This window comes from Aquilutibacter rugosus (assembly GCF_036541335.1).
GTDB classification, from domain to species: Bacteria; Pseudomonadota; Gammaproteobacteria; order Xanthomonadales; family Xanthomonadaceae; genus Aquilutibacter; species Aquilutibacter rugosus.
In genome coordinates, this window is record NZ_JAZHBO010000002.1 from 1 (window position 1) to 224,665 (window position 224,665).

The 224,665-nt window shown below is 59.5% G+C and carries 236 protein-coding genes, 2 tRNA genes, 1 other RNA gene and 1 pseudogene (1 of these 240 cut by a window edge); 171 read left to right on the forward strand and 69 right to left on the reverse strand.

The window, feature by feature from the left end:
* Together V3390_RS05125 and V3390_RS05130 are read left to right on the forward strand one after the other, a co-directional pair.
* A partial coding sequence (locus tag V3390_RS05125; RefSeq protein ID WP_005655288.1) for an EF-Tu C-terminal domain-related protein occupies positions 1-72 on the forward strand: 72 nt, incomplete at its 5' end.
* A gap of 89 nt (positions 73-161) precedes the next feature.
* Positions 162-1,085: an alpha/beta hydrolase gene (locus V3390_RS05130; RefSeq protein WP_331703650.1), complete on the forward strand. Its 924-nt coding sequence runs from the start codon at positions 162-164 to the stop codon at positions 1,083-1,085.
* Between the two features lie 345 nt (positions 1,086-1,430).
* Here the strand turns inward: V3390_RS05130 and V3390_RS05135 are convergent, their stop codons facing one another.
* Genes V3390_RS05135 through V3390_RS05145 form a run of 3 tightly spaced genes read right to left on the reverse strand, consistent with a single transcriptional unit; the run spans position 1,431 to position 4,841 of the window.
* Positions 1,431-2,852: a sugar porter family MFS transporter gene (locus V3390_RS05135; protein WP_331703651.1), complete on the reverse strand. Its 1,422-nt coding sequence runs from the start codon at positions 2,850-2,852 to the stop codon at positions 1,431-1,433.
* A 25-nt stretch (positions 2,853-2,877) separates the two neighbouring features.
* On the reverse strand, positions 2,878-4,164 hold the full coding sequence (locus V3390_RS05140) for an ATP-binding protein (RefSeq protein ID WP_331703652.1): 1,287 nt from the start codon (positions 4,162-4,164) through the stop codon (positions 2,878-2,880).
* On the reverse strand, positions 4,161-4,841 hold the full coding sequence (locus V3390_RS05145) for a response regulator transcription factor (RefSeq protein ID WP_331703653.1): 681 nt from the start codon (positions 4,839-4,841) through the stop codon (positions 4,161-4,163). The genes V3390_RS05140 and V3390_RS05145 overlap by 4 nt, the downstream gene beginning before the upstream one ends.
* A 106-nt stretch (positions 4,842-4,947) precedes the next feature.
* Between V3390_RS05145 and V3390_RS05150 the strand changes: the two genes are divergently transcribed.
* Genes V3390_RS05150 through V3390_RS05160 form a run of 3 tightly spaced genes read left to right on the forward strand, consistent with a single transcriptional unit; the run spans position 4,948 to position 9,536 of the window.
* The gene (locus V3390_RS05150) at positions 4,948-5,634 is read left to right on the forward strand and encodes a phosphatase PAP2 family protein (RefSeq protein WP_331703655.1); all 687 of its coding nucleotides are present in this window, start codon (positions 4,948-4,950) and stop codon (positions 5,632-5,634) included.
* 10 nt (positions 5,635-5,644) lie between these two features.
* Positions 5,645-7,267, forward strand: coding sequence for a phosphoethanolamine transferase (locus tag V3390_RS05155; RefSeq protein ID WP_331703656.1), 1,623 nt, complete (start codon positions 5,645-5,647; stop codon positions 7,265-7,267).
* A gap of 49 nt (positions 7,268-7,316) precedes the next feature.
* On the forward strand, positions 7,317-9,536 hold the full coding sequence (locus tag V3390_RS05160; RefSeq protein ID WP_331703657.1) for an NADP-dependent isocitrate dehydrogenase: 2,220 nt from the start codon (positions 7,317-7,319) through the stop codon (positions 9,534-9,536).
* Here V3390_RS05160 and gshB read toward each other — a convergent pair.
* Genes gshB through bioA form a run of 3 tightly spaced genes read right to left on the reverse strand, consistent with a single transcriptional unit; the run spans position 9,533 to position 12,596 of the window.
* Positions 9,533-10,498, reverse strand: a complete 966-nt coding sequence (gshB, locus tag V3390_RS05165; RefSeq protein WP_331703658.1) for a glutathione synthase — start codon at positions 10,496-10,498, stop codon at positions 9,533-9,535. The two genes, V3390_RS05160 and gshB, sit on opposite strands and share 4 nt — an antisense overlap.
* Before the next feature lie 2 nt (positions 10,499-10,500).
* Entirely contained in the window at positions 10,501-11,229 is a 729-nt protein-coding gene (locus V3390_RS05170) for a 16S rRNA (uracil(1498)-N(3))-methyltransferase (protein ID WP_331703659.1), read from the reverse strand.
* Positions 11,226-12,596, reverse strand: a complete 1,371-nt coding sequence (gene bioA / locus V3390_RS05175; RefSeq protein WP_331703660.1) for an adenosylmethionine--8-amino-7-oxononanoate transaminase — start codon at positions 12,594-12,596, stop codon at positions 11,226-11,228. Before bioA ends, V3390_RS05170 begins: the two co-directional genes overlap by 4 nt.
* Positions 12,597-12,632: 36 nt before the next feature.
* On the opposite strand from bioA, the gene nudE reads away from it, so the two are divergent.
* The 13 genes from nudE to V3390_RS05240 all read left to right on the forward strand — a co-directional run bounded on the left by nudE (position 12,633) and on the right by V3390_RS05240 (position 22,546).
* Positions 12,633-13,181 carry an ADP compounds hydrolase NudE gene (gene nudE / locus V3390_RS05180; RefSeq protein WP_331703661.1) on the forward strand — a complete coding sequence of 183 codons (549 nt, stop codon included), beginning with the start codon at positions 12,633-12,635 and terminating at the stop codon, positions 13,179-13,181.
* Positions 13,182-13,194: 13 nt separating this feature from the next.
* Positions 13,195-14,052, forward strand: coding sequence for a 3'(2'),5'-bisphosphate nucleotidase CysQ family protein (locus tag V3390_RS05185; protein ID WP_331703662.1), 858 nt, complete (start codon positions 13,195-13,197; stop codon positions 14,050-14,052).
* On the forward strand, positions 14,028-14,834 hold the full coding sequence (mazG, locus tag V3390_RS05190) for a nucleoside triphosphate pyrophosphohydrolase (RefSeq protein WP_331704320.1): 807 nt from the start codon (positions 14,028-14,030) through the stop codon (positions 14,832-14,834). The genes V3390_RS05185 and mazG overlap by 25 nt, the downstream gene beginning before the upstream one ends.
* Before the next feature lie 82 nt (positions 14,835-14,916).
* Positions 14,917-15,624 (forward strand): response regulator transcription factor, encoded by a 708-nt coding sequence (locus V3390_RS05195; RefSeq protein WP_331703663.1) that lies wholly within the window; start codon positions 14,917-14,919, stop codon positions 15,622-15,624.
* A 24-nt stretch (positions 15,625-15,648) separates the two neighbouring features.
* Positions 15,649-16,968 carry a sensor histidine kinase gene (locus V3390_RS05200; protein ID WP_331703664.1) on the forward strand — a complete coding sequence of 440 codons (1,320 nt, stop codon included), beginning with the start codon at positions 15,649-15,651 and terminating at the stop codon, positions 16,966-16,968.
* A 75-nt stretch (positions 16,969-17,043) separates the two neighbouring features.
* Complete coding sequence (locus tag V3390_RS05205) at positions 17,044-17,421, forward strand: diacylglycerol kinase (RefSeq protein WP_331690287.1); 378 nt, start codon at positions 17,044-17,046, stop codon at positions 17,419-17,421.
* Between the two features lie 33 nt (positions 17,422-17,454).
* A complete protein-coding gene (locus V3390_RS05210) occupies positions 17,455-18,195 on the forward strand; it encodes a TerC family protein (RefSeq protein ID WP_331690288.1) in 741 nt (246 codons plus the stop codon).
* A 54-nt stretch (positions 18,196-18,249) separates the two neighbouring features.
* On the forward strand, positions 18,250-18,894 hold the full coding sequence (locus V3390_RS05215) for a LemA family protein (RefSeq protein WP_331703666.1): 645 nt from the start codon (positions 18,250-18,252) through the stop codon (positions 18,892-18,894).
* 64 nt (positions 18,895-18,958) lie between these two features.
* Positions 18,959-19,864 carry a TPM domain-containing protein gene (locus V3390_RS05220; protein ID WP_425493039.1) on the forward strand — a complete coding sequence of 302 codons (906 nt, stop codon included), beginning with the start codon at positions 18,959-18,961 and terminating at the stop codon, positions 19,862-19,864.
* Positions 19,864-20,355: a TPM domain-containing protein gene (locus tag V3390_RS05225; protein ID WP_331703669.1), complete on the forward strand. Its 492-nt coding sequence runs from the start codon at positions 19,864-19,866 to the stop codon at positions 20,353-20,355. Before V3390_RS05220 ends, V3390_RS05225 begins: the two co-directional genes overlap by 1 nt.
* Positions 20,356-20,382: 27 nt before the next feature.
* A complete protein-coding gene (gene lgt, locus V3390_RS05230; RefSeq protein WP_331703670.1) occupies positions 20,383-21,246 on the forward strand; it encodes a prolipoprotein diacylglyceryl transferase in 864 nt (287 codons plus the stop codon).
* Positions 21,243-22,037 carry a thymidylate synthase gene (locus V3390_RS05235; RefSeq protein ID WP_331690293.1) on the forward strand — a complete coding sequence of 265 codons (795 nt, stop codon included), beginning with the start codon at positions 21,243-21,245 and terminating at the stop codon, positions 22,035-22,037. Before lgt ends, V3390_RS05235 begins: the two co-directional genes overlap by 4 nt.
* On the forward strand, positions 22,004-22,546 hold the full coding sequence (locus V3390_RS05240) for a dihydrofolate reductase (protein WP_331703671.1): 543 nt from the start codon (positions 22,004-22,006) through the stop codon (positions 22,544-22,546). Before V3390_RS05235 ends, V3390_RS05240 begins: the two co-directional genes overlap by 34 nt.
* 48 nt (positions 22,547-22,594) lie before the next feature.
* Here V3390_RS05240 and V3390_RS05245 read toward each other — a convergent pair whose 3' ends face one another.
* The 6 genes from V3390_RS05245 to lptD all read right to left on the reverse strand — a co-directional run bounded on the left by V3390_RS05245 (position 22,595) and on the right by lptD (position 29,612).
* Entirely contained in the window at positions 22,595-23,566 is a 972-nt protein-coding gene (locus V3390_RS05245) for a symmetrical bis(5'-nucleosyl)-tetraphosphatase (RefSeq protein ID WP_331703672.1), read from the reverse strand.
* Positions 23,567-23,578: 12 nt separating this feature from the next.
* The gene (apaG, locus tag V3390_RS05250) at positions 23,579-23,965 is read right to left on the reverse strand and encodes a Co2+/Mg2+ efflux protein ApaG (RefSeq protein WP_331690340.1); all 387 of its coding nucleotides are present in this window, start codon (positions 23,963-23,965) and stop codon (positions 23,579-23,581) included.
* Positions 23,965-24,834 carry a 16S rRNA (adenine(1518)-N(6)/adenine(1519)-N(6))-dimethyltransferase RsmA gene (rsmA, locus tag V3390_RS05255; RefSeq protein ID WP_331703674.1) on the reverse strand — a complete coding sequence of 290 codons (870 nt, stop codon included), beginning with the start codon at positions 24,832-24,834 and terminating at the stop codon, positions 23,965-23,967. Before rsmA ends, apaG begins: the two co-directional genes overlap by 1 nt.
* 4 nt (positions 24,835-24,838) lie before the next feature.
* Positions 24,839-25,852 carry a 4-hydroxythreonine-4-phosphate dehydrogenase PdxA gene (gene pdxA / locus V3390_RS05260; RefSeq protein WP_331703675.1) on the reverse strand — a complete coding sequence of 338 codons (1,014 nt, stop codon included), beginning with the start codon at positions 25,850-25,852 and terminating at the stop codon, positions 24,839-24,841.
* Between the two features lie 82 nt (positions 25,853-25,934).
* Positions 25,935-27,239, reverse strand: coding sequence for a peptidylprolyl isomerase (locus tag V3390_RS05265; protein WP_331703676.1), 1,305 nt, complete (start codon positions 27,237-27,239; stop codon positions 25,935-25,937).
* 3 nt (positions 27,240-27,242) lie between these two features.
* Positions 27,243-29,612 carry an LPS assembly protein LptD gene (lptD, locus tag V3390_RS05270; protein WP_425493016.1) on the reverse strand — a complete coding sequence of 790 codons (2,370 nt, stop codon included), beginning with the start codon at positions 29,610-29,612 and terminating at the stop codon, positions 27,243-27,245.
* Positions 29,613-29,732: 120 nt separating this feature from the next.
* Here lptD and msrB point away from each other — a divergent pair, with 120 nt between their 5' ends.
* Positions 29,733-30,134 (forward strand): peptide-methionine (R)-S-oxide reductase MsrB, encoded by a 402-nt coding sequence (msrB, locus tag V3390_RS05275; RefSeq protein WP_331690300.1) that lies wholly within the window; start codon positions 29,733-29,735, stop codon positions 30,132-30,134.
* A gap of 25 nt (positions 30,135-30,159) precedes the next feature.
* Here msrB and V3390_RS05280 read toward each other — a convergent pair whose 3' ends face one another.
* A complete protein-coding gene (locus V3390_RS05280) occupies positions 30,160-30,711 on the reverse strand; it encodes a cob(I)yrinic acid a,c-diamide adenosyltransferase (protein ID WP_331703678.1) in 552 nt (183 codons plus the stop codon).
* Between the two features lie 6 nt (positions 30,712-30,717).
* Positions 30,718-31,293 carry a DUF6580 family putative transport protein gene (locus tag V3390_RS05285; protein ID WP_331703680.1) on the reverse strand — a complete coding sequence of 192 codons (576 nt, stop codon included), beginning with the start codon at positions 31,291-31,293 and terminating at the stop codon, positions 30,718-30,720.
* A 35-nt stretch (positions 31,294-31,328) separates the two neighbouring features.
* On the opposite strand from V3390_RS05285, the gene V3390_RS05290 reads away from it, so the two are divergent.
* Both V3390_RS05290 and V3390_RS05295 read left to right on the forward strand, forming a co-directional pair.
* On the forward strand, positions 31,329-32,552 hold the full coding sequence (locus tag V3390_RS05290) for an FAD-dependent monooxygenase (protein WP_331703681.1): 1,224 nt from the start codon (positions 31,329-31,331) through the stop codon (positions 32,550-32,552).
* On the forward strand, positions 32,549-33,709 hold the full coding sequence (locus V3390_RS05295; RefSeq protein WP_331703682.1) for an FAD-dependent oxidoreductase: 1,161 nt from the start codon (positions 32,549-32,551) through the stop codon (positions 33,707-33,709). The genes V3390_RS05290 and V3390_RS05295 overlap by 4 nt, the downstream gene beginning before the upstream one ends.
* A gap of 25 nt (positions 33,710-33,734) precedes the next feature.
* Here the strand turns inward: V3390_RS05295 and rlmM are convergent, their stop codons facing one another.
* Genes rlmM through V3390_RS05310 form a run of 3 tightly spaced genes read right to left on the reverse strand, consistent with a single transcriptional unit; the run spans position 33,735 to position 37,149 of the window.
* Entirely contained in the window at positions 33,735-34,820 is a 1,086-nt protein-coding gene (gene rlmM / locus V3390_RS05300; protein WP_331690305.1) for a 23S rRNA (cytidine(2498)-2'-O)-methyltransferase RlmM, read from the reverse strand.
* Positions 34,821-34,825: 5 nt separating this feature from the next.
* Positions 34,826-35,398 carry a nucleoside deaminase gene (locus V3390_RS05305; RefSeq protein WP_331703684.1) on the reverse strand — a complete coding sequence of 191 codons (573 nt, stop codon included), beginning with the start codon at positions 35,396-35,398 and terminating at the stop codon, positions 34,826-34,828.
* Positions 35,399-35,400: 2 nt separating this feature from the next.
* Entirely contained in the window at positions 35,401-37,149 is a 1,749-nt protein-coding gene (locus V3390_RS05310; protein ID WP_331703686.1) for a glutamine--tRNA ligase/YqeY domain fusion protein, read from the reverse strand.
* A gap of 73 nt (positions 37,150-37,222) precedes the next feature.
* Here V3390_RS05310 and msrA point away from each other — a divergent pair.
* Positions 37,223-37,714 (forward strand): annotated as a pseudogene (gene msrA, locus V3390_RS05315) (peptide-methionine (S)-S-oxide reductase MsrA); the annotation flags it as partial.
* On the opposite strand, the gene V3390_RS05320 reads toward msrA, so the two are convergent.
* From V3390_RS05320 to ahpC, 10 genes are all read right to left on the reverse strand, one after another.
* Positions 37,672-38,421, reverse strand: a complete 750-nt coding sequence (locus tag V3390_RS05320) for a hypothetical protein (protein ID WP_331703688.1) — start codon at positions 38,419-38,421, stop codon at positions 37,672-37,674. The pseudogene msrA and the gene V3390_RS05320 overlap by 43 nt on opposite strands.
* Before the next feature lie 9 nt (positions 38,422-38,430).
* Entirely contained in the window at positions 38,431-39,339 is a 909-nt protein-coding gene (locus V3390_RS05325; RefSeq protein WP_331690309.1) for a LysR substrate-binding domain-containing protein, read from the reverse strand.
* Between the two features lie 3 nt (positions 39,340-39,342).
* On the reverse strand, positions 39,343-40,926 hold the full coding sequence (ahpF, locus tag V3390_RS05330) for an alkyl hydroperoxide reductase subunit F (protein ID WP_331703690.1): 1,584 nt from the start codon (positions 40,924-40,926) through the stop codon (positions 39,343-39,345).
* 104 nt (positions 40,927-41,030) lie between these two features.
* Positions 41,031-42,254 (reverse strand): sensor histidine kinase, encoded by a 1,224-nt coding sequence (locus tag V3390_RS05335; protein ID WP_425493041.1) that lies wholly within the window; start codon positions 42,252-42,254, stop codon positions 41,031-41,033.
* A 73-nt stretch (positions 42,255-42,327) separates the two neighbouring features.
* A complete protein-coding gene (locus V3390_RS05340) occupies positions 42,328-43,662 on the reverse strand; it encodes a sigma-54-dependent transcriptional regulator (RefSeq protein ID WP_425493042.1) in 1,335 nt (444 codons plus the stop codon).
* Between the two features lie 24 nt (positions 43,663-43,686).
* Positions 43,687-44,907 carry an ABC transporter permease gene (locus V3390_RS05345; RefSeq protein ID WP_331703694.1) on the reverse strand — a complete coding sequence of 407 codons (1,221 nt, stop codon included), beginning with the start codon at positions 44,905-44,907 and terminating at the stop codon, positions 43,687-43,689.
* Positions 44,908-44,909: 2 nt separating this feature from the next.
* Positions 44,910-46,217, reverse strand: a complete 1,308-nt coding sequence (locus tag V3390_RS05350; RefSeq protein WP_331690314.1) for an ABC transporter permease — start codon at positions 46,215-46,217, stop codon at positions 44,910-44,912.
* Between the two features lie 2 nt (positions 46,218-46,219).
* Positions 46,220-46,942: an ABC transporter ATP-binding protein gene (locus V3390_RS05355; protein ID WP_331690315.1), complete on the reverse strand. Its 723-nt coding sequence runs from the start codon at positions 46,940-46,942 to the stop codon at positions 46,220-46,222.
* A gap of 27 nt (positions 46,943-46,969) precedes the next feature.
* A complete protein-coding gene (locus V3390_RS05360; RefSeq protein WP_331690316.1) occupies positions 46,970-48,244 on the reverse strand; it encodes an efflux RND transporter periplasmic adaptor subunit in 1,275 nt (424 codons plus the stop codon).
* 194 nt (positions 48,245-48,438) lie between these two features.
* Positions 48,439-49,002, reverse strand: a complete 564-nt coding sequence (ahpC, locus tag V3390_RS05365; RefSeq protein ID WP_331690317.1) for an alkyl hydroperoxide reductase subunit C — start codon at positions 49,000-49,002, stop codon at positions 48,439-48,441.
* Positions 49,003-49,160: 158 nt separating this feature from the next.
* On the opposite strand from ahpC, the gene prmC reads away from it, so the two are divergent.
* From prmC to V3390_RS05380, 3 genes are read left to right on the forward strand one after another with little or no spacing between them, the layout of a single operon-like run.
* Positions 49,161-50,036 carry a peptide chain release factor N(5)-glutamine methyltransferase gene (prmC, locus tag V3390_RS05370; protein ID WP_425493017.1) on the forward strand — a complete coding sequence of 292 codons (876 nt, stop codon included), beginning with the start codon at positions 49,161-49,163 and terminating at the stop codon, positions 50,034-50,036.
* A 2-nt stretch (positions 50,037-50,038) separates the two neighbouring features.
* The gene (gene pip, locus V3390_RS05375) at positions 50,039-50,983 is read left to right on the forward strand and encodes a prolyl aminopeptidase (RefSeq protein ID WP_331703696.1); all 945 of its coding nucleotides are present in this window, start codon (positions 50,039-50,041) and stop codon (positions 50,981-50,983) included.
* A 16-nt stretch (positions 50,984-50,999) separates the two neighbouring features.
* Complete coding sequence (locus V3390_RS05380) at positions 51,000-51,797, forward strand: SEL1-like repeat protein (protein ID WP_331703697.1); 798 nt, start codon at positions 51,000-51,002, stop codon at positions 51,795-51,797.
* Here V3390_RS05380 and V3390_RS05385 read toward each other — a convergent pair whose 3' ends face one another.
* Genes V3390_RS05385 through V3390_RS05395 form a run of 3 tightly spaced genes read right to left on the reverse strand, consistent with a single transcriptional unit; the run spans position 51,798 to position 53,912 of the window.
* Entirely contained in the window at positions 51,798-52,382 is a 585-nt protein-coding gene (locus V3390_RS05385) for an NUDIX hydrolase (RefSeq protein ID WP_331703698.1), read from the reverse strand.
* 33 nt (positions 52,383-52,415) lie between these two features.
* Positions 52,416-53,309, reverse strand: a complete 894-nt coding sequence (locus tag V3390_RS05390) for a 5'-3' exonuclease (protein WP_331703699.1) — start codon at positions 53,307-53,309, stop codon at positions 52,416-52,418.
* A 3-nt stretch (positions 53,310-53,312) separates the two neighbouring features.
* On the reverse strand, positions 53,313-53,912 hold the full coding sequence (locus V3390_RS05395; protein WP_331703700.1) for a nitroreductase family protein: 600 nt from the start codon (positions 53,910-53,912) through the stop codon (positions 53,313-53,315).
* A 44-nt stretch (positions 53,913-53,956) separates the two neighbouring features.
* On the opposite strand from V3390_RS05395, the gene V3390_RS05400 reads away from it, so the two are divergent.
* From V3390_RS05400 to V3390_RS05485, 18 genes are all read left to right on the forward strand, one after another.
* Positions 53,957-54,430, forward strand: a complete 474-nt coding sequence (locus V3390_RS05400) for a hypothetical protein (RefSeq protein ID WP_331690323.1) — start codon at positions 53,957-53,959, stop codon at positions 54,428-54,430.
* Positions 54,431-54,831: 401 nt separating this feature from the next.
* Complete coding sequence (rpsJ, locus tag V3390_RS05405; protein ID WP_143924809.1) at positions 54,832-55,143, forward strand: 30S ribosomal protein S10; 312 nt, start codon at positions 54,832-54,834, stop codon at positions 55,141-55,143.
* A gap of 10 nt (positions 55,144-55,153) precedes the next feature.
* Positions 55,154-55,807: a 50S ribosomal protein L3 gene (gene rplC / locus V3390_RS05410; RefSeq protein ID WP_331690324.1), complete on the forward strand. Its 654-nt coding sequence runs from the start codon at positions 55,154-55,156 to the stop codon at positions 55,805-55,807.
* 15 nt (positions 55,808-55,822) lie between these two features.
* Positions 55,823-56,428 carry a 50S ribosomal protein L4 gene (rplD, locus tag V3390_RS05415; RefSeq protein WP_331690325.1) on the forward strand — a complete coding sequence of 202 codons (606 nt, stop codon included), beginning with the start codon at positions 55,823-55,825 and terminating at the stop codon, positions 56,426-56,428.
* On the forward strand, positions 56,425-56,721 hold the full coding sequence (rplW, locus tag V3390_RS05420) for a 50S ribosomal protein L23 (RefSeq protein WP_331690326.1): 297 nt from the start codon (positions 56,425-56,427) through the stop codon (positions 56,719-56,721). Before rplD ends, rplW begins: the two co-directional genes overlap by 4 nt.
* Before the next feature lie 15 nt (positions 56,722-56,736).
* Complete coding sequence (gene rplB / locus V3390_RS05425; RefSeq protein WP_331690327.1) at positions 56,737-57,564, forward strand: 50S ribosomal protein L2; 828 nt, start codon at positions 56,737-56,739, stop codon at positions 57,562-57,564.
* Positions 57,565-57,570: 6 nt separating this feature from the next.
* Complete coding sequence (gene rpsS, locus V3390_RS05430; protein WP_331690328.1) at positions 57,571-57,837, forward strand: 30S ribosomal protein S19; 267 nt, start codon at positions 57,571-57,573, stop codon at positions 57,835-57,837.
* Positions 57,838-57,849: 12 nt separating this feature from the next.
* Positions 57,850-58,185, forward strand: a complete 336-nt coding sequence (rplV, locus tag V3390_RS05435) for a 50S ribosomal protein L22 (RefSeq protein WP_331690329.1) — start codon at positions 57,850-57,852, stop codon at positions 58,183-58,185.
* 13 nt (positions 58,186-58,198) lie between these two features.
* Positions 58,199-58,936: a 30S ribosomal protein S3 gene (gene rpsC, locus V3390_RS05440; protein ID WP_331690330.1), complete on the forward strand. Its 738-nt coding sequence runs from the start codon at positions 58,199-58,201 to the stop codon at positions 58,934-58,936.
* Positions 58,937-58,942: 6 nt separating this feature from the next.
* The gene (gene rplP, locus V3390_RS05445; RefSeq protein WP_331690331.1) at positions 58,943-59,356 is read left to right on the forward strand and encodes a 50S ribosomal protein L16; all 414 of its coding nucleotides are present in this window, start codon (positions 58,943-58,945) and stop codon (positions 59,354-59,356) included.
* Positions 59,356-59,541: a 50S ribosomal protein L29 gene (gene rpmC / locus V3390_RS05450; protein WP_331690332.1), complete on the forward strand. Its 186-nt coding sequence runs from the start codon at positions 59,356-59,358 to the stop codon at positions 59,539-59,541. The genes rplP and rpmC overlap by 1 nt, the downstream gene beginning before the upstream one ends.
* Before the next feature lie 9 nt (positions 59,542-59,550).
* Positions 59,551-59,823 carry a 30S ribosomal protein S17 gene (gene rpsQ, locus V3390_RS05455; RefSeq protein ID WP_331703701.1) on the forward strand — a complete coding sequence of 91 codons (273 nt, stop codon included), beginning with the start codon at positions 59,551-59,553 and terminating at the stop codon, positions 59,821-59,823.
* Positions 59,824-59,838: 15 nt separating this feature from the next.
* A complete protein-coding gene (gene rplN, locus V3390_RS05460) occupies positions 59,839-60,207 on the forward strand; it encodes a 50S ribosomal protein L14 (protein ID WP_331690334.1) in 369 nt (122 codons plus the stop codon).
* Positions 60,208-60,222: 15 nt separating this feature from the next.
* Positions 60,223-60,534, forward strand: coding sequence for a 50S ribosomal protein L24 (gene rplX / locus V3390_RS05465; protein ID WP_331690335.1), 312 nt, complete (start codon positions 60,223-60,225; stop codon positions 60,532-60,534).
* Between the two features lie 12 nt (positions 60,535-60,546).
* Entirely contained in the window at positions 60,547-61,086 is a 540-nt protein-coding gene (rplE, locus tag V3390_RS05470) for a 50S ribosomal protein L5 (protein ID WP_331690336.1), read from the forward strand.
* 18 nt (positions 61,087-61,104) lie between these two features.
* Positions 61,105-61,410: a 30S ribosomal protein S14 gene (gene rpsN, locus V3390_RS05475; RefSeq protein ID WP_331703702.1), complete on the forward strand. Its 306-nt coding sequence runs from the start codon at positions 61,105-61,107 to the stop codon at positions 61,408-61,410.
* Positions 61,411-61,571: 161 nt separating this feature from the next.
* Positions 61,572-61,781 carry a hypothetical protein gene (locus tag V3390_RS05480; RefSeq protein WP_331703703.1) on the forward strand — a complete coding sequence of 70 codons (210 nt, stop codon included), beginning with the start codon at positions 61,572-61,574 and terminating at the stop codon, positions 61,779-61,781.
* Positions 61,782-61,832: 51 nt separating this feature from the next.
* Positions 61,833-64,223 carry a TonB-dependent receptor gene (locus V3390_RS05485; RefSeq protein WP_331703704.1) on the forward strand — a complete coding sequence of 797 codons (2,391 nt, stop codon included), beginning with the start codon at positions 61,833-61,835 and terminating at the stop codon, positions 64,221-64,223.
* A 107-nt stretch (positions 64,224-64,330) separates the two neighbouring features.
* Here the strand turns inward: V3390_RS05485 and V3390_RS05490 are convergent, their stop codons facing one another.
* Entirely contained in the window at positions 64,331-65,638 is a 1,308-nt protein-coding gene (locus V3390_RS05490; RefSeq protein WP_331703705.1) for a Na+/H+ antiporter NhaC family protein, read from the reverse strand.
* Positions 65,639-65,853: 215 nt separating this feature from the next.
* Between V3390_RS05490 and rpsH the strand changes: the two genes are divergently transcribed.
* The 15 genes from rpsH to V3390_RS05565 all read left to right on the forward strand — a co-directional run bounded on the left by rpsH (position 65,854) and on the right by V3390_RS05565 (position 75,589).
* Positions 65,854-66,252, forward strand: a complete 399-nt coding sequence (rpsH, locus tag V3390_RS05495; RefSeq protein WP_331703706.1) for a 30S ribosomal protein S8 — start codon at positions 65,854-65,856, stop codon at positions 66,250-66,252.
* Positions 66,253-66,270: 18 nt separating this feature from the next.
* Positions 66,271-66,798, forward strand: coding sequence for a 50S ribosomal protein L6 (gene rplF, locus V3390_RS05500; protein WP_331703707.1), 528 nt, complete (start codon positions 66,271-66,273; stop codon positions 66,796-66,798).
* 62 nt (positions 66,799-66,860) lie between these two features.
* Positions 66,861-67,220: a 50S ribosomal protein L18 gene (gene rplR, locus V3390_RS05505; RefSeq protein WP_331690392.1), complete on the forward strand. Its 360-nt coding sequence runs from the start codon at positions 66,861-66,863 to the stop codon at positions 67,218-67,220.
* A 128-nt stretch (positions 67,221-67,348) separates the two neighbouring features.
* Positions 67,349-67,894: a 30S ribosomal protein S5 gene (rpsE, locus tag V3390_RS05510; RefSeq protein WP_331703708.1), complete on the forward strand. Its 546-nt coding sequence runs from the start codon at positions 67,349-67,351 to the stop codon at positions 67,892-67,894.
* On the forward strand, positions 67,887-68,084 hold the full coding sequence (rpmD, locus tag V3390_RS05515) for a 50S ribosomal protein L30 (protein ID WP_331690390.1): 198 nt from the start codon (positions 67,887-67,889) through the stop codon (positions 68,082-68,084). The genes rpsE and rpmD overlap by 8 nt, the downstream gene beginning before the upstream one ends.
* The gene (rplO, locus tag V3390_RS05520; protein WP_331704321.1) at positions 68,084-68,533 is read left to right on the forward strand and encodes a 50S ribosomal protein L15; all 450 of its coding nucleotides are present in this window, start codon (positions 68,084-68,086) and stop codon (positions 68,531-68,533) included. The genes rpmD and rplO overlap by 1 nt, the downstream gene beginning before the upstream one ends.
* Before the next feature lie 78 nt (positions 68,534-68,611).
* A complete protein-coding gene (gene secY, locus V3390_RS05525) occupies positions 68,612-69,964 on the forward strand; it encodes a preprotein translocase subunit SecY (protein ID WP_331704322.1) in 1,353 nt (450 codons plus the stop codon).
* 301 nt (positions 69,965-70,265) lie between these two features.
* Complete coding sequence (gene rpsM / locus V3390_RS05530; RefSeq protein WP_331690389.1) at positions 70,266-70,622, forward strand: 30S ribosomal protein S13; 357 nt, start codon at positions 70,266-70,268, stop codon at positions 70,620-70,622.
* 13 nt (positions 70,623-70,635) lie between these two features.
* Positions 70,636-71,025 carry a 30S ribosomal protein S11 gene (rpsK, locus tag V3390_RS05535; RefSeq protein ID WP_331690388.1) on the forward strand — a complete coding sequence of 130 codons (390 nt, stop codon included), beginning with the start codon at positions 70,636-70,638 and terminating at the stop codon, positions 71,023-71,025.
* A gap of 14 nt (positions 71,026-71,039) precedes the next feature.
* A complete protein-coding gene (gene rpsD / locus V3390_RS05540; RefSeq protein WP_331690387.1) occupies positions 71,040-71,669 on the forward strand; it encodes a 30S ribosomal protein S4 in 630 nt (209 codons plus the stop codon).
* 58 nt (positions 71,670-71,727) lie between these two features.
* Entirely contained in the window at positions 71,728-72,723 is a 996-nt protein-coding gene (locus V3390_RS05545) for a DNA-directed RNA polymerase subunit alpha (RefSeq protein ID WP_331690386.1), read from the forward strand.
* Positions 72,724-72,749: 26 nt separating this feature from the next.
* A complete protein-coding gene (gene rplQ, locus V3390_RS05550; protein WP_331690385.1) occupies positions 72,750-73,133 on the forward strand; it encodes a 50S ribosomal protein L17 in 384 nt (127 codons plus the stop codon).
* 71 nt (positions 73,134-73,204) lie between these two features.
* Positions 73,205-73,726 (forward strand): disulfide bond formation protein B, encoded by a 522-nt coding sequence (locus V3390_RS05555; RefSeq protein WP_331690384.1) that lies wholly within the window; start codon positions 73,205-73,207, stop codon positions 73,724-73,726.
* Between the two features lie 9 nt (positions 73,727-73,735).
* Entirely contained in the window at positions 73,736-75,088 is a 1,353-nt protein-coding gene (locus tag V3390_RS05560) for a class II 3-deoxy-7-phosphoheptulonate synthase (protein ID WP_331703709.1), read from the forward strand.
* A gap of 30 nt (positions 75,089-75,118) precedes the next feature.
* Complete coding sequence (locus V3390_RS05565; RefSeq protein WP_331703710.1) at positions 75,119-75,589, forward strand: hypothetical protein; 471 nt, start codon at positions 75,119-75,121, stop codon at positions 75,587-75,589.
* Positions 75,590-75,667: 78 nt separating this feature from the next.
* Here V3390_RS05565 and typA read toward each other — a convergent pair whose 3' ends face one another.
* Positions 75,668-77,515, reverse strand: coding sequence for a translational GTPase TypA (typA, locus tag V3390_RS05570; RefSeq protein ID WP_331690381.1), 1,848 nt, complete (start codon positions 77,513-77,515; stop codon positions 75,668-75,670).
* Positions 77,516-77,680: 165 nt separating this feature from the next.
* Here typA and V3390_RS05575 point away from each other — a divergent pair, with 165 nt between their 5' ends.
* A complete protein-coding gene (locus V3390_RS05575) occupies positions 77,681-78,184 on the forward strand; it encodes a peptidylprolyl isomerase (RefSeq protein ID WP_331703711.1) in 504 nt (167 codons plus the stop codon).
* Between the two features lie 98 nt (positions 78,185-78,282).
* Here the strand turns inward: V3390_RS05575 and V3390_RS05580 are convergent, their stop codons facing one another.
* Positions 78,283-78,984: an alpha/beta fold hydrolase gene (locus V3390_RS05580; RefSeq protein ID WP_331703712.1), complete on the reverse strand. Its 702-nt coding sequence runs from the start codon at positions 78,982-78,984 to the stop codon at positions 78,283-78,285.
* A gap of 78 nt (positions 78,985-79,062) precedes the next feature.
* On the opposite strand from V3390_RS05580, the gene V3390_RS05585 reads away from it, so the two are divergent.
* The 6 genes from V3390_RS05585 (at position 79,063) to prpF (ending at position 87,213) form a co-directional block, all read left to right on the forward strand.
* Entirely contained in the window at positions 79,063-80,268 is a 1,206-nt protein-coding gene (locus tag V3390_RS05585; protein ID WP_331703713.1) for a pyridoxal phosphate-dependent aminotransferase, read from the forward strand.
* A 14-nt stretch (positions 80,269-80,282) separates the two neighbouring features.
* Positions 80,283-81,266: a malate dehydrogenase gene (locus V3390_RS05590; protein WP_331690377.1), complete on the forward strand. Its 984-nt coding sequence runs from the start codon at positions 80,283-80,285 to the stop codon at positions 81,264-81,266.
* 63 nt (positions 81,267-81,329) lie between these two features.
* Positions 81,330-82,202, forward strand: a complete 873-nt coding sequence (prpB, locus tag V3390_RS05595) for a methylisocitrate lyase (protein ID WP_331703714.1) — start codon at positions 81,330-81,332, stop codon at positions 82,200-82,202.
* A 17-nt stretch (positions 82,203-82,219) separates the two neighbouring features.
* Positions 82,220-83,389: a bifunctional 2-methylcitrate synthase/citrate synthase gene (gene prpC / locus V3390_RS05600; protein WP_331703715.1), complete on the forward strand. Its 1,170-nt coding sequence runs from the start codon at positions 82,220-82,222 to the stop codon at positions 83,387-83,389.
* Between the two features lie 18 nt (positions 83,390-83,407).
* Complete coding sequence (acnD, locus tag V3390_RS05605) at positions 83,408-86,026, forward strand: Fe/S-dependent 2-methylisocitrate dehydratase AcnD (protein WP_331703716.1); 2,619 nt, start codon at positions 83,408-83,410, stop codon at positions 86,024-86,026.
* Positions 86,023-87,213, forward strand: coding sequence for a 2-methylaconitate cis-trans isomerase PrpF (gene prpF, locus V3390_RS05610; RefSeq protein WP_331703717.1), 1,191 nt, complete (start codon positions 86,023-86,025; stop codon positions 87,211-87,213). Before acnD ends, prpF begins: the two co-directional genes overlap by 4 nt.
* 56 nt (positions 87,214-87,269) lie before the next feature.
* On the opposite strand, the gene V3390_RS05615 is transcribed toward prpF, so the two are convergent.
* Positions 87,270-87,872, reverse strand: a complete 603-nt coding sequence (locus V3390_RS05615; protein ID WP_331690105.1) for a glutathione S-transferase family protein — start codon at positions 87,870-87,872, stop codon at positions 87,270-87,272.
* Positions 87,873-87,940: 68 nt separating this feature from the next.
* Positions 87,941-89,956, reverse strand: a complete 2,016-nt coding sequence (locus tag V3390_RS05620) for an NADPH-dependent 2,4-dienoyl-CoA reductase (RefSeq protein WP_331703718.1) — start codon at positions 89,954-89,956, stop codon at positions 87,941-87,943.
* A gap of 262 nt (positions 89,957-90,218) precedes the next feature.
* Here V3390_RS05620 and V3390_RS05625 point away from each other — a divergent pair, with 262 nt between their 5' ends.
* The 4 genes from V3390_RS05625 to V3390_RS05640 all read left to right on the forward strand — a co-directional run bounded on the left by V3390_RS05625 (position 90,219) and on the right by V3390_RS05640 (position 94,180).
* A complete protein-coding gene (locus V3390_RS05625) occupies positions 90,219-91,319 on the forward strand; it encodes an OmpA family protein (RefSeq protein ID WP_331690103.1) in 1,101 nt (366 codons plus the stop codon).
* 310 nt (positions 91,320-91,629) lie between these two features.
* A complete protein-coding gene (locus V3390_RS05630; protein ID WP_331703719.1) occupies positions 91,630-92,721 on the forward strand; it encodes an OmpA family protein in 1,092 nt (363 codons plus the stop codon).
* Positions 92,722-92,877: 156 nt separating this feature from the next.
* Entirely contained in the window at positions 92,878-93,384 is a 507-nt protein-coding gene (locus V3390_RS05635; protein WP_331690101.1) for a hypothetical protein, read from the forward strand.
* Complete coding sequence (locus V3390_RS05640) at positions 93,359-94,180, forward strand: pseudouridine synthase (protein ID WP_331703720.1); 822 nt, start codon at positions 93,359-93,361, stop codon at positions 94,178-94,180. Before V3390_RS05635 ends, V3390_RS05640 begins: the two co-directional genes overlap by 26 nt.
* A gap of 39 nt (positions 94,181-94,219) precedes the next feature.
* Here the strand turns inward: V3390_RS05640 and kbl are convergent, their stop codons facing one another.
* Together kbl and tdh are read right to left on the reverse strand one after the other, a co-directional pair.
* The gene (gene kbl, locus V3390_RS05645; RefSeq protein ID WP_331703721.1) at positions 94,220-95,410 is read right to left on the reverse strand and encodes a glycine C-acetyltransferase; all 1,191 of its coding nucleotides are present in this window, start codon (positions 95,408-95,410) and stop codon (positions 94,220-94,222) included.
* 6 nt (positions 95,411-95,416) lie between these two features.
* A complete protein-coding gene (tdh, locus tag V3390_RS05650) occupies positions 95,417-96,439 on the reverse strand; it encodes an L-threonine 3-dehydrogenase (protein WP_331704323.1) in 1,023 nt (340 codons plus the stop codon).
* Between the two features lie 90 nt (positions 96,440-96,529).
* Here tdh and V3390_RS05655 point away from each other — a divergent pair, with 90 nt between their 5' ends.
* The 6 genes from V3390_RS05655 to V3390_RS05680 all read left to right on the forward strand — a co-directional run bounded on the left by V3390_RS05655 (position 96,530) and on the right by V3390_RS05680 (position 105,492).
* Positions 96,530-98,707: a S46 family peptidase gene (locus V3390_RS05655; protein WP_425493018.1), complete on the forward strand. Its 2,178-nt coding sequence runs from the start codon at positions 96,530-96,532 to the stop codon at positions 98,705-98,707.
* Between the two features lie 73 nt (positions 98,708-98,780).
* A complete protein-coding gene (locus tag V3390_RS05660; RefSeq protein ID WP_331704326.1) occupies positions 98,781-100,979 on the forward strand; it encodes a S46 family peptidase in 2,199 nt (732 codons plus the stop codon).
* Positions 100,976-102,241, forward strand: coding sequence for a bifunctional tetrahydrofolate synthase/dihydrofolate synthase (gene folC, locus V3390_RS05665; protein ID WP_425493043.1), 1,266 nt, complete (start codon positions 100,976-100,978; stop codon positions 102,239-102,241). Before V3390_RS05660 ends, folC begins: the two co-directional genes overlap by 4 nt.
* A gap of 89 nt (positions 102,242-102,330) precedes the next feature.
* Entirely contained in the window at positions 102,331-103,206 is an 876-nt protein-coding gene (locus tag V3390_RS05670) for an SPOR domain-containing protein (RefSeq protein ID WP_331703723.1), read from the forward strand.
* A gap of 16 nt (positions 103,207-103,222) precedes the next feature.
* Positions 103,223-104,695, forward strand: a complete 1,473-nt coding sequence (gene purF, locus V3390_RS05675; protein WP_331703724.1) for an amidophosphoribosyltransferase — start codon at positions 103,223-103,225, stop codon at positions 104,693-104,695.
* Positions 104,695-105,492, forward strand: coding sequence for a ferritin-like domain-containing protein (locus V3390_RS05680; protein ID WP_331703725.1), 798 nt, complete (start codon positions 104,695-104,697; stop codon positions 105,490-105,492). Before purF ends, V3390_RS05680 begins: the two co-directional genes overlap by 1 nt.
* Here V3390_RS05680 and V3390_RS05685 read toward each other — a convergent pair.
* Positions 105,489-106,217 (reverse strand): UDP-2,3-diacylglucosamine diphosphatase, encoded by a 729-nt coding sequence (locus tag V3390_RS05685; RefSeq protein ID WP_331703726.1) that lies wholly within the window; start codon positions 106,215-106,217, stop codon positions 105,489-105,491. The genes V3390_RS05680 and V3390_RS05685 overlap by 4 nt on opposite strands.
* An 82-nt stretch (positions 106,218-106,299) precedes the next feature.
* Between V3390_RS05685 and gltX the strand changes: the two genes are divergently transcribed.
* A complete protein-coding gene (gene gltX, locus V3390_RS05690; RefSeq protein WP_331703727.1) occupies positions 106,300-107,703 on the forward strand; it encodes a glutamate--tRNA ligase in 1,404 nt (467 codons plus the stop codon).
* A gap of 4 nt (positions 107,704-107,707) precedes the next feature.
* A complete protein-coding gene (locus tag V3390_RS05695) occupies positions 107,708-108,184 on the forward strand; it encodes a transcriptional repressor (protein WP_331703728.1) in 477 nt (158 codons plus the stop codon).
* Positions 108,185-108,194: 10 nt separating this feature from the next.
* Here the strand turns inward: V3390_RS05695 and V3390_RS05700 are convergent, their stop codons facing one another.
* Positions 108,195-110,267, reverse strand: a complete 2,073-nt coding sequence (locus V3390_RS05700) for a TonB-dependent receptor (RefSeq protein ID WP_331703729.1) — start codon at positions 110,265-110,267, stop codon at positions 108,195-108,197.
* 84 nt (positions 110,268-110,351) lie between these two features.
* Between V3390_RS05700 and V3390_RS05705 the strand changes: the two genes are divergently transcribed.
* Positions 110,352-110,762, forward strand: coding sequence for a MerC domain-containing protein (locus V3390_RS05705; protein ID WP_331703730.1), 411 nt, complete (start codon positions 110,352-110,354; stop codon positions 110,760-110,762).
* Positions 110,763-110,839: 77 nt separating this feature from the next.
* A complete protein-coding gene (locus V3390_RS05710) occupies positions 110,840-111,028 on the forward strand; it encodes a 30S ribosomal protein THX (protein ID WP_331690089.1) in 189 nt (62 codons plus the stop codon).
* A 67-nt stretch (positions 111,029-111,095) separates the two neighbouring features.
* Here the strand turns inward: V3390_RS05710 and V3390_RS05715 are convergent, their stop codons facing one another.
* Positions 111,096-112,244 carry a dipeptidase gene (locus V3390_RS05715; RefSeq protein WP_331703731.1) on the reverse strand — a complete coding sequence of 383 codons (1,149 nt, stop codon included), beginning with the start codon at positions 112,242-112,244 and terminating at the stop codon, positions 111,096-111,098.
* A gap of 12 nt (positions 112,245-112,256) precedes the next feature.
* Entirely contained in the window at positions 112,257-113,510 is a 1,254-nt protein-coding gene (gene hutI / locus V3390_RS05720; RefSeq protein ID WP_331703732.1) for an imidazolonepropionase, read from the reverse strand.
* 37 nt (positions 113,511-113,547) lie between these two features.
* Between hutI and V3390_RS05725 the strand changes: the two genes are divergently transcribed.
* Positions 113,548-114,756, forward strand: coding sequence for a formimidoylglutamate deiminase (locus V3390_RS05725; RefSeq protein WP_331703734.1), 1,209 nt, complete (start codon positions 113,548-113,550; stop codon positions 114,754-114,756).
* On the opposite strand, the gene V3390_RS05730 is transcribed toward V3390_RS05725, so the two are convergent.
* Positions 114,745-115,989, reverse strand: coding sequence for an ectonucleotide pyrophosphatase/phosphodiesterase (locus tag V3390_RS05730; protein ID WP_331703735.1), 1,245 nt, complete (start codon positions 115,987-115,989; stop codon positions 114,745-114,747). The two genes, V3390_RS05725 and V3390_RS05730, sit on opposite strands and share 12 nt — an antisense overlap.
* A gap of 96 nt (positions 115,990-116,085) precedes the next feature.
* On the opposite strand from V3390_RS05730, the gene hutU reads away from it, so the two are divergent.
* Genes hutU through V3390_RS05750 form a run of 4 tightly spaced genes read left to right on the forward strand, consistent with a single transcriptional unit; the run spans position 116,086 to position 120,813 of the window.
* On the forward strand, positions 116,086-117,753 hold the full coding sequence (hutU, locus tag V3390_RS05735) for a urocanate hydratase (protein WP_331690084.1): 1,668 nt from the start codon (positions 116,086-116,088) through the stop codon (positions 117,751-117,753).
* A gap of 8 nt (positions 117,754-117,761) precedes the next feature.
* Positions 117,762-118,547: a TrmH family RNA methyltransferase gene (locus V3390_RS05740; RefSeq protein WP_331690083.1), complete on the forward strand. Its 786-nt coding sequence runs from the start codon at positions 117,762-117,764 to the stop codon at positions 118,545-118,547.
* Complete coding sequence (gene dbpA, locus V3390_RS05745) at positions 118,544-119,923, forward strand: ATP-dependent RNA helicase DbpA (RefSeq protein WP_331703736.1); 1,380 nt, start codon at positions 118,544-118,546, stop codon at positions 119,921-119,923. Before V3390_RS05740 ends, dbpA begins: the two co-directional genes overlap by 4 nt.
* 8 nt (positions 119,924-119,931) lie before the next feature.
* Positions 119,932-120,813 carry a DMT family transporter gene (locus V3390_RS05750; RefSeq protein ID WP_331703737.1) on the forward strand — a complete coding sequence of 294 codons (882 nt, stop codon included), beginning with the start codon at positions 119,932-119,934 and terminating at the stop codon, positions 120,811-120,813.
* Positions 120,814-120,888: 75 nt separating this feature from the next.
* On the opposite strand, the gene V3390_RS05755 is transcribed toward V3390_RS05750, so the two are convergent.
* Positions 120,889-122,709 carry a DUF885 domain-containing protein gene (locus tag V3390_RS05755; protein ID WP_331703738.1) on the reverse strand — a complete coding sequence of 607 codons (1,821 nt, stop codon included), beginning with the start codon at positions 122,707-122,709 and terminating at the stop codon, positions 120,889-120,891.
* Positions 122,710-122,721: 12 nt separating this feature from the next.
* On the reverse strand, positions 122,722-123,654 hold the full coding sequence (locus tag V3390_RS05760; RefSeq protein WP_331703739.1) for a peptidylprolyl isomerase: 933 nt from the start codon (positions 123,652-123,654) through the stop codon (positions 122,722-122,724).
* A gap of 150 nt (positions 123,655-123,804) precedes the next feature.
* Between V3390_RS05760 and V3390_RS05765 the strand changes: the two genes are divergently transcribed.
* Both V3390_RS05765 and V3390_RS05770 read left to right on the forward strand, forming a co-directional pair.
* Positions 123,805-124,179, forward strand: coding sequence for a PadR family transcriptional regulator (locus V3390_RS05765; protein WP_331690078.1), 375 nt, complete (start codon positions 123,805-123,807; stop codon positions 124,177-124,179).
* Entirely contained in the window at positions 124,176-125,132 is a 957-nt protein-coding gene (locus V3390_RS05770) for a sensor domain-containing protein (RefSeq protein WP_331703740.1), read from the forward strand. Before V3390_RS05765 ends, V3390_RS05770 begins: the two co-directional genes overlap by 4 nt.
* Positions 125,133-125,189: 57 nt before the next feature.
* Here V3390_RS05770 and V3390_RS05775 read toward each other — a convergent pair whose 3' ends face one another.
* A complete protein-coding gene (locus V3390_RS05775; RefSeq protein ID WP_331703741.1) occupies positions 125,190-126,452 on the reverse strand; it encodes a polyhydroxyalkanoate depolymerase in 1,263 nt (420 codons plus the stop codon).
* A gap of 76 nt (positions 126,453-126,528) precedes the next feature.
* On the reverse strand, positions 126,529-127,128 hold the full coding sequence (locus V3390_RS05780) for a class I SAM-dependent methyltransferase (protein WP_331703742.1): 600 nt from the start codon (positions 127,126-127,128) through the stop codon (positions 126,529-126,531).
* A 20-nt stretch (positions 127,129-127,148) separates the two neighbouring features.
* Between V3390_RS05780 and V3390_RS05785 the strand changes: the two genes are divergently transcribed.
* Positions 127,149-127,613: a CopD family protein gene (locus V3390_RS05785; protein ID WP_331690074.1), complete on the forward strand. Its 465-nt coding sequence runs from the start codon at positions 127,149-127,151 to the stop codon at positions 127,611-127,613.
* 26 nt (positions 127,614-127,639) lie between these two features.
* On the opposite strand, the gene V3390_RS05790 is transcribed toward V3390_RS05785, so the two are convergent.
* Positions 127,640-129,352 carry an alkaline phosphatase gene (locus V3390_RS05790; protein ID WP_331703743.1) on the reverse strand — a complete coding sequence of 571 codons (1,713 nt, stop codon included), beginning with the start codon at positions 129,350-129,352 and terminating at the stop codon, positions 127,640-127,642.
* A 136-nt stretch (positions 129,353-129,488) separates the two neighbouring features.
* On the opposite strand from V3390_RS05790, the gene V3390_RS05795 reads away from it, so the two are divergent.
* Both V3390_RS05795 and V3390_RS05800 read left to right on the forward strand, forming a co-directional pair.
* Positions 129,489-130,826: a dicarboxylate/amino acid:cation symporter gene (locus V3390_RS05795; protein ID WP_331703744.1), complete on the forward strand. Its 1,338-nt coding sequence runs from the start codon at positions 129,489-129,491 to the stop codon at positions 130,824-130,826.
* 2 nt (positions 130,827-130,828) lie between these two features.
* Positions 130,829-131,095 (forward strand): DksA/TraR family C4-type zinc finger protein, encoded by a 267-nt coding sequence (locus V3390_RS05800; protein ID WP_331690071.1) that lies wholly within the window; start codon positions 130,829-130,831, stop codon positions 131,093-131,095.
* 62 nt (positions 131,096-131,157) lie between these two features.
* Here V3390_RS05800 and V3390_RS05805 read toward each other — a convergent pair whose 3' ends face one another.
* Positions 131,158-131,646 carry an NUDIX hydrolase gene (locus V3390_RS05805; protein ID WP_331690110.1) on the reverse strand — a complete coding sequence of 163 codons (489 nt, stop codon included), beginning with the start codon at positions 131,644-131,646 and terminating at the stop codon, positions 131,158-131,160.
* A 73-nt stretch (positions 131,647-131,719) separates the two neighbouring features.
* Here V3390_RS05805 and V3390_RS05810 point away from each other — a divergent pair, with 73 nt between their 5' ends.
* On the forward strand, positions 131,720-132,208 hold the full coding sequence (locus tag V3390_RS05810; protein WP_331690070.1) for an acyl-CoA thioesterase: 489 nt from the start codon (positions 131,720-131,722) through the stop codon (positions 132,206-132,208).
* Positions 132,209-132,268: 60 nt separating this feature from the next.
* On the opposite strand, the gene V3390_RS05815 is transcribed toward V3390_RS05810, so the two are convergent.
* Together V3390_RS05815 and V3390_RS10225 are read right to left on the reverse strand one after the other, a co-directional pair.
* Entirely contained in the window at positions 132,269-132,949 is a 681-nt protein-coding gene (locus V3390_RS05815; protein ID WP_331690069.1) for a C40 family peptidase, read from the reverse strand.
* A 184-nt stretch (positions 132,950-133,133) separates the two neighbouring features.
* Positions 133,134-133,721: a C40 family peptidase gene (locus V3390_RS10225; RefSeq protein WP_425493019.1), complete on the reverse strand. Its 588-nt coding sequence runs from the start codon at positions 133,719-133,721 to the stop codon at positions 133,134-133,136.
* A 15-nt stretch (positions 133,722-133,736) separates the two neighbouring features.
* On the opposite strand from V3390_RS10225, the gene V3390_RS05825 reads away from it, so the two are divergent.
* Genes V3390_RS05825 through hutG form a run of 4 tightly spaced genes read left to right on the forward strand, consistent with a single transcriptional unit; the run spans position 133,737 to position 136,916 of the window.
* On the forward strand, positions 133,737-134,360 hold the full coding sequence (locus V3390_RS05825; protein ID WP_331703745.1) for an RluA family pseudouridine synthase: 624 nt from the start codon (positions 133,737-133,739) through the stop codon (positions 134,358-134,360).
* 42 nt (positions 134,361-134,402) lie between these two features.
* The gene (locus tag V3390_RS05830; protein ID WP_331703746.1) at positions 134,403-134,882 is read left to right on the forward strand and encodes an FKBP-type peptidyl-prolyl cis-trans isomerase; all 480 of its coding nucleotides are present in this window, start codon (positions 134,403-134,405) and stop codon (positions 134,880-134,882) included.
* Entirely contained in the window at positions 134,869-136,146 is a 1,278-nt protein-coding gene (locus V3390_RS05835; RefSeq protein ID WP_331703747.1) for an NAD(P)/FAD-dependent oxidoreductase, read from the forward strand. Before V3390_RS05830 ends, V3390_RS05835 begins: the two co-directional genes overlap by 14 nt.
* Entirely contained in the window at positions 136,143-136,916 is a 774-nt protein-coding gene (hutG, locus tag V3390_RS05840) for an N-formylglutamate deformylase (RefSeq protein ID WP_331703748.1), read from the forward strand. Before V3390_RS05835 ends, hutG begins: the two co-directional genes overlap by 4 nt.
* Positions 136,917-136,926: 10 nt before the next feature.
* On the opposite strand, the gene parE is transcribed toward hutG, so the two are convergent.
* Positions 136,927-138,816 (reverse strand): DNA topoisomerase IV subunit B, encoded by a 1,890-nt coding sequence (gene parE, locus V3390_RS05845; protein ID WP_331703749.1) that lies wholly within the window; start codon positions 138,814-138,816, stop codon positions 136,927-136,929.
* Between the two features lie 215 nt (positions 138,817-139,031).
* On the opposite strand from parE, the gene V3390_RS05850 reads away from it, so the two are divergent.
* The 8 genes from V3390_RS05850 (at position 139,032) to truD (ending at position 145,854) form a co-directional block, all read left to right on the forward strand.
* Positions 139,032-139,286: a hypothetical protein gene (locus tag V3390_RS05850; protein ID WP_331690062.1), complete on the forward strand. Its 255-nt coding sequence runs from the start codon at positions 139,032-139,034 to the stop codon at positions 139,284-139,286.
* A 106-nt stretch (positions 139,287-139,392) separates the two neighbouring features.
* Positions 139,393-141,063 carry a CTP synthase gene (gene pyrG / locus V3390_RS05855; protein WP_331703750.1) on the forward strand — a complete coding sequence of 557 codons (1,671 nt, stop codon included), beginning with the start codon at positions 139,393-139,395 and terminating at the stop codon, positions 141,061-141,063.
* Positions 141,060-141,893 (forward strand): 3-deoxy-8-phosphooctulonate synthase, encoded by an 834-nt coding sequence (gene kdsA / locus V3390_RS05860; protein ID WP_331703751.1) that lies wholly within the window; start codon positions 141,060-141,062, stop codon positions 141,891-141,893. Before pyrG ends, kdsA begins: the two co-directional genes overlap by 4 nt.
* Positions 141,894-141,937: 44 nt before the next feature.
* On the forward strand, positions 141,938-143,224 hold the full coding sequence (gene eno, locus V3390_RS05865) for a phosphopyruvate hydratase (protein ID WP_331703752.1): 1,287 nt from the start codon (positions 141,938-141,940) through the stop codon (positions 143,222-143,224).
* A gap of 11 nt (positions 143,225-143,235) precedes the next feature.
* A complete protein-coding gene (ftsB, locus tag V3390_RS05870; RefSeq protein WP_331703753.1) occupies positions 143,236-143,628 on the forward strand; it encodes a cell division protein FtsB in 393 nt (130 codons plus the stop codon).
* Positions 143,625-144,344 (forward strand): 2-C-methyl-D-erythritol 4-phosphate cytidylyltransferase, encoded by a 720-nt coding sequence (gene ispD / locus V3390_RS05875; RefSeq protein ID WP_331703754.1) that lies wholly within the window; start codon positions 143,625-143,627, stop codon positions 144,342-144,344. The genes ftsB and ispD overlap by 4 nt, the downstream gene beginning before the upstream one ends.
* On the forward strand, positions 144,341-144,823 hold the full coding sequence (gene ispF / locus V3390_RS05880; protein WP_331703756.1) for a 2-C-methyl-D-erythritol 2,4-cyclodiphosphate synthase: 483 nt from the start codon (positions 144,341-144,343) through the stop codon (positions 144,821-144,823). Before ispD ends, ispF begins: the two co-directional genes overlap by 4 nt.
* On the forward strand, positions 144,820-145,854 hold the full coding sequence (gene truD, locus V3390_RS05885; protein ID WP_331703757.1) for a tRNA pseudouridine(13) synthase TruD: 1,035 nt from the start codon (positions 144,820-144,822) through the stop codon (positions 145,852-145,854). The genes ispF and truD overlap by 4 nt, the downstream gene beginning before the upstream one ends.
* Here truD and V3390_RS05890 read toward each other — a convergent pair.
* Positions 145,845-146,372: a Smr/MutS family protein gene (locus V3390_RS05890; protein WP_331703759.1), complete on the reverse strand. Its 528-nt coding sequence runs from the start codon at positions 146,370-146,372 to the stop codon at positions 145,845-145,847. The two genes, truD and V3390_RS05890, sit on opposite strands and share 10 nt — an antisense overlap.
* A gap of 60 nt (positions 146,373-146,432) precedes the next feature.
* Here V3390_RS05890 and surE point away from each other — a divergent pair, with 60 nt between their 5' ends.
* The 6 genes from surE to V3390_RS05920 are packed head-to-tail and all read left to right on the forward strand — an operon-like array spanning position 146,433 to position 152,381.
* Positions 146,433-147,242, forward strand: a complete 810-nt coding sequence (gene surE, locus V3390_RS05895) for a 5'/3'-nucleotidase SurE (RefSeq protein ID WP_331703761.1) — start codon at positions 146,433-146,435, stop codon at positions 147,240-147,242.
* The gene (locus V3390_RS05900) at positions 147,239-147,925 is read left to right on the forward strand and encodes a protein-L-isoaspartate(D-aspartate) O-methyltransferase (protein WP_331690053.1); all 687 of its coding nucleotides are present in this window, start codon (positions 147,239-147,241) and stop codon (positions 147,923-147,925) included. The genes surE and V3390_RS05900 overlap by 4 nt, the downstream gene beginning before the upstream one ends.
* Positions 147,926-147,977: 52 nt before the next feature.
* Positions 147,978-148,583: a YqaA family protein gene (locus V3390_RS05905; protein WP_331703762.1), complete on the forward strand. Its 606-nt coding sequence runs from the start codon at positions 147,978-147,980 to the stop codon at positions 148,581-148,583.
* The gene (locus V3390_RS05910) at positions 148,583-149,359 is read left to right on the forward strand and encodes a murein hydrolase activator EnvC family protein (RefSeq protein ID WP_331703763.1); all 777 of its coding nucleotides are present in this window, start codon (positions 148,583-148,585) and stop codon (positions 149,357-149,359) included. The genes V3390_RS05905 and V3390_RS05910 overlap by 1 nt, the downstream gene beginning before the upstream one ends.
* 54 nt (positions 149,360-149,413) lie before the next feature.
* Positions 149,414-150,985, forward strand: a complete 1,572-nt coding sequence (locus V3390_RS05915; RefSeq protein ID WP_331690050.1) for a POT-type proton-dependent oligopeptide transporter — start codon at positions 149,414-149,416, stop codon at positions 150,983-150,985.
* Between the two features lie 13 nt (positions 150,986-150,998).
* Positions 150,999-152,381: an FAD-binding oxidoreductase gene (locus V3390_RS05920; protein ID WP_331703764.1), complete on the forward strand. Its 1,383-nt coding sequence runs from the start codon at positions 150,999-151,001 to the stop codon at positions 152,379-152,381.
* Positions 152,382-152,399: 18 nt separating this feature from the next.
* On the opposite strand, the gene V3390_RS05925 is transcribed toward V3390_RS05920, so the two are convergent.
* A complete protein-coding gene (locus V3390_RS05925) occupies positions 152,400-152,762 on the reverse strand; it encodes an Mth938-like domain-containing protein (RefSeq protein ID WP_331703766.1) in 363 nt (120 codons plus the stop codon).
* Positions 152,762-153,067 (reverse strand): ribosome assembly RNA-binding protein YhbY, encoded by a 306-nt coding sequence (gene yhbY, locus V3390_RS05930; protein ID WP_331703767.1) that lies wholly within the window; start codon positions 153,065-153,067, stop codon positions 152,762-152,764. The genes V3390_RS05925 and yhbY overlap by 1 nt, the downstream gene beginning before the upstream one ends.
* 45 nt (positions 153,068-153,112) lie before the next feature.
* Here yhbY and rlmE point away from each other — a divergent pair, with 45 nt between their 5' ends.
* The 16 genes from rlmE (at position 153,113) to uvrB (ending at position 170,218) form a co-directional block, all read left to right on the forward strand.
* Positions 153,113-153,745, forward strand: coding sequence for a 23S rRNA (uridine(2552)-2'-O)-methyltransferase RlmE (gene rlmE / locus V3390_RS05935; RefSeq protein WP_331703768.1), 633 nt, complete (start codon positions 153,113-153,115; stop codon positions 153,743-153,745).
* A 12-nt stretch (positions 153,746-153,757) separates the two neighbouring features.
* The gene (ftsH, locus tag V3390_RS05940; RefSeq protein ID WP_331703769.1) at positions 153,758-155,716 is read left to right on the forward strand and encodes an ATP-dependent zinc metalloprotease FtsH; all 1,959 of its coding nucleotides are present in this window, start codon (positions 153,758-153,760) and stop codon (positions 155,714-155,716) included.
* A gap of 19 nt (positions 155,717-155,735) precedes the next feature.
* Positions 155,736-156,653, forward strand: coding sequence for a dihydropteroate synthase (folP, locus tag V3390_RS05945; RefSeq protein WP_331703770.1), 918 nt, complete (start codon positions 155,736-155,738; stop codon positions 156,651-156,653).
* Entirely contained in the window at positions 156,638-157,597 is a 960-nt protein-coding gene (gene miaA, locus V3390_RS05950; protein WP_331703772.1) for a tRNA (adenosine(37)-N6)-dimethylallyltransferase MiaA, read from the forward strand. The genes folP and miaA overlap by 16 nt, the downstream gene beginning before the upstream one ends.
* Before the next feature lie 53 nt (positions 157,598-157,650).
* Positions 157,651-157,911, forward strand: a complete 261-nt coding sequence (gene hfq, locus V3390_RS05955) for an RNA chaperone Hfq (protein ID WP_331690042.1) — start codon at positions 157,651-157,653, stop codon at positions 157,909-157,911.
* Entirely contained in the window at positions 157,889-159,247 is a 1,359-nt protein-coding gene (gene hflX / locus V3390_RS05960) for a ribosome rescue GTPase HflX (RefSeq protein WP_331690041.1), read from the forward strand. The genes hfq and hflX overlap by 23 nt, the downstream gene beginning before the upstream one ends.
* Positions 159,248-159,291: 44 nt before the next feature.
* Entirely contained in the window at positions 159,292-160,392 is a 1,101-nt protein-coding gene (gene hflK / locus V3390_RS05965; RefSeq protein ID WP_331690040.1) for an FtsH protease activity modulator HflK, read from the forward strand.
* Positions 160,392-161,258, forward strand: coding sequence for a protease modulator HflC (hflC, locus tag V3390_RS05970; RefSeq protein ID WP_331690039.1), 867 nt, complete (start codon positions 160,392-160,394; stop codon positions 161,256-161,258). Before hflK ends, hflC begins: the two co-directional genes overlap by 1 nt.
* A gap of 87 nt (positions 161,259-161,345) precedes the next feature.
* A complete protein-coding gene (locus V3390_RS05975) occupies positions 161,346-162,638 on the forward strand; it encodes an adenylosuccinate synthase (RefSeq protein ID WP_331703773.1) in 1,293 nt (430 codons plus the stop codon).
* Between the two features lie 81 nt (positions 162,639-162,719).
* Complete coding sequence (locus V3390_RS05980; RefSeq protein ID WP_425493044.1) at positions 162,720-163,904, forward strand: multidrug effflux MFS transporter; 1,185 nt, start codon at positions 162,720-162,722, stop codon at positions 163,902-163,904.
* A gap of 71 nt (positions 163,905-163,975) precedes the next feature.
* Complete coding sequence (locus tag V3390_RS05985) at positions 163,976-164,368, forward strand: hypothetical protein (RefSeq protein ID WP_331703775.1); 393 nt, start codon at positions 163,976-163,978, stop codon at positions 164,366-164,368.
* Positions 164,365-165,072: a VirB8 family type IV secretion system protein gene (locus V3390_RS05990; protein WP_331690035.1), complete on the forward strand. Its 708-nt coding sequence runs from the start codon at positions 164,365-164,367 to the stop codon at positions 165,070-165,072. The genes V3390_RS05985 and V3390_RS05990 overlap by 4 nt, the downstream gene beginning before the upstream one ends.
* On the forward strand, positions 165,069-165,821 hold the full coding sequence (locus V3390_RS05995; protein ID WP_331703776.1) for a TrbG/VirB9 family P-type conjugative transfer protein: 753 nt from the start codon (positions 165,069-165,071) through the stop codon (positions 165,819-165,821). The genes V3390_RS05990 and V3390_RS05995 overlap by 4 nt, the downstream gene beginning before the upstream one ends.
* Positions 165,808-167,130 carry a TraB/TrbI/VirB10 family type IV secretion system protein gene (locus V3390_RS06000; protein WP_331703777.1) on the forward strand — a complete coding sequence of 441 codons (1,323 nt, stop codon included), beginning with the start codon at positions 165,808-165,810 and terminating at the stop codon, positions 167,128-167,130. Before V3390_RS05995 ends, V3390_RS06000 begins: the two co-directional genes overlap by 14 nt.
* Positions 167,130-168,149: a P-type DNA transfer ATPase VirB11 gene (gene virB11, locus V3390_RS06005; protein WP_331703778.1), complete on the forward strand. Its 1,020-nt coding sequence runs from the start codon at positions 167,130-167,132 to the stop codon at positions 168,147-168,149. Before V3390_RS06000 ends, virB11 begins: the two co-directional genes overlap by 1 nt.
* 26 nt (positions 168,150-168,175) lie before the next feature.
* Positions 168,176-170,218, forward strand: a complete 2,043-nt coding sequence (gene uvrB / locus V3390_RS06010) for an excinuclease ABC subunit UvrB (protein WP_331703779.1) — start codon at positions 168,176-168,178, stop codon at positions 170,216-170,218.
* 62 nt (positions 170,219-170,280) lie between these two features.
* On the opposite strand, the gene V3390_RS06015 is transcribed toward uvrB, so the two are convergent.
* The 3 genes from V3390_RS06015 to V3390_RS06025 form a co-directional block, all read right to left on the reverse strand.
* A tRNA-Val gene (locus tag V3390_RS06015) sits at positions 170,281-170,355 on the reverse strand.
* A gap of 85 nt (positions 170,356-170,440) precedes the next feature.
* The gene (locus V3390_RS06020) at positions 170,441-171,553 is read right to left on the reverse strand and encodes an NADH:flavin oxidoreductase/NADH oxidase (protein WP_331703781.1); all 1,113 of its coding nucleotides are present in this window, start codon (positions 171,551-171,553) and stop codon (positions 170,441-170,443) included.
* A 115-nt stretch (positions 171,554-171,668) separates the two neighbouring features.
* Positions 171,669-172,619 carry an integron integrase gene (locus tag V3390_RS06025; RefSeq protein ID WP_331703782.1) on the reverse strand — a complete coding sequence of 317 codons (951 nt, stop codon included), beginning with the start codon at positions 172,617-172,619 and terminating at the stop codon, positions 171,669-171,671.
* A gap of 321 nt (positions 172,620-172,940) precedes the next feature.
* Here V3390_RS06025 and V3390_RS06030 point away from each other — a divergent pair, with 321 nt between their 5' ends.
* The 9 genes from V3390_RS06030 (at position 172,941) to V3390_RS06070 (ending at position 178,570) form a co-directional block, all read left to right on the forward strand.
* Positions 172,941-173,225 carry a hypothetical protein gene (locus tag V3390_RS06030; protein WP_331703784.1) on the forward strand — a complete coding sequence of 95 codons (285 nt, stop codon included), beginning with the start codon at positions 172,941-172,943 and terminating at the stop codon, positions 173,223-173,225.
* 103 nt (positions 173,226-173,328) lie between these two features.
* On the forward strand, positions 173,329-174,015 hold the full coding sequence (aqpZ, locus tag V3390_RS06035) for an aquaporin Z (RefSeq protein WP_425493020.1): 687 nt from the start codon (positions 173,329-173,331) through the stop codon (positions 174,013-174,015).
* Between the two features lie 120 nt (positions 174,016-174,135).
* Positions 174,136-174,438 (forward strand): putative quinol monooxygenase, encoded by a 303-nt coding sequence (locus tag V3390_RS06040; protein ID WP_089030975.1) that lies wholly within the window; start codon positions 174,136-174,138, stop codon positions 174,436-174,438.
* Positions 174,439-174,608: 170 nt separating this feature from the next.
* Positions 174,609-174,869 (forward strand): hypothetical protein, encoded by a 261-nt coding sequence (locus V3390_RS06045; RefSeq protein WP_331703786.1) that lies wholly within the window; start codon positions 174,609-174,611, stop codon positions 174,867-174,869.
* A gap of 92 nt (positions 174,870-174,961) precedes the next feature.
* Positions 174,962-175,246, forward strand: a complete 285-nt coding sequence (locus V3390_RS06050; protein ID WP_331703787.1) for a hypothetical protein — start codon at positions 174,962-174,964, stop codon at positions 175,244-175,246.
* A 968-nt stretch (positions 175,247-176,214) separates the two neighbouring features.
* Entirely contained in the window at positions 176,215-176,775 is a 561-nt protein-coding gene (gene merC / locus V3390_RS06055) for an organomercurial transporter MerC (protein WP_425493021.1), read from the forward strand.
* Positions 176,757-176,981: a GDCCVxC domain-containing (seleno)protein gene (locus V3390_RS06060; RefSeq protein WP_117203649.1), complete on the forward strand. Its 225-nt coding sequence runs from the start codon at positions 176,757-176,759 to the stop codon at positions 176,979-176,981. Before merC ends, V3390_RS06060 begins: the two co-directional genes overlap by 19 nt.
* A gap of 162 nt (positions 176,982-177,143) precedes the next feature.
* Positions 177,144-177,476: a quaternary ammonium compound efflux SMR transporter QacF gene (locus tag V3390_RS06065; RefSeq protein ID WP_043876060.1), complete on the forward strand. Its 333-nt coding sequence runs from the start codon at positions 177,144-177,146 to the stop codon at positions 177,474-177,476.
* Between the two features lie 80 nt (positions 177,477-177,556).
* Positions 177,557-178,570: a DUF4917 family protein gene (locus V3390_RS06070; RefSeq protein WP_331703789.1), complete on the forward strand. Its 1,014-nt coding sequence runs from the start codon at positions 177,557-177,559 to the stop codon at positions 178,568-178,570.
* Positions 178,571-178,645: 75 nt separating this feature from the next.
* Here the strand turns inward: V3390_RS06070 and V3390_RS10230 are convergent, their stop codons facing one another.
* Positions 178,646-179,182, reverse strand: coding sequence for a winged helix-turn-helix transcriptional regulator (locus V3390_RS10230; RefSeq protein ID WP_425493022.1), 537 nt, complete (start codon positions 179,180-179,182; stop codon positions 178,646-178,648).
* 50 nt (positions 179,183-179,232) lie between these two features.
* Between V3390_RS10230 and V3390_RS06075 the strand changes: the two genes are divergently transcribed.
* From V3390_RS06075 to V3390_RS06120, 10 genes are all read left to right on the forward strand, one after another.
* Positions 179,233-179,610, forward strand: coding sequence for a VOC family protein (locus V3390_RS06075; RefSeq protein ID WP_331703790.1), 378 nt, complete (start codon positions 179,233-179,235; stop codon positions 179,608-179,610).
* Positions 179,611-179,752: 142 nt separating this feature from the next.
* Positions 179,753-180,310, forward strand: coding sequence for a hypothetical protein (locus V3390_RS06080; RefSeq protein WP_331703791.1), 558 nt, complete (start codon positions 179,753-179,755; stop codon positions 180,308-180,310).
* A 176-nt stretch (positions 180,311-180,486) separates the two neighbouring features.
* Complete coding sequence (locus V3390_RS06085) at positions 180,487-180,822, forward strand: GrlR family regulatory protein (protein ID WP_331703792.1); 336 nt, start codon at positions 180,487-180,489, stop codon at positions 180,820-180,822.
* 556 nt (positions 180,823-181,378) lie between these two features.
* On the forward strand, positions 181,379-181,681 hold the full coding sequence (locus V3390_RS06090; protein ID WP_089030975.1) for a putative quinol monooxygenase: 303 nt from the start codon (positions 181,379-181,381) through the stop codon (positions 181,679-181,681).
* A gap of 150 nt (positions 181,682-181,831) precedes the next feature.
* On the forward strand, positions 181,832-182,194 hold the full coding sequence (locus V3390_RS06095; protein WP_331703794.1) for a VOC family protein: 363 nt from the start codon (positions 181,832-181,834) through the stop codon (positions 182,192-182,194).
* 161 nt (positions 182,195-182,355) lie between these two features.
* Positions 182,356-182,652 (forward strand): type II toxin-antitoxin system RelE/ParE family toxin, encoded by a 297-nt coding sequence (locus V3390_RS06100; RefSeq protein WP_331690027.1) that lies wholly within the window; start codon positions 182,356-182,358, stop codon positions 182,650-182,652.
* Positions 182,653-182,654: 2 nt separating this feature from the next.
* Positions 182,655-182,948, forward strand: coding sequence for an addiction module antidote protein (locus V3390_RS06105; RefSeq protein WP_331703795.1), 294 nt, complete (start codon positions 182,655-182,657; stop codon positions 182,946-182,948).
* Positions 182,949-183,092: 144 nt separating this feature from the next.
* Positions 183,093-184,577, forward strand: a complete 1,485-nt coding sequence (locus V3390_RS06110; protein WP_331703796.1) for an amidohydrolase family protein — start codon at positions 183,093-183,095, stop codon at positions 184,575-184,577.
* A gap of 223 nt (positions 184,578-184,800) precedes the next feature.
* Positions 184,801-185,181 carry a DUF1761 domain-containing protein gene (locus tag V3390_RS06115; protein ID WP_331703797.1) on the forward strand — a complete coding sequence of 127 codons (381 nt, stop codon included), beginning with the start codon at positions 184,801-184,803 and terminating at the stop codon, positions 185,179-185,181.
* A 132-nt stretch (positions 185,182-185,313) separates the two neighbouring features.
* Positions 185,314-185,625 (forward strand): hypothetical protein, encoded by a 312-nt coding sequence (locus V3390_RS06120; RefSeq protein ID WP_331703798.1) that lies wholly within the window; start codon positions 185,314-185,316, stop codon positions 185,623-185,625.
* Between the two features lie 62 nt (positions 185,626-185,687).
* On the opposite strand, the gene V3390_RS06125 is transcribed toward V3390_RS06120, so the two are convergent.
* Positions 185,688-185,978, reverse strand: coding sequence for a Fis family transcriptional regulator (locus V3390_RS06125; protein ID WP_331703799.1), 291 nt, complete (start codon positions 185,976-185,978; stop codon positions 185,688-185,690).
* 619 nt (positions 185,979-186,597) lie between these two features.
* Between V3390_RS06125 and V3390_RS06130 the strand changes: the two genes are divergently transcribed.
* From V3390_RS06130 to V3390_RS06155, 6 genes are all read left to right on the forward strand, one after another.
* On the forward strand, positions 186,598-187,116 hold the full coding sequence (locus V3390_RS06130; protein ID WP_331703801.1) for a hypothetical protein: 519 nt from the start codon (positions 186,598-186,600) through the stop codon (positions 187,114-187,116).
* 124 nt (positions 187,117-187,240) lie between these two features.
* On the forward strand, positions 187,241-187,714 hold the full coding sequence (locus V3390_RS06135; protein WP_331703802.1) for a hypothetical protein: 474 nt from the start codon (positions 187,241-187,243) through the stop codon (positions 187,712-187,714).
* Positions 187,715-188,636: 922 nt separating this feature from the next.
* The gene (locus V3390_RS06140; RefSeq protein WP_331703803.1) at positions 188,637-189,791 is read left to right on the forward strand and encodes a DUF6575 domain-containing protein; all 1,155 of its coding nucleotides are present in this window, start codon (positions 188,637-188,639) and stop codon (positions 189,789-189,791) included.
* 146 nt (positions 189,792-189,937) lie between these two features.
* Complete coding sequence (locus tag V3390_RS06145; RefSeq protein ID WP_331703804.1) at positions 189,938-190,339, forward strand: hypothetical protein; 402 nt, start codon at positions 189,938-189,940, stop codon at positions 190,337-190,339.
* A gap of 58 nt (positions 190,340-190,397) precedes the next feature.
* A complete protein-coding gene (locus V3390_RS06150) occupies positions 190,398-190,754 on the forward strand; it encodes a hypothetical protein (protein ID WP_331703805.1) in 357 nt (118 codons plus the stop codon).
* 118 nt (positions 190,755-190,872) lie between these two features.
* Positions 190,873-191,298 (forward strand): DUF3224 domain-containing protein, encoded by a 426-nt coding sequence (locus V3390_RS06155; RefSeq protein WP_331703806.1) that lies wholly within the window; start codon positions 190,873-190,875, stop codon positions 191,296-191,298.
* A gap of 86 nt (positions 191,299-191,384) precedes the next feature.
* Here V3390_RS06155 and V3390_RS06160 read toward each other — a convergent pair whose 3' ends face one another.
* From V3390_RS06160 to V3390_RS06170, 3 genes are all read right to left on the reverse strand, one after another.
* Positions 191,385-192,692: an amidohydrolase gene (locus tag V3390_RS06160; protein ID WP_331703807.1), complete on the reverse strand. Its 1,308-nt coding sequence runs from the start codon at positions 192,690-192,692 to the stop codon at positions 191,385-191,387.
* A gap of 27 nt (positions 192,693-192,719) precedes the next feature.
* Positions 192,720-193,541, reverse strand: coding sequence for a ribonuclease H-like domain-containing protein (locus tag V3390_RS06165; protein ID WP_331703809.1), 822 nt, complete (start codon positions 193,539-193,541; stop codon positions 192,720-192,722).
* A 62-nt stretch (positions 193,542-193,603) separates the two neighbouring features.
* Positions 193,604-196,051 (reverse strand): DEAD/DEAH box helicase, encoded by a 2,448-nt coding sequence (locus V3390_RS06170; RefSeq protein ID WP_425493023.1) that lies wholly within the window; start codon positions 196,049-196,051, stop codon positions 193,604-193,606.
* 87 nt (positions 196,052-196,138) lie between these two features.
* On the opposite strand from V3390_RS06170, the gene V3390_RS06175 reads away from it, so the two are divergent.
* The 8 genes from V3390_RS06175 to V3390_RS06210 all read left to right on the forward strand — a co-directional run bounded on the left by V3390_RS06175 (position 196,139) and on the right by V3390_RS06210 (position 205,745).
* Positions 196,139-197,314, forward strand: coding sequence for an MFS transporter (locus tag V3390_RS06175; RefSeq protein ID WP_331703810.1), 1,176 nt, complete (start codon positions 196,139-196,141; stop codon positions 197,312-197,314).
* A 111-nt stretch (positions 197,315-197,425) separates the two neighbouring features.
* On the forward strand, positions 197,426-197,881 hold the full coding sequence (locus V3390_RS06180; protein WP_331703811.1) for a MarR family winged helix-turn-helix transcriptional regulator: 456 nt from the start codon (positions 197,426-197,428) through the stop codon (positions 197,879-197,881).
* Positions 197,882-197,893: 12 nt separating this feature from the next.
* Positions 197,894-199,336, forward strand: coding sequence for an efflux transporter outer membrane subunit (locus tag V3390_RS06185; protein WP_331703812.1), 1,443 nt, complete (start codon positions 197,894-197,896; stop codon positions 199,334-199,336).
* 13 nt (positions 199,337-199,349) lie between these two features.
* Positions 199,350-200,522, forward strand: a complete 1,173-nt coding sequence (locus V3390_RS06190) for an efflux RND transporter periplasmic adaptor subunit (protein ID WP_406805163.1) — start codon at positions 199,350-199,352, stop codon at positions 200,520-200,522.
* Positions 200,523-200,539: 17 nt separating this feature from the next.
* On the forward strand, positions 200,540-202,126 hold the full coding sequence (locus V3390_RS06195; protein ID WP_331703813.1) for a DHA2 family efflux MFS transporter permease subunit: 1,587 nt from the start codon (positions 200,540-200,542) through the stop codon (positions 202,124-202,126).
* Positions 202,127-202,349: 223 nt separating this feature from the next.
* Entirely contained in the window at positions 202,350-204,251 is a 1,902-nt protein-coding gene (gene thrS, locus V3390_RS06200; RefSeq protein WP_331703814.1) for a threonine--tRNA ligase, read from the forward strand.
* Positions 204,252-204,332: 81 nt separating this feature from the next.
* On the forward strand, positions 204,333-204,854 hold the full coding sequence (gene infC, locus V3390_RS06205; RefSeq protein ID WP_331704327.1) for a translation initiation factor IF-3: 522 nt from the start codon (positions 204,333-204,335) through the stop codon (positions 204,852-204,854).
* Positions 204,855-204,986: 132 nt separating this feature from the next.
* Positions 204,987-205,745, forward strand: coding sequence for a 3-deoxy-D-manno-octulosonic acid kinase (locus V3390_RS06210; RefSeq protein ID WP_331703816.1), 759 nt, complete (start codon positions 204,987-204,989; stop codon positions 205,743-205,745).
* A 140-nt stretch (positions 205,746-205,885) separates the two neighbouring features.
* On the opposite strand, the gene ffs is transcribed toward V3390_RS06210, so the two are convergent.
* The 4 genes from ffs to V3390_RS06230 form a co-directional block, all read right to left on the reverse strand.
* Positions 205,886-205,982: signal recognition particle sRNA small type (gene ffs / locus V3390_RS06215), an RNA gene on the reverse strand.
* Between the two features lie 48 nt (positions 205,983-206,030).
* Positions 206,031-206,720 (reverse strand): SOS response-associated peptidase, encoded by a 690-nt coding sequence (locus tag V3390_RS06220; RefSeq protein ID WP_331690007.1) that lies wholly within the window; start codon positions 206,718-206,720, stop codon positions 206,031-206,033.
* 234 nt (positions 206,721-206,954) lie between these two features.
* A complete protein-coding gene (locus V3390_RS06225; RefSeq protein WP_331703817.1) occupies positions 206,955-207,542 on the reverse strand; it encodes an MFS transporter in 588 nt (195 codons plus the stop codon).
* Positions 207,494-207,868, reverse strand: a complete 375-nt coding sequence (locus V3390_RS06230) for an MFS transporter (protein WP_331703818.1) — start codon at positions 207,866-207,868, stop codon at positions 207,494-207,496. The genes V3390_RS06225 and V3390_RS06230 overlap by 49 nt, the downstream gene beginning before the upstream one ends.
* 113 nt (positions 207,869-207,981) lie before the next feature.
* Between V3390_RS06230 and V3390_RS06235 the strand changes: the two genes are divergently transcribed.
* Positions 207,982-208,245: an NAD(P)-dependent oxidoreductase gene (locus tag V3390_RS06235; protein WP_331703819.1), complete on the forward strand. Its 264-nt coding sequence runs from the start codon at positions 207,982-207,984 to the stop codon at positions 208,243-208,245.
* 113 nt (positions 208,246-208,358) lie between these two features.
* Positions 208,359-208,451: transfer RNA gene (locus V3390_RS06240), tRNA-Ser, on the forward strand.
* A 114-nt stretch (positions 208,452-208,565) separates the two neighbouring features.
* Here V3390_RS06240 and V3390_RS06245 read toward each other — a convergent pair.
* Together V3390_RS06245 and V3390_RS06250 are read right to left on the reverse strand one after the other, a co-directional pair.
* Positions 208,566-211,217, reverse strand: a complete 2,652-nt coding sequence (locus V3390_RS06245) for a DEAD/DEAH box helicase (RefSeq protein ID WP_331703820.1) — start codon at positions 211,215-211,217, stop codon at positions 208,566-208,568.
* Between the two features lie 4 nt (positions 211,218-211,221).
* Positions 211,222-212,784: a site-specific DNA-methyltransferase gene (locus tag V3390_RS06250; RefSeq protein WP_331703821.1), complete on the reverse strand. Its 1,563-nt coding sequence runs from the start codon at positions 212,782-212,784 to the stop codon at positions 211,222-211,224.
* Positions 212,785-213,036: 252 nt separating this feature from the next.
* On the opposite strand from V3390_RS06250, the gene dnaX reads away from it, so the two are divergent.
* From dnaX to V3390_RS06270, 4 genes are read left to right on the forward strand one after another with little or no spacing between them, the layout of a single operon-like run.
* The gene (gene dnaX / locus V3390_RS06255; RefSeq protein WP_331703822.1) at positions 213,037-214,701 is read left to right on the forward strand and encodes a DNA polymerase III subunit gamma/tau; all 1,665 of its coding nucleotides are present in this window, start codon (positions 213,037-213,039) and stop codon (positions 214,699-214,701) included.
* A 52-nt stretch (positions 214,702-214,753) separates the two neighbouring features.
* Positions 214,754-215,068 (forward strand): YbaB/EbfC family nucleoid-associated protein, encoded by a 315-nt coding sequence (locus V3390_RS06260; protein WP_331703823.1) that lies wholly within the window; start codon positions 214,754-214,756, stop codon positions 215,066-215,068.
* Positions 215,069-215,090: 22 nt separating this feature from the next.
* Positions 215,091-215,693, forward strand: coding sequence for a recombination mediator RecR (gene recR / locus V3390_RS06265; RefSeq protein ID WP_331703825.1), 603 nt, complete (start codon positions 215,091-215,093; stop codon positions 215,691-215,693).
* A 3-nt stretch (positions 215,694-215,696) separates the two neighbouring features.
* Positions 215,697-216,059: a histidine triad nucleotide-binding protein gene (locus V3390_RS06270; RefSeq protein ID WP_331690002.1), complete on the forward strand. Its 363-nt coding sequence runs from the start codon at positions 215,697-215,699 to the stop codon at positions 216,057-216,059.
* A 28-nt stretch (positions 216,060-216,087) separates the two neighbouring features.
* On the opposite strand, the gene V3390_RS06275 is transcribed toward V3390_RS06270, so the two are convergent.
* Positions 216,088-216,609, reverse strand: a complete 522-nt coding sequence (locus V3390_RS06275; protein ID WP_331690001.1) for a Slp family lipoprotein — start codon at positions 216,607-216,609, stop codon at positions 216,088-216,090.
* Between the two features lie 154 nt (positions 216,610-216,763).
* Here V3390_RS06275 and V3390_RS06280 point away from each other — a divergent pair, with 154 nt between their 5' ends.
* From V3390_RS06280 to fabG, 8 genes are all read left to right on the forward strand, one after another.
* The gene (locus tag V3390_RS06280) at positions 216,764-218,632 is read left to right on the forward strand and encodes an ArnT family glycosyltransferase (protein ID WP_406805159.1); all 1,869 of its coding nucleotides are present in this window, start codon (positions 216,764-216,766) and stop codon (positions 218,630-218,632) included.
* Between the two features lie 76 nt (positions 218,633-218,708).
* Positions 218,709-219,245, forward strand: coding sequence for a YceD family protein (locus V3390_RS06285; RefSeq protein WP_331703827.1), 537 nt, complete (start codon positions 218,709-218,711; stop codon positions 219,243-219,245).
* A 70-nt stretch (positions 219,246-219,315) separates the two neighbouring features.
* Entirely contained in the window at positions 219,316-219,510 is a 195-nt protein-coding gene (rpmF, locus tag V3390_RS06290; protein WP_331689998.1) for a 50S ribosomal protein L32, read from the forward strand.
* Positions 219,511-219,525: 15 nt separating this feature from the next.
* Positions 219,526-220,515, forward strand: coding sequence for a beta-ketoacyl-ACP synthase III (locus tag V3390_RS06295; RefSeq protein ID WP_331689997.1), 990 nt, complete (start codon positions 219,526-219,528; stop codon positions 220,513-220,515).
* A gap of 200 nt (positions 220,516-220,715) precedes the next feature.
* Positions 220,716-222,089 (forward strand): M16 family metallopeptidase, encoded by a 1,374-nt coding sequence (locus V3390_RS06300; protein ID WP_331703828.1) that lies wholly within the window; start codon positions 220,716-220,718, stop codon positions 222,087-222,089.
* A gap of 2 nt (positions 222,090-222,091) precedes the next feature.
* Positions 222,092-223,507, forward strand: coding sequence for a M16 family metallopeptidase (locus V3390_RS06305; protein WP_331703829.1), 1,416 nt, complete (start codon positions 222,092-222,094; stop codon positions 223,505-223,507).
* 161 nt (positions 223,508-223,668) lie between these two features.
* A complete protein-coding gene (fabD, locus tag V3390_RS06310; RefSeq protein WP_331704328.1) occupies positions 223,669-224,613 on the forward strand; it encodes an ACP S-malonyltransferase in 945 nt (314 codons plus the stop codon).
* Positions 224,610-224,665, forward strand: the 5' end (the start) of a protein-coding gene (fabG, locus tag V3390_RS06315) for a 3-oxoacyl-ACP reductase FabG (protein ID WP_331703830.1). 694 nt of this gene lie beyond the right edge of the window; 56 of the gene's 750 nt are visible here — the first part of the coding sequence; it begins with the start codon at positions 224,610-224,612; the stop codon falls past the right edge of the window. Before fabD ends, fabG begins: the two co-directional genes overlap by 4 nt.

Here is a 224,665-nt window from a genome sequence, read left to right on the forward strand (position 1 = left end):
GGTCTGCGCTTCGCGATCCGCGAAGGCGGCCGTACCGTCGGCGCCGGCGTCGTGGCCAAGATCATCAAGTAATCTTAGGCACCGCAAGCAACACCAAAAAGGGCCGCTCATTGAGCGGCCCTTTTTTTGTGTGGTCAAACGGCAGAGGCTATGATCCGATCATGTGGATTTCAACTATTTTGAGCGCATTGCTGGCAGCAACGCCGACTGCAGCAACTCCGGTAACTTCGACGCCGCTCAACGCAGTACAGGACAGGGCGCCCGCTATCGTTGGCCGGTTGGAGCGCTATTCCGATTTCCCGTCCGAGTACGTCAGCGCGCGAAACGTGCAGGTGTGGTTGCCGCCTTCGTATGACGCGGACCGCACGCAACGCTATCCGGTGTTGTACATGCATGACGGGCAAATGCTGTGGGATGCCACGACGACCTGGAATCATCAGAGTTGGGATGTAGATGATGTCATGACGCGCCTGATCCAAAGCGGTGAGATCCGCGAGGCCATTGTCGTGGGAATCGATAACTCGCCGCAGCGGTTTGCGGAGTACATGCCTCGCAAGGCGATCGCCGGTCCGGTTCGCGGGTTGCCCGATCAGCCGTTGATGAAGCCCGTGGACATTCAATCCGATGCCTACCTGCAATTTCTTGTGCGTGAGCTCAAACCGTTTGTCGATGGGCACTACCGCACGCGGCGCGGGGCAGCGGATACGATGATCGCAGGATCGAGTATGGGGGGACTGATTTCGCTGTATGCGATGACCCAGTATCCCAAGGTGTTTGGCGGTGTCGCGGCCATCTCCACGCACTGGCCGGCGGGTGAGGGGGCGATGGTGAACTATCTGGCGCGGCATCTGCCTTCGCCACGAGATCACAGAGTGTATTTCGATCACGGCACGGCGACCTTGGACGCGCAATACGCCCCGTACCAGCAACGTACCGATGCCGTGATGCGTAATCGCGGTTATCGCTGCGGTGAAAACTGGCTATCGAAAACGTTCGATGGTGCCGACCATAGCGAGACGGCCTGGAATCAGCGGCTCGATGTGCCACTGCGTTTTCTTTTGGGTAAGCAATTAACGCGTTGTTGATGTTCGAAGACCGTTCATGCCGTTGTGAGCATTCAATCGTGAACGCGCATTGGCCCTTGTCACGGTTTTCTCTGAATCGGCGAGAACGCTAGATCACCACGCTCTGGCAGTTGCAAAGATATTGACGTCTACTCCGTCTCTGCCAAAGTCGAGGGCGAGTCCAATGCGGCCGCTGCAGCGGCGGTAGGCCTGGAGACGGCTGCGCAAGCGCAAACTAAGAATGACCTCAAGGCTACGATCAAGAGCGAGAAGCCCAAGGCCAAGCGCAAGGGCCGCTAACTTCCTAGCATCCCTATGTAACGCCGTTCAAAAAAAGCCCCGCATTTGCGGGGCTTTTTCCGGTCGTTACATATGTTCGAGTTCGACACCTTTGGTCTCGCGAACCCATCGCCAGACAAAAATGGCACTGAGTAGCGCAAAGAATGCATAGAGTCCGTAGGCAATTTGCAGACCGGCGGCTGCCAGTACCGGGAATGTCATGGTCACGAAGAAATTTGCCAGCCACTGAGCCGCTGCCGCCGCCGAGAGGGCAATGGCGCGAAGGCGGTTGGGAAACATCTCTCCCAGCAGGACCCACACCACGGGACCCCAGCTCACGCCGAAGAAGATGACAAAGGCATTGGCAGCAAACAGAGCGACCGTGCCAAGTGATCCGGGCAAGGTCAGGTTGGAGCCGCTGCCGGTAGCTTGCGAGAAGCAGTACGCCATGATTGCCAGGGTAATTGCCATGCCGATCGAGCCCGTCAGCAGCAAGGGCTTACGGCCAATGCGATCGACCAGTGCAATCGCGACCAAGGTCACAGCAATGTTGATGATCGAGGTCAGCACCGTCAGTTGCAGCGCATTTTCTTCGGTGAATCCGACCGATCGCCACAGCATGGCCGAGTAATAGAAGATCACGTTGATGCCGACAAACTGCTGAAATACCGACACAAAAATGCCGATCCAGACGATGGGCATGAGTTTGCCGCCTTGGAACAGGTCCTGTAACGACTGGCGGCGATCCCCACTTAGGGTGGAGCGGATTGAATCAATCAGTTGCGACTGCTGCGCAGGTGCCAATCCCTGTGTACGACTTAGAACGGCTGCTGCCTCGGCTTCGCGTCCGCGACCGACCAGATAGCGCGGCGACTCCGGCAGTGTCAATGCCAGGCCGCCGTACAACATGGACGGCACTAACATGCTGAGGAACATCCAACGCCAGGCTTCGATGCCGCCCCAAGAAGGCATGGCTGCACCACCGGCTGCATGTGCAGCCCAGTAATCGAACAGCAGCGCGGCAAAGATGCCGGTCACGATCGCCAACTGCTGCAGACTGCCGAGTCGTCCGCGACTGGCCGCCGGTGCGATTTCCGCAATGTAGGCGGGCGCAATCACCGAGGCCATGCCGACACCCACGCCGCCGATTACTCGCCAGAAAATCAGATCCCATACCGAGAATGCAAAGGCCGAACCGACCGATGCAGCACTGAACATTAGGGCCGCAACCAGCATGGCGCGCACACGGCCGAAGCGATCGGCGATACGGCCCGCACACCACGCGCCAACCATGGCGCCCAGCAGCGCCGAGGCCACTGCAAAGCCGAGCAGGCCATCGCCTAGCTGGAATTTTCCGCGAAGCGCATCAACGGTGCCGTTGATTACGGCGCTATCGTAGCCGAACAGAAATCCGCCCAGCGCGGCAATACCGGCGATGCCAAGGACTCGTCCACGTCCTTGCGGAACCCCGGAATCAACAGTAACGGGTGGAGGGGTGAACTGAGCCATTGATCGGATCCGGAATGTGAAGCAGTTAGGCTAACCCAATTGGCGCCGACTGTGGAAATTGAACCCGCGCCTGGGTTCGTCCTGCGGCCACTTCGGAATAATCGAGCCGCCAGCCCATGTGCTCGACGATGCGAGAGAGCAGTTGCATGCCGATACCGGCTGAATGCATGGAGTCACCGCGCAGGACGCGGCGATACAGCTCGCTGACCTCCTGCGCACTCATGGTGCTGCCCGGATCGGTAACAGTCAGCGTGCCGTCGCGATCCCAATGCACCTCGATAGTGCCGTGATCGCTATTTTCAATCGCGTTTCGCAGCAGATTGGCCACAATGACCTCGACTAGAACCGGCGGAGCCAGCAGGTTGCCCTGATTCCCGCCGCTCTGCACGATCTGCAGCTGCTTGTGCTGCAGCAAGGCCTGATGCAGCTGAATCTGCTTCTGGGCGATGGCCACCGGGTCCACCTGACTCGACTGCTTCTGCAGGCGTTCCGGGTTGCGTGCCAGTAACAGCAGGATTTCCAGTAGCGATTGCAGATCCTGAGTGGTTCGGCGGGCGCGTTGCAGACGGGGCACCTCGCGATGATCACGCTGTGCCTCATCCTGCATCAGCTCGAGTTCGTTACTCAGCACGGCGACCGGCGTACGCAATTCGTGACTGGCCATCTCGACAAAGGCTCGCTCGCGTCTCACGTAATCGCCGATGCGACCGGAATATCCGTTGACAGCGCCGGCTAGCGTCCTGACCTCGTGCGTTGCGTCGGCCGGGGGCACCAGGCGAACGTCGGAGACCTCCGGATCCAGCAGGCTGATTTCCCGCACGACGTCGCTCAAGGGTCGAAGGGCGCGCTTGAGACTCCAGGCTCCCAACAGGCCAGCCAACACCATCGTTGCGACAATCACACTAAGGACTTGGGTGACCAGTACGTGCTCTTTCTTTTCTATGGAGCTTGCATCTACTGCGACCGCACGACGATGCCCGTCTCGCGTAGTGGTGAGCAATACGGCATACACCTTGCCGTTCAAAAGGATGTCGTCATGAAGTCCGTCTGAAAGTCCGGAAAATTCGACAGGTATCGAAGAGGTCGAATTGTCGAAACGGCGGATTGGCGAGACTATTTTCGTCGAGTCGACTTGGTCCGATCCGTCCCATGCGGTCATCGCGTTGGTCAGAATGGCACGCCATCCAAATTTCTCCGCACGTTCATTGGAGATCACAGTAAAAGCACTCAGTACCAGAGTCAGTACGACCAGATACAGCACCATCGCCGTAATCATACGGCGCGGTAGGGTGTCGCCTAGCAGCGGTCTCATGGCTTCATCCGCTCGTCTGCAAGCCGATACCCGACCCGCGGCAAGGTATGCAGCAGTTTGGTTTCAAATGGCCCGTCAATGACCTTGCGCAGATCATAGATGTGAGCGCGAAGGCGATCGGCATCCGGCGGATCCTCGCCCCAAAGACTGCGTTCGAGCTGCTCACGCGTGACGGTGTCGGGACTGGCGCGCATTAAGACCTCAAGTAGCCTGCGGCAGGCCGGATACAAGTGAAGCTTCTTACCACTGCGAACGATACGCTGAGTGCCAAGATCATACTGCAGATCAGCGATCTGTAATTGACGTGATTCCACCGGCTTGCGACTCATGAGCGCCTCAAGGCGCACTTCGAGCTCGGCCAATGCAAAAGGTTTGGTGAGATAGTCCTGGACACCGGTGCGGAACGCAGCCACCTTGTCGTCAATGTCATCGCGAGCTGTGAGCATCAGTACCGGTACCGGTCCGCCGCGCTCACGGTACGTGTGCAACAGGTCCAAGCCCTCGAGGCGAGGCAGGTTCCAATCCAGAATGATGGCGTCATAGGACTGTGTTTCGGCGAGTTCCAGTCCGGTGCGACCGTCGGGCGCAGTGTCCAGGATGTAGCCCCGTGGTTCCAGGTAATTGAATATCGAAAGGACCAGATCGCGATGGTCTTCGATCACCAATATGCGTCTCATGGCGCCATTCTGACAGGTTTCTGACAAATCGCACTGCACCATCGGGTCTATGAGAAGCGTAGCATTTACCCCATCTGTCCGATCCGAACCCATAGAGCTGCACTACGTGCTTCCATCGGCGGTGTTTGCAGTGCTGTTTCTGGTGCTGACCTATGGTGGCGTTGATCATGCCGTGGCGCACCGGCTATTCGAGCTCGAAGGCGGTCGCTGGGCACTTCGCGATGCGCCACTGCTGACGCAAGGGTTCCACAGAATCGGTAAGAACATTTCCACTGTGGCGTGGCTGTTTGCGTTGGCGGCATGGGGGTGGGCGTTTATGACGCGCAAACATTCAGACCTTCGTGCTGCATGGGAGCGGGCGCTGCGACTGATTGTCATTAGCGTTGGTCTGTCCACTGCGCTAGTGGCAACGACGAAAGGCATCTCGCACATGGATTGCCCATGGGATCTGCTGGGATTCGGCGGCAGCAAAATATATGCTCCTTTATTCGAAATTGATCGTTTCAATTCGGAACCGGGGCGCTGCTTTCCGGCAGGACAGGCCAGTGCCGGATATGCATGGATCAGTCTGTATTTCGCAGCACTATTGGTTCGTCCAAAGTGGCGATTCCGTGGCCTGGCCATCGGTCTGATCTACGGAATAATTCTGGGCATCGCGCAGCAACTGCGTGGCGCTCACTTCCTGTCGCACGATCTCGCCACGCTCTGGATTTGCTGGATTGTCGGTGCCCTGGTTTATGATGCGATCCTAGGGTGTTCGAATCCGACTGCTGCAGAAACAGGGGCTATCTGAAGTGAAACCATTGTCTGATCGCGTTCAATGGGCCAATAAAGAATGGTCGGTCGAGGCCATCTGCCTGGCCGTTGCCGTGTTCTGTTCGCTCGCGTTCAACTGGACCTTTGTCGGCAAGGTCATCGAGACCAACAGCCTGCAGGGAACCTCAGGTCTGATTCTGGGTGCGGCACTGACGATTGTCGCTACTGCTTTGCACCTGCTGCTGTTCCTGCTGCTGTCCTATCGGTTCACAGTCAAGCCGGTGCTCAGCCTAGTACTTCTGATTTCGGCGGCCGCGGCCTATTACATGTCGCGCTATACGGTTTATCTCGATGTGGACATGTTGCGCAATGTTCTGCACACAGATACCAAGGAATCGCGCGAATTAATGACGCTGCCGATGATTGGAACCATTGCGTTGCTGGGCGGAGTGCCCGCATTGCTGCTGTGGACTCTGCGGATCCAAAAGAGCACCTTGTTAGTTGCGTTCCGCCGGCGCCTGATCTGGATCATCGCCATCTTGGTAGTGCTCGCCGCAACGGCATTCGCCTCGTACCAACCGCTATCCTCGTTCCTGCGCAACCATCGCGAATTGCGCTACCTGGTCACGCCGTCCAACTTCATGATCGGCTTGGCCAAAGTGGGCGCGGGCGAAACCAAGCGCAAGCCGCGTCAGGCCATTGGTCTCGATGCAAAGCTCGTGCCGCAAAAGCCCGGGCAAAAGCCGGCGCTGATTGTTCTGGTCGTGGGCGAAACGGTGCGCGCACAGAACTGGGGCCTCAATGGCTATGCACGGCAGACCACGCCGCGACTGAAAGCCATTGGACCGATCAACTTTAGTCATGTCAGCTCCTGCGGTACCGCTACCGAGGTGTCGCTGCCGTGCATGTTCTCGCCCTGGGGTCGTGCGGACTTTGACATGGACAGGATCAAGAACTCGCAGTCGTTCCTGCATGTTCTGAATCGGGTGGGTATTGATGTCCGCTGGATCGATAATCAGTCGGGTTGTAAGGGCGTGTGCGAAGGCCTTCCCACCGAGTCGATTCAGCATGTCACCAAGGCCACGCCATATTGCACGGTAGAAAAGGGCTGCTTTGACCGCGAGCTGACCGAACGTCTGAAGGCCGTGCCGCGCGTCAACGGCGACCAGTTTGTGGTGCTGCATACGCTCGGCAACCATGGCCCCAGCTATTACGCGCGGTATCCGGCCTCGGCACGCGTCTTTACACCCGAGTGTCTCGAAGACGATCTGGGGCGCTGCACGGTCGCGCAAATCACGAACAGCTATGACAATGCCATCGTCGCGACCGATGCGGTCCTGGCCGATACCATTGCCTATCTGCAGACGATGACCGATCGCGATACCGCGCTGATCTATGTCTCGGATCACGGCGAATCGCTGGGCGAGAACGGACTGTTCCTGCATGGCCTGCCGTATTCGATTGCGCCGCAGACGCAAAAGACCGTGCCGATGATCATGTGGCTGAGTGACGGCATCAAGCGTGATCGTCATATCAATGCGACCTGTCTGAGTCAGCGGGCCGCGCAACCGGCCTCGCACGACAACCTGTTCCACAGCGTTCTGGGATTGATGGGCGTCAATACGGCACTGTATCGTGCCGATCGGGATGTGTTCGCGTCCTGCCGATAGGTCATCGCAGGTTAAAATGGAGGAATTCGTTTCTTCCGTGGAGCTGCACATGTCCGATCGCACGATTATCTACACCCTGACCGATGAAGCGCCAATGCTGGCGACCGTTTCGTTCCTGCCCATCGTTCAATCGTTCACGGCGCCTGCGGGTATCCGCGTCGAAACGCGAGACATCTCGCTGTCCGGCCGCATCCTGGCCCAGTTTCCGGAATTGCTCACCGAATCCCAACGTGTTGCTGATGATCTCGCCGAACTCGGCGCACTGGCAAGCCGCCCCGAAGCCAACATCATCAAGCTGCCGAACATCTCGGCCTCGGTACCGCAACTGAAAGCGGCCATCAAGGAACTGCAGGACAAGGGTTATCCGCTGCCGGATTATCCCGAGGAACCCGCGAGCGACGCCGAACGCGATGCGCAGGCTCGCTACGACCGCGTCAAAGGTTCCGCTGTAAACCCTGTATTGCGCGAAGGCAACTCGGACCGCCGCGCACCGCTGTCCGTCAAGAACTATGCGCGTAAGCATCCGCATCGCATGGGCGCCTGGTCGGCCGATTCCAAGTCGCACGTTTCGCACATGGATGCCGGAGATTTCTACGGCACCGAAATCAGTCACACCATGGCACAGGCTGAGGATCTCGAAATCTCGCTGGTCAACAAGGCCGGTGAGCGCAAGGTGCTCAAGCCCAAGCTGACTGTCAAGGCCGGTGAAATCATCGACGCCTCCGTGATGTCCATGGCCGCGCTGCGCACCTTCCTCGACGCACAGATTGCAGACGCCAAGGCCAAGGGCGTGCTGTTCTCGCTGCATCTCAAGGCCACCATGATGAAAGTCTCGGACCCCGTGCTGTTCGGCGCGGCCGTGTCGGCCTTCTACGGTCCGGTGCTGAATAAGTACGCAGCAGAGCTGGACTCGATCGGTTTCGATCCCAACAACGGTATCGGCGACCTGTACGCCAAGCTGGGCGAACTCAATGCCGGCGTCCGTAGCGCCATCGAAGCAGATATCGCAGCGCTCTATGCCGAGCGTCCAGGTGTGGCGATGGTGAATTCGGATAAGGGCATTACCAATCTGCATGTCCCGTCCGATGTGATCGTCGACGCCTCGATGCCCGCCATGATCCGTGACTCGGGCTGCATGTGGAACGCACAAGGTCAGCTGCAGGACACCAAGGCCGTGATCCCGGATCGCTGTTACGCCGGCATCTATCAGGTCGTGATTGACGACTGCAAGGCCAATGGTGCCTTCGATCCGGCAACGATGGGCTCGGTGCCGAACGTCGGTCTGATGGCACAGAAAGCCGAAGAATACGGCTCGCACGATAAGACGTTTCAGTTTCAGGACAGCGGCAATGTCGAAGTGCGTACCGCTGCCGGTGACGTGCTGCTGAGCGTTAAGGTCGAGGCCGGTGATATCTTCCGCATGTGTCAGACCAAGGATGCACCTGTGCGTGACTGGGTGCAGCTGGCTGTGAACCGTGCGCGTCTGAGCAAGACGCCGGCCATCTTCTGGCTGGATTCCAACCGTGCCCACGACCGCAATGTCATCAGCAAGGTTGAGACCTATCTCAAGGATCTCGACACCACCGGTCTGGATATCCGCATTCTCTCGCCGGTTGATGCGATGGCCGAGTCGCTGCGTCGCATCCGCAAGGGTGAAGACACCATTTCCGTCACCGGTAACGTGCTGCGCGATTACCTCACTGACCTGTTCCCGATTATGGAACTGGGCACCTCGGCCAAGATGTTGTCGGTAGTGCCGCTGATGGCCGGTGGTGGCCTGTTCGAAACAGGTGCCGGCGGCTCGGCGCCTAAACACGTCGAGCAACTGGTCATGCAAAACCATTTGCGCTGGGATTCACTGGGTGAATTCATGGCGCTGGCCGCATCGCTGGAGCATCTCGCCAATCGCACCGGTGATGCCCGCGTTCAGGTGCTTGCCGATGCGCTGGATGTGGCCAATGGTCAGTTCCTCGACAGTGACCGTTCGCCTAAGCGTGATATCGGACAGCTCGATACGCGCGGCTCGCATTTCTACCTGGCAATGTACTGGGCGCAGGCACTGGCCGCTCAGACTGCCGACAAGGAACTGGCTGCGCACTTCGCTCCGATTGCTAAGGCGCTGACGGACAACGAGGCCACCATTGTGTCGGAGCTCAATGGTGCTCAGGGCCGTGCTCAGGATATCGGCGGTTATTACCGTCCGGACTTTGACAAGCTCAGCTCGGTGATGCGTCCGAGCACCACCCTGAACAAGGCGCTGTCAGCTTAAGCTGACAGCGACCGTGTTGCCAGACGCCGTTCAATGGCGTCAAACAGCAGGCCCGCAATGTTGAGTCCGAACTGGGCATCCAGTTCGCGGATACAGGTAGGGCTGGTGACGTTGACTTCCGTCAGGTAGTCGCCGATCACATCCAGTCCCACAAACAGCATGTCGTGCTCGCGCATCAGCGGGCCGACTTGCTGTGCGATCCAGCGATCGCGATCGGTGAGGGGACGGCCTTCGCCACGACCGCCGGCGGCCAAATTGCCGCGGAATTCATCGCCCTGCGGAATACGGGCCAGACAGTAGTCGACCGGTTCGCCGTCGACCAGCAGAATGCGCTTGTCGCCTTGCTTGATGCCGGGGATAAATTGTTGCGCCATCGCCAGGTTGCGGCCATCGTGCGTCAGCGTTTCAAGAATGACGTTGACGTTGGGTTCGCCATGCGACACGCGAAAAATAGAGCGACCGCCCATGCCGTCGAGAACTTTCAGAACGGCCTGACCGTACTGCTCAACAAAGGCTTTGAGCTGCGCGCGATCGCGTGAGACCAAGGTGGGCGGGCAGCATTGCGGAAACAGCAGCGCCGCCAGCTTTTCATTAAAGTCCCTCAGGCCCTGCGGATTGTTCACCACCAGCGCGCCCTGCTGCTGCGCCATAGACAGCACGATGGTGTCCTGCAGATAGTTGGGATCTACAGGTGGGTCAGTGCGCATCAGGACTACATCGTGGCCATCAAACACATGGTTGGTGAACTCGCCCAGCTCGAACCAGCGGTCCGTATTGTCCCAAACCTGCACGGGAGCAGCGGTGCAGCTCGCTTGGCCTTGCGCAATATGCAGATGACCGGGTTTGATATAACGCAGCTGCGCGCCGCGGCGTTGCGCCTCGAGCATCATGGCAAAGGTGGAGTCCTTGACGATCTTGATCTTCTCGATCGGATCCATCACCACGTAGACGGTATAAGTCATGTTTAAAAATCTCCAAAATGTGCTTGTAGCGCGGCGATGGCCGCGATGCCCGCGGTCTCTGTGCGCAGGATGCGTGGGCCCAGGCGCAGCCCGCTAAAACCGGCGGCTTCGAGCTGAGACAGATCGCGCTCGCTCCAGCCGCCTTCGGGTCCAATCGCAATCGCAATGGCCACGGCTGCGTTCTGCAGTTTCAAGGTGCGCAGGTCGGCGCCGGCGGTGGGTTCCAGCAGCAGACAAACCGGTGCATCTATCGGCATGCTGACCAGATCGCAAGGTGGCGCAACGGTAGGGACGGTTGCACGCCCCGATTGCTCGCAGGCACTGATCACGACTTGGCGCCAATGTTCATGACGCTTGCGGGCGCGCTCGCCGTCGAGTTTTACTTCGCCGCGTTGTGAATGCACGGGCACGATTTGCGCCACCCCGAGTTCCGTCGCCTTTTGCAGGATCCAGTCCATTTTGTCGCCGCGGGCAATGCCCTGAATCAAGGTGATGCGCAGCGGCGATTCATTGGTCCGGACCTGTGCCGATTCGACGACGGCGGTACCGGCCTTCTTGCCGATTTCCGCAAGCCTTGCGGTGTAGTCATTGCCGTCGCCATTAAACAGCACGCAGGTGTCGCCGGGCTGCAGCCGCAGAACGCGCCCCAGATGCGCTGCGGCATCATCGGGCAGCTGCACGGAGACACCGGCCTGCAAGGGCAGATCGACAAAGGTTCGCGTCACTCTCATTGCGGCCATTCTCCATGTTGCGCCAGCTCGGCGATAGCCCCTTGCGTCACTGTGGCCAGTTTCTCGATGTCGCCCTGATCCACACAGTAGGGCGGCATCCAGTACAGAACATTACCCAAGGGCCGCAACAGTACACCGTGCTCCAGCGCGTAGCGATAGGCCCGTAGTCCGGCTCGGGCGGGGTCGGCGTATTCGCTGTTCGGCGTGCCGTCGGGGCTCAGTTCAAAGGCCACGATCATGCCGGTCTGGCGGCGCTCGCAAACGATCCCATGACCATCTAGCGTGTTCGCTGCATTGGCCAACCATTGAGTCCGTTCCCGATTGGTTTCGATGATGGCGTCGTCCTTGAGAATACGCAGTGTCTGTAACGCCGCAGCACAGGCCAGGGCGTTGCCGGTATAGCTGTGCGAATGCAGGAACGCACGCTCGCGGCTGCGATCGAGGAAGCCGTCGTACACCGATTGCGTTGTTATAACGGCAGCCAGGGGCAATGTGCCGCCGGTCAGGCCTTTAGACAGGCACAGAAAGTCGGGTTGGATAGCAGCTTGCTCGCACGCAAACAGCGTACCGGTGCGGCCAAAGCCGACCGCAATCTCATCGGCAATGAGAAACACGCCGTACTGATCGCAAAGAGCGCGCGCACCCTTAAGGTAATCAGGGCTGTGCATGCGCATGCCGCCGGCACATTGCACCAGTGGCTCCAGAATGACAGCGCAAACGGTCTCGCCACATTGCTCCAATGTGCGTCGCAGGTCGTCTAAAGCCATCGTGCTCGCAATTTTCGGGTCGGTGCCAAACGCATCCGGCGAGCGTACGAATAGGGGCTCTGCGAGCAGCGGCGCGTACACGCGCCGATACAGCGGTACATCGCCTACAGCCAACGCGCCCAAGGTCTCGCCGTGATAACCGTTGTGCAGACTGACAAAGCGGGTACGTAGCTGGTCGCCGCGATTGCGGAACCAGTGGAAGGCCATCTTAAGGGCCACCTCGATGCCGGCCGAACCGTTATCGGCGTAGAACACTTTGGCTAATGGCTCACGATCCGGGTCGCGGGGTGCCAGTTGCAACAGCTGCTCGGCGAGCTCTACGGCCGGTTCATGCGAGGCGCCGGCCAGGATAACCTGCGAAAGTTTTTTGGCCTGTCGCGCGACAGCCTCGGCAATGCGTGGTTCCGCATGGCCAAACAAATTGACCCACCAGCTCGACACGGCATCGAGATAGCGCTTGCCGGAATGGTCCACAAGGTAAGCGCCATGGCCGGACGCAATGGTCAGCAAGGGAAGCGGATCCGGGTGCTCGGCCATTTGGGTGCACGGGTGCCACAGCACCTGCAAGTCGCGGCGGCGCCACTGGTCGTCTGCTATCATGACTCGGAATCGACAGGGTTCATCGTTCCATTATCCATGACGCGACGCTATCCGATCATCCACGCTCGCCGCCCCATCCTAGGGCAGCCGCCGCATGGCGAGGAGATTGATCTCGAATTCTCCAATGGCGAGGCACGCACCTATCGCCGCATGCTTCAGCCCGGCCATGGCGCTGTGTATGTCGTGGCCCTGCCGGATCCCGAGCACGTGTATCTGATCCGCGAGTATTCCTGCGGCATGGAGCACTATGAGCTGGGCCCCGTTAAAGGCCGCATCGATCCGGGTGAAACCCCGGTTGAAACGGCCAATCGCGAACTGCGTGAGGAAATCGGTTTTGGTGCCCGTCGTCTCGATCACGTTCGCAGCATCAGCCTCAATCCTAATTACATGACGCATGCGGCGGAGCTGGTGATCGCACGCGATCTGTATCCGGAAACGCTCGAAGGCGATGAGCCCGAATCGCTGGAGCTGGTGAGCTGGCGACTCGACGATCTCGAATCGCTGCTATTGCGGCCCGACATGACCGACGGCCGCTCGTTTGCGGCGTTGTTTATCGCGCGGCAATGGCTGCGCGAATTCGGTTGAACCGCATACTTAAATGACCGATTCGAATCCTACGCCGCGGTGGTCGATTCCGCAGATGCACTCGGTCCTGCAATGTATGGCAACGGCCGGTCGCGCCATCCTTGATGTCTACGACAGTGATCAGACCGTCATCGCCACGCAAAAGGCCGACCGGTCACCGTTGACTGAGGCTGACCTGGCCTCGCATCGGATTCTTGCTCAGGGCCTTGCCGATTGGGGCTGGCTGATCCTGAGCGAGGAAGACACCCGCAATCACGCCGCAACGACCCGCTCGCAAGCCGACACGCTGTGGCTCGTTGATCCGCTCGACGGCACCAAGGAGTTCCTGCGCCGCAGCGGTGAGTTCGCCATCAACGTCGCGCTGGTGCATCAGGGCGAAGTGATCTGGGGCGCCGTGCACGCACCGGTGCTGCAAACCACCTGGTTCGGCGGCAAGCATTACGGTGCGTGGCGCATGGATGCCGATGCCGACCCGCGGCAGGCCAGTGCCATAAGAATCGCCGCGCCGGCGCAACGGCCGGTCCGCATCCTGGCCAGCCGCGACCATCGCGGCGATGGTGAGGCCACAGTACTGGCTCGCCTTGATGCGAGCGAGTGGGGACCTGCAACTTGCATTCAGCAGGGCTCCGCACTCAAGTACTCCGCGATTGCACAGGGTGATGCCGACTTTATGCTGCGCCTTCATCCGTGCATGGAGTGGGATGTCGCAGCGCCCCAGGCCATTCTCGAAGCCGCGGGCGGCGCCGTTTTCGATCTCCACGGCCAACCGTTGCGCTACAACCAATCCGAATCTCTGCTCGTCCCTTCGCTCGTTGCGATTGGTGATGCGTCCTTGCCCTGGCGTCTCTGGATGGAGCCCGTATCCGCTTGAATATTCAACGATTGCTCGATGTCATGGCCGCGCTGCGAAACCCGCAGACCGGTTGCCCGTGGGATCTGCAGCAGGACTTCAGAACGATCGCGCCGTACACCATCGAAGAAGCGTACGAAGTCGCCGATGCCATCGACCGCAATGACATGGCCGATCTGCGTGAGGAGCTTGGCGATCTGCTTCTGCAAGTGGTGTTCCATGCGCAGATGGCACAGGAGCAGAAGGCGTTTGCATTTGACGATGTGGTCACCGCCATCGTCGACAAGATGGTGAGCCGCCACCCGCATGTGTTTGGTGCTGAGCACGTCGCCGATGCGCAAGCGCAGACGGAGTTATGGGAACAGCACAAACAGCGCGAGCGCGAAGCCAAGGGCGAGCAGGATACTTCGGCCTTGGCCGGCGTTACTCGGGGTCTGCCGGAGTGGCAACGTGCGATCAAGCTGCAAAAGCGCGCTGCGCGATCAGGCTTTGAGTGGCCTTCGACTGAGCCGGTTATCGCCAAACTGCGCGAAGAGCTGAAGGAAGTCGAAGACGAAATTGAGGCGCAACGCAACGGCGCTGACAACAAGGATCGAATCGAAGAGGAAGTCGGCGACCTGCTGTTTGTCGCGGTCAATCTGGCACGGCATCTCGAGGTTGATCCCGGTACCGCCTTGCGCACGGCGAACCGCAAGTTTGAAACTCGCTTCCGGTCCATGGAAGCATTGGCGAAGGCGCAGGTGAGCGTCTTCAAAGACTTACCGTTGTCTGAACTCGAGATGATGTGGAACCGCGTCAAATAGCTTGGTTCAGCGGTGGTTTCAGGATCTTGACTAAACTGAACACGATTCATTCATAAACATCAAGACGAGCACGAGGGACACGATGCAACATACACGCGACGGTGGGCTGGTACTGATTGTTGAGGACAACCGCGATATCAGCGAAATGGTGGGTGAATACCTGGAGTCCAAGGGATTCGATGTGGACTTTGCCGCCGACGGGGCCGATGGTCTACGGTTGGCCACGGACAATAACTACGACGTAATCATCCTGGATCTGATGCTGCCGCGCATGGACGGCATGGAAGTGTGTCGCCGCCTGCGTGAGGATGCGCGCAAGGCCACGCCGATCCTGATGCTGACCTCGCGCGATGCGCTCGAGGAGAAGTTGGATGGTCTGTCAGCCGGCGCCGATGACTACCTGACCAAGCCCTTTGCTGTGCAGGAGCTCGAAGCGCGCCTGCGCGCGATGATCCGCCGTGAGCGCCGTCAGATCGGTGGGGAACTGCTCAAGGTAGCTGATCTCGAACTCGATCCGTCGTCAATGCGCGCCACGCGTGCCGGCAACGAACTGCAGCTGTCGCCGATCGGTCTCAAATTGCTGACCATTCTGATGCGTGAATCGCCACGGGTAGTGAGCCGTCAGGAGATCGAACGCGAGATCTGGGGCAATGCGTTGCCGGATTCGGATACCTTGCGCAGTCATCTGTACAACGTCCGTAAGGCGGTCGACAAGAACTTTGAGCGTCAGCTGCTGCATACCGTGCAGTCGGCGGGCTATCGCATCGCGGACGTGCAGACTTCGATTTAACACACGCCCGATAAGATGTAGGCCATGTCTCAGCGCCTACCTTCGCAAATCCGAACAGTTTTTATCCGCCAGGGCATCTTCGGTTGCGCCTTGCTGCTGCTGGCGCTGCTGAGTCTCGCGGTACTGTTCGGCGAGTTCCGCATGCGTCAGGAACTGACAGCCGTAGCCAAACAGGCGGTTCGGCAGCATGCGGACAACCCCCAGGTTCAGACATACCAGTTCGGTAACGCCGCGGTATTCCTTGCGGCGCCATCGCAAACGGCTGAGCAGCGGTATGCCGGGTTTCTGCAAGGAACGCGTTTGCAACCGGGCTTTCAGCAGCGCATGGACGAACAGCTCCGTCCGAACACGACCCCGGGCCTCGATATCAACTGGCGCCACTTGCGGCTTCAGCTCAACGGCCTGGATGTGTATCTGGTGCGCGATACGCACATTGCCAACCGTAACATGGCGTGGTTTCTTGCCACAGTGGCGCTCGCGACCATCCTGGCATTCGGACTGGTGACCTGGCAATCGTACTTGGCCGTCAAGCGCGTAATGACGCCGATTCGTGAGCTTTCTGATGCGGTTAATGCGTGGCGGCCGGGACGACTGGACGATTCGGCCCTGCGCGCTATGGAGCCGCAGGCATCCGCGAGTGTCGAGGCTCGCAATCTGTGGCAGGCGATGTACGGGTTGGCGCAGCGGATTCGGGCTTTTACACTGCGTGAAAATCAGTTCCTGCGCGATGCCGGTCATGAACTGCGCACGCCACTTACCGTAATTGATATGTCCGTCGATTCGCTGGAGACGCAATTGTCGGATTTGCCCGCGAGCCGACGTATTCTGCAACGGTTGCGGCAGGCCAGTGGCCGTATTCAGTCCAAACTCGATGCGCTGATGCTACTCACGCGTGAGAACGAAGTCCGCATGCTGGCCGAACCGTTCGAAGTGCGTGAGTTGGCCGAGCAGCAGATGACCTTAGTGCGCACGCGGTTTGCTGATCGCGATGTGAAACTGATCCTGGACCCGGGCTCGCCGGTGATCGTGAACGGTACGGCACAGGCCTTCGCGCTAATCATGGAACAGCTGCTTGCCAATGCGATGCGCTTTACGGCGCAAGGGCTGGTTCGGGTGGAGGTCACGCCCGAATGCGTGAGTGTGCAGGATTCCGGCAGTGGCATGAGTGATGAAGCGCTCAGCCGCGCCTTCGATCCTTTATTTCGCGAAGATCCGTTCGCCGCCGAGGGGCAGGGCATTGGTCTGACCTTGGTAAGTCAGTTGGCAGAACGGGCCGGCTGGCATGTCGTTCTGCACAGTGAGCCGGGCAATGGCACGCGTGCCGAGCTCCGATTTAGCCCGTAAAGCGGGCCGGTGGCGGCGCTCACCCGGGTAAATGTGGCAAAATCTGCGCTGGATTCTGAATTGGACAATACCCAGATGGCAGATGAGTACGGACACTTGCCGCGCAGTCCGCAGCGCATCATCAAGGCCGCCAGATGGTCCTTTCAGGGCCTCAAAGCCGCCTGGTTGCACGAGTCCTCGTTCCGTCTCGAGTGCTATCTGGCAGCGGTGCTGACTCCGGTGGCGATCTGGCTCGGTGAGACACCGGTCGAACGCGTACTGATGATCGGTTCGATACTGCTGGTTCTGAGCATGGAATTGGCCAATTCCGCAGTTGAGGCCGTGATCGGCCGCTACGGTGACGATTTTCACGAACTCGCCGGGCGGGCCAAGGACATGGGCTCCGCCGCGGTTTTTGTGCTGATGATGAACGTGCTGGTCACGTGGGGCCTGATCCTGCTTCCGCGCATTTGATAAAGTAACTACTGAATTTTTTAAGGAGAAGTTGTGCTTGAGCTGTTGACCGATCCGCAAGCGTGGATCCTGCTGATTACCCTGGCCTCCATCGAAATTGTGCTGGGCATCGACAATTTGGTGTTTATCTCCATTGCTGTCAGCCACCTGGAGCCCGTCCAGCGCGAACGAGCCCGCCGTTTCGGTATCGCCGCTGCCTGCGTGACCCGCATTCTGCTGCTGCTGTCGCTGGCCTGGCTGGCGAACCAGACCCATGATCTGTTTACCTTTATGGGTCGCGGCTTTTCAACCCGTGATCTCGTACTGATTTTCGGCGGCATATTCCTGATTTATAAGGGCATTGCCGAAATCAAGGATCTGATCATCGGTGAGCCTGAAGAGGCGGACATCCACACCAAGCCAAAGGCTACATTCTGGACTGTGATTGCGCAGATCGCCGTGATCGATATCGTGTTCTCGCTGGACTCGGTGATCGCCGCGGTCGGCATGGCGTCCGAGTATCAGATCATTATGGTTGCGGCCATTCTGTCGGCGGTTGGTGTGATGCTGCTTGCCTCCAAGCCGCTGGGTAACCTGATTGACAATAACCCCACCATCAAGATGCTGGCCTTGGCCTTTATTGTGCTGATCGGCGCCTATCTGCTGCTCGACGGCTTTGGCCTGCACATCGGCAAGGGCTATATCTACGGCTCAATGGGCTTCTCCGCCGCTGTCGAGGCCCTGAATATTTGGGCCCGTCGCCGCCGTGAGGCCAAATCCATCGCGTCGAGTTAATCCGCTCGGCTGTACACTGTTTCTGTCACCACCCGTTTTCTCCCGGAGAGTTCCATGCGTAAGATTCTGATGTTGCTGACGGCGGTCGTGATGGCCAGCCTGCTCAGCGGATGCGGTTACAACACCATCATCCAAAAAGATGAGGCCGTTAAAGCCTCGTGGTCGCAGGTCATCAACGTTTACAAGCGTCGTGCCGACCTCATTCCCAATCTGGTCAACACCGTCAAAGGTTATGCCGCGCACGAGCAAAGCGTTCTGACTCAAGTGACCGAAGCGCGTGCCAAGGTCGGTTCGATCAACGTCAATGCCGATGATCCGGCTTCGCTGAAAGCCTTCCAGGAAGCACAAACCGGCCTGCAATCGGCAATCGGTCGCCTGATGATGGTGTCTGAAAACTATCCGCAACTGAAGGCGGATCAGGGCTTCCTGCAACTGCAGGCACAACTCGAAGGCACGGAAAACCGCATCACGGTTGAACGTCAGCGCTATATCGAGACCGTGCAGGATTACAACACCTACATCCGTTCGTTCCCGCAGAACATTGTGGCCATGATTTTCGGCTACAAGGCCAAGCCGAACTTTACGGTTGAGAACGAAGCACAAATCCAACAGGCACCGGCCGTTGATTTCGGAACCGGCGCGGTTCCTGCCACGCCGGCACCGCAAGCACAGCAACCGGCCCCGGCGCCTGCCCAATAAATCGGGTCGTAGAGGCTAAGCCGCCATGCGCGACTTCATTGCGCCTCGCCAGCAAGCCACAGTCATGACCGGCAAGGTTGTGCTGTGGCTTGTCTTGCTGTTGGCTGCCTGTTTTTCCTTAACGGTCCGAGCGCAGCAGGCGCTGGCACCGATCCCGCCTCTGAGCGGGCCTGTCATTGATACCACGGCCACCTTGGATGCGGCCACGGTCGATCGCCTTACGCAACAGTCCTTGTCCTTGCAGAAACGCAAGGGTTCGCAGTTGCAGGTGCTGGTGATTCCGACCACACAGCCCGAAGACATCGCGCAATACAGCGTTCGCGCGTTTGAGCAGTACCGAATTGGCCGTGAAAAGGTCGATGACGGTATTCTGCTGGTCGTCGCTAAAGACGATCGCCGCGTCCACATCGAAGTGGGTTACGGCCTTGAGGGTGCCATCCCCGACGCCACGGCTAGCCGTGTCATTCAGGAGTACCTGGTGCCCAAGTTCCGCGCGGGTGATTTCGCCGGCGGTATCGAAGAGGCCACCGACACTCTCGTCAAACTGATTGATGGCGAGACCTTGCCGCAACCGATGGTGGCTGAGACCTCCAACCGTAGCCCTGATGTCATGCAGGCGCTGATGCTGGCGGTGATGGCAGCGGTCCTAATTCGTATTTTTCTAGGTTGGTTGCCGGGCTTGCTGCGCTATCCGCTCTCCATGGGCGCCGCGGGTTTTCTCGCGTTCGGTGCCTCGCAGTTGCTCGGCATTGGTCTGCTGGGCGTGCTGATCGGATTTATTGTCCAGCTGTTTCTAGGTGGCGGCGGTGGTCGGTTTGCCAAGCACCATGACTGGGGCAACTTCCCGCCAATGTCCGGTGGGTGGGGCGGTGGCGGCGGCTTCGGTGGTGGCGGTGGCTTCGGCGGCGGTGGCGGCTGGGGCGGCGGCGGTGGCATGAGTGGAGGCGGTGGCGCCTCGGGGAGCTGGTAATGCCTAGATGGCTGCAAAACCTATTCGCCATGCCGGTGTCAGCGATGATTCCGGCCGAGGACATGCAACGCATCGCCGATGTCATCACCGAATGCGAGACGCTTCACAATGGTCAGATCTGTTTCGCGATCGAACGGTCCTTAGGCCTCGGCAATGTCATGCGCGGTATGACGGCGCGGGATCGGGCCCATCAGGTGTTTTCGCACTTGCGGGTGTGGGATACCTCGCGCAACAGCGGCGTCCTGCTGTACATGCTGACCGCCGAACACCGCATTGAAATCGTTGCCGACCGCGGTTACCACGAGGTCGTCAGCGGCGAACAGTGGCGCGGCATCTGTCAGTTGCTCGAAGAGCGCCTGCATCAGAACGAGGGCGCCGATGCGGTCATTGCCGCCATTCGACAACTGTCCGAGTTGGCTGAGCTCGAGTTTCCGCGCGTTCCCAGCGATGTCATTGACAATGAGCTGTCCAACGCACCCTTCGTACTTTAAGTATTTCTGTAGTTTCCGGATTTCCAAATGATTGCACTGCACGACGCCGACCCGATTGCCTTCCAACTCGGCCCTGTACAGGTGCATTGGTACGGGCTCATGTACTTGCTCGGCTTTGCCGTTGCGCTGTGGCTAGGCACGCGCCGTGTGCGCCAGGGCCGATTGCCGGGCGTCTCGACCGAGGCCTTCGGTGACTTGCTGTTCTACGGCATGCTGGGTGTCATCCTCGGCGGCCGCATCGGGTACATCCTGTTTTACGTGTTCGGTGATTTCCTGCAGGATCCGCTGATGCTGTTTCGCATCAAAGAGGGCGGCATGAGTTTTCACGGCGGCCTGCTGGGTGTGCTGCTGGCCATCTGGATCTGGTCGCGCAAGCATCGTACGCACTTCATGGACACGGTTGATTTTGTGGCGCCGCTGGTACCGCCGGGCCTGGGTTTTGGCCGCATCGGCAATTACATCAACGGCGAGTTGTGGGGCAAGCTCACCAGGGCCGACTGGGGCGTGATTTTTCCGACCGCGCCGGAGCTGGCCGGGAAACCGCTGCCGCTGATCCGACAGGAGTACGCGCAGGGTGCGCTAAATGCCTTCGCGCGGCATCCGTCGCAGCTGTATCAGGCACTGCTCGAGGGCCTGGCAATGTTTGTCGTGCTGTGGTTCTACTCGCGCAAGCCACGCCCGCGTTATGCAGTCGCGGGTCTGTTTGCGTTGCTGTATGGCGTGTTCCGTTTTGCCGTCGAGTTCGTGCGCTTACCCGACAGCCAGCTCGGCTATCTGGCATTCGGCTGGTTGACCATGGGTCAGCTGCTCAGCGTGCCGCTGATTCTGTTCGGTATCGCGTTGCTGTGGCTGTCGCGTCGTAGCCCCACCTTGCAGCCCCAACTCGCATGAAGGCTTATCTCGATCTGCTGCGCCACGTTCTGGAGCAGGGCACCGATAAGGAAGACCGCACCGGCACCGGCACCCGTAGCGTCTTCGGCGCGCAAATGCGCTTTGACCTGCGCCAAGGCTTTCCGCTGGTCACCACAAAGAAGCTGCACCTGCGTTCGATCATCCATGAGCTGCTGTGGTTCCTGAAAGGCGAGACCAACATTGCGTATCTGCGTGACAACAAGGTCTCCATCTGGGACGAGTGGGCGGACGCCGACGGCGAACTGGGCCCCGTGTACGGCAAGCAATGGCGCCAATGGGAAACGGTCGATGGCCGCGTCATTGATCAGATCCGATGGGTTGTCGATGAGATCCGTCGCAATCCCGATTCGCGTCGTCTGGTAGTGTCGGCCTGGAACGTCGGTGAGCTCGACAAGATGGCATTGATGCCGTGTCACACCATGTTTCAGTTCTACGTGGCACAGGGAAGACTCAGCTGCCAGCTGTATCAGCGCAGTGGCGATATCTTCTTGGGCGTGCCGTTCAATATCGCATCGTACGCCTTGCTCACGCACATGGTGGCGCAAGCCTGCGGACTGGAGCCCGGTGATTTCGTTCACACCCTGGGCGATGCGCATCTGTACAACAATCATTTCGAGCAGGCGCACGAGCAGCTGTCTCGTACACCGCGTCCGTTGCCGACCCTGCGGCTGAATCCCGATGTCACCGATCTGTTTGCCTTTACGTACGATGACATTGCCATCGAAGGATACGATCCATGCCCCGCGATCAAAGCGCCGGTGGCTGTGTGAGCGTAGCGACCGACGCGCGACCACGGATTGCACTGATTGCTGCCGTCGATCGTCAGCTCGGACTGGGTAAAGACAACACGCTGGTCTGGCATCTGCCCGAGGACCTGCGTCGCTTCAAACAGCTGACGATGGGCGCGACCCTGCTGATGGGGCGCAAGACGGCCGAGAGCCTCGGACGCGCATTGCCTGGCCGTACCAATCTGGTGCTGACCCGCAGTGGCCAAGTGCCGTACGCCGGCATGCAAGCCGTAACTAGCCTGCAAGATGCGTTGGAGCAGACGAATGGCGAACGACTATGGGTCATCGGCGGCGGCGAGATTTATCGCCTGGCCCTGCCATTGGCCGATGAGATTCATCTGACCCGTGTTGACGCCGAGTTCGATGTGGACACATGGTTCCCGCCCATCGCCAAAGACGAATGGCAGACGGTCGAGTCAGAGCATTATCCCGCCGGCGCTGAGCGCAAGCTGGGTTTTTCACTGATTACGCTAAGACGCGTTACGAACTAACGCGCGCGTCCGGCCCCGAGCAGTCGCGGCCTTTATTGCACTCGCCGATTAGTCTGCAGCGCCCTGCGGCGGACGCGGACCGGCACCACCACCTCGGCCACCACGGCGCCGACGACGCGTAGCTCCCGTGCGCTTGACGCCCTTAGGCGGCAACTTGGCATTGGCCGATGTGGCCAGCTTGGCGGCGCGCAATTCCGGCGGGACTTCGCGACCGGCAACCTGGACAATCTGCGGTGACTCGCTATCGAGGCGCAACGCCGTCAGACGACCGCCCCATACTGCACCGGTATCAATGCTGTGCACGCCGTTGGTGATGTTCAAGCCTAGGGTGGACCAGTGACCTACTACCAGCTTCAGGTCGCGACGGACCATGCCCGGTACGGCAAACCACGGATACAGACCTGCGGGTTGTTCGCCCTGCGCGGTCTTGGCTTCGAATTCGATGCGGCCACGCGGCGTCACGTAGCGCATTCGCGTCATGATGTTGATGATGGCGCGGCACTGTTCCAGCCCGCCCAGCTGCGGATTCCATGCCGGCTTGTCGCCGTACATGTTGCGCAACAGACGCTGGAACTGCTTGCCGTGCAGTTTCTCTTCGACAATGCGTGCACAGCGTTGTGCCTGCTCGATGGTCCACGACGGATGCAGACCGGCATGCACCATGCCCCAGCCGAGTTCGTGATCAACATGGAACAGTGGTTGCGAACGTAGCCATTCGAGCATGGCGTGAGCATCATCGGCCATCACCACACGTTGCAGATCCGGGTTGACCTTGCGCTGTTCCTCGAGCGTCCGTTGGCCGACAGCGAGCAAGGACAGATCGTGATTGCCCAGCACCACAGTGGCATGCTCACGCAGCGAATGCACGAGACGCAATGTCTCCAGCGACTGACCGCCACGGTTCACCAGATCGCCGCAGAACCACAGTCGGTCCTGCGCCGGATCGAAATTAATTGCGTCTAACAGGCGCCGAGTTACCTCGTAGCAGCCCTGCAAGTCGCCGATTGCCCATACCGCCATCGTGACTCCCCGTTAGTGCAACGTGCGAGGAATGGTCAGGGTAAACGGAGGAATCGGGGCCTGGAAGTGCGTGCCGTCGTCGGCCAGCATGTCATAGCTGCCACGCATCGTCCCGAGATCAGTCGGCAAGATAGCGCCGGACGTGTACTCGAAACCCTCGCCTGGCTGCAGCCACGGTTGCTCGCCGACTACGCCCTCGCCATGCACCTCTTCGGTGTGGCCGTTGGCATCGGTAATAACCCAGTGGCGCGCCAGTAGCTGGGCAGGCACGTTACCGCTGTTGCGGATCCAGATGGTATAGGCGAACACGTACCGATCCTGCTCGGGGACCGATTGTTCATCGACATATTGGGTGGTGACGTCAATGTCGATGGCGTAGTCGCTCTGGTGATTCTCCATCACGCCATTTTAAGCGAGTTCGCCAGCCGTACAAAATCGGCGACCTCAATCTGTTCAGCGCGCAGGTCCGGACGCAGTCCCACGGCCTCGATGGCGGCACTGTCACAGATCTTGGACAGGGCATTGCGCAGGGTTTTGCGGCGCTGGCCGAAGGCATCACGGACCACCGAAGTAAACATGGCAGGATCGGCGACCCCGATCTCGGCGGGCGGGCGCGGAACCAGCCGAACTACGGCTGAATCCACCTTGGGTGGCGGATTGAAGGCCTCGGGCGGCACATCGAACAGCGGCGTGACCTCGCAGTAAGCCTGCAGCATCACGCTGAGCCGACCGTAGACCTTGCTGCCGGGGCCGGCGGCCATACGGTCGACCACTTCCTTTTGCAGCATAAAGGTCATGTCCTTGATCGCGGCGGCGTGGTCCAGGGCATGGAACAGAATCGGCGACGACAGGTTATACGGCAGGTTGCCGACCAGACGGATGCGCAGATCGTCGTGATGGCCTTCGTCACGGGCCAGAGCCGTGAAATCGACCTCCATGACGTCGCGGTGGATCACGCGCAAGGTACCGTGCGGACGCGCCGCCTCGCTCAGCGGAAAGATCAGGTCGCGATCGTACTCAATGACCGTCAGACGGCCGTGTGCATCGAGCAGGGGCAGTGTAATGGCACCTTGGCCCGGGCCAATCTCCACCAGCCGATCATCGGGTTGCGGCTGCACCGCGCGCACAATCTGGTCGATGACTCGGCCATCGGTCAGAAAGTGCTGGCCGAACTGCTTCTTGGCGGCCTTGTCGAATCCGGCGGCGGTATTGCGGCCGTCCAGACGCGATTGCGACGAGCGGTGATTTGAGGATTTGCGGGTTGCCATGCGGCTATTGTCGCCGATGCATGGCCATCTGCGCACATTGTTTTATGGCCTGCGCAAAACTGCCAAGGTCTGCCACGCCCCGCCAGGCGATATCCAGTGCGGTGCCGTGATCGACCGCTACGCGCGGGTAGGGCAGCCCCAGCGTGATATTGACCGCCTCGGCAAACCCCGAGTATTTCAGAACCGGCAGGCCTTGGTCGTGATACGCCGCAATGACTGCATCCCACTGTTGCAGTTTTTTCGGCAGGAAGGCCGTGTCGGCCGGCAACGGATCCGAGAGGACCATGCCTTCGGCGCGTAGTTTCGCAATCACCGGTGCAAAGACGCGGAGCTCCTCGTCCCCCATATCGCCCTGTTCGCCGGCGTGCGGGTTCAGGCCGAGAATTAGCAGGCGCGGATTGGCAATGCCAAAGCCACGCTGCAATGCGAGATGCGTGATGCGCAAGGTGCGCTCCATGGACTCGGCAGTGATGGCATCGGCAACGGCGCGCAACGGCAAGTGCGTGGTCTGCAGCGCCACGCGCAAGCGCGAGTGCGCCAGCATCATCACCACCGAGGTCCCCGCGCGTTGTGCCAGCCACTCGGTGGTGCCTGAGTAATCAAATCCGGCTTGTTTTAAGACATGTTTGTGCGTGGGGCCGGTGACCAGTCCCTGCACCTGTCCGGCCAATGCCAGATCACTGCCCAGATTCAGTGCATTGATCACCGCCGCCGCATTGTGCGGATCGACCTGACCTGCAATCGTCTCGCGCTCCTGCACAAGCGGGCAAATCACCGCGCGCGCGGCTTGCTCGCGTGCCCATTGCAAGGCCGCTTCCCATTGCGAAGGATCCGCCGCAGTCACCTCGCGCAGCTCCAAAGGCAAGTGCAATGCCGCCGCCGCGTGGTGCAGCGTTTGCCGATCGGCCAATACCAGTACATCGGCAGGAAGGGCCGTCTGCAGCGCACGCACAGTCAGCTCCGGACCCACGCCTGCGGGTTCGCCGGGAATCAATGCCAGTAGTGGGCGCGAAGTCATGGTCTCAGTTTAAGCGAGCACAGCCAAAGGCCCAAGCAATTGCCCGGGCCTTTGGCGTGAAACGGTGAGCGCGCAGCTGAGCTTACGGCGTAGCGGCTTCATCTTCGAAGCCGGGCAGCATGTACTGCACAAAGGCCTCGTTGCGCATGGAGCGCAGGAAGCGACCCCATTCTTCTTCGAGCTTGCGACGACCGACGGCCTCGCGGGCCTGCTCGCGCAGAGCCTGGTCGCCACCGGGGACACTACGCAGGTCCTGACGCTGGATGATGTGGTAACCGGCAGCGGTGCGCACCGGCGTCGAGATGGCACCGTTGGCGAGGTTTTGCAGAGCGGTTGCCAGCTCGGGACCGTGACGATCGGGTTCAAACCAGCCCAGATCGCCGCCATTGGCCTTGGTTTCAACGTCCTGTGAGTAGTCGCGGGCAGCCTTGGCAAAATCAGCACCTTTGCTTAGACGCTCATACAAGTCCTGTGCGCGCTTTTGCGCCGCTTCGTCGCCGTCGGCGCCGACTTTGACCAGGATGTGACGTGCTTTGTACTGGGTGATATTGCCTGCGGCGGCGCCTTCGCGCACGTCAACGAGCTTGATGATCTGGAAGCCGTTGGGGCCACGCAGCGGCGCGCTGAACTGGCCGGGCTGCAGACCGCGGATGGTGTCCACCAGGGCGGCCGGGATATCGGCGACCGAGCGCCAACCCAAGTCACCGCCCTGCAGCGCATTGGAAGCGTTGGAATATTCCGTTGCCACCGCGCCGAAGTCCGCACCCGCATTCAGCTTGGCAGCAGCGGCATTGGCACGCTTTTCCGCATCGGCAATCTGTGCGGCCGTCGCGCCTTCGGGCGTAGCGACCAGGATGTTGGCCAGGTGCAACTGCGGACCGGAGGCCGGCGAGTTCTTGAGATAGTTATCAACTTCGGCTTCGGACACGTTGACGCGTTGCTGGGCAAATGCCTGCTGCAGTCGTTGCGTGTAGATCTCGTCGCGCAGGGCGGCGCGGTAGTCCGCAAAGTTCAAACCTTGCCTCTCGACATTGGCGCGAAGTTGATCCGGAGTCCAGCCGTTTTGCTGGGCCACTGCGTTCAAAGCGGCGGTGATGTCTTCGTCTGTGACATTGACGCCGCTGGCTTGCGCGCGCGCAACCTGCAACTTGGTCATTACCAGGCGCTCCATGACCTGCTTGCGCACCGCCGCCTCGGAAGGCTTGGCACCGTTGCTCTGCTGTGCCAACTGCGCACTGTAGGTCCGCATGGCGCGATCAAATTCGCTGCGCAGGATGACATCTTCGTCGACCGTAGCGGCAATGCTGTTGAGTGGCGTTGTCGTCTGTGCAAAGGCCGGTGCGGCCAGCAGCAAGGCGGTCAAAGAAATTGTGAAAAATGGTTTCATTAATTAATCCGGGTCTTTAGCGTCGTTGCCGGTGGTGCGGTCATTGAGCGCCGGCGGGATCAGGTACAAGTCGTCACGGTCATAGCCCAGGATCGAGCGACGCAAAATGCGGCGCGTATCCTGACCTGCGGAACCGAGACCCTTGAGTTCAAATTCAAAGTTGATGGCATCGTCGAGATTGCCGGACCGATCACGCAAATAGCGGCGAGCCACTACACGCGCTGCGATACAGCAGCTTTCCCACTGGACGCCGGCCAGCGATTCGATGGTCTTATTGTCGAGCAGCGAATAGTAGTGGCGGCCAACCACGCTCCAGTTGGGATTGATCGGGTACAGGAAGGAGAAGTCGGCCTGTTTCACTAGATCTTCAGAGGTGACCGGGCTGCGACGGTGACGATAGGCCAAATTGACCACGCCCTGGTTGCCCATCAGGTAACGGGCACGCACGGACATCAGGTCGCGACCACCGCGCTTGGGATCCCACTGGTAGCTGGAATTGACCAGCCAGCGATCAGTCGGAGCGAACGAAGCCTCAGCCACGTAAGCCGATTTGCCCTGGAGCAGCGGCGTTTCGCCCGGCATGGCGACTTGCACGCCCTTGAAGTAGCGAATCTGTCCAAGCGACAGCGAAAGTCGTTCCTGACCCGTATCCTCGCTGATAAAGCGAGTGGTTAGCGCCGTAGTGAGCTGATTGGCGTCGGACTGACGGTCGGCACCCGTGTAGCGGTTGTCACGGAACAGCTGACCCCAGCTAAACGTGAACGGTACGGTATCGAACGTCGGCAGATCGGACTGATCCTCGTACGGGGTATAGAGGTAGTAGATTCGCGGTTCCAGGGTGTTGAGATATTTGACACCCTTAATCTGCACGTGGCGATCGTAGTACATGCCGGCATCCAGGCTGGCAATCGGCAAGCTGCGCGACGGCGAACTGTTTCCGCCCAGACGCGCTGCCAGATCCTTGTCAATCTGATAAGTCGTGTAGCGATACTGCAGCTTGGGTGTGACGAACCAGCTGGCGCCCTGCAAAGGCATGGATACATACGGACGCACATCCAGGCGCGACCCGCCGTCGTAAACCTGATGACGGAAATTGACCAGCTCTGCTGCCAGACCGGTTTCGAACTTACCGAACGGGCGGTTGTATTCGAAGAGCGCGCGCGGCAGGCGATCAAACGGAAGCGATGCTTCGGTTAGTGTGTAATCGGCAATCTGGTAGTGATCGGCCGAGAGCGATGCGCTCCAGTACTTGCCACGACCGTAAAGCCCCGCCGTGCTCGTCACCATGTACTCGGCCAGGCCGTAGCGAGAGGTATTGAAGTCTTCGAGATAGTGGCGATCGCTGACCCAGTTCAAGTTGCTCGAGGCCCACCATTGGCGATTGAACTGGTGGAAGTTCCGCAGGCTGAACATGCCGCGATTGTCGGGTGACTCGGGTTCCGGGTACGGATTGCCGTTGTCATCGTGCAGATAGCGGTCCGGGTCATTGGCCGGCAGCCGGTCGTTCGGCAGGAAGTTGGCCTGCACGATGCCATTGCCGCGTTCGTATAGCCAGCGGAATTCACCTGCGACAGCCAGTCCCCGTTCGCTCATCAGGCGCGGCGTGATGGTGGCATCGTAATTCGGTGCCAGATTGATGTAATACGGCTGCTTATAGTCAAAGCCGTTACGGCCCGAGAGACTAATGGCCGGATACAGCAGGCCGGTGCGGCGCCGATCATCGATCGGGAACTTGAAATAGGGCATGTACAGCACCGGCACCTTGCCGATGCGCAACTTCGCGTTATGCGCCGTTGCAAAGCCGGACGCGTTGTCTACGCGGATTTCGTCGGCTTGCACTTCCCAGCGACGCTCTTCGGGTGGGCAGGTGGAATACGTTGCACCCGCCATTGTGCCCAGATCGCCCTGGAAGGTAATCTTGTTTGCCACACCATTGCCGCGACGCGACAGCAGTTGGTACCTCAGATCCTCGACGGTGTGCAGATCCGATTCCTGATTGCCCGATGCGTGAGCAGCACGCAGGCGCAGATTACTGTCCTGATACCGGACCGAACCGGATGCCTCATAGTCACCGGTCTCATCGTTGTACTGGAGATTGTCGGTGCCAAGGAACTGATCGCCCCGATGCAGATTGACATTGCCGGAGAAGGTCTGATTGGTCTCGTCGCCCTCGGCAGTATCGCCCTCGATGTCAGTAGGCTGACCGAGGCGGTTCAGGGCATCAGAGGAGGGGCGGCCCGCGTCTTCAAAACGCGGTACGGCATCCTGAATAGGACACAGACCCCAGTCGAGATGATCGTAATCCTTGGCCATAGCCGGTAGGGCGGCTAGAACTGCCAAGGTTAACGGCAGCAAACGAAGAGTTTTGCTCACGCAATAGGATCCGGGACGTAGAAAATCAATCATGCTAGCTTGCCCTAAGCGGACCATTCGGACAATCCACGACGGGGACGTTCAGTTATATTCATTCAGACAGAATTATAGGTCACCACTATGCAACCCATCGAAAAAGACGATTCCCAGTGGCGCCGGGAGCTGACTGAGGAGCAGTATCTGGTCTGCCGCTGTTCGGCGACGGAGCCTCCTTTTACGGGCCGGTACTGGGACCATCATGAGCCTGGCACCTATGTTTGCGTGGCTTGCAAGCAGGAATTGTTTAGCTCGAGCGCCAAGTTTGACTCGGGTAGCGGTTGGCCCAGCTTTGTGCAGCCGATTGCACCTGAACGGGTATCGGAGCGTGCAGATAGCAGTCACGGTATGCAGCGCATCGAAGCCGTTTGCGCAGTTTGCGACTCGCATTTAGGGCACGTCTTCCCGGATGGGCCCTTGCCCACAGGTCTTCGTTACTGCATTAACTCGGCGGCACTGGATTTTGTCGCCGAACCCGATTCGTAACCCGGTCGAAGGCGAGGCGAGCGCCTCAGCGGCGCTGGTGCTGCCAGATGGTCTCACCGTGACCGGACTGGCGTGCCATCACGCGCGCCAGCACAAACAGCAGATCGCTAAGACGATTGAGATAGCGGATGGCCTCGGGGCGGACCGTCTCCACACGGCTCAACTGCACGGTCTCGCGCTCGGCACGGCGAACCACCGTGCGCGCGATATGGCAGCGTGCAGCGGCCTCACCGCCGCCCGGGAGAATAAAATCGCTCAGTGCGGGCAGATCGGCATTGAACGCATCAAGCTCCTGCTCCAGCCGTGCAATATCGGCATCAAAGATGGCTGCGTGTCCGGGAATGCAAAGCTCGCCACCTAGATCGAACAACTGGTGCTGCACTGTGGTCAGCAGGGATTGGATGCGCTCGTCCAACCCCGGCGTGGCCAGAATCAGCCCAATGCAGCTATTGGCCTCATCGACCGTGCCGTAGCTGCCGACTCGCGCACTGTCCTTGCCGATCCGTTCGCCGTTACCCAGGCCCGTGGAGCCATCGTCACCGGTGCGTGTATAGATCTTGGACAGCCGATTGCCCACAGTGGATTAGACCGTCTGTGCGCGCAGAGCCGGGGTGCCGCTGCGCAGCAACTGGAAGCCGCCGAACAGGAAGGCGCTGTACATCAGCGTCGAGATCAGCGACCACTTGACGAAGGGGATGCCGGCCACATAGGCCATTCCCAGACCGGCGACGGTCTTGGGATACTGCGGATCCGCCAGGAACGCGCCGAAGTTGGTCGTCAGGAAAAACATGGCAGTGCTGGCGACTGCTGCGGTGGCAACCGCTACCGAGGACTTGCGGTTACGCAGCGCAAAGCCGATTACAGTGCACAGCACAGTGGCGCCCAGCACGATCAGTTGCCCTGTGCTGCCCACATAATCGCCGTACAAACCGCCGTTGATATAGCCCAAAGCCACGTCCGAAATGACGACTGCCAACACCGGTACCAGCAGGGCCGAGTTGCGGCTCGCAAAGAATGCACCACCGAACAGACCAACGGCTGCAATCGGGCTGAAGTTCGGCGGATGCGGCAACAGGCGCGAGAGGCATGCCAGCACGATCATGGCGGCGAGAATCAGTGGCCCGACGGCCAGACGAGGGTTGGTGGTGTTCATGTTCATTTGAGAGCGCTCCTAGGAACCATTAGGATAACGCAATGCCTAGCTCCCCTGTAACCGTTGCTCCCCCGGCCGATATTGTCATTGTCGGCGGCGGCCTCGTCGGATCCTGTCTGGCCATCGCCCTGGAGCCACTAAACCTGCGGGCAGTGATGCTCGAAGCGCATGCCGGCACCGGAATGCCACGGGTGTTCGACCAGCGCAACTTGAGCTTCAATGCGGCCACCGTGAACGCGCTGACTGCGTTGGGGGTCATGCCCCTGCTGGCGGCTCCTTCCGGGCCGATTCGCCGCATTGAGACGAGCCGCGTCGGTGATTTTGGCCGCGTCGTCATGCAAGCCTCCGATTACGGTCGAAGCGAGTTCGGGCGCGTCGTGATCGCCAGTGACTTCGGGCGCGCGCTGGAGCAGCGACTGTCTGCTTTAAAGACCCTGACGCGTATTCGACCCGCGCGATTTACCGCCACTTCCGAGCTGGACGGTGTTCGGCAGGTGCATTACATCGCCGATGGAGCAGAGCAGGTGCTGCCATGCCAATTGCTGGTCGGTGCCGATGGCGCGGCGAGCGGGGTCCGTTCCGCGCTCGCAATCAACACCACGTCCTTTGATTACCGTCACGACCTGTTCGTTGCAGCGGCGCGACTGGATCGCCCGTTGAATGGCGCGGCCTTCGAACGGATTAGTGATCATGGCCCCTTGGCCCTGCTGCCGCGTGGCGACGGTCAGGTCGGCCTGATTGTGGGTGTGGATCGCGCCGATGCCGATCGCGTGATGGCGATGGCCGATGCCGAGTACCTGCAGTACGTGCAGGATCGGTTCGGCTATCGCGCTGGTCGCCTGATCTCCGTGGGTGAGCGCTCGCGTTATGCCGGAAGGCGTGATGTCGCGACGGCGTTAACGGCTCCTCACGGAGTGCTGGTCGGTAATGCGGCGCAATCGCTGCATCCGGTCGGCGCGCAAGGGTTCAACCTCGGTTTGCGCGATGCTTTGACCCTGGCCGAAGGCATCGCCGCAGCAGCAAGCATCGGTGATGCCACCATGCTGCAGCAATACGTGCAGCGCCGTCGCGAAGACCGCGAACGCACGCTAGCTTTCAGTCATACGATGGCCACGCTCGGCACCAATCCGCTCATTCCCTTGCGGCCGTTGCGTACCTTGGGCATGGCGCTGGTCGGTCGCGTGCAATCGGTCAAGGACCGCGTGGTTGCGCAGGCCATGGGCCTTGGCGGCGATGTGCCTGAACTGTGCAGGGACTTGCCATGAGCCGCATTCTCGATGCCGTCATCGTGGGCGGCGGCGCCGTCGGTGCGACCGCGGCGTTGGAACTGCAGCGCAAAGGCCTGCAAGTCGCGCTGATCGAACCGCACGAACCCGCTCCCTGGAATTCGCAGAACAAAGATCTGCGTGTGTTTGCCATCGCGCCGGATTCGATGGCACTGCTGGACGATGTCGGTGCGGGCGCCCGTATCCGCCAACTCCGAGCGCCTGCATATCGCCGCATGCAGGTGTGGGATGCGGCCGCACCCAAACAACCGATTGTCTTTTCTGCCGCGGTCTTAGCGCGCCCGCAGTTGGGGTGGATCGTTGAAAATGCCTTGCTGCAGGATGCCTTGTGGCAATCCCTGCGTGCGACCGACGTGCGTTTACTGCTCGGCACTCGCGTTGTTGAGATCGCCAACGAAGAGCGCAGTGTCCGTCTCGTACTCGATAGCGGTGAACATCTTGAGGCGCGCCGCGTCCTGGCCGCCGACGGAGGCGGATCGCAAGTTCGTCAGTCCATCGGCATTGAAACCAAGGCGCACGATTACGGACAACGCGGCATCGTGGCTTATGTCGAGCACGAGCTCGATCACCAAAGCACGTGCTGGCAACGCTTCCTGCCGACGGGCCCCTTGGCATTTCTGCCCGTCGAAGGCCGTACCAGCTCCATTGTGTGGACCGTGCCCGATGCCCTGGCGCAGGAGCTGCTGGCGTTGGACGATGCGCAATTCCTGCAGCGGCTCGAGCGCGCCTTCGATGGCCCTCTAGGCGCGCTAACTGCCGTCAGTCAGCGCGCGGCGTTTCCGCTGCGTCGCCAACTGGCGACTTCGTTTGTCGAAGGCCGCGTCGCGCTATTGGGCGATGCCGCGCATGTCGTGCATCCGTTGGCCGGGCAGGGGGTCAATATCGGTTTCCGTGATGTGCTCGGCCTGCGCGAGTTGACCGCAGGTAAAGCCTGGTATGAACAGGCTGCATGGGATCGTTGGGGCCGTACACGCCGCTCCGAGAGTGCCGTCGCTGCCTATGGTTTCGAAGCCCTCAACGCGCTGTTTAGTTCCGATGCCGTGTTGCCGACGTTAGTGCGTGGTCCGGCCTTAGGCGTCGTCAACCGCATTCCGAGTCTGACTCGCGCGTTCTGGCGCAAAGCAGCGGGTCTTTAAGCTACAGTTCGGCGGGTTCGGGCTCTTAGCGGTCTTTGCGCGAAATCAGACCGGCGTAGACCGTGATCTCTTCGCGATCGTGATAGAGCTGCTTGACGCGGATATCCAGCGGCATGCCCGCGGCTTCGGTAAAACGCTGCAGGCAATGTTCCACCTCGGCGTAGCGCTTTTTCATCGGCAGCTTCAGGTTAAAGATGCTGCGGCGACACCAGTCGTTGGCAAACCACTCACCCATGCGTTGCGCAACGCGGGCGGGCTGTTCGACCATGTCGCAGACCATCCACTCGAGCGGAAACTTTGGCGACCAGCGAAAACCGTCGGCGCGCAGATGTTCAACCCGACCGTTCTCCAGCAGTTGCTCACGCAGAGGGCCATTGTCGATCGCAGTGACCAGCAGCCCATGACGCATCAGCACCCACGTCCAGCCGCCGGGTGCCGCGCCGAGATCACAGGCGCGCATGCCATCGCGCAGCCATTTCTCGCGCTCCGCTTCGGTCAGTAGCGTAAGCAATGCCTCTTCAAGCTTCAAAGCGCTACGCGAAGGCGCCTGCGCATTCATACGCAAGCGAGGAATCCCCATCGGGAAGGCCGGTCGCTGCGAGAAGTCGCTGACGCCGAGGATGCCGGATTCGGCACCGGTCAACAGCAGATGCAGACACGGCAAATGCGGGCGGTCCTTGCCGCTCATAAAGCCATGCTTACGCAAGGCGGCACGCAGGGCATTGCCGAGACTGCGGGCCAGTCCGGCAAATTCACGGCCGCTATCGGCATCGGAATACTCAACGGCGACCGAACCGAAACCGTTCAAGTCCATTCCACGCAGAACGTCGAGAATGGGTGTGATGCGATCCTCGCGCGGCAAATTGGGCAAGGATGCCAGCATCGCGATGCTCTGGCGTGCAAAGATCAGGGAATTCGTGCCGAGTTGGCGCGACAGGGCGGCCGCATCTTCGCATAGGAATTCGACATAGCCACTGTCACGTTGGGCCTTGGCGTAACCCGCTACACCGAGTTCCGCGGCCTTGCTCTGGTACTCGGCGGCCAGCTCGGGCTCAAAGCCCTGTCGGCACCATCCAAGCAGGCCGATGGCTGCCGCCGTGTTGGCGCTCATGCCGTTCAGTACACCACTCCTACGGTATCGCGATACTGCTGCAACACCTCACGCGCTGCATCTCGCTGCAGATCGGTCACGACCTCAATGCCGCGATTCTCCAGCTCGCCGACCCAGTTGGCGGGCAGGGGGCCTTCGTCAAAACCGGCCAACTCCTCGACGTCATTGGAGCGGGCGGCAATCAGCAAACGGTCGATACCGGCCCACACCGTGGCGCCGTAGCACTGGCAGCACGGTTGGCCCGAAGTGGCCAAGGTGATCGGCCCGACCGGTTGGTCATTCTCATCGCGATTGAGACGGAAACGCTGCGTGCGCTGTTGCGCCGTCATGTACGCCATCATTTCGCCGTGGGCAACAGAGCAGCTCTGCGGCACCACACGATTGACGCCGACACTGACCACGCGATTGTGCGCATCGAACACGACGGCGCCGAACGGGCCGCCGGTGCCGTGCTCGACATTGAGGCGACTCAGTTCAATGGCCAACGCCATCTTGTCGTCGTCACTCGGGTAGCTCGGCTCCAGTTGCAGATCATGCGTCCAGGCCGGCAAGGTCAGATGCACCTGTGCGTACAGCATGCTCAGGCACCCTGCCAGCTATCGCGCAGTTCGACGGCCCGGTTAAACACCGGATGCTCGGGCGAATGATCGTAACGGTCGGTCACAAAATAACCGGTGCGCTCGAACTGGAAGTGCGTTTCCGGCGCGGCATTGGCAGCAGCAGGTTCGACATAAGCCGTCACCGTGCGACGCGAGTTTGGATTCAGATAGTCGCGGTAGGTCTTGCCGTCTTCATCGGTGTCCGGATTGGCAACGGTAAACAGACGATCGTAGAGGTGCACAACGGCCGGCACGGCGTGATGCGCGCTGACCCAATGAATCGTGCCCTTGACCTTGCGGTGTGAACCTTCCATGCCGGGACGCGATTCCAAATCGAGCGTGCACAGCAGTTCGCTGATGTCGCCGTTGATATCACGCACGACTTCATCGCAGCGGATGATGCCGGCACCGCGCAGTCGCACTTCGCCACCGACGGTGAGGCGCTTAAATCCCTTCGGCGGCACTTCGGCGAAGTCATCGCGTTCGATCCACAATTCGCGAGCAAACGGAACACTACGGCTGCCGGCCGATTCGTCCTTGGGATGATTGGCGAAAGTCAGCGTTTCTTCGTGCGAGGGATCGACGTTGGTCAGAATGACCTTGACCGGATCGAGCACAGCGAGGCGACGTTGGGCGTTGGTGTCCAGGTCTTCGCGCAGGGCACCCTCGAGAATGCTGATATCGAGCAGCGAGTTCTGCTTGCTGATGCCGACGCGGTCGACCATCAGGCGCAGGGCGCCCGGCGTATAGCCGCGGCGGCGAATGCCCTGCAGCGTCGGCATGCGTGGATCGTCCCAGCCGTCGACCAGCTTGTCGTTCACCAGTGCCAGTAACTTGCGCTTGCTCATGACCAGGTAGTTGAAATTCAGGCGCGAGAATTCAATCTGACGCGGTACTGCGGCCTCGCGCGGCAGACCTGTGTCCACCAGCGGCTGCGTCAGTTCCGGCGAGTTCGGCAAGTCGACCTTGGCGACGCACCAGTCGTACAGCGGACGGTGATCTTCGAATTCGAGGGTGCATAGGGAGTGGGTGATGCCTTCGACCGAATCGCTCAGCGAATGGGCGAAGTCGTACATCGGATAGATCGGCCACTCGTTGCCGGTGTTCTGGTGCTCGACATGCTTGATGCGATACAAAGCAGGATCGCGCAAGTTCATGTTGGGCGAGCTCATATCAATCTTGGCGCGCAGGGTCTTGGCACCATCGGAGAATTCGCCCGCACGCATGCGGCGGAACAGATCCAGGTTTTCCTCGACACTGCGATCGCGGTTCGGCGAATTGCGGCCCGGCTCGGTAAAGCTGCCGCGATAGGCTTGGACTTCCTCGGGGCTCAGGTCGCAGACAAATGCATCGCCCTGCCGGATCAGCTTTTCGGCGGCCAGATACAGTACCTCGAAATAATCGCTGGCGTGACGCAGGTCATTCCACTCGAAACCGAGCCAGTTCACGTCATCCTGGATGGCGCGCACGTATTCGGGATCTTCCTTGGCGGGGTTGGTGTCGTCGAGGCGCAGATTGCAGACGCCACCGAACTCACCGGCAATGCCGAAGTCGAGGCAGATGGCCTTAGCATGGCCAATGTGCAGATAACCGTTGGGTTCAGGCGGGAAGCGCGTTTTGATGGCCGTATGCTTACCCGAGGCCAAGTCGTCCCGCACGATCTGCCGGATGAAGTCCTGCTTCAGCGGCGCGGATTCGGTGGATGCGGGTGTGGCGTTAGGATCAGTCATGTGGCGCTTACAAACGGTTGATTAGACTGGAAATTATACGAGCAATCGGGAGAAAGCCGTGGAACGCATTTACTTTGGCATGGGCTGCTTCTGGGGCGCAGAGCGGCGATTCTGGCAGCAACCGGGCGTGATTCGCACGGCCGTAGGCTATGCGGGCGGGCGGCGGGAGCAGCCTTCGTATGAACAGGTCTGTTCCGGTGCCACCGGGCATGCGGAAATGGTCGAGGTCGAGTGGGACCCGCAACAGACCTCATTGGAACAACTGCTCAAGGTGTTTTGGGAGGCGCATGATCCAACCCAGGGCGACCGTCAGGGCAATGACATCGGCTCGCAGTACCGCTCCGCAATCTATTGCACGACCGAGCCGCAACATGCGGCGGCGCTGCAATCCCGGAATCTGTTTGCGAAGGCACTGCAGGCGCAGGGTTTTGGGCCGATTACGACGGAAATCCTGTTTCCGGCGCCCGCATTCTGGCGCGCCGAGGAATACCATCAGCGCTATCTGGAAAAGAATCCTAACGGTTACTGCGGATTGCGGGGCACGGGCGTTACGGCGCAGACGTAGATCACTTCGCATCCGCCCTGGCCGGTATCGCCGCGCTGCGTGGAGCTGCGCCAGCTCCAGCCATCCGCACCGCGAGCTTCGATCAGCCAACCGTCAATGCGGACATCGTCTCCGGCCTGAATTCCCTGCAGTGCCGTGCGGACCGCATCGTTCGAAGGGATCATGTGCATATTGGCGCTGCTGCGGATGATTTCTGCAGTCGGTAGCGGCTCCTTGCCGTACCAGCGCCAGTGATACCAGCGTTGGTCCTGGGTCACATGGAGTGCCTTGATGATGGCGTCGTCGCGCATGCGGCCCCAGGCCAAGGCCAGATCCACCGGCGCGAGTTTGGCTTCGCGATCGGTCGAATAACCCTTTGCCGACATGACCGTGGCATCGACACTAAAGCCGAACAGAGGCTTGAGGCGGTGATTGTTGTGCACGAAAGATTGCATGCCGCGCGGCACCGGAGTCTGCAGTGGTTCGCTGCCCAGGCTCTTGCCGGGCGGTGGCGAGCAGCCGCCATAGACAGTGGGGATACCGCGTTGCTGTGCCTGCACGCCGGCGGGTGCATGCCAGGTGGGTGGCGGAGTCAGTGCGGCGGCCTCAGCAGCGGGTTTGACCGGCGCTGCGTGGGGCCCCCGCAAGGCCTGAACGTAGTACCAGGCAAAAAGGGAAATGGCAGCGAGAACTGCCGCCATTGCCAACCATTTGAGTACGCGCCACATGCGCTTACTTTACTGGGGTGCGCGCAGGGACTTCAAGACAGGGATATCGCGGATGGTGGCAGCGATGGCTTCGAGCGTACTTGCCATGGCGGAGCTATGCCGGCGCACTAGCGCGATTTCGCGGAACGGGGGCTCGCCTTCGAACGGAACGAGCTGCAGGTCATCGGTGTTGTGCGGCGGCAGCGTGGCCAGCGCCGGCAGCAGCGTATCGCCCAAGCCGGTGCCGACCATCTGACGCAAAGTCTCCAACGACGTCGCACGGAAATCCTGCTGCTCGCGCGCGCCGCTGAGACGGCACACCGCCAAGGCCTGGTCGCGCAGGCAATGGCCTTCGTCCAGCAGTAACAAGGTGCGGTCATTCAGATCCTCAAGACCCAGCGGATGCTTGAGATTCAGCGGCTTGTCCTTGGGTACCGCCAGCACAAATTCCTCGCGGAACAAGGGGTCAATGTCCCACTGGTCGCCCTCAATCGGCAAGGCGAGCAGGGCGGCGTCGAGTTTGCCTTCGCGCAATTTCTGTAGCAGGACGTCGGTCTTTTCTTCGACCAGATACCAGTCAATGCGCGGGAACCGCTCATGCAGAACCGGAATCACGTGCGGCAACAGGTAAGGACCCAGAGTGGGGAATACACCCAGATGGATCTTGCCCGATTCGGGGTCGCGGCTGCGTTTGGCCAGGGCCACCATGCCATCGACTTCCGTTAGCACGGTGCGTGCGCGGGACACGACATCCTTACCGATCGGCGTCAGCATCACGTTGCCGGGCGCGCGCTCGACCAAGGTGACGCCGAGCTCGTCCTCGAGTTTCTTGATTTGCGTGGAGAGCGTCGGCTGCGAGACGAAACTCGCAGCCGCTGCTTTGCCAAAGTGCTGGTGATCGGCAAGCGCCACTAGGTACCGCAGATCGCGCAGGTTCATGACTTAGGCTGCCTGATGCTGATTGTCGGCGACCGGCGTGCGAATCAGATAGTCGAAGGCGCTCAGGGCTGCGGTCGCACCGCCACCCATTGCAATCACGATCTGCTTGTACGGAGTGGTCGTACTGTCACCCGCGGCAAACACGCCGGGGATATTGGTGCGGCCGTGCGGGTCGATCACGATCTCACCCATCGGGCTCAGCTCCACCACATCCTTGAGAAAGCGCGTGTTCGGCAGCAGACCGATCTGCACGAAGACACCATCCACATTCAAGGTGCGGGACTCATCGGTGGTGCGATCTTTATATTGCAGGCCGGTCACTTTGTCGGTGCCGAGCACTTCGGTCGTTGCCGCGGAACGGATCACGGCGGTGTTGGGCATGCTGGCCAACTTGCGTTGCAGCACATCGTCCGCCTTGAGCGTGTCGGCAAATTCGAGCACCGTGACGTGATCGACAATGCCGGCCAGGTCAATTGCCGCTTCGATACCGCTGTTGCCGCCGCCGATGACCGCGATCTTTTTGCCCTTAAACAAGGGGCCATCGCAGTGCGGGCAGAAGGTCACGCCTTTGTTGCGCAAGTCGTTCTCACCGGGCACATTCATGGTGCGCCACGATGCACCCGTCGACAGAATCAGCGTGCGGGATTTCAGTTGAGCGCCATTTTCCAGCTCTACGGTGTGCAGGCCGCCTTCCGTTTCCGACGGGATCAGCTTGGCCACGCGTTGGGCATTGATGACGTCCACATCGTAATGGCGGACGTGCGCTTCCAGATTCGCTGCGAGTTTCGGACCTTCGGTGTATTCCACCGAGACAAAGTTCTCGATCGACATGGTGTCGAGCACCTGGCCGCCGAAACGTTCGCTGACCACGCCGGTGCGAATGCCCTTGCGTGCGGCGTAGATGGCAGCTGCAGCACCAGCAGGGCCGCCGCCGACCACGAGCACATCAAACGGGGCCTTGGCATCAATTGCGTCCTTGGCCTTGGCGCCGGCGTTGGCATCGAGTCGTGTCACCAGCTGTTCGACCGACAGGCGACCGGTTTCAAAGAATTCGCCATTGAGGAACACGGTGGGCACGGCCATCACTTCGCGCTGTGTGACTTCGTCCTGGAACAGGGCACCGTCGATCGCGATATGCGAGATCCGCGGATTCAGAATGCTCATCAGGTTCAGGGCCTGCACGGTATCCGGGCAGCTCTGGCAGTGCAGCGACATAAACGTTTCGAAGGCGAAGTCGCCATCGAGCGCGCGCACCTGCTGAGCCAGTTCGTCGCTGATGCGCGCCGGGTGACCGCCGACCTGCAGCAGTGCCAACACCAGCGAGGTGAATTCGTGGCCCAGCGGGATCGCCGCAAAGCTCACTTGTTCAGTGCTGCCGACGCGCTGAATCGTGAAGCTCGGCTTGAGTGCGGCAGCGTCAGTGCCTTCGACAAATTGGACCTTGTCGGACAGCGTGGCGAGGGTGGTCAGCAGCTCGCGCAGTTCGGTCGAGGCCTTTGAGCCGTCGAAATTGCCGATCAGTTCAATCGGGTAAATCAGCTTTTCAAAGTAGGCTTTGAGCTGATTTTGCAGGTCTTGATCCAACATGGGGCTATCCTCAATGGACACTAGAAAGTCGATAGAGAAAGTCTATTCAGTGCCCTCATATTAATCCAATCGATTGTTTGGATGTCAGCGATAGGTCCCAGCTATTAATTATCGCTATTGGGCAGATTTATGGAGACCATCAGGCCGTGGGGTCCCCGGTTGGCCAGAGACAGGCTGCCGCCGTGCGCCTCGGCAATTTCCCGCGCCAGGGCCAGCCCCAGACCGGTTCCGCCCCGTTTGGTCGAGTAGAACGGCAGCAGCGCCTGGGTCATGACATGCGCCGGCATGCCGGGACCGCGGTCCAGCACGTCGATCCGCCAGCCGTTGGGCAATTTACGTAGCTGCAGTTCAACCGCCGCCGGGTCGCTGCCCGATTCCAGGGCATTCTTCACCAGATTCAACACTGCCTGTTCGAGCTGTGCCGTGTCCGCGTTGGGCTTGCCTTCGGCATGGCGTTCGTCCCAGCCGAACGCCATCTGCATCTGCAGACGTCTGATGAGATCGCCCCAGAGGAAGGGTTCGCGGCGCGGCTCCGGCAATTTCGCAAACCGTGCGTATCCGCGAATGAATTCCTCGAGATGGCGTGCGCGCTCTTCGATCGTTCTTAAGGCATCGGGCAGGCGTTGGGTCTGTTCGCGTTCCAGCAACAGCCGGCTCGAACTGGCCAGCGATGCAATTGGGGCCAAAGAGTTGTTGAGTTCGTGGCTGATGATACGGATCAAATTCTTCCAGGTGCGGACTTCCTGCCGGCGCAACTCCGTCGTCAGCTGTTTCAGCAACAGCAGTTCGTGCAACTGTCCGTTCAGACGGAAACGACGTCGCGACAGCTGGATAATTTCCGACTCGTCATGGATTCCGACATCGAATACGGCGTCACCGCCGGCATCCAACGCGTCCTTGAGTGCAGGGTGCGCACCGGCCACCACCTGATCCAGTCGATTGCCCTCGAGTCGCGATCCGCCCGCGAGCATTTGCCGTGCCGCGATATTGCCCAGCACGATATGTCCGCCGGGACTGATCAGCACAATCGCGACCGGCGTGTTTTCAATCACGGTGTCGAGCATCAGTTCGCGCTGCGACAGCGCGACGCGTTCGGCGCGCAAGGTGGTGCCCAACTGATTATGTGCTTGGACCAGGGGCGACATCTCATCGTGCAGATCCCGTAGGCCCACGTTGAACTCGCCATCGCGATAGCTCGCGATCATTGCGGTCAGGGCGCGGCGCGTACGGGCGTCGCGACGCCAGTGCGTCAACAGGACGAGGCAAAGGGCGAGCCACGGTACCGTAATGCAGACGACGGTGAGCCACAACGGCCAGCTTTTGACCATGCCCAGCACCGGCAGCCCGATGCCCGCTGCCGTACACACAGTGACGGCTACCGGAGTAATGGATACCCGCCAGTTACTGCGGTTTGGCGATGCCATACAGATCCATGCGGCGATAGAGCGCCTGTCGCGAAAGGCCTAATTCCGCGGCCGCCTGAGCGATCACCCCGCGATGTTTTGATAATGCATGCCGGATGCTGTCCGCATCGGGTTCACCGGTGCCGAGAATGCCTGCATTGGCGGGCAGCATCAGATGCTCGATTTCAATTACAGATCCTTGCGCAAGGACGCATGCCCGTTGAATAGTGCTGCGCAATTCACGCACGTTGCCATGCCAAGGGCTGCGGCGTAGCGCATCCTCGGCAGCAGTGCTGAGCGATTTTTCGTGCGTGAGAAACGACTTTGCCAACGGAACAATGTCGTCATGCCTCTGCCTGAGCGGTGCCAGTTCCACAGTGACCCCGTTGAGGCGGTACAGCAGATCCTGACGGAACAGGCCTTGCGCAACCAATTGCTGCAAATCCGCATTACTCGTCGTGATCACGCGAAATGCCGCGTGACGTTCGCGATTGCTGCCAAGGCGCGTAAAGCGACCGGTCTCAATAACGCGCAGGAGTTTGGCCTGATTGCCGATACTGAGCTGCGCAATGTCTTCGAGTACTAGAGTGCCGCAGTCGGCCGCCTCCAGTTTGCCGCCACGGGAGCGCGCCACGCCTTTAAAGGCACCGGCTTCGGCGCCGAACAGTTCGGACTCCAGCATGTCCTCGGGAATCGCGCCGCAGTTGAGGCTGATGAGCGGACCATGGCTGACCGCCGAGTTGCGATGGATGAGTTCGGCCAGCAGATCCTTGCCGACACCGCTTTCACCCTGAATCAGAATCGGCAAGGGCGATTTGGCCACCTGGCACGCCAGATTGACCGCTTGCTCTGTGACCTCGTCGACAAAGACAAAACCGCGTAAATTGTAATGCCTTGCCAGACGTTCCTGCCGTTCCCGTCGGTTGGTGCGTTGGCGTGTGGCGGCACGCTGCAAATCATGCAGTTCAATCAGCGTCAATGCGCTGGCGACCAGCTTGTTGTCGTCCCATGGTTTGGACAGATAATCCGCCGCACCGGCTTTAGATAACGCAACCGCGTGCTCCAGCTGAGTCCAGGCGGTCAGGAGAATGATCGGCAGATCGGGAGAGACTGCACGCAAGCGGTGAAACAGTTCGACCCCCTCGTCGCCCGAGGTGTAGTCCGATTCAAAGTTCATGTCCTGGATGACAAGATCGATGTCACCTCGCTCCACACGCCGGACGCCGGCATCCGGCGTCGCGGCATGTTCCACCTGCATCTCGTGCAGAGAAAAGAGGATCTCAAGCGCGGTTGCAACGCTTGGGTTGTCATCAATGACTAGGACTCGCGGCATAGACATTAGCTTAAACGACTCCGGTTAGACGGTCCTTGTTGCTGTGGTCGGTGCGACATTGGCCGCGCGTAATGCCGGTGCCAATACGGCCAGTTGCCCGATGATCCACAGCGCGACGGCACCCATCGGCAGATAGATCCATGGCAGGCGCGGCATTTCATACTTGGCCATCAGCAGCTGATTGAGCCCGAACGCCAGGATGAGACCCAGCACGATGCCACCGGAGACGATCAGAAAATTTTCGGTCTGGAAATAGCGGACGATGTCGGTGCGGGTTGCGCCGAGCGCGCGACGAATACCGATCCGCTTGGTGCGCTGTTGAACCCAGAAGCTCGCAATACCGACGATCCCGAATGCGGTGACACACAGCAGGATCACGGAGACGATGCTCAACAACCAGGCCATGGACCGGTCGGATGCGAAATAGTCTTCGCGCATCTGTGCAAAAGTCTCCGAGCCCGATGAGATGCGGTTGGGGTTGGCGCGAGTCAGTGCCGCGTCGACCGCGCTGAGGACCGTGGCGGGTTTAAAGCCCTCTTTAGTGCGGATTACATACTGGCCAAAGAAGTCGATCGGCGTGCGAAAGGGTGCGATCACTGTGTACTCTTTCGCCTCGCTGGCGGCCCAGCCCTTACCTGGACGGACCAATCGCTCGACAACCCCGATAATCTGAATCGGAGTGTCCTCGCCCATGTAGAGCGCTTTGCCGACTGCATTCTGACCCGGAAAGAGTTTGTCAGCCATCGCCTTGGTAATGACGGCCTTGGTGAAGCGCGTATCGTCAGTGGCCTCCGAGACTTTGATGTATTCATCATTTGCGAAGGCGCGTCCCTGCACGATCTTTAAGCCCAAGGTGGAAAAGACACCGGGGTCGGCCATGGTGATGCCTGCACTGATAGTGGCGCCTTGCGGAGTGGTCGAGAAGCTGGAGTTGCTTGAATTGCTGGTGAGCGGCAGCTGGTTGAGGATGGTCACATCGGCAACACCCGGCACCGAGCGGATCACATCCAGATCCGCATTCGTTCGAGCCCATCGCTCGGATTCCGGGCCCAGGGGGCTGGTCAGAATCCGTGCGATATGGGCTTCGTCAATGCCACTGACGGTCTGAATGTCGCGCACGCGGCGTGAAATCAGGTCAAACGCGTTGCACAAGATGGCGCAAGTCAGCGCAATCTCCATCACGATGACTGCAACGGCACCTTTGTGGCGGGTAAGGCTCGATAGGAGAGGACGGATAGCAGTCATGATTATTGGCTCTTAAGATGGATAGCAGGGGCGATTTGCATCGCACGCCCGGCAGGCAGTGAACCGGCGAGCAGCGTCACTGCAACGGCAATCAGCAGCGTGGTGATCAGCATGGTCGTGTCCATGTTGACGAGATTCGCGTAATCGACCGGCTGCTTACGCACAGCCATCAGGCCCAGCCAGGCCAGTAGCAGTCCGCCGACTCCACCTGCAGCACCGATCATCGCGGACTCGGTCAGAAACTGACGGAAGATCTGCAGTCGTGTTGCGCCCAAGGCACGCCGAACACCGATCTCTCCACTGCGACGCAGGAACTTGGCCAGTAACAGGCCCACAACGTTAGTCATACACACGAGCAGAAAGCCAAGCGCCAACCACAGCTGCAGACGCACGTCCGATGGTACGACCTTCTGGTAATCCAGCCATTCCATCACGTTGCGCAGTCCCACATTCGGGGGCCTGTAGAACCAGCCGTTATCCTTCTGACGCTGCGAATACTGCGTCAGATAGTTCTTGTAATCGGTACGGGCAGATGCGTCGGGCAACTCCACCCAATACTGGAGCCAGTTGCAATGCAGGCCGCTGTCGGTAACGTATTTGCCCTCCGGTACGCGCTGACTGCAGTCCATGTTGCCTGCAAAGCTGAGGTTCAGATCGCGTGCTGTAGTGAATGGCACGTAGACTTGGTCCTCGCCACTAAACCGACCCGAATTCAAGTCGTAGAAGCGGGGTGCCACCATCCACTTGCCGACAACGCCGATGACTTGAAAGGTCTGCTGCCCGAACTGAATGGTCTTGCCGACGGGATCAGCGGCACCGAACATCTTCTCAGCGAGCTTGTAGTTAATTAAGGACACGCGTGATTTGGCGGCATCATCTGCCTTCGTCCAGCTGCGGCCCTTAATGATCGGCACGTTCATCATCTGAAAGAAATCCGCGCTGACGTGACGAGTGGGGACGCGAGTCGGAGCGCTTTTGCCGTTCGGCATCTCAATAATGGAATCGCCGGCACTGACGATCGTCTGGCGTGAAGCCTTGGCTTCGGCCATCAGTTGCTCCGCGTCCGTGCGCGTCAGATCGTCCGGTGGCTCGTTATCTGCATACGGGTAATCGGAGGGACGGGTGTCCAGTTGCACCCGATACAGCACGTCGCTCTTGTCCGGAATAGGATCGCCGGACAGTGCACGGTAGACCGTTAGTGTGGTCATGGTCGCACCGACACCCACTGCGATCGTCAGAATCATCAGAAAGGTCAACATGCGGTTTCGCTTGAGACTGCGCAGGGCGAGCTTGAAATAATAGGAGTTCATTCTTATGCCCCTGCGACGGCCGCGGTCGCCTGATTGCCGGTAAACAGGGGCGAAGGCCGGACGATGTCGGTCGCAACGCCGTCCACCATATGGACATTGCGCTGTGCGCGTGCCGCAAGCTCGGGGTCGTGGGTCACCATAACAATGGTGGTGCCTTTGGAATTGATGTCCTCGAGCAGCTCCATGATGCTGCGGGCCATTTGTGTGTCCAGGTTACCCGTCGGTTCGTCGGCCAGTAACAGGCGCGGCGAGCCCGCCAGTGCGCGTGCTATTGCAGCGCGTTGCTGCTGTCCGCCCGAAAGCTCACCGGGATAGTGCTTCATCCGCGAGCCAAGGCCCACTTCGGACAACGCATGTTCGATCCGCTCCTTGCGTTCTTTGGCCGACACGCCGCGATAGCGCAAGGGAACGTCAACGTTATCGAACAGATTCAAGTCGGGGATCAGATTGAATCCCTGAAAAATAAAGCCGATCTTCTGATTGCGCAGATGCGAGCGGGCGGCATCGCTCAGGTTGCTGACATTCTCGCCATCGAGAATATAGGTGCCACCGGTAAAGCTCTCCAGCAGTCCGGCGATATTGAGGAAGGTGGTTTTGCCTGAGCCGGAAGGGCCCGTCACCGCGACGAACTCGCCCTCGGCAACTTGCAGATCCAGGGCGCGAAGTGCGTGCGTTTCAACCAGTTCGGTGCGATAGACCTTGGCGATTTGATTCATTTGCAGCATGTCGGTGCAGTCCTTATAGGAAGAGAATTAGCGGATGCGGATGGTTTCGCCGGACTTGAAGTCATCGGCTCCGGAGGTGATGACGCGTTCGCCTTGAACGAGGCCGCTGATGATTTCAACGGCATCGGTGCCACTCAGGCCGACGCTTACGGGAATTTCAGTGGCGATGCCATCGCGCAGGACCCATGCTTTGGTGGTGCCGACATCCATACTCGGGCCGCGTTCGACCTTGAGCACGTTACGTCGGGTGCCCAGCAGGACACGCGCATTGAGGCGTTGGTTCTGGCGCAGGTCTTTGGGTTGAGCGCCGGGGTCAAAGCGGACGCGCACGTTGACTTCGCCGTTGACCACTTCCGGTGCAATCGCGGAGATCGTGCCGCCGACATCACCGCTTTGAGCGCTCAATCGTGCCGGCATGCCTATCGCGAGATTGCGAGCCTGGCTTTCCGGCACCTTGATCTCGACTTCCAGATTGCGCAGGTCAACCACGCTGAGCAGTTCTGCGTTTGTCTGGACGTTCTGACGTTGGCTGACCAGAATCTGACCGACCTGGCCATCAAACGGAGCGCGCAGGGTGAGGGCGGCAACTTGACGTTGGAGTTCGCCGACGACTGCGCGTTGACGGTCGGCCAACGCGCGGCGATTGCGTGCATCCATCGTGGCGCTGCTGGCCTGCAGCCGCACGTCCTTGACCGCGTGACTGACGCCGATGCGCGTTTTGGAGACATCATCCTGTGCCTTGTCCACGTCGACGCGGGCCACGGCTCCGCCTTCGAAACCGCGGGTGTAGCGCTGCAGTTGCCGTTGCGCGGCGGTCTGGTCGACGCGGGCTTGGTCCAGCGACTTGAGCGTGGCCGAACGGATCAGCTCCGCATCCAGCGCAGCGCGGTCGACGTCGGCATCCAGTCCGGCCAGAGTCGCATGTTCCTGAGCGAGACGGCTGCGCAGCTCGGGGCTGTCGATCTGCGCCAGCATCTGACCGGCTTTGACGACATCGCCTGCAACGACATGCAAGGTGACGAGACCGCCGGCTTCGGCATAGAGGCTCGGGCTGTTAGCGGCAGTGATCCGGCCTTCGGCTGCGATGTCACGAATCAGGTCGCCGCGCGTCACGGTTGCGATGCGCACTCGGTCTTTGCTGACAGTGCGTCCGCCCGATAGCCATGCAAAGGTGAGCCAGACGGCTGCTGCGAGCACAGCAATTGCCGCCGCGATCTGCAGGGCACGTTTGCGGTTGCGGACGCCTTTAAGCTGCGCCGGTTCGATGCGGGTGTCTTGGTCGCGGGTATCTTGAATCGCCATGACTACAAGGTAGCCGCGAATTTTTGCGCAATTGACTTGGATTGCGCGCCTCTAACTGATTGATTTGTGAAGGATCTCTCGGCAATCACAGTGTCCGCGGACAGTTTGCGCTGTCGTGGCGGACACGACGACAACAAAAAACCCGGCGATCTGCTGATCACCGGGCTTGGGGTGTTACTGCAATCCGCGTGGGATTAGATCTTGCCGACCAGATCCAGCGACGGCTTCAGGGTCGCTTCGCCTTCATGCCACTTGGCCGGGCAGACTTCGCCCGGATGCGAGGCTACGTACTGGGCGGCCTTGACCTTGCGCAGCAGTTCCGAAGCGTCACGGCCGATACCGTTGTCGTGGATTTCGAGGACCTTGATGTCGCCCTCCGGATTGATGACGAAGGTGCCGCGCAGGGCCAGGCCTTCTTCTTCAATCAGCACGTCAAAGTTGCGCGCCAGGGTTTGAGTCGGGTCGCCCAGCATGGTGTACTTGACCTTCTTGATGGCGTCCGAAGTGTCGGCCCATGCCTTGTGTGCGAAATGCGTGTCGGTCGAGGCCGAGTAGATTTCGACGCCGAGCTTTTGGAACTCTTCGTAATGGTCGGCCAGGTCTTCGAGTTCCGTCGGGCAGACGAAGGTAAAGTCGGCCGGGTAGAACACGATTACCGACCACTTGCCCTTCAGGGTTTCGTCGGAGACTTCGATAAATTCGCCATTCTTATAGGCTTGCGTCTTGAACGGCTTGATTTTGGTGTTGATCAGCGACATCGGGATTTCCTTCTTTGCTGTCTATGGGTGAAAGGTTGATTGATAGATTAGGCAAACATCGTGCATCGCACAAATTGATTGTTTTGATGCCGACGATTGGATTTAACTATCGGATGCTAGCGGGTCCAGTGCCATAATCCCACGTTCCCGGTTAAGAAATGGCTACAGCGGTGACAACAATTCAGCAATGGCTGACGCAGGCGCGGGACCGGGTCGATTCGGAGGACGCCCGCTACCTGGCGATGCACGTGCTGGACTTGACGCCCACCGGGCTGTTCCTGAATGACGGGCGCGAACTGACGCCCTCGGAGCTCGATCAGCTGGATGCGCTGTCGGCGCGTCGCATGGCCGGCGAACCCATCGCTTATCTCATCGGCACGCGCGGATTCTGGTCGCTGGATTTGCAGGTCAATGCAGCCACTCTGATTCCCCGCGCTGACACCGAGACCTTGGTGGCTGCCGCGCTGGAACTGCTGGAGCCATATCAATCGCCGCGGGTACTGGACCTGGGGACGGGGAGTGGGGCCATTGCTTTGGCCATCGCCAGTGAATGTCCGCAGGCCGCCGTTACTGCGACGGATCGCAGTGTTGAGGCGCTGGAAATTGCCTTCGCCAATGCAACCGCGCTTGGTTTGCAGAACGTGGAGTTCCGCAACGGCAGTTGGTTCGCCGCTTTGCCCGAACACTCAATCAGTTTCGATGTAATCGTCAGCAACCCGCCGTATATCCGCAGCGATGATCCGCATCTGGAGCAGGGCGATCTGCGCTTTGAGCCGATTACTGCACTCGCATCGGGTCCGGACGGGCTCGACGATTTGAGGCAGATCATTGCCGGCGCTACAGCGTATTTGAACGACGGCGGTTGGCTGCTGGTGGAGCATGGTTACGATCAGGGCGAGGCCGTGCGCACACTGTTCGCGCAGTCAAATTACACGGAAATAGAAACGCGGCGTGATTTCGGCGATAACGATCGCATCACGTTGGGTCAAGCTTCTGGTCCTACAATAAAGGCATCACCACTACCCACCGAATGACCATGCGCGATCTCTATCCCGAAATCACTCCTTACGCTTCCGGGACGCTGGCCGTTGATGATCGCCACACGCTGTACTGGGAACAGTGCGGCAATCCGCAGGGCAAGCCGGTGGTCATGTTGCACGGTGGACCGGGTGGTGGCTGCACCGACAAGATGCGCCGTTTCCATGATCCGGCCAAATACAACATCATTCTGTTCGATCAGCGCGGTTCCGGTCGCTCCACGCCGCACGCCGACCTGGTCGATAACACCACTTGGGATCTGGTCGCGGATATTGAACGCCTTCGTGAATTTCTCGGTGTTGATCGCTGGCAGGTATTCGGCGGCTCCTGGGGCTCGACTCTGGCCTTGGCCTATGCGCAGACTCACCCGGAGCGCGTTACGGAACTGGTGTTGCGCGGCATCTTCATGCTGCGTCACTGGGAGCTGCAGTGGTTCTATCAGGAAGGCGCCAACCGCCTGTTCCCCGATGCGTGGGAGCACTACCTCAATGCCATCCCCGAGTCCGAACGTGGCGATCTGATCGCGGCGTATCACCGCCGCCTGACTTCCGATGACGAGGCCACGCGCCTCGCCGCTGCCAAGGCATGGAGCATCTGGGAAGGCGCAACCAGCTTCCTGCACATTGACGATGATTTTGCCGACGCCCATGGCGATCCGCAGTTTGCGCTGGCCTTTGCCCGCATCGAGAATCACTACTTTGTCAATAAGGGTTTCTTCGAGGCTGATGATCAGCTGCTGCGCGATGCGCATCGCATTGCCGATATTCCCGGTGTGATCGTGCATGGCCGCTACGACGTGGTCTGCCCGGTCAACAACGCCTGGGATCTGCATAAAGCGTGGCCAAAGGGCGAGTTGATCATTACGCCGGCCAGTGGCCACAGTGCCTTCGAAGCAGAAAACATTGACGCCCTAGTGCGTGCTACCGATCGTTTCGCAGCCTAATGAGAGGAATGAGGCCATGAGTCGACTACTGATTACCGGAGCCTTGCTGCTATTGCCAGTGCTGCCGCTGCACGCCCAGATCAACGAGCCGACTCCCGTGCGCTCGCAGGGCGAACAGTTGCTGAGCTACCGCGAGGCGCAGGCGATGTCGCTCGACACCTTTCTCAATGCGCATCCTGATATGAAATATCTGCTGCGGGGGCGCAAGGCGTACTTGGCCGGTGATTTCAAGGAAGCGCACTTGGCACTCGAACGTTCGGCGCGTTATGGCGAGAAGCTGGCGCAGGCCATGCTTGCAGAAATGTACTGGAAGGGCGAGGGCGTCCCGGTCAACAAAGCGCGTGCCTATGCGATGGCCGATGTGGCCGCCGAGCGCATGAATCAGCCGTTTTTCATCGGCAAGCGCGAACAGTACTGGGCTGCGATGACGCCGGCCGAACAGCAGCAGGCCATCACCATGGCCGAGGAAATTCTCGGCATGTACTCCGATAAGGCGACCATGCCCAAGATCGCGCAGGTTCTGCGCAACTCAAAGGGTGAGCGCAATCGCGCTAAGGGTTACGGACGCCTGCTGACGCGCATCATTGCGTTCAATGACGATGGCACCATCGAAGACGATATCCGTCCCGATGCATTCCATGCCGAAAAATTCTGGGAGCCGAAGGAGTATCAGAAATTCAAGGACAAGTACGTGGCGGCGGTGCTGCGCTACGGCAACGTCACGGTCCGCATGGGTGATCAGGTTCAAACGAGCCGCCAGCGCGGCGATCGCGCCGAGCCGGTCGTCGAACCGTTGGACAAAGACGGCGAGTAATCAGTCGCCGGCTTGGCGTTTGCGTCCGTCCAAATGGTGTTCAATCATCCACAGTCCGCCCCATAGCTTGAGGTCGAGCTCATAGCCTTCCGCTTGGCGTTGCAACAACCACTTCGGCGCTTCGTCCAGCGGCACTTCGTGCACGATGATGGCCTCGTCCTCGGCCGCAACACCGCCGCCCTGGTGTTTGCGGGTCAGGTTGCCGGCGCGCACGTAGGCGATGCGTTCGTTGGTCAGTCCCGCCGATGTGGGCCCGATCAGCAGAACCTCCATGCTGTCGGTGACGTAGCCGGTTTCCTCCTCGAGCTCACGACGCGCCGCGTTCTCAAGCGTGTCCTCACCGGCCTGATCGCCAACCAGACCGGCCGGCATCTCAATGGTGCGTCGACCTAGCGGAATCCGATCCTGCTCGACAAACACCACTTTATTGTCACGCGTCACCGCAATGATGATCACTGCCATGCCGCGACCGTGCACACGCTCGACAAACTCCCAAGTCCCTTGCCGACGCATCCGCAGCCAATCGCCCTCGAGCAAAGTCTCAACCGGCATTTGGGCAATAGGCGATTGCAACGTCGAAGGCATAACGATTTGTCTCTCGTATCGGTTGTCCCGATCTTAACAGGCGCTCAGTCGCCGCTTGGTGACAGGTCCCAGTCGCAGCGTCTCGACCAGTGTCTGCAAACGTTCGGGATCGGCCTGGCCGCGTGCAAACCCGTGCGACACGTCGCCCAGGGGCGCATCGAGCGCAATCACCGTCAGCTGCCGATACAGACGCGCCAGCTCACCATGCTCGCGCAGCTTGGCGGCCACCGACTTGGCACCGCGCAGGTTGCTCAGGTGCGGCACTTCATCGACGCGCCGCAGCAACTCCTCGAGCGAGCCGAAATGTCCCAGCAACGCCGCCGCGGTCTTGCCGCCAATGCCCGGCACGCCCGGAATGTTGTCGATGGCATCGCCCGCCAGCGCCAGATAATCCGCGATCTGATGCGCATGCACCCCGTGCTTATCGATCACCTCGTTGTGCGTCCAGCGCAGACCGCGGGCAAAATCCCACTGCTCATCGGTACCGGCCAGCAGTTGCGACAAATCCTTGTCCGCCGACACGATCACGCCCCGGAACCCCTGCGGCCGCAGATGATTCAGCACGGAGCCGATCAGGTCATCGGCCTCGTACCGCAGATCGCCCAGCACCGGCAGGCCCAAAGCCTCACACAAAGCCCGGCAATAAGCGAACTGGCGCAGCAGATCCTCGGGTGCCGGTGAGCGGTTGGCTTTATACGGGGGGTAAATTTCGTTGCGGTAACACTGGTCCAGCGACTGGTCGAACGCAATGACAATGTGCTCAGGCCGCGTCTGCTCCAGCAAGTCCAGCAGAAACCGCGCAAATCCCTGCACCGCATTGGTCGGCCAACCCTCGGAGTCGGTGAAATGATCCGGCATCGAGTGCCAGGCCCGAAACACGTAGATGCTCGCATCCACCATATAGACAGTTCTTGCAACGGCGCTCATTATTTAATCCCGGGTGAAATAAATTGAATCCGGGTTAAATTCGGACAGTAGCGAAGTCACATCGGGCCGCTCGCGCTCGGGCACATCCACTCGAGCGGTGCCAATGTGGACGAATCCTATGATCAGCTCATTCGGCTCCAGACCAAACCAGCGCGCGACTTCGGGGTCGTAGGCCGCCCAGCCGGTCAGCCAGTTGCCGGCAAAGCCTTCGGCAGCAACCGCCTGCAACAGTTGAAAGGCCACGCAGCCGGCCGTCAGCTCCTGCTCCAGGCGCGGGACCTTGGGGCTCTCGACAACGCGGGCGACCACCGCCACCACGGTCGGGGCAAACGAAAAGCGGGTCCGATCCTTGTCCAGCACCTTGGGTGCGACGTCCGGTTCCAGCTCCTTATGCCGGCGCGCGAGCGCCTCGCCCAGGGCGTCACGGGCGGCCGAGGGGATCTCGATTAACCGGAACGGCACCAGTTTGCCGTGGTCAGGCACCCGAATCGCTGCCTTGATGCAGCGGAGCAGGGTAGGACGATCCGGGCCCGGTGCCCCCAGTTGGGCAACCGGCGCGGAACGGCGCTCAGACAGATCGGAAAGGCTCAGGGGCACGCACATATCCTTAATTGGGGTCGAAACCGCGATCTGGTATTCTACCTTCCATGCCGAAGCGCCCACTGACCGTCACTGTGATCGGGTTCATTATCCTGATCCAAGCTGCCATGAACTTCCTGAGCCTGACTGCCATCCGCAAGGATCCGGCCTTACTGGCTCAGGCCATTCCGACCGCTACAGGTGCCGATATCTCGCGAGCCATCCCAATTGCGATGTTCGCCTGCGTGGTGATGTTCCTGATTGGCTTGAGCCTGCTGCGGGGTCTCAACTGGGCCCGCATCGCCGTCGTCGCGCTGGCGCTACTGGTGACGCTGATGGCTCTGATGTCCGGGAACACCGCAATGCTGCTCGGTGCCGGGCTTCATGCCATGATGGCATTCCTGTTGTATCGCCCCGCCGCCAACGCCTTCTTCGAGGCCAAACGCCGCGGTGGCAGCAATCCGCCTCCGCCACCATCCGATGGCCCGAATGGCGGCACCGGCTCGGGTGAGGGTAGCGGCAACGGCCGGATCGTCGTCTGACCGTAGGACGCCGCCGCAGCTGGTTAAATAATCACCAATCGCCTAAGTTGCTGATTTTTTTACGATTCAACTTGCAACACGGCCGAAATTCGGGTTAGAATAGCGGCTCACTTCCCCTTGGGTAGTGGTATAAAACTGCGAAATGAGGCATAGGATTTGCTTCGTATTCGCCGGACACGGATGCGTCGCATGGCTTTGCCGGTTTGCAAAAATCCCTTGTTTTAAAGGGTTTTTTTGTCAACAGGCACGGACTGCGTCACTCAAAACATCCATGTCGGGCGGACCGCTTTCACGGCCCGCTTTTTTGCTTTTTGAACTCTGCTTTTTGATCTAAGAAATGGGGTCGTGCACCATGTGCTGCCCGGCCCGTCGCTCTTTTTTTATTAAAGGAACCCCCCGTTATGGCGGACCAAAAGATTCGCATCCGGCTTAAGGCCTTCGATCATCGTCTGATCGACCGCTCGGCCAGCGAGATCGTTGAGACGGCAAAGCGCACCGGCGCCCAGGTTAAGGGCCCGATCCCGCTGCCGACCAAGATCGAACGCTACACCATCCTCGTCTCGCCGCACGTCGACAAAGACGCGCGTGACCAGTACGAGACCCGCACGCACAAGCGCGTGCTCGATATCGTCGACCCCAACGACAAGACCGTGGACGCGCTGATGAAGCTCGAACTGGCCGCTGGCGTTGACGTCCAGATCAAGCTGAGCTGAGGCATAAACAATGACTGCGAAGAAATATTCGTTGGGCATCGTTGGCCGTAAGGCCGGCATGAGCCGCTTCTTCACTGAAGACGGCAAGTCGGTTCCGGTGACCCTGATTGAGGCAACCCCGAACCGCGTAACCCAAATCAAAACTCAAGACACCGATGGCTACTCCGCAGTTCAAGTGACTGTTGGCGTGCGTCGCGCTGCGCTGATCAACAAGCCAGAGGCCGGTCACCTGGCCAAGGCCAAGGTCGAAGCCGGTCGCGGTCTGTGGGAACTCCGTGTCGAAGACGACAAGATCGCTGACTTCGAAGTCGGCGGCGAAATCAAGGCAGACATCTTTGAAGTCGGCCAGATTGTTGACGTCCAGGGCGTGACCAAGGGTAAGGGCTTCCAGGGCACCATCAAGCGCTGGAACTTCACCATGGGTGATGCCACCCACGGTAACTCGCTGTCGCACCGCGCACCGGGTTCGATCGGTCAGCGTCAAACGCCGGGCCGCGTGTTCCCGGGCAAGAAAATGTCCGGTCACATGGGTCACGAAATCCAAACCACCCAAGGTCTCGAAATCGTCCAGATCGATGCCGAACGCGGTTTGATCGCTATCAAGGGTGCCATTCCCGGCGCTCCGGGTGGTGACGTGATCATCCGTCCTTCGAGCAAGGGTTGAGGGAGCTAGGAAATCATGGAACTGAACGTTTTTAACAGCAGCAACAAGGTCTCGGTGTCCGAAGAAACTTTCGGCCGTGACTTCAGCCAGGATCTGGTGCACCAAGTTGTCGTCGCTTACCGCAATGCGGGCCGCGCCGGCACCAAGGCACAAAAGACCCGCTCGGAAGTTGCCGGTACCACCAAGAAGTCCAAGAAGCAAAAGGGCGGCGGCGCACGTCATGGCGCGCTGACGGCTCCGATCTTCGTCGGCGGTGGTGTGACTTTTGCAGCCAAGCCGCGTAGCTTCGCGCAAAAGGTCAACCGCAAGATGTACCGTGCGGCCATGCAGTCGATCCTGTCGGAACTGAACCGTCAAGGCCGCCTGACCGTGGTTGAAACCTTTGACTTGGATGCGCCGAAGACCTCGGGTCTGGTCGCCAAGCTCAAGGACTTCAACGTCGGTAAGCGCCCGCTGATCGTCACCGAAGACGCAACCGAAAACCTGTACCTGTCGGCCCGTAACTTGCCGTACGTCGAAGTTCGTGACGTGCAAGGCCTGGATCCGGTGTCGCTGGTCGGTGCCGATACCGTCGTCATTACGGTTGACGCCGTCAAGAAGATTGAGGAGTGGCTGGCATGAACGACGCCAAGCTTTACAACGTAATCCGCGCACCGCGCGTGTCCGAAAAGACCGCCCGCCTGCAGGAAGTCTCGAACCAGTACTGCTTCGAAGTGGCGAAGGACGCTACCAAGGCCGATATCAAAATCGCCGTGGAAAAGCTGTTCAACGTCAAAGTGGCAGCCGTCAACGTCGCAAACGTCAAGGGCAAGGCCCGTACGTTCCGCTTCCGCGAAGGCAGCCGCAAGGACTGGCGCAAAGCATACGTCACGCTGGCTGAAGGCCAGTCGATTGACGTCACTGCTGTGGCTTAAGGATAGGAAACGACTATGCCTTTGATGACCTTTAAACCCACCTCGCCGGGCCGCCGTAGCGCCGTCCGCGTGGTGACGCCTGACCTGCACAAGGGTGCGCCGTACGCGCCGCTCCTTGAAAAGCAGGGCAAGACCGGCGGCCGTAACAACTATGGCCGCATCACTACCCGTCACATCGGTGGTGGCAGCAAGCAACACTACCGCGTCATTGATTTCAAGCGCAACAAGATTGGCATCCCCGCCAAGGTTGAGCGTATTGAATACGATCCGAACCGCACTGCGCACATCGCGCTGCTGCTGTACGTCGATGGCGAACGCCGCTACATCATCGCTCCCAAGGGCCTGAAGGCCGGCGACCAGGTGCTCGCAGGCCGTGATGCTCCGATCCGTGCAGGTAACACCCTGCCGCTGGCCAACATCCCGGTCGGCACCACGGTGCATTGCGTTGAAATGAAGCCCGGTAAGGGTGCCCAGATGGCCCGCGCCGCCGGCGCCGGTGTCTACTTGGTTGCCCGCGAACACGGCTATGCCACTCTGCGTCTCCGCTCCGGCGAAATGCGCAAGGTGCCGGTCGAGTGCGTCGCTACCGTCGGTGAAGTCGGCAACGTCGAACACAGCCTTGAAAAGCTGGGTAAGGCCGGTGCCAAGCGCTGGCGCGGTATCAAGCCGACCGTTCGCGGTGCAGCTATGAACCCGGTCGACCACCCGCACGGCGGTGGTGAGGCCAAGGCCGGCCAGGGCAATCCGCACCCGGTCACGCCTTGGGGTGTCCCAACCAAGGGTTACAAGACCCGTAAGAACAAGCGCACGCAGAAATTCATCGTGCGCGATCGCAGGAGCTAATCGGCCATGGCACGTTCACTGAAAAAAGGCCCGTTCGTTGACCACCACTTGCTTACCAAGGTGGAAAACGCCGGCAACACCAAGCGCCCGATTAAAACCTGGTCGCGTCGTTCCACCATCCTGCCGGAAATGATCGGTTACACGATCGCCGTGCACAACGGTAAGAACCACGTCCCGGTGCTCGTTAACGAGCAGATGGTCGGCCACAAGCTCGGCGAATTCGCACTGACCCGTACCTACAAGGGTCACGGTGCGGATAAGAAGAGCAAGTAAGGAGATATGACCATGGAAGCTAAAGCAATTCTGCGCTCCGCGCGTATCTCTCCCCAAAAGGCCCGTCTGGTTGCTGACCAAGTACGTGGCATGGCCGCTGGCCGTGCTGTTGACTTGCTCAAGTTCTCGGACAAGAAAGCCGCTCACCTGATCAAGAAGGTGGTTGAGTCCGCCATCGCCAACGCCGAAAACAATGTCGGCGCTGACGTGGACGCTCTCAAAGTCCAGACGATCATGGTTGACGAAGGTCCTACGCTGAAGCGCTTCATGGCGCGTGCGAAGGGCCGTGGCACCCGCATCCTCAAGCGCACCAGCCACATCACTGTGGTTGTGGGCGAAGGCAAGTAAGGCAGGAACTCTTATGGGTCATAAAGTACATCCCACCGGCATCCGCCTGGGCATTTCGAAAGACTGGAATTCCAAGTGGTACGCCAACAAGAAGCAATACGCCGAGTTCCTCGCAGCCGATCTTAAGGTGCGCGAAGTCCTCCGCAAGAAGCTGGCTCAGGCCGGCGTCTCCAAGATCCTGATCGAACGTCCGGCTAACAACGCCCGCGTCACGATTTTCACGGCCCGTCCGGGCGTGGTGATCGGTAAGCGTGGTGAGGACATCGAAAAGCTGCGTAAGGAAGTCTCCGAAGTGATGGGCGTTCCTGCCCACATCAACGTGACCGAAGTGCGCAAGCCGGATCTGGACGCCCAACTGGTTGCCGAGTCGATTGCTCAGCAGCTCGAACGCCGCATCATGTTCCGTCGCGCCATGAAGCGCGCTGTCGGTAACGCCATGCGTCTGGGCGCTCTGGGCATCAAGGTGAACGTGGCCGGCCGTCTCAACGGCGCCGAAATTGCCCGTTCCGAATGGTACCGCGAAGGTCGCGTGCCGCTGCATACGCTGCGTGCCGACATCGATTACGGTACCGCCGAAGCCTTGACGACTTACGGCATCATCGGCATTAAGGTCTGGATCTACAAGGGCGAAGTGTTTGACTTCTCCCAAGTTGGCCAGGAAAAGCAAGACGACGCGCCGCAAGGCCGTGGTGACCGTGGCGACCGTCAGGATCGTCCGGGCCGTGGTCGTCCGGCACGTGAAGCGAGGTAATCCGCCATGTTGCAACCTAAACGTACCAAGTTCCGCAAGGTCCACAAGGGCCGCAACACCGGCCTGAGCTGGTCGGCCAACCAAGTGTCGTTCGGCGAGTATGGCCTCAAGGCCACTAGCTTCGGCCAGTTGACCGCCCGTCAGATCGAAGCTGCCCGTCGTGCCATCTCCCGTCACGTGAAGCGTGGCGGTAAGATGTGGATCCGCGTGTTCCCCGACAAGCCCATCACCAAGAAGCCGATCGAAGTCCGCATGGGTTCCGGTAAGGGTAACGTCGAATACTGGGTCGCCCAGATCCAGCCCGGCCGTATGATCTATGAGATCGAAGGTGTCAGCGAAGAAGTTGCCCGCGAGGCCTTCCGTCTGGCTGCGGCCAAGCTGTCGGTGACCACCACCTTCATTTCCCGCACGGTGCGCTAATGAACATTAAAGAACTCCGCAATAAGTCCGCGGACGAGCTGCGCGCCCACCTGACCGAACTGCATAAGGAGTCGTTCTCGCTCCGTATGCAAAAGGCCACGGGCCAGCTCGCCACCACCCATCAGGCCAAGCTTGTGCGCCGCGAGATCGCTCGCGTCAACACCTTGCTGACCGAGAAGAAGTAAGGACTCACCATGACCGACAACAATACAGAGAAAGCCATCCGCACGGTTGAAGGCCGAGTCATCTCCAACAAGATGGACAAGACCGTCACCGTTCTGGTGGAACGCCAGGTCAAGCACGCACTGTATGGCAAGTACGTGCGTCGTTCGACCAAGCTGCACGCCCACGACGCCGATAATTCCTGCAAGGAAGGCGATGTGGTCCGCGTCAAGGAGATCTCCCCGATGTCCAAGACCAAAAACTGGACCGTGGTTGAAATCGTCAACCGCGCTGCCGAAGCATAAGAGAGGAGCAGAACCATGATCCAAATGCAAAGCTACCTCGACGTGGCCGATAACTCCGGTGCCAAGGAAGTGATGTGCATCAAGGTGCTGGGCGGCTCGAAGCGCCGTTACGCCGGCATCGGCGACATCATCAAGGTCACCGTGAAAGACGCGATTCCGCGCGGCAAGGTCAAGAAGGGCGACGTCTATGACGCCGTCGTGGTCCGCACCCGTAAGGGCGTTCGTCGTCCGGACGGTTCGCTGATCCGCTTCGACGGTAACGCTGCCGTGCTGCTGAACAACAAGCAAGAGCCCATTGGTACGCGTATCTTTGGACCTGTCACCCGCGAGCTGCGCTCCGAGAAGTTCATGAAGATCGTCTCGCTTGCGCCGGAAGTGCTGTAATCGGAGGCAATTCAAATGAACCGTATTAAAAAGGGCGACCAAGTCGTCGTCATCGCCGGTAAGGACAAGGGCAACAAGGGTGAAGTACTCGCCATTAAGGGCGACAAGATCACCGTGTCCAACGTCAACATCATCAAGCGCCACACCAAGGCGAACCCGCAGGCCGGTCTGGCCGGCGGTATCGTCGAACGCGAGGCCCCGATCCATATCTCGAACGTCATGCTGTTCAACCCTGCCACCGGCAAGGGCGAACGCGTTTCGATCAAGGTCCTGGAGGATGGAACCAAGACCCGTGTGTTCCGCTCCGGTGCGTCGATTGACGCCTAAGGAATTGAAACTATGACTACTCGTCTCGAAAAGTTCTACAAAGAAGAAGTGGTTCCGCAGCTGACCGAAAAGTTCGGCTACAAGAACCCGATGGAAGTGCCTAAGCTGGTCAAGATCACCTTGAACATGGGCGTCGGCGAAGCCGCGACCAACAAGAAGGTGCTTGAGAATGCCGTGGCCGACATGGAAAAGATCTCCGGCCAGAAGGCTGTGGTCACCAAGTCGCGCGTCTCGGTTGCCTCGTTCAAGATCCGTGACGGCTGGCCGATCGGCTGCAAGGTCACCCTGCGTTCGGACAAAATGTTTGAATTCCTGGATCGTCTGATCAACATCTCGCTGCCCCGTACCCGCGACTTCCGCGGTGTGTCCGGCAAGTCCTTCGACGGCCGTGGCAACTACAACATGGGCGTCAAGGAACAGATCATCTTCCCGGAAATCGACTTTGACCAGGTCGACGCGGTGCGCGGTATGGACATCGCCATCACCACCACTGCCAAGACCGACGCCGAAGCGAAGGCCTTGCTGGAAGCGTTCCGCTTCCCCTTCCGTTAATAGGATCAGGTAAAGATTATGGCTAAGACCTCGATGATCAACCGCGAAGTGAAGCGTGCCAAGCTGGCCGCTCGCTATGCGGACAAGCGTACCGAACTGAAGAAAGTGATCGCTTCGGAAACCGCTTCGTACGAAGAAAAGATGGAAGCTGCAACCAAGCTGCAAAAGTTGCCGCGTGACAGCTCGCCGTCGCGTCAGCAAAACCGTTGCGTGCTGACCGGTCGTCCGCGTGGTGTGTACAGCAAGTTCGGCCTGGGCCGTAACAAGCTGCGCGAACACACCATGAAGGGCGACGTCCCGGGCCTGCGCAAGGCTTCCTGGTAAGTCGCGGCGCTCGGTAACGCTAACCGGTTCCCGAGCGGTACTGCAAAACAAGATGACCCGTCTCTCTGAGGCGGGTCATTTTGTTTTGTAAGGTAGTTCTGTTTAAAGTTTAGATTATCGTTGCTATGGTTTAATTTCAGGAACCAACCAAAGAGGACTACATGAAGTCACTCAAGTTGCTTATTTCCGTTCTTGTGCTTTCTGGGCTTTTAGTAGTTCCAACTGTTGCACTGGCGAGCGGAACCGTTTATGTCTACGATGATCGCAGCGGGCAGTGGTTTTCCTGCACCGGTGTCTACAACGACGCAGGGGATTTAGTCGGAGTGAAAGAATGCATCGCACTGGACTCAGAGCCACCAATTGATCCTTAGTCAGCGGGCTGCGTAGTTATGCGGGCAAAGACAGGCATGCACTTCCGGTCAATGTCAGGTCATTCCGGCGTGAGATTCAGTCGCCGAGTTTTATGCGCTCTCACCTTCGGCTTTTCGGCTGTAGCAAATGCGTTTGGCCAAACCCCACCGCACGACGATTGCGCGCCACTGGGCAATGGGTCGGGTCCACAGAAACAGCAGGGGGCGGTCGCACCGGTAGCTCAAACGAATGCTCCGTCGCAGGGACTGTTGGAGGCGTTGCAGCGTCAATACGGTATGAAGCCTGAAAATGTCAAAATGGCACCGTCCTACTCACGTCCGGTGGATGAGTCCGACCTCGGACGTAAGTCAAAATGCACGTCGGCCGGTAAACAGGCTTCATCCATCGTAGCTCCCAGTGTTGGCAGCGTGACTGTCAAGGGCGTGATTGGAACCAAAGACGACACGAAGCGGATAATCGGCAGAGATCTTCTGGATAATCCGGATGAGCCCTACGTACAGCAAGTGCTAGCAAAGACACCAGGTATGACAGTTACCAACCGCGGTGTCTCCATGTTGGGGCTTGGTGAACGCGCCACCAGAATCCTCGTGGACGGTCGAAGACCGCCAATTGGGTTCAGACTATCAGGGGTACGCGGATCTGATGTCGAACGCATTGAGTATACGTTCGGCTCCGACGCGGCCTATGCAGGTCAAGGTTTCGCCGGAACCATTAATATTGTGATGCGCCGAAATTCCGTAAAGGCAAGGTCGAATCTCAGCCTTTCAATGAGCGGCGGGTCCGATACGGGCGTGATACTCGGTATCAGTGCTACGCGGCCACTTGGGACCTATAGCTCCCATTCCTTGAATATCCAGGCATTGGACATGGATACGGGCGGCAGATTCCCGGACAGCGCCTTAACTCGTTGGCGCGGCTTGATCAGGCCTCAGGGCGAGACGACTAATCGTTCGTTGGGTAGTTCATCGACATCTTCGCGAAATGCTTTTTATTCGTTGACGACACTGTTGCCGGACTCCTCGTCCATCCGATATTCACTGCGTAGCACTCGCAATGAAACTGCAGGTCAAGTCGAAGTCGAGGGGTGGGCGGGTGAGCACCTGGACCTGGAGCTTCGCAACCGCGCCATCCGTAACCTGGAGGTGGGGAGTGGGGCTGGCATGGATTGGCGCAAAGTACTTGAGAGCGGAGCAACTGCAACAGTTGCCATGAACTATTCAAAGAACGATTCGGAATATTCAACTCGTTTTGAGTTCTTTCCTGGCTCTATAGGCCAGCTCATAGCGCCGAATTTCTCGCGAGGTGAAAGGATTCGCCGTAATTTGGAACTTGACGGCAGTTACCAGTGGCCACAGATTGCCGGAATTACACCCGAAGTCGGATTCGACTTCGCAAGGTCCGAGTATTCCAATCGCGGTGATTGGTTTAAGAGTGACACCGGCACGGGAAGTCACGGATATCAGGATCTGGGGCAGTACTCCACCAAATCCATCTACGCAAAAGTCGTAAGAAAAATGGGCCCGTCCATTGCAGTCAATGCGGGACTGCGCAAGACCTGGTATCAGTTTGAGGGCACGCTAACCAGTACCGGCGATCGGAGCTTCGATTTCTCCGGTAATTGGATCGAGCCTTCCGTTACTGTCAATTTCAGCAATCGACAGCCCGGCGACACATCGCTGTCATTTAGTCGGTCGGTTAGCCCGCCCACTGTCGAACGAATCTTGGTGCGGGATATGCCCGCGCTGGGTGCGGAAAACATGCCACTCAATGCAACATCGGTGGGGGGCGAACGGGGTCGGAACATCAGTACGATCGACTCCCTGGTTCTTACTAGCGATCTGATTCGGAACAGTAGTCCAAATCTGTTTTTGAGTTTCTCCTATCGAAGACTCGAAAATGTGCAGGCAGACCGAATCTACTTGGATGGCGGGACATGGCTCAGGCAGCCGTGGGCGTTAGACCGTGCTCAGGTGTTTGGGGCATCTGTAACGGTCAAGAAGGATCTGAAGCTTACAAAATGGCTCCCCGGAACACTACAGCTGCAAGGCAGTTCGAGTTTCAACCGGGTGTCACCGATCAGCGAAACGCCGCGCGCGAATACGCTTCAGGACTTCCCGAAGTCTGCGGCCGAATTCGCGGCTAGTTACAGGAATGGCCCCTATTCTCTGAATGCGCGTGTGATCTTCCGCAACGAGGGGCGTCAATATCGCGGACCCGGTTATTACAGTGAATCTGTGGCGCCGGCACTTGCCACCATTGGTATGGGTTACCGTGTGAATCCACTATGGAGTTTGGGGTTCTCAGTCATTCGATTGAACCAGGGCGTATCTGAGAACACATTCCTATTCGACGATGGACGCCACTTCATGCAGACAACCAGTCGCAACCGTTCCGCACCGATGTTTACTTTCTCAATTTCACGAAGCAATCAGGAGAAGTAGACGGCTTGCCGGTGATTTCGACTGCTCCCCGTGCCGATTCTGAATCAGGAACATTTGCCTCTGTTCGGGATCGTTCTTGCGGGGGGGGGGGTGGCGCAAGTTGAATTCTAATTAGCGGATTTGGTAGGACGAAACAGCATGAAGCTGATTGTCACCACTGCAAGGATCCAGCAGTAATGCACATTGGCGGCCAGCGTCAGAGGCGAGACCTTGGCCAGAGATGCCGCCAGCAGGATCTGTGCGCCGTAAGGGATCACACCCTGGGCGATGCAGCTGAAAATATCGAGCAGACTCGCGCTGCGCGTACGCGATACGCCATGGTGATCGGCGATATCCTTGGCCAAAGGCCCGCTGACCAGAATGGCGACGGTGTTGTTGGCAGTGAGCACATCCGTAGCCAACGACAGCGAGGCAATACTGAATTCACCGGCACGACGCGAGGAATGCGCGCCGGCAAAACGGCGAATGCAATCCGATAGCCAGGTCAGGCCGCCGGCGGCGCGCATCAGTTCGGCAAGACCGCCGATTAGCATCGAAAGCAACATAATTTCGATCATGGACTCAAAGCCGGCATAGATGTCCTTGCCGAACTGCACCGCGCTGTAATTGCCCGCGACGAAGCCAAACGCGCCCGCCACGGCGATCCCGATCGCCAATACCAACAGCACGTCCATGCCGATCAGGGCCAGCACCAGCACCAGCAGATAGGGCAGGGCCAGCCACCAGCCATGGTGCGAAGGCGCTACCGTTTGCCCACTGTCGCCCAGTACGAACAGCAGTACGGCCGTCAGCAAAGCCGCGGGCAGTGCAATCTTGAAGTTCTCGCGAAACTTCTCCTTCATCCGCACGCCTTGTGATCGTGTGGCGGCAATCGTGGTGTCCGAGATCATGGACAGGTTGTCGCCGAACATGGCACCGCCGATCACCGCGCCGACCATCAGCGGCAGATCAAATCCGCCCTGCGTGGCGACACCAAGGGCGATTGGTGCGACCGCGGCAATGGTGCCCATGGATGTGCCGATGGCCAGTGCCACCAGGGCGGACACCAGAAACATGCCGGGCAGGATCAGCATCGGCGGCAGGTTGCCCAGCCCCAGAGCCACCACCGCATCGACGGCGCCGATGGCCTTGCTGACCGTGGCGAAGGCGCCGGCCAGCAGGAACACCAAGCACATCAGCATGACATTGGACTGGCCCATGCCCTCGAGCAGCGTCTCAGTGGGTTTGATGCCGCGACGCCAGGCCAGGAAGGCGCCTAAGGCCAGCGCCGGCAAAATCGCCACCGGTGCCCGCAGCTGGTAAAAGCCCATTTCGGTGCCGGTGGCCGTAAAATACAGGCCAGCGCCAAAGAACAGGGCCAAAAAGACCAGCAATGGGGTCAGCGCCAGGGCGCTGGGGCGGGGGGAATCGCTCATCGGGCAGGGTGGTTAGTAGACTGGATCGTTCATTATAGGCACGGGTATCGCCGGTCGTGGCACTGCCTTCGTTTGCATGCTAAACCCTTGCGCACAAAGGGAAAACCCATTACAATTTCCAACTCTGTCCGTATTGCGGCCAGAGAATTACAACGAAATACTGAATTATTCGCATGCGCGGATATCGGTGCACTCATCCATAACGGAGCTTATTCATGAGCATGACTGATCCAATCGCAGACATGCTGGTGCGTATCAAGAACGCAGCAGCCGTCCGCAAGACCACGGTAAAAATGCCGTCGTCCAAGACCAAGGTCGCTATCGCCAACGTCCTCAAGGCAGAGGGTTACATCGCTGACGCCATCGTCACCGACATCGCCCCGGGCAAAAAGCAACTCGAAATCTCACTGAAATACTTCCAAGGCCGTCCGGTCATCGAGCGCCTTGAGCGCTTCTCGCGTTCGGGCCTGCGCCAATACCGCGGCAAGAGCGATCTGCCTAAGGTTCTCGGCGGCCTCGGCGTCGCTATCATTTCCACCTCCAAGGGCATCATGACGGATGCGCAGGCACGCCAAGCTGGCGTCGGCGGCGAAGTCCTGTGCTTTGTGGCTTAATCAAGGGAGATACAGTAAATGTCTCGCGTAGCTAAAAAGCCGATCGCACTGCCTAAGGGCGTTGAAATCAAGATCGAAAACGAGCTGATCACGGTCAAGGGTCCCAAGGGCACCATGACGCAAGCCAAGCCGGCCAACATCGTCCTGAAGCAGGAAGATGCGGAACTGGTCTTCAGCACCGAAAATCAGGATCAAATGGCTCTGACCGGCACCCTGCGTGCCATCGTTGCCAATATGATCAAGGGCGTCTCCGAAGGTTTCGAGCGCAAGCTGGAACTGGTTGGCGTGGGTTACCGTGCTGCCATGCAAGGCAAGGATCTGAACCTGTCGCTGGGTTACTCGCACCCGATTCTGTTCAGCACGCCGGATGGCATCACCATTGCCACGCCGTCGGCTACTGAAATCGTCGTGACCGGTGCCGATAAGCAGCAAGTCGGCGAAGTCGCAGCCAAGATTCGCGGATACCGCAAGCCGGAGCCGTATAAGGGCAAGGGCGTCAAGTACTCTGACGAAGTCATCATCCGCAAGGAAGCCAAGAAGGCTTAATGATCGTCGGGTCCAGCAACGGATCCTTCGTACATTCCTTCAGCTTTTTGGAGAAATTAAAAATGAGCAGCATCAAGAATACCGCCCGCCTGCGTCGCGCCAAGTCCACCCGTTCGCACATCCGCAAGCTGGGTGTTGAGCGTCTGACCGTTCTGCGCACCGGCCAACACCTGTATGCCCAGATCTTCTCGGCAGACGGTTCCAAGTGCCTGGCTTCGGCCTCGACCACGCAAGCCGCCATCAAGGGCGACCTGAAGTCGAGCAAGAACCTCGAGGCCGCTTCGGCTGTCGGCAAGGCGATCGCCGCCGCTGCCAAGGCTGCCGGCATTGAAAAGGTCGCCTTCGACCGTTCGGGTTACCGTTACCATGGCCGCATCAAGGCCCTGGCTGACGCCGCCCGCGAAGGTGGTCTGCAGTTCTAAGTTCCCGCGGGGGCGGAAGCAAAATGCCCCCGACGTTCCGTTCGGTTGCGAGCGTAACGAAACACCGGCAACACTTCACAACAACAAGCGGCACTAGCCGTAATTTCCTTAATTACTGAGATAGAACTATGGCAAACGAACAACGTGAAAACCGTGGTCGTGATCGCAAGCGCGATGAGCGCGAAGAGATCGATGACGGCATGATCGAAAAGCTGGTCGCAGTAAACCGCGTCAGCAAGACCGTCAAGGGCGGTCGTCAATTTACCTTTACCGCTCTGACGGTAGTCGGCGACGGCAACGGTCGCGTCGGTTTCGGTTACGGCAAGGCCAAGGAAGTTCCGGCCGCCATCCAGAAGTCGATGGAGCAAGCCCGCCGCAACATGCAAACCGTTGACTTGAACAAAGGCACGCTGTGGCACTCGGTCAAGTCGCATCACGGCGCTGCCAGCGTCTACATGCAACCGGCTTCCGAGGGTACCGGTGTCATCGCCGGCGGTGCAATGCGCGCCGTGCTCGAAGCTGTTGGCGTGCATAACGTGCTGGCCAAGGCCGTCGGTTCGCGCAACCCGATCAACCTGGTTCGTGCCACGATCAAGGGCCTGTCGGAAATGCATTCGCCGTCGGTCATTGCAGCCAAGCGCGGCAAGAAACTCGAGGACCTGAACCATGGCTAAGAACGAATCGTCCACCGGCACCATCAAGGTGCGTCTGGTCAAGGGTCTGCGCGGTTCCCAAGCTCGTCACCGTCTGTCGGTGAAGGCTCTGGGTCTGGGCAAGCTCAACAGCGTCCGTGAACTCAAGGACAGCCCGCAAGTTCGCGGTCTGATCAACAAAGTTCACTACCTCGTCAAGGTTGAGGAGTAATCACCATGCGTTTGAATGAATTGAGCCCCGCAGAGGGCGCACGCTCGGAACGCAAGCGCGTCGGTCGCGGTATCGGTTCGGGTCTGGGTAAGACCGCCGGTCGCGGTCACAAGGGTTCTTTTGCCCGTTCGGGTAAAGGCAAGATCAAGGCCGGCTTCGAAGGCGGTCAGATGCCCATGTACATGCGTCTGCCTAAGATCGGTTTCCGTTCCAAGCTGAAAGACAACGTCGCTCAAGTGTTCCTGTATCAGCTCGAAGGCCTCGAAGCCGGCGAAATCGATTTCGCCAAGCTGCGTGAAGCCAAGCTGGTTCCGGCCAAGGCCAAGCAAGCCAAGATCGTGAAGCAAGGTGAAATCACCAAGGCCTTCACCCTCAAGGGTCTGCTGGCAACCGCCGGTGCCAAGGCTGCCATCGAAGCTGCCGGCGGCAAGTTCGCCGACGCTGAGTAATTTGTAGTAATCACACGGCCTCGGCCGTAAATCAGGTTTACCGGAGTCTTTTCCCGCATGTCGCGAAACGCAAAGGCCATGACCCAGACCACCGGCGGTAACGCCGGTGGTTTGAGTTCCGAGCTCGCCCAACGCATTCTGTTTGTGATCGGTGCGCTGATCGTGTACCGGATCGGTTGCTATATCCCCGTTCCGGGCGTCAACCCTGACGCCATGCTGCGCCTGATGGAACAGCAAAAGGGCACCATCGTGGACATGTTCAACATGTTCTCGGGCGGCGCCCTCAGCCGTTTCAGTCTGTTTGCGCTGAACCTGATGCCGTACATCTCGGCTTCGATCGTTGTCCAGTTGCTGGTGCAGATTGTGCCTAGCCTCAAGGCAATTCAGAAAGAAGGCGAGTCCGGTCGCAAGCGGATCAACCAGTGGTCGCGCCTCGGCGCGATCCCACTGGCGATCTTCCAGGGCTGGGGCATTGCCACGGCTCTGCAGGCCGGCGGTACGTCGGCCGGCATCCCGGTCGTGTACAACCCCGGTTACGGCTTCGTCATCACGGCCATCATTGCCCTGACGGCCGGCACCATGTTCCTGATGTGGCTGGGTGAGCAAATCACCGAGCGCGGCATCGGTAACGGCGTGTCCTTGCTGATCTTTGCAGGTATTGTCGCCGGCTTGCCCGGTGCCGTGATCACCATGTTCCAGCAAATGCTGAACGGTGATCTGTCCTTCATCAAGGTCCTGATGATCGTGCTGATCGTGGCATTCTTCACGTTCGCGGTGGTTTACATTGAGAGCATGCAGCGCCGCATCACGGTCAACTACGCCCGCCGTCAAGGTCAGGGTGGTCGCATGCAGCAGCAGTCGAACTTCCTGCCGCTCAAGCTGAACATGGTGGGTGTGATCCCGGCCATTTTCGCCTCGAGCATCGTGATGTTCCCCGCTACGGCAGCTCAGTGGTTTGCCTCGGGTGCTCGCGCAGGCGAGGGCAGTGCCTGGTTGCTCAAGCTGAGCCAAATGCTGACCCCCGGCGAGCCGCTGCATATGGTATTATATGCGGCCCTGATCATTGGCTTCGATTTCTTCTACACAGCCCTGACCTTCAATTCGCAGGAAACGGCTGAGAATCTCAAGAAATCGGGTGCCCTGATCCCCGGTATTCGTCCCGGCAAGTCCACGGCAGATTATGTCGATGGCGTGCTGACGCGTCTGACGGCGGCAGGTGCCATCTACCTTACGGTGGTGTGCCTGTTGCCTGAGGTTATGCGTTCACAGATGAATACCACCATGTATTTCGGTGGCACTTCGTTGCTGATTGTGGTTGTCGTAGTGATGGATTTCATTGCGCAACTGCAAGCACATCGTCAGAGCAACCAGTACGAAAGCCTTCTTCGCAAGGCCAATTTAAAGGGCAGCCGCTCCGCGGGGCGTCGCTGACCTGATTCTTCCTCCGCGTCATGACTGATCTCCAGTGAATTGACGCAAAGGGCGACCCGGACGTGGATCCCGTGTCCGGGTGGCTTGTAGCCGGAGCGCTTGCCAGAGTAGCAAGCGCCGCGGTGACAGGGTCAAGACAACCTGTCTCCCGCAGCTGCCTGCCATCGCCGGAGCATGGGCACACTCCCCATGCCGGTTGCAGCCGTTAGTACAAGGTCGCAATTCATCAGAACGGGGTTTTATTTCAACTTGTCGATTCACTCCGTCCGTATCGGGCGGAATCTTCAATGGAGATCGCTCTATGGCGCGTATTGCAGGCGTCAATTTGCCGGCCCAAAAGCACGTTTGGGTTGGCTTGCAAAGCATCTACGGCATTGGCCGTACTCGTTCCAAGCAGGTTTGCGAATCCGCAAACGTGTCTTTGAACACTAAAATCCGTGACCTGTCCGAAGCCGAAGTCGAGCGCCTGCGCGCCGAAATCGGTAAGTTCGTCGTCGAAGGTGACCTGCGCCGTGAAGTCGGTATGGCCATCAAGCGTCTGATGGATATGGGTTGCTACCGTGGCCTTCGCCATCGCCGTGGTCTGCCGTTGCGCGGTCAGCGCACCAAGACCAATGCACGTACCCGTAAGGGTCCGCGCAAGGCCATCAAGAAGTAAGGAGACCTGACGAATGGCCAAGCCCACACAGAAAGTCAAGAAGAAGATCAAGCGCGTCGTCACTGACGGCATCGCCCACGTCCACGCTTCTTTCAACAACACCATCATCACGATCACCGATCGCCAGGGCAATGCCCTGTCGTGGGCCACTTCGGGTGGCGCCGGTTTCCGTGGTTCGCGCAAGTCGACTCCGTTCGCTGCTCAGGTCGCCGCCGAAAAGGCCGGCCGTGCCGCTCTGGATTACGGCCTGAAGTCGCTTGAAGTTCGCATCAAGGGACCGGGTCCGGGCCGTGAATCGGCCGTGCGCTCGCTGAACAACGTCGGCTACAAGATCGTCAACATCATTGACGTGACGCCGATCCCCCACAACGGCTGCCGTCCGCCTAAAAAGCGTCGCGTCTAAGGAGGACACTAAATATGGCACGTTATATTGGTCCCAAGTGCAAGCTGTCCCGTCGCGAAGGCGCCGACTTGATGCTCAAGTCGCCGGCCCGCGCTCTGGACTCCAAGTGCAAACTGGAACAAAAGCCGGGTCAGCATGGCCCGACCGCCCGTAAGGGCAAGATGTCTGACTACGCCACGCAGCTGCGTGAGAAGCAAAAGGTCAAGCGCATCTACGGTCTGCTGGAACGTCAGTTCCGCAACTACTACAAGAAGGCTTCGAACAAGAAGGGCAACACCGGTGAAAACCTGTTGCAACTGCTCGAAACCCGTCTTGACAACGTCATCTACCGCATGGGTTTCGCCGTGACGCGTCCTGCTGCTCGTCAGCTGGTCTCGCACCGTGGCGTGACGGTCAACGGTCAGTCGGTCAACCTGCCTTCGTATCAGGTCAAGGCCGGTGATGTGATCGCTCTGTCGGAACGCGCCCAAAAGCAACTCCGCGTCAAGGAGTCGATGGATGTTGCCGCAACCATGTCGCTGAACCCGGATTGGGTTTCGGTGGACAGCGGCAAGTTCACGGGTGAGTTCAAGCGTGTTCCGGCACGCGCCGATTTGCCTTCGGACATCAACGAAGCACTGATCGTCGAACTGTACTCGAAGTAATCCATTCACTGCCACCCCCATCAGCCCCTGATGGGGGCCATTAGGAGACCATCCAAACATGACGGTAAACGCAAACCAAGTCTTGCGCCCGAAGGCACCTCAGATCGAAGTGCTCACCGGAAACCGTGCCAAGGTCGTTATTGAGCCCTTGGAACGCGGCTATGGTCATACGCTGGGCAACGCGTTGCGTCGAGTCTTGCTGTCGTCGATCCCCGGTTGGGCGATCACGGAAGTCAAGATTGACAACGTGGAGCACGAGTACACCACGCTCGAGGGCATGGAAGAAGACGTGCTCGAAGTCCTGCTGAACCTTAAGGATGTCGCGCTGAAGATGCACACCGGCGATTCGACCACCCTGTCGCTGTCACACAGCGGCGTGGGCACGGTGCGAGCCGGCGACATCAAGGTTGACCACGATGTCGAGATCCTGAACCCGGATCACGTCATCTGCACGCTAACCAAGGATCGTCCGCTGAACATGGAACTGCGCATCGAGCGCGGTCTGGGCTATCAGCCCGCCGCTGCCCGTCGCCGTGCCGACGAAGACACCCGCGAAGTGGGCCGTCTCGTTCTCGATGCCAGCTTCTCGCCGGTACGCCGTGTGGCGTATGCCGTTGAGGCTGCTCGTGTCGAACAGCGTACCGACCTGGACAAGCTGATCCTTGAAATCGAAACCAACGGCGCTATCGGTGCGCAGGATGCCATTACTACGGCAGCCCGCATTCTCACCGAACAGCTGTCCGTACTGGGCGATTTCGAGCTGCCGACCAAGAGCGTGGTGCAAGACCGTCCGGAAGTGGATCCGACGCTGCTGCGTCCGATCGACGATCTGGAACTGACGGTCCGCTCCGCGAACTGCCTCAAGGCCGAGAGCATCTACTACATCGGCGACCTGGTCCAAAAGACCGAAGTCGAACTGTTGAAGACGCCAAACCTCGGCAAGAAGTCGCTCACCGAAATCAAGGACGTGCTGAATCAGCGCGGCTTGTCGCTGGGCATGAAAATCGAAAATTGGCCACCTGCCGGCGCCATGTCGCACGGCATGATGGGCTGATCCAAGAGTCGTAAGGAACCACTACCATGCGCCACCAAAAATCCGGACGCAAGTTCAGCCGCACCAGTGCACACCGCGATGCGATGTTCACTAACATGGCGGCTTCGCTCATCAAGCACGGCCTGATTCGCACTACTTTGCCGAAGGCAAAGGAACTGCGTCGCGTTGCCGAACCGCTGATCACCTTGGCCAAGAACGATGGCGTTGCCCAACGTCGCCTGGCATTCTCGCGTCTGCGTGACAAGGAAGCAGTCGGTACCCTGTTCACGGACCTCGGTCCGCGTTACAAGGAACGTCAAGGCGGTTACACCCGCATCCTCAAGTGCGGTTTCCGTGCGGGCGACAACGCCCCGATGGCTTACGTTGAACTGGTTGACCGCCCGGCTTCGGCCGAGTCGGACGCCGAGTAATCTGCGAAATCCAGCTGTAAAAAAACGGGAGTCCCTAGGGGCTCCCGTTTTCTTTGCGTTATCCTATATGGATGACGTTTGCATCTCACACTTCGGTTGCGGCCGCTAAGGCATTTCGCCTGCGATTTCTGCTTGGCGCCATTGCGGCCTTCGGACTGATTGCACTGGCAATCGGTTTTCAGCACATGGACAATCTGGTGCCATGTCCTCTATGTATCTTCCAGCGCGTTGCCTATGCAGCGGCCGGTGTACTGTTTCTGATCGGTGCCTTGCTGCCCATGCGCTCGCGCGGGGCACGCCGCGGTCTGGCCGTACTGACGCTGATTCCTTTGCTGACCGGTATGGGTATTGCGGCTCGCCATGTATGGCTGACGCACTTGCCGCCGGACAAGGTGCCTAAGTGCGGTCCCGGTCTTGAATATCTGCTCGATTCCGTGGGTGCGGGCGGTATGATCCGTTCCGTGCTGACGGGCTCGGGCGAATGCGCCAAGGTCGACTGGCACTTGCTGGGTCTGTCCATGCCCGAGTGGAGCCTGGTCGGCTTTGCTGCACTCACACTGTGGTGCCTGCTCGCCCTGTTGCGCGGCCGCTAAGGACAGCTAATGCCAAACAACACCTGGAAGCCCGGCAGCTGGAGACAGCGGCCTGCCACGCAATTGCCGACCTATGGCGATGCGGCGGTGCTCGATTCCACGCTGCGCGAACTGTCCAATCTCCCACCGCTGGTGACATCCTGGGAGATTGTGGCGCTCAAACAGGCGATCGCCGAGGCGCAGGAGGGCAAACGTTTTCTGCTGCAGGGCGGTGATTGCGCCGAGACCTTTGCCGAATGCCGCCCCGAGATTATCTCCAATCGGCTCAAGGTACTGCTGCAGATGAGCGTCGTGCTCATTCATGGCCTGCGCAAGCCCGTGATTCGTGTCGGACGCTTTGCCGGTCAGTACGCCAAGCCACGCTCCAGTGACACCGATACGCGCGATGGCGTGACTCTGCCTTCGTACCGTGGCGATCTGATTAACGGTCCCGAATTTACACCGCAGGACCGCGAACCCAATCCGCGCCGCATGATCATGGGACATGCCCGTTCGGCGATGACCATGAATTTTGTGCGGGCTCTGATTGACGGTGGTTTTGCCGACTTGCATCACCCCGAGTACTGGAATCTCGAATGGGTAGGGCACTCGCCACTGGCCGAGGAGTATCACCACATGCTCGAGGGCATCGGTGACGCCGTCCGCTTTATGGAAACGATCAGCGGATCGCAGGTCAACAATCTCGATCGCGTGGATTTCTATACCTCGCACGAGGCCTTGCTGTTGCCGTACGAAGAGGCCATGACGCGCACCGTTCCGCGGCACCCCGGCTATTTCAATCTGAGTACACACTTCCCCTGGATTGGTATGCGCACGGCACAGGTTGATGGCGCCCACGCCGAGTTTTTCCGCGGTATCGCCAACCCGATCGGCGTCAAGATCAGTCCAACCGTCAAGCCCGATGCGCTGCTGCACCTGCTTGATCATCTGGATCCGGACAACGAACCCGGCCGCATGACTCTGATTCACCGCATGGGTGCGGCGAACGTGGCCGAAGCCTTGCCGCCGTTGCTCAAGGCAGTGCGCGATACCGGGCGGCGCGTACTGTGGGTCGCCGATCCGATGCACGGCAATACCGAGTCGACCTCAAACGGCTATAAAACCAGACGCTTTGACAATATCCGCTCCGAGATCGAACAGTCGTTTGCGATTCACCGTGAGGCGGGAACCCATCTGGGGGGCGTGCATCTCGAGCTCACCGGTGAGAACGTCACCGAGTGTACCGGCGGCGCGCGTGAGCTGACCGATTCGGACTTGGCCCGCGCCTATCACTCCACTGTCGATCCGCGCCTGAACTACGAACAGTCACTGGAGATCGCGATGCTGATTGCCCGTCAAGCGAGCGTCACATCCGCGGCGTAAACTGAGTGCTTTCTGCACTCGGATTTATCCATGAAACGCTTAGCCTTCCTTCTGTTGCTGCTGCCGCTGTCTGCCATGGCCGGCGATTACGTCAAGCTCGAAGACCGCCTCACCGCGGAGCAGCGTGTTGCCACCGGTGTGGCCGGCTTGAGCGCCGCGCAGCTGGAACTGCTCAACAGTATCCTTTCGGGTGTCGAGCAGGAGCAGCAACGCAAGTCGCGTGACCAGCGCGAGCAGGCCGCCGAACGCGAGGCCACCTTGCTGGAAACCCTTGATGGCCGCCCGATCCAGGCCGTAGCCAAGGGTACGTTTGCATCGTGGGAACCGGGCACGCTAGTGGAGCTAGATAACGGACAACGCTGGAAGGTCTTAAAGGGCTACGGCAAACTGCGTGCGCCACGAACGGATCTGCCGGTGCGGATTGTGCCGGGCATGGCCGGCCGCTGGTTCATGGAGTTCGATGAAAACCTGCCCAAGGCACGCGTGTTCCGCATCGACTGACGGGTATTGCACAACGTGGCTGCGCGCATGAAAAAGGCCGGCAATTTGCCGGCCTTTTTGCGTGACAGCGAGTAGGGATTAACCGCCGCGCTGCGACTTTTTACGGTCGTTTTCGGTGCGGTACTTCTTGCGCAGACGGATCTGCTTGGGAGTCACTTCGACCAGTTCGTCATCGTCGATGAATTCCAGGGCCTGTTCCAGCGACAGCTTGACCGGCGGAATCAGACCTTCGTCCTTGTCCGTACCCGAGGCGCGGAAGTTCGTCAGCTGCTTGCCGCGCAGGGCATTGACGGTGAGGTCGTTGTCCTTGGCGTGGATACCGACGATCTGGCCTTCGTAAATTTCTTCGCCCGGTTCAATGAACAGACGGCCGCGCTCCTGCATGGCGATCTGCGCATAGGCCGGCGACGGACCCGTGCCGTTGGAGATCAGCACGCCGTTGATGCGTTGGCCGATGGCACCGTCCTGCTTCGGACCGTAATGGTCGAATACGTGGAACAGCAAGCCGGTACCGGCGGTCAGCGTGCGGAACTCGGTTTGGAAGCCGATCAGACCACGCGCCGGGATGATGAAGTCCAAACGCACGCGACCCTTACCGTCGGGTTCCATGTTCTGCAGGATGGCCTTGCGCTCGCCCAGACGGCCCATGACGCCGCCTTGAAACTGTTCTTCGAGGTCAACAACCAGCGATTCGAACGGTTCGCTCACCACGCCGTCAATTTCGCGGATGATGACTTCGGGACGCGACACGGCCAGCTCATAGCCCTCACGGCGCATGTTTTCAATCAGGATCGACAAGTGCAGCTCACCGCGGCCGCTGACCTTGAACTTGTCGGCGTCGGCGGTGTCTTCGACCTTAAGGGCCACGTTGTGCTGCGTCTCGCGGGTCAGACGATCGCGCAGCTGGCGCGAGGTCAGGAACTTGCCACCGCTGCGGTCTTTGACACCGGCGAAGGGCGAGTCGTTGACCTGGAAGGTCATGCTGATGGTAGGCTCATCGACGGTCAGAACCGGCAGCTGTTCGACGGCGGACGGGTCACACAGCGTTTCGCTGATGCCCAGGCCTTCGATGCCGCTGAATGCGATGATATCGCCGGCTTGCGCTTCGCCGACCTCAACGCGCTCCAGGCCCATAAAGCCCAGAACCTGCAGCACTTTGCCGTTACGGGTCTTGCCGTCGGTGCCGACCACGGTCACGTTCTGGTTGGTCTTGACCTTGCCGCGCTGAATGCGGCCGACGCCGATGATGCCGACATAGTTGTTGTAATCGAGCGAGGTCACACGCATCTGGAACGGACCTTCCGGATCGACCGGAGGAGCGGCAACGTGTTCGCAGATGGCCTCGAACAGCGGGGTCATATCGCCTTCGCGGACGCTGTCATCGAGACCGGCATAGCCCTGCAGACCCGAGGCATACACGACCGGGAAATCAAGCTGTTCATCGGTAGCACCGAGGCGGTCGAACAGATCGAATGTCTGATCCAGCACCCAGTTCGGACGTGCACCCGGACGGTCGACCTTGTTGACGACCACAATCGGTTTAAAGCCCATAGCAAAGGCTTTTTGCGTCACGAAGCGCGTTTGCGGCATCGGACCGTCCATGGCGTCAACCAGGATCAGCACCGAGTCGACCATGGACAGCACGCGTTCCACTTCGCCGCCGAAGTCGGCGTGTCCCGGGGTGTCGACGATGTTGATGCGCCACTCTTCGTTAGTCTTGGGATTGGTCCAGCGAATCGCGGTGTTCTTGGACAGAATGGTGATGCCGCGTTCTTTTTCGATATCGTTGCTGTCCATCACGCGGTCGGGGACCACTGCGCGCTCGCTGAGGGTGCCGGACTGTTTCAGCAGCTGGTCGACGAGGGTGGTCTTGCCATGGTCAACGTGGGCGACAATGGCGATATTACGAAGGCGTTCAATGGACATGGGGATTCTCGCGGCGGAGCGCAAAAGCGGCCACCGGCTGGGGATGTAATTAGGAGCGCCATATTATACTCTGCGGGCTTGTTCATCGGGCTTTTGGCCCCATATCCATTTCGAACACGGGTTCAAACTGAACGAGCCTGTCCATTCCCACTATTCGGAGCACCTATGAGCCTGATCGCCCAATTCGACACTTCCCGCGGTCCCATCAAGATCCAACTGGAACCCGAGAAGGCCCCGCTGACCGTCGCCAACTTCGTCAATCTGGCCCAGCGCGGTTTCTACAACGGCCTGAACTTCCACCGCGTCATCGCCGATTTCATGGTCCAGGGCGGCTGCCCGCAGGGCATCGGTAGCGGCGGCCCGGGCTACCGCTTCGAAGACGAAGCCGACAACGGCCTTAGCCACCAGCGCGGCGTTCTGTCCATGGCCAACGCCGGTCCGAACACCAACGGCTCGCAATTCTTCATCACGCATGTCGAATGCCCGTGGCTTGACGGCAAGCACACCGTATTCGGCAAAGTGCTCGAAGGCCAGGAAATCGTTGACACCGTGCAACAGGGCGACCTGATCAACTCGGTCAAGATCGAAGGCGATGCGCAAGCCGTTCTGGATGCCAAGGCCGATCGCGTTGCGCAATGGAACCAGACGCTGGACGCCAACCGCGCCTGATGCGGCGTAAGGCAGTGGTCCTTGTGACCATGTAGCCTTACAGACAAAAGCCCAGGTGTTCGCACCTGGGCTTTTTTGCTGCTGCGCGCTGCGCGAGCTTACGGGTATCGCGCAAAGAACTCGGTCAAGGCGGCGCGAACGGCCAAGGGTTGTTCCAGCGGCGTCAGATGCGCGGCCTGTTGCAGTACCTCCAATTCCGCATGCGCGCCGATGCCTTCGACAATTTCTACAGCCAAGGGCTCCGGAGTCAGCACGTCGTGTTCGCCAACAAGCACCAAGGTCGGCACCGTGATGGTGCTGAGCGTCGGCCGCGAGTCGGGGCGCGTGGCATTGGCCATCTGCTGCGCGATGTAGCCTTGCGAGCCGCAGTCCTCCGCCATTTCGATAACGCGCTCGCGCATGGAGGCGGTGCGGGCATGTTCCTCGGTCAGCAGGTTGGGGATGCCTTCCTTAATGACGCGCAGATATTGCCCCTTACGGCACAGGGCGATGGCATCCTTGCGCTTTTGAGTGCCCTCGGGCGTATCGGGCCGCGCTGAGGTGTCGAGCAGCGCCATGTGCGTCACGCGCTCCGGTGCCTGCCGCCAGATTTCGAAGGCAATATAGCCACCCATTGATAAGCCGCACAGTCGGAAATGCGACGGTGCCGTTTTCAGGATGTTCGCGGCCAAGTCGCCGATGGTGTCGGCACCGCGATGGTCAGCGATATGGACCGGGCCAAAGGCGTTCAGGGCACCGACTTGGTCCCGAAAAAGGGCGGCAGTACAGGCCAGGCCGGGGATCAGAAGGGTGGGGGTCATGTGCGCTCCGAGGGTCGAGTGAGGTGGGGTCGCATGCTAGAATAGAGGACCACTTTCTGGACTTGAGGTGACTATTCCATGCTGGACCTCGCACAGCGAATGAGCCGCGCCAAGCCTAGTGCCATTATGGCAGTTGCCAACAAGGCAAAGGCATTAAAGGCGCAAGGCAAGGACATCATTTCGTTTTCGATCGGTGTTCCGAACTTTCTGCCGGGCCCGCATGTGTATGCAGCCGTCGAAGAGGCTCTGAAGCACGATACTGGCCAATACGGCAGCAATCGCGGTCCCGATGCACTGCTCGATGCCTTCATCAAGCACATGGAACAGATCGGCCTGACCGGTTACGGACGTGAAAACATCGTCACCGGAGATGGCGCCAAGCACGTGCTGTACAACCTGTTCGAGGCCTTGCTGAACGAGGGCGACACCATTGCCTTCCCGGTTCCGTACTGGACTAGCTATGTGGATATCGCCGAAATTGTCGGCGCCGAAATCGACCTGATCCCCGCGCTGGCCGAACAGAACTACAAGATCACGCCGCAACAGCTCGAAGAAGCCATGGCGCGCAAGCCCAAGGTGTTCCTGTTCAACAACCCGTCGAATCCCACCGGCATGGTCTACGGTCCCGACGAGGTCAAAGCACTGGCCGATGTGCTGGTCAAGTATCCCGATACCTGGATCATCACCGACGACATCTATAACCGCATGCTGTTCGACGGGGTCGAGTACACCAACTTCATCATGCATCAGCCGGCACTTCGCGATCGCGTCATCTTTGTCGACTCGCTGTCCAAGACCTACGGCATGCCGGGTTGGCGCCTGGGCTTTGCGGCGGCACCAACCGCAGTTGCCAATGCGGTCGTCACGCTCAATTCCAATCACATCACCAACGTCAGCGAAATGGTTAACGCGGCTGGCGTGGCGGCACTGACCGGCCCGCAGGATGTGCCGGAACAGAAGTGCCGTGAATTCGAGTCCAAGCGCGATTTGGTCATGGACGTGCTGAACAGCATCGAGGGCGTGGTCTGCCCCCGTCCACAGGGTGCGTTCTATGTATTCCCGGACATCTCCTGTGCCTTCGGCAAGACGCATGGCCCGACCGGCCAGGCCATCGCCAATGATGTGGACTTCTGCAATGCCCTGCTCGAATCCAAGGGCGTCGCCTGCGTGCCGGGCTCGGCCTTCGGTGCGCCGCGCTCCATCCGTATCAGCTACACCTGCCCGACGCCGCAACTGCAGCCGGGTATGGACCGTATCGCTTCTTTCTTCTCTGAACTGTCTTGATTCAAGGATCCCTCATGAAAGCTCCTGTTCGCGTTGCCGTTACCGGCGCTGCCGGCCAAATCGGCTACTCCCTGCTGTTCCGTATTGCTGCCGGCGAAATGCTGGGTAAAGACCAGCCGGTCATTCTGCAAATGCTCGAAGTTCCCTTCGAAAAGGCTCAAGCCGCGCTCAAGGGCGTGATGATGGAACTCGAAGACTGTGCATTCCCGTTGCTGGCCGGCATGGTCGGTACCGACGATCCGGAAGTGGCCTTCAAAGACGCAGATTACGCTCTGCTGGTCGGCGCCATGCCGCGCGGTCCGGGTATGGAACGCAAGGACCTGCTGCTCAAGAACGCCGAAATCTTTACGGTGCAGGGCAAGGCACTGAACAAAGTGGCTAGCCGCAACGTCAAGGTGCTGGTGGTCGGTAACCCGGCCAACACCAATGCCTACATCGCCATGAAGTCGGCGCCGGATCTGCCGGCACGCAACTTCACCGCCATGCTGCGTCTGGACCACAACCGCGCGCTGTCGCAACTGGCCACCAAGGCCGCTGTGCCTGTCGCTGATATCCGCAAGCTGGTCGTGTGGGGCAACCACAGCCCGACGATGTACCCGGATTACCGTTTCGCAACCGTTGATGGCGCTTCTCTGAAAGACAAGATCAACGACGCCGACTGGAACGCCAACACCTTTATCCCCACTGTGGGTAAGCGCGGCGCCGCCATCATTGAGGCTCGCGGTCTGTCGTCGGCTGCTTCGGCCGCTAACGCCGCCATCGACCATATGCGCGACTGGGCGCTGGGCAGTAATGGCGAATGGGTCACCATGGGTGTCCCCAGCGATGGCAGCTACGGCATCCCTGAGGGCGTCATCTACGGCTTCCCGGTGGTGACCAAAGACGGCGACTACACCTTGGTCAAGGATGTCCCGGTCGATGAGTTTTCGCGCGCGGCCATGGACAAGACGCTGGCCGAGCTCGAAGAAGAACGCTCGGGCGTCGCCCACCTGCTGTAAGCAACAAACACTCCGCAAGGCAGCCTCGGCTGCCTTGCTCGCTTTGGAATACGGAAAGACGAGATGAACGTTTCTTTGGGTCAACAGTTCCGCCAGGCCGTCGCCGAGGAACATCCGCTGCAAGTCATGGGTGCCATCACGGCCTACGCCGGTCTGATGGCCAAGCGCACCGGTTATCGAGCGCTGTATCTGTCGGGTGGCGGTGTCGCTGCCAACTCGCTGGGTATGCCGGATCTGGGGATCTCCACCATGGAAGATGTACTGACGGATGCGCGCCGCATCGTCGATGCCACGCAAATGCCCTTGCTGGTCGATATCGATACCGGTTGGGGTGGGGCGTTCAACATCTCGCGCACCATTCGCAATTTTGAGCGCGTCGGTGTAGCTGCAGTCCACATGGAAGACCAGGTCGGCCAGAAGCGTTGCGGCCATCGTCCCAACAAAGAGGTGGTCTCCACGCAGGAAATGACAGATCGCGTTAAAGCCGCCGTTGACGGGCGAACCGATGCAGGCTTTGTAATCATGGCCCGTACCGATGCCGCCGCGGTCGAAGGCATTGATGCCGCCATTGAGCGTGCCGTGGCCTATGTCGAGGCAGGCGCCGACATGATCTTCCCTGAGGCGATGAAAACGCTCGAGGATTACCGCCGTTTCCGCGAAGCCGTCAAGGTGCCGATTCTGGCCAACCTGACGGAGTTCGGTTCGACGCCGTTCTTTACGACGCAGGAGTTGGCATCGGCCAATGTGGATATCGCGCTGTACTGCTGTGGCGCCTATCGCGCCATGAACAAGGCCGCACTGCATTTCTACGAAACCGTGCGTCGCGACGGCACGCAAAAGAACATCATTGATACCTTGCAGACGCGCGAGGAACTGTACGATTTCCTGGGCTATCACGCATACGAACAAAAGCTTGATACCTTGTTCGGTAAATAATTCATTAGGGAGTTCATATGGCCACTAAAAAGCAAGCCGTCGCCCAGGAGCCAGCCGCTCCGCGCGTCAAAAAGTCCGTTGCCCTAAGCGGCACGCCTGCCGGTAACACCGCCCTGTGTACTGTTGGCCGTTCCGGCAATGATCTGCACTACCGCGGTTACGACATCCACGATCTCGCGACGCAGTCCACCTTCGAGGAAGTGGCCCACCTGCTGGTCCATGGCGCACTGCCGACTGCTTCGCAGCTCAAGGCCTATAAGACCAAACTCAAGCGCTTGCGCGGTTTGCCTGTCATCGTGCAGGAAGCGCTCGAACTGATTCCTGCCAATGCGCACCCGATGGATGTCATGCGCACCGGCTGTTCGGTATTGGGTACGGTGCTGCCGGAGCGCGAAACGCACCCGGTTGCCGAGGCCCGTGACATTGCCGATCGCCTGATCGCTTCGTTCGGTTCAATGCTGCTCTACTGGTGGCACTTCACCCGCAACGGCAAGCGCATCGACTGCGAAACTGATGACGACAGCGTGGCTGCACACTTTCTGCATCTGCTGCATGGCGAAGAGCCGTCCAAGCTGCATGCCGAAGCGCTCGACAAGTCGCTGATTCTGTACGCCGAGCATGAGTTCAACGCGTCTACCTTTACCGCGCGCGTGATTGCCGGTACCGGATCCGACATGTATTCGTGTATCACCGGTGCGATCGGTGCGCTGCGTGGTCCTAAGCATGGTGGCGCCAACGAAGTCGCGATGGACATCATTGCCCGCTATAGCAGCGCCGATGAAGCAGAAGCCGATATCCGCGCCCGCATGGAGCGCAAGGAAATCATCATCGGCTTCGGTCATCCGGTTTACACCATAGGCGATCCGCGCAATCCCATCATCAAGGAACTGTCGCGCAAGCTCACCAAGGACGGCGGCAACAGGACGCTGTTCGACGTGTCCGAGCGCATTGAGAATCTGATGATGGACACCAAGAAGATGTTCCCGAATCTCGACTGGTACTCCGCATCGGCGTATCACATGATGGGCGTTCCGACGGCCATGTTCACGCCGCTGTTTGTCATTGCGCGTACCACCGGTTGGTCAGCACACGTCATTGAACAGCGCGAGGACGGCAAGATCATTCGTCCGTCGGCGAACTACGTCGGCCCCGAGGATCGCAAGTACGTCCCCATTGCCAAGCGCTAATCTCAGTTCCGGAGTTCCATGAAAGTCTCGCCGTTTCTTAAGCCGCTCGCCGGCACCAGTCTGCAATGGATTGATGCGCGAGCCGCCGTTGATGCCATTCAGCCCGGCGCGTACGATCGCCTGCCGTATACCGCACGGATTCATGCGGAAAATCTGGTGCGTCGTGCCGACCCCGAGCAGTTGAATGCCTATCTGACGCAGCTGATAGAACGGCGCCGCGATCTGGACTTTCCGTGGTTCCCGGTGCGCGTGGTTTGCCATGACATCCTGGGGCAGACTGCACTGGTCGATCTGGCCGGTCTTCGTGATGCCATCGCCGAGCGCGGTGGCGACCCGGCCCAGATCAATCCGGTGGTGCCCACGCAACTGATCGTGGACCATTCGCTGGCAGTCGAATGCGGCGGCTTTGATCCGCAGGCCTTTGAGCGCAATCGCGCCATCGAGGATCGTCGCAACGCCGACCGCTTCCACTTCATTGACTGGACCAAGCGTGCGTTCCGCAATGTCGATGTGATCCCGCCCGGCAACGGCATCATGCACCAGATCAATCTGGAAAAAATGAGCCCGGTGGTGGCTGTGCAGGATGGCGTGGCCTTCCCCGATACCTGTGTGGGCACCGATAGCCATACGCCGCACGTCGATGCACTGGGTGTGATCGCCGTAGGCGTCGGCGGGCTCGAGGCCGAGAGTGTCATGCTGGGTCGCGCTTCATGGATGCGACTGCCGGATATCATCGGTGTCGAGCTGACGGGCAAACCGCAGCCCGGAATCACGGCCACGGACATCGTGCTGGCACTAACCGAATTCCTGCGCAACGAGCGCGTGGTCGGCGCCTATCTCGAATTCCACGGTGAGGGTGCGGCGCATCTGACCGTGGGCGATCGGGCCACGATTTCCAACATGACACCGGAATACGGCGCCACGGCTGCGCTGTTCTACATCGATCAGCAGACCATTGATTACCTGCGTCTGACCGGCCGCGAGGATTCGCAAGTCCAACTGGTCGAAACCTATGCCAAACAGGCCGGTCTGTGGGCCGATGCGCTGCGCACCGCCGATTACGAACGCCGCCTGCAGTTCGATCTGTCGTCGGTCACGCGTAACATGGCAGGTCCTTCGAATCCGCATCGTCGCTTGCCGACTTCGGACCTTGCGGCGCGTGGAATTGCGAACGATCTGACGCTTGCGCACGAGCAGGAAGCACAGGGCCTGCTGCCCGATGGCGCAGTGATCATTGCCGCCATCACGTCGTGTACCAATACCTCCAACCCGCGCAACGTCATCGCCGCCGGTTTGCTGGCCCGCAATGCGCGTGCTCGCGGGCTCACGCGAAAGCCATGGGTTAAAACTTCACTGGCACCGGGTTCGCGCACTGTGCCCTTGTATCTGACCGAAGCCGGTCTGATGGACGATCTCGAAGCCCTCGGCTTTGGTGTGGTCGGCTTTGCCTGCACTACCTGTAACGGCATGAGCGGTGCATTGGATCCTGAAATTCAGCGTGAGATCATCGAGCGCGATCTGTACGCCACGGCGGTGCTGTCGGGTAACCGCAATTTTGACGGCCGCATTCACCCGTATGCCAAACAGGCATTTCTTGCCTCGCCGCCGTTGGTGATTGCCTATGCCATTGCCGGCACGATTCGCTTCGACATCGAAAAAGATGTCCTCGGCATGGATCTGCAGGGCAACGCCGTGCGCCTCAAGGACATCTGGCCCACCGATGCGGAAATCGATGCGGCCGTAAAAGCATCGGTTAAACCGGAACAGTTCCGCCAGGTCTACGAGCCGATGTTCAAACTGCAGGTGGAACAGGGCGAACGCGTCAGCCCTCTATACGATTGGCGTCCGATGTCCACCTACATTCGCCGCCCACCGTACTGGGAGGGTGCCTTGGCAGGTGAACGCAGCTTGCATGGTATGCGTCCGCTGGCTGTGCTCGGTGACAACATCACCACCGATCACCTTTCACCATCCAATGCGATTCTCGCCAGCAGTGCTGCGGGTGAGTATCTGACCAGGATGGGCGTACCCGAAGAAGACTTCAACAGCTACGCGACGCACCGCGGCGATCACCTGACGGCGCAGCGTGCAACGTTTGCCAATCCCAAGCTGATCAACGAGATGGCTGTCGTTGACGGTGAAGTGAAACAGGGCTCGCTGGCCAGACTCGAACCCGAGGGCCAGGTCGTGCGCATGTGGGAAGCCATCGAAACCTACATGGAACGTGTCCAACCGCTGATCATCATTGCCGGTGCCGACTACGGCCAGGGCAGTTCGCGAGACTGGGCCGCCAAGGGCGTGCGTTTGGCGGGTGTAGAGGCGATCGTAGCCGAGGGCTTTGAACGCATCCACCGTACCAATCTGATCGGCATGGGCGTCCTGCCGCTTGAGTTCCTGCCGGGCTCCAACCGCAATACCCTGAGCATTGACGGCACCGAGACGTTCGATGTCGAAGGCACCCGCGCCCCGGGTGCCGAACTGACGCTGCGTATTCACCGTCGCAATGGCGATGAACTCACCGTTCCCGTGAAGTGCCGCCTGGATACCGCTGAGGACGTGCATATCTTCGAAGCCGGTGGCGTACTGCAACGCTTTGCGCAGGACTTCCTGGATTCGCAGACAGGTTCGGCTGCATGAGTCACGATCCGCAATTGCGTATACCCGCCACTTATATGCGCGGCGGCACGTCCAAGGGCGTGTTCTTTCGTCTGCAGGATCTGCCCGAGTGGGCGCAGACACCGGGGCCGCAACGCGACGCCCTGCTGATGCGCGTGATCGGCTCGCCCGATCCTTATGGCAAGCATACCGATGGCATGGGTGGCGCTACCTCCAGCACCAGCAAGTGCGTAATCATCGGACCGGCAACGCAACCCGATCACGATGTCGACTATCTCTATGGTCAAGTCGCGATTGAGCGGGCCTTTGTGGACTGGACCGGCAACTGCGGCAACCTTAGCACCGCCGTGGGCCCGTTCGCCATCAGTAACGGGTTTATTCCCGTCGATCGGATCCCCGAAAACGGCACCGTCGCCGTCAAGGTCTGGCAGAAGAATATCGGCAAGACCATCATTGTGCATGTGCCGATCCGCAACGGTGTGGTGCAGGAAACCGGTGATTTCGAACTCGATGGCGTGACCTTTCCTGCTGCAGAAATCGTGCTTGAATTTGTCGACCCCTCGGATGACGGGGGTGATAATGGCGCCGCCTCGATGTTCCCGACGGGCAATGTCGTCGACGATCTCGTAGTGCCCGGCATCGGTACTTTGCGAGCCACCATGATCACCGCGGGTATTCCGACCATCTTCGTCAATGCGGCCGATATCGGATATCGCGGCAATGAATTGCAGGGCGATATCAATTCCGATTCTGCGGCCTTGCAGCGTTTCGAAGCGATTCGTACCGCCGGCGCTTTGCGCATGGGCATCATTCGTGAGGTGGCGGAGATGGCATCACGTCAGCATTCGCCGAAAGTGGCAATGGTCGCGCCACCGATGGACTTTGTGTCCTCGGCCGGTAAGTCCGTAGCGGCGGATGCAATGGATCTGCAGGTGCGTGCCATGTCCATGGGCAAGATGCATCACGCCATGATGGGTACCGCATCGGTGGCCATTGCCACGGCAGCCGGTGTGCCGGGTACCGTGGTGAACGCCGCTGCCGGCGGCCAGGTGGGCGATGCGGTGACCTTTGCCCATCCGTCCGGTTTGCTGCGTGTTGGCGCGCAAGTGACCAACGAAGACGGCCACTGGGTCGTGCGCAAGGCCATCATGAGTCGTTCCGCACGCGTCCTGATGGAAGGCCTGGTCCGCGTCCCCGATCCGCGCTGATCGGAAACAAAAAAGCCGCGGAACACCCGCGGCTTTTTTATTGCAGGATCGCGAACTTAGCCCAGGCCTTCGGCCTTGAATGCAGCTTGCACGCCGGCATCGTCGCGCATGCGGCCCATGTAGGCCTTCAAGGCATCGAGACCCGACAGATCTACGCCGACACCCTTGGCCCAGCGCGCCACGATAAAGGCATAGGCATCGGCAGCAGAGCGGAATCCGGCCAGATAGTCATTGGTTTTCAGCTGCTCGTCCATACGGACGAAATAGCCGCGCAGCGTTTCCAGCGCATTGTCTTTTACCTGCTTCTGTGTGGCTTCATCGAGATAACTGACGGAACCGAACAGCGGCTTGAACGCCGGATGCACATCGGCGTTGATAAAGGAGAGCCAGCGATTGGCTTCGGCGGTTTGCTTGGGCGAACCGTCACCGAACAGACCCGCTTGCGGTGCCAGATCACCGATGTAGTGCATGATGGCGGCATTCTGCGTCAGCACCCAATCGCCATCCTGCAGCGCCGGAACGGCACCGGCCGGATTAATAGCCAGATATTCCGGAGATTTCGAGTCTTTCACGATTTCGAACTCGTACGGCAGTCCCGACCATGCCAGGGCAATGTGATCGGCCGTCGAGCAAGCGCCGGGTTTGGTGTATAGCTTCATGCAGGTCTCCAGTTAAGTCGAAAGAGCAGTTGAGTTTACAGATACGGTCAGCTTCCGGTATCTCAAGCTCAGAGTGCCGCAGCAACGCGGACGCCCTGATCAATGGCACGTTTGGCATCGAGCTCAGCGGCGACATCGGCGCCGCCAATGACGGTGTGAGCAACGCCCGCACTTTCAAGTTCGGCCAGCAGTTCACGTTGCGAGACCTGACCGGCACAGATCACGACATGATCGACTTCGAGCAGGGCAGGTTGCTCATCGATTTTGACGTGCAGGCCCTTATCATCAATTCGCAGATACTCGACACCGCCTAGCATTTTGACCTGCTTGTGCTTGAGCGTGGCGCGATGGATCCAGCCGGTGGTCTTGCCGAGTTTGGCGCCCGGTTTGCCGTCGGTACGTTGCAGTAACCAGACGCGACGAGGGCTAGGGCTGACGCGTGGTTCGGTCAAACCGCCACGGTCGTCCTCGTAGCGCATGTCTACGCCCCATTCGGCGGCCCACAAGGTCGGATCCAGCGACGGGGAGACTTCATCGCTTACCAGAAACTCCGCCACGTCAAAGCCGATACCGCCGGCACCGATGATGGCGGCACGAGCGCCCACCTTCACTTCGCCACGTAACAGCTGCTGATAGTTCACGACTTTGGGGTGATCGATACCTTCCAGCTTAATATCCCGCGGCAGGACGCCGGTTGCGACAATGACGTGATCAAAATCCTTTAAGTCCGCGATACCGGCGCGTTGGCCAAGACGCACATCAACGCCGAGCTCATCCAGACGATGACGGAAGTAACGCAGCGTTTCGTTGAATTCTTCCTTGCCGGGAATGCGGCGGGCCAGATTAAACTGGCCGCCCAACTCGTCGGACGATTCAAACAGGATCACCGAATGACCGCGCTCAGCCAAGGTCACTGCAGCCGACATGCCGGCAGGACCGCCACCGATCACTGCCATACGACGCGATTGCGGCGCTGACTGCACGGTCAGCGTCGTTTCATTGCACGCGCGCGGATTGACCAGACAGGTCGCCATGCGTTTCTGGAAGACGTGATCAAGGCACGCCTGATTACACGCAATGCACGTATTAATCGCATCGCGACGGCCGCTCTTTGCCTTGTTGATCCACTGCGGATCAGCGAGGAACGGTCGGGCCATCGAGACGAGATCGGCGCTGCCGTTACTCAACAGCTGCTCGGCAATTTCCGGCATGTTGATGCGGTTGCTGGCGATCACCGGAATGCGCATATGCGGACGCAGTCGTGCAGTGATCGAAGAGAACGCCGCACGCGGAACCGAAGTCGCAATGGTCGGCACGCGCGCTTCATGCCAGCCGATACCGGTGTTGAGCAAAGTGGCGCCGGCCTCCTGCACCGCTAGTGCTTGCGCCACCACCTCGTCCCAGGTGTTGCCATCAGGGACCAGGTCGAGCATTGATTGCCGGTAGATGATGATGAAATCAGGTCCGCACGCCTCACGCACGCGTCGCACAATGTCCGTAGCCAGACGCGCACGTCGCGCGGCATCGCCGCCAAACGCATCCTGACGGTGATTGGTGCGCGGCGCCGTGAACTGATTAATGAAGTAACCCTCGGAGCCCATGATCTCGACGCCGTCATAACCGGCATCGCGCGCTAACTTGGCGCTACGGACAAAAGCACGGATCTGGCGCTCCACACCGCGGGCACTGAGCGCACGGGGCGTAAACGGATTGATCGGCGCGCGGATTTTCGAAGGCGCGACCTGCAACGGATGGAAGCCGTACCGACCGGCATGAAGGATCTGCAGACAGATGCGGCCACCGCTCGCATGCACCTCATTGGTCACAACGCGATGCTTGTTGACCTCCCATGCGTGACTGAGCGTGCCACCGAATGGTGTTAGCCAGCCCACCATGTTCGGTGCAAAGCCACCGGTTACCATCAGCCCGACACCGCCTTCGGCACGTTCTGCAAAATACCGCGCCAACTTGGGGAAGTCGCGCGCATGATCTTCGAGACCGGTATGCATTGAACCCATCAGTACGCGATTGGGTAGTGTGCAGAAGCCGAGATCTAACGGTTCGAACAGGTGAGGGTAGTGCATGTACGGACGTTCCATCGGGTTGTACGAGTCAACTTGAATTCTCACATGACGAAGGCATGTCATGCATCTGTTCGGTTTTTGTCTGAACCGTACTGAACTGTTTCATGAACCGCGGCTGTAACCCGAGTTCCGTGTTACCGGCGTGTTAACTCAGACTTCATTTACGAACCCTTAGTCTGACATTCATCGAGCACGCAGCGCGTTTTCGATTGAAAACCAATATTCAAGAACGTTTACAAGCATCAAGAATGGAGAGCAACAGATGAAAAAGACGATTCTCGCGGCAGCCCTGCTGGGCGGCACTATGATTGCCGGCGCCGCCGCTGCACAAGACTTTGACAACCGTTGGTATGTCACCGGTACGGCTGGCTACAACTTCCAGGACAACGACCGCAACACCGAAGACACCCCGTTCGGCGCTATCGGTCTGGGTAAGCAAATCACCCCGTCGGTTGCTGTCGACGTTGAACTCAACTACCAGAATCCGGCGACCACCCGTAATTCGGACCTGTACTGGCACCAGTACGGTATCTCGGTTGATGCCCGCAAGTTCTTCATGAATGACAAGAACTGGCGCCCGTATGTGGTTGGTGGCCTGGGCTACCAGTACCACTCCGAAGAAGTGGCCGCTCTGGACAACAACGGTCCGACCCATCGCAAGGGCGGCAACCTGGCTGCTAAGGCCGGTATCGGTCTGGAATCGCGCGCCAGCGATCGCGTCCGCGTCCGTACCGAACTCGCTTACCGCGTTGATATGGATGACGAGGGCGTCTCTCCGAACTTTGACGGTTCGGCCGACGACAAGGACAGCTTTGGTGACCTGTTGGCCTCCATCGGCGTTGTAGTGCCGCTGGGCGCCCTGCCGGCCGCTCCGGTTCCGGAAGCTCCGGTCGTTGCGGCTCCGAGCTGCTCGGATCTGGATGACGACGGTGACGGCGTCAACAACTGCAACGACAAGTGCCCGGGTTCGGCCGCCGGCCAAGCCATCGGTGCTGACGGTTGCCCGGTGCCGGTCTCGATCGACCTGCGCGGCGTGAACTTCGATTTCGATAAGGACACCCTGCGTCCGGACGCCATCGAAATTCTGAACCAAGCGGTCGAAGTGCTGAAGCGCAACCCGACCATGCGTGCCGAAGTGGCCGGTCACACCGACTTGTGCGGTAGCGACAGCTACAACCAACCGCTGTCGGAACGCCGCGCACGCGTCGTGTATGACTACCTGACCGCTAACGGCATCGACGCCGCCCGTCTGAGTGGTCCGACCGGTTACGGCGAATCGCGTCCGCTGGAAAACACCCCGCAAACGCTGCCGGCCTGTAAGTCCGAAACCAACCGTCGCACCGAGCTGAACGTTCAGAACTAATTCAGGTTCTGTTCAGCTTAAGTTGATCGGTTAAAGAAAAGGGCTCGATCTTCGGATCGGGCCCTTTTTCCGTATATACAGGTTAATTGTCGGGGGCGGGGCGCCGAAATCGCCTTCACACCGCCATCATGACTACCAATTAAATCTGAACGGGTTTCTAAATAAATACGCAATTGATTGTTAAGGGTTCGCTAACTGTGTATATTTGGCCTTGCGAATGTCCTATCGGATTTCTCACCTTTCCGGTGTGACGGTCGTTTACATAAAAATATTTTTTCGACAGCTAATAATTGTCATTAGGAGTTAAACCATGAAGATCCGCCTCTTGGCTGCCGCGCTGCTTGCTGGCGTCGCAGTCGCCAACGTTGCAGGTGCCCAAGATTTCGACAACCGCTGGTACGTCACCGGTTCTGTGGGCATGAATTTCCAAGACAATGACCGCAACACGGAAGATACCCCGTTTGGCGCCATCGGTCTGGGCAAGCAAATCTCGCCGTCCGTCGCTGTCGATGTCGAACTCAACTACCAAAATCCGGCAACGACCCGTAACTCGGACCTGTACTGGCACCAGTACGGCATTTCGCTGGACCTGCGTAAGTTCTTCATGAACGACAAGGCATGGCGTCCGTACGTGGTTGGTGGCCTGGGTTACCAATACCACTCCGAAGAAATCGCTGCCCTGAACAACAATGGCCCGACCCACCGTAAGGATGGTGGCCTGGGTGCCAAGGCCGGTATCGGTCTGCAATCCGAAGGCAAGCGCGTTAAGGTCCGTACCGAAATCGCTTACCGTCTGGACATGGACGACGAAGGCGTTTCCCCGAACTTCGACGGTTCGATCGACGACAAGGACAGCTTCGCTGACCTGCTGGCCTCGATCGGCGTTGTGGTCCCGCTGGGCGCGCTGCCGGTTGCCCCGGTTGTCGAAGCTCCGGTTGCTCCGAGCTGCTCGGATCTGGACGACGACGGTGACGGCGTCAACAACTGCAACGACAAGTGCCCGGGCTCGCAAGCCGGTGAAGCTATCGGTGCTGACGGCTGTGCCGTTCCGGTTTCGATCGACCTCAAGGGCGTGAACTTCGATTTCGACAAGTCCACCCTGCGTCCGGACGCTATCGAAATCCTGAACAACGCTGTTGAAGTTCTGAAGCGTAACCCTGCAATGCGCGTTGAAGTTGCCGGTCACACCGACTTGTGCGGTTCCGACACCTACAACCAATCGCTGTCGGAACGCCGCGCTCGCGTCGTGTACGACTACCTGACCGCTAACGGCATCGACGCTTCGCGTCTGGCCGGTCCGAACGGTTACGGCGAATCGCGTCCGCTGGAAAACACCCCGCAAACGCTGCCGGCCTGTAAGTCGGAAAACAACCGTCGCACCGAACTGAACACCGGCGCTTAATGCATCCCGGGTTCGTCTGATCTTCGGATCAGAGCGACAGTGAAATGGAAAGGCCCAACTTCGGTTGGGCCTTTCTGTTTTGGCAGCATCGAACATTGTTGATTGCTGTGGGGTAGGGTAAAGTACAAAGGTCTGTTTCCTGTTGAGGGTGATCAAATGCGTTGGTTCGCTGTTGCCGCAGTAGCGGCTTTAGGCTGGTTGGTCGCATCGCCTGCCGGCGCGCAGGAAAACACCTGCGGTGCCATCGCCAAGGTGCAAGCCAGTGAACTCAGCCTGGCACCCGAGCTGGAATCGCCGGCCAGCTATGTGCTGGGTGGCGCCACCGGTGTTTTGACGCAGGCTTATAACCAGACCTTGTCCGTCGATCATCTGATTACCCGCCTCAAGCTGACCAATTGTCGGGCCTTGGCCGCTGCATCGGCGCCCAAGATCAATGCGGGCATGATTGATGCCGCCGGCTACAAGCCCAAAACTGAATTCGATAACACGCCGTGGCGTTTCAATATGACCCAGAACGGCAAGAAAATGACCGCCGATGAATTTGATGCCTGGATGAAGTCCAAGGGCATCCGCATTGCCAAGGGTGCGCCGCAGCCGCAACCGGCCGCAGTGACACCGAGCGTCAGCCCTAGCCAAGGTGCAACGGTTCCCGCCACGCCGTAAATCGGCGTCCGCGGCCGGCAAACGGCCTTCTCAACGAACAACTGCTGCGGAGCCACGGGCACCGCGGCACGGTCTTGCGCGCGTGCTGTCCAAGGCGGGTGTGTGCTCGCGCTCCGATGCCGAGAGGCGTATCCGTGAGGGGCGAGTCACGGTCAATGATCGTGTAATTACGGATCCGGAATTCCCGATTGCGGCGGGGACTGTTCCTAGAATCACACTCGATGGTGTGGCGATAACCGCTGCCGCCGAGCGACTGGTGATTGCGTTGAACAAGCCCCGTGGGGTGGTCACTACGGCCAACGATGAAAAAGGCCGCGACACGGTCTACACCGCACTGGCCGGTAGTGGTCTGCCGTGGATGGCGCCGGTGGGGCGACTGGATAAGGCCAGCGAAGGTCTGCTCCTGATGAGCAATGATCCGCAATGGGCAGCGCAGGTTACGTCGCCGCAGTTCCATCTGGACAAGTGCTACCACGTCAAGGTAACGGCGCTGTGGGACGAGGTGCATTGCCGGCAAATGGAGCAAGGCGTTACTGTGGCTGGCGACAAGGATCTATGGACGGCCAAGCGTGCTCGGGTGTTGCGACGTGGGACCCGATCCACTTGGCTGGAGATCACTCTCGACGAGGGCAAAAACCGTCAGATCCGTCGCATTGTCGAAGCGATGGACGCGGAAGTCGAACGGCTCGTGCGTGTTGCTATCGGTGCACTGCAGTTAGGGGAGTTGCCCAAAGGCCAGTGGCGCAGGCTGACTGTAGCCGAGCAGAATCTGCTGGTGCCAAACAAAAACCCCTGAAATCTCAGGGGTTTTTTAGTAGCGGCGGGAGTAGGCGTATTACTGAATGACGCCCAGTTCCTTACCGATGCGGATAAACGCATCAATGGCGCGATCGAGCTGCTCACGCGAATGCGCGGCTGACATCTGCGTGCGGATGCGCGCCTGATCCTTTGGTACCACCGGGAAGAAGAAACCGATGGCGTAGATGCCTTCCTCGAGCAGGCGCTCGGCAAAGCGTTGGGCCAGCGGTGCATCGTAGAGCATGACCGGGCAGATCGGGTGGATGCCCGGTTTGATATCAAATCCGGCAGCGGTCATGCGATCACGGAAGTGGCGCGTATTGTCCTGCAGTTGATCGCGCAGGTGGCCGGCCTGGGACAGCATGTCGAAGGCCTTGGTGCCGGCAGCGACGACGTGCGGCGGTAGTGAATTGGAGAACAGGTACGGACGCGAACGCTGACGCAGCAGTTCGATCACTTCGCGCTTGGCGGTGGTGAAGCCGCCGAGAGCGCCACCCATGGCTTTGCCCAGCGTGCCGGTGATGATGTCAATGCGATCGAGCACGCCCATGACCTCGGCCGAGCCGCGGCCGGTCGCGCCGAGGAAGCCGGTCGCATGGCATTCGTCGATGTGGACCAGGGCGCCGTATTTAGCGGCCAGTGCGGTGATTTCATCGAGCGGAGCAATAAAGCCGTCCATGGAAAACACGCCGTCGGTGGTGACCAGAATCGTGCGGGCACCGTCGGCCTTGGCCTGCTGCAGCTGGCGTTCCAGATCTTCCATGTTGCAGTTGGCGTAGCGATAACGCTTGGCCTTGCACAGACGCACGCCGTCAATGATGGAGGCGTGATTCAGCGCATCGCTGATGATGGCGTCGTTTTCGTCGAGCAGCGGTTCAAACAGCCCGCCGTTGGCATCAAAGCAGGCGGCATAAAGGATGGTGTCCTCTTTGCCGAAGAACGAAGCGATCCTGGCTTCGAGCTCCTTGTGCAAATCCTGCGTGCCGCAGATAAAACGTACCGAAGCCATGCCGAAACCATGGGTATCCAGTGCGTCTTTGGCAACGGCAATAATGTCCGGATGATCTGCCAGACCCAGATAGTTGTTGGCGCAGAAATTCAGGACCTTGCGTCCATCCTGCAGTTCAATTTCGGCCGACTGCGGTGAGGTGATAATGCGTTCGGATTTGAACAGGCCCGCATCGCGGATCTCCTGCAGCGTCTGTTCGTAACGTGCGGTCAGTGACATGGCGTATTAGTTCCAGGAAAGCACTATCTTGCCGGACTTGCCTTGTTCCATCAGGTCGAAACCCTCCTGGAAGCGGTCAATCGGCAGCTGGTGGGTCATGGCCTTGCCCAGCGGGAAACCGGACAGGACCAGTTGCGTCATCTTGTACCAGGTTTCGTACATGCGACGACCGTAAATGCCCTGCAAGGTCAGACCCTTAAAGATGATCTTGTCCCAATCGACGCCGGCGCCCTTTGGCATGATGCCGAGCATGGCCACCTTGCCGCCGTGGTACATGCAATCGAGCATGTCGTTAAAAGCCTGCGGGCTGCCGCTCATTTCCAGACCGACGTCAAAGCCTTCCATGTGCAGTTCGCTCATCACGTCCTTGAGTGACGTGTTGGCGACGTTGACGACACGCGTGGCGCCCATGTCGGCGGCCAGCTTGAGCCGGTAATCGTTGACGTCAGTCACCACCACGTTGCGTGCGCCGATGTGCTTGCAGATACCGGCAGCAATCACACCGATCGGACCGGCGCCGGTAATCAGTACGTCTTCGCCGATGACGTCGAATTCGAGCGCGCAGTGCGCCGCATTGCCGTAGGGATCAAAGAACGCGGCCAGTTCCGACGGGATCTGATCGGGAATCGGCCACAGGTTGCTAGCCGGCATCACCATGTATTCGGCGAAGGCACCGTTGCGGCTCACGCCAATGCCAACGGTATTCGGGCACAGGTGCTGTTTGCCGGCGCGACAGTTGCGGCAGTGGCCGCAAACGATGTGGCCCTCGGCCGAGACGCGCTGTCCGACCGTATAACCGCTCACGGCGCTGCCCATTTCGACAATGCGGCCGACGAATTCGTGGCCAATCACCAAACCGGGGCGAATGGTGCGCTGGCTCCACTCATCCCACATGTAAATGTGCAGATCGGTGCCGCAAATGGCGGTTTTTTCGAGCTTAATCAGGACTTCATTCGGGCCGGGGGCGGGAACCGGAACGTCCTCCATCCAGATGCCTTTGGTAGCTTCGCGCTTGACCAGCGCCTTCATAGTGGTTGGAGCCATAACGAACGACCTATTTAACCGTACCCGGGAACCTGCGATTATATCAATCTGACTGAATTTGGAGCTGATTCCCGCATGCGATTGACTTTACTGGCGGTTGCCCTGTCTACGTTGTGCCTGTCCACCACGGCTACGGTCGCCCGGGCGGATGAGGGCATGTGGATGCCTTCGCAATTGCCGGATATTGCGAAGTCAATGCGCGAGCGCGGTTTCCGCGGCGATCCTAAGCAGATGGCCAACCTGGCCACGGCGCCCATGAATGCGGTGGTCAAAGTCGGTGGCGGTACCGGCGCCTTTGTCTCGGACCAAGGTCTGGTGCTGACCAATCATCACGTGGCCTTTGGCGTGATTCAGTACAACAGCAAGCCGGAGCACGATTACATCGCTAAGGGATACATCGCGGCAGACCGCTCCGGGGAACTGCCGGCGAATCCGGATTTCCGTGTGCTGGTCACCACCGATTTCGACAATGTCACAGCGCAAGTGCTTAAGGGCACGGCGGGTCTCAAGGGCAAGGCATACAACGATGCGGTCGAGCGCGCTTCGAAGGCACTGGTGAGCGCCTGTGAGGCCACGGCAGGATATCGCTGCCAGGTCGTCAGCATGTATTACGGTGCCGAGTTCTATCGCGTGCGCCAACTGGAATTGCGCGATGTGCGACTGGTCTACGCACCACCGAGTGACATCGGCAATTACGGCGGTGAGACCGACAACTTTATGTGGCCGCGTCATGCCGGTGATTTCACGATTTTGCGTGCGTATGTCGGTAAAGACGGCAAGCCCGCTGATTATTCGCCGGATAACGTGCCGTATGTGCCGCCATCGCATCTGCAGATCTCTACGCGTAATGTGAAAGAGGGCGATTACGCCATGCTTGCGGGGTATCCTGGCATTACCTATCGCCATCGCACCGCTGCCGAGTTTGCCCAGCAGATGGATTGGCAACTGCCATCGCGTGTGGCGCTGTTCGATGGCATGATCCGCACCATTGAAACGGCGACAAAGGGGAATGCCGATGCAACGGTTGCGTATGCATCGCAGATGCGCAGTCTGAAAAACAACCTCAAGCGCGCGCAAGGCGAGCTCGAGGGCATGCAACGTTCCAATTCAGCGACTGTGCGTGCGCAAGATGAGCAGGCCATGTTGGCATGGTTGCGCGGCGGTAAAACGGGCGCTCTCGATGTGGCTGCAACGCTGGGCGGAATTCAGGAACTTCAACAAGGTCTGGCAACCGCGGGCGCACTGCGCGAGCGCGATCAGCTGTTGAGTACGATCGTTGGTCAGACCCAGTTATTCCGATCGGCAGTGGAACTGCAGCGCCGTGCGCTGGAGCGTCAGCGCCCCGATGCCGAGCGCCGATCCGGCTTCCAGGAGCGTGACGAAAAGCTGATCCTTGGTCGTCTGCAGCAAGTGCAGCGCCGATATACGCCCGCCGTGGAGCAGGCCTTGCTGCTCGATCTGGTGCGGCAGTATCAGGCCTTGCCTGCTGCACAACATGTGGCCGAATGGGACGCCGTGTTCGGTACCGATCCCGCGCAAACCGCCGATCGCATTGCAGCACTGTACGCCGGCAGCACCCTGCAAGATGAATCCCGTCGCGTCGGCTGGCTTCATGCCGATGCCAGAGCATTGACCGCGGCAGATGACACCTTGCTCAAAGCAGCCGCCTTGCTGGTGCCGGCCATGGTCCGTCTCGATGACGAGCGCGACACCCGCGACGGCGAATCCCTGCGTTTGCGTCCGACCTACATGCAAGCTCTGATTGCGTACCGCAAATCGCAGGGCCGGGCAGTCTATCCCGATGCCAATTCCACGCTGCGGGTGAGCTTCGGTCGTATTCAGGCGCTGTCGCCACGCGACGGTGTGGATTATCGCCCGCTCACCACGGTGGCCGGCATTGCGGAGAAACACACCGGCAGCGATCCATTCAATGCACCGCAACCTCTGCTCGATGCCATTCGCAAGGGTGACTTCGGCACTACCGCGGAGCCGAGTCTGAAAACACAGACGGTCAACTTTTTGACCAATCTCGATACCACCGGCGGCAATTCCGGTTCGCCGGTACTCGATGCCGACGGCAAGCTGATTGGCCTGAATTTTGACAGCAACTGGGAGGCGGTCAGCGCCAGTTGGGCCTTCGATCCGCGTTATAAGCGCGCGATTCATGTGGATATGCGCTACATGCGCTGGCTGATGGCCAAGGTCTATCCGGCACCCCATCTGCTGCGCGAACTCAATCTGCCGGCGCAATAACTCGAACGCCCGTGCCCGTTCAATCAAAAATCTTTTCAATACACGACTACTACAAGGAACTGCAATGCGAGTGATGAAACTGTCGAATCTGGCTTATGCGCTAGGACTTTCTCTAGTCGGCATGGCGGGTACCGCTGTCGCCGGTGAGGGCATGTGGGTGCCGCAACAGCTGCCCGAAATTGCAGGTCCTCTAAAGAAGGCCGGTTTGCGTCTGGATGCCAAGCAACTGTCCGATCTGACCGGTGACCCGATGGGAGCTGTTGTATCGCTCGGCGGCTGTACCGCCAGCTTTGTCTCGCCCAAGGGTCTGGTCGTTACCAATCACCACTGCGCCTACGGTGCCATCCAGCTCAATTCCACCGCCGAGCGCAATTACATTCAGGACGGTTTTTACGCCAAATCCCTGAGCGACGAAGTCAGCGCCGGTCCGGGTAGCCGCGTGTTCGTGCTGGATCAGATCACCGACGTCACCGCCCGTGTGCAGAAGGCCATCGCCGGTGCCAACACGCCAGCAGCACGTGAAAAGGCAGTCGACATGCTCGAAAAGCAGCTGGTTGCAGATTGCGAGCAAGATGGCGGTTATCGCTGCAGTCTGAGTTCGTTCTTTGGCGGTACCACGTATCGTCTGTTCCGCAATATGGAAATCCAGGACGTGCGCCTGGTGTACGCGCCGCCATCGAGCGTCGGTAAGTACGGCGGCGATGTCGACAACTGGATGTGGCCGCGTCACACCGGTGACTTCTCCTTCTACCGTGCTTATGTCGGTAAAGACGGCAAGCCGGCACCGTTCGCTAAGGACAACGTGCCGTATCAGCCCAAACACATCCTGCAGTTCACCGATACGCCGCTGGGTGAGGGTGATTTCGTGATGGTGGCCGGATATCCGGGCCGCACCTCGCGCTATGCATTGGCCAGTGAGTTCAACGATACAGTGGCTTATGCGTACCCGACCTCGATTCGTCATTACCACGAGGTATTGAAGCTGATCGACGCCGAATCCGAGCGCAATAAGGATGTCGGTGTGAAATACGCCGCGACCAATGCAAGCCTCAACAACGTCATGAAGAATTACGAAGGCCAGCTCGAGGGTTTCAAGCGCATCAATGCGGCCAAGACCAAGGCGGACGAGGAAGCCAAGCTTATCGCGTGGCTGAAGGCGCAGGCCAAGAGCAAGAACAAGGTCAAGGCCGGTAAAGCAAAGTCGGCCTTGGCTGCGATTGCTGCAATTGAATCCGCCAATGGCGAACGCACCGCAACGCGTGATCGCGACTTTATCGTGCCGCAACTGAGTGGTGGTACGGTGGGTATCGCACGCCAGCTCTACCGCCTTGCGATTGAACGTGAAAAGCCCAATGCCGAACGTGAGCAGGGCTATCAGGACCGCGATCTGTCGCGCATCGAAGCCGGCCTCAAGCAGTTCGACCGTCGCTATGACTACGGCATGGATGCGCAGCTCAAGGAATACTGGCTGCAGCAATATGTCGCCCTGCCGGCTGCGCAACGCGTCGCGTATGTCGACTCCTGGTTGGGTGGCAACGACAGCAATGCCATCCGCACGGCCATCGCCTCGCTCAAAGACACCGAGTTGAATACGCTCGAAGGCCGCACGCAGTGGTTCAAGGCCGATCGCAAGGCGTTTGAAACGTCGACTGATCCGGTAATTCGCCTGGCAGTCGCTTCGATGCCGTTCTCGCTGGCCGAAGAAGCCAAAGCCAAGACCCGCGGCGGTGAATCGCTGGTCAATCGCCCGCGTTACATGCAGGCACTGATCGATTACCGCAAGTCCAAGGGTCTGGCCGTTTATCCCGATGCCAACAGCACACTGCGGATTACGTTCGGCAATGTGAAGGCCTATACCAAGCAGGACGGCAGCAAGCAGAACGCCTTTACTCGCCTCGAGGAAATCCCTGCTAAGGACACCGGCAAGGAGCCGTTCGACGCACCTAAGGCGCAACTCGATGCCATCGCAGCCAAGGACTATTCGACTCTGGCCGATGCGCGTCTGGGCACCGTACCGGTTAATTTCCTGTCGGATCTGGACATCACCGGCGGCAACTCCGGGTCGCCGGTGCTGGATGCCGATGGCAAGCTCGTCGGTCTGGCATTTGACGGCAACTGGGAATCGGTGAGTTCCAACTGGGTGTTCGACCCGACCATGACCCGCATGATTGCGGTCGACCAGCGCTACATCCGTTGGATCATGGAAAAGGTGGCGCCGGCACCGGAGCTGCTGAAGGAACTGAATGTACCGGTCATGAAGTCCGCTAAATAATGGTTTCAAAGACGCTGGACGAATGGCTGACGACGATTGAAGCCATTCATCCCAAATCGATTGATATGGGACTGGAGCGAATCCGCGCGGTGTATGCCGCGTTGGGTTCGCCCCGACCGGCGCGCTACGTCATCACGGTTGCCGGTACCAATGGCAAGGGCTCCACGGTCGCATTCCTGGAGTCGATTGCTCAATGCGAGACATGGCGAGTAGGGGCATATACATCACCCCACTTACTGCGCTTCAACGAACGGATACGGATACAGGGTTCCGAAGTCGCCGATGCCGATCTGGTCAGTGCCTTTGAGCGCATTGACGCGGCGCGGGGCACCACACCTCTAACGTACTTCGAATTTGCGACCTTGGCTGCGTTGCTGCTTTTTGCCGATGCCAAGCTTGCTCTCGCCATTCTCGAAGTCGGACTCGGCGGGCGTTTAGATGCCACTAATCTCATTGACAGTGATGTCGCCGTGATCACTACGGTGGATCTTGATCATCAGGATTATCTGGGCGCCGATCGCGAATTGATCGGTGCTGAAAAAGCCGGCGTCATGCGCGCATGGAAGCCGGTGGTACTGGGCGACGAGGATCCGCCGTCATCAGTCTTGGGTCGTGCGTATCGGTTAGGTGCTTCTGCCATCCGCTACCGCTGCGATTTCTTTGTCGATGTCGAGCCCGCTGCCGATCACTGGATCTGGCGGGAGCCGGGTACGCAATTTGCCGTCCCCATGCCCCAACTGCAGGCCCCTGTGCAGATTCGCAATGCCGCAGTGGCCATTGCCGCGATGCGCGCCTTGCCGAACTCGCCCAAGCGTGCCTCGCTGCAGCAGGGCATTGCCAACGCCACCGTGTCAGGCCGCCTGCAGAACGTTGCGTTCGAAGGCCATTCCATCACGGTAGACGTGGCCCACAACCCCCAAGCCGCGGGCGAGCTGTCGGCCTGGTTACGGGCCCATCCGATCCCGGGACGCAATGTGGCCGTGTTTGCCGGTTTAGCCGATAAAGATAGGGCCGGCGTGCTGGACCGCCTCGCCGATGACATCGCGCAATGGGAGCTGGCGCCATTGCCGGGACCACGTGGTGAAGCGTTGCCGCAACTGCAGCAGGCGCTATCCGGACATCGTGCCTTGAGCGGGGTTTGCTGGCATTCGGATGTACTGAGTGCCGTGCGCCATGCCATCGCGACGTCTAAAACGGACGATCGCATCGTGGTATTTGGCTCGTTCCTGAGCGTGGCTGCCGTTCTGCAAGCGGCCAGCTGAACCGTCGACGGGTTTAACCGGCTTGGATCTTGGGGCAAGGCATAGGGCAGCGGTATAATGGCAGACCCCTTTTGCGATTTGCTGCATTCATGGATTCCGCACTCAAGCAACGCCTGATCGGCGCCGGCGTTTTGGTTCTGCTGGCCGTCATTTTTCTGCCCATGCTGGTGACCGGTCCGGCTCCTGACAGCAGCAAGGAAATGCAAGGCGTCCCTACGGATGTGCCCGCAGTTCCCGATGCGCAAGTCGACAGCCGCGAGATGGATTTTGGCAACACTGCACCCGTGGTCAGCACCCCGGCTGCATCGGCTCCCAGTAGCTATATCGTCGATTTCGGCAAATATGCAACGGCCGGTGATGCACGCCAAGTCGTCGATGCGCTCAAAGCTGCCGGTTTGTCCGCCGCGACATTTAAGCCGGTCATGGTCGAAGGCCGCACCTTGCAGCAAATTGTCATCGGTCCGTTTGCAACGGCGGCTGATGCCGAGTCCGCACGCCGTACTGCTCTGGGGCTGAGCAATATCGAAGGCAGCAAAGTCATCGCCATGAATGCCGCGCCGGCACCGGCTCCTGCACCTGCTGCAGTCGAGCCCCAACCGCAACCCGAACCGACGCCGGTCGCGGCAGCACCTGCGGTCAAGCCTGTCACCAAGTCCGCACCCGAATCGGAACCGGTCAAGCCTGCAGCTGCAGAACCTGCCAAGGCCGAGCCGGCCAAGCCTGTTGATAACAGCCGCTACGCGCTGGTGTTGGGCTCGTCGCCCTATCCGGCCCGTAGCGAAGCGCTGCACCAGCGCGCTTCTGCTGCAGGCATCCGCACGGTGCTGGTCAAGTCGCGCAATGACAAAGGCCAACCGATCGTGATCGTCCGTTCGGCGGCACTGGACAGTCGCGAAGAGGCCGAAGCACTCAAGGCCGAAGTCGCGCTGAAACTCCAGCGCACCTCGCAAGTACAAAAGCTCTAAGCGGAGGCTGCAAACCATGTGCGGCATTATCGGAATTGTTGGCCGCAGCGATGTTGCGGCTCGTCTGTACGATGGCCTCACGGTCCTCCAGCACCGTGGTCAGGATGCGGCGGGTATCGCCACCTCCGGCGAGCGCAAAATTCGCGTGCACAAGGGCAACGGCCTGGTCAGCGATGTCTTTAACGAGGCCGCAATGGTCACGCTCGAAGGCCATATCGGCATCGGTCATTGCCGCTATCCCACTGCCGGCAGCGAGGGCAGTGACGAGGCGCAACCGTTCTACGTGAATTCTCCTTACGGCATTGCACTCGCCCATAACGGCAACCTGATCAACACGGATTCCTTGCGCCGCGAGGTCTTCATGACCGATCGTCGCAACGTCAACACGGAGAGCGACTCCGAGGTCCTGCTCAACGTATTCGCCCACGAACTGGATCAGCAGCAGGCCCTGACGCCCGATTCCGTATTCAACGCCATTGGTGGCGCCATGAATCGCTGCGTGGGCGGCTACGCCGTGCTGGTCAGCATTCTGGGCTTCGGCCTGGTCGGGTTCCGCGACCCCAATGGCATTCGGCCGCTAGTACTGGGCAAGCGAATTGCCGAGGATGGCCGCGTTGAATACGCCATGGCATCCGAATCCGTGGCGCTGGACCTGATCGGTTTCGAACGCATTCGCGATGTACAGCCCGGCGAGGGCATTGCCATCACCGCCGAGGGCGAACTGTTCGAGCGCCAATGCACCGAACCCGGCACCTTTGCACCCTGCATCTTCGAATACGTTTACTTTGCCCGCCCGGACTCGATGATGGACAACATCTCTGTGCACAAGGCGCGCATGCGCATGGGCAAGGTACTCGGCGAAAAGATTCTGCGTGAGCGTCCCGAGCATGATATTGATGTGGTGATACCGATTCCGGACACTTCGCGCGATGCGGCACTGGAAATTGCCAACGTGCTCGGAGTGAAGTACCGCGAGGGTTTTATCAAGAACCGGTATGTTGGCCGCACCTTCATCATGCCGGGGCAGAGTCAGCGGGCACGTTCCGTGCGCCGTAAACTCAACCCGATTCCGCTGGAGTTCCGCAACCGCAACGTATTGCTGGTTGATGACTCCATCGTGCGCGGTACTACCTCGCAGCAGATCGTACAGATGGCGCGTGAGGCGGGTGCCAGCAAGGTGTACTTGGCTTCGGCCGCACCACCTGTTCGTTACCCGAATATCTACGGTATTGACATGCCATCGGCCGAAGAGCTCGTCGCGCACGGCCGCACCGAGCAGGAGGTCCAGGAACATCTGGGCTGTGACTGGCTGATCTATCAGGATCTGCAGGATCTGATCGAAGCCGTATCCGGTCCCAAACAGCGCCTCGATCAGTTCGATACCTCGGTGTTTTCCGGTGAATACGTCACCGGCGTTGATGCGGATTACTTTGATCGCATCAAGAAGGCCCGCTCGGACTTGGCCAAGACCGAACGCCGCAACGCGTAATGAGTCTGTTCGCAGCCGCTGCACAGTGTCTGGCGGCGACTACGGTGGAGTCCAAGATCCGTCTGTCCCACGAGACGGCCGCCGCTTTTGCGGCCGGCCGACTCGAGTTGGCCGATCGCGATGGCCTAATCGATCCGATCGGCATGCCCGGACGTCCTTCGCGCCCCTTACTGGTGGAGCCGCGCGGGCTGCCTAAACGTGGACTGGGTACTTCCGAAGGCCGCGCTGCCTTCATTCACTCCATTGCCCATATTGAGTTCAACGCCATCGATCTGGCGTGGGATGCTGTGTATCGGTTCCGTCACATGCCGCCGGAGTACTACGCCGACTGGGTGCGATGCGCCGATGACGAAGCACGCCATTTCACTATGCTGCAACAACGGCTGGCCGCGTTCGGTCATGCGTACGGTGATTTTGATGCGCACAACGGTCTGTGGGAAATGGCCATGAAAACCGCTGACGATGTGCTGGTGCGCATGGCTCTGGTGCCGCGCGTACTTGAGGCGCGTGGACTCGACGTTACCCCCGCAATGATCACCAAGCTCCGTTCGCTGCAGGATGATACAACCGCCGACATTCTCGAGGTGATTCTTCGCGAGGAAGTGGCACATGTTGCGGCCGGCAGCCGCTGGTTCCGTTTTGCCTGCGAACAACGCGGGGTCGAGCCGCGTTCCACGTTCGAGCAGTTACTGCGTGATTACGCCCGCAGTGCCTTGTTTGGCCCGTTCAATCTCGAGGCACGCGCCCAAGCCGGTTTCGATGAGCAGGAACTGGCGGCGCTAAAGGCGCTGATTTAGCTGCTGACGCCGTGCCGAATCGGCAAGGTTTGCAAGGTCCACTCGCCGTCTGCCGGTATTTCAAGCACCGAGCCCTGGTCGTACCAGTCGCCCAACACGATGCGGCGATGCCCGCGTTCAGTGTGCACTGCCGGCCGATGCGTATGGCCGTGAATGAGTTGAGTCACCCTGTATTGATGCAGATAGGCATCGACGGTGGCCGGCGTCACGTCGGTGATGGATTCCATGTTTGCAAAGCCACTCTGGTGCGCGGCGCTCGCGGCGCGCGCCTGCGCAGCAAAGGCACGTCGGGCGGCCAAGGGCTGTGCAAGAAAACCCTGTTGCCATTGAGGATCTCGCACTTGTGTGCGGAAGGCCTGATAGGCCGCGTCGTCGGTGCACAGCAAATCCCCGTGCATCAGCAGGACGCGCTCGCCATAGAGATCAATGACGCAGGGATCGTTGAGCAATTGCATGCCGCAGCGCGCGGCGTAATCGGCACCCAGCAGAAAATCGCGATTGCCATGCATAAAGAATTTCGGAATCGGACGCGCGGCGAGGGCAGAGGCAACCTGATCGGCCAGGTCGTCGTCATTGTCGTCGCCAATCCATGCCTCGAACAGGTCGCCGAGGATGTACAGTGCGTCCGCATCTCGGGTCTGGCGGTGCAGAAATTGGAGGAAAGCAGCCGTCACTTCCGGCCGTTGCGGGTCCAAATGCAGGTCCGAAATCATTAACGTGCTCATGGGCCCATTGTAGGATATGGCGGCCGCGAGCCGACGATCGGGCTAAAATAGGACTTTCCGTAGATATAGCCTGAAAGGCCGCATGAAAAGCCGCACCCGTTTCGCCCCCAGTCCCACCGGCTACCTCCATATTGGTGGGGCCCGCACGGCACTCTATTGCTGGCTCGAAGCCCGGCACCACGGCGGCGAGTTCATCCTGCGGATTGAGGACACGGATCGCGAGCGCAGCGCCCAAGCGGCGATTGACGCCATTCTCGAAGCCATGGAGTGGTTGGGTCTGGATTACCAGGAAGGTCCGTTCTATCAGACGCAGCGTCTGGAGCGTTATGGCGAGGCCGCGCAGCAACTGCTCGACGCGGGCCTGGCGTACTACGCCTATGAATCGCGCGAGGAGCTCGATGCCATGCGTGAGGCGGCGATGGCAGCGGGCGAAAAGCCACGTTACAACGGCGCTTATCGCGATCGCAACGAGCCCTTCCGCGAGGATCCCAATCGCGTCATCCGTTTTAGGAACCCGCAAGATGGCGTGGTGCGCTGGAACGACAAGGTCAAAGGCGAGATTGAGTTTGCCAACAGCGAGCTCGACGATCTGGTGATCTTCAGGCCTGACGGCTGGCCGACGTATAACTTTGCCGTGGTGGTTGATGACATCGACATGGACATCACCGATGTCGTGCGTGGCGACGATCACATCAACAACACACCGCGGCAGATCAATCTGTATCACGCGCTAGGCAAGCCGGTGCCGCATTTTGCGCATCTGCCAATGATCCTGGATCCGGAGGGCGCCAAGCTATCCAAGCGCACCGGTGCAGCTGATGTCATGCAGTATCGCGATGCCGGCTATTTGCCTCATGCGCTACTGAACTACCTGGTGCGTCTGGGCTGGTCTCATGGTGATCAGGAGGTCTTCTCCACGGACGAAATGATCCGCTTGTTCGATCTGAAAGACGTCAACGGCAAGGCCTCGCGACTCGATCCGGCTAAGTTGGGCTGGCTCAATCAGCAGTACCTCAAGAACGATGATCCGCAGGCGCTGGCCGTACATTTGCGTTGGCATCTGCAGCAGCAGGGTTACGACCTGAATCAGGGGCCGGATCCGGCCGATGTGGTGGTGGCTATGCGTGACCGCGTGCAGACGCTCAAGGAAATGGCCGAGGCTGCAGCCGTCTGGTATCAGCCGCTGGGTGAGTACGATCCCGAAGCGGCCGCTAAGCAACTGACAGCCGACAAGCGCGAGCCGCTGACCGCATTGCGTGCAGCCTTTGCCGAGCTGGCCGAATGGTCGCCCACCGCCATCCACGATGCCGTCAAGGCCGTCGGTACGGATTTGGGTCTGGGCATGGGCAAGTACGGTCCTGCGCTGCGGGTGGCGATGACCGGCAGCACGCAAAGTCCCGACCTGTCGCATACCGTGTATCTGGTCGGTCGCGAGCAGGCTCTGCAGCGTATTGACCGCGCCTTGCAGTTCCTGCCGGTAGCTTAAGCCGATGACGCACTGTTCGGACCCTCACCATCATGTCGGCGACAGCGAGGCCTTTGTCCTCGCCGTCGAGGGGGCATGTAAGGCTAAGGGTCTGAAACTGACGCCACCGCGTCGCTGGGTACTGCAGCACATTGCGCAGTCCGAGAAGCCGCTTAAGGCGTACGACTTGCTGGAGCAGCTGCGCCTGGAGCACGCCAGTGCGGCACCCCCCACCGTGTACCGCTCCCTTGAGTTCCTGATTGAGCATGGCTTCGTGCATCGGCTGGAATCGGTCAATGCATACATTGCCTGTCATCACCCCGGTGGTGAGGCGCACGCCACACCCTTCCTGATTTGCGATCAGTGCAAATCCGTGCAGGAGATGGAACAGCCGTTGTGGGTCCGTCAATTACAGACCGATGCAGCCACTGCCGGTTTTCAGGTGCGCGAGCAGGTGCTGGAACTGCATGGACTGTGCGCCGCGTGTCGCAGCGCGCAGTAAACGACGCTAATTAAAAGTACGTACGCACGCCGACAGCAATGCCGCGACCGGCTTGCGGCGCCGAATCCTTCAGGATCGAAGTGGCATTGCGGATTTCCTGATCGAGCAGGTTAGTGGCATCTGCAAACAGTTCCAGACCGACGCCATCGCGCACGTCGTGATGCCAGCTCAAGTGTGCATTGACGAGTGTGTAGCCCTTGGTGGGAGTCTCGCCCGGTGCAAGATTGCGTGCGGCAGCAACGCGCATCGCAGTCAGGCCTGCACGCCAGTCGTTGAGATTCCAGTTCCATTCGCTACCGATGCGCGCGGGAGAGATCCGCGGCAAGTTGGCGCCGTCAGTCAGTTTTGCGCGCACGGTATCGCCGAACAGGCGCCATTCCCAACGGCCGTTGTCGTTATCGGCCATAGTCCAGAACAACTCGGCATCGACACCCGTGAATGTTGCCGGGGCCTGTTGCCAGCGGCGCTCGGTGAGGCCTTCGACCTCATTGCCGGTTTCATGCAGATAGGTAAACTGATCGAAGCGCGCGCGATAGACCGAGACATTACCGCGTAGCTTGCGGCTCTGGTATTTCAGTCCCAGCTCACCGCGTAGGGCCTTTTCTATATCCAAGTTGGGATCGCCGATCTCAAACGTCTGCGTCGCGACGTGCGCGCCGTAGGCATGCAATTCCTCGACACCCGGAGCGCGTTCGGCATGATCCAAGCCACCGGACACGCTCCAGTTGGGGGTCAATGCATAACGCGCCGAGAGCGCGGCGGATACGGTATCCATACGGCGATCTGCGGAGGACACATCGCGCAGCTGCAACTCGGTGCGACCCAGGCGGGCGCCGGCTTCGACGGTCCACGCGCCGAATTGTCCGGTCCCGAATCCGTATAGGGCACTGGAACGCACATGCGTCGAAGGAATAAACGCCTCGTCGCCAATCGCATCCTGATGCTCATCGCCAAAGGTCACACCAACGGCTTGCGTCCAACGTCCCCAAGGCTTGAACAGAAAATCGCTACGGGCTTCGCGAGTGCGATTGTGGAAGGTGGTGCCGATCTGATCGCCTTCCCATTCGGTGTGCTCGTAACGGCTGTTGGAGAACTGCGGGCGAATGGACGCAAACGGTCCGATGCGTTCAATGGACGCTTTCGCATCGTGGCGCTGCTGATTCATGACAATGCGAACGCCGGCTTCTTCCGCGTATTCCTCTTCGCCCTCATGGCCGTGTGTGTGAGCACCCTCAGGGATGCCGTATTCGGTATGGAATTGAGACGCCGACATGCCCGCAAAGCCGCGCGATCCGATCCACGACAGGCCGAGAGCGCCGCTGCGCGTATGCAAAGCGGTGTTGGGCAAAATGCCGGCGACCGCATCTTCATCCTCAGCGCCATGGAGATCGGCGTATCCCGGAATGCGCAGATCGTCCGCATTACGGATGATCGCATCGGCGTGAATGGCCAGGTGGCCATCCAGGCCCGTGCCATCCAGACGCAACATGCCGGTGCGCTCACGGCTGGCGGAGTTGTAACGGAATTCCGAGCGGCCACTCAGCGGGTCGCCGGATGCGTGTTCCGGGATGCGACCGTCGCTCACGTTGACCGCACCGCCGACCGAGCCACCGCCATACATCAGCGTGGCGGCGCCTTTCAGCACTTCGATCTGATCGGCCAGGAACGGCTCGACTGCCACGGCATGGTCGCCGGAGACTGCCGACACATCGCCAATGCCCATGCCGTTGCTCAGCACCTGCACGCGCGACCCGTCCATGCCGCGGATGACCGGACGACCGACACCGGGACCGAACGAAGCCGACTGCACGCCGGGCACTCCGGAGACCGTTTCACCCAGGGAGTTGGCCTTGACCTGATCGAGACGCTCAGCGGTCAGTACGGTAACCGGCTGGGTCAGATCCTCGACCGCCGTCTTCAGTGCCGAAGCGCGGACCGTCACCTTACCCACATGGACCGGTGCCGCAGAGTGGGTATGCGGATCGGTATGTTGGGTGTCCTGGGCCTTGCTCAGCGCGGGTGCGAGACCGCATAGCAACACGGCGGTGCAAGCCAAGGACAGGGGATGGCGGGACAAGGACATCGACAAACTCCAATTAATCGTTCATGCTTGGACTGTAATAATATATCAATGTTACAATATAACAATCCAACTAATGGCCTAGCCGTGAACTTTCGTTATTCCAATCGCTGGATCGACCGCCTCGGTGCCACCGGGTCTCTGACCTGTGCACTGCACTGCGCGGCGCTACCGATTGCCATCGCCATGCTGCCCGGACTGGGCGTCAGCCTGCTGGCCAGCCGTACGATTGAATGGATCTTTGCGGTGGTTGCCACTTTATTGGCAGCATTGTCGATGTGGCTGTCGAACCGGCGGCATGGCCATGTTCGTGCCAAAGGTCTGCTGATTCCGGGCGTCGCGCTGCTGTGGATTGGCATCTTGGTGCCCTTCATCCACGACCACATGCTACGCCATGCGGTGCTGATGACCGGCGGCGGCGTCCTGATTGCCCTGGGCCATCTTATGGCTCTGCGTCAGAATCACGGCCATATCCACGACGCCACCTGCAGCCACTGAGCACCCGTGGTATCCTATTGGACTAATTTGGCGCCGCCTTCGCGCGCTGCAAGCATTTGATTTAGGAGAAGTTGATCATGGGTAAGGGCGACCGCAAGACCGCCAAGGGCAAGCGTTACAACTCCAGCTACGGCAATGCCCGTGGCCGCGGCGTACCCGCCGTAGCAGTTGCAGCCGCTCCGGCAGCACCGGCTAAGAAAGCCGCTAAGACCACTAAGACGGTAGCCAAGAAGACCGTGACCAAGGCCGCCAAGTCGGCCGAGTAATACGGTTCACCGGTTGAGGGCGATCCCGTCAACATAAAAAAGGCCCGCAATGATTGCGGGCCTTTTTTTATTCGCTACGCAACTGATCGACCTGTCGCCAGACCCGCAGCAGATTGTCGCCCATGACCTTGGCGATATCGGCGTCGCTGATGCCGCGGCGACGCAATTCGTTTGCAAGCTTAGGGTAGTCGGCCACGGTGCGAAGGTCTGTGGGCAAGGCCTCGCCGACGCCGTCGAAATCGCTGCCGATGCCGATATGATCGGCGCCAATCAGACCGATGCCGTAAACAATGTGATCGGCCACTTCGCGCACGGTAGCAGGACTGTAAGGATGCACCGCATCCCATTCGCGATCGAACTCCGCCTCGGTTTTTGGCGGCTTGCGTCCTGCGGCCAGATCGGCAACCACGCCGTCTTTGAATTTCTTTAACTCAATGAAGTAATCGCGCAAACCCAAGGCATCCTTGCGATTGACGAATTGCGTGCCGAACGTGACTTGCACCACGCCGCCCTTGGCTGCGATGGCTTTGGCAATCTCGTCGCTCACGTTGCGCTCAAAACCCGGCGTGAAATGGCGGAAGGCCGAGTGACTGGCGATCACCGGTGCACGGCTCAAGGCGATGGCCTGCAGCGCCGCCTGATCGCTGACATGCGATACATCGACCATGATGCCCAGGCGATTCATGGAATCGACGACTTGCTTGCCGAACGGACTTAGACCGTTCCACTTGCGATCCACCGCATACGAAGAATCGGCGAGGCGATTATTAGCCGAGTGGGCCAGCGTGATGTAACTCACGCCGCGATCGCGAAACACCTTGAGCAAATCGAGGCGATCACCGATTGGCGCTGCATTTTCCATGCCAAAGGTGAGTGCGATGCGTTTGTCGTTGGGGTCGTAATCGCGCGCTGAGCGCAGCACCACGAAGCGATCGGGTGCGCGGTAGGCGAGTGCTTCCATCGCGTCAATCTGCTGATGCGCAGACGCATTGGCCGTGCCCTGTTCGTCCTGCGTCGGAGATGTGTAGATGGACATGAATCCAACCTTCAATCCGCCTTTGGTTGCGGCCGGCGCATCGAAGTCGCGATCGGTAGTGTTCAGCAGATCCTTCCATTCGCGGACCTGTAGCGAAGGCGCATCGATGTGCGTATCGACTACCGGGGGCATGCCGACCGGAGTGGCGGCCAATGCGGCCATTAACAGTGCGGGAAACATCAGAGCGAGGTCCTAGAGTCGGGGCGCGCGTTCGCGTCGTTGCAGAGAGTGTCCGGCCAGCCACAAATTCTGCAGCAGATTGCCGCCGAGCCAGTAGGTGAGTTCATCGGGATGTTGCACTGTCCACAAGGCCAGATCGGCGCGCAGGCCCGGTTTGAGCTGGCCGCGATCGCTGAGTCCCAGTGCCGCCGCTGCGTGCACAGTAGCGCCTTGCAGCGCCTCCAGTGGCGTCATACGGAAGTGGGTGGTGGCCAACTGCATTGCCACGCGCAAAGACAGCAACGGCGAGGTGCCGGGGTTGCAGTCTGTGGAGACGGCCATGCGCACACCGAGCTCGCGCATGCGCGCAATCGGTGGCTGTTTGGTTTCACGCAGGACATGGTAAGCACCCGGCAGCAGCACCGCTACAGTTCCCGTGCGGGCCATCGCCATCAGGCCCTCGTCATTGGTGTATTCAAGGTGATCGGCGGATAGGCCACTGAACTGCGTAACCAGCTCGGCGCCGTGCAGGTCACTCAACTGATCGGCATGCAGTTTGACCGGTAGGCCCAAAGCTTGTGCGGCTTCGAACACGCGACGAGTCTGCTCGGGTGAAAAGCCGATGCCTTCGCAAAAGGCATCAACGGCATCGACCAGTCCCTCGGCATGCAGAATGGGCAGCCATTCGGTCACCCGTTGGATATAGGCATCCGCATCGTTGTCGAACTCGGGCGGTAGCGCATGGGCCGCAAGATAGGTGGTGTGAACGGTTTGTGCGGTCAACGCGCCAATTTGCCGCGCTGTTTGCAGCATGCGTCGCTCGGTGTCCAGGTCCAGCCCGTAACCCGATTTGATCTCGAGCGTGGTGACGCCATCGTGCAGCAAGTCCAGCGCGCGGGGCAGGGATTCGGCGAGCAAGTGATCGGCATCGGCGCCACGCGTATTGCGGACCGAGGAGCGGATACCGCCGCCGGCACGGGCGATTTCCTCGTAGCTGGCGCCATTGAGACGCATGGCAAACTCGTTGGCGCGGTTGCCGCCGAACACCAGATGGGTATGGCAGTCGATCAGTCCGGGCGTCAGGGTGCCTTCGGCATATACAACGTGGTGGGCCAGACGGTCAGGGCTTGCCGGCAAGTCGGCGGCGGGTCCGACGTAGGTCAGCACCCCATCTAGAATGCCGATGGCGCCGTCGGGAATGCAGCCATAATCGGCACTTTCCGTCAGGGTGACCACCGTCGGGCCAATGATGAGTTCATCCCAAAGGGGTTGCGCAGTCTCGGTCATCACTCGATTCTACTGGCAGATCAGGCGACAATAAATCATGAGCACGATTTCACAGCGCGGTATCGCCAATCTGCACTCGCATGCGTTTCAGCGCGCCATGGCCGGATTGGCCGAGCGCCGACTGCATCCGACCGATTCCTTCTGGACCTGGCGCGAGACCATGTACCACATGGCATCCCGTTTCACGCCCGAGGATCTGCACGCCGTCGCCTCGCAACTGTATGTCGAGATGCTGCGGGCCGGATATACCACCGTGTGCGAGTTTCACTATGTCCATCACCGGCCCGATGGCCGCCCGTATGCCAATTCGCTGGCCATGTCAGAGGCCTTGCTGCAGGCGGCACAGGACACCGGCATTCGCCTGACCCTATTGCCGGTGTTGTACATGACCGCGGGCATGGATGGCGCGCCTTTGAGTGAACGTCAACGGCGCTTTGGTCACACCACCGAGTCGTATCTGCGCGACTGGTTTGCCTTGCAGGGGCGTGGCGCGCAACTTGGATGTGCGTTCCACAGCTTGCGTGCCGTGCCTGCTAACGCCATGCGCGATATCTACGAGGCGCTGCCTGCAACGGCACCCTTGCACATCCACATTGCCGAACAAGCGGCCGAGGTGGACAGCGCCATGCAGCACCTGGGCGCACGTCCGGTGCGTTGGTTGCTGGATCAGATGCCGGTCGATTCGCGCTGGACCTTGGTTCATGCCACCCATCTGGACGAAGGCGAGATCCGCGATCTGGCCGCTTCACGTGCCACCGTTGCAATCTGTCCGACGACCGAGGCCAATCTCGGCGATGGCATCTTCGCTGCGGCCGAGTATTTCGAGCAGGGTGGACGTTGGGGTATCGGTTCGGATTCGCACATCTCCGTCTCACCGATCGAGGAGTTGCGCTGGCTCGAGTATGCGCAGCGACTCACCAAACAACGGCGCACGGTGCTGTGCAGCGATGCCGAGCCGCGGAATGCGCAGTTGCTGCTGCAAGGAGTGGCTGAGTCGGCTGCAACGGCCACCGGCTATACGGAGCACGAACTCGCAGCCGATACTGTGGAACTCGATGGTGACAGTGCCATCCTTACCGGTGCGACGGCGCAAGATCTTGCGCAGCGCTGGGTGTTCTCCGGCAACGCCAACATTGTCCGTCACGTCACGGTGAACGGCACACGCGTTATCGAAGAGGGTCGGCATCTGCGCGGCGAGCCGATTCTCGCCGCTTACCGCCAAGTGATGCAGCGTTTACTGGCGTAAGACGCCACGCACCGGAGCCAGATCGCCATCGTTCGGTGCTGCCGGCACCTTGAGTAGGTGCATCATCAGCGGGTAGACATCGACATTGTCAAAGGCAGGGATGACCTTACCCTGCGCAATGTCGGGGCCGATCGCAATAAAGGCGGCGCGCATGTCAGCGGAATACGGATCGAAACCGTGCGAACCGCGCGTCTGAGTCTGGCCCTTAGCTTTGGCAAAGGTATCCGGATATAACGCATCCCAGCCGGTTTGCATCAGACACACAATGGCCGGAATCCGCGCATTGCTGCCGTAGTGAAACTTGGCAGGAATCTTTGACTTATCCCAGCAGGTGTAATGCTCATGCGTGCCCAGCAGGCGCTGACTGGCCTGCGCCTCATAGCCTTGTTTGGGGTTAAAGCCAACGGTTTGGCCGGCCGCAACCACTTCGACCCAATCCGTCGGCACCATGTCCGCAATATTGATTCGTTGCGAAGGCGTGACCGGCGCCATGCCATGGTCGGACACGATGATCACGTTGGTCGTGGCCGCACTGCCATCGCGCTGCATTTGCGCAAACAGATCGCCGATGGCGGTATCCACAGCACGCACGGCACCGGTGGCCTGTTCCGAGAACGGACCGAACGAATGGGCCTCGTGATCGACTTCGTCAAAGTACAAGGTGGCAAAACGCGGACGCGTGTTCATCGGCTCGCGCATCCAACCGGTGACGGTGTTGACGCGTTGAGTATTGGTCACCTTGGCATCAAATACATGCCAGCGCGTAGGGTGCGCGCCGAGAATCGGTGCTTCGCTGCCCGGCCAGAACATGGCGGCCGTCGGGTAACCGGCTTTTTGTACGCCAACCCAAATCGGCTCTCCGCCCCACCAGCGCGGATTCTGCACGGCCTCGCGCTTGCTCAGCGAGAATTTGCCCAGCTCCGGATCGCTCATGTTGTTGTGGACGATGCCGTGGTGATCGGGACGCAGGCCGGTGACCAGGGTGTAGTGATTGGGGAACGTCAGCGACGGGAACGAAGGATTCATCCACTCGGCGCGCACACCGGCGGCGGCCACGCGATCGAGATTCGGCGTATTGCCTTTGCCCAGGTAGTCGGGACGGAAGCCGTCAATGGACACCAGCAGCACGGAATGGGCCGGAGTCGGTGCGGTGGATGGAGCCGGCGTAGTCGCACATGCGGCGAGCGCCAATGTCAGAACGGCCGTCGCGGCCATGCGTAGGATCGAGTTCATAGCCGTAAATAATAACGCCGCTGTGTTGCGGGTTTGAGACCGAGGGCTGAAAGCGGCACAATATGGCTTCCCCGACAGAAAGAGAGACTGGCACGCATGGGCACCCGTTTTGATCCCGACCGCATCATCAGGGCGCCGCATGGCACCGAACTCAGCTGCCAGTCCTGGCTAACCGAGGCTCCGTACCGCATGATCCAGAACAATCTGGATCCGGATGTGGCCGAAAATCCGCAAGCCTTGGTGGTCTACGGCGGTATCGGTCGTGCCGCTCGCGATTGGGAAAGCTTTGACACGATCCTCGAGTGCCTGCAGGGCCTTCGAGATGATCAGACGCTGCTGGTGCAGTCCGGTAAGCCGGTTGGTATTTTCCCCACGCATGTCGATGCGCCGCGCGTGCTGATCGCCAACTCCAATCTGGTGCCGGCATGGGCCAACTGGGAACACTTCAACGAACTCGATCGCAAGGGCCTGATGATGTACGGCCAGATGACGGCGGGTTCGTGGATCTACATCGGCTCGCAAGGCATCGTGCAGGGTACGTATGAAACCTTTGTCGAGATGGGGCGTCAGCACTACAACGGCGATCTGAAGGGCCGCTGGATCCTGACCGCAGGTCTGGGTGGCATGGGCGGCGCTCAACCCTTGGCCGCAACCTTGGCGGGTGCATGCTCGCTCAATATCGAATGTCAGCAAAAGTCCATTGATATGCGTCTGCGCACGCAGTATGTCGATGAGCAAGCCGACGATCTTGACGATGCCCTGGCGCGCATCGCTAAATACACGGCTGCCGGTGAGGCCAAGTCGATTGCCTTGCTCGGTAATGCTGCGGAAATTTTGCCGGAACTCGTGCGTCGCGGCGTGCGCCCCGATGCAGTGACCGATCAGACCTCGGCGCACGATCCGGTGCACGGTTATCTGCCAATCGGCTGGACTGTCGAACAATGGCTCGAACTGCAAAGCACCGACCCCGAGCGCGTGCGCGATGCTGCCAAAAAATCCATGAAGGTTCACGTGCAAGCCATGTTGGATTTTCAGGCGCAGGGCATTCCGACCTTTGACTACGGCAACAACATTCGCCAAATGGCCCAGGACGAAGGCCTGAGCAACGCCTTTGATTTCCCGGGCTTTGTGCCGGCCTATGTGCGCCCCTTGTTCTGCCGCGGTATCGGTCCGTTCCGTTGGGTGGCACTGAGTGGCGATCCGGAAGACATCTACAAGACCGATGCCAAGGTCAAGGAAATCATTGCCGACGATCCGCATCTGCATCGCTGGTTGGACATGGCGCGCGAACGGATCAAGTTCCAGGGTCTGCCGGCGCGTATTTGCTGGGTGGGCCTGGGCCTGCGTCACAAGCTCGGTCTGGCCTTCAACGAAATGGTGCGTAACGGTGAGCTCAAGGCACCGATCGTGATCGGTCGCGATCACCTCGACAGTGGCTCGGTCGCTTCGCCCAACCGCGAAACCGAGGCCATGATGGACGGCAGCGATGCCGTGAGCGACTGGCCGTTGCTCAACGCCATGCTCAATGTGGCCGGTGGCGCTACATGGGTTTCGCTGCATCACGGCGGCGGTGTCGGCATGGGTTACAGCCAGCACAGCGGCGTCGTCATTGTGTGCGATGGCACCGAGGCGGCCGATCGTCGCATCGAGCGCGTGCTGTGGAATGATCCGGGTACGGGCGTGATGCGTCATGCCGATGCCGGTTACGAAATTGCGCAGGATTGCGCTCGCGAGATGGGCCTTGATTTGCCCATGATTGACTGAGCACGACCTTGGACTATATCCACTCGCGGCAGAACCCGGTCGTCAAGCACCTGATCAAACTGGCAGGTACGCATCGCGAGCGTGTGCGTTCCCGACAGGCCGTGATTTCCGGCGCGCATCTGATTGAGGCGGCATTGCAGGCCCGGTTTCCGTTGCGGCATGTGTTCCTACGCGATGGCTCGACCGACGCCGAGGTGCGCGCACTAGCCGAGACTGCAGTCGCAGCCGGTTCGCGCGTCACGACCTTGAGCGGAGAGCTGTTTGATGCCATCGAACAGATGCCTTCACAGACCGGCCTTCTGGCTTTGATTGATTGGCCGGAACGCATGACCTTGGATGCATCGCGTGGTGCGGTTTATCTGGAGAACGTCCAGGACCCCGGCAACGTAGGCAGTATCCTGCGCACGGCTGCGGCGACCGCTACCGGTCAAGTGTGGCTGAGCAAAGGCTGCGCCGATGTCTGGTCGCCCAAGGTGCTGCGTGCCGCCATGGGCGCTCACTTTGTACTCGATCTGATCGAAGACGTCACCATTGCCGATTTGCCTCGGGCCTCCTTAGCAGTCACCACTCTGGAACGCGCTACGTCGCTGTACACTGCCGGGTTGCCTGCCGAAGGCATTCTCGCCTTCGGCGCAGAGGGCGGTGGCGTCAGCGCCGAGCTGCTGGAGCGTGCGGACGTGCGCCTGCACATACCAATGAACGATCGCATCGAGTCACTCAACGTGGCGGCTGCCGCAGCCGTGTGTCTGTTCGAACGACAACGACGTCAACAGCAGGACGGACTCAAATCATGACTGCATTTACCCAACTGGCCTTGCCCGCCGCGCTACTTGAAGCGGTGGAGCTGGCCGGTCTGACGGACATGACGCCGGTGCAGGAACAGGCCCTACCGCCGATTCTGGAAAACCGTGATGTGCTGGCCCTGGCTCCTACCGGCAGCGGCAAGACCGCCGCGTTTGCTCTGGGTCTGTTGCGCGAGATCCAAACCGAACGCATACAGACGCAAGCGCTGGTCCTGTGTCCGACGCGCGAGCTGGCCGATCAGGTCGCCGCACAGATTCGCCGCTTTGGTGTACGTCTGCCCAATCTCAAAGTCCTGCTGCTGACCGGCGGGATGCCAATGGGCCCGCAACTGAGCTCTTTGTCAGTGCACGATCCACACGTGGTCGTCGGCACGCCGGGTCGCATTGTCGATCTGCTGAAAAAGCGTGCCTTGCATCTGCAGAACCTGCGCACCCTGGTTCTCGATGAAGCCGATCGCATGCTCGACATGGGCTTTACCGAATCGCTCGAAGCGATCCTGGCAAAGGTCCCCAAACAGCGCCAGACACTCATGTTCTCGGCCACCATGCCCGAAGCACTTGAGACCATCGCGCGCACGCACATGCAGGAGGCCGTGCGAATTCAGGCCGCCGGTGAAGCCGCGCATGCCGATATTCGCAGCGAGTTCTTCCAGGTGCGCGATGCGGAAAAGGCCATGGCACTGATCCAGGTGTTGCGCGAGCGACGCCCGCAGGCGGCTGTGGTGTTCTGCAATACCCGCAAAGCCTGTGATGCCGTCCAGCAGCAGTTGGATGCGGCCGGATTCAGTGCGCTGGCTCTGCATGGCGATTACGAACAGCGCGATCGCGATGAAGTCCTGATCCGATTTGCCAATGAATCGGCCAATGTGCTCGTCGCCACCGATGTCGCGGCCCGCGGTCTCGATGTGAGCCATGTTGATCTGGTGATCAACTACGATGTGCCGTTCGAACCCGAGGTGCATATCCACCGTGTCGGTCGCACCGGTCGTGCGGGCAAGCAGGGCAACGCCATTACCTTGGTGGGCGATACCGACGGCAACCGTCTGAGTGCCATTGCGGCATTGCTCGGTACCCCCATTGAGCCTAAGACCTTGCGTTCCATGCGTCTGAGCAATGCCGAGAAGCTGTTTGCCCCCATGCGCACGCTGCGCATCGACGGCGGCAAGTCGGACAAGCTCCGCCCCGGCGATATCCTGGGTACGCTGACAGGCGAGGGCGGACTCAAGGCCGAAGCGATCGGCAAGATTGCGATCCGCGCCACGCGTTCGTATGTGGCGATTCGTCGCGGTCAGGCGCAGGCTGCATTGAACTACTTGCGTAACGGCAAGATCAAAGGCCGGAAGTTCCGCGCCGCCTCCCTCGACTGAGAACCGCAATGGCTACCACGAATCCATCCCCCGTCGCCGATAACCGCCTGCTGGATAATGGCGAGCTGCTGTTGCTCGGTGCCATCTGGGGCGCTTCGTTCCTGTTTATGCGAATTTCAGCACCGGAGTTCGGTGCCTTGCCGGTGGCCTTTTTGAGGGTCCTGTTCGGTGCCGCCCTGCTGTTGCCGTTTCTCCTCAAAGCCCGAGCACAGTTCCCCGCAACGCTGTGGCCCAAGCTGTTCGGCATCGGTGCCGTGAACACCGCGATTCCATTTGCTCTGTTTGCGTGGGCGGCGGAGCGGGCCCCGGCCGGTGTCTCGTCCATCGCCAATGCCATGACCGTGCTGTTTACGGCGCTGGCGGGCGTGCTGTTCTTTGGCCAGTCCACTACGCTTAAACGCATGTTGGCGCTACTGCTCGGCTTTGCCGGTGTCATCGTGCTTGCATCCGGCAAGACCGATGGGGCCCACTTCGGTTGGCCGGTCGCTGCCGGTGTAACGGCTGCAGCGCTGTATGGCCTCGGCATCAACTGGGTCAAGCGACATCTCTCGCATCTGCCCTCGGGTGCAGTGGCGTGCGCCACCTTGGTCTGTTCGGCAATCATGCTGGCACCGTTTGCCCTCTGGCAGTGGCCGCAGCATGCGGTCAGTCAGACGGCATGGCTGTCCACAATCGGGTTGGGTTTGCTGTGCTCGGGCATTGCCTTTGTGCTGTATTACCGACTGATTGCCCGCATCGGGGCCTCGCGCGCTTCGACGGTGACGTATCTGATTCCGCTGTTTGCCGTGACCTGGGCGTGGATCTTTCTGCGTGAGCCCTTAACCTGGAGCATGGCGGTGGCCTGCGGCATGATTCTGCTGAGCGTGTTCATCAGTCAGCGGCAAGCGTAGGTTCCGCAGCAGGCAATAAAAAACGGGTGTCGTTATCGACACCCGTTTTTATCTGGAAGAGACAGAACGGCGGACTTAGCGGATCGGCTCGCCGAGCATCAGTTCGCGGACAAAGCGCGGAGCGGGTGCACCGTAGCTCAGGACCTTGTCGTGATACTCCTTGAGCTTGAAGTTCTTGCCCCAGGCCTTTTCGGCCGCCCGACGCATATCGTACTGCTCCTGCACGCCCACAAAATAGGTGGGAAGCTGAGTCGACGACAGTTGGGCACGGACCCACTTGCCGGCGGCCTCTCGCTCCTGCTGGAAGGCACGACGGGTCATCAGATCCATCGCCTGTTCACGCGTCCAGTTGTTGACGTGCACACCCTGATCCAGGATCGAGTTCGAGATGGTGCGCAGGTAGAACTTCAACTGCATCAGGTGGAACAGCGGATCGTTATTGAGATAGCCGGCCTTGCGCATCATGTCTTCGGTGTACACGGCCCAGCCTTCCGCAAACAGACCCGAGCGATTGACGGCACGGATCAGCGACGGATTCTGAGCGGAGAAGGCGCCTTCGAGATAGTGACCCGGCATGGCCTCGTGAATCGAGAGCAGATGGATCATGCGCTTGTTGTATTCGCGCAGAAATGAATCCACTTGCGTGTCCGTCCATTCTTCGGGGATGGGCGAGACGGCGTAGAACGTCTTCTGGGCTTTGTCGAGCGGGCCCGGCGAGTCGGCGTAAGCGACCGCAAAGCCCTGCTGAAATTTCGGCATCAGAATGATTTCGACCGGTGCCTCCGGCATGGTCATCAGATTGTGCGTACGGACAAACTCAGTCGCTTCCTGCAGGGTTTGCTTAGCAAACGGCACCAGGTCGTCGCGTGCGGGCTTGTCGGCATAGGCCAGTTCCAACGCGGCCTCAATGGCCTTTTGCTGTTGGGCCTCGGTCGGCTTGCTGCCCAGGTACAGATCTTTGCGGTCCTTTAGCACCTTCTGCGCAATGCTGTACATGTCCTTGCGTACCCGGGTCATCTCGGCTTCGGCACGACGACCGATTTCCTGACGCGACAACTCGGAGTTCAGCGAGAACTTGAGCTTCTGGTCATACAGCTTGGCACCCAGGCGGAAGTCACCCTTGGCGTTCGGAACCAGCGTGCCATCGAGCCACTTCTGGTGCTCATCCACTGCAACTTTGAGCTTGGCCACCTCATCGTTCATGCGGGCCTGATCCGCTGCGTTGAGTGATGCCATGTTCGGCGTGATGTAGTTGTCGATCAGATCGAGCAGACCCTGATTCTGCCGCGCAACGGTTTCTGCATGAGTCTTCGGCACGCGTGCCGGATCCAGATTTTCGCGGGCTTGTTGCAGAATCTTCGGAATCAGTGCGATACGGGTGATCGCCGACTGCATGCGTTGTTCGATCGGCGCGTAATCGCGAGCCATCAGACCGTAGATGGCACTACCGGCAATGCCGCTGTAAATCTGCGGATCCCAGGCCCAGGCTTGCAGCGTCTCACTCGAAAAGATATTGGAGCGCAGATCGTTCTTGAGGATCAGCGCGTCGACCTGGTCTTCGCGCGAGAGCTTGTTCAACGGCAGTTTGTCGAGTCGGGCCAGCAGGTTCTTGCTAAAGGCCAGGCCCTTGTTGCGACCGGCAGCTGAGAGATCATCAATACGGTCATCGTAACGATGGTCGCCCTGTTGCGTGGCGTTGATCGGGCTCAGCAGCATGGACTGCTCGTACCACTCCTTGGTCAGCGCGTCGAACTGCGATTTCACTTTGCTGTCCACGGTGACCTTGGCAGCTGCAGTCGACTTGGCAGTAGAGGATTTAGCCAGCGCCGTCGCAGGGGTAGCAGTGCCTAGGGCAGCAGCAATCGTGGTGGCCAGCAACAGTTTGGATAAAGACATATTCACTCGTTCTCAGTTGGTGGGGGCGGTGCGGATCGGCACCGTGACATTGCAGATATTGGTATAGCCGGCCGGACGCACGTACCAGGTGTCGCGGCGATTGCGGCGATTCTCGGTCAGTTCGGCAAACGCTGCACTATCCGTACGAAGAACTTGCAGGCGCGGCGCGGACGGATCTTCGGCGGCCAGGCGCACGCGCGTCAGCGGTGCGCGTTGTTCGGCCTTCTCGTAAAAGCCCAAAGGACCGGTGCCGCGGGGCAGGGGCGTAAGAACTTCCATGCCGCTCAACACGCGACCGACGACAGTGATGTTGCGATCGAGATTGCGTGGCGCCTGACCGATCACGACGTAGAGCGAGCTGCCATCGCCACTGTCCGGCGGGTTGCCGCGACCTACACCGACGGCTCCGTAGCAATGGGTCAACCAGGCCGACTGGCCATCGCTGGCGGCGGCAAAGCCTTCGCTGAAACCGCCCAGACGGGCCCAGCCATCGACATCGGGTAGGGCCTTAAAGTCCAGACCTTGCAGCGGACGTTCGTATTCGGCCGGAATCTGATTGTTGACGGTGCCGGTAGAGCGCTTGAGCTTGGGATCTTCGTCGTTCGGATCGCCCCACTGCACGACATAATTCTCGTGCGAGCGCAGGATGGCGAGACCATCCCAGTAGCCGCTACGGGTCAGTGTGCGAATGTTGGCGACGTGCGCAGGCGCGAATGAGGGCGCCAGTTCAATCATCACGGTCTTGCCGGCGACATCCATCAGCATCAGGTTTTCAGGTGAAACCGTGCGCCAATCGGCTGCCGTGGTGGACTTCAGAATCTCATCGGTGCTGCGTTGCGGACCGGTAGACGCAGCGGGCGCGGTTGCAGCAGTTGGGGTGGACAGCGTGGCGCAGGCAGTTAGGCCACCCATCAGCAGGGCGGTGAGCAGGGCGTGATAACGCATGTTCGATGAAGTCCTCGGCGAGCAATCGTTCCAGCCTAACGGATTGAGAGCGATTAATGGAGTGGTGATGACTTCCGGCCTATTCACTATGTTGAACTAAGCACTACTATTAACTTAAGTGTAGCTAGAAGCCCACCTAGGCAACCCAAAATGACCAGCTCATTCGACCTTGAAGCGCACGTCCGCAAGTTCCAGAAGGAACTCGCATCGGGCACCGTGTCGCTGACCTTACTCGCGGTGCTTGCACACGCGCCCGAGCCCTTATACGGCTATCAGATCGCCAAACAGCTCGAACAGCAAGCAGGCGGGGTGCTCGCCGGCAAGCAAAGTGCGCTGTACCCAGTGCTGCGCAATCTCGAAACGGCAGGTCTGCTCTCGAGCATGATCGAGCCTTCGCAATCGGGACCGCCGCGCCGTTACTACACCATCACGAACGATGGCCGCACAGTGCTGGAGCACTGGTCACAAACGTGGTTCGCCACCCGCAATTCCATTGACGCCGTATTGGAGCCAGGTCTGTCATGAATACTGTTAATTCACTGTCCCCCCGCACCATGGAGGAATTTCTGGCGCAACTGCGTGATGCCTTGCGCGGTAGCGATCCCGCAATGATCCAGGACGCGCTGTTCGACAGCGAGGACTACCTGCGTGCTGCAATCGCCGACAACGCTGCCTTATGCGAATCCGAAGTGATGGCCAAGGTCTTAAATGATTACGGCACACCGCAGGAAGTCGCGGGCAACTACCGCCAAACCGATGCAACGGTACAGGCTGCAATTCAACCGGCGGCCAAACCGCGGATTACGGCCAATGACCGGCAGCCGGGCTGGTTCCGCCGCCTGTTCAATGTGCTGCTGGATCCGCACGCCTATGGCTCGCTGTTCTACATGCTGCTGTCGGTCTGGACCGGCGTATTTTACTTTGCGTACGTTGTGACCGGTATCAGTCTCTCGCTCGGTACCATCGTACTGATCTTCGGCATACCGTTGCTGATCCTGTTCCTGGGCAGTATCCGCATCCTTGCACTGGTCGAAGGCCGTATCGTCGAAGCCTTACTCGGCGTGCGCATGCCGCGCCGTCCCGCGCTGCCCAAGGATCCTTCGCGTACCGGCTGGATTCCGCGCATTAAAGGCTTCTTTACCGATCCTCGCACGTGGAGCACCATGCTGTATCTGCTGCTCATGCTGCCCCTGGGTGTGATCTACTTCGGCGTAAGTATCTGTCTGCTGGCGATGGCACTGTCGTTCCTGCTGACACCAATCGCAGCGCTGTTCGGCGAGTTCCAGATTGATGGCGTGGTGGTCAATATGAGCCATATACAGATTCTTGGAACGGATCTGACCACCTCGGGTTGGGTGATGCTGCCGATCTTTGTAGTGCTGGGTGTGCTGTGCACCTTGGTGCTGCTCCATTTGGCCCGCTGGGTCGGCAAATGGCACGGTGCATTGGCCAAGAATCTGCTGGTAATCCGCGATTAGCCGATGCAACGCGATGCATTTTGCAAAAAAGATCCCGGCAATCGCCGGGCTCTTTTATTACTTGCGGATCGGGTGTTCCTGATACTTGCGAATGAATTCGCGTACCACCGGATACACCTGCGTGCGCCAACGCCGGCCGCTGAAGATTCCGTAGTGGCCCGCGCCTTCGACCGTCATGTGCTGACGATGGGTCTTGGCAATGCCGGTACACAACTGATGCGCGGCTTGGGTCTGACCCGCGCCGGAGATGTCATCGAGCTCGCCCTCGATGGTCAGCAGGGCGGTGCGACCGATCTTGGCCGGCTGCACCGGCTCGCCACGAACGCTCCACGTGCCTAACGGCAAACGGTGTTCCTGGAACACGATGCGCACCGTGTCCAGATAGTATTCGCCGGCGAGATCGAGCACGGCGTTGTACTCATCGTAGAACTCGCGATGCGACTGTGCGTCTTCGAGATCACCCTGAACCAGATGCTCGTAGAACTCGACATGCGACATCGCGTGCCGTTCCGGATTCATGGCGACAAAGCCCATGTGCTGCAAAAAGCCCGGGTACACGCGGCGACCGCGACCGGGATAATTGGCAGGCACCGGCTGCACCAGATTGTTTTCAAACCACGAGATCGGACGGCGGTAGGCCAAGTCGTTCACTTGCGTCGGACTTTGGCGCGTATCGATCGGGCCGCCCATCATGGTCATGCTGAGTGGGGTCTCTTCGCCGCGTGCTGCCATCAGCGAAATTGCAGCAAGTACAGGCACCGTTGGCTGGCACACCGAAATCACGTGCAGATTGCGCGCACCGATCAGGCGAATGAATTCCTGCACGTAATCAATGTAATCATCAAGATGGAACGGGCCCTCGGACAGCGGCACCATGCGGGCATCGGTCCAGTCCGTGATGTAGACCTTGTGCCCACGTAATAGCGTGCGCACGGTGTCGCGCAGTAGGGTGGCGTGATGGCCGGACAAGGGCGCAACCACTAGCACGACCGGATCGTCCTTCAGTTCACCGACGCCGGCGAGTTCATCGGAATAGCGCTTAAAGCGCAGCAGTCGGCAGAACGGCTTGCGCAGTTCCTCGCGTTCGACTACGGGATACTCGCGCTCATCGATCCTGACCGATTTGATACGAAACTCAGGCTTGGAGTAATCCTTACCTAAGCGATAGAGAAGCTCATAGCCGGCCGCAATGCGCGGCGCATTGGGTACGCCCGACAGCCAACTACCGTGTGACGAATACATTTTGGCGGCCGCATCAGCCCAGTACGTCATCGGCGCCAGCCATGCGCGCCCCATTTCATGCAATTGATACAAAAACACGTATGAACATGCCGATTATTGCGGAATATTCGATGGTAGCACGCCCTTATCGGCGGGCGATGAGCCTGCGGGCCGCTTAGCCGCCCGGGCGCTCCATGGCGGCGAACTGGGCGACCACTTCCTGGCGGGCCCAGAAATGGCTGCCGATCGGAGCCAGACCCGCCGACTCTAGAATCTTGCGAAAGGCGGCCGGCGAACGCTTTTGGAACCCGTCGGTATCTCCGGCGAAGGGATCGCCACTGACAAACGTCTCCAGGAATGCCAAACCTCCTGTGAGCGCGGCCAGACCTTGGGCGCCACGTTTGAGCTCGGCGGTGGGCACGTAATGCATGACATCGGCGCAAATCAGCAGGTCAACAGGCGGGCAGGGGCGCAGCCACTCGAAATCGCCAAAGGTCGCGTAATGGAGCTGACGGCGAGCGCCGTAGCGTTGCACCGCATATTCGGAGCTGTCAAAGGCCAGGTACTGCAGCTTGGGCCGTAGCGCCAGCAGGGGCGCACGCCAGGCGGCTTCGCCGGCGCCGATATCGAGCAACGTACGAATCGGTCGCTCCAGGTAGTACTCGGCCATGGCTACGGCCATCGCCACTTTGCGGCGCAGATGGGCCCGGTCCGCCGCAGGTTGCGCACCGCGATACCAGCGGTTGAAATAGGTCTCATCGTATACTTTGCTCACCGTACCGCCTCCGTGAATTCATGAATCTGTTTCTGATCAGCAAGACCGCCCATCTGGTGTTCGTAATGGCCTTTGTCGCCAGCACATTCTATCTGCCCCGCATTCTGGTCAACCTGGCCGAGTCGCAGGCCAAGGCCGAAGGCGAAGCCGCTCGCGCCCGCCTCATTCTGATGGGACGCCGCATGTATCGCTTCGGGCACGTCATGTTCGGCATGGCGTTTATCTTTGGCTTGCTGATGTGGCAGGGCTATCGTCTGTTGCCGGAAACGCTGCCGCAGGCATTTGCCATGGGTGGCTGGCTGCATGCCAAGCTCGGCATAGTGGCCTTGCTACTGGCTTACTTTATTTACTGCGGTCGCTTGCTCAAGGCGCATGACACCAAGGGCAAGAGCTTGCCTTCGGCGACCGCATTGCGTTGGCTCAATGAGCTGCCGCTGATCCTGCTGGTGCTGATTGTGTATCTGGTGCTGGCCAAGCCGTTCTAAGGGCCTGGCCATCACCGTTCCGTTCATTACTGCGCGCGACGATTGACCTTGGGTTCGGGCAGTTTGACCGGGACACCTTGGGCGTTGCACAGATTGCGGCCGCAGTAATATGCACGCAGTTTGGGGTTGGCCTGCAGCAGGAAGTGGAAGATAGTGTTCTGTTCCACATTGCCGCGAATCGCGTCCGATCCCGTGCCGCGCGCCCAGATGCCGACGTCATCGCCACCGTGGCTTTCCGAGCTGGTGGGGACCATGGCTTCCTGCAGATAATCCGGATGCTCGGTATCGACGTCGGTCAGATTCGGGCGGCCATTCTCGGCCTGTTGAAAGCCCGAAGGGAAATGCGGGTTGTGCTTCGGACCTTCGGCTTGTGTTGAAGTCGCACCAGCGTAACCCGGACCGTTGGCATAGCCCAGCGTGGTGAACGGCAGGCCGGTGGCATCCATCGCCAAGGCGCGCGGATCCATTTGCTCGCCGCTGCCGCCGCGGACTTTACCCAGAATCGGATTGCCGCGAGCCGGATAGCCGACAAAGAACATGGTGTGCGAGTGATCGGCAGTCACCAGAATCAGGGTGTCTTCAGGATTGGTGACCTGCGCGGCACGCTCGACGGCCTGATGCAGGGCGACTGTGTCCTTCAGTGCGCGGTACGCGTTGCCACCATGGTGCGCGTGGTCAATGCGACCGCCTTCGACCAGCAGAACAAAGCCGTTGGGGTTCAAAGCGGTCAGGCGTTGGATAGCCGACTCGGTCATTTGCGCCAGCGACGGCTCGCCGGCCGGATCGTTCGGACGGTCCTGCTCAAACTGCATGTGGCTGGGTTCGAACAGACCGATAATCGGCGTGCCCTTGGGCGCGTCGTTGAACTGCTTAAGATTCCAGACGTAAGTGCCGGCCGGGTGACGTGCCTTCCACTCGTCGACGAGATTGCGGCCATCGAGACGTTGGCCAACCTTGTCATCGTATTCCGGGTCGTTTTGATCGACGCCGAAGAAATTCATGCGGCCACCGCCCATCAGCACGTCCGGACCCTTGCCGTAGGGGCTGCCGACCATCTGCGACGCGATATCCATGCAGCCTTGCGCCGTGGCCTCCGGCGGCAGGTCGGTATCGTTTTCCCAGTTGCGTTCCGGCACGTGCGAGAACGTGGCTCCGGGTGTCGCGTGCGTGACCGCAGTGGTGGTGACCACGCCGGTGGCCAAGCCGGCGTCCGCCGCCATTTCCCACAGGGTCGGGATCTGCGTGCTGAGGCTGGCGCCGCAATCGCCCCGTTCGGCCGCTTGACCCACCGACAGCATGCCCATGCGCGTCTTGATGCCCGTCGCCATGGCAGTCATCGTGCCCGCCGAGTCGGGCGTCTGTGCATTGGTGTTGTAGGTGCGGCTCAGTGCGGTGTTGGGAAAGTCCTCCCACGAAAGGCGCGTTTCCTCGCCGGGTTGGCCGTTTTGCTGGCCCAGGTAGATGCGGGCAGCCGCAACGGTGGGCAAGCTCATGCCATCGCCAACAAAAAGGATGACGTTCTTGGCCTTGCCGCCCATTGCGCCGTGAGCCGCGGCCGTGGAGGCACCCTGCGTGAACCACCACTGGGGCGTTTCGCCGGCGGGACGCTCAATCTTGGGGACCTCAATCGGTGCGAAGGACGTACCGGCCGTGTTGGACGCCGATGTGCCGGTGGTGGCGCAGCCGGCAAGCAAACTGACAGCCGCCGCGAGTGCGGCAATGGACAGACGAGAGCGCATTGAGAATCCTGTGACGATGCAGCTGAACGGAACTCCATTCTAAATCCCGAAATATGACAAAAACAGTCCTGATTCGCAGTTAAGTGAGTCGGCTTGTTTTATCCTTGGAAATTAACCTTTTGCAACGGAATGTGCCGTGATCTCAGCTTGGTTCAAGATTCCTTTCTGGCAGCGTGTGCTGGCCGGCTTTGTGCTCGGAGCGCTCGCAGGTGTCGCGTTCGGACCCAATGCCGAAACCTGGTTCGGCTGGCTCGGTGACATCTACGTCCAGCTGATCATGATGATCGCCGTGCCGCTGGTGCTGTTTGCGGTCATGAATGCGGTAGCGTCCTTGGCCGGACAACAGTCGATTGCCAAACTCGGTGGACGGACCTTTCTGTGGTTTGCGATCACCGCGGCCTTAGCGGTTGTGGTCGGCCTAATGGTTGGCTGGGTGCTCAAGCCGGGTCTTGGATTGAGCGGTCTGCTGGGCGATGCGGATTACAAAGTGCGCGAGGTGCCGAACTTTATCCAAGTTCTTAAGGACATCGTCCCGCGCAATCCGTTCCAGGCTTTAAGCGGTGCCATGCGTGTCAAGTCCGATGCCGACGGTCTCTATCATCTCACCGACAAGGGCACCATGCTGCAGGTGATCTTCTGGGCCGGTCTGTGCGGGTTTGCACTGGTCAAGCTCGGTCCCAAGACGCAGGGTATTCGCACGCTGGTCGACGAAGCCAGCAAGCTGATGGTGCAGGTCACACGCTTCGTGCTTGAATTCACGCCGCTCGGTACGTTCGGTCTGATTGCCGCGCTGGTCGGTGCCTACGGTTTCGAAAAGTTGCTGCCGCTCGGCACCTACGTGATTGCGCTGTACCTGGCCTGTGCGTTGCACATCGCCGTGGTGTACAGCGGGCTGCTGGCGGCCCACGGTCTCAATCCGCTCAAGTTCTTTAAGGGTGCCGCGCCGGGCATGCAGATTGCATTTGTGTCCTCGTCGTCGTTCGCGTCGATGCCGGCGGCCATGCGCTCGGTCACGCACAATCTCGGCGTCGATAAGAACTATGCAGCGTTTGCGGTGCCGCTGGGTGCCACCATCAAGATGGACGGCTGTGGCGCCATTTATCCGGCACTGACCTCGCTGTTCGTGGCGCAGTATTACGGCATTGATCTCAACGCCAGTCATTACGTCATCATCATGCTGGCGTCGGTGTTGGGCAGCTTTGGTACCGCGGGCGTGCCGGGTACGGCGACCGTCATGGTTACGCTGGTGCTGTCGGCTGCCGGATTGCCACTGGCGGGTATCGGCTTGCTGGTTGCAATTGACCGCATTCTGGACATGATGCGCACCATGACCAACGTGACCGGCCAGATGCTGGTCCCGGTTCTGGTCGCCAAGGAGACCGGCTTGCTGGATCGCAGCGTCTACGATGATCCGTCGACCAACATCGGTCTGGGTCAGATGGAAGATCTGCAAGCGGACACGGCGCGAGGCTAGTCATGGCAACCGGTTGGGCCGGCGATGGCGCCGTGCAGGATCAGATTGATGCCACGGTCAAGGACGCGATCAAGCGTGCTCGCGACGCCTTGCCGCAAGGCCCGAGTCTCGAGCATTGCGAGGAGTGCGAGGCCGAGATCCCCGAGGGCCGTCGTAAGGCCTTGCCGGGGGTGCGCCTGTGCGTCGCCTGTCAGGAACAGCTCGATGCGCAAGAAAGCCAGTCCGCCGGCTATAACCGTCGTGGCTCCAAGGATTCGCAGTTACGCTAGTTGGAATGCTGTAGTCGGCATCCGATAGGTGCCGACGCGTCACGACGTAGTCGTGGGTGCGGCTAGATGCGGCTATATGACCAGCGCACCGGGCGACCGTCCTGATACGGCATCACCCCGTGGAAGGCGCGTGCATCGTCGTCAAACACCAGCGGCAGGAAGTGGCGATCGCCTTCCCACATCGGCAGTTCGTAGATGCGGTCCAGGTCGACCCACTCCAGAGTGCCCTCGGGATTCGAGGTGAAGGGCGTGCCTTCGAAACGGCGAATCAGGAACACAAAACCCAGCCAGTCCTCACCGTTCTTGCCGAAGCCGGGCCACGAAACCGTGCCGCGTAAACTCAGATCCGTGCAGGTAATGCCGGCTTCTTCCATGATCTCGCGGCGCATGCCTTCGACCATGTCCTCATCGGGTTCGATCTTGCCGCCCAGACCGTTGTACTTGCCCAGATGCTCATCGCCGGGGCGGGCATTGCGATGGACTAGCAGGACCTGCTTGCCGTCCGGAGACAGGATGTAACCAAGGGTAGCGACGATGGGGGTGTAGGGCATTGGGCTGGCAGTCATGCAAACGGCAGTCGCAAGAGTTTAACCTGTAAGCTCCGCCAACCTATCAAGGACGATCATGACCGCCGGAACGCAACGCGAATTGACCATGCGCTTTTTGGCCGAACCCACCGATGTCAATTACGGGGGCCAGGTCCACGGCGGCATGGTGATGAAATGGATTGACCAGGCCGGTTACGCCGCCGCGGTGGGCTGGAGTGGTACGTATGCCGTGACGGTTGCCGTGGGCGGGATTCGCTTTGTCGCGCCGATCAAGATCAGTGACATGGTCACCGTGCACACCAAGCTCGTGCATACCGGTACCAGCTCGATGCACTTTGCCGTCGATGTCAAAGCGCGCGACCCGATGGAAGATGACTCCACCGAGCACCTGTGCACTCACTGCATCATCGTGTTTGTGGCGCTGGATCGCGAAACGCGCAAACCGACCACGGTCCCGACGCTGGTACTTTCCAACGACCACGATCGCGACCTCAGCGAGTACGCGCTAAAGGTGATGGAGCTGTCTAAGGGAATTGAAGACACCATCCGGCAGGTCGTCGGCTGACGTTGACGCTGCCGCTGCCGCCGCGCACAATTACGCGGCCAAGGTGTTCAGTGTTGTGACTTAGAGGCCTTCGACCCGGCGCGCCGCCAGGAACTTGCGACCCCAGTAGCCGCTATCCATTGCCGAGATCATGACGTTCTTGCCGGTGCTCGGGGCATGCAGGAAGCGACCGTTGCCCACATAGATGCCGACATGGTTGACGCGACCGCCGTCGCCAAAAAACACCAGATCGCCCGGAACCATCTTGCTGCGATCGCTGATGGCCAGACCCTGACGGGCCATATCACGCGAGACGCGCGGCAGTTCGACACCCAGTGCATTGCGAAACACCCAGCCGACCAGACCGGAACAGTCAAAGCCGGACGGCGTGGTGCCGCCCCAACGGTAGGGCGTGCCCAGCATCGAAGTGGCACGTTGCAGCACTGCAGTGATCTTGGGGCTGACGATGGCCGAGTCGCCATCGAGCTTGTCCTGGCGATCCAGCATTTCGACTTCTTTACGAATCGAAGCGGTAGGCGCGGGCTGGACCCACGAACGCACACCGGAGGTGGCCGATTGGACCGTTTGGTTAGCAAAGCTCACAACGCGATCGAGTGGGCCGGCGGTGTCGGCCGCTGCGGCCGCTTGGGCGCCGCCGCGTTGAGCAAGGAATGAATCGAGGGCCGATTGGCCATTGGCAGACTGGGCAGAGGCCAGTGCCGGGGACAACAGAGCGAAGGCCAACAGGGACTTCAGGAGCACTTTAGATTGTAAAAGTCGGACGCCTGCGACGAGCCGACCGGGTTGAACGAGGTTTGATTTCGTTGTCACGCGGCCTTCACCAGTTCTTCACTAAGCCTAAAGTTTGCCTAACGAGGGGGTTAAAAGGCTCAATATTTCGTTAAGAAGGATGTTAAAAACACGAAATATGTCACAGTTTTGGACATTAATAACCCAGGATCTGTTTAGATCCCGTGTAGTGAGAAACCCAGTACGGGCCATCCAACCGGTCCATCCGTACGGTACCGCCCGTGCTGGGTGCATGCACGAAGCGACCGTCGCCCACGTAAATCCCAACATGGCTAACGCTGCCATTGGTCCCGAAAAACACCAGATCGCCGGTGTTTAGGCGGGTCGGGTCGACCACCGGGCCCTGATACTTGGCCAAGGCGCCGGAGGTGCGGGGCAGTTTGAGATCCAGCGTGTCGCGATACACATAATTGACCAGCCCCGAGCAGTCAAAGCCACCCTCGGGCGTGTTGCCGCCGTAGCGGTACGGGGTGCCGACCAGACTCAGCGCGCGCATCAGCACGTTATTGGCCTGATCCGTGTGCGAGGTGCGGTAAGCCGTCGTGCGACCGGCGGTGGGTACTTTGCGTGGGGCGCCGCTTTTCTTAGCGCCGGCCACGGGGTTCGATTTGGATTTGGGTTTGGCCGGGCGCTCATCGTGCCGACAACCGGCCACACTAACGGCCAAGATGGCGGCGGTGAGTAGGGCGGTTACACTTGCAGACCGTAGATTCATGGCTCTCATGATAGGAAATTGGCGGTGCAAGACAACCCCCGTGAACTCTGGTCGAAGGCCGGACTGCTGGCGGTCGACAAACCCGCGGGCCTGCTGACCGTTCCCGGCCGCGGACCGGACAAAGCCGACTGTCTGATCGCTCGCGTGCAGGAACAGCATCCGACCGCGCTGATCATTCATCGGCTCGACCAGCCGACCTCGGGTCTGGTGCTGCTGGCCCTGAATTCCGAGCTGCAGCGCGAAATGTCGATGCGCTTCGCTCGCCGCGAGGTCCGCAAGCGCTATGAGGCCTGGGTCCACGGAACGCCTGCGGGCGCGCAAGGCGAGATCGACCTGCCGCTGATCACCGACTGGCCTAACCGCCCGCGGCAACACGTGGATATGGAGTTGGGCAAGCCGAGCCTGACCCGTTGGCAGGCACTGGAAACGGTCGAAGGCCGGACCCGCCTGGCCCTGTATCCTGTCACGGGCCGGACCCATCAGCTGCGGGTGCATCTGGCGGCAATAGGGCACCCGATCGTCGGCGATGCGCTGTACGGGACGGACTCGGACAGGGAGCCACGCCTGTTGCTGCACGCCACGGATCTGGCCTTCGAGCACCCTGTAGAAGAGGAAGCGGTCAGCCTGCGGAGCCCGGCGCCATTTTGACTCTATAATATTGGGCTATATTCAAACACCAGATTGCTGCCCATGAAAGTCGAAAAAGACCGCGTCGTCGCCTTCCATTACACCGTGTCCGAACAAGGACAGGAGCCCTCCGAAAGCTCGGTAGGCCAAGCTCCTATGTCCATTCTGATCGGTCACAACAACATCATCCCGGGCCTCGAAGCCGCGATGGAAGGCAAGTCCGCCGGTGACAAGTTCGAAGTCGAAGTCGTCGCTGCCGACGCTTACGGCGAACGTCGCGAAGGCATGACCCAACGCATCCCCAAGAAGCATTTCCAAGGCGCCAAGCTGGAGCCGGGTATGCAAGCTGTGCTGCAGACCAATATGGGTCCGCGCGCTGTCACCATTGAAAAGGTCGGCATGACCGTGGTCGATGTGGATCTGAATCATCCGATGGCCGGCAAGGATCTGCACTTTGCCATTGAAATCACCAACGTGCGCGAAGCCTCGGCCGAAGAACTTGAACACGGCCACGTTCACGGCGACGGTGGTGTCGAACACTAATAAAGAAAGCGACGTTCTCGTCGTAGGCGCCGGCGTCATCGGGTTATCCGGTGCGCTGGCGCTTCTGCTTCAGGGCCGCTCGGTTCGCATCCTCGAGGCGCGCACCGTAGGTGCGGGGGCCTCGCATGGCAACTGCGGCACGATCACGCCATCGCATGCGCCACCGCTCGCGGCGCCCGGCATCATTGCCCGCGCGCTCGGCTGGTCCCTGCAGCCCAATGCGCCGTTGTATATCCCGCCGCGTTTTGATCCGGCGCTGTGGCGCTGGCTGCTGGCCTTTGCCCGCCGCTGCAACACCCGCGACTGGCACGCCACCGCCTTAGCCAAATCGGCTCTGCTCAATGCCTCGCGTCCGGCGCTGGCGGAGTGGGTCCAACGCTTAGACCTGCAATGCGAGTTCCGCGAAACCGGCGAGGACTACGTGTTCCGTGATACTCATGCGTTCGTTCAAGGTCAGGAAGAGTTGGACCTGCTGGCCGAATGTGGCGTCGAGGTCGAACTGATCGACGGCGCGGACTACGAACGTCAGGAACCTGCGATGCGTCGCGGTGTGGCGGGTGCGCTGCGGTTCCGTGGCGATGCGTCCTTACGTCCCGATGAATATGTCGCGGAACTGTCGCGCGTGCTGCGTGAACGTGGCGCAGATCTGATCGAAGGCACTCCGGTCGCCCATGTCGAGCGCACAGGTGACCGTTGGCGTGTCCGCACGGCCGATGGCGCCGAGTACTTTGCGCGCGATGTGGTGCTGAGCACCGGTGCTTGGAGTGCGCAGCTGGAACAGATCGCCGACAGTAGCGTGCGTCCCTTGGCGCGCGCACTGCAACCCGGCAAGGGCTATTCCATTACGTACAGTCGGCCGGCGGTGGTGCCGTCGCGACCTTTGGTATTGCGTGAGCGCTTTGTCTGCGTCTCGATGTGGGATGGCATGCTGCGCATCGGTTCCACCATGGAGTTCTCCGGCTTTGATGCGACGCTCAACGAACGCCGTTTCCGCGCATTGGAACAGGCCGCCGACGATTACCTGCTGTATCCGAGCGGTCCGCAGACTCTGGAACGCTGGACCGGCTGGCGGCCCATGGTCAGCGATGACATCCCCCTGATCGGCGCGGTGCCGGGCCAGAAGGGGCTGTGGCTGCACACCGGTCACGGCATGATGGGCATGAGCATGAGCACCGCCTCGTCACTGTTATTGAGCCAACTGATCGTGGGCGAGTCCGATCTGCTGATCGACCCCACGCCGTATCGTCCGGAACGTTTTATATGACTACGCTGATCCAGGGATCCATTCCGCTACTGATTTCACTGCCGCACAACAGCAGCTTCATTCCCGAGGCTTTGCGTGACCGCATGACCCTGTCGGCGCAGTCGGCACCCGACACCGACTGGTTCGTCGATCAGCTGTACGATTTCGCGCGCGACTGGGGCGCATCAATACTGATCCCTTCGTATTCGCGTTATGTCGTCGATCTGAATCGCCCAGCCAGCGATGAGTCGCTGTATCCCGGTCAGAACACCACGGGCCTGTGCCCGACCGTGCAGTTCACCGGTGAGCCGGTGTATCAGGCCGGGCGCGAACCGAGCTTCGATGAGATTCGCCTGCGCGTCGAGCAATATTGGGAGCCGTACCACGCCGCTCTGCGCCAGGAACTGGAACGCCTGCGTAACGAGTTCGGTCGCGTCGTGCTGTGGGAGGGCCACTCGATCAAGGGTGATGATCTGCCGTATCTGTTCGAAGGCCGTCTGCCGGACCTCAACATCGGCACCGCCGGTGGCATCTCCTGCCGCCCCGAGACGCAAGCACGTCTGCAAGCCGCGCTCGAAGACCAGGGCCGATTTGACTGGGTCATCAACGGGCGTTTCCAGGGCGGTTACAACACGCGCCACTATCACGACGTGGCCAACGGCATCGAGACCATTCAACTGGAAATGGCACAACGCACCTATATGGACGAACAACGTCTTGCCTTTCATCAGGAGAAGGCCGAACAGGCGCAGGTGGTGATCGCGGCGCTGTTACACGCCGCGTTGAGTTAAGCGAAGCGGCTTACACTTCGAGCGTGGCGAGATCGCCCTTGTCCTCGAGCCAGGACTTGCGGTCGGGTGCGCGCTTTTTGGACAACAGCATGTCCATGAGTTTGAAGGTCTCGCTGTTTTCCTCGTTGGTGAGCTGCACCAGGCGACGTGTATCCGGGTGCACCGCCGACTCGCGCAGCTGCGAGGGATTCATTTCGCCCAGGCCCTTAAAGCGCGTGACTGAAACCGTGCCGCGCATTTTTTCGCGTTCGATCCGATCCAGTACGATGCGCTTTTCTTCCTCGTCGAGTGCGTAGAACACTTGCTTGCCGACGTCGATACGGAATAACGGCGGCATCGCCACGAACACGTGACCGGCATCGACCAGCGCCGGGAAGTGGCGCACAAACAATGCCGACAGCAAGGTCGCAATGTGCAGACCGTCGGAGTCGGCATCGGCCAGCACAATCACCTTGCCGTAGCGCAAGCCGCTGATGTCATCCTTGCCCGGATCGCAACCGATGGCCACAGCCAGGTCGTGAATTTCCTGCGAGCCGAGTACGGTGGACGATGCCACCTCCCACGTGTTCAAAATCTTTCCGCGCAGCGGCAAAATGGCCTGGAAATCCTTGTCGCGAGCTTGGCGTGCGCTGCCGCCGGCCGAATCGCCTTCGACCAGAAACAGTTCGGTGCGTGACAGATCCTGGGAGATGCAGTCGGCCAGTTTGCCGGGCAGGGCAGGACCTTGCGTCACTTTTTTACGGATGACCTGTTTCTCGGTCTTTAAGCGTGCCGAGGCGCGATCAATTGCAATCTGTGCAATCTTTTCGCCCAGTTCGACGTTGCTGTTGAGCCACAGGGTAAATGCATCGTGCGCGGCGCCTTCGACAAAACCGGCAGCCTGGCGCGATGACAGACGTTCCTTGGTCTGACCGCTAAACTGCGGCTCGCCCATCTTGAGACTCAGTACGAAAGCGACCCGATCCCAGACGTCTTCGGGTGCGAGTTTGACGTTGCGTGGCAGCAGATTACGGAAATCGCAGAATTCGCGCAGTGCATCGGTCAGGCCTGAGCGCAGACCGTTGACGTGCGTACCGTGCTGAGCGGTCGGAATCAGATTGACGTACGACTCCTGCACCAGTTCGCCCTCGGGCACCCAAGTCACGGCCCAGTCGGCAATTTCCGTTTCCTTGCGCAGGTAGCCGGTAAACGCATCGGCGGGCAAGCGATCCTGATCGCCGATCTCCGACAGCAGGTAATCACGCAGACCGTTCTCGTAAAGCCATTCGAGCTGCTCGTTGGTGGCGACATCGTGCAGCGTTACCGTTAGCCCCGGGGACAGCACTGCTTTAGCTCGCAGCACATGCTTGAGCGAGCGCATCGAGAACTTGGGGCTGTCAAAGTATTTCGGATCGGGCCAGAAGCGCACGGTAGTACCCGTATTCTTTTTGCCGACCGTGCCGATGATTTCCAGCGGCGAGGCACGATAACCGTTCTCGAACGTCATACGGTATTCGTTGCCGTCGCGGCGGATGCGCACTTCGACCAGTTTCGACAGCGCGTTGACGACCGATACACCGACACCGTGCAGACCGCCGGAGAACTCGTAATTCTTGTTGCTGAATTTACCGCCGGCATGCAGACGCGTCAGGATCAGCTCGACACCGGGGATGCCCTGTTCCGGGTGGATGTCGACCGGCATGCCGCGACCGTTATCGGTGACCTGCAGGGAGCCATCTTCGTACACCACCACATCTACGCGGTTGGCGTGGCCGGCAAGGGCCTCGTCGACGGCGTTATCAATGATTTCCTGCGCCAGATGGTTGGGGCGGGTAGTGTCCGTGTACATGCCGGGGCGATGTCTGACCGGGTCCAGACCCTCTAGGACTTCGATATCGGCGGCGTTGTAGCGGGTACTCATCAGGGAAAATGCAGTCAGGTCAGCGGAATGCCAAAGAATCGCACACTTGCCCGTTTCCGCCAAGAAACCTGAAGCCCGGGCAACAAATACCGCGCTATTAACGGTTGTTCATGGACAAATCGGCGGTTTTGCTAAAATGAATGCGTCGCCGGGAGTGATTCTGGCGGCTATAGCAAGAGCGGAATGGTTCCGCTTCAAACTGAGAGTAAGTCCGTATGAAACGTCTGTTGACCCTATTGCCGATTGTGGCCGTTGCCGCTGGTGTTGCCTTTGTGGCCATGCCCGCGCTGGCGCAGTCCAATGACGCGTCGGCTGACAAGGCCAAGGCAGCTGCTGCTGCCACGGCTGCCGGCTCCACCTCGGAAACTCGCCAGCAGCAGGCCGAACGTCAGGCCAAAAAGCTCGAGGAAATCCGCAAAGCCAACGCCAAGGACAAAAAGTCCAAGGGTCGTGAGGCCGAAGAGGGCTGAGTTCCCGGCGCCTTTAGCGTCCGCCGAAACCCCGTTGCGTGAGCAGCGGGGTTTTTGCTTTGAGGCGCTTCGGGTAAACTAGTCCTTTCCTGAGCTACCCGCACTCATGACCCCTCTGATTTTTGTCACCGGCGGCGTCGTGTCCTCTCTTGGAAAGGGCATTGCCGCGGCGTCACTGGCCGCTATTCTCGAGGCGCGCGGACTGCGCGTCACCATGATGAAGCTGGATCCGTACATCAACGTCGACCCAGGCACTATGTCGCCGTTCCAGCATGGCGAGGTCTTCGTGACCGATGACGGCGCCGAAACCGACCTCGATCTGGGCCACTACGAGCGCTACGTGCGCACCAAGCTCAGCCGTCGCAACTCCATCACTACCGGTCGCATTTACGAGACGGTGATCCGCAAGGAGCGCCGCGGCGATTACCTGGGCGGCACCGTGCAAGTGATTCCGCACGTTACCGACGAAATCAAGCAGGCCATTTTCGCCGCCACCGAGGGCTTTGACGTCGGTCTGGTCGAGATTGGCGGTACCGTCGGCGATATCGAGTCCTTGCCGTTCCTCGAAGCGATCCGTCAGATTCGCACCGAACGCGGCGCCGACAAGGCCCTGTTCATGCATCTGACATTGGTGCCGTTTATTGCGGCCGCCGGAGAGCTCAAGACCAAGCCGACGCAGCACTCCGTCAAGGAGTTGCGCTCGATCGGTATCCAGCCCGATATCCTGCTGTGCCGCAGCGAGCAGCCCTTGCCCGACAGCGATCGCCGCAAGATCGCCCTGTTTACCAACGTGCCGGAACGCGCCGTGATTTCTGCGGTCGATCTGGACAACATCTACATGATGCCGCGCCGCTTCCACGAGGCGGGCCTGGATGCCTTCATCATTGAACGTCTGGGTCTGGCTGCGGGTCCGATTGATCTGCGCGAATGGGATGAGGTCGTCCAGGCCTGTGCGCATCCTGTTGATGACGTCACCATTGCCGTGGTCGGTAAGTATGTTGACCATCAGGATGCGTACAAGTCGGTTGCCGAGGCACTCAAGCATGGCGGTATCCGTCAGCGCACCCGCGTACAGCTGCGCTGGCTGGAAGCAGCCGATCTGGAGTCCGAACAGGGCGTGCAGGCACTGGCCGGCGTCGACGGCATTCTGGTGCCGGGCGGGTTCGGCGATCGCGGTTTCGACGGCAAGGTCGCGACTTCGCGCTACGCACGCGAACATGGCATTCCGTATTTCGGTATCTGTTACGGCATGCAGGCGGCCATCGTTGATGTCGCCCGCAATGTGCTTGGCCTTAGCCACGCCAATTCGACCGAGAACGACAAGGCGACCCCCGATCCCGTGATCGGTCTGATTACAGAATTTGTCGGCGCCGACGGTCAAAAGCAGCAGCGCGACGAGGCCAGCGATCTGGGCGGCACGATGCGTCTGGGCCTGCAGCACCAAAAGATTCTGCCGGGCACCTTGGCGCATCGCATGTACGATGCCGATGTGGTCGGTGAACGTCACCGCCATCGCTACGAGTTCAATAACGCCTATCAGGCGCAGCTGGAACAGGCCGGACTGGTCTTCAGTGGTCGCTCCATGGATGACTCCCTGGTCGAGGTCATCGAACTGCCGCAGGATCAGCATCCGTGGTTCCTGGCCTGCCAGGCCCACCCTGAATTTCTTTCAACGCCGCGCGATGGCCATCCGCTGTTTATCGGCTTTATCAAGGCTGCACGCGACTACAAAGCAGCCCATCCGCACACGGCATCGGCACAGGAGCCTGCTAAATGAAACTGCTTGATTTTGAGGTCGGTCTCGAACAACCGTTTTTCCTGATCGCCGGTCCCTGCGTGATCGAGTCGATGCAGCTGCAGCTCGATGTGGCCGGCCAGCTTAAGGAGATCACCGACGCGCTCGGGATCCCGTTTATTTTCAAGTCGTCGTTTGATAAGGCCAATCGCACCTCGATCCATGGCTTCCGTGGCCCGGGCATGGAAGAAGGACTCAAGGTCCTGGCTGAAGTAAAGCGTCAGATCGGCGTGCCGGTGCTGACCGACGTGCACGAATACACGCCGATGGACGAAGTCGCTTCGGTGGTTGATGTGCTGCAGACGCCAGCTTTCCTGGTGCGTCAGACGGACTTCATTACCAAGGTGTGCAGCACCGGCAAGCCGGTCAATATCAAGAAAGGCCAGTTCCTGTCACCGTGGGATATGAAACCCGTGGTCGAAAAGGCCAAGGCGACCGGCAACGAGCAGATCATGGTCTGTGAGCGCGGCGCCTCGTTCGGTTATAACAATCTGGTCAGCGATATGCGTTCGCTGGCGGTGATGCGCGATACCGGCTGTCCGGTAGTGTTCGATGCGACCCACAGCGTGCAGCTGCCGGGTGGACAGGGCAGCAGCAGCGGTGGCCAACGCGAGTTCGTGCCGGTCCTGGCGCGCGCTGCCATGGCCGTCGGCGTTTCGGGTGTCTTTATGGAAACCCACCCCGATCCTGCCAATGCCCTGTCTGACGGTCCCAACGCCTGGCCTTTGGGCCTCATGCGCGAGCTGCTGACTGTCATGAAAGAAGTCGATACGCTGGTAAAAGCACGCCCGTTCGCGGAATCGGCCCTGTAAGCCCGTAAAATCCCTTAATTAGACCCTCGAAAAACGCTACTGACATGACCGAAATTGCCAAGATTCACGCCCGCGAAGTGCTCGACAGTCGCGGTAATCCGACGCTCGAGGCCGAAGTCACTCTGACTGACGGCGCCTTCGGTCGCGCCATGGTGCCATCCGGCGCATCCACCGGCACCAAAGAGGCGATTGAACTGCGTGACGGCGACAAGACCCGTTACCTGGGCAAGGGTGTGCTGCAGGCCGTAGCCAACGTCAACGGCCCAATTGCCAGTGCCTTGCAGGGCATGGATGCCGCCGATCAGTCCACCGTCGATCAGCGCATGCTCGATCTCGATGGCACCGAAAACAAGGGCCGTCTGGGCGCCAATGCGTTGCTGGGTGTTTCGATGGCCGTAGCGCACGCGCAAGCTGCCAGTGCACGTCAACCCCTGTGGCAGTACCTGGCCAAGGGTGCTACGCCGGAACTGCCGGTGCCGATGATGAACATCATCAACGGCGGTGCCCATGCCGACAATAACGTTGACATGCAGGAATTCATGATTCTGCCGGTCGGTTTTGACCGCTTTGCCGATGCACTTCGCGCCGGTACCGAAGTATTCCACGCCCTCAAGGCCGTGTTGAAAGGTCGCGGTCTGTCCACGGCCGTTGGTGACGAAGGCGGTTTTGCCCCGGATCTGCGCTCGAACGAGGAAGCCCTCGAAACCATTCTCGAAGCGATCGGCAAGGCCGGTTATCACGCCGGCGAAGACATTCTGCTGGGTCTCGATGTGGCCTCGAGCGAGTTCTACGACAACGGCAAGTACAACCTGACCGGCGAGGGCAAGCGCCTGACCTCCGAACAGTTTGTCGATTTCCTAGCCGACTGGACGCGTCAGTACCCCATCATCACCATCGAAGACGGCATGTCCGAACACGACTGGGCCGGCTGGAAACAACTGACCGATCGCATCGGTGATAAGGTCCAGCTGGTGGGCGACGATCTGTTCGTGACCAACCCGCGTATCTTTGCCGAAGGCATCGAGAAGGGCGTCGGCAATGCCATCCTGATTAAGGTCAACCAAATCGGCACACTGACCGAAACGTTGCAAGCCATCGCCTTGGCCGATCAGCATCGTTACGCCTCCATCGTGTCGCATCGCTCCGGCGAAACCGAAGATCACACCATTGCCGATCTGGCCGTGGCCACGACGGCGACGCAAATCAAGACCGGTTCGCTGTGCCGTTCGGATCGCATCGCCAAATACAACCAGTTGCTCCGTATCGAAGAACAACTGGGCGCTAATGCGCGTTACGCCGGCCGCAACGCCTTCATATCGCTGCAGCGCTGAGACCGGATCGCATGGCGCGCCGCGAGTTGCCGTTCAAGTTGAGCCCGACCCTGATTCTGATCGGGATTCTCGCTTTGCTGCTGCTCCTGATGCAGTACAGCCTGTGGCTGGGTGATCACGGCGAGACGGCGGTAATTCAACTGCGTCGCGTGGTGGCGCAGCAACAGCACGAGAACGAGGGCTTGCGGCAACGCAACTCCTCGCTCGCGGCCGAAGTCGAGGATCTCAAGTCCGGTGAGGGCGCCGTCGAAGAGCGCGCTCGCAACGAACTGGGCATGATCAAACCCGGCGAAACGTTCTATCGCGTCGTGCCTGCGGGTGCGATGCGCCAAGCCCAGGCGGCTCAGCAGGCGGCCGCCGCGGCAGGTCCGCCGGCTCCGGTCGAGCCTGCGGATCCGCATTGAACGCGGCGGTCCGTGCCTGGGCGGTCGTGCCCGCCGCAGGTCGCGGTTCGCGCATGGGCACCGAACTTCCTAAGCAGTATCTGCAGTTAGCCGGTCGCACTGTGCTGGAGCACACGCTCAGCGCGTTGCTGGCTCATCCGCAAATTGACGGTGCGACCGTGGCACTCAGCGCCAACGATCCGCATTGGCCCGGGTTAGAGTGGCTGCACGGCAAGCCGATTGTTGCGGTCACCGGCGGCGCCGAGCGTGCCGATTCGGTCTTGGCGGCGTTGCGGCACGAACTGCCTTCGCACAATGATCACACCTGGATGCTGGTGCACGACGCTGCACGCCCGAATCTGCACCCGCAGGATCTGACACGATTGCTCGAGGCGCTAAGCAACGCCGATTGTGCCGGCGCGATTCTCGCCTCCCGCGTGGCCGATACGCTCAAGCGCGCCGACGCGCAACAGTGCATTGCCGAGACCGTCGATCGCTCGACCTTATGGCGCGCACTCACGCCGCAAGTGTTTCGCCGTGGCGCTTTGCGCCAGGCACTCGAACGCGCGCAGACCGAAGGCGTAGTCGTCACCGACGAAGCCATGGCCATGGAGCGCCAACGCCAAGCCGTGCAACTGGTCGAAGGCCGCGCCGACAATCTCAAAATCACGACGCCTGCCGATCTGGAACTGGCGGCGTTTCTGTTGCAGCAACGACTTCAAAAGGGATCGCTATGATTCGCATCGGCCAGGGTTTTGACGTGCATGCGTTCTCCGAGGGTGATCACGTAATGCTTGGCGGTGTGCGCATCGATCATACGCGTGGTGTCGCTGCCCATAGCGACGGCGATGTCGTGCTGCACGCACTGTGCGATGCCTTGCTCGGCTGTCTGGCGCTGGGGGATATCGGCGTGCATTTTCCGCCTTCGGATCCGCAATGGGCCGGCGCCGATAGCCGCGCCTTTTTGCGTCAAGTCCGCAGCATGATCGAGCAACGCGGTTACCGCGTCGTCAACGTCGATGTCACCGTAATGTGCGAAGCGCCCAAAGTAAAGCCGCATGCTGAGGCGATGCGCGAATGCATTGCCCTGGATCTGGGTGTGACGTCGGCCGAGGTCAGCGTCAAGGCCACCACGACCGAACGTCTCGGTTTTACCGGCCGTGACGAAGGCATTGCCGCCATGGCCGTTGCCCTGATTCAAAGAACGAACGCATGATCCCCATGCCCCGCCTGTTTGGGGCTGCAGTCCTGCAGGCCGAATCGCGCGTCCGGGCGGCCGATTTCGTCGTCGAGGAAATCCCTTCATTTGAAGCTTCGGGCGATGGCGAGCACCTGCTGCTGACGATCCGCAAACGCAACCGCACCACCGCCGAAGTGGTCACTGCTTTGCAGCGCTGGGCCGACGTCGGTCATGCCGCGATCGGATACGCCGGGCTCAAGGATCGCCACGGCATCACCACGCAACGGTTTACCGTGCAGTTGCCGGGTCGCGAAGCACCGGCTTTTGATTTGCTGCGAGATGAGCAGCTCGAAATTCTCGACCACGCGCGCCATCGTCGCAAGTTGCCCAAGGGTGCGAGTTTCGGCAACGCCTTTGCACTGCGACTGCGCAATGTCGAAGGCGACCGTGCCGCCATCGAACAACGGCTGGCGCAGATCCGCGAACAGGGCATTGCGAATGCGTTTGGTGAGCAACGGTTCGGCCGTGGTGACAACATCGCCATGGCCTTGTCCATGTTTGCGGGCAATAAGATTCCGCGCGGCATGCGCAGCATTCTGCTGAGTTCGGCGCGCGCTGCGATCTTCAATGCGCAGCTGGCACGTCGCATTGCCATGCATCGCGTGTTCTCGATCACCGCCGGCGATGTGCTGATGCTCGCAGGTTCGCGCAGTATCTTCGGGCCGGTGACTGGCGATGCCGAACTCACACAGCGACTGCAGGACCACGATGTGACCTTAACGGCACCGTTGTGGGGCCGCGGCGAACTGCGCACCGACGGTGAAATCCGCGAGATGGAGCTGGCCGTGGTCGAAGAAGACGCGCAGCTTCGTACGCTCGCCAAAGGTTTGCGCCGCGCAGGTCTGGAGCAGGAGCGCAGGGCCGTGACGGTTATGCCTTCGGCATTGCAATGGAACTGGCCGGACGAGCACACGCTGGAACTGCAGTTCTGTCTGCCGCCGGGCTCTTACGCGACGGCCCTATTGCACGAGCTGGGCGAGATGACGGATCGCAGCACTCAACGCTGAGTGCGCAACACAATCAGCACCGCGCCCGCACCGCCCATGGACCGCGGCGCCGAATGAAAGCCGAGCACCTCACTGCGATGTCGCAAGGACTGGTTGACCATGTTCTTGATCGCCGGAAAGCCATCGCTGCCCAGGCCCTTGCCGTGAATCACCAGCACGCAACCATGCCGCTCGCGGCGCGCATGGCGCAGAAACTCACCCAGCACCCGTTGCGCCGGCTCCAGTGTCAGATCGTGCAAGTCGAGCTCATCGCGCACGCTGAGTTCGCCGCGCTTGAGTTTTTGCCACGCCGTCGAAGGCAAATCCGGATGCCGATACGACAACAGATCGGAGGCGCCGATGGCGTCGTCGTGCAGGCCGAGACGAAAAGCGCGCAGGGCGTCAGCCTCGTCCTGATCGCCCATCCGCACGGACGGACGCGGCTTGGCACCGCCGGTTTCCGCCCGCGGCGTGTGCCGCACGGGACGAATACCGTCGCCAATCGCTTCGCGGAACAGGTGCTCATCGTCGTCATTCATACATCCATTATCGGACATCCGCCGATGTCGGCAACGGAACGCATCGGGTATCATGGAGCGATGCGTATTTTGCTGAGTAATGATGATGGTGTAGATGCCCCGGGCATCGCGGAATTGGCCCGCGAACTGGGTGCAGCAGGCCATGACATTACCGTAGTGGCCCCCGATCGTGACCGCAGCGGCGCCAGCAATTCGCTGACGCTCGATGCGCCAATTCGCGTGGTCGAGCAGCCGCCCGAGCGCCGTGTGGCGGGCTGTCCCACCTACAAGGTCTATGGCACTCCCACTGACTGTGTGCACATCGCCACAACAGGTCTGCTGGAGCAGGCGCCCGATATGGTCGTGAGCGGCATTAACACGGCTGCTAATCTGGGCGATGACGTGATCTACTCGGGCACCGTGGCTGCCGCCATGGAGGGCCGCAATCTGGGCCTGCCGGCCATCGCCATGTCCATGGTCTCCAAAGAGCATTCACCGCAGCACTATGCCTCGGGTGCCCGTGCGGCGGCCATTCTGGTCGATCGTCTCGCTGCCGATCCGCTGCCGGCCGACACCATCCTCAATGTGAACGTGCCCGATGTGCCTTGGCATGAATTGCGCGGCTTTGAGGTGACCCGGCTGGGCAATCGCCACCGCTCCGAGGATTGCGTCGCCCAAACCGATCCGCGCGGCCGTCGGTGGTTCTGGATTGGTCTGGCAGGCGCCGAGCAGGATGCGGGCATTGGCACCGACTTCCACTGCGTGCGTTCGCGCGCCATCTCGGTGACGCCGCTGCAAATTGATCTGACGCGCTACCAGGCCCTGGAACAGATCTCCACCTGGGTCGGCGGTCTCAATGGCGCCGCCACCGCCAAGGAGCCGGCAGTATGACCGCCCAACGGTTGCCGCTTCGTCCGCAGGTGGATGTACGCGGGCAGGGCCTGACCTCGCAGCGTGTGCGCGATCGCATGGTGCAGCGCCTGCGCGAGCAGGGCATCGCCAATCCGGCCGTCCTGCAGGTCATGGGCAGCGTGCCACGCCACCTGTTCGTTGACGAAGTGCTGGCCTCGCGCGCCTACGAAGACACGGCCTTGCCGATCGGCGCCGGTCAGACCATTAGCCAGCCGTGGGTTGTCGCCCGCATGACCGAGGCCGCGCTCGAGGTGAATCCGAGCAAGGTGCTGGAGATTGGCGCCGGTTCGGGCTATCAGGCGGCAGTGCTGTCGGCCTTGGGTCTCGAGGTCCACACCGTCGAACGCATTGCCGAACTCCTGCGCGGTGCGCGCAAGCGCTGGCGCTCGCTCGGCATGGAAATCCGCAGCAAACATGACGATGGCCATGTCGGCTGGGCGGACAACGGCCCCTTCGACGCGATTCTGGTCACGGCCGGTGGGCAGGCCGTAGTGCCGCAACTGCTCGAGCAACTCAAACCGGGTGGCGTGATGATTGCACCGGTCGGACCGGCAGCCTCGCAGAAACTGCTGCGTATCCGCAAAGACGAGCAGGGCAAACTCACCGAGGACTCTCTGGGCGCCGTTGTGTTTGTACCGCTACTTGCCGGCTTGGTGGACTAATGCAAATTTTTGGATTTCCCCTTTTTGCTTTTGCCTCTTCTACTGGGATTGCATGAAATTATTCGGCCCTTTATACGACCGCGTCCTGATCTGGTCTACTCACCGACTCGCACCGGCCTATCTGGGCTTTCTCAGTTTCATTGAGGCGATCTTCTTCCCGGTCCCGCCCGAGGTCATGCTGGCCCCGATGTGTCTGGCCAAACCCAAGCGCGGTTTCGCCTACGCCGGCATTAGCCTGGTGCTGTCCATTCTCGGCGCGCTGATCGGCTATTACCTCGGCTCCCACCTGTTCGATGCGGCCAAGCCGCTGCTGGAACACCTGCACATGCTCGACAAGATCGAAGGCGGCGTGAACACCATTCGCTCCCTCTCGAACTGGCAGGTCTTCTGGTTCCTTGTTGCGGCGGGCTTTACGCCCATTCCGCTCAAGGTGTTCACGTGGGCTTCGGGTATTGTCGGCGTTCCTTTGGTACCGTTTCTGTTAGGCATGGTCATTGGCCGCGGCAAGCGGGTATTTCTGGTGGCCCTGGCCATCTTCCTAGGTGGTGCCCGCGCCGAAGCGGCGCTGCGCCGCTGGATTGAGCCCATCGGATGGGCTGTCATGGCACTGCTAATCGGTGCCGTCTTGTATTTCGCATTCAGAACATTTGCAGGCTGATGAACGTCAAACTCCTCACCGCTATCGCACTCGCGCTCACTTTGAGCTCCTGCGCCTCGGTCTATAATTCCGAAGGCACCAACGGCACCCGTAACACCGGCGCGTCCACGCGGCCTTCCACCGGTACGGGCACAGTGTCCCAACCGGTCACGTCCTCTGCGGCACCGGCCCCTGAGCGTAAATCGGTTCCCCTGTGGGGCCAGTACTACACCGTCAAAAAATCCGAGGGTCTGTACCGCATCGCCGTGAACCACGGCCTGCTGATGACGGATCTGGCGGTGTGGAACGGATTGAGCGAGCCATATAGCCTCAATCCCGGGCAGCGTCTTCGCCTGTTCCCGCCAACCGGCGCGCAAAATAGCACCGCCAGTACCCCGATCAACACGGGTGCACCGGCCAGCAGTGGCTTTGCCTGGGCCTGGCCGGCTAGCGGCAACATCGTGTCGTGGTTCCAGCCGGGTGAACCGACCAAGCAGGGTATCGGCATCTCCGGACGCGTTGGCGAGCCGATTAAAGCGGCTGCCGATGGCGTGGTCGTGTACTCGGGTAACGGCCTAGTCGGCTACGGCGAACTGGTCATCATCAAGCACAACGATCAGTGGCTGTCGGCTTACGGTCACAACCGCAACCGCCTGGTCAAGGAAAATGATCGCGTGACTCGCGGTCAGACTATTGCCGAAATGGGTACGTCCAACGGGCAGCCGCAGCTGCACTTTGAGATCCGCTACAACGGCAAGCCGGTCGATCCGCGCACCTACCTGCCGGCACAACGATAAAACGCATCGTCAACAACTAAACAGTGTGGCCCGGTCGCCACAGGAGTAGCCCCTTTGAGTACTGCACAGGACACCGCCAAGTTACCGGGCCAGATCAAATACATCATCGGCAACGAGGGATGTGAGCGCTTCAGCTTTTATGGCATGCGCAACATTCTTGTGCAGTTCCTGATCACTTCAACCTTGCTTCAGCACATTCTGGATGCGGGCGAGCGCGAGCTGGTGGCCAAGGACATCATGCACACCTTCATGATCGGTGTGTATTTCTTCCCGCTGCTGGGCGGCTGGTTGGCTGACCGATTCTTCGGCAAATACCGCACGATTCTGTGGTTCTCTCTGATTTACTGCGTCGGTCATGCATGTCTGGCACTGTTCGAGGGCAGTCGCACCGGCTTTTACACCGGTCTGGCGCTAATCGCATTCGGTGCCGGTGGGATCAAGCCGCTGGTTGCCACGTTTGTCGGTGATCAGTTCACCAAGCGCAACGAACACCTGGCCAAAGTCGTGTTTGATGCGTTCTACTGGATCATCAATTTCGGTTCGCTGTTCGCCTCCTTGCTGATGCCGCTGTTCCTGAAAAAATACGGTCCCGGCGTGGCCTTCGGTATTCCGGGCATCCTGATGTTCATTGCCACCATCGTGCTGTGGCTGGGCCGCAAGCAGTACGTCATGGTGCCGCCGCAACCCAATACCGATCCCGATACCTTCGGCAAAATTATCCGTACCGCACTGACGCGCTCGGTCCCCGGCAAGGGCGCACCCGGCAAGTGGTTGGCGATTGCGTCCGTGCTGGCCTCTTTGGGTGTCATTGCATGGGGCCTGACGGCCGGTCTGCACTTCATTGTGATTGCACTATGTTCGGTGATCGTGATTCTGATTGCCGGTGTCGGTGGCGGCGCTGCCATGCAATTGGATCGTGCCGAAGGCATCCACAACGCGGCCGCTATTCACGGCGTCCGCAATGTCCTCAAGATGCTGCTGCTGTTTGTGCCTTGTACCGTGTTCTTCTCTCTCTTCGACCAGAAGGCATCGACCTGGGTAATCCAGGGCCAGGACATGCTCAAGCCCGAGTGGTTTAGTGCCGCGCAAATGCAAGCCCTGAATCCGGCGCTGGTGCTGATCCTGATTCCGTTCAACAACCTGGTGCTGTTCCCCATGCTGCGCAAATCCGGCATTGCCGTGACCCCGCTGCGCCGCATGACCATGGGCATTCTGTTCTCGGGTCTGGCCTGGATCGTCATCGGTCTGATTCAGCTGCAGATGGACGGCGGCACGCCGATGACCATCGTCTGGCAGGTGCTGCCGTATGCCTTGCTGACCTTTGGCGAGGTGCTAGTGAGTGCAACCGGTCTGGAATTTGCCTATTCGCAGGCACCGCAGTCCATGAAGGGCGTGGTCATGAGCTTCTGGAACCTGACCACCACCATCGGCAACCTGTGGGTGCTGGTGATGAACGCGGCGGTTCGCAACGACGGAGTCAGCAGCGCCATCGAAAAGACGGGCTTGAGCTCGATTGCGTTCCAGATGTTCTTCTTTGCCATCGTGGCGCTGATTGCGGCACTCGCCTTTGGCTGGTACGCACGTCGCTATCAGATGGTTGATAACTACCGCGACGCTGCGGTTTAAGAGCACTTTGATCATGCAAGGGATCGCTAGCGTACTGAGTCCGATTACGGGCCTAAAGTGGTCAGACGATCCCGATGATCTGCAGCGCTACGGCATCGACTGGACACATCTGTGGTCACCGGCGCCATGTGCTGTCGTGTGGCCGGTAACGGTCGAGCAAGTCCGGGCCGTGGTCCGTGCGGCCGCTACGAACAATCTGGCACTGGTGCCGTCGGGTGGTCGAACCGGTCTGTCGGGTGGGGCCGTTGCCGCCAATGGCGAGCTCATCGTCAGTCTCGAAAAAATGAACCGCGTTCTGGACTTTAATGCGGTCGAGCGGACGCTTAAGGTCGAGGCCGGAACGGTGCTGCAAGTCATACAGGAAGCCGCCGCTGCACAAGGGCTGCAATACCCGATTGATCTCGCGGCGCGCGGTTCGTGCACGATCGGCGGCAACATCGCCACCAACGCCGGCGGTATTCGGGTACTGCGTTACGGCAACACCCGCGAATGGGTCGTCGGACTCACCGTAGTGACGGCGCAGGGCGAACTGCTGGAACTCAATCGCGGGCTGATCAAGAACTCGAGCGGCTACGATCTGCGGCATCTGATGATCGGTTCCGAAGGCACCCTCGGCATCGTGGTCGGCGCCGAGTTGCAATTGACCGAGCCGTTGCCCGTATCGCAAGTCATGTTGCTGGCCCTGCCGGATTTCAAATCGGTGCTGACGGCCTTCGTGCAACTGCGTGCAACGCTGCGCCTGCAGGCCTATGAGTTCCTGACCGATGTGGCCTTGGCCCGCGTCGTTCAGCACGGTGCGGCTGAACCCTTCGATGAGCGTCATCCGTATTACGTAGTGGCCGAGTTTGATGATAACGAGGACGCCGCGTTACAGGTGTTTGAGCAGGGCGTCGAAGGCGGTTGGATCGCGGACGGCGCACTGAGCACCAGCGACGATCACCAACGCAAGTTCTGGCATCTGCGCGAGTCCATCTCTGAAAGCATTGCGCCGCTAAAGCCCTATAAAAACGACATTTCCTTGCGCATCGGACAACTGCCCGCATTTCTGGCCGAAGCGCAGGCGCTGTTCGCCGAACGTTATCCGGACTTTGAAGTGATCTGGTTCGGCCACATTGGCGACGGCAATCTGCACATCAGCATTATCAGACCGGCCCACTGGTCAGAGCAGGCCTTTGCCGCTCATTGTGCTGCGGCGACTAAAGAGCTGGCGGCCTGCATTCAACGCCACGGCGGCAGTATTTCGGCCGAGCACGGTATTGGTCTGCTAAAACGCGATTACCTGGACAGTACGCGCTCTGTTGCTGAGATTGCCGCCATGCGCGCCATCAAAACGGCGCTCGATCCGCAGGGTCTGCTGAATCCGGGCAAGGTCTTTGCGCCCGACCGGCACCAGTAAGCGCTGATACGAACGGGCTTAGCCGACCAGCAGTGCGGCGGCAACGCGCCGGCCTTCGCCGGCCAGAATATTGAATGTACGGGCGGCCGAGGCATTATTCATGACCTCAAGGCCGATGCGGCGCGACAGGCAATGGGCCATGACCGCAGCGGGCGGGAACACTTGGGTATCACCGGTGCCCAGAATGATGACCTCGGGTTCGAGCGCCAACGCGACATCAAGATCCGTCGCGCTCAACGGGTTCGAAGGCGCCCAGGTCTCGATCAGTTGGGTCGGGGTCACCAGAAACGGTCGGAATAATTCTCGGTTGCCGAGCAGGCACGAGCGGCCCGAGGCGGCCCGGAAGAAGTACTCGAAGTCCGGACGCTCCAGCGAAAACATTAGGAGCGGGGCAGGACGATGTGGCGGCGTTCGGCCGATTGGCGATACAGGATGGCGGTATGGCCAATGCGCTGGATCAGCGCGGCACCGGTAGTTTCGACGAGTTGGGCAATCATCTGATCGCGGATTTCGCGGTCATCGGCTACCACTTTGATCTTGATCAGCTCGTGCTGCTCGAGAGCGGCGCTCAATTCAGTCACAAATGCATCGGTCAGGCCCTTGCCGCCGGTCTGCAAAATGGGACGCAGGTCGTGTGCTTGGCCACGGAGGAATCGGATTTGGGCGTTGGTCAGCGAACTGGTCATGCGGGAGCAGGCAAAGGTGAATGTCTAACAGGTTAACATGATGCCATGGCAACCCGTAGCAAAAGCAGCCGCCGCTGGCTCGAAGAACACGTCAATGACCCTTTTGTCAAAAAGGCCAAGAAGGACGGGGCGCGTTCGCGCGCGCTCTACAAGCTCGAGGAACTGATCGACCGCGATCGGCTGCTCAAGCCCGGAATGAACGTGGTGGACCTTGGTAGTGCGCCCGGCAGCTGGAGCCAACTGGTGGCGGCGCGGCTCGACGGTCGCGGCCGAATCTTCGCGCTGGATATCCTGCCGATGGCCCCGCTGGCGGGGGTTGAGTTCCTGCAGGGCGACTTTCGCGAGGACGACGTGCTGGCCGCCTTTGAAACCATGCTGAACGGCGAGGCGATTGACCTTGTACTTTCCGACATGGCCCCCAATAAATCTGGAGTGGACGCTGTGGATATGCCGCGTGCCCTGTATCTGTCGGAGCTGGCACTGGATTTTTGTGACCGGCATTTGCGGACGGGCGGCAACTTTCTCATCAAACTGTTCCAGGGTGTCGGGTTCGACGACTACGTGCGGGAGCTGCGCAAGCGCTTCGACAAGGTTGTAATCCGCAAGCCGGAGGCCTCGCGCAAGCGTTCGCCCGAGGTCTACGCACTGGCAATGGGCAAGCGGGCCACGCCCAAATAATCAGGATTTGCTATGAACCAAATGGTCAAAAATGTACTGCTCTGGGTCGCCATCGCGATTGGTCTGCTGGCGGCGTTTCAGCTGTTCGGGCCGAACCGCACTGCGGGCGAGACCCTCAACTACGATCAGTTCGTCCAGCAAGTCCAGGCTGATAAGGTGGCCAAGGTCGAGATCTCCGATGATCACACCACCATCAAGGGACTCCGCAAGGATGGCTCGCAATTCCTGACCTATTCGCCGGGCGACCGCGATCTGGTCAACGATCTGATCAACCACAAGGTACAGATCACCCAAGTGCCGCCATCCTCCGGACTGTCAATCGGTTCGATTGTGATTTCACTGCTGCCGTGGCTGATCTTTATCGGTATCTGGGTGTATTTCATGCGCCAGATGCAAGGTGGCGGCAGCAAGGGCGCCATGTCGTTCGGCAAGTCGCGCGCCAAACTGCAGACCGAGAACGAGGTCAAGGTCACCCTAGCCGATGTCGCCGGTGCCGATGAAGCCAAGGAAGAAGTCGGCGAGCTCGTCGAATTCCTGCGCGATCCGTCGCGTTTCCAGAAGCTGGGCGGCAAGATTCCGCGCGGCGTGCTGATGGTGGGTCCGCCGGGTACCGGTAAGACCTTGCTGGCTCGTGCCATTGCCGGCGAGGCGCGCGTGCCGTTCTTCTCGATCTCGGGTTCCGACTTTGTCGAAATGTTCGTGGGCGTCGGCGCCAGCCGCGTGCGCGATATGTTTGAACAAGCCAAAAAGCACGCCCCGTGCATCATCTTTATTGATGAAATCGATGCCGTCGGTCGCCATCGCGGTGCCGGCCTGGGCGGCGGTCATGACGAGCGCGAGCAGACCCTCAACCAGTTGCTGGTTGAAATGGACGGCTTCGAAGGCGGTGAGGGCGTGATCGTAATCGCTGCGACCAACCGTCCCGACGTGCTGGATCCGGCGCTGCTGCGTCCGGGTCGTTTCGACCGCCAAGTCGTCGTCGGCCTGCCCGACGTCAAGGGTCGCGAGGCCATCCTCAAGGTCCATATGCGCAAATTGCCGCTTGCCGATGACGTCGAAGCGATGACCATTGCTCGCGGCACGCCCGGTTTCTCGGGCGCCGATCTGGCCAACCTGTGCAACGAGGCCGCGCTGTTCGCGGCACGTGAAAACGGCAAGCAGGTGCACATGGAGCACTTCGACAAGGCCCGCGACAAGATCTTGATGGGTGCCGAGCGCCGCTCCATGGCCATGAGTCAGGAAGAAAAGCGCAACACCGCCTATCACGAGGCCGGTCACGCCATCGTCGGCCGTCTGGTGCCGGATCACGATCCGGTCTACAAGGTCACGATCATTCCGCGTGGTCGCGCGCTGGGCGTCACCATGTACCTGCCCGAGGGTGACAAGTACTCGCTGAGCCGCGAAGCCATTCTGTCGCAGCTGTGCTCGCTGTACGGCGGCCGCGTTGCCGAAGAAATCATCATGGGCAAGGACAAGGTCACCACCGGCGCTTCGAACGATATCGAACGCGCGACCAAAATGGCCCGCAACATGGTCACCAAGTGGGGCCTGTCAGAGGAACTGGGTCCGATCGCCTACGGCGAGGACGAAGAGGAAGTGTTCCTGGGCCGTTCGGTCTCGCAGACCAAGAACGTGTCCGATGCCACGGCGCGCAAGATTGACGAAGTGGTGCAGAACATTCTGGATACGGCGTACAAGCGCACGACTCGGATTCTGACGGACAACATCGACAAGCTGCACATGATGGCTGATGCCTTGCTGCAGTACGAAACCATCGATGCAACGCAGATCGACGCCATCATGGAAGGCCGCATCCCGGGCCCGCCGGCCGACTGGTCGCGTAAGAGCGATCAGACCAAACCACCGGAAGATCAAGGTGGCGCCCGTCCGACCGCATTGTCGCCCGAACCGGGTGTTATCGCACCCGAATCGCCGGCGGACATTCGCAGTGGCCATCCGGATTCGCAGTAAGCGTTAACGGAGCTGATCCATGTTCGACACCGTGCCGGTCGTGCGTTGCGGCGCCAAGTCGCTACGACTCGAACGCCCGCAGCTAATGGGCATCGTCAACGTCACCCCTGATTCGTTCAGCGATGGGGGTGACTTCGTACAGACCGACGTGGCGGTTGCCCACGCCTTACAACTGATCGAAGAGGGTGCGGACATCCTCGACATCGGTGGCGAGTCCACCCGTCCCGGCGCGGCTACGGTCAGCGCCGAGCAGGAGCTGGCGCGCGTGGTGCCGGTAATCCGCCAAGTGGCCGCGTATATCGCCGAGCGGCAATTATCGACGCTGATCAGCGTGGATACCTACAAGCCCGCGGTCATGCAGGCCGCGGTCGAGGCCGGCGCCGATCTGATCAACGACGTGCGCGCACTTACCGAACCGGGTGCATTGGATGTCGTGGCCAAGTTGGATTGCGGCGTGGTGCTGATGCACTTTGTCGGTACACCGGCCGACATGCAGACCGATCCGCACTACGACGATGTCACCGCAGAGGTTCATCGTTTTCTGACGGAACGGATTTTTGCGTGCGAACTGGCCGGTATCCGTAAAGATCGTCTGATCGCGGATCCGGGGTTCGGTTTCGGCAAAACCACCGCGCACAACATGGAGCTGCTGGCACGACTCGACTGGCTGCGCGATCTCGGCGTGCCGGTTCTGGCCGGTCTGTCGCGCAAACGCAGCCTGGGTGAACTGACCGGACGCTCTGAGCCCAAACAACGTGTGGCCGCATCGGTGGCAGCACACCTGATTGCGGTCCAGCACGGCGCCATGATCGTACGCGTACACGATGTAGCTGCCACCCGCGATGCGCTCATCATCCGGCAGGCGACGGAGCCGTTCAAGCGTCCGCGCACGGTCGCACCAAAGTCACCCGCTGCGGCATTATGGCCGGAGGACTGAACCGTCCGCGCCTCGTCGCACTGATGGGGCCGACGGCTTCGGGCAAGACCGCAACCGGCATTGCCTGGGCCCACCGCCACCATGCGGAGATCGTGTCGGTCGATTCGGCGCTAGTCTATCGCCATCTCGATATCGGTTCAGCCAAGCCGACCTTGGATGAGCGCGACGGCATTCCCCACCATCTCATTGACGTTCGCGAACCCTGGCAGCCGTATTCGGCGGCAGAGTTCGCAGCCCAAGCGCAGACCGCCATTGCCGACATCCTGGCGCGCGGCAAACTCCCGATCCTGGTCGGGGGGACCGGTCTGTATTTTCAGGCGCTGCTGCAAGGTCTGGGCTCGATGCCGGCGGCCGATGCACAGGTGCGTGCCCGCTTGAACGAGCGCGCAGCTGTCGAAGGCTGGGCCGCGCTGCATGCCGAACTGGCTCGGGTTGATCCCGCTGCGGCGCAACGCATCCACGCGACCGATGCGCAACGGATCCAACGCGCACTCGAAGTCTACGAGCTGACCGGCACAGCCATTTCCGAGCTGCAGCAAAGCGGGCCCTTGCGCAACCGCGCGTATCACGTCCTGAAAGTAATCGTCGCGCCGCACGAACGCGCCGTACTGCATCAGCGGATTGCCGAGCGCTTCGACGCCATGTTGGCGGCCGGATTCCTGGACGAGGTGCGGGCGTTAAGAGCGATACCGGAACTGCAGTCGCATCCGCAACCGCTGGATTTGCCCGCGATTCGTGCGGTGGGGTATCGGCAGGCCTGGATTCATCTCGATGGCGAGACGTCCTTCGAACAGTTTCGCGAGCAGGGCATTGCGGCGACCCGTCAGCTGGCCAAACGGCAGTTCACGTGGCTGCGCAGTCAGATCGATGCCTTGCGGTTCGATCCGCAAGTCGATGGCGCGCAATTGCACTCTGTAGTCGGCCGTTTTCTGGGTACTGCCTAGGTCCGCGTGGTACGATGGTTGGCTGAACCATAAGAGCCATACGAGGATTCCCCGTGTCCAAGGGCCTGTCACTGCAAGATCCCTTTTTGAACGCACTGCGCCGCGAGCGCGTGCCGGTTTCCGTGTACCTGGTCAACGGCATCAAGCTGCAGGGCACCATCGAATCGTTTGATCAGTTCGTCGTTCTGCTGCGTAACAACGTCTCGCAGATGGTGTACAAACACGCGATTTCCACCGTCGTACCTGGCCGTGACATTCGTGTCACCCCAACCGGCGACAGCACGGCTGATCATGTCGAACCCGCCGCCGACTGAACCCACTGACCCGACGCGTCATAACGACAGCCTGTTTTACGAGCGCAAGCGGGGCGGTAATAACGCCCTGCTGATTCAGCCGTATGCGGGCGGTACCGATCCAAGCCTGCTCGAAGAGTTCGTCGAGCTCGCCGCATCGGCCGGTGCCAACGTACTTGGCACGGCCACTGCACGCATTGATAAACCCAATGCCGCCACACTGATCGGCAAGGGCAAGCTCGAAGAAATCAAAGCGCAGGCACTGGCCGTCGAGGCCGATCTGATTCTGGTCAATTTTTCGCTGTCGCCGACTCAGGAGCGCAACCTGGAGCGGGCCTTGCAGGCGCGTGTCGTCGATCGCACCGGTTTGATCCTGGACATTTTTGCGCAGCGGGCCCGCACCCACGAGGGCAAGCTGCAGGTCGAACTGGCACAGCTCAAACACCTGTCTACGCGACTGGTTCGCGGTTGGACTCACTTGGAGCGTCAGCGCGGCGGTGCCATCGGCCTGCGCGGCCCCGGTGAAACGCAGCTCGAAATGGACCGCCGGATCATCCAGCGCAAACTCGAATCCCTGCAACGCCGCCTGGACAAGGTCGAGGTGCAGCGCACACAAATGCGTCGTGCCCGCGTCCGTTCCGAAGTGCCGCGCGTCGCGTTGGTCGGCTACACCAATGCCGGCAAATCGACGCTGTTCAACCGCTTGACCGGGGCCGATGCCTACGCGGCCGATCAACTCTTCGCCACGCTCGATCCCACGGTGCGCAAGCTCAACCTGCCCACCGGTGACATCACCCTGGCCGATACCGTCGGCTTTGTGCGCGATCTGCCGCACGATCTGGTCGCCGCCTTCCGTTCGACTCTGAGCGAGGCGCGCGAGGCCGACTTGCTGCTGCACGTGATTGATGCCGCCGATCCGATTCGCGATGAACGCATCGGGCAGGTCAATGCCGTCCTCAAGGAGATCGGTGCCGCCGATCTGCCGCAGATTCTGGTATTCAACAAAGTCGATCTGCTCGAAGGCCGTTCCCCCCGCCTCGATGAGCCGGTTGATGCACCGCGCCGCGTCTGGCTATCCGCCGCAACCGGCGAGGGCATGGACCTGCTGCATCAGGCCATTGCCGCCCAGCTCGATCAGGGTTTGGTGACGGGCGAATTGCGTCTGCCGCTGAGCGCGGGCAAACTGCACGCACGTCTGCAGTCACTGGGCGCAATTCGCCAACAGAGCGTCGATGAGCATGGCTGGCAGCTGGACATCAGCCTGCCGCTGACCGATGCCCGTCGCCTGCAGGCCGGCCCGCACGGCGATGCGCTGGATCCCTTGATTCCGCCCGCGCCGGACCCCAATTCCTTTTAGATAACAGATTCGGGGCCGATCGTTTGGCCCGTGACGGAGAATGCATGGTTTGGAATCCACCCGGTAGCAATCAAAGCCCGAACAACGGTTCATCCGGTGGTCGTGGCAAGAAGCCGCGTAGCCCCTTGGACCGCCTGCTAGCGATCATGGGCGCCAATAACGGTGGCTCGGGCCCCGGTGACTTTGGCGGCATGGACGAGCGCTGGATGCGGTGGCTGCCTATTGCGGTGCCCGTGATTTTGATTGCGCTGTCGAGCACTGTGCTGGTGACCGAGCAGGAGCGCGGCGTGGTCTCGCGCTTTGGCGCCTATTCGCGCTCGCTGTCGCCCGGTATTCACTTCAAACTGCCGTGGCCGATTGAAAGTGCGCAGACTCTCAATGCCACCAAGATTCAATCCATGTCGCGGACCGTACCGGTACTGACCAACGACGAGAACATCGTCCAGGTCGAGGTCAACGTGCAGTACCGCGTCAAGGATCCCAAGCAATATCTGTTCGGAACCCGCAGCGCCGATGAGGTGCTGGAGCAGGCCACCCTGAGCACTGTGCGTGAGCAGGTCGGACACAACACGCTCGACACGGTGTTGGGCTCCCGTGGCGCCATTGCCGTGCTGGCCCGTACCAATCTGCAGAAATCGCTCGATGCGTATCGCACCGGTCTGGTCGTGACGGGTCTGAACCTACCCAACGCGCGCCCGCCCGATGAGGTCAAGCCGGCGTTCGACGATGTCAACTCCGCGCAGCAGGACAAGGATCGCCTCGTGTCCCTGGCCCAGGCTTACAAGGCCAAAGTCGTGCCCGAGGCCCGTGGTGAAGCCGCCAAGCTGCGCACCGCCGCCGAAGGTTACCGCCAATCGACCATTGCCGCGGCTCAAGGTGATGCGGCTCGCTTCAACGAGCTGGTCCCGGCCTACAAGGGTGCCCCCGAGGCCACTCGTAAGCGTCTCTGGCTCGATACCGTGGCGGAGGTGGTCAGCAAGAATCGCGTGGTGTTGAGCGGCGACAGCAAGCCCATCCTGTACGTGCCCAATGCACCGACGGAACCGACTGCCAAGGCCGTGCAACCCGATGCGGCTGCCGTAAATGCGGCCACTGAGGCAGACGCCACTCGCCCAATTCGAGCAACGCGCGCAGGACGTGACTAATGAATAATTTCCCTAAACGTCTGTACGCCCTGGCCCTGGTGGCATTCGTACTGTGGTCGAGCATCTTTATCGTGCGCGAAGGCCAGACCGCCATGGTCCTGAACTTCGGTCGCGTGGCGCGTACCAACTTGTCACCGGGTCTGCATTTCAAGGTGCCGCTGATTGAACGCGTACTGCGTTTTGATCGCCGAATGCAGATCCTGCCGGCCGAACCTGAGCGTTATCTCACGGCCGAGCGCAAGGACATCAATGTTGACTTCTTTGCCCTGGCGGCGCTGACCGATCCGCAGGCGTTTTACCGTGCGACCGGCGGCTCGGAAGAGCAGGCTGCGCAACGTCTGGCCCCGATCATCAAAGATGCACTGCGTAACGAAATCAACTCCCGCACCCTGCAGCAGGTGATCAGCGGCTCGCGTGCCGACATCACCAACAAGCAGCTGGGCACCATCAACCGTGCCGCGGCCACTGTCGGCGTCAAGATTGTCGATCTGCGGATCAAGCAGATTGAATTGCCGACCGATTCGGACGTGATCCAGCAGGTTTACCGCCGCATGAGCGCCCAACGCCAGCAAGTCGCCAGCCGACTGCGCGCCGAGGGTGAGGAACAGGCACAGCGCATCCGTGCCGAGGCCGACCGCGATGTGGTGGTGCTGGTCGCCGAAGCCGAGCGCGATGCCCAGTCCCTGCGCGGGCAGGGCGATGCCGAGGCTGCTCGCGTGGTGGGCCTGGCTGCGGCCAAGGATCAGGGCTTCTTTGCCTTCCAGCGCTCGCTGGATGCCTACCGCAAGGCCTTCGGCAAGGGCGACAGCACCATCGTGCTGGATGATAACGACCCGTTCCTGCGCTATCTCAAGTCCGATCGTTGAAACCGCGGCCGGTTTCGTGGATAATTTCTAAAAGTCGGCAGGGACATCCTGTCGGCTTTTTTCTTTTTTTGATTCCGGAGTGAAATCATGGGCCAATCGGTGGTGGTACTTGGAGCGCAATGGGGCGACGAGGGCAAAGGCAAAATCGTCGACCTGTTGACCGAGGAAATCGGCGCCGTCGTGCGCTTCCAAGGCGGTCATAACGCCGGTCATACACTGGTGATCGGTGGCAAAAAGACTGTGTTGCACCTGATTCCCTCCGGTATTCTGCGCGACGGCGCCTTGTGCCTGATCGGCAACGGGGTCGTGCTGAGCCCGGCTGCTCTTCGCAAGGAAATCGATGAGCTCGAGGCCGAGGGTGTTGATGTCCGTTCGCGTCTGCGCATCTCGCCGGCAACGCCGCTGATCATGCCGTATCACATCGCGCTGGATCAGGCCCGTGAAAAGGCGGCCGGCAAGTCGGCCATCGGCACGACCGGTCGCGGTATCGGCCCGGCCTACGAAGACAAGGTGGCCCGTCGCGGTATCCGCGTCGCCGATCTGCATTACCCGGATCAACTGGCCGAAAAGCTGCGCGTCGCCATGGATTACCACAACTTCGTGCTGACCAAGTATCTGGGCGCCGAGGCGGTCGATTACCAAAAGACCCTGGACGAGGCCCTGGCCTTCGGCGAATACATCGAGCCGATGAAGACCGACATCGCCGGTCTGCTGCATCAGCTGCGCAAAGAGGGCAAGCGTGTCCTGTTCGAAGGCGCGCAAGGCTCGCTGCTCGATATTGACCACGGCACCTATCCGTATGTCACTTCGTCCAACACCACGGTCGGCGGCGCGTTCGCCGGTACCGGTGTCGGCGCCGATGCCATCGACTACGTGCTGGGCATCTGCAAGGCCTACGCCACACGCGTTGGCGGCGGTCCGTTCCCGACCGAACTCGATGACGAAGTCGGCCAGGCCATCCGCGATCGCGGCGCTGAATACGGCGCCACCACCGGTCGTCCCCGTCGCTGCGGCTGGATGGACATCGTGGCCCTCAAGCAAGCCGTGATGATCAACGGGATCTCGGGTCTGTGCATCACCAAGCTCGACGTGCTCGACGGCATGGACAAGCTCAAGGTCTGCATCGGTTACAAATACCGCGGCAAGACCACCGAGTACGCGCCGCTCGATGCCGAAGGCTGGAACGAAATCGAACCCGTCTATCTCGAGTTCCCGGGCTGGACCGAAAACACCCACGGCATCACCGTGTGGGAAAAGCTGCCGGCCGCTGCACGTGCCTATCTGCGCGCGCTCGAAGAGTTGTCCGGCTGCCCGCTGGCCATCGTCTCGACCGGTCCGGACCGCGATCACACCATCGTGCTGCAGGATCCGTGGGCCTAACCCGCCCACCGGGTCCCTCACTCCAGCTATGAGCGTGACGGCGTGCCGTTAAATCCCCCGCGGCGCGTCGGCTATCGCCGACTGATGTGGCTACTGGCCGGACTCTCAATGTTCGGCCCGTTTGCCATTGACACCATGTTTCCGGCGTTTCCGCGCATCGGCACCGAGTTCGGCGTCGATAAACTGATGCTGCAGCAGACCATCTCGGTGTATCTGCTGTCGTATGCCCTGATGTGTCTGGTGCACGGTCCGGTATCCGATGCGGTCGGCCGCAAACCGGTGATCCTGACCGGCGTCATTGTGTTCCTGCTGGCCAGTGTCGGTTGCGCAATGGCCACCTCGATGCCGATGCTGCTCGCGTTCCGTGCCCTGCAGGGCGTGTCCGCCGGCGTGGGCATGATTGTCGGCCGTGCCGTCATTCGCGATCTGCATGCCGGTGCCGATGCCCAGCGCCTAATGAGTCAGATCTCGATGATCTTTGGCGTTGCACCTGCCATCGCGCCGGTCGTCGGTGGCTGGCTCTTAGGATGGGGCGACTGGCGCATCATTTTCTGGTTCTTGGCTGGCTTTGCCGCACTGATCTGGATGGCCGCCTTTATCGTGCTACCCGAATCTCATACGCCGTCCTATCGGACCCCGCTGCGCGTTGGCTCACTGGCCAGTTCGTACCGCGACATCCTTTTAGATCCGCCGTTCCTGCGCCTGTCCGTGGTTGCCGGCCTGAACTTTGCCGGATTCTTTGTTTACATCTCCAGTGCCCCTGAGTTCGTCCTGCATCACTTAGGCCTTGGCGAAGGCGATTTCGGCTGGTTTTTTGCCCCGAGCATCGCCGGCATGGTGGTGGGTGCCTTCGCGTCTTCCAAGTTGGCCGGCAAGGTCGCGCCTACGCAGCAAGTGCGATACGGCTTCATCCTGGCCACTTTGGCCGTCGTCAGCAATTTGCTGTACTCCGGCTTGGCCACGCACATCGCCTTGCCCTGGGCCGTGTTGCCGACCTTCCTCTACGCCGGCAGCGCGGCGCTGATTGCACCGGTCCTGAATCTTGCCGTGCTCGATCGCTTTCCTTTGCATCGCGGCGCCGCGTCTTCGATGCAGGCGTTCATCTCGACGGCCGGCAATGCCATCGTTGCGGGTGTGGTGTCGCCATTGGTGAGTCATACGCCGCTGGGCTTGGCACTTGCGATGGCTGCGTTTGCGTTGGCTGCTCGGCTGGTATGGATGTGGCATTTACACGCCGAGAAAAAGGCGAATACCGACAGGCCCTAACGGCGCTTACCGATCGTTGTCCCGGCTGCTAAAGGTGACGATCAAGGCTCAACCGTAATGCGGGAGCCTTTATGTACCGATTTGTTCTTGGCGGCCTTCTCGTGCTGCTGCTCAGTGCATGCGCCACACTGTCGGAACGTGCCGTCATGTCCGATTGGCAGCCGGTCGCTAATCTGCCGACCGAACCGCGCGTTGCCGTCGCCACCCCCGACACGCTATTTCTGGTAACACCGCTTGATGGCAGTTTGCGTCATCTCCTGGCACGTTGGGCCTATCTCGAAGGCGTTCAAGTCGAATACCGTCTGCCGGTGGACTGGCAGTTGCATACCGCTGCCGCCGCAGTAAAGGCGCCGGATTTGCCTTCGGCCTTGTCGGCATTGCAGAAATCATATGCGTCGCAGGGCATTTCGTTGCGCCTGGATAAGGGCTTGCTGATCGCTGAATCCGCAGGGGCCTCGCAATGAAGCGCCATCCTGCCATCGAGGCCGCAGTGAACTACGAGGTCAGTCTGCTGGATCTGCAGGTGCGCAGTGAGCGGCGGGCCTGGCGGATTGCCATCGTCAGTACGGCGTTGCTGGCAGCGACCTTAGTCGGTCTGGTGATGCTGTTGCCGCTCAAGCGGTCGGAGCCGTTTGTCGTGCTGGCCAATACCAATACCGGTGTCGCGACGGTGGCACGCTTGGCGGATCGCTTGCCCCTGTCTGCCAGTGCGTCCGAGGCCGTGGATCGCGCCAATCTGGCGAGTTTTATTCGGGCGCGAGAGTCGTATGATTCCGGCACGCTCGGTGACCGCGACTGGAATCAGGTGTTTGCCATGGCCGACGATGACGTTGCGTCCGCGTATCGCGCCGTGCATGCGCCGACCAATCCCTCGCAGCCGTTTCGGGTGTACGGCATCTCGCAGGCGGTGCGTCCGCGCATCAGTACCTTGCAGATCGCAGCCGAGCCCATCAACGGCTATCGCAAGGCGACCGTGCGCTTTGCACGACAGGTGGTCGATAAACATTCCGGCACGGCGCGCGACGCCGATCACTGGATTGCCGAAATCGAATATCGCTATCGGCCCGATTTGCCGATGGATGATCGCGATCGCCTGTTGAACCCCTTGGGCTTCCGCGTGCGCAGTTATCGGGTTGACCGCGACTTCACTGCCGGAGGTGCGTCATGATCCGGATCGGTGTTTGCATCGCGTTGATCCTGCTGTGGTCCTGGCCCGTTGCTGCCATTGCGCAAGTCGCGCGCACGGTGGACTGGAGCGACGGCACGGTCATCGTCATCAAGGGTGCATTGGGGATCACCACCCAAGTGGCATTGGATCCGCAGGAGGCGGTGTTGGACTACAGTCTGGGGTTCACCGAAGGTTGGGACGTTGTAAGGCGCGATCAGGTCTTCTACCTCAAGCCCAAGACGCAGGACGCGGCCACCAATCTGCTGATCCGAACCGATCGCCGCCAGTACCTGATTGAGCTGGTGGTTTTGCAGGGCACTTGGCGCCAGCTAGACGAATTGCCCAAGGCCGGGGTGGCGTATCGCGTCGACATTCGCATCCCGCCGAGTGTTGCGGCCACAGCAGATATTGAGGGTTCTAAGCCCGCGACTGCAGCCGTGCCGACTCCCGCTCCGAAGGCGCCGGAGCCCAAGTATCGCAGTTGTGATTACGCCATTCGCCACGTGCGACTGCTGCCGGCGGCGCAACAACCGGATTGGATCTGCGACGACGGCGAACGCACGGTGGTGCAGTACCGTGCCGATGCGCGTCTGCAGTTGCCGATTGTGCTGGGCGTCGACAGCAGTGGCCGCAGTTATCGGGTCAATTACCGCGCCGAGGGCAGTCGTCTGATTGTCGATGGTCTGCATCCCGGCTTGCAGTTGCGCAACGGTTGGCGCTTGAGTGAGGTGCGTTATGGGGCGTTTTGATTCCTGGCTACAACGCTTGTCGGGTGCAGATGCAGGTGCGAATGCGGACGCGGGTGCACAGGCATCGGCGGAGTCGCAGCCGGCGCCATCCGGGTTGCTGCCGTACGAGCCGATTCAGCCCCAGGGCATTCCGCGCAGTGCGTGGCTGTGGTTGGGCGGGCTGTTGGTTTGTGTGCTGCTGATGCTGTGGATGGTCGCCCGTGCCAACGATCATCGTGATGACGCCGCCGCGGAGCCCTTGGCATCCGAGCTTGCCGCCAACTCGCCGCGTAGCGATGTCCTGCGTTCCTCGCCCGAAGCGCCATCGTGGCAGGGCGATGGCAATGCCCACGAGGTCGTGGATCCGCCCGCCGGTCTCGACAGTACGACGAGCGGCGGATCCTTACCTGCGATTCCACCGTTGCCACGTCAGCAGTCGATGCCGGAGCCCATGGCCGCGTGGCCTCCGGTTCCCGCTGCGGCCATGTCGGCTCCAATGCTCGCCGTGTCCTTACCGGCTACGCCGATGCCAGAACGCGACCTGGATTCACGGCGTGGAGGCGTAGTCATGGAATCGGGCGGTGCGGCTGCGGGTGACTTGGTCGGCCGCTATCTGCAGGCCATGACCGCGACAACGGGCCCAACGGCAAACCAACCCGAGCCTGCTGGCAGTATGGGTTCGGACCGCGCGGTGGTCGGTGGTCAGGCCATGCTTTCGGCAGCGCAATTTGTGCATCAGGATCCGAATTCGCTGTTGCCGGCCGGCACCTTGATTCCCTGTGCCTTAGAGGGCGCTATTGACACCCAGATCGATGGTCCAGTCACTTGCCTGGTCACCATGCCGGTGCGCTCCCTCAGTGGAACGCGTGTGCTGCTGGACCGCGGCGCCCGTCTGTATGGTCGCTATCGCAGTGTCGATTTGCGCAATGCGCGACTTGCGGTGGAGTGGACGCGCTTGCTGACCGCGTCGGGCTGGAGCGTGCAGTTGGCTGCAAGTAGTATGGATCCGCACGGCAATGCCGGCTTGCCGGGGCAGCGCATCGATCAATGGCCACGTCGCATCGGCAGCGCGCTGATTGTTAGTCTGCTTGGGGATGCCTTCCAGTGGGTTGCTGCCAAAGAAGGTCCGCGCACGTCAACGCAAGCCGGATGGGGCGGGGTGGTGGAGCAGCCCTATCAAAGTCAGACAGCGGAGGCCTTGAAGGAGCTGGCGGGACAGGCCACGCAAGCCTCGGGCGAGGTGCGACCGACACTGCGGATCCGCGCCGGTGAGCCCTTGCTGGTGGCGCTGGACCGTGACCTGGATTTTCGCGACCTGTTAGCGCGCTGATGGATTTTCTGCACTATCAGTTCGAGACGCTAGGGCTTGGCCGCTGGTTGCGCGAGCCCGGAGTGACGGAGATCTGCATCAATCGGCCGGGCGGGTTCTTTGTCGAAGTCCACGGTCAGTGGACCTTTCATGCCAGCAGTAACATCACGGCCGAAAGCGTGCGCGGCTTCTGTGTGGCGGTGGTCAATCAGAGCCGCACCGGTCAGCGGATCACCGAGCAGGAGCCGATGGTGTCGCTGACGTTTCCCGGCGGTGAGCGCGCGCAGTTGGTGCTGCCGCCGGCTTGCGATGCCGATCAGTGCATCGTCTGTATCCGCGTGCCGCCGCGTATTCAGCGCACCTTAGACGACCTCGCAGAGCAGGGCTTGTTTGCCGCCAGTGAGCTCTTGGAGTCGCAGCATGTTGGCTCGGCGACTCCCCAGTGGCCGAGCGATGGCGATTGGGCGCGTTGGCTGCAGGAGCGCGTGCTGGAGCGGCGGAATATCGTTGTCTGCGGTGCGACGGGTAGCGGCAAGACCACGCTGATGCGGGCGCTGGTGGAGTGCATCCCGGAAAGCGAACGACTGGTCACCATTGAGGACGCGCGCGAACTGTTTCTGCATCAGCCCAATGCGGTGCATTTGCTGTATTCCAAGGGCAACCAGGGCATAGCCAAAGTCACTGCCCGCGATTGTCTCGAGGCCAGTCTTCGCCTTCGGCCGGATCGGATTTTGCTGGCGGAACTACGCGGCGATGAGGCGTTCTATTTTCTCCGCAGTTGTGCCTCGGGGCATCCGGGGTCCATCACCTCGTGTCATGCGGGCTCAGCGGAACAGGCGTGGCAGCAGATGGCGCTGATGGTCAAAGCATCGCCCGAGGGCAGCGGGCTGGAAATGGCGGCTATCCTGAATCTGCTGCATTCTTGTATTGATCTGGTGGTGCATATTTCGGCAACGGCAGGGCGGCGCCGGGTGACCGGTATGGGTTGGTCCGATGCCGTTAGTCGGTCGGGCTCCATACACGTACCCGCAGTAAACTAGGGGATTATTGTTGGGATTTGCTGCCCGTGTCCGTTGCTCCAGTCGCCAACCCGTTTGTCCTGCATTCGCCCTATCAGCCGGCGGGTGATCAGCCCGCTGCCATCAGCCGTCTAACCGATGGCTTTGAGGCCGGCCTGGCGCACCAGACGCTGCTCGGCGTTACCGGCTCCGGTAAGACGTACACCATCGCCAATGTCATCCGCAATGTGCAATGCCCGACGCTGGTGATGGCGCCCAACAAGACGCTGGCGGCCCAGCTCTACGGTGAGTTCAAGGCGTTCTTTCCGGACAACGCCGTGGAGTACTTCGTCAGTTATTACGATTACTACCAGCCCGAGGCCTACGTTCCGTCCAGCGACACATTTATCGAAAAGGACAGTTCGGTCAACGAACACATCGAGCAGATGCGACTCAGTGCGACCAAGGCACTGCTGGAGCGGAAAGACGCGATTATCGTGTGCACCGTGTCGGCCATTTACGGCCTGGGTGACCCCAACGAATACTTCCGTATGGTCCTGCACATGGTCAAGGGCGAGCATATTGATCAGCGCGAGCTAATTCGTCGCCTGACTGAAATGCAGTACTCGCGCAATGACACGGAGCTGCGTCGCGGTACGTATCGGGTGCGCGGCGAGACCATCGATGTGCACCCGGCAGAAAGTGATAACGAGGCGGTGCGCATTGAACTGTTCGATGGCGAGATCGAGGCCGTCACGGTATTCGATCCGCTGACCGGTGAGACCCTAAAGAAACTGCCGCGCTATACGATCTATCCCAAGTCGCATTACGTCACTACGCGCCGCACGGTGCTCGATGCAATCGAGTCCATCAAAGAAGAATTGCGCGAGCGCTTAGAAGAGCTGTACGCGCAGAACAAGCTAGTCGAGGCGCAACGTCTGCAGCAGCGCACCCAGTTCGATCTCGAAATGCTGGCTGAGGTCGGCTACTGCAACGGTATCGAAAACTACTCGCGCCATCTGACCGGACACATGCCGGGCGAAGCGCCGCCGTGTCTGTTCGATTACTTACCGTCTGATGCGTTGCTGGTCGTGGACGAATCGCACGTGACCGTGCCGCAGATTGGCGCCATGTACAAGGGCGACCGCTCCCGCAAAGAAACCTTGGTGGAGTTCGGATTCCGTATGCCTTCGGCACTCGACAATCGGCCGTTGCGCTTTGACGAGTGGGAAAAACGCTCCCCCCGTACGATCTTCGTGTCGGCGACGCCAAGCAAGTACGAGCTGGAGCACAGTGGCGATGAAGTGGTCGAGCTCGTCGTGCGTCCCACCGGCTTGACTGACCCGCCGGTCGAGATCCGTCCTGTCGCGACTCAGGTCGATGACGTGCTCAGTGAGATCACCAAGCGTGTAGCGATCGGCGACCGGGTGCTCATCACCACGTTGACCAAGCGGATGGCTGAGAACCTGACGGAGTATCTGGGCGAGCACGGTGTCCGCGTGCGTTACCTGCACAGTGATATTGATACGGTTGAGCGCGTCGAGATCATTCGCGATCTGCGCTTGGGCAAATTCGATGTGCTGGTCGGCATCAACTTGCTGCGCGAGGGTCTGGACATGCCCGAGGTCTCCCTGGTCGCGATCATGGATGCCGATAAAGAGGGATTCTTGCGCTCGACGGGTTCACTGATTCAGACAATTGGTCGTGCGGCGCGGAACGTGCGCGGCAGGGCCATCCTGTATGCGGATCGCATGACCAAGTCCATGCAGGCCGCGATTGATGAGACGGATCGCCGACGCGCCAAGCAAGTTGCCTACAACCTGGAACATGGCATCACACCGACATCGGTGTCGCGCCCAATTGTGGACGTCATGGAAGGCGCCCGTGACGACGGCCCGGATGCCGCACGTTCGCGTGGCCGCCGTGGCAAGTTGCAATCCGAGCCGGTCGCCGGTGTCGAGGATCTGTCGTTGGCCGCCCTTGGCAAGCAGATCAAGGCGCTCGAGGAACAGATGTACAAGCACGCCCGCGATCTCGAATTCGAGGAAGCAGGGCAGGTACGCGATCAGATCCATCGTCTCAAGGAACTGCAGCTCACCAAGATGAGCTAACCCTCGGGTGACGCCCGGAAACCAAAAAGCCCCTGACTCCATTTGGAATCAGGGGCTGGAATTGGTGGGCGGTACAGGGTTCGAACCTGTGACCCCTACCATGTCAAGGTAGTGCTCTACCGCTGAGCTAACCGCCCAATACGAGTGAAATGGAACGCCGACCCGTCAATTGGACGCCTATTCTAGCAGGGCTATATGTGGTCCGCAAGCCCTGGTTCGGACTTAGGCTGCCGGCGTGTCCTCGACCAGCAAATTGCGGTATTGGCGCGGCTGCGAGCGCAGGTACTGCGGCGGTGCCTTGACCGTGGCGCCAAGGTGCGCCGCGGCGTGCCAGGGCCAATGCGGATCGTACAGAATGCCCCGCGCAATACCGACCATGTCGGCGTCACCCGTCGCAACAATGGCCTCGGCATGCTCGAAATCCGTGATCAGCCCGACTGCGACCACCGGGATATTGACCGCCTGTTTGATCGCACGTGCCAGTGGCACCTGGTAGCCGGGCGCCACGGGAATCTGCTGCGCCGGATGAAGGCCGCCCGAGGACACATTGATCGCCGCGCACCCCAGATCCGCCAATACCTGCGAGAACACGATGCTCTCTTCAATGTTCCAGCCGCCTTCGACCCAATCGGTCCCGGAAATCCGAACCGAAACCGGCTTGTCAGCAGGGAAGGCAGCGCGCACCGCTTTAAAGACCTCGAGCGGGAAGCGCATGCGATTGGCCAGCGAGCCGCCGTATTCATCGGTACGATGGTTCGACAGTGGCGACAGAAACTGATGCAGCAAATAGCCATGCGCCGCATGAAGTTGAATCGCATCAATACCCAGACGTTCCGTCCGCTCGGTTGCCGCAACGAAATCCTGCTTGATCCGTTCCATTTCGTCTAGCGTCAACGCATGTGGCGTCTGATCGGTTTCCCGGAACGGCACTGCCGAAGGCGCCACCGTCACCCAACCGTTAGTGTCACTGCTTGGGAACTGCGTGCCACCGAGCCATGGTTTCTCAGTTGAGGCCTTGCGCCCCGCATGCGCCAGTTGAATCGCAATCGGCATCGATGACCAGGTACGAACCGTTTCGAGCACCTGAGCCATCGCCTGTACGCACGCATCGTCGTAGAGTCCGACATCGGCATAAGTAATGCGGCCCTCGGGTGACACAGCCGCTGCCTCAATCGTCAGCAGGCCCGCACCCGACAAGGCCAGTTGTCCCAAATGGATCGCATGCCAGCTGGTCATGCAGCCATCGACCGCCGAATACTGGCACATCGGCGCAATGACAATACGGTTGGACAAACGTAGCGACCCAATGGTCAATGGTGCAAACAAATGGCTCATAGGAATTGTCGTGGGGCAGAGTTACTGATTATGCCTTGGTGAGTGGACGTAGCCGACGAAGTCTGACGACAGGAGACTGCGCTCACGCTGGCCATCCTGTCTTAGTTACCCCCGTTCAATCAAGGGGGCTTTTTACACCACCGACGCCGCGGTTGAGAACGTGAGTGTAGATATGCGTTGTCTTCACATCCTTATGCCCGAGAAGTTCCTGCACTGTGCGGATGTCATAACCTTGCTCGATTAAATGCGTTGCGAACGAGTGCCTGAGCGTATGTGCAGTCACATGTTTATGAATGCCGGCGCGTTTACGACCTTTACTGATGGCGCGGGAAAGAACGGCATCGTCCACATGATGGCGTCGTTCCTTACCGTCAATTGGGTCGATACTTCGTTGCAGAGACGGAAAGACATACTGCCACCCCAAATCTTTGCCCGCGGACGGATACTTTCGAGCCAGCGCATAGGGCAGGCGGGTCTCCCCAAAGCCTTCAAGCAGATCACTTTGATGCAAACTCGCTGCCCGCTCAATCTCCATTTTCAATAAAACGATGAGGGAAGAGGGGAGCATCGTTCTGCGATCCTTGCCACCCTTGCCACTACGGACCGTGATCTCGCAGCGCGCGAAATCCAAGTCCTTAATTCTCAATCGTAAGCATTCCATGAGCCGCAGACCGGTGCCATACATAAGTTTGGCAATCAGCGCCGCTCTGCCATCCATGTTGGATAACAGGTCCTGGACTTCTGACCTTGAAAGGACAGTTGGAACGCGGAGTGGGCGTTTCGCACGGACAATTCCATCAATCCACGGCACCTCAAGGCGCAGTACGATTTTGTAGAGGAAAAGGAGTGCGGCCAACGCCTGATTCTGAGTACTAGCAGAAACGTTGTGCCTGACTGCGAGATCCGTCAAGAAGCGTTCAATCGAATCCGCACCTAGTGTCCTGGGATGTACGCCATTGTGGAAGCGGATGTAGCGCCGAATCCAGTGAATATAAATATCCTCAGTTCTCAGGCTGTAGTGTTTTGCCCTAAGTCGTGACCTTGTGACCTCGATAAGCGTTGGCATGACGAGCTCGTAAGAATTTCGTTAAATAACTCATGGTCCCTAGGCGTGGCGTCGGAAAACATCAGCAAATGACGGAAGAAAGGGTCGGTTAACCGATATTTGCCTTCTCGGAAAACCCGCTTATTCTCCAAAGATTCCTGATAACATCGGGAATAAAGGTCAGGTGCTGATTGTGAGAATCAATGCAGTCGGTAAATTCAATGCTTTCAAATACTTGCGCGGGGGGGGGATTATGGCGATCACAGGTGGCCTCACTCTTATTTCCCCGCATTTGAAACCTAAATGTAGTTAGCTGTCATACCAACCTTCACGGAGCCCGTCATGAACCGAACAGTCTCGCTTATTGCTATGGCAGTAGTTGTCGCTCTCCTTTCTTTCGCAGCATCTCAAGTCACTTCCCAGCCAATTTGGCTATGCGTGATATTGATTGCCAGTGGAGCTCTTGCCGCTGGATTTGTGCAGAGCCTTTGCAACTACGCGTTCAAGCCGGCCTGTGAGCATGACAATTCGAAAAGCCCAATCGTAGCAATACGCTTTGCAATTGGAGCTTCCGTTCTGACCTGTATGACCGTTTCAGCACTTTGGTTTGTAGGCCTCGCAAGCTAATGACAGCTAACAATTCATTCAAGCCGACGCCGCTTCGCGGCGCGGCTTAACTCAGGCGTTAGGTGTCTTAGATAGTGGGTTGGTAATCAAAAGGAGATTGGATATGAAGCAATATGGCGCAGAGTTTCTCGGCACGTTTTGGCTAGTTCTTGGTGGCTGCGGCAGTGCAGTGCTTGCGGCAGCGTTCCCAGAAGTCGGAATCGGTCTTCTTGGGGTATCGCTCGCATTTGGATTGACGGTTCTGACCATGGCGTATGCAATAGGTCATATCTCAGGCTGTCACCTGAATCCCGCCGTGTCGCTGGGACTTTGGGCGGGAGGCCGCTTTCCTGCAAGCAAACTCCTGTCATACATCGCTTCGCAAGTGCTGGGTGCAATCGCAGCAGGTGCAGTTCTCTATGTCATCGCGTCTGGTGCGGCGGGTTTTGACGTTGCAAAGGGCTTTGCATCAAACGGATACGCTGAGCATTCCCCAGGTGGCTACTCGCTGGTTGCTGCGCTGGTAACCGAGGTGGTCATGACAATGTTCTTCCTGCTCATCATCCTTGGTGCTACTGACAAGCGCGCACCGGCGGGGCTTGCTCCAATCGCCATTGGGCTCGCCTTGACTCTCATTCATCTAATCAGCATTCCAGTTACCAATACATCCGTTAATCCTGCACGCAGTACCGGGGTTGCTCTGTTTGTAGGTGATTGGGCGGTTGCTCAGCTCTGGCTATTCTGGGTTGCGCCCATCGTTGGCGCTTTACTGGGCGCAGCGGCCTATCGCGCAATTGCGGCTGAGGAATGAAGACGCCCAACCATTCGCTGAAGGCCGACCGCCCTGACGGGCGTCGGCCTTAGCTCGAACGTTAGGCTTGCAAGAGAACATCGCGTATTGTGATGTCGTTTTAACAACAGGAGAAATGTCATGGTCAAAGTAGCCTTGTTCGTTCGCCTTGAAGCGAAACCCGGCAAAGAGAAAGAGGTTGAGAGCTTCCTTATGAGCGGCCTTCCCATCGTCAATGAGGAGCCTGCCACCACTGCTTGGTTTGGCATTCGCCTTGGACCGAGCACTTTCGGAATCTTTGATGCTTTCCCGGATGAAGCGGGTCGGCAAGCCCATCTCTCCGGCAAGGTCGCAGCAGCGTTAATGGCAAAGGCAGGTGAGTTGTTCTCCGAGCCCCCGTCCATCGAACACGTTGATGTACTTGCGGCAAAGCTACCCGGCTAGCAAGCCTAACAATTCGTTCAAGCCGAACTTGCTTCGTTACAGCAAAAGCGTGACAGAGAAAACTTTTCACGCTTTTGCCTCCACTACGCAAGTCGGATTAACTCAGGTGTTAGGCGGCAGGAAGCAGCATGGCAATGCTATAACTCAGACAATCCATAGAAGGGGGAAGCATGAACACAGGTGTATTTTTAGTTGGCGCTATTGTTTTCGCCGCCGGAGCTATTCCTTATTGGAAAGCGCATAAGAAGATCGAAGCTATTAAGCGTTATGAATTTGAGAACAGGACAAGTGGTGGCACCGTCCAGTTCAAAACCTATGACGATAGCCGAGCACATGAACGGCGTCACCGCCTTGCATTTCTTCAGGCAAAGCTTGCAGCTTGGCCGCTAATTTTTGGCGCCATTGCGATCATCGCTTCTTTCTTCCTCTAGAACTTGAAGCAGCCGCCTAACAATTCATTCAAGCCGACGCCGCTTCGCGGCGCGGCTTTATTCAGGCGTTAGGCAGCAGGGGGAGCATCTCGGTGGACCATAAGAAGCAGATCCATAGCCACATCCAAGCTGCTGCTGATGAGTTGCTTTCCTTCGTTCGCAGCTCTGAGTCGGCGCATCACGAGGGATGGGTGCCGGCGGTTCAAATCAAGGATGCTTTGGCTCTGAATTTTGTTGCCGTTCCTCAACAGGGGAGTCAGTACGGCCCAAAGGGCTGGCTGTTCGCAATTCTCGCCAGAATCCTCGAGGATCAGGGCCGCCTCGAGCACAAGAAAGTCGGTAGCAGGGCGTTCTTTCGTACAAGGCCTGCTGCCTAACAATTCATTCAAGCCGAAGCCGCTTCGCGGCGCGACTTAATTCAGGTGTTAGGCATCACAAGGAAGTTCTATGCAATCTCAAAAGTGTTCTTGTGGCTCGGACAACCTATTTCGCAGTCCCCCAATACGATCGTTCTTAGGTGAAGGTGGAGATTTGCTGCCCGGTTTGAGTAAGCTCACCAAGGCTGCAAAGTTTTCTTGGGTTGTTTGCAAGGATTGCGGCCTGGGTCAGTTCTACGCAACCAAAGAGACCTTGGAGCGTATAAGCACGTCCTCCGGCTGGACCCGCCTGCTATGACATCCAACGGAGTGATGCCTAACAATTCATTCAAGCCGACGCCGCTTCGCGGCGCAGCTTAATTCAGGCGTTAGGCATCACATGAATAAATCGCGAGTTGCAAGACCAAAAGGCGAGTTGGAACGCGAGCTCCGCGAACAGATCCAGCTCCTAGAGAACGCCTGCACTTCGTATGACGCTGGCCTAGAGGCCATCGGCAAACACATCGCCCTATCCCTTCGCGTTCTGCTGCACCACAAGGGGAACTCACGGTCGTTGCTAGAGCAACTCCAGCTTCGTGATGGGTACTTTTACGACTCAGCTGGCGCGCTTAACCCGAAAAATCTCATTAGCGAGTGCAATCTGGTCATGATGAGGATTGGCTCTGATGGAGGCTCGTACTTGCCTCTCGTCGCTGCCGGCGAGCCACCCGGTCCTCCTCGACTAGTTCGATTCGCTGAGTGGTGGAACGAGCCTGTTCTAAAAGATAGTAAAGGGAGGTTTCTTTGCCGTCGTGAGCTTATCTGCAATATTGCGGACACTGACGGCGGCGCTCATGTGGACCCAGAACTTGAAGAGGCCTACATGGACCTATCGAGAAACAATTCACTTGGCTGGGTTTTTCAGAGCAACGACATCACTGAGCCAATGAAAGGTCGGCCTGAGTTAGCCTGTATGCGGCAGATAGCTCATGAGGTACTTCTCACACTCCGTCGGCGTCATCCAAAGGCATTTACCGCAGCCGTTCCTGGATGATGCCTTACAATTCATTCAAGCCGACGCCGCTTCGCGGCGCGGCTTAATTCAGGCGTTATACGCCGCAGAAAATGTCTCGCAAATTGAGGAAAAAAGCATGAGTGTCACGCGCGTTCTGGACAAAACAAGTAGCTTCGGTGCACTGGTCGCGGCAATGTCCTGCGCTGGCTGTTTTCCGGCTCTCGGGTCGTTGGGCGCCGCGATCGGCCTTGGCTTCCTTGGGCAATACGAAGGCTTCCTGTTCCGTAAGTTGCTCCCCGGTCTGGCAGTGCTTGCGTTCTTGGTAAATGCTTGGGCCTGGTATAGGCACCGCCAATTCGCTCGCGGCCTGCTCTCGGTCGCAGGTCCAATCGCCGTGCTGGCTGCGTTGCTCGTCTTCTGGAGCTATGACTGGAGCATCTACCTGTTCTATGTGGGCATCGCTCTCATGCTTGTCGCGTCTATTCTTGATCTCCTGCGTCCTGTAAGAGCCACCCAATGTCCAGCATCGAACTAGAGTCGGTCATCACCTGCCCCGAGTGCGGTGCTGTTACGCAGGAAACTATGCCCACCAATGCGTGCCAGTGGCTCTATGAGTGCGGCGCGTGCCATGTGGTGCTCAAACCGCTACCGGGGGATTGCTGCGTCTATTGCTCGTATGGCACGGTCAAGTGCCCACCTATTCAGCAAGGCAGTTCCTGCTGCAGTAGTGGCGGCGCATAACAATTCATTCAAGCCGAAGCCGCTTCGCGGCTCGGCTTAACTCAGGCGTTAGATGCCAGATTTGGCGTTGCGTATGCTCACAGAAAATCGATAGCCGCAAGACTGTTTTTGGCAACTCATAGCCACTACTATTTCTCCTTCATACCGTAGAGGAGATTGCGCGTGAAGAACTGGATATTTCTGGCTGTTGCAATCTTTGGCGAGGTCATCGCAACTTCCGCACTGAAGTCTAGCCATGGATTCACTAGGTTAGTTCCTTCCGTTGTAGTTGTGGCTGGCTACGGGCTTGCGTTCTATTTCTTGTCTCTCGCGCTCAAGTCCATTCCGGTCGGTATTGCTTACGCTGTATGGGCTGGGCTTGGCATCGTGCTTGTGGCAGCTATTGCTTGGATTTTCCATGGCCAAAAACTAGACTTCTGGGCGTTCATTGGCATGGGACTTATCGTCAGTGGCGTCGCCGTTCTAAACCTGCTATCCAAGGTCAGCGCACATTGACCGGGTTGGCATCTAACAATTCATTCAAGCCGACGCCGCTTCGCGGCGCGGCTTAATTCAGGCGTTAGCACTCAATGCAAATGATGACTCTCCCTGAAGCACTAGGCAACGCACAGCGCTACAACAAGCGCCACTTGCTGCTTGGCAATGGTTTCAGCATCGCTTGTCGCCCAGATATCTTCCTCTACGGGAAGCTTTACGAAAACGCGGATTTCAGCAAGCTCTCGCCAACGGCAAAATTTGCGTTTGAGGCTTTGGCAACTCAAGATTTCGAGCGCGTCATCAAAGCCTTGCGCGACGCGCAGAAAATTCTCTTAGCGTATGGCGCGCCCTCATCGTTCACAGACACCCTTAAGAATGATGCTGACGCCTTAAGAGAGCTTCTTGTGCAGACCATTGCAGCCAGCCACCCAGCTTGGCCGGGCGAAATTACCGAGCAAGAGTATAAGAACTGCCGCAATTTCATTGCGAATTTCAACAACATCTACACGTTCAACTACGACCTTCTTCTGTACTGGGCTCAAATGCACACAGAGGAAGGCGAAGACCCAAACTCGGATGATGGCTTCCGGAAGCAAGAAGATAACTATGACGCTGGCTACGTCGTGTGGGAACCGAGCCAAAGCCACGAGCAGAATATGTACTTCCTGCATGGAGCGCTTCACGTATTTGATACGGGCACTGAGATCCAAAAGTACACATGGGTTAATACGGGCGTAAGATTAGTTGATCAGATTCGTGACGCTCTAAGCAAAGACTTCTTTCCCCTCTTTGTTTCCGAGGGAACAAGCAACGAAAAGTTAGAAAGAATCCGTCACAACGACTACTTGTCAAAGGCCTATCGCAGCTTTTCTGAGATCACTGGAGCACTATTTATCTATGGGCACTCCCTCGCTGAGAACGATGAGCACTACCTAAAGCGGATAGAAAAAGGCAAAGTCTCTTGCGTTTACGTTGTCATCTATGGAGATCCCAACGGGGATTCAAACAAGCAGATTATTTCCAGAGCTAACAAGCTGATTTCTGGCCGCGCTCCCAGCCGACCGCTGCAGGTGCAGTTCTTTGACGCGGCCACCGCGCGTGTATGGAGTTGAGCGCTAACAATTCATTCAAGCCGACGCCGCTTCGCGGCGCGGCTTAATTCAGGCATTAGGCGCAACAGGACAATTTCAAGCGGCCTCCGCAAGTAGCAGCCCATTTGATGTCAACTTATATCGACTGAAAGGTGGTCGGCCATCCACAATCGCCCTACTCAAAAGTTTGTTTGACTCAAGAACCTGTAGCCCTTGGGATAGCGCACGGGGAGTTACAGTCTTTAGTGCGCTAGCGATTTGTCCAAATCGTTCTTCTCCAGACCACACGACGTGGATCAGCGGCATTCCCCATCTCGTCAAGCTAGAAGGCTTTAAACCTAGATTCTCTTGCGCGCTTCTGATCGCGTGGGCGCCCTGAGCCATTCGCTGACCTTCATCCGTGATGACATATTCCGGGCGCAACGGATGACCATAGCCCGCGTTACGAGCTAACCAACCGTTAGCTACTGCTGCATCTAGCGTACGACTGAGACTGTCACGCGGCATGCCAAGTCGATTCAACAACTCAACATATCGTGCCCCTTGCCTATCACTGAATTGTGCAAGAAGTGCCGTCAACCAACGATTTTGGCTGAGTGCAACGTGCTCTGCGATGGAGAGTGTTGACTTCATCTTTCATAGCAAGTATACATAGCAGACCTTCACAGTCAAGTAGGATCGCTATGAGCATCAGCTACACCCCCGAGCTCACCGCTTCGATGAGTGTAAAAAATCTAGATCAATCAATAGCTTGGTATGAGAAAGTGCTGAACTTCAGCCTACTCTTTCGAGCAGATGAAATCGGCTATTGTGAACTCGCTACACGGGTGCCTGGCGTCAGTATCGGACTCTGCCAGAACGAAGAAGTGTCAGCCGGTGGAAACGCCACTAACGTATGGGGTGTCTCCGATATCCATGAGGCCAAAGCACATTTGGACAGCCACGGCGTCAGGCAAGATGGAGGCATACAGGAAGTCCCGGAAATGGTTAAGCTCTTAACCTTCTATGACCCAGACGGAAACACAATGATGTTTGCAGAATTACTCGCCGGGCAGGGTTAAAAGTATGTCGTGTTGCGCCTAACAATTCGTTCAAGCCGAACCTGCTTCGCGGCCCGGCTAACGTGGTAACGTGTACCACATCGCCGTGCCGCTACGCAGGTCGGCTTAACTCAGGTGTTAGACCGCAACAAAGGGGATTGCAATGACGAAGAACATAATTGCTTTATCGCTTGCTCTTGCTTGCTGCGGGTGTCAAAACAAATCAAACACGGATACAGAATATTCCTCACAAGCCAACTCGCCACCGCCAGCCACAGAAGCGACCTCCGCTTATCAGGAGCAAACTCAATCTGAGCAAGACTCAGCATCTGATGCCGCGCGCCAACTTTATTCCTACAGCTCGGTAGAAGACTCGGACGAAGAAGAGCAAGATCGAGATTGGAATACCTATTCTGAAGAACTTGAAAGAGAAAGAATCGCCCAAGCTAAGCGAGACGTCGTAGATGCTCAGTACGACCTTAATCGCTCGGTTAGAGCATTGTCTTACGGAGACTGGGACAACGACCTTCCTACCGCACAGCGTCGCCTGCGCGAACTAGAGGACGCAAATTCCAATCTAAGCGCCTTAGACAGCTCCGCCGCATCCGACATGGATTGGGAAATTCAGCGCATGAAACGTGATATGCGCAGACTAGAGGATGAAAACTGGCGAGATGTTGTCCCAGACATTGAGCGTCGCAATAGGAGCTTGAACTGGTAATCAGACGACCTGGAGTCTTCAATAGATGAGTAGTCGCCAGCGGTCTAACAATTCATTCAAGCCGACGCCGCTTCGCGGCGCGGCTTAATTCAGGTGTTAGGCAGCGGGTGCAGGGTCTCAGCACGTGAGACCTGAAAGCAGTGGAATGGACTTACCACCAACAAAGGAGTGCGACCATGCAAGACGGCATCTATCACGTTACCTTTTCCTCCAACTCCAACGACTTTGGTCAAGGGATTGCTGTGTTCAAGGGTGACTCCGTAAATGGCGGAGACCACGGCTACCTCTACACAGGCACCAAGTCTGAGCAGGCCGGGCAGTTCACCTCTCAGCTGACCATTAAGCAGTGGAACAACTCCGTGCAATCTGTGTTTGGCCCTGCCAAGGAGTTTGTCCTTGAGCTTAGTGGCAGCGCATCTGGCGGCAATGGGTTCTTGGCCAATGGGCACATTGCCGGTCAGCCGCATGCAAAGATCACCATTCGTGGTCAGTACCTCTCGGCCGCTGCCTAACAATTCATTCAAGCCGACGCCGCTTCGCGGCGCGGCTTAATTCAGGTGATAGACCGCGGGTGCAGGATTTGAGTCGATCCATCGAAGGAGCACTTTCGGTCGTAGTCGCGCTAGGCGCGACCATTTGCAGCAGCTGGCTTCCGCGCAAGACGCCTGTGACTCACGCCAGCATCATGGGTTGTGAAAACGGGTGTGACGTCGCTGCCGGCGGATGGCCATTCATTTATGTCGTGGATGGAATGACCAGCTCCCCGGTTGGATCTGCGGATTTCCTGGGTGCACTTGTAGGATTGGATGACTTCCGCTGGGAAATGTTCGCGTTGAACTTTGTTGTCTGGCTCTCGGCAATTGCTATCGTTGCTTTAGCGTTCTCAAAGCGGAGATAGCCGCTAGCGGTCTAACAATTCGTTCACGCCGAGATCGCTTTGCGGCCGCGGAGTTGTTCGGTAAATTGTCACAACGCCGCGGCCGCAAAGCGCTCCGGCTTAACTCAGGTGTTATGCTTGCAAGAGAACATAGCGTATTGTGATGTCGTTTTAACAACAGGAGAAATGTCATGGTCAAAGTAGCCTTGTTCGTTCGCCTTGAAGCGAAACCCGGCAAAGAGAAAGAGGTTGAGAGCTTCCTTATGAGCGGCCTTCCCATCGTCAATGAGGAGCCTGCCACCACTGCTTGGTTTGGCATTCGCCTTGGACCGAGCACTTTCGGAATCTTTGATGCTTTCCCGGATGAAGCGGGTCGGCAAGCCCATCTCTCCGGCAAGGTCGCAGCAGCGTTAATGGCAAAGGCAGGTGAGTTGTTCTCCGAGCCCCCGTCCATCGAACACGTTGATGTACTTGCGGCAAAGCTACCCGGCTAGCAAGCCTAACAATTCGTTCAAGCCGAACTTGCTTCGTTACAGCAAAAGCGTGACAGAGAAAACTTGTCACGCTTTTGCCTCCACTACGCAAGTCGGCTTAACTCAGGCGTTAGGCACCAACCAAAGCATTCTGCAGATTGAGAGCCTCGCATGTCTGAAATCACAAACGTCAGGTTCGTGCTTGCAGTCCTCGATCTAAAGAGGGCTACGGACTACTACATGTCCGCTTTGGGTCTCGCCATGGACTTTGAAGCGCCGGGTTGGTCATTCCTGTCTCGCGGGAGCTTTCGCGTCATGCTGGGTGAATGCACTGACGCAATCCCGCCTGGAGAGCTTGGGGATCACTCCTACTACGGATACATCACCGTGAATGATATTGACTCACTCTACAGTGAGTATCAGAACTCGGGAGTTGAATTCACTCAACCCTTGGCCAACAAACCTTGGGGAATGCGTGAGTTCGGCATTCGCACCATTGACGGACACAGGCTCATGTTCGGGCAGGAACTGTGATCATCGCGCAGGTGCCTAACAATTCGTTCAAGCCGAGCCCGCTTCGCGGTCTCGGCGCCAGCCGGTTCGCCTCGGGCGGGCCGGCTTAACTCAGGCGTTAGGCTGCGGAGGTGAGTCAACCGCAGTTGACATTACGTCAACCATGGTTTACACTCCCTGATATGTACGAAATCCTCAAGAGCAGCACGTTTGACAGCTGGCTTCGCGGCCTGCGCAACCGTGACGCTAAGGCAAAAGTTGAGGTTCGTATCAGGCGCCTTTCCCTCGGCAATCCCGGCCAGTTCCGCGTGCTCAAAGATGGCATCAACGAGCTCAAGATCGACTATGGCCCTGGCTACCGCGTGTATTACACGTTCAAGGGTAAGACTTTGATTCTTCTGCTCTGTGGTGGAGACAAATCCACTCAAAGCAAGGACATACGGCTCGCCACTGAAATTGCTGCATCTTGGGAGACATGACCATGGCCAAACTCAAAGAGACCTTCACCCGTTACGACACCGCCGACTACCTCGAGTCCGAAGAAGACATTGCGGCTTATTTGAACGCTTGCGCGGATGAAGACGACCCTGCTCTCTTCCTTGCAGCGCTCGGTGACGTCGCACGCGCACGCAACATTACGCAACTTGCCGCCCAAACTGGACTGACCCGCATGGGGCTGTACAAGGCATTCTCTGGCGCGGGGAATCCTAGCTTTGCTACTGTCAGCAAAGTTGCGCATGCCCTTGGCCTAAAGATCAAGGTAGCCGCTGCCTAACAATTCGTTCAACCCGACATGTCTCCGCTCCGCAGGAATGGGGCTTTTCCGCTACGCTAGCCCCATTCCCGCTGCGCTCCGCCATGCGGGTTAACTCTGGTGTCAGGCGGGCATCCACCGTTGACGAGGGCGGACAGATTCTCCATGAGACGTTTTCTTAAGTACCTGCTCGGAATGGTGGCTGGCCTAGCGGCGATGTTTGCCTTGGGCGTGCTTTGGCCTTCGGCAAAGTCCCCGCTGCCCGATGCCGCCGATACCAGGCTGATCCGCAACGCCCGCATCATCGACGTGGAGCTGGCCACCTTCGGCGAGCCGACTGACGTATTGATTGAAGGCGGCGTCATCGCCCGGATCGGCGACGGCCCACGCACTGGACCGGACGTACCGATACTGGATGCCGGCGGACGTTACCTGCTTCCGGGCTTCTGGGACATGCACACGCATGCGTTCCAGTTATCACCGCAATTGCACCTGCCCCTGGCCATCGCGAACGGCGTCACCGGCACCCGCGACCTGATGGACTGCCCCGGCAGCAATGACACCTTGATCGCCTGCGTCGCCGACAAGCGCCGCTGGACCCGCGTCGCCGCCGAAGGCCGCATGGCCAGCCCGCGCTTCGTCGAAGTGGCCAGCTTCTACTTCGAGCGGGCCGACATGACGCCCGATCAGGCGGCCGCGCTCGCTGCGACCTATCACGCGCGCGGGCTGGATGCGCTGAAGGTGTACAACCGCCTGTCGCCGGCCAGCTACGAGCGCCTGACCGACGAAGCGCGCCAATGGGGCATGCCCGTGGTCGGCCACCTGCCCAAGGCGGTGAACCTGGAGGACGCCGTCGCGGCCGGACAGCGCAGTTTCGAGCACGCTCATCTCTTCGTGCGCCACTGCTCCCGCGATGCCGCCGCATGGCGCGGCGGTGCGCTGGATGCCGAAGCGCCCGTCGCGCTGGCCGAGCGGATGGTCGCCGGGCACGACGCCGCGGCCTGTGGGCACGCGTTCGCACGGATGCGCGAGGCAGGGAGCTGGTTCGTGCCCACGCACGTGACGCGCGAGGAGGATGCGCGCGCGCGCGATCCCGCTTTCACCGGCGATCCGCGCCTGGCTTATCTGGACCCACTGTCGCGCTGGGCGTACCGCGACGACCTGAAGTCCACCGCGGCGCGCTACCCCGACGCGCGTGGCGAGGCCGCCCTGCGGGCCTACTTCGAGCACGGCCTGGCATTGACGGGCGCGGCGTACCGGGCCGGGGTGCCGGTGCTGGTGGGCACGGACACCGCGCTCGGCGGTTTCCGCTACCACGACGAAATGGCCCTGCTAGCGCGCGCCGGTCTGTCGCCGGCCGAGGTGCTGCGCGCGGCCACGCTGGACGCCGCGCGCTACGCCGGGCAGGCACACCGCCACGGCCGCGTGGCCGTCGGCCATGCGGCGGATCTGGTGCTGCTGGAGGCAAATCCGCTGGAGGACATCGCCAACACGCGGCGCCTGCATGCGGTGCTGCTGGCCGGGCGGCTGTACGACCGCCCGCGCCTGGACGCGCTGCTCGACTTCACCCGCGCCCAGGCGCGTTCACCAGCCAACGCGGCCAAGCTGGTGTGGGGCTTTCTGGCCAGTTCCGTCAGCGGCGAGCTTTGACGCCGGCAAAGATGGGCGAGGCTTGTCCTTGGAATTCACGAGCCCGCGACCGGCATGAAGATGCCGGGCGAATGACGTTGTGGTTCTGGCGCTTTCTCGCCGTGGCGGTGGTGGCATTGGCTGGCGGTAGCATTCCTGGTCACTGCCGCCTAACAATTCATTCAAGCCGACGCCGCTTCGCGGCGCAGCTTAATTCAGGCGTTAGGCGTCAATTGGAGGTGTCATGAATGTATGGATTGTATTGCTCGCAGCAGTGTCGAGCTTCGTAGTTGGTGGGCTCTGGTACTCACCCGTGCTATTCGGCAAAGTCTGGAACGCGGAGAATGGTGGTCAACCCGCTACAGGGCACCCCGCAAAGGTTTTTGGGGTCAGCTTCGGGTTCTCGCTACTGGCCGCTTTTGCCTTTGCATACCTCGTGGGGCCATCCCCAACGCTGGAGTCATCGGTCAAACTTGGCGCTCTAGTTGGTATCGGCCTGGTTGCCGCAAGCTTTGGCATTAACTACCAGTTTGCACAGCGCTCGTTCAAACTTTGGATGATCGATGGCGGGTACCATGCGATGCAGTTCCTGCTATTTGGAGCTGTGTTTGGCGTGCTGGGTTGACGCCTAACCAATCGTTCAAGCGGACCTGCGGTCCGCACCCGGCAACGCTAGGACCGTGTAGCATTGCTGGGCGCTGTGCGCAGGCTGCTTAACTCAGGTGCTAGGCATCAACATCGGACGGGTCGGAAGTCCATGACTGTATCTCGCGCAGAAGTCGAGCAGCTTGCTAAAGCCAAGTTCCCAGAGCCTGATCCGGCTTTAGTGTTGTCGATCCTTGACGAGTACGGAAGAGAGGCACACGAGCAAGAGCGAGAACGCGTTCAAGTAGCGATCCTGAATCTGAGCGCCGGAGATGAAGGCAAGCTATTAAACAATGTCGCTGCCGCTAAGCAAGACTATCGCGACGTTCTCATGTGGTCAGAGGAGACAGCGCCCACGCCTGAGGAAGCGGCCGCCAAGTTGATTATGGTCGAACGCATCTTGAAAGCGTTTGGTGAGAGGTAGAAGCCCCTCAAAGCATGTGATGCTCGCACTGCTAGGCCGGACGCTCTCTAACTTTCATCGGATTAGCCGTCAATCAGCTCAACTTTCACACGAAATCCAAGAGCGGACGCGGCGCGCGTCATCGTATCTAACGTTAGTCCGGTGTCCGTCGCATCAAGCATACGATCAACCACGGTGCGACTAGTTTGCATACGCTTGGCTAGCGTGGATTTGTTGGTGCCCGTAGCCTGCATAGCCTGTTCTATTTGCCATGCGATCACGCGCTTGACGGCAATAGCTGTGGCTTCCTCGAGCAGACCATCTTCAGCGAGAAAGTCATCGAAGCTGGTACCGATGTGTTTGTTCATGGTCATTTCTTGATCTCTTTTAATCGCGCACGGGATTTGGCCAGATCAGGCTTTCCGGTAGTTCCACCATTTGCCAATCCCTAACGGGTTCTCTGCCCGCGGCAGCGCGGTAGAAGCGGACTACCAATATCGGCTGTATAGGCAAAGTGTGCCTAAATAGGTTCATGCGTCAATAAGATGCGAAAGCCGGGCAAGGGCCCTCGCACAACGTTTGGGTTAGACCATGGATCTTTGTACCGTCGCTCTCCGGCTGTAGTGTTCTGCCCTAAGTCGGGACCTCGTGACCTCCATAAGCGGTGGCATGACGAGCTCGTAAGAATTGCGTTAAATAACACATGGTCCCTAAGCGCGGCGTCGGAAAATATCAGCAAATGACGGAAGAAAGGGTCGGTTAACCGGTATTTGTCTTCTCGGAAAACCCGCTTAATCTCCAAAGATTCCTGATAACATCGGGAATAAATATCTGGTGCTGATTGTGAGAATCAATGCAGTCGGTAAATTCAATGTTTTCAAATACTTGTGCGGGGGTGATTATGGCGATCACGGGTGGCCTCACTGTTATTTCCCCGCATTTGAAACCTAAATGTAGTTAGGTGCCATGTCACACAGTTTCGATTTCACAGGAATGCATCAGAAGCTTTTCCAGCTGAGACATCTTGTAGCTGGCGCACGAGAGTATTCCAAGCGTGAAAAGCTCGAACGCGGATCCATTGAAGACTACGAGAGTGACTGGTCGCTCTATTACTACCAAATGCGCCATTTGATTAGTAACGATCTGATTGAACTAGCGGCTAAAGTCAGAGTAATTCAAGACACGAGCCTCAAGCAGATCAAAGAATCTGATCTCTTGGGAATGGATGAAGCCTGTCGACACCGCCTTAAAATTGGAACAGTCACCTCAGGAACATTCGCGCTGACGTTGAGAGAATCTTGCAACAAGATCATTCATGCCACTGAGTTTGAACCGCAGTTTGCCAATAGTCGCAATGCCAAACCGTACTTCCGTTACAGCTACTGGAACGGCAAATGCACCCTGAAAGGATCACACTTCGGTAAGCCATGGAGCGTAGATCTCTACGTCTACGACTGGTCTGAGGCAATGAAGTACTTCCTAGACGACATTTTTGGCAATGTGGACTGGTAGCTCGCAGGCACCTAACAATTCGTTCAAGCCGAGATCGCTTCGCGGCCGCGGAGTTGTTCGGTAAATTGTCACAACGCCGCGGCCGCAAAGCGCTCCGGCTTAACTCAGGCGTTAGGCAGCACTGATGCATCTACGCAGGCCAAACCTCTTCTACACCGTTCTGTCCGTTGCTCTAGCCACCTTTGGTTATTGGTCATTCCTCAACACGCTTGAACCTATGCCGACGCCCTTAATGGAGGCGAGCGGCTCCGTTTCTGCTGCAGAGGCCAACCGGCGCAAGGGATCAATCCACACCATCTACTTCTCGCTCCACGGGAGCCAAAAGCGATTTGCCTATCCAGGAATCCTTCCTCGCATTGATGACGTTTGGTCGAGCCTCGAACTTGGCTCTAACGCCCAAGTGCTCTACACCGATAAGGATCCAAGCACTGAGGTTGTTGAGCTTTGGGGCCTCACGGTCAATGGGCGCAGCTTGATTCAGCCCACCGAGGCCTATAGGGCTCGCCGGGAGAATGGGTACTGGGGCTTGGCGCTCGGAATTGCGTTTACGTTCTCCGCCGGGTACATGTGGTTCAAAGGTGGCAAGGGTGCCGCCTAACAATTCGTTCAACCCGACATACCTCCGTGGCACGTGACTGAGGCTTTGCGCTACGCTAGCCTCAGTCCCGCACCACTACGGTACGCGGGTTAACTCAGGCGTTAGACCGCGGGTGCAGGATTTGAGTCGATCCATCGAAGGAGCACTTTCGGTCGTAGTCGCGCTAGGCGCGACCATTTGCAGCAGCTGGCTTCCGCGCAAGACGCCTGTGACTCACGCCAGCATCATGGGTTGTGAGAACGGGTGTGACATCGCTGCCGGCGGATGGCCATTCATTTATGTCGTGGATGGAATGACCAGCTCCCCGGTTGGATCTGCGGATTTCCTGGGTGCGCTTGTAGGATTGGATGACTTCCGCTGAGAAATGTTCGCGTTGAACTTTGTTGTCTGGCTCTCGGCAATTGCTATAGTTGCTTTAGCGTTCTCAAAGCGGAGATAGCCGCTAGCGGTCTAACAATTCGTTCAAGCCGAGATCGCTTTGCGGCCGCGGAGTTGTTCGGTAAATTGTCACAACGCCGCGGCCGCAAAGCGCTCCGGCTTAACTCAGGTGTTAGGTCTCTTCCCCAACCATCATGACACTCCCAGCAAACTGCCCGCCTGAAGACGCATATCGGACGACACTGACCGTCTATCGGTTGGTTCGCTCAAATCCACCTAGCGCTTCGGACTTCATCCCGACTGCGCACGTACCGCAGCGTAAAATCAGTCAAGAAGATCTTTGTTGTGCGCACGGGGTGTCCGTATTTGAAGAACGAGCCGACGCAGAGCAAAGGAGGAGGCTGTTCAAGAATCTCAGGTCCTGCGACGTCTCCGTGGGAACAATCTCTCCTTCAGATGGACCGGTAAAGCAAACCTTCAAACCAAGCCACTTCACATGGTGGATTGAGTGCCTCCAACCGCATTCGCTGTTCCAGGTGGCACCATGAATATTCAGAACATCAAGTCGATCATTCCTGACCTCACACCCGTTGAGGTCTTTGTGAATTATGACGGCCCCAAGTTCTACAGCTGCCATGACCGCGCAGGTCAGCTCTACCTTGCGTATTGGATCGATAGTGAAGAGTATTTTACTGACTGGCTGTATATCCGGATAAGCGCCACGCGCTATGGGGAAATGAAGTCCGGGAGACTATCGCCAGAAAGAGCGCTGAAAGAGCCAGAAGACGGAACGGCCCACTTTGTTCGTTTCGGGCCAGATGTATATGAAGTCACCGACTTGATGGCTCAGGCAATACATCCTGATTGGCTACCACCATCAGACTTCTTTCTGCCTGCCATTGATACCGAGTTGTCGCTTGCACCTCTTCCTGCAATTCAAGACGCGCGCGCAAGCTTCCGCAACATCCTTGACGTAGCAATTACGCAAGGAATTCGCAAGTATGAAATTAGTGCACTCGCACTCGGACGGTTGCTAGACGGAATTCAAAACACAGTCTTCGCGCTCTCTCCAGAAAACAGCAATGAGACTCGCAAAGTCGCTGAATCTGTAAAAATGAAAAATGAGCTGTTCGCAACTGCAGCGTTCGCCAGCTCATTCGGTGTGCGTCTCAAGAGCAACGAGCAGATGTTCTCTAACGAGAGTGACGCGGAGGTTGCACTGCAGAGGCTTCTCAGCCTGTTTCAGCTGTGCGGTGACCCTATCAGTGTTTCTTCCGGGCTTCAGGAGTACGGCATCCTCGCCCGATCGCGGTTCAAGCACCTGATTGACCTACTAGATGACAGCCAAGCCTCAATTCGCTTGGAGTGGGCTTCTCCAACTGGGCATGGTGAACAAGCACGCCTGTCACTCCAAGAGATTCGGGCAACCTCGGCTTATTTGAGCTTCAAGCATGACGTGACAACTGCAAAGATTGAGAAGTACGGCACCCTAGTGGGCGTCAATGTGCAAACAAACTCTTTCGCACTTTTCGCAGATGATGAGCTCTACAAGGGGACTCTTGCTGAGGACCTCAAGCACTCGTCTTTCCATGTACCGAGCCGTGTATCAGCAACCCTTGAAGCAACATGCGACATCGACCCTCTGACTGACAGAACCAAGTGGGCGTATGTTCTGCTGTCTTGCAAAGAAGAGACCTAACAATTCGTTCAAGCCGACACCGCTTCGCGGCGTCGGCAAAGTCTCAGAGGATTGTGCCTCTGCCGCCGCCGCAAAGCGGTGCGTCTTAACTCAGGCGTTAGTCATCACCACAGTCTCTATCGCAAACCAACCTCAAGGGAATCCTAGTGAGTACCGATACATTCAAAGCCTCGGTTCAGTACAACGACCTTGCCGGTAGCTCCGCTGCTGATCGTGCCGACATGTCAGACGCGAGCAAATGGCTTCATGACAAAGGTCTTATCCAAGACGACGAATTGTTGGTTGGCTACGAGATCTATGTCGGTCAGCTGTCAACGGGACCCTCTGACGATCCAGCGATCCACACTACCTTTCTGCTCGCAAAGACGAGTGGAATGGATCCGTTCTCTAAAATCGTGAAGGGTGGCGGAAATATTGACCTGCGCAAGGTCACTGAAGAACTCTCTCCAAAAGAGTTTTTTTCTCTGTTTAAAAGGTTCAGCGTGACACTTTCATCCGGCGGACTTCTTGAAGGGCGTGAGTACAACTACACAGAAAGTGACGCCTAACAATTCATTCAAGCCGACGCCGCTTCGCGGCGCGGCTTAATTCCGGTGTTAGGCCGTCATGAAAAGCAACCCGGTTCTCTCAATAGCAATTTCCGGAATTCTGGCCGCTCTGGTCTGGATTTTTAGCAGCCACTTCACTGGGCGTCCCGAGCCTTGGGACGGCAGCTTTAGCTACTACCTGGGGGGCCTGTTCTTAGCAGGATTTATCTCTGCCCTCATTGCACCACTTCCCGTCTGGGGCCACTACTTAGGCGTTGTTCTGGGGCAAGTCGCATATATGGTTTTATCAGGCGGCGGAGCATTGATATTGCTAGGCATTGCGTTCGCTTCGCTCTGGTCCATCTCGGCGCTATTTGGTGCGGCATTGGCGCTTGCGGTTCGATTCGCGCTGATGCGTACCAGGGAGACGGCCTAACAATTCGTTCAAGCCGACGCCGCTTCGTGGCCCGGCCTTTTGTGCTAGCTTATAGCACAACGCCGTGCCACTACGCAGCGCGGCTTAACTCAAGTGTTAGGCGTCACTTGGAGGTGTCATGAATGTTGGAACAAACCCCATGCCAGCTGTCGCCAAAGGCACTTTCACCGCTGAAATGAAGCCTCAGTCCGAACCGGAAAACGGCGGCGGAGTGAGCTTGGGGCGGCTGTCCCTTGAAAAGAAGTTTGAAGGAGATCTTTTTGCCACCAGCCGCGGTGAAATGCTGACTGTATTGACGCCAGTTAAAGGCTCTGCAGGATACGTTGCGATTGAACGTGTGACCGGCACATTGAATGGACGCAGTGGCGCCTTTGTTTTTCAGCACACGGGCACCATGGCTCAAGGCGCGCAGCAACTGTCCATCACGGTGGTGCCGGACTCCGGCACGGAAGAGCTGAGCGGAATCTCCGGCGACCTCAAGATCAATATCGTGGAAGGCCAGCACTTCTACGAGTTTGAGTATTCGTTACCTCAAAGCAGCTAGGCCGGATAAGACAGGGCCCACAACGTGTGTGGGCCCTGATGGCGTAACTGATCGAGTACTAAACCCGCGACAACGCGGCGTCCTGATTATTTCTGGTTCAAATAATCCAGCGAGACCTGCAGCATCGATCGCACGCCGACGTCGAGTGAGCGCTCGTCGAGCATGAAAAACGGCGAGTGGTTCGATGGCGCGTTGACGACATCAACGGTCGGGTCGGTGGCGCCGACAAAGAAGAACAATGACGGAACCTGCAGCGCATAGACGCCGAAATCTTCGGCACCCATCTGCAACGGCGGCTCGGTCACGTTGGCAGCACCGACCGCTGCACGCAGGCTGGGCAGCATCTTAGCGGTCAGGTCGGGGTTGTTGACCGTTGCGGGCGTTTGCGGCTCCGCCGGGATGTTGAGCTTGGCGGTGGCACCGATGGCTTGGGCGCTGTGGGTCACGACATCGTTCATATCCTTGATGATCTGACGGCGCATCGCCGGATCAAAGGTGCGCAGCGTGCCGAGCATTTTGACCTTGTCGGGAATGATGTTGTTGCGGATGCCGCCGTTGAACGCGCCGATGGTCAACACCGCCGGCAGTTTGGCGATGTCGGTGCGACGGCTGACAATGGTCTGCAGATTGGTCACGATGGCAGCGCCGGCCACAATGGGATCCACGCCGCCCCACGGACGAGCGCCATGGGTCTGACGTCCGGTCACTTCGATGTCGAAGAAGTCACTGGCCGCCATTTCCGGCCCGCTGCGGACAGCGATCGTGCCGGCCGGAACATTGGCAAAAACGTGCAGCCCGAATACCGCCTCCGGCTTGAAGTCCTTGAACAGGCCTTCCTTGATCATCAGTGAGGCACCGCCTTCCTCGCCGGCGGGGGCGCCTTCTTCGGAGGGTTGGAAAATCAGCATGATCTGACCGGGCAGATCCTTGCGCATAGCCGCCAGCGACTTGGCCACACCGAGCAAGATGGCGGTGTGGGCATCGTGGCCGCAGGCATGCATCACGCCGGTGGACTGACCGTTGAACGTGGTCGTGACCTTGGAGGCAAACGGCAAGTCATTGTTTTCGGTGACCGGCAGAGCATCCATGTCCGCGCGAAGCGCGATCCGCGGCCCGGGGCGAGCGCCTTCGATAATGGCCACCACGCCGTGATGCGCGATGCCGGTGCGCGGCTTGAGCCCAAGCTTGGTCAGTTCCGCGGCGACCACCTTTGCAGTGCGCTCTTCGCGATTGGACAGTTCAGGGTGCGCGTGGAAGTCGCGGCGCCAGTTCACGACCTCATTGTGGACGGACTTGACGGCGGCCTCGACCTCGGGGCGCAGGGTGGCGGACTGAGCAAACGCAGCGCTCGGTGCGAGCAATGCCAGGGCGAGAAGATGTTTAAGCGAGGCCATGAACAGGATCCGGAGGTGGAGATCCCTTTACGCTAAACCATCTGTCAGCGCTTGACCATGCATGGTGCTGCTGAGGGCACTCAGGTGCAGCAGCAGACGCGATAACGACACCACGTCCTGGTGATTGTGCTCGCCCACGCGGCGCAAGTTGGCGGCGCTGCCGCCGTGCAGGTAACTCAGCCAGGCGGCGGGTGCCTCGCTGCCGGGGAGATCATCCTCGCGGACTACGCGCAGGACCTCGCGCTCGATCGTGCCGAGGCGACAGTTCTCGTACACGCCCTTATATTGACGGCGAGTGGGGTACAGCAAATCTACATGGCGTAAGTCCTGCAGCGGATTGCCCAGGCGCCCAAGGCGGAATCGCGTTTTGAGCAGCGGTGCATCGTAGGATTTGCCGTTGTACGAGCACAGCACCGTCTGCGGCTGCAGCCACTGCGCAAACTCGCGCAACATGGCGGACTCCGCGCCGAGCGTGGTGGTTAGCAGTTGTCGCACACGCAGGTTGTAACGGGCGGAATCGTTGGGCACAAACTGCGCCACGCCAATCATGAAAGCCCGCGTGCCCGTGCCGCCGGAAAGTCCGGTGGTCTCGGTGTCGAAAAACAGCACGGATTCCAGATCAATGGCATCGCCCCGGTCAAATGCGCCGCACAGTTCACGGCCGGAGCGCAAGTCCAGTGGAACGAGCGCCTCGTGCAGGTGCAGGCCGGGCGCGATTTCGGATCCCGGCACCGAGCGGTCGCGATGAGGCTTGGACGCCGTCTTAGTGGCTCGCGAACGCAGCTCGACCATGCGGCGTAATGCTTCGATCTGGTTATTCGGCGAAGGGCTGACAGGCGCGGATGACACCGCCGGCGTGCTCCGGCTTCCGGCTTGCTGCTTCAGTGCCAATAGGCGGGCGATCGAAAGTGTCATTCGGCCTCGGCGGACAACAGCAAGCCCAACACGCGCAGCGCGGTCTGCCGCGGCGACAGACCATCGGCAAACTCATCGGCCGCATTCGGAATGGGGCCAACACAACTGGGACAACCGGCAGCGCATGCGCAATTGCGGACCAGTTGTTCGGCCTGAGCCACCAGCATGCCCTGGCGTTGCCACAACGGCTCGGACAGCCCGACACCGCCGGGATAGTTATCGTACAGATAGACGGTAGGGGCAAAGCCCTGCAAGGCCGCCGGAGCGCAATCATCGCCATCGAGACTGCGGATTTGGCCCCGACCGTTCGAAGCCGTAACCGCCGACCAGGAGCCATCGCCCGAGCCAACCGCCCGCTGCAGATCTCGCCCCTCAGCCATGACTGCGACCCGCGCCACGACATGCAGCGCATGCGCCGCGCCGAGGAAACCGTCGAGCGCATCCTGTCGCGACTCAAACGCCGTCTCCAGCACCCCTTGCGGCAACTGCCACCAGACCGCCGAAGTCTGCAACTCCTGATCAGGGAGATTGACCGGACCATAGCCGATGTTTTCGTGCGTGTAGTAACGGATCTTCTTGTAGCCCGCAACGCGTCGCACCACATGCACCTCACCGTGGTGTGAGGCCCCCGAACCGCAATCGGTGACATCGAACGAGTCGAGTACTTTTAATCGCGTGTAATCAATGGCGTCGGTGTAGTAATCAACATGTGTCCGCGTGACGAAGGCTTTGCGGCCCTCCCAATCCAAGCGCTCGACCTGATAGGGCACGGACTGAATCATGTGAATCGCACCCTCGTACAGCATCAGCGGTGCCGAAGCGTAATCGACCTCGGCAATGATGGTCTGTCGGCCTTGGGTACGATCTACAACGACGAAGTTGCCATCGGCCACGGATCGCAGACTGACGGCATTGGCAGGGTAGCTGTCGGCAATCCATTCGAAACGATCGCCCTCGCGATGGATGACGCCATCTTGCTCCAGCAGTTCCAGATACAAGGTAGGGTCCACATGACCAAATGACTCGCCGGTCACGAACGGCAGTTCAAACGCAGCGCAGCGAATGTGATCGAGCAGGATTACCGGTTGATCGGCCGCGATGCGCGCATGCTCTGGCGGCGAGTCGGTAAAGAACTGCGGCTGCTGCACGATGTACTGATCGAGCGGATCGGAGCTGGCGACCATGACCCCGACGGCACTTTGCTGACGCCGACCGGCGCGTCCGAACCGTTGCCAGGTGGCGGCAATGGAGCCCGGATATCCGTTAAGCACCACCACGTCCAGGGCGCCGATATCGACCCCTAGCTCCAACGCGGACGTGGAGACAATGCCATCGATCTCACCGCTGCGCATGGCCCGCTCGGCTGCACGACGTTCGGTCGGCAGATAGCCACCGCGATACGCACGAATACGCGCCGGCACCCGCGGGTCGTGATCAAACACATCTTTCAGATACTTAGTCAGCACCTCGACCATGGTGCGTGACTGCGCAAAGATCAGGGTCTTGAGGCCGGCCTGGATGGCCGTGCGGGCAATGCGGGTGGACTGTGATCTGGCCGACGCTCGTAAACCCAAATCGGGATTGACGATGGGCGGGTTCCACAAAAAGAAATGGCGTTCACCGCTAGGCGCGCCGGATTCCGTGATGGCGTGCACGGGGCGCCCAATTAGCGCCTGCGCATGTTCGGCCGGATTGCCGATGGTTGCCGAACACAAAATATATTGGGGTCGTACCCCATAAAAATCGCAGATGCGCTGCAGCCGTCGCAGCACATTGGCCAGATGCGAACCCAGCACGCCGCGATAGGTGTGAATCTCATCGATCACAATGAACTGCAGGTTCTCAAAGAACTGTGCCCATTTGGTGTGATGCGGCAAGATGGCCTGATGCAGCATGTCGGGATTGGACACGACGATGTCGCCCTGCAGCCGAATGGCCTGGCGCTGATCACCGGGCGTGTCGCCATCGAAGGTGGCGGCGCGCACACCCAACTCACCCGCAGCGTTGATATCGAGCAGCTCCGCGACCTGATCTTGGGCCAAAGCCTTGGTCGGAAACAGAAACAGGGATTTTTTGCCCGCCGCCATGGCCGCGCTCAGTACCGGCACCGTGTAGCACAAGGACTTGCCCGAGGCGGTGGGGGTCACCACGCACACATCTTGCCCTTGCATGGCTGCCGTAATCGCTTGCGCCTGATGCGAGTAGGGCCGCTCGATACCCCTTGAACGCAATGCACTCAATAACGAAGGCGGTACCGATGCCGGAAACTCTCCGTAGCTGCCTGTGCGTGCAGGCTGCACCCAATGTGCCGTGATGCGGTCTTTGTATTTACGGGCCAGACGCTGCGGCCAATGCGCGGCCGAAACCGGCTGCGGCGCCGTGAGATCGAAAATGGAGTTGGGCAAAGGCAAGGACATAACGGCAACCCGCAGTGAAACTGCCATCAGCTTGCTCCGATCGGGTCTCAGGGCGTGAGACCACTTCAAACGAATGCAGATGGCATGCGGGTTAGGGCTGACTACAATGGGCCGATGACTAATCGAACCGCGCCCTCCGCGCCGCTGGCCCTGTTCTCGATGGCGGTCGGCGGCTTCGCCATCGGCACTACCGAATTCGCCACGATGGGCGTACTGCCCGAAATTGCCAATGGTATGCAGGTCAGCATCCCGCAGGCGGGTCACTTCATCAGTGCGTATGCGATCGGCGTCGTAGTCGGGGCGCCTGTGCTGGCCGTGCTGTTCGCCCGCACACCGCGTAAAGTGCTGCTGCTTGGACTCATGGTGGCGTTCGCAATCGGCAATGCCTTTAGCGCCTTGGCCACGACCTCCACACAGCTGTGGTGGGCGCGATTCATTGCAGGCCTTCCGCATGGCGCCTTTTTTGGTGTGGCGTCGCTGGTGGGCGCGCAGCTGGTAGGACACAAGCATCGGGCCAAAGCCGTGGCCGCCATCATGATGGGACTCAATGTCGCCACCTTGGCGGGAGTTCCTCTCGCTACATGGATTGGTCGAAGACTGGACTGGCCCGCCGTTTACTGGCTCGTGGCGGGGCTTGCTGCCGCCTGCCTCCTGCTAATGATGCGTTTCGTGCCGAAGGGAATGGTCGGCACCGAAGTGCATCCCATGGATGAACTGAAATCTCTGACGCGCCAGCCCGTGGTGATTGCGTTGCTGACGGGTGCGATTGGCGGGTGCGGATTATTCAGTGCCTTCAGCTACATCGTGCCGACGCTCGAACAACATGCCGGAGTGCCTTCGCAAACCGTTCCGTGGATTCTTGCGATGTTCGGTGTGGGTCAAATCATCGGTAGCCTCACCGCCGCGCATTTTGCCGACCGCGCGCTGCTGCCGGCGATCAAAGGCTGTTTGCTGTGGAGTGCGTTGTGCCTCGTCATCTTTGCACTGATGTGTGGCGTGCAGGTGCTGGCAGCGCCCCTGGTATTCCTGATCGGTACGATGGTGACCCTGGCCAATCCCTTGCAGATCCGTCTAATGGACGTGTCGGGCGAGGCGCAGACGTTGGCAGCGGCCGGGAATCACGCCTCCTTTAATTTGGCCAATGCCATGGGTGCATGGCTGGGTGGTCTGGTGCTGACTTGGGGCTGGGGTTACCCCGCCACCGGCTGGGTTGGGGCGGTGCTGGCACTGCTCGGATTGGCCCTCTTTGTCGGTAGCCGGCAGCGACCGGTGCCGCATCGCGAGGCCTGAAAGGCGGGCAGGGCCCGGATGTCGGTGAGCTGAACAATACTTCGACGGGATACTATTGCGGTAGCAATAGTTGCCTTGACAAGTAAATATTACGGATGCACAATATCCGCCATGACTTCACTAGATGCCTCCAGCAGTTCCAATCTTGGCCGCTTGCTGCGCCAGACTCGCGAAGAGTTGTGGCGTCACATGTCTGCTGAGCTGGCTGCCGTTGGCATCGAAATGAACTTCAGTCAGTACATCGTCATGAAGAATCTGCGTAACGGTCCGGCAATGTCGTCCTCGCTGGCCGACTGTGCTGCCATTAACGCCGGTGCCATGACGCGCGTCATTGATTCCCTGATTGAGCAGGGTCTGGTTACTCGCACACCATCCGAACAGGATCGGCGCGTGATGCACGTGGACCTGACTGCGCAAGGCAGGAAGATCGCTAAACAAATGGAAGTCTGCGGCTTGCGCACGCTCGAGTGTGCGTTCGCCGACATTTCCGACCGCCGTCTTTCCGAGCTGTTTCATACGCTCGAAACCATCGTCGGTAATCTGCAGTCGTCTAACGAACCTCAATAAGAACAGTACACAATGAGCAAGAGTCAATCATTCCGCCCACGCGGTCTGACGGCCGCCGCATTGGCAATGGCCCTGTCGGCCTGCGCCAGCACGGGCGGTCTGCAACCCAAGGGTCAAATACACGATGCCAATGCCACATTGGCTACGCAAGAATCGTTGGGTCAATACGTCCGTTCCGGTGCAGAGTTTCCCGCCGCCAACTGGTGGACTGCATTCGGCGATGCGCAGCTCGACACACTGATTCGCGAGGCATTGTCCGCACAGCCATCGCTTGATGCTGCCAATGCCCGCGTCGATCTGGCCAATGCGCAACTGGGACTGGTTACTCAGGAAGACAAATGGCAAGGTCAGGCTGTCGGCCAGGTCAGTGGCGTGCAGTTGCCCGAGACGATTATTCCTGAGCCGATCGGCGGTGAGTTCAAGGCCACAACCATTGGTCGCGTCCAGTTCTCCAAGACCTTTGACGTGTGGGGCAGCAACAAGGCCAAGCAGGCACAATCTCTGGATGCAGTGCATGCCGCTCAAGTTGATGTGCAAGCTGCGCGTCTTTCGATTGCCGCCAACATCGCCCGCGCTTATGTCGGTCTGGATCAGGCTTACCGTGCCAAGGACGTCGCTGCTGACGAACGGCAGCGCAACGAGGCCCTGTTAAAGCTGGCTTCGGCACGCGTTAAGAAGGGTCTGGATAACGAGCTGCAAGTGCGCAATTCGCAAATGGCGATTGCTTCCGCACAGCAACTTTCGTTCGCTGCCGATCAGCAGATTGCCTTTCTCAAGCATGCCATTGCGGCGCTGATGGGGCAGGGACCGGATCGAGGCAATGCCATTACGCGTCCTGCGATGAAGCAGGCGGGTCGTCTGAATGTCCCTTCGGTCCTGCCTAGTGAACTGCTGGGACATCGTCCGGATCTGGTCGCTGCACGTTGGCGCGTAGAGGCTGCTGCTAAGGGCATTGATGTAGCCAAGGCGGCGTTCTATCCCACCATTAATCTCAGTGGCATGGCCGGCCTTGCCGCTGCCGATGTCATGGATCTGTTTAGCGCCAAGGCATTGCTGCTGCAGGTCGGGCCTTCGATCAGTCTGCCGCTGTTCGCACAGCGCCGACTGCAAGGTCAGCTGGCCGTCAACGATGCGCAATACGATCTGGCCGTGGCTCAATACAACGGCCTGCTGGCCGGTGCGTTACGTGAGGTGGCGGATGCCCTGACCTCGAACCGCACGCTGGATGCGCAAATCGGCTCGCTGCAAATGGCGGTAGATGCCGCGCGCAAGGCCGAAGCCATTGCGGTGGCCCGGTACCGTGCGGGCCTCGGTACGCAGATTGATGTGCTCAACGCACAGCGTCCTCTGCTGCAAATGAATCAACAACTGGTCGCGCTCAAGGCGCAAAAAAATCAAACTCTCGTCGATCTCAATACTGCCCTCGGTGGCGGTGTGCTGATGGAAGGCAACTGAAATGACACAAGAACTGAATCCCTCGGCCAATGCGGCCAATCCGCAGGCAACTGCTCCGAACGGCAAGCGCAAGCGCGCCTTGCTCATTCTCGTTGCAGTGCTGGTGCTCGCTGCCATCGCAACGCTGTTGCTGTACCTGTTTGACTGGCGCTGGAAGGAGACCACCGACGACGCCTACGTGCAAGGCAACATGGTGACCATTACGCCGCAAACCGCCGGTACCGTCACTGCAATTCACGCCGAAAACGGCATGAAGGTGGAGCAGGGCGCTACGCTGGTGGAGCTCGATCCGCTCGATGCAGTCGTCGGCCTGGAAAGCGCCAAGGCCAATCTGGCCAACGCGGTGCGGCAGGCTCGCGGTCTGTATTCGCAGGTCGCAACCGGTGCTGCTGAAATTCGCGCCAAGCAAATTGCTCTGGCCAATGCCCAGCAGGATCTGGCACGTCGCCAGGGTCTGGTCGGTATGGGTGCTGTTTCGGCTGAGGAACTGGCGCATGCCCGTGAACAGGTCGCGATGGCTGAAGCGGCGTTGAGTGCTTCGAACAGCACGCAAGCTCGCGCTCGTGCCCTGGTCGATGCCACCGGTATCGCTACGCAACCGCAAGTCGAAGCGGCTGCAGCGCAAGTGCGGCAGGCGTATCTGGCCGGTGCGCGCAATCGCATCGTGGCGCCTGTCGGCGGCTATCTGGCACAACGCACCATTCAAGTGGGTCAACGCGTGCAGCCCGGTACGTCGCTGATGACCGTGGTCCCGCTGGATCAGGTCTGGGTCGAAGCGAACTTTAAGGAAACGCAACTGAAGAAGATGCGGATCGGTCAGCCGGTAAAGGTCAGCGCCGATTTGTACGGCGACAAGATCGAGTACAAGGGCAAGTTGGTCAGCATGGGCTTGGGTACGGGTAGTGCCTTCAGCGTACTGCCGGCCCAGAATGCCAGCGGTAACTGGATCAAGATCGTACAGCGCGTGCCGGTGCGCATTGAACTGGATCCGGCGCAGGTCGCCAAGTATCCGCTGCGTATCGGTCTGAGCATGAGCGTCGATGTCGATGTGCACGACCAGAACGGTCCGGTGCTCGCCGCCGCCGCTCCGAGCAAGGCGGTTTACACCACCAACGCATATGACCGTCAGCTGCATGAAGCCAATGACCTGATCGCCGGCATCATTGCCCGCAATTCCGGTCGCTAATCCAGGAAGGCATCGCCGTGTCATCTGACAGCGCCGCAACCAATCCGCCTGCCGCCGCCGCTCCGGCGCCGGCCGCAGCGGGCTTCGCGCCACCCAATCGCGCATTGACAACTCTGGGTCTTACACTTGCATCCTTCATGCAGGTGCTGGACATGACCATTGCCAACGTGTCCTTGCCGACCATTGCCGGCAATCTGGGCGGCAGTTCCAATCAAGCCACCTGGGTGATCACCTCCTTTGCGGTCAGCAATGCCATCGCACTGCCGCTGACGGGCTATTTCACCCGTCGGTTCGGTGAGCGCAAGCTGTTCGTGTGGGCCACCATGGCCTTCGTCATTGCATCGCTGTTGTGTGGCTTGGCCACGAGCATGAACTTGCTGGTCGGCGCGCGTGCGTTGCAGGGCTTTGTCGCCGGTCCGATGTATCCGGTCACGCAGGCGCTGCTGCTGAGTGTCTATCCGCCCAATAAACGAGGGCAGGCGCTGGCGCTGTTAGCCATGGTGACGGTGGTAGCACCGATTGCCGGTCCGATTCTCGGTGGCTGGATTACGGACAATTACAGTTGGGAATGGATCTTCTTCATTAACGTGCCGATTGGCGTGTTTGCGGCGATGGTCGTTGGGGCGCAGCTGAAGGGCCGGCCGGAGCGCACTGAGAAACCGCGCATGGACTATGTTGGTCTGTTCACGCTGGTCCTGGGCGTCGGTGCGCTGCAAACGCTGCTGGACTTGGGCAACGAACAGGACTGGTTCCACTCCACTGAGATCGTCGTGCTGGCGGTGATCAGCGTGATTGCACTGGCAGTGTTTGTGATCTGGGAACTCACGGATAAAGACCCGATTGTGGACTTGCGGTTGTTCCGTCACCGCAACTTCCGTGCCGGCACGATCGCGATGGTGGCGGCGTACTCGGCCTTCTTCAGCGTCGGTCTGATGGTGCCGTTGTGGCTGCAGCGTAACCTGGGCTACACGCCCATCTGGGCCGGTTTTGCGACGGCTCCGATCGGTATTTTGCCGGTGATTCTGACCCCGTTCGTGGGTCTGTATGCGCAACGTTTCGACTTGCGCTGGGTCGCCAGTCTGGCCTTCGTGTTCATGGCGGCTACCTGTTTTATGCGATCGGAATTCAACACACTAGTTGATTTCCGGGACATTGCATTGGTGCAGCTGTTCCAGGGTTTCGGTGTGGCGCTGTTCTTTATGCCCGTGCTGACGATTCTGCTCAGTGACCTCGAGCCGCACGAGATTGCCGGCGGTTCGGGCTTGGCGACCTTTGTGCGGACCTTGGGCGGTTCGTTTGCCGCTTCGATCACGACTTGGTACTGGAACGAACGCACCACGGTGCATTACGCCCATCTCACCGAGGCGGTGCAGAGCACGCAACCAAGCGACGTCGCGCTGGTGGGGCAACTGGGTGGTGGCAACACCACGGCCGGACTGGAGCGCCTGTCGCAGATGATCGCTCAGCAGGCCAACCAGATCGGCTTTAATGAGATCTTCCACATTCTCGGCTGGCTGTTTATTTTCGTCATTGCCGTGGTGTGGTTTGCCAAGCCGCCATTCACCGCCAAGGGCGGGCCTGGCGCCGCAGCGGGCGGTCACTAGTCGGGGTATCACGCCCCGGCTGGCCGCCGGTTTGCTGGTATAATCAGGGCAACGTTTCAAGATGGGATCTGCAGGTCTCCGGCGCGGCAACGTCCCGGATTCGCGTGCGACATGAGGACTACCTTCCGCCACCGTTGATCCATGGCCCCGGGTGCACACTGCATCTCGGACAGGCGCCATGTGGCGCCTTTCTTGTTTCTGTTCCCCTCATTACCGACTCCATATGATCTCGATTACGCTTCCCGACGGCTCGCAACGCCAATTCGAAAATCCCGTTTCCGTATACGATGTGGCTGCCAGCATTGGCGCCGGTCTGGCCAAGGCCACCTTGGCCGGCAAGGTCAACGGACAACTGGTTGATGCCGGCACGGTCATCGACAACGATGCCAGCCTGGAAATCGTGACCGAGAAGTCGCCCGAGGCGCTGGATATTCTGCGGCACTCGACCGCGCACTTGCTGGCACAGGCCGTGCAGCGTCTGTTCCCCGGCGCGCAAGTCACCATTGGCCCGGTGATTGATAACGGCTTCTATTACGACTTTGCGTACGAGCGTCCGTTCACGCCCGAGGATTTGCCTCTGATCGAAGAGGAAATGCGCAAGATCGTCAAGGAATCGCAGCCGGTTTCGCGCAGCGTCAAGTCGCGCGATGATGCGGTGAGCTTTTTCCGCGGTCTGGGCGAGAACTACAAGGCCGAAATCATCGAGAGCATTCCTGCTTCCGAAGATCTGTCGCTGTACACGCAAGGCGAATTCACCGATCTGTGTCGCGGCCCGCACGTGCCCAACACCGATAAGCTTCGCGCCTTCAAGCTGATGAAGGTGGCCGGTGCGTACTGGCGCGGCGACAGCAACAACGCAATGCTCTCGCGCATCTACGGTACCGCCTGGCTCAACGACAAAGACCTCAAGGCATACCTGCTTCAGCTCGAAGAAGCCGAAAAGCGCGATCACCGTAAGATTGCCAAGGCTCAGGATCTCTTCCACATCCAGGAAGAAGGCCCGGGTCTGGTGTTCTGGCATCCCAAGGGTTGGTCGATCTGGCAAGTGGTCGAGCAGCACATGCGCGGCGTTTACCGCAAGAGCGGCTATCAGGAAGTGCGTTGCCCGCAGATTCTCGATGTCTCACTGTGGAAGCGTTCGGGTCACTGGGATAACTACCAGGACAACATGTTCTTTACCGAGTCCGAAAAGCGCACCTATGCCGTCAAGCCCATGAACTGCCCGGGCCACGTGCAGGTGTTCAACTCCGGTCTGCACTCGTACCGTGACCTGCCGATTCGTTACGGTGAGTTCGGTGCCTGCCATCGCAATGAACCGTCGGGTGCCTTGCACGGTATCCTGCGCGTGCGCGGTTTTACTCAGGACGATGGCCATATCTTCTGCACCGAGGCGCAGGTCGAGGACGAAGTGCGTGCCTTCCACCGGCAAGCGCTGGATGTGTACAAGACGTTCGGTTTCAGCGATATCCAGATCAAGATTGCCTTGCGTCCGGATTCGCGCCTGGGCGATGACGCCACCTGGGATCGTGCCGAAGATGCACTGCGCGATGCCTTGCGCTCGGCCGGTGTCGAGTGGGAAGAGTTGCCGGGCGAGGGCGCCTTCTACGGTCCCAAGATCGAGTACCACCTGAAGGACGCGATTGGCCGCACCTGGCAGCTGGGCACCATGCAGGTCGACTTTATGATGCCGGCCCGTCTGGGCGCGGAGTACATCAACGAGCAAAGCCAGCGCGTGCATCCGGTCATGTTGCACCGGGCCATTGTGGGCTCCATGGAGCGCTTCATTGGGATCCTGATCGAGCATCATGCCGGCGTGTTCCCGACTTGGCTGGCCCCGATTCAGGCCGTGGCACTCAACATCACCGACGCGCAGGGCGAGTTCGTCCGCGAAGTGGCCGCGCGCCTGGGTGATCTGGGTATCCGTGCCGATGTCGACGACCGCAACGAGAAAATTGGCTTTAAAATCCGCGAACATACGCTGCAGCGGGTCCCTTACCTGCTGGTAGCGGGTGACCGGGAGCGCGAGCAGGGCCTGATTTCGGTCCGCACCCGCGCCGGCGAAGATTTGGGTACTATGACGCCTGAGGCCTTTGCTGAACGCGTCAGAGCCGAATACGGCGCCTGATTTGGGTTTACCATTTACAATATAGACCTGCGCGCCCCGTTTGACGGGACGGCGGCAACTGATCACTTTGGAGATTGATTTATCAGCACTACGGAAAAACAGAACCGCAGGAATTCCGAGATTCGCGTCCCCCGTGTCCGCGTTATCGGCAGCGATGGCGAACAGCTCGGTATCCTGAGCCGCGATGAGGCCCTGCGGGCCGCTGAGGAGTTGGGACTTGATCTGGTTGAAATCCAGCCCAACGTTGATCCGCCGGTTTGCAAGATCATGGACTTCGGCAAGTTCCGCTTTGAACAGCAAAAGCGCGCTTCCGAAACCAAGAAAAAGCAAAAACAGGTTGAAATCAAGGAACTGAAGTTCCGTCCGGTGACGGACGAGGGCGACTATCAGATCAAGCTGCGCAACATGCGTCGTTTCCTTGAAGAAGGCGACAAGGTCAAGGTCAATATCCGTTTCCGTGGCCGCGAAATGTCGCACATGGAGCTGGGTCGGCAGATGGCTGAGCGCATTGAGGCCGATCTGGGTGAGGACATCGTCGTCGAATCGCGGCCTCGTCTCGAAGGCCGGCAGATGGTCATGATGATCGCACCCAAAAAGAAGTAAGCTACGTTCGGTCTACAGGTCTTGGCGCCTCACCGCGACCGCCTGTGAACTAAAGAGTGACTTCACTCACATCGCCCCGCATCCGCGGGGCGATTGCGTATGGGCCTTGCCGCACTTTGTTATAGTGTTTCGATGTCTTCACGAGTTCTTGCCGACATCCGGCACTATCAGAATGCAGCGGGCCAGGGCGCCGTTGTTACGGCGCACAGCCGATCCAATCTGATTACCCCGGAGTGGTTTGAACCCCGGCACTGGGGCGAGTCGGCCGAGCGCATTCGCACGGGCGGACGCGGGGGTGCCTACGTTGTGCATACGCCGATTGGCCCATTGCTGTTGCGGCGCTATCTGCGCGGCGGCATGGTCGGTCCAGTCTTAAAGGACCGCTACTTTTTTCAAGGCGGCAATCGCACTCGCAGTTTTTCCGAGTTCTTTTTAACGGCCGATCTGTTCGAGAAGGGAGCGCCGGTACCCGAGCCGATCGCCGCCACTTACTGGCGCAGCGGCAAGTTCTATCGCGCCGCCATCTTGCTGCAGTTCCTGCGCGATATCCGCACGTTTGGCAGTCTCATGGTGGATCAAGGTGCGAAGGCGCCGTGGGCCGACACCGGCCGTCTGATCGCCAAAGCGCATCGTCACGGACTGGATCACGCCGATCTCAACGCGCACAACATTGTGTTCAATGCACGAGGGCAGGGCTGGCTGATTGATTTCGACCGCTCGCATGTGCGCATCCCCGAAACCGCGTGGCGCGAGAACAATCTGCAGCGTCTGAAACGTTCGGTGCTGAAGATTCAGAGCGAACATTCGAGCCAGCTGGATGCTTCTGTGGCTTTGCAGGGATTTGAGCAGCTCGAAGATGCCTACTGTCAGGCTTGGGCCCGCGGCGTCTAGCGCGGTCGCGCAGCGCGCGACGCCGCGCCTTGGTAAATGGAAATTGGAAACTGGTATTGGTAAATGGTGCGGGGCGCTATGAACGCCGACCAACCCCACCATTTACCATTTCCCAAACACCATTTACCGGAATGGAGATGGCCCCGCCAGCACATCCCGGCACCCACATCAGTAAATACCGTTGCTGCCTTCCGGCCCTGGCGGAGTTTTCTACCTAGTGTCGCGGGAGGCCAACGGGGCCACCATAGTGACTTGCAAAATCAGCCGTCTATTTTAGCGCATTCGTCAGGCGGCTGCTTCGGTTTCGATCTCGCCGATGGGTTCGGCCAGGTCGGACTCTTCGTTACGGGCATTATTGACCCGTTTGCTGACCGGAAAAATCGCCAGCGGGGGCGCGGGCTCCATCAGCAAACGCATGGACTCCTTGGGCTCCGTGGCGTGCAGCCAAGGCATGACCAGCTCGGGGCGCAGCATCACGGGCATGCGGGAGTGGACACGGTCGGCAATGCCATTAGCGGGTTTGGTGACGATGGTAAAGGTCAGCAGAGCACTATTGCCGGCATCGGTCCACAGCTCGAACAGGCCGGCGAACCATAGGGCCTCATCGGTGGCATGGGCGATGGCATAGGGCTGTTTGGGCGCCGGCCCTGCGATCCATTCGTAATAGTTGCGCGCGGGAATCACGCAATGACGATAGCGATACGCGCCGCGGAACATGCCGCTGGTGTCCACGGTTTCGATGCGGGCGTTGATCGGATGCGGTGGCGACAAGTCCTTTTTCCAGCCGGGAACCAGTCCCCATTGCATGGGGAGGGCGATGTCCTTGCCTTCGAAATGGGCGACCGTTGCGACGGCAGCGGTAGGCGCAATGTTGAAGCGCGGACGGATGTGTTCGTTGAGCTCGTCGCGCAAATGCTCGGCCATGCCGGGCGGAAGATGACTCTTGAGTAGGACTTGGGCGAAGCGGCCGCACATGGCGTCGAGGTTCCGTAGGTTCTAAACACCAGCATACGAAGAGTTGGCCGCCAAGTTCTGAATGCCGGCTCTCTAGGCTCGGCTGGCGTCGGTATTAGCGCTTGGCGTCTGCGGCTTGTGACGGCAACATCGCCACGGCCAATAACGTGACTAAGGACAATGCGGCGCCGGTGGCATGGCCGACAGCAGGCCTTGCGTGAGTCCCATGTGGAGTCCCCAAATCGCCACGCCGATTTATACACCCGGTTGGGTGAGGGTGCGGGCGAGCACGATGTCCGCTGCGGCCAGAGCGAGCATGCCCAATGCGAGCAAGCCTTTGCGACTCATGCGATCGGCCATCAGTCCCACGGGATAGGCACTTAGCGAATAGACCAGACTCATCACCACCATCAGTAGCGGCACATGCGCATTGCTCATGCCGATCTGGCTGCCACGCAACACCAGGAACGCCTCGCTGAAACGTGCGAGCGACAAGAAGCCGCCGACCATCGCAACGATCCAGAATGGGCGTCCTAATTTGCGAAGGCCTTCGCGCGTGATCGGAAGGCGGGCGGCCTTGGCGGCATTCGGGGGCTCGCTCAAGCCGAAGATAATCAGCAGCACGCACAGAAACGCAGGAATGACGGCAAACCACAGCACCTGCAGAATGTCGTCAACCCAGTAGCTCAACAGCACCACAGCAAACAGCGGGCCCAGCACTGCACCCACAGTATCCATAGACTGACGAAGGCCAAACGCCGCGCCGCGGTTCTCATTGCTTGTCACGTCTGCAATCAGCGCATCGCGGGGTGCGCCGCGAATGCCTTTACCGAAACGGTCCACCGTCTGGCGGTTACTACCATTCCAATGCTATCGGCCATAGGAAACAGCGGTTTTGTCAGTGCGGCCAGTCCGTAGCCAAGTAGCACCAGCGGTTTGCGCTTACCGAAGGCATCGCTGATGTACCCGGAGAATGTCTTGGTCACCAGCACCAGTGCTTCGGATGCGCCTTCAAGAAGCCCGATTGACAACGCACTGGCGCCGAGCACAGAGGACAGCAGCACCGGCAACAGCGCGTGCACCATTTCGGAGCTCATATCCATCAGCAGGCTCACGAAACCGAGCGTCCACACGGCGCGAGGCACGGGCGTTCGGGTGGTTGGTGTCATGCGCGGGTCCGATGCAGGATGCAGGTTGAATCGCTAGCTTAGCGGCATCAGCCTCTGCTTGTTGGTCTAACGGTGCGGGTTCGCTTGAGATCGACGGCACGCGTCTGAAAGACATGCCGGGCTTTCCGGCAGAGTACTACCAGGAGGCAGATACGTTCTCGACCGTTCTCGACCTGTATCGGGCATCGCAAGGAGTGCAGTGGACGATGTTGTCGCCGGCACCGATGATCAGCCCGGGTGAGCGCACCGGCCAGTATCGTGTGGGTACCGATAGCCCGCTCGGCGATGCCATCAGCGCGGAGGATTTTGCAGTTGCGATCGTTGACGAGCTGGAGAAGCCCGCGCATGCCGGTAAACGGTTTGCGGTTGCCAACTGATCGGAAGGCGAGGAGGGAACGCCTGGCTCGGATGCCACCTTGCCGGCGCTACGTTGCCTACGAGGGCCAAATCCGCTAGAATATTGCGTTCTGTCGCCTCGGCGCAGAAATCTGGAGAGGTGTCCGAGTGGTTGAAGGAGCACGCCTGGAAAGTGTGTAAGCGTCTAAACCGCGCTTCGGGGGTTCGAATCCCCCTCTCTCCGCCAGATACAGAAACCCCGCCCAATTGGGCGGGGTTTTTTGGTATCTGCGGATCAGATATTTAACCACCCCCCCCCCGGAACAGGGCTGCGTATGATCTCCTGATCTTTTTACAGTAACTAATTTCCGAGAATTGCGTGCGCGATTTGCTGGTCAATGTCGCGTCCTTCGTCGTCGCGCTCCCGTGGCATGAGGTAGAGGCCATTTGGATTCTTCTTTGCCCAGAGTTCGCCGACAGCACGTTTGGCCACATTCTTAGGATGCGTGTATCGGTCGTCACCTTTGTACTCGATCACGAAAATTCGACCGTCCTTTAGTTTCGCAATGAAGTCAGGGTAGGTGGATCCGGTTGCTGTTGGGAACCGGAACTGGGTTGGATGCGCAAGGTTGCGGACCCATACCTCCACATCCGGATTGCGGTCAATGGCCGTGGCGCAGCGGTACTCCTCCGCCAACTGGCCATCCCGACGACGATAAGGTAGATCGCCCGGGACCGCGTAGTAGTGCTTGGACCACTCAAGCGGAGCAGGGCACGGCGAGCGCATGGGGTAGGCCAAATCCGAGAACCTGAATACAACACCGGGATCGACCACAATGGAGTCAAGGCTGAATAAACTCTTGTGAGCCTGGTTGCCACGCTGCAGCTTGGCGTCTGCAAGCAATTGCAACAGACGCCGCGCAATAATGAATCTTCCGCGCACAAGCTGGCCCAAGCTGTATCCCTTTCGCTTCAGCGGTGCCAATGCTTGGGCTATCCACTCAATCATCGTCTCTTGGCGAACGTCATTCTGGACAACTTTGTTTTCGAGCCAGATGAGCAAGTCGGACTCCTCCCAATCACCGGCTAACCCGAACAGGTAGTCGGTTTCCGGCTCATGAACCATGCTCATGGTCACCGTTTTCTCGCCGAGGTCGATCTCCCAAGTTTGGGCGCGTGTATTGAACGAAAGCGAGTCCAACTTGCCCGCCGTGTCCGCAGGGTTCCAAAATCCGTCTTCCATCAACAAGTCGTTTTCGACAGGCACGATCCGCTCACCGAACTTAATCGATAGCTGTGGCACCTCAAACCTAACTCCCTTTTGTGCCGGAGTTTGGCGTAAGGTCGCTCGCTCGTTGTGTTGCTCAAGCGAAGTTTGTACCTGCTCCTTGGCTTTGCCAGTGAACGCTTTTGCGATGGCCTTGACACTCTCGGGTTGTATCGCGCCCTTGACTTCCACCACGAACTTGCCTGCTTCTTCGGCGGGCTTGATTGTGATGTTGCGCAGGTCGCCCGCTGGCACGTTCGCCAAGTCGGGCTTCTTTGTTGCCGTGAGCCGGAGCATCTCGACCCGTAGCGCGGGGTGTTCGCCATCGTCAGGGATCAGCGGCGGTTGTGTCGGGAGGTTCTGCGCGGCTTCCAATCGCGAGAAACCCATGCTCTCCAGATGGTCTGTGAATTCGACAGCCTTGGCGCCGAAGTAGGGCGACACGACATGAGCATATGCTTTGTTTAAGGCCGGATGGGTGCGCATGCGCGCATAGGGCATGCGCAGAACGCGGCCCAGCAACTGCTCGATGGCGGTCGCGGACTTCGTGCCTGATACAGAGCACAGCACATAGGCGAAAGAACAGTCCCAGCCTTCTTTCAGCGCTTCCATCGTGATGATGATGCGTACGGGACAGTCTTCTGCGAATAGGTCGATCCCGTCGAGCTCACGTTGGTCGCCAGTGGCAATCTTTACCCATTCGGAGCTAATCCGTTCGCCGTCTTCGCCTGTCAGGTAGTTATAGATTGTTTCGACAGTCGCCTCGCCACCCTTATGCTCGGCCTGGATTAATAGGATCGGACGAATGTAGTCGGTTTCCTTCCTTGCTATTTCTTCCAACTCCTGCCGTCGCAGCAAAGCATGGCGCAGGGCAACGTGCCAGCCGTCCAAGTGCTCTTCCAGCATCACCGGCAACTTGATCATCTGCTCGGCGAACAACTGCGAGGCGGACACGCGCACCAGCACATTGCTGGTGCTCATGTCCGGCGTGGCGGTCAGTTCGATGATGGCGCTAGGGGCCAGACGCTCGTACACGACGCCGGACAGGTCGCTGGTCGCGTTGTGCGCCTCGTCGGTAATCACCAGCGGGCGGTGGAGCCGCAGCAGGTTGGCGAACGAGAAGCGCGGCCCCTTGCCGTCCTCCGTCAGTTCCAGGTCCGGCAGTGGGGCGTCTTTCGGCAAGGCGATGAAATGCGGTTCCAGCGCCTCCTTGTGCGCATAGAAGTCGCGGATGTCGATGTTCTCGACACGCGCCGCCGCCAGCGTCGCAATGACGATACAGGTGCGCGTCGCCAGTTCCTGCTGCGTCAGTTGTTCGATGTCGTCGCCATCCAGCACCGACACCTGGCCACCGAACGCGGCGTCCAGTTCCTGGCGGTAGGGGTGGCGGCGATTCTTGAACGCGTCCAGGGTCTGCTGCTTGATCGTACGACTTGGCACCAGCCACACGACCAGCGGGCGGTCACGTTCCAGCCAGTTGTCCGCCGCGCAGCGGATGAAATGCGCGCCCATCAGCGTCTTGCCGCCGCCGGTGGGAATGCGGATGGCGACATAGGGCACGTTGCGCAGGCTGGGCAGCTCCTGGCCGTCCTTGTTGCGCAGGTTGCGGTACTCGGGCACCAGCATGGTCTTGGCGTCCGGGTGCGCGTGTGCGTCGAACGCCTCGGCAACGCCCTCCGAGCGCGCAGCGCGCAGGAAGTCGGCCAGCCGCGCGAGTGATTTTTCCTGGTAGTCCTTCAAGTCCATTCGATCACCTCGCCCGGATATCGTTGGGGGTCTTTTTGAACTTGATCCCCAGCGATCGCAGGCGGTCGTTGGTCATGTTCGTGCCTTCGCCGTAGATCACCATCGGGCCGTCGTGCTTCGGCAGGCCCGCCAGTACCTTCATGGTCAGCATGTTGCCGCCCGCAAGCCGCTGGTCGCCCAGAATGCCGTTGTAGAGCAGGTAGTAAGCGGTGCCGTTGTGGACGCCCAGCAGTGGCGACTTCATGGCGCGCGTGCTGCGCGCCGTGCCCGTCTCTGCAAACCAGATATGCGCGGCTAGGTGCTCGAACTTGATTTCGGGATTGATCCGGCCCTGGTCGTCGAACACTTTGGGGCCGAGTTGGTAGAAACGGAACCCGCCGCCGCCTTGCCAGCCCACCGCTTCGGAAATGCCGCCTTGCTCTCCGTCAAGAACTTTGACAAGGCGTGGATGACATAGCGTGCGCGCATGGTCGCCCATCTCGATTCCGATCCATCGCCGCCCCATTTTGTGCGCTGCGGCCGCTGTCGTTCCAGAACCGAGGAAACTGTCTAGAACAAAGTCGCCTTTGTTCGTCGCAATCTCGATTATGCGTTTCATCAAGCCTTCTGGCTTGGGCGTATCGAACGCAGCCTTCTCGCCGAAAATGAGTTCAAGTTCACGCGCGGCGTGCTGATTCAGTCCAACATCGTCCCAGATAGTCGGGGCAGTCATGCCCGTTTTGGCTTCCGATTTGAACAGTTTCCGCATGGGCGTTCCTGCCTTTCCATCCTTGCCCCAGAAGAAACGCCTTTCGGCGACCATCTTCTCCATCACCTCGCGCTTATATACCCAGCACCGCCCCTTGCGCGGAAATACCTCATCGCCAGTGAAAGGATTTACGACCGGGTAGGTCAGGCTTTCGACAAATCGTCCGCCCTTCGCATTGCCCGTCGAGTCGACTTTTCGGAAAGGGCCGCGCTCGTCGAAACCGAACGGTTCTTCATAAGACCTGTACTGGGAGTCCGCCTTCTCGGTTCGCTCCATGAGATTGAACGCTTCTTCTGCGAGCGTCTTCTTTGAGTTGGCAACCTTTGATTTCGCATACACCAGAATATGGTCGTACGTGGAGCCAATCTTTCGATCATTGGGAGCGCCGTCCCGCTTCTTCCATGCCAAGTCAGCAATAAAGTTCCCGCGCCCAAAGATCTGATCGCACATTACCTTGAAGTAATGTGCCTCGTTGTCATCAAGGGACACCCAGATTGATCCGTCCTCTCGCAGAAGTTCTCGAAGGAGAGTTATTCTTGGGTGGATCATCGACAGCCACTGCGCATGTTCCAAATTGTCGTCGTAATGCTCGAAAGCGCTTTTGGTGTTGTAGGGCGGGTCAATGAAAATACATTTCACCTGCCCTGCGTAGTACGGCAGCAGCGCCTTCAAGGCTTCCAGGTTGTCGCCGTGGATCAGCATGTTCGGCGCGTCTTCGTCGCCGTAGGACAGGGATTGAACGGGTTGAAGAAGGCGGTAGGGCGTCTTCGCCGTCGCTTTCAAATCGTCATTGCGGTTGTGCCATTCCAGCCAAGGCATTCAATTTTCCTAACATAGCAACGGCGCGCGTTGCCCGCCATTTGGATTTCAGTCGCACTAGAATGCTGCAGAACTGTCTCACCCGATGATACCTTCCCGGGGGAAATAAATCCCCCTGCCTTGGGACTACGTTGCAGCCAAATCTGGGTCGGAAACTGTCGGATTCTGACCTCCCCTAGAGAATTGGTACTCCAGAGTAGGGAATCTGGCTCCGTCATGCCAAAATAGAACTTCACTCCTGAGCCCCATCCGATGTCCTACCTGGTGCTGGCGCGTAAGTGGCGCCCCAAGAAATTCTCAGAACTCGTCGGCCAGACCCATGTGGTCAAGGCACTGACCAATGCGCTGGAAACCGGCCGGGTCCATCATGCCTTCCTGTTTACCGGTACGCGCGGCGTTGGCAAAACCACTATCGCCCGTATCTTTGCCAAGAGTCTCAACTGCGAGCAGGGCACCAGTTCCGAACCCTGCGGACAATGCTCCACCTGCCAGGATATCGACGCCGGCCGATACTTCGATATGGTGGAAATTGACGCCGCGTCCAATAACGGTGTCGATGATGTTCGCGAATTGATTGAAAGTGCCCAATACGTCCCGAGTCGCGGAAAGTTCAAGGTCTTTCTGATTGACGAAGTGCACATGCTCTCCAAGAGCGCGTTCAATGCGCTGCTCAAGACGCTAGAAGAGCCGCCCCCGCACGTCAAGTTTCTGCTTGCAACTACGGATCCGCAAAAGCTGCCGGTGACGGTGCTGTCGCGCTGTCTCCAGTTCAACTTACTGCGTCTCGATGAGCGCCAGATTTCCGGCCAAATTCGCCACATTCTGGAGCAGGAGTCGATCACTGCCGATGACTCTGCGATCGCGCTGATTACCAAGGGTGCTGACGGTTCGCTGCGTGATGGTCTGTCGCTGCTCGATCAGGCCATCGCCTATACCGGCGGTGACTTGCGCGGTGATGCGGTCGAGAAAATGCTGGGCACGGTTGATCGGGCTCGCGTTGCCGAATTGCTGGGTGCCCTGGTTCGAGGTGATGCGGCAACGTTAATGCGCGAAGTCGAAGCCCTTGCCGAATTCTCGCCGGATTGGCCCGGCGTTCTGAATGCATTGAACGAAGCATTCCACAAGATCCAGATGGTGCAGCTGATTGCCGATGCCGATGTATCCATCGACGGTGCCAACGTGCGTGAACTGGCCGCCGCGGTGCGGCCGGAACTGGTGCAGCTTTGGTATCAGATGGCACTGCAGGGACAACGAGATTTGGGCTTTGCGCCATCGCCGCGTTCGGGTTTCGACATGGTGATGTTGCGCATGCTGGCGTTTAAGCCCGGCAATCCGAGCGCGGTGAGTCTGACTCCCGTAGCGGCTGTGCCATCGGCTACACCCGCACCAACTCCCGCACCCGCACCAACACTTGCACCGGTGCCTGCTGCAAAGGCAGAAGCCGCACCGGCACCGGCACCGGCACCGAGTGCGCCTGTCGTTGCTGCAGTGCCGGCCGAGCCCGAACCGGCACTGGACATCCCGCCGCTGGAAAGCGCCGAGGACTGGGCCAAGGTCGTCAAGATCATGCCGGCCAACGGACCCACGCGTCACTTTGCCGAGATGTTGCACTGGGTTGCACGAGACGGCGAAGCACTGCAGTTCGAACTCGAGGAACAGTACTTCCATCTCAACGACCAGCGCATGATGGCGTCGCTTGGCAATGCGCTGAAAGCTGTGGGTTATCCGCATGCGGAACTGCAGGTGGACTTGCGGCCCGAGGTCAACGAACGCAACAGCGTGCAGTCGGTCAAAGATCGCGAGGTCGAACGGATTCAGCGCGAGGCCGAAGAGCGCTTCCGCAATGATCCGCAAGTGCAGGCGTTACTGAGCGAGGCGGATACCCGTCTGGTACCGGGCTCCATTCGACCCGCTTAGTTTCAGATTCAAATTCAACTTACACATCCACCCACATCATTCGGAGAATACGATGCGCGGAAATATCGCCCAGCTGATGCAACAAGCTCAGCGCATGCAGGAAAACGTCAAGAAGGCTCAAGACGAGCTGGCCAAGATTGAAGTCAACGGTAGCGCCGGCGCCGGCATGGTCAACGTCACGCTGACCGGTAAGCTTGAATGCCTCAAGGTGCGTATTGATCCGTCGGTGATGGCCGATCCGGAAATGGTCGAAGACCTGGTCGCTGCTGCATTCAACGATGCCGTCACTAAGGCCAATGCCGAAAGCGAACAACGCATGAGTGCCGCAACCGCCGGCCTCAAGCTGCCGCCGGGTATGGGCTTCTGATCCCGACAAGCAGCACTACACAATGAGCGGATCCCCGCTGCTGGAACAGCTGATCGACGCCTTGCGGATTCTGCCGGGCGTGGGTCCCAAGTCGGCACAACGCATGGCGTATCACTTGCTGGCGCGCGAGCGCGCCGGCGGTGAACGTCTGGGCGCGATGTTGACTAAGGCCATGCGCGACATCGGCAACTGTAAACAGTGCCGCGATTTCAGCGAATCGGAGCTCTGTGCGATCTGCGCCGGCGCAGCGCGTGATAGCACCTTGCTGTGCGTGGTCGAGTCGCCGGCCGACCGTCTGGCCATCGAAACGGCCACCGGCTATCGCGGCCTGTACTTTGTGCTGCACGGTCGCCTGTCGCCGTTAGACGGCATCGGTCCGCAGGATCTCGGTTTGGACCTGCTGCAGACTCGCCTCCACGAGAACGCGCCGTCCGAACTCATCATCGCCACCAATCCCACCATCGAAGGCGAAGCCACCGCTCACTATCTGGCGGCGATGGCGCGCGAGCAGGGCATCACACCGACGCGGCTAGCGCATGGCGTGCCCTTGGGCGGTGAGCTCGAATACATTGACCGTGGCACCTTGTTCCACGCCTTCGGCACCCGTGCGGCCATCCAGGAGTAAGTCATGAGCGACGACACCATTTTTCACAAGATCATCAATCGCGAAATTCCGGCCGACATCGTTTACGAATCGGACTCCGTGATCGCGTTCAAGGACATCGCACCCATGGCACCGGTCCATGTGCTGTTTGTCCCTAAAAAATCCATTGCAACCTTGAATGATGCCAAGGCCGAAGACGCCGCATTACTCGGTGAACTGATGCTGGCCGCTGTAGAGTATGCCCGCCGCGAAGGCATGGCCGACAACGGTTACCGCGTCGTCATGAACTGCAACGCCGATGGCGGACAGACCGTGTATCAGCTGCACTTGCACCTGCTGGGCGGTACGCGTCTAGCCGGCTTCGGTGCCGCGGGTTCGCATCACTGATTGCAGCCTAGGCGGCAAGCAGGCTGTGCTACCACCACGGCCAGCCGTACCCGAGGCCCCAGCCCCAGCTACCGTAATAGCCGTACGGTGAGCCATACGGAGGCGTGGCATAACGATCGCGCTTGCCCCACAGATAGATCGTCTGTGCATCCATCTTAGGATAGCGGTAGGTGTAGTCGCCGATTTTCTGATCGCTGTAACCGTTGACGCGGCCCACAAAAGTCACTTCGCGGTTCATTGCAAACACGGCAGGATCATAGAAACCGGCGCGGCAGGCCATAAAGCGGCCGGCGGACTCTTCGCGCAGTTCACGCGGACGCAGTTGCGAATCCAACGGGGTCGATACGACCTCGAAACAGGTTTGGCCCTGCATCGGCGTGGTCTTGGCAATCACACCGCCCCATACCGTTGTGGCACCGGTGTAATCCTTGGATTGCGCATCGGCCGGCGTGATTTTGGTGTACTCACCGCGCAACGGTTCCGGCGGCAAGGTGGCACAGGCGCTGAGTGCCAGTAAGGCGGCACCGGCAACGGCTAATTTAAGTTTCATAGCAATGTCTCCAAACCCGTTTTATGGCGCGGCTGCCGTCAACGGCGGCCGTATGGTCCCAGTGTGCACTCGTTCGTATTAACAGTAGCTGATGGACCGCAATGCACGAAAATGTTCGGGCACCTGTCACGTCGAGTCAGGTACCATGGGCGGCATGGATTATTCGCGTTCTACCTTTTCTATTGACCGGGCCAAACGGCTGTTTTGGGGCGCATTTGCGCTGATTCTGATCCTCAAGCTGTTTGTGGCCTCGCGCCTGCCGCCGTTTGTGGACGAGGTCTTTTACTGGCAGGAAGGCCAGCACCCCGCCTTGGCATATTCCGACTTGCCGGGACTGACTGCGTGGCTGAATCGGCTGGGGGTGGAACTGGGCGGCAATCTGGCCATTTCCATGCGCTTGCCGTTCCTGCTGGTCGCAGCAGCGGTGCCCTTTTTGGTGATGCGCATCACGCGTCGCGAGATCGGTATCCGCGAGGCCTGGATCGCCGGCACTTTTGCACTGCTGCTGCCGCTGGCCGGCACGCTCGGCATCATGGCGCTGCCCGATGTCCTGCTCGCCATCGCCACCTTGCTCTGTGTCGACGCCGGTTCGCGCCTTCTGCGCAATGTCGATGAGCTGGCCGCACTCGAGCTCGCCGCAGGTCTGATCATTGGTGGCTTGAGTCACTATCGCTTTGCGGCGGTCATCGTGTTCGGATTCCTGGCGCTGCTGCTGATTCCCGAGGGCCGACGTGCCTTGCGTGACATGCGCGTACTCGTTGCCGTCGCAATGGGTGCCGCCGCCTGGATCCCGCTGATCTGGTGGAACGTGGATCATGCCGACGCGGGCTTGCGCTTCCAGCTGGTCGATCGTCATCCCTGGTCATTCCATGCCGATGGCATTTCCTTCCTCGGCATTCAAGGTGCCTTCGTCACGCCACTGCTGTTTATTGCGTTCCTGGCAACGGCTTGGCGTCACCGCAATGATGCCGACCCGCAAAAGCGCTACTTTGCGCTGCTGGGTGGGCTCGTCATCGTTGGCTTCTTTGTGTTGGGATTCTTTGCCGATACCGAGCGCGTCAGTTTCCATTGGCCGTTGCCGGGTTATCTGGCACTGCTGCCATTGCTGCCGGGCATGCTCGATGCGATCAAACCGTTCTGGCGCCGCGCGATCTGGATCACATCGTCCATTGGTGTTCTGGTGATGCTGGGCTATTACGTGGCGGTGTCGGTGCCGCGCATTCGCGAACAGGCCGCCGCCACCAAGATGTACGCCAATAACTTTGCCGGATGGGATTCTTTGGCGGATCACGTGCGGACCGAGTTGGCTCATATGCCCAAGGGTTCGCGCATTCTGGCGGATAACTTCAAGATCGGTTCCGAACTCGGGTTTGCGCTGTCCGATCCGAACATTCAAGTGCTCGATCACGAACTCAATCGCCGCCACGGCCGTGCGCCGCAATTGGCGATCTGGCGAGTCCTGCAGGTGCGTCCGCAGCTCAGCGCGCAGCAGCCCTATCTCCTGGTCGTTGGTGCCAGCGATGTGCAGCTCAAGCATCTGCCGCAACGTCTGCACCAGCTGTGCGACATTCTGGGCCCGCTGCCGGCGCCCATCGTGCACAACGTCGATCACGGTGCGCAACGCTTCCTGCTGTTCCGTCTGAACGGACCGGCCGGAACGGGGCCGTGCGTGACCCCGGCGATGGCGTGGCTGGACGCCCCGTTGTCGCGCCAGGTGGTGAGTGCAGGGGAGACCGTGCCGCTCAAAGGTTGGGCCTTTAAGGATGGCGTGGGCCTACGCTCCGTTCAGGTTTTGTGGAACGGCAAGCCCATGGATGCCCGTGTGACTTACGGGTCGGCCAACCCTTCGCCCAAGGCGCAATGGCCGATTTCCAACGACCCCAATCACCCCAATGTCGGCTTCGAAGGCCAGTTCCGCGTCCCGCCCGCAGCCCGCAAGGGGACGGCCTGGTTAGGTCTGCGCCTGATCGGAACCGATGGCAGTGTTGAGGACTGGTCCGAGCTGCCGCTGCAGGTACGCTAAGGCCTGATGCAACTGCCTGATTATTTTGACAATTTGCCCCACAGGCAGGTATAATTTCGCTCTTATGTCCGAGACCATGCCCGTTCACGCCGACTTCGACACTTTCGATGTCCGCAAACTGGTATCGTCACGGCGCCAGTTTGAGGGACAAATCCCTTTGGCGGCGTTTATACGTTTAAAGGATTTACTGACCACTCCGGACAGTGTCGAGTCGCTCAACGCACCACCTTACATGGTGGATTACCGCGTCGAGTTCGGTACTGACGAGCTCAAGATTCCCAGCGTAGAGATCACCGTCAAGGCTGAACTGCCGCTGCTGTGCCAACGCACGCTGCTGCCGTTCAACCATCCAGTCGCAATCCGGCAAAGGCTGGGTCTGCTGCAGGACGAGGCCGATGAGGCCGCCCTGCCGCCGGACTACGAGCCCATGCTGATTCCGGCCGATGGGCGGATCCGTCCGTTAGAGCTGGTAGAGGACGAGCTGATCATGGCTGTGCCGCTGGTGCCTTACTCGCCGGGTACAGAAATGATGGAACGGGAGTGGAGCCCGCCAGGAGAGGAAACGGCTGCGGCCAATCCCTTCGCGGCGTTAGGCACTCTTAAAAAGTCCTGACATTTTTAGTGGTCCCGCATCGTGCGGTACCGTTTCACGCAACATACGATTTGTTTTACGGAGCATTACCATGGCAGTTCAAAAGTCCCGCGTCACCCCGTCCAAGCGCGGCATGCGTCGTTCGCACGACTCGCTGTCCGCCAAGCAACTGGCCACGGACCCGACCACCGGCGAAACCCACATCCGCCACCACGTCACCGCTGACGGTTTCTACCGCGGCAAGAAGGTCATCGACGTCAAGTCGAAAGTCGTCGATTCCGAGTAATCGGGTCGCATCGGCATGACCACTGCGGCGCCGCAGGTGTTTTCGCGGATTGCGGGTACCGGCTCCTATTTGCCGGAACGCGTAGTCACCAATGATGAACTCGCTCAAACCGTTGAGACGAGTGACGAATGGATCGCGGCCCGCACAGGCATTCGGCAACGGCACATCGCTGCCGAAGGTCAGCTGACTTCCGACCTCGCGCTAGAGGCCGCTAAACGGGCTCTGGATGCCGCGGGCATGACTGCAGACGAGATCGAACTGATCATCGTCGGCACCACCACGCCCGATGTCATCTTCCCGTCAACGGCCACTATCGTGCAAGCCAAGCTGGGCATCGCAGGATGTCCGGCTTTCGACGTGAATGCTGCCTGCTCGGGCTTCATTTACGGTCTGACCGTAGCCGATAAGTTCATCCGCAGCGGTTCCGTGCGCAATGCGCTGGTGATCGGCGCTGAAACGCTGACACGCATGCTCGACTGGACCGACCGCACGACGGCGGTTCTGTTCGGCGATGGTGCCGGTGCAGTGGTGCTTAAGGCCGATGCGGAAACCGGCATCCTGTCGACGCACATGCATGCCGATGGCGCCAAAGGCGATTTGCTGCACAATCCGGTTGGCGTCTCCAAAGGCTTCCTGCCTGCCGAGGATCGCGCCGGTGTTCGCGTAATTATGGCCGGTCACGAGGTGTTTAAGCATGCCGTCAAGGCGCTGGACAGCGTAGTCGAAGAAGCCCTCGAAGCCAATGGCATCGATCGCCACCAAATCGACTGGCTGATTCCGCACCAGGCCAACCTGCGCATTATCGAGGCCACCGCAAAGCGCCTTGAAATGCCGATGGATCACGTCATTGTGACGGTTGATCGTCACGGCAACACGTCCTCGGGTTCGGTGCCATTGGCACTCGACGAGGCGGTGCGCTCCGGTCGCGTGCAACGTGGCCAACTCCTGCTGCTCGAGGCGTTCGGCGGCGGTTTCACCTGGGGCTCCGCTTTGATCCGCTATTGAAGCGGAAAATGGTAAATGAGAGTTGGTAACTGGTTTGACGCGTTACCGCTAAGGGCAACCAAACGCTATTTCACTCAAAGAACGGCGCCGGAAGGCGCCGTTTCCATTTTCCATTTCCCAAGCACCATTTTCCATTTCCCAATCTCCATTTACTGCTTCCAAGGTCTATGCTGGACACTCAATCTCAGAGGAGTGGGTGTATGTACGGTTTTGGACGGGCGGTAAGCCGCATCGTGGGTATCGGCGTGTTGAGTCTGGCGGTGCAGTCGGCCTTCGCGGCGGATCAATGGGACATTCCCGTTGCCACCAAAAAACTCGATAACGGCCTGACGGTGGTGGTGTCGCCGGATCCGACCTCGCCGGCGGTTGGTGTGAGCGTGGTGTATCACGTCGGCATGCGCCTGGAACCGCGCAACCGCACCGGCTTTGCTCACCTGTTTGAGCATTTGATGTTCGAAGGCTCGGCCAACGCGAAAGAGGGGGTGTTCGATCGCGTGATCACCGGTGGTGGCGGACGCAACAACGGTTCGACACGTCCTGACTTTACGAACTATATCGAAGTGGCGCCCAAGAGCGCGCTTGAACCCATTCTGTGGCTCGAAGCCGATCGCATGCGCGGTCTCGACTTCAATCCCGGCACGCTGAAAAACCAGCAGGATGTTGTCAAGGAAGAGATTCGCGTCAACGTTAAGAATCAGCCTTACGGCGGTTTCATGTGGATTGATATCGGTCAGCAGGCTTTTCAAAAGTGGGAGAACAACCACGACGGCTACGGTAGTTTCAAGGATCTTGAAACGGCATCGCTCGATGACGTACGCGAATTCCATCGCCAGTATTACGGTCCGAACAATGCAGTGCTCGCAATTGCCGGCAACCTGACACCCGCCGAGGGCTTTGCACTGGCACAAAAATATTTCGGCAATATTCCTGCACGTGAAACGCCCAAGGCTTCAGACTTCAGCGAGGGTCTGAACACCGCCGAGAAGCGTATCCAGCAGCAGGATCCGCTGGCACAGGCTCCGGCCCTGGCTGTTGCATGGAAGATTCCGGAGCGTGGCAGCAAAGACCAGGCACCGTTTGCGGTGCTGGGTGAACTGTTGGCCGGTAGTGATGCCTCGCGCTTGTATCAGGGCATGGTCAAGGGTCGCGAACAACTGATGACCATGGAATCACTGTACGGTCTCACCGATCCGTGGACGTACGATGGCCCGACCTTGTTCACGCTGTTTGCCATCTATAAACCCGGTGTTTCCGCCGATGACGTGCTGAAAGGTGTCGACGAAGAGATCGCTCGCGTCGTCAAGGATGGCGTGAGTCCCGAGGAACTCGCACGCATTAAAACCTCGATGCTGGCGTCCTGGTACAACGGCAACGAAAACATTCTGAGCCGCGCCGATACGCTCGCCAAACTGCAGACCTTATGGGGCGATGCCGAAGTCATCAACCGCATCCCGCAATGGGTCGAGGCGGTGACTGCCGCCGATGTTCAACGTGTCGCGCAAACCTATCTCACCGTCAACAACCGCACCGTGATCGATCGCGTGCCGGCCGCTGCTGCCAAGCAAGGAGAATAAGCATGAAACTGCAGATCCGTCTGATGGCCGCAGCCATTGCCCTGACGTTGGCAGCCCCCGTGCTCGCTGGCCCCAAAGCCGAATTGCCCAAGGAACTGCCGGCCTATGCGCCCGACGCCGCAATTCCGAAAATTGACATCGCCAAGCGCACGCTGAGCAACGGCCTCGAAGTGTGGGTCCTGCCGCGCAACGGCATCCCCCGCGTGGATGTTGCATTGGCCCTGCGTGACGCCGGTTATGCTGCCGATCCCAAAGGCAGCAACGGCTTTGCCTCCATTCTTGCCGGCATGCTGAGCGAAGGCACGACCGTCCGCGATTCGCGTGCCATTGCCGAACTGTCCCAGGGCCTTGGCGGTGGCGTCTATGCCGGTGCCGGTAACGATGGCCTGACCGTGGGCGGTTATTCGCTGGCATCCAATGCACCGCAGATGATGGACTTGCTGGCAGAAGTCGTGCGCTCGCCGGCCTTCCCCGAAAACGAGTTGACCTTGGCCAAGGCCAATGCATTGCAAGCACTCAAGGTGAACGAGGCGCAGCCCAATACGCGTGCAGCGCGCGCCATGCTGGCCGCCACCTTTGGTGATCATCCGTATGCGCGCATAATGCCCACCGAACAGTCGATTCAATCCGTCACGCGCGCACAATTGTTGAGTGAATATCAGCGTCGCTTCCGTCCGGAGCGTGGCTTGTTGGTGCTGACCGGTAAGCTCACGGCCGAGCAGGGCTTCGCCATGGCGGAAAAAGCATTTGGCAGCTGGAAGGGCGTCGGTACGGCAACAGCCGCCACTCCCAAGGCGCCGATGACCGCACCGGTGACCCGTGCCATCTTGCAGCGCGATGGCAGCGTCCAGTCCGCCATTCTGATCGGCAGGCCGGCTATTGCGGCGACTCATCCGGATTATTTCCCGCTGGGTTTAGCTAGCGATGTATTGGGCGGTGGCTTCTCAAGTCGCGTTAATCAGAATCTGCGCGAGGACAAGGGCTACACTTACGGCGCTTCCGCAACCGATGCCGAGTTTGCTGCAGGTGGCCGTGTCCAGGCCGGTGCCAATGTTCGCAATGAGGTGACGGGCGCAGCACTCAAAGAGTTCTTCGGCGAATTTGATCGTCTCGCAAAGGAACCGGTGCCTGCGGCGGAGCTCAACGACACCAAGCGTTATGTGGCCGGTGGTTTCCTGATTACCAATCAGATGCAGTCGTCCGTGGCGCGCACCTTGGCAAACAACTGGCTAGTTGGTCTGCCGATCGAAGCCTTCACGCAATACGTAGACAAGGTTCGTGCGGTCAGCGCCGCGCAAGTGCAGGCGATGGCTCGCGAATACTGGAAACCCGCCGATATGTCGGTGATTGTGGTGGGTGACAGCAAAGCCGTATCGGATCAACTCAAGCCGTTCGGTGAGTTTGAACAGCGCAAGTAACGTCCGCATCACGCATATCGCAAAAGGGCCGGAGCATTCCGGCCCTTTTTGTTGGGAGGGCGCTGCGGGCCTGCCATACCGATCGGTACAGACAATTTCATAATCCCCGTTTTAGAATGGCGGATTGTGATTATTGATTCCAAAGGTTTCGAGTGTCCGATCTGCCCGAGCAGTTAGCATTTGTATTTCCCGGCCAAGGTTCCCAATCCATGGGCATGCTGGCCGAACTGGCTGCAGCGCAGCCTAGCCTTCGCGCCGCGTTTGACGAGGCCTCGCAAGGCGCCGGTGTGGACCTGTGGGATCTGAGCCAGAACAACCCCGACGATCAGTTGAACCGGACGGAGTTCACCCAGCCGGCCTTGCTGGCGGCATCCGTGGGCCTGTATCGGGCTTGGATCGAGCAGGGCGGTGCCCGACCCGCAGTCCTGTCGGGTCACTCGCTCGGTGAGTACAGTGCTCTGGTTGCTGCCGGTGCCTTGTCATTGGCCGATGGCGCTGTCTTGGTGCGTAAGCGCGGACAACTGATGCAAGCGGCCTGTCCGGCCGGTACCGGTGGTATGGCTGCGGTTCTGGGCGCCGACGATGATCTCGTGCGCAAGGCCTGCCGGATCGTTTCGACTGATACGGAAATCGTGGTGCCTGCCAATTTCAACTCGCCCGGTCAGATCGTGATCGGTGGCAGCAAACCGGCAGTGGATCGTGCGGTGGCATGGCTGCAGGAGCAGGGTATCCGCAAGGTTATTCCGCTGGCGGTTTCGGTGCCGTCGCACACACCGCTGATGGCCGATGCCGCGCAACAGCTGCGGGCCGAATTCGACAAGATCACGTGGAGCCTGCCAGCCATTCCCGTGATTCAGAACGTCGATGCCTCGGTGCACGATTCCGTGGATTCCATCCAGGATGCATTGGTGCGGCAACTCTCCATGCCGGTGCTGTGGACGCATTGCGTACAGGCCATTGCCGCTCGCGGTATTACGCAAGTGATTGAGTGCGGTCCGGGTAAGGTGCTGGCCGGTCTGATCAAACGGATCGATGGCAATCTGACCGCCACAACTATCAACACGCCGGATTCATTCCTGGCGGCATTGCAGGGAGATGCCAAATGAGCCTTACGTTGCAGGGCGAAATCGCACTGGTTACCGGTGCTAGCCGCGGCAT

Excerpts from the sequence above, each read along its gene's own strand:
- rplP (WP_331690331.1), top strand. The coding sequence starts at position 58,943 with ATGTTGCAACCTAAACGTACCAAGTTCCGCAAGGTCCACAAGGGCCGC.
- rplB (WP_331690327.1), top strand. The coding sequence starts at position 56,737 with ATGCCTTTGATGACCTTTAAACCCACCTCGCCGGGCCGCCGTAGCGCC.
- gltX (WP_331703727.1), top strand. The coding sequence starts at position 106,300 with ATGAAAAGCCGCACCCGTTTCGCCCCCAGTCCCACCGGCTACCTCCAT.
- V3390_RS05135 (WP_331703651.1), bottom strand. The coding sequence starts at position 2,852 with ATGGCTCAGTTCACCCCTCCACCCGTTACTGTTGATTCCGGGGTTCCG.
- V3390_RS05360 (WP_331690316.1), bottom strand. The coding sequence starts at position 48,244 with ATGGCGATTCAAGATACCCGCGACCAAGACACCCGCATCGAACCGGCG.
- V3390_RS05810 (WP_331690070.1), top strand. The coding sequence starts at position 131,720 with ATGACCGCCGGAACGCAACGCGAATTGACCATGCGCTTTTTGGCCGAA.
- V3390_RS05585 (WP_331703713.1), top strand. The coding sequence starts at position 79,063 with ATGCTGGACCTCGCACAGCGAATGAGCCGCGCCAAGCCTAGTGCCATT.
- V3390_RS05660 (WP_331704326.1), top strand. The coding sequence starts at position 98,781 with ATGAAACTGTCGAATCTGGCTTATGCGCTAGGACTTTCTCTAGTCGGC.
- V3390_RS05295 (WP_331703682.1), top strand. The coding sequence starts at position 32,549 with ATGAGCCGCATTCTCGATGCCGTCATCGTGGGCGGCGGCGCCGTCGGT.
- rpsM (WP_331690389.1), top strand. The coding sequence starts at position 70,266 with ATGGCGCGTATTGCAGGCGTCAATTTGCCGGCCCAAAAGCACGTTTGG.
- V3390_RS06260 (WP_331703823.1), top strand. The coding sequence starts at position 214,754 with ATGCGCGGAAATATCGCCCAGCTGATGCAACAAGCTCAGCGCATGCAG.
- parE (WP_331703749.1), bottom strand. The coding sequence starts at position 138,816 with ATGAGTACCCGCTACAACGCCGCCGATATCGAAGTCCTAGAGGGTCTG.
- V3390_RS05805 (WP_331690110.1), bottom strand. The coding sequence starts at position 131,646 with ATGCCCTACACCCCCATCGTCGCTACCCTTGGTTACATCCTGTCTCCG.
- V3390_RS05710 (WP_331690089.1), top strand. The coding sequence starts at position 110,840 with ATGGGTAAGGGCGACCGCAAGACCGCCAAGGGCAAGCGTTACAACTCC.
- rpsC (WP_331690330.1), top strand. The coding sequence starts at position 58,199 with ATGGGTCATAAAGTACATCCCACCGGCATCCGCCTGGGCATTTCGAAA.
- pip (WP_331703696.1), top strand. The coding sequence starts at position 50,039 with ATGCGCGATCTCTATCCCGAAATCACTCCTTACGCTTCCGGGACGCTG.
- ispF (WP_331703756.1), top strand. The coding sequence starts at position 144,341 with ATGATTCGCATCGGCCAGGGTTTTGACGTGCATGCGTTCTCCGAGGGT.
- V3390_RS05245 (WP_331703672.1), bottom strand. The coding sequence starts at position 23,566 with ATGGCGGTATGGGCAATCGGCGACTTGCAGGGCTGCTACGAGGTAACT.
- rplF (WP_331703707.1), top strand. The coding sequence starts at position 66,271 with ATGTCTCGCGTAGCTAAAAAGCCGATCGCACTGCCTAAGGGCGTTGAA.
- V3390_RS05625 (WP_331690103.1), top strand. The coding sequence starts at position 90,219 with ATGAAAAAGACGATTCTCGCGGCAGCCCTGCTGGGCGGCACTATGATT.
- secY (WP_331704322.1), top strand. The coding sequence starts at position 68,612 with ATGACCCAGACCACCGGCGGTAACGCCGGTGGTTTGAGTTCCGAGCTC.
- V3390_RS05670 (WP_331703723.1), top strand. The coding sequence starts at position 102,331 with ATGGATTCCGCACTCAAGCAACGCCTGATCGGCGCCGGCGTTTTGGTT.
- V3390_RS05725 (WP_331703734.1), top strand. The coding sequence starts at position 113,548 with ATGAGCACGATTTCACAGCGCGGTATCGCCAATCTGCACTCGCATGCG.
- V3390_RS05995 (WP_331703776.1), top strand. The coding sequence starts at position 165,069 with ATGATCCGGATCGGTGTTTGCATCGCGTTGATCCTGCTGTGGTCCTGG.
- V3390_RS05140 (WP_331703652.1), bottom strand. The coding sequence starts at position 4,164 with ATGAGACCGCTGCTAGGCGACACCCTACCGCGCCGTATGATTACGGCG.
- prmC (WP_425493017.1), top strand. The coding sequence starts at position 49,161 with ATGGCTACAGCGGTGACAACAATTCAGCAATGGCTGACGCAGGCGCGG.
- rpsJ (WP_143924809.1), top strand. The coding sequence starts at position 54,832 with ATGGCGGACCAAAAGATTCGCATCCGGCTTAAGGCCTTCGATCATCGT.
- ahpC (WP_331690317.1), bottom strand. The coding sequence starts at position 49,002 with ATGTCGCTGATCAACACCAAAATCAAGCCGTTCAAGACGCAAGCCTAT.
- rpsS (WP_331690328.1), top strand. The coding sequence starts at position 57,571 with ATGGCACGTTCACTGAAAAAAGGCCCGTTCGTTGACCACCACTTGCTT.
- V3390_RS05240 (WP_331703671.1), top strand. The coding sequence starts at position 22,004 with ATGCCCCGCGATCAAAGCGCCGGTGGCTGTGTGAGCGTAGCGACCGAC.
- V3390_RS05220 (WP_425493039.1), top strand. The coding sequence starts at position 18,959 with ATGACCGGCAAGGTTGTGCTGTGGCTTGTCTTGCTGTTGGCTGCCTGT.
- V3390_RS05615 (WP_331690105.1), bottom strand. The coding sequence starts at position 87,872 with ATGAAGCTATACACCAAACCCGGCGCTTGCTCGACGGCCGATCACATT.
- V3390_RS05485 (WP_331703704.1), top strand. The coding sequence starts at position 61,833 with ATGTCAGGTCATTCCGGCGTGAGATTCAGTCGCCGAGTTTTATGCGCT.
- rpsQ (WP_331703701.1), top strand. The coding sequence starts at position 59,551 with ATGACCGACAACAATACAGAGAAAGCCATCCGCACGGTTGAAGGCCGA.
- V3390_RS06275 (WP_331690001.1), bottom strand. The coding sequence starts at position 216,609 with ATGAAACTTAAATTAGCCGTTGCCGGTGCCGCCTTACTGGCACTCAGC.
- rpsK (WP_331690388.1), top strand. The coding sequence starts at position 70,636 with ATGGCCAAGCCCACACAGAAAGTCAAGAAGAAGATCAAGCGCGTCGTC.
- V3390_RS06295 (WP_331689997.1), top strand. The coding sequence starts at position 219,526 with ATGACCACTGCGGCGCCGCAGGTGTTTTCGCGGATTGCGGGTACCGGC.
- V3390_RS05160 (WP_331703657.1), top strand. The coding sequence starts at position 7,317 with ATGTCCGATCGCACGATTATCTACACCCTGACCGATGAAGCGCCAATG.
- V3390_RS06075 (WP_331703790.1), top strand. The coding sequence starts at position 179,233 with ATGAGCATCAGCTACACCCCCGAGCTCACCGCTTCGATGAGTGTAAAA.
- rplC (WP_331690324.1), top strand. The coding sequence starts at position 55,154 with ATGACTGCGAAGAAATATTCGTTGGGCATCGTTGGCCGTAAGGCCGGC.
- V3390_RS05790 (WP_331703743.1), bottom strand. The coding sequence starts at position 129,352 with ATGCGCTCTCGTCTGTCCATTGCCGCACTCGCGGCGGCTGTCAGTTTG.
- V3390_RS05630 (WP_331703719.1), top strand. The coding sequence starts at position 91,630 with ATGAAGATCCGCCTCTTGGCTGCCGCGCTGCTTGCTGGCGTCGCAGTC.
- V3390_RS05480 (WP_331703703.1), top strand. The coding sequence starts at position 61,572 with ATGAAGTCACTCAAGTTGCTTATTTCCGTTCTTGTGCTTTCTGGGCTT.
- V3390_RS06305 (WP_331703829.1), top strand. The coding sequence starts at position 222,092 with ATGAAACTGCAGATCCGTCTGATGGCCGCAGCCATTGCCCTGACGTTG.
- V3390_RS05225 (WP_331703669.1), top strand. The coding sequence starts at position 19,864 with ATGCCTAGATGGCTGCAAAACCTATTCGCCATGCCGGTGTCAGCGATG.
- V3390_RS05195 (WP_331703663.1), top strand. The coding sequence starts at position 14,917 with ATGCAACATACACGCGACGGTGGGCTGGTACTGATTGTTGAGGACAAC.
- V3390_RS05900 (WP_331690053.1), top strand. The coding sequence starts at position 147,239 with ATGACCGCCCAACGGTTGCCGCTTCGTCCGCAGGTGGATGTACGCGGG.
- V3390_RS06300 (WP_331703828.1), top strand. The coding sequence starts at position 220,716 with ATGTACGGTTTTGGACGGGCGGTAAGCCGCATCGTGGGTATCGGCGTG.
- hutI (WP_331703732.1), bottom strand. The coding sequence starts at position 113,510 with ATGACCGAGACTGCGCAACCCCTTTGGGATGAACTCATCATTGGCCCG.
- V3390_RS05555 (WP_331690384.1), top strand. The coding sequence starts at position 73,205 with ATGACGTTTGCATCTCACACTTCGGTTGCGGCCGCTAAGGCATTTCGC.
- V3390_RS06185 (WP_331703812.1), top strand. The coding sequence starts at position 197,894 with ATGAGCAAGAGTCAATCATTCCGCCCACGCGGTCTGACGGCCGCCGCA.
- V3390_RS06095 (WP_331703794.1), top strand. The coding sequence starts at position 181,832 with ATGTCTGAAATCACAAACGTCAGGTTCGTGCTTGCAGTCCTCGATCTA.
- V3390_RS10230 (WP_425493022.1), bottom strand. The coding sequence starts at position 179,182 with ATGAAGTCAACACTCTCCATCGCAGAGCACGTTGCACTCAGCCAAAAT.
- V3390_RS05730 (WP_331703735.1), bottom strand. The coding sequence starts at position 115,989 with ATGAACTCGATCCTACGCATGGCCGCGACGGCCGTTCTGACATTGGCG.
- prpC (WP_331703715.1), top strand. The coding sequence starts at position 82,220 with ATGGCCACTAAAAAGCAAGCCGTCGCCCAGGAGCCAGCCGCTCCGCGC.
- V3390_RS05770 (WP_331703740.1), top strand. The coding sequence starts at position 124,176 with ATGAATACTGTTAATTCACTGTCCCCCCGCACCATGGAGGAATTTCTG.
- V3390_RS05985 (WP_331703775.1), top strand. The coding sequence starts at position 163,976 with ATGTACCGATTTGTTCTTGGCGGCCTTCTCGTGCTGCTGCTCAGTGCA.
- V3390_RS06090 (WP_089030975.1), top strand. The coding sequence starts at position 181,379 with ATGGTCAAAGTAGCCTTGTTCGTTCGCCTTGAAGCGAAACCCGGCAAA.
- V3390_RS05890 (WP_331703759.1), bottom strand. The coding sequence starts at position 146,372 with ATGAATGACGACGATGAGCACCTGTTCCGCGAAGCGATTGGCGACGGT.
- V3390_RS05580 (WP_331703712.1), bottom strand. The coding sequence starts at position 78,984 with ATGACCCCCACCCTTCTGATCCCCGGCCTGGCCTGTACTGCCGCCCTT.
- hflK (WP_331690040.1), top strand. The coding sequence starts at position 159,292 with ATGGTTTGGAATCCACCCGGTAGCAATCAAAGCCCGAACAACGGTTCA.
- V3390_RS10225 (WP_425493019.1), bottom strand. The coding sequence starts at position 133,721 with ATGAGAGCCATGAATCTACGGTCTGCAAGTGTAACCGCCCTACTCACC.
- V3390_RS05575 (WP_331703711.1), top strand. The coding sequence starts at position 77,681 with ATGAGCCTGATCGCCCAATTCGACACTTCCCGCGGTCCCATCAAGATC.
- ftsB (WP_331703753.1), top strand. The coding sequence starts at position 143,236 with ATGGCGCGCCGCGAGTTGCCGTTCAAGTTGAGCCCGACCCTGATTCTG.
- V3390_RS06140 (WP_331703803.1), top strand. The coding sequence starts at position 188,637 with ATGAATATTCAGAACATCAAGTCGATCATTCCTGACCTCACACCCGTT.
- V3390_RS05680 (WP_331703725.1), top strand. The coding sequence starts at position 104,695 with ATGAGTCTGTTCGCAGCCGCTGCACAGTGTCTGGCGGCGACTACGGTG.
- V3390_RS05235 (WP_331690293.1), top strand. The coding sequence starts at position 21,243 with ATGAAGGCTTATCTCGATCTGCTGCGCCACGTTCTGGAGCAGGGCACC.
- pyrG (WP_331703750.1), top strand. The coding sequence starts at position 139,393 with ATGACCCCTCTGATTTTTGTCACCGGCGGCGTCGTGTCCTCTCTTGGA.
- V3390_RS05490 (WP_331703705.1), bottom strand. The coding sequence starts at position 65,638 with ATGAGCGATTCCCCCCGCCCCAGCGCCCTGGCGCTGACCCCATTGCTG.
- V3390_RS05170 (WP_331703659.1), bottom strand. The coding sequence starts at position 11,229 with ATGAGAGTGACGCGAACCTTTGTCGATCTGCCCTTGCAGGCCGGTGTC.
- prpB (WP_331703714.1), top strand. The coding sequence starts at position 81,330 with ATGAACGTTTCTTTGGGTCAACAGTTCCGCCAGGCCGTCGCCGAGGAA.
- V3390_RS05320 (WP_331703688.1), bottom strand. The coding sequence starts at position 38,421 with ATGTGGCGCGTACTCAAATGGTTGGCAATGGCGGCAGTTCTCGCTGCC.
- V3390_RS05620 (WP_331703718.1), bottom strand. The coding sequence starts at position 89,956 with ATGCACTACCCTCACCTGTTCGAACCGTTAGATCTCGGCTTCTGCACA.
- rplQ (WP_331690385.1), top strand. The coding sequence starts at position 72,750 with ATGCGCCACCAAAAATCCGGACGCAAGTTCAGCCGCACCAGTGCACAC.
- V3390_RS05310 (WP_331703686.1), bottom strand. The coding sequence starts at position 37,149 with ATGACTGATCCTAACGCCACACCCGCATCCACCGAATCCGCGCCGCTG.
- V3390_RS05215 (WP_331703666.1), top strand. The coding sequence starts at position 18,250 with ATGCGTAAGATTCTGATGTTGCTGACGGCGGTCGTGATGGCCAGCCTG.
- dbpA (WP_331703736.1), top strand. The coding sequence starts at position 118,544 with ATGACTGCATTTACCCAACTGGCCTTGCCCGCCGCGCTACTTGAAGCG.
- V3390_RS06180 (WP_331703811.1), top strand. The coding sequence starts at position 197,426 with ATGACTTCACTAGATGCCTCCAGCAGTTCCAATCTTGGCCGCTTGCTG.
- V3390_RS05355 (WP_331690315.1), bottom strand. The coding sequence starts at position 46,942 with ATGCTGCAAATGAATCAAATCGCCAAGGTCTATCGCACCGAACTGGTT.
- V3390_RS05685 (WP_331703726.1), bottom strand. The coding sequence starts at position 106,217 with ATGAGCACGTTAATGATTTCGGACCTGCATTTGGACCCGCAACGGCCG.
- miaA (WP_331703772.1), top strand. The coding sequence starts at position 156,638 with ATGGCCGGAGGACTGAACCGTCCGCGCCTCGTCGCACTGATGGGGCCG.
- V3390_RS05830 (WP_331703746.1), top strand. The coding sequence starts at position 134,403 with ATGAAAGTCGAAAAAGACCGCGTCGTCGCCTTCCATTACACCGTGTCC.
- ftsH (WP_331703769.1), top strand. The coding sequence starts at position 153,758 with ATGAACCAAATGGTCAAAAATGTACTGCTCTGGGTCGCCATCGCGATT.
- recR (WP_331703825.1), top strand. The coding sequence starts at position 215,091 with ATGAGCGGATCCCCGCTGCTGGAACAGCTGATCGACGCCTTGCGGATT.
- V3390_RS06045 (WP_331703786.1), top strand. The coding sequence starts at position 174,609 with ATGAACACAGGTGTATTTTTAGTTGGCGCTATTGTTTTCGCCGCCGGA.
- V3390_RS05285 (WP_331703680.1), bottom strand. The coding sequence starts at position 31,293 with ATGAACATGAACACCACCAACCCTCGTCTGGCCGTCGGGCCACTGATT.
- V3390_RS06115 (WP_331703797.1), top strand. The coding sequence starts at position 184,801 with ATGAATGTATGGATTGTATTGCTCGCAGCAGTGTCGAGCTTCGTAGTT.
- V3390_RS06175 (WP_331703810.1), top strand. The coding sequence starts at position 196,139 with ATGACTAATCGAACCGCGCCCTCCGCGCCGCTGGCCCTGTTCTCGATG.
- V3390_RS06250 (WP_331703821.1), bottom strand. The coding sequence starts at position 212,784 with ATGCCTTGGCTGGAATGGCACAACCGCAATGACGATTTGAAAGCGACG.
- rpmC (WP_331690332.1), top strand. The coding sequence starts at position 59,356 with ATGAACATTAAAGAACTCCGCAATAAGTCCGCGGACGAGCTGCGCGCC.
- hflC (WP_331690039.1), top strand. The coding sequence starts at position 160,392 with ATGAATAATTTCCCTAAACGTCTGTACGCCCTGGCCCTGGTGGCATTC.
- thrS (WP_331703814.1), top strand. The coding sequence starts at position 202,350 with ATGATCTCGATTACGCTTCCCGACGGCTCGCAACGCCAATTCGAAAAT.
- hutG (WP_331703748.1), top strand. The coding sequence starts at position 136,143 with ATGACTACGCTGATCCAGGGATCCATTCCGCTACTGATTTCACTGCCG.
- rpsD (WP_331690387.1), top strand. The coding sequence starts at position 71,040 with ATGGCACGTTATATTGGTCCCAAGTGCAAGCTGTCCCGTCGCGAAGGC.
- V3390_RS05850 (WP_331690062.1), top strand. The coding sequence starts at position 139,032 with ATGAAACGTCTGTTGACCCTATTGCCGATTGTGGCCGTTGCCGCTGGT.
- V3390_RS06210 (WP_331703816.1), top strand. The coding sequence starts at position 204,987 with ATGTCTTCACGAGTTCTTGCCGACATCCGGCACTATCAGAATGCAGCG.
- bioA (WP_331703660.1), bottom strand. The coding sequence starts at position 12,596 with ATGATAGCAGACGACCAGTGGCGCCGCCGCGACTTGCAGGTGCTGTGG.
- merC (WP_425493021.1), top strand. The coding sequence starts at position 176,215 with ATGAGGTACTTCTCACACTCCGTCGGCGTCATCCAAAGGCATTTACCG.
- kbl (WP_331703721.1), bottom strand. The coding sequence starts at position 95,410 with ATGTCACTGACCGCACGTTACGAACAGACGCTGCAGGAGATCCGCGAT.
- V3390_RS05920 (WP_331703764.1), top strand. The coding sequence starts at position 150,999 with ATGCAAGGGATCGCTAGCGTACTGAGTCCGATTACGGGCCTAAAGTGG.
- V3390_RS05800 (WP_331690071.1), top strand. The coding sequence starts at position 130,829 with ATGGCAACCGGTTGGGCCGGCGATGGCGCCGTGCAGGATCAGATTGAT.
- V3390_RS05400 (WP_331690323.1), top strand. The coding sequence starts at position 53,957 with ATGCCGAAGCGCCCACTGACCGTCACTGTGATCGGGTTCATTATCCTG.
- virB11 (WP_331703778.1), top strand. The coding sequence starts at position 167,130 with ATGGATTTTCTGCACTATCAGTTCGAGACGCTAGGGCTTGGCCGCTGG.
- V3390_RS06080 (WP_331703791.1), top strand. The coding sequence starts at position 179,753 with ATGACGAAGAACATAATTGCTTTATCGCTTGCTCTTGCTTGCTGCGGG.
- rpmD (WP_331690390.1), top strand. The coding sequence starts at position 67,887 with ATGGCTAAGAACGAATCGTCCACCGGCACCATCAAGGTGCGTCTGGTC.
- V3390_RS05910 (WP_331703763.1), top strand. The coding sequence starts at position 148,583 with ATGAACGTCAAACTCCTCACCGCTATCGCACTCGCGCTCACTTTGAGC.
- V3390_RS05750 (WP_331703737.1), top strand. The coding sequence starts at position 119,932 with ATGGCTACCACGAATCCATCCCCCGTCGCCGATAACCGCCTGCTGGAT.
- V3390_RS05755 (WP_331703738.1), bottom strand. The coding sequence starts at position 122,709 with ATGTCTTTATCCAAACTGTTGCTGGCCACCACGATTGCTGCTGCCCTA.
- V3390_RS06270 (WP_331690002.1), top strand. The coding sequence starts at position 215,697 with ATGAGCGACGACACCATTTTTCACAAGATCATCAATCGCGAAATTCCG.
- rplV (WP_331690329.1), top strand. The coding sequence starts at position 57,850 with ATGGAAGCTAAAGCAATTCTGCGCTCCGCGCGTATCTCTCCCCAAAAG.
- V3390_RS06170 (WP_425493023.1), bottom strand. The coding sequence starts at position 196,051 with ATGGCAGTTTCACTGCGGGTTGCCGTTATGTCCTTGCCTTTGCCCAAC.
- V3390_RS05185 (WP_331703662.1), top strand. The coding sequence starts at position 13,195 with ATGACCGATTCGAATCCTACGCCGCGGTGGTCGATTCCGCAGATGCAC.
- V3390_RS06160 (WP_331703807.1), bottom strand. The coding sequence starts at position 192,692 with ATGGCCTCGCTTAAACATCTTCTCGCCCTGGCATTGCTCGCACCGAGC.
- V3390_RS05975 (WP_331703773.1), top strand. The coding sequence starts at position 161,346 with ATGGGCCAATCGGTGGTGGTACTTGGAGCGCAATGGGGCGACGAGGGC.
- V3390_RS05990 (WP_331690035.1), top strand. The coding sequence starts at position 164,365 with ATGAAGCGCCATCCTGCCATCGAGGCCGCAGTGAACTACGAGGTCAGT.
- V3390_RS05925 (WP_331703766.1), bottom strand. The coding sequence starts at position 152,762 with ATGTTTTCGCTGGAGCGTCCGGACTTCGAGTACTTCTTCCGGGCCGCC.
- purF (WP_331703724.1), top strand. The coding sequence starts at position 103,223 with ATGTGCGGCATTATCGGAATTGTTGGCCGCAGCGATGTTGCGGCTCGT.
- rplW (WP_331690326.1), top strand. The coding sequence starts at position 56,425 with ATGAACGACGCCAAGCTTTACAACGTAATCCGCGCACCGCGCGTGTCC.
- V3390_RS05345 (WP_331703694.1), bottom strand. The coding sequence starts at position 44,907 with ATGACTGCTATCCGTCCTCTCCTATCGAGCCTTACCCGCCACAAAGGT.
- V3390_RS06110 (WP_331703796.1), top strand. The coding sequence starts at position 183,093 with ATGAGACGTTTTCTTAAGTACCTGCTCGGAATGGTGGCTGGCCTAGCG.
- V3390_RS06135 (WP_331703802.1), top strand. The coding sequence starts at position 187,241 with ATGCATCTACGCAGGCCAAACCTCTTCTACACCGTTCTGTCCGTTGCT.
- V3390_RS06100 (WP_331690027.1), top strand. The coding sequence starts at position 182,356 with ATGTACGAAATCCTCAAGAGCAGCACGTTTGACAGCTGGCTTCGCGGC.
- rplR (WP_331690392.1), top strand. The coding sequence starts at position 66,861 with ATGAGCAGCATCAAGAATACCGCCCGCCTGCGTCGCGCCAAGTCCACC.
- V3390_RS05130 (WP_331703650.1), top strand. The coding sequence starts at position 162 with ATGTGGATTTCAACTATTTTGAGCGCATTGCTGGCAGCAACGCCGACT.
- lgt (WP_331703670.1), top strand. The coding sequence starts at position 20,383 with ATGATTGCACTGCACGACGCCGACCCGATTGCCTTCCAACTCGGCCCT.
- tdh (WP_331704323.1), bottom strand. The coding sequence starts at position 96,439 with ATGAAGGCGCTGGTCAAGCGCGAAGCTACCAAAGGCATCTGGATGGAG.
- rlmM (WP_331690305.1), bottom strand. The coding sequence starts at position 34,820 with ATGAGCGCCAACACGGCGGCAGCCATCGGCCTGCTTGGATGGTGCCGA.
- typA (WP_331690381.1), bottom strand. The coding sequence starts at position 77,515 with ATGTCCATTGAACGCCTTCGTAATATCGCCATTGTCGCCCACGTTGAC.
- V3390_RS06030 (WP_331703784.1), top strand. The coding sequence starts at position 172,941 with ATGAACCGAACAGTCTCGCTTATTGCTATGGCAGTAGTTGTCGCTCTC.
- V3390_RS05340 (WP_425493042.1), bottom strand. The coding sequence starts at position 43,662 with ATGCCGCGAGTCCTAGTCATTGATGACAACCCAAGCGTTGCAACCGCG.
- V3390_RS05205 (WP_331690287.1), top strand. The coding sequence starts at position 17,044 with ATGGCAGATGAGTACGGACACTTGCCGCGCAGTCCGCAGCGCATCATC.
- V3390_RS05350 (WP_331690314.1), bottom strand. The coding sequence starts at position 46,217 with ATGAACTCCTATTATTTCAAGCTCGCCCTGCGCAGTCTCAAGCGAAAC.
- V3390_RS05545 (WP_331690386.1), top strand. The coding sequence starts at position 71,728 with ATGACGGTAAACGCAAACCAAGTCTTGCGCCCGAAGGCACCTCAGATC.
- V3390_RS05145 (WP_331703653.1), bottom strand. The coding sequence starts at position 4,841 with ATGAGACGCATATTGGTGATCGAAGACCATCGCGATCTGGTCCTTTCG.
- V3390_RS06220 (WP_331690007.1), bottom strand. The coding sequence starts at position 206,720 with ATGTGCGGCCGCTTCGCCCAAGTCCTACTCAAGAGTCATCTTCCGCCC.
- V3390_RS06040 (WP_089030975.1), top strand. The coding sequence starts at position 174,136 with ATGGTCAAAGTAGCCTTGTTCGTTCGCCTTGAAGCGAAACCCGGCAAA.
- V3390_RS05380 (WP_331703697.1), top strand. The coding sequence starts at position 51,000 with ATGAGTCGACTACTGATTACCGGAGCCTTGCTGCTATTGCCAGTGCTG.
- rpsH (WP_331703706.1), top strand. The coding sequence starts at position 65,854 with ATGAGCATGACTGATCCAATCGCAGACATGCTGGTGCGTATCAAGAAC.
- hutU (WP_331690084.1), top strand. The coding sequence starts at position 116,086 with ATGGGCACCCGTTTTGATCCCGACCGCATCATCAGGGCGCCGCATGGC.
- V3390_RS06070 (WP_331703789.1), top strand. The coding sequence starts at position 177,557 with ATGATGACTCTCCCTGAAGCACTAGGCAACGCACAGCGCTACAACAAG.
- rplX (WP_331690335.1), top strand. The coding sequence starts at position 60,223 with ATGAACCGTATTAAAAAGGGCGACCAAGTCGTCGTCATCGCCGGTAAG.
- rpsN (WP_331703702.1), top strand. The coding sequence starts at position 61,105 with ATGGCTAAGACCTCGATGATCAACCGCGAAGTGAAGCGTGCCAAGCTG.
- V3390_RS05565 (WP_331703710.1), top strand. The coding sequence starts at position 75,119 with ATGAAACGCTTAGCCTTCCTTCTGTTGCTGCTGCCGCTGTCTGCCATG.
- rpmF (WP_331689998.1), top strand. The coding sequence starts at position 219,316 with ATGGCAGTTCAAAAGTCCCGCGTCACCCCGTCCAAGCGCGGCATGCGT.
- prpF (WP_331703717.1), top strand. The coding sequence starts at position 86,023 with ATGAGTCACGATCCGCAATTGCGTATACCCGCCACTTATATGCGCGGC.
- rplD (WP_331690325.1), top strand. The coding sequence starts at position 55,823 with ATGGAACTGAACGTTTTTAACAGCAGCAACAAGGTCTCGGTGTCCGAA.
- V3390_RS05390 (WP_331703699.1), bottom strand. The coding sequence starts at position 53,309 with ATGAGCGCCGTTGCAAGAACTGTCTATATGGTGGATGCGAGCATCTAC.
- V3390_RS05785 (WP_331690074.1), top strand. The coding sequence starts at position 127,149 with ATGAATCTGTTTCTGATCAGCAAGACCGCCCATCTGGTGTTCGTAATG.
- rplN (WP_331690334.1), top strand. The coding sequence starts at position 59,839 with ATGATCCAAATGCAAAGCTACCTCGACGTGGCCGATAACTCCGGTGCC.
- V3390_RS06105 (WP_331703795.1), top strand. The coding sequence starts at position 182,655 with ATGGCCAAACTCAAAGAGACCTTCACCCGTTACGACACCGCCGACTAC.
- V3390_RS05635 (WP_331690101.1), top strand. The coding sequence starts at position 92,878 with ATGCGTTGGTTCGCTGTTGCCGCAGTAGCGGCTTTAGGCTGGTTGGTC.
- V3390_RS06285 (WP_331703827.1), top strand. The coding sequence starts at position 218,709 with ATGCCCGTTCACGCCGACTTCGACACTTTCGATGTCCGCAAACTGGTA.
- aqpZ (WP_425493020.1), top strand. The coding sequence starts at position 173,329 with ATGAAGCAATATGGCGCAGAGTTTCTCGGCACGTTTTGGCTAGTTCTT.
- nudE (WP_331703661.1), top strand. The coding sequence starts at position 12,633 with ATGACGCGACGCTATCCGATCATCCACGCTCGCCGCCCCATCCTAGGG.
- V3390_RS05905 (WP_331703762.1), top strand. The coding sequence starts at position 147,978 with ATGAAATTATTCGGCCCTTTATACGACCGCGTCCTGATCTGGTCTACT.
- yhbY (WP_331703767.1), bottom strand. The coding sequence starts at position 153,067 with ATGACCAGTTCGCTGACCAACGCCCAAATCCGATTCCTCCGTGGCCAA.
- V3390_RS06060 (WP_117203649.1), top strand. The coding sequence starts at position 176,757 with ATGTCCAGCATCGAACTAGAGTCGGTCATCACCTGCCCCGAGTGCGGT.
- V3390_RS05305 (WP_331703684.1), bottom strand. The coding sequence starts at position 35,398 with ATGCTGTACGCACAGGTGCATCTGACCTTGCCGGCCTGGACGCATGAT.
- V3390_RS05265 (WP_331703676.1), bottom strand. The coding sequence starts at position 27,239 with ATGAAACCATTTTTCACAATTTCTTTGACCGCCTTGCTGCTGGCCGCA.
- eno (WP_331703752.1), top strand. The coding sequence starts at position 141,938 with ATGACCGAAATTGCCAAGATTCACGCCCGCGAAGTGCTCGACAGTCGC.
- V3390_RS06245 (WP_331703820.1), bottom strand. The coding sequence starts at position 211,217 with ATGGACTTGAAGGACTACCAGGAAAAATCACTCGCGCGGCTGGCCGAC.
- V3390_RS05325 (WP_331690309.1), bottom strand. The coding sequence starts at position 39,339 with ATGAACCTGCGCGATCTGCGGTACCTAGTGGCGCTTGCCGATCACCAG.
- V3390_RS05560 (WP_331703709.1), top strand. The coding sequence starts at position 73,736 with ATGCCAAACAACACCTGGAAGCCCGGCAGCTGGAGACAGCGGCCTGCC.
- pdxA (WP_331703675.1), bottom strand. The coding sequence starts at position 25,852 with ATGACTTCGCGCCCACTACTGGCATTGATTCCCGGCGAACCCGCAGGC.
- V3390_RS05590 (WP_331690377.1), top strand. The coding sequence starts at position 80,283 with ATGAAAGCTCCTGTTCGCGTTGCCGTTACCGGCGCTGCCGGCCAAATC.
- V3390_RS05385 (WP_331703698.1), bottom strand. The coding sequence starts at position 52,382 with ATGCCTTCGACGTTGCAATCGCCTATTGCCCAAATGCCGGTTGAGACT.
- apaG (WP_331690340.1), bottom strand. The coding sequence starts at position 23,965 with ATGGAGAATCACCAGAGCGACTACGCCATCGACATTGACGTCACCACC.
- kdsA (WP_331703751.1), top strand. The coding sequence starts at position 141,060 with ATGAAACTGCTTGATTTTGAGGTCGGTCTCGAACAACCGTTTTTCCTG.
- msrB (WP_331690300.1), top strand. The coding sequence starts at position 29,733 with ATGCAACCCATCGAAAAAGACGATTCCCAGTGGCGCCGGGAGCTGACT.
- acnD (WP_331703716.1), top strand. The coding sequence starts at position 83,408 with ATGAAAGTCTCGCCGTTTCTTAAGCCGCTCGCCGGCACCAGTCTGCAA.
- V3390_RS05695 (WP_331703728.1), top strand. The coding sequence starts at position 107,708 with ATGACGCACTGTTCGGACCCTCACCATCATGTCGGCGACAGCGAGGCC.
- rplE (WP_331690336.1), top strand. The coding sequence starts at position 60,547 with ATGACTACTCGTCTCGAAAAGTTCTACAAAGAAGAAGTGGTTCCGCAG.
- V3390_RS05655 (WP_425493018.1), top strand. The coding sequence starts at position 96,530 with ATGCGATTGACTTTACTGGCGGTTGCCCTGTCTACGTTGTGCCTGTCC.
- V3390_RS06125 (WP_331703799.1), bottom strand. The coding sequence starts at position 185,978 with ATGACCATGAACAAACACATCGGTACCAGCTTCGATGACTTTCTCGCT.
- V3390_RS05715 (WP_331703731.1), bottom strand. The coding sequence starts at position 112,244 with ATGTTTCCCGCACTGTTAATGGCCGCATTGGCCGCCACTCCGGTCGGC.
- V3390_RS06155 (WP_331703806.1), top strand. The coding sequence starts at position 190,873 with ATGAATGTTGGAACAAACCCCATGCCAGCTGTCGCCAAAGGCACTTTC.
- rpsE (WP_331703708.1), top strand. The coding sequence starts at position 67,349 with ATGGCAAACGAACAACGTGAAAACCGTGGTCGTGATCGCAAGCGCGAT.
- surE (WP_331703761.1), top strand. The coding sequence starts at position 146,433 with ATGCGTATTTTGCTGAGTAATGATGATGGTGTAGATGCCCCGGGCATC.
- V3390_RS05200 (WP_331703664.1), top strand. The coding sequence starts at position 15,649 with ATGTCTCAGCGCCTACCTTCGCAAATCCGAACAGTTTTTATCCGCCAG.
- V3390_RS05335 (WP_425493041.1), bottom strand. The coding sequence starts at position 42,254 with ATGGTCAAAAGCTGGCCGTTGTGGCTCACCGTCGTCTGCATTACGGTA.
- truD (WP_331703757.1), top strand. The coding sequence starts at position 144,820 with ATGATCCCCATGCCCCGCCTGTTTGGGGCTGCAGTCCTGCAGGCCGAA.
- V3390_RS05395 (WP_331703700.1), bottom strand. The coding sequence starts at position 53,912 with ATGTGCGTGCCCCTGAGCCTTTCCGATCTGTCTGAGCGCCGTTCCGCG.
- folP (WP_331703770.1), top strand. The coding sequence starts at position 155,736 with ATGTTCGACACCGTGCCGGTCGTGCGTTGCGGCGCCAAGTCGCTACGA.
- hflX (WP_331690041.1), top strand. The coding sequence starts at position 157,889 with ATGTCGAACCCGCCGCCGACTGAACCCACTGACCCGACGCGTCATAAC.
- V3390_RS05765 (WP_331690078.1), top strand. The coding sequence starts at position 123,805 with ATGACCAGCTCATTCGACCTTGAAGCGCACGTCCGCAAGTTCCAGAAG.
- rlmE (WP_331703768.1), top strand. The coding sequence starts at position 153,113 with ATGGCAACCCGTAGCAAAAGCAGCCGCCGCTGGCTCGAAGAACACGTC.
- V3390_RS06085 (WP_331703792.1), top strand. The coding sequence starts at position 180,487 with ATGCAAGACGGCATCTATCACGTTACCTTTTCCTCCAACTCCAACGAC.
- rsmA (WP_331703674.1), bottom strand. The coding sequence starts at position 24,834 with ATGGCAACCCGCAAATCCTCAAATCACCGCTCGTCGCAATCGCGTCTG.
- V3390_RS06280 (WP_406805159.1), top strand. The coding sequence starts at position 216,764 with ATGGATTATTCGCGTTCTACCTTTTCTATTGACCGGGCCAAACGGCTG.
- V3390_RS06120 (WP_331703798.1), top strand. The coding sequence starts at position 185,314 with ATGACTGTATCTCGCGCAGAAGTCGAGCAGCTTGCTAAAGCCAAGTTC.
- V3390_RS06025 (WP_331703782.1), bottom strand. The coding sequence starts at position 172,619 with ATGCCAACGCTTATCGAGGTCACAAGGTCACGACTTAGGGCAAAACAC.
- V3390_RS05760 (WP_331703739.1), bottom strand. The coding sequence starts at position 123,654 with ATGCGTTATCACGCCCTGCTCACCGCCCTGCTGATGGGTGGCCTAACT.
- V3390_RS06230 (WP_331703818.1), bottom strand. The coding sequence starts at position 207,868 with ATGACACCAACCACCCGAACGCCCGTGCCTCGCGCCGTGTGGACGCTC.
- V3390_RS05290 (WP_331703681.1), top strand. The coding sequence starts at position 31,329 with ATGCCTAGCTCCCCTGTAACCGTTGCTCCCCCGGCCGATATTGTCATT.
- V3390_RS06150 (WP_331703805.1), top strand. The coding sequence starts at position 190,398 with ATGAAAAGCAACCCGGTTCTCTCAATAGCAATTTCCGGAATTCTGGCC.
- V3390_RS06000 (WP_331703777.1), top strand. The coding sequence starts at position 165,808 with ATGGGGCGTTTTGATTCCTGGCTACAACGCTTGTCGGGTGCAGATGCA.
- ahpF (WP_331703690.1), bottom strand. The coding sequence starts at position 40,926 with ATGTTGGATCAAGACCTGCAAAATCAGCTCAAAGCCTACTTTGAAAAG.
- V3390_RS05700 (WP_331703729.1), bottom strand. The coding sequence starts at position 110,267 with ATGTCCTTGTCCCGCCATCCCCTGTCCTTGGCTTGCACCGCCGTGTTG.
- dnaX (WP_331703822.1), top strand. The coding sequence starts at position 213,037 with ATGTCCTACCTGGTGCTGGCGCGTAAGTGGCGCCCCAAGAAATTCTCA.
- V3390_RS06020 (WP_331703781.1), bottom strand. The coding sequence starts at position 171,553 with ATGAGCCATTTGTTTGCACCATTGACCATTGGGTCGCTACGTTTGTCC.
- V3390_RS06130 (WP_331703801.1), top strand. The coding sequence starts at position 186,598 with ATGCATCAGAAGCTTTTCCAGCTGAGACATCTTGTAGCTGGCGCACGA.
- V3390_RS06235 (WP_331703819.1), top strand. The coding sequence starts at position 207,982 with ATGCCGGGCTTTCCGGCAGAGTACTACCAGGAGGCAGATACGTTCTCG.
- gshB (WP_331703658.1), bottom strand. The coding sequence starts at position 10,498 with ATGACTTATACCGTCTACGTGGTGATGGATCCGATCGAGAAGATCAAG.